This window comes from Hyphomicrobium sp., assembly GCF_019744875.1.
Classification (GTDB): Bacteria; Pseudomonadota; Alphaproteobacteria; order Rhizobiales; family Hyphomicrobiaceae; genus Hyphomicrobium_C.
Map to the genome: position 1 here is coordinate 169,643 of NZ_JAIETU010000005.1, position 229,104 is coordinate 398,746.

Annotated in this window: 192 protein-coding genes, 4 tRNA genes, 1 pseudogene and 1 riboswitch (1 of these 198 running past the window's edge); of the genes and pseudogenes, 99 read left to right on the forward strand and 98 right to left on the reverse strand. The window is 64.9% G+C overall.

Going from position 1 to position 229,104, the window contains the following annotated elements; translation table 11 throughout:
* Positions 1–170: 170 nt before the first annotated feature.
* Positions 171–797: a (d)CMP kinase gene (cmk, locus tag K2Y42_RS10890; RefSeq protein WP_291152221.1), complete on the reverse strand. Its 627-nt coding sequence runs from the start codon at positions 795–797 to the stop codon at positions 171–173.
* Positions 794–2,128 (reverse strand): 3-phosphoshikimate 1-carboxyvinyltransferase, encoded by a 1,335-nt coding sequence (gene aroA / locus K2Y42_RS10895; protein ID WP_291152223.1) that lies wholly within the window; start codon positions 2,126–2,128, stop codon positions 794–796. The genes cmk and aroA overlap by 4 nt, the downstream gene beginning before the upstream one ends.
* Before the next feature lie 102 nt (positions 2,129–2,230).
* Between aroA and K2Y42_RS10900 the strand changes: the two genes are divergently transcribed.
* The gene (locus K2Y42_RS10900; RefSeq protein ID WP_291152225.1) at positions 2,231–3,100 is read left to right on the forward strand and encodes a hypothetical protein; all 870 of its coding nucleotides are present in this window, start codon (positions 2,231–2,233) and stop codon (positions 3,098–3,100) included.
* A 7-nt stretch (positions 3,101–3,107) separates the two neighbouring features.
* Here K2Y42_RS10900 and K2Y42_RS10905 read toward each other — a convergent pair whose 3' ends face one another.
* From K2Y42_RS10905 to K2Y42_RS10920, 4 genes are all read right to left on the reverse strand, one after another.
* Positions 3,108–3,839: a proteasome-type protease gene (locus tag K2Y42_RS10905; RefSeq protein WP_291152227.1), complete on the reverse strand. Its 732-nt coding sequence runs from the start codon at positions 3,837–3,839 to the stop codon at positions 3,108–3,110.
* Positions 3,840–3,862: 23 nt separating this feature from the next.
* Positions 3,863–4,690 (reverse strand): transglutaminase family protein, encoded by an 828-nt coding sequence (locus K2Y42_RS10910; RefSeq protein WP_291152229.1) that lies wholly within the window; start codon positions 4,688–4,690, stop codon positions 3,863–3,865.
* 7 nt (positions 4,691–4,697) lie between these two features.
* Positions 4,698–5,645, reverse strand: a complete 948-nt coding sequence (locus K2Y42_RS10915) for an alpha-E domain-containing protein (RefSeq protein ID WP_291152232.1) — start codon at positions 5,643–5,645, stop codon at positions 4,698–4,700.
* Positions 5,646–5,732: 87 nt separating this feature from the next.
* Complete coding sequence (locus K2Y42_RS10920; protein ID WP_291154018.1) at positions 5,733–7,127, reverse strand: circularly permuted type 2 ATP-grasp protein; 1,395 nt, start codon at positions 7,125–7,127, stop codon at positions 5,733–5,735.
* A 303-nt stretch (positions 7,128–7,430) separates the two neighbouring features.
* On the opposite strand from K2Y42_RS10920, the gene K2Y42_RS10925 reads away from it, so the two are divergent.
* Both K2Y42_RS10925 and K2Y42_RS10930 read left to right on the forward strand, forming a co-directional pair.
* Positions 7,431–8,030, forward strand: a complete 600-nt coding sequence (locus K2Y42_RS10925) for a MarR family transcriptional regulator (protein ID WP_291152235.1) — start codon at positions 7,431–7,433, stop codon at positions 8,028–8,030.
* Between the two features lie 49 nt (positions 8,031–8,079).
* On the forward strand, positions 8,080–8,793 hold the full coding sequence (locus K2Y42_RS10930) for a DUF4166 domain-containing protein (RefSeq protein WP_366512382.1): 714 nt from the start codon (positions 8,080–8,082) through the stop codon (positions 8,791–8,793).
* Between the two features lie 3 nt (positions 8,794–8,796).
* Here K2Y42_RS10930 and K2Y42_RS10935 read toward each other — a convergent pair whose 3' ends face one another.
* Complete coding sequence (locus tag K2Y42_RS10935) at positions 8,797–9,186, reverse strand: Kazal-type serine protease inhibitor family protein (RefSeq protein WP_291152238.1); 390 nt, start codon at positions 9,184–9,186, stop codon at positions 8,797–8,799.
* Positions 9,187–9,310: 124 nt separating this feature from the next.
* The gene (locus K2Y42_RS10940) at positions 9,311–9,469 is read right to left on the reverse strand and encodes a hypothetical protein (protein WP_291152241.1); all 159 of its coding nucleotides are present in this window, start codon (positions 9,467–9,469) and stop codon (positions 9,311–9,313) included.
* 42 nt (positions 9,470–9,511) lie between these two features.
* Here K2Y42_RS10940 and K2Y42_RS10945 point away from each other — a divergent pair, with 42 nt between their 5' ends.
* Positions 9,512–9,982, forward strand: a complete 471-nt coding sequence (locus K2Y42_RS10945) for a hypothetical protein (protein ID WP_291152243.1) — start codon at positions 9,512–9,514, stop codon at positions 9,980–9,982.
* Between the two features lie 126 nt (positions 9,983–10,108).
* A tRNA-Ser gene (locus K2Y42_RS10950) sits at positions 10,109–10,198 on the forward strand.
* A 102-nt stretch (positions 10,199–10,300) separates the two neighbouring features.
* Here K2Y42_RS10950 and K2Y42_RS10955 read toward each other — a convergent pair.
* From K2Y42_RS10955 to K2Y42_RS10965, 3 genes are all read right to left on the reverse strand, one after another.
* The gene (locus K2Y42_RS10955) at positions 10,301–10,795 is read right to left on the reverse strand and encodes a protease inhibitor I42 family protein (RefSeq protein WP_291152246.1); all 495 of its coding nucleotides are present in this window, start codon (positions 10,793–10,795) and stop codon (positions 10,301–10,303) included.
* Between the two features lie 152 nt (positions 10,796–10,947).
* The gene (locus K2Y42_RS10960) at positions 10,948–12,150 is read right to left on the reverse strand and encodes an alpha/beta fold hydrolase (protein ID WP_291152248.1); all 1,203 of its coding nucleotides are present in this window, start codon (positions 12,148–12,150) and stop codon (positions 10,948–10,950) included.
* A 118-nt stretch (positions 12,151–12,268) separates the two neighbouring features.
* Positions 12,269–13,279 carry a helix-turn-helix transcriptional regulator gene (locus K2Y42_RS10965; protein ID WP_291152251.1) on the reverse strand — a complete coding sequence of 337 codons (1,011 nt, stop codon included), beginning with the start codon at positions 13,277–13,279 and terminating at the stop codon, positions 12,269–12,271.
* Positions 13,280–13,461: 182 nt separating this feature from the next.
* Between K2Y42_RS10965 and K2Y42_RS10970 the strand changes: the two genes are divergently transcribed.
* Positions 13,462–15,642 carry a TonB-dependent receptor gene (locus K2Y42_RS10970; protein ID WP_291152253.1) on the forward strand — a complete coding sequence of 727 codons (2,181 nt, stop codon included), beginning with the start codon at positions 13,462–13,464 and terminating at the stop codon, positions 15,640–15,642.
* Positions 15,643–15,644: 2 nt separating this feature from the next.
* On the forward strand, positions 15,645–16,769 hold the full coding sequence (locus K2Y42_RS10975) for a PepSY-associated TM helix domain-containing protein (RefSeq protein ID WP_291152255.1): 1,125 nt from the start codon (positions 15,645–15,647) through the stop codon (positions 16,767–16,769).
* 252 nt (positions 16,770–17,021) lie between these two features.
* On the opposite strand, the gene K2Y42_RS10980 is transcribed toward K2Y42_RS10975, so the two are convergent.
* Entirely contained in the window at positions 17,022–17,924 is a 903-nt protein-coding gene (locus K2Y42_RS10980; RefSeq protein WP_291152257.1) for a LysR family transcriptional regulator, read from the reverse strand.
* A 140-nt stretch (positions 17,925–18,064) separates the two neighbouring features.
* Between K2Y42_RS10980 and K2Y42_RS10985 the strand changes: the two genes are divergently transcribed.
* Together K2Y42_RS10985 and K2Y42_RS10990 are read left to right on the forward strand one after the other, a co-directional pair.
* Positions 18,065–18,838, forward strand: a complete 774-nt coding sequence (locus K2Y42_RS10985; protein WP_291152259.1) for an SDR family oxidoreductase — start codon at positions 18,065–18,067, stop codon at positions 18,836–18,838.
* A 10-nt stretch (positions 18,839–18,848) separates the two neighbouring features.
* The gene (locus K2Y42_RS10990) at positions 18,849–19,439 is read left to right on the forward strand and encodes a DUF924 family protein (RefSeq protein WP_291152261.1); all 591 of its coding nucleotides are present in this window, start codon (positions 18,849–18,851) and stop codon (positions 19,437–19,439) included.
* A 41-nt stretch (positions 19,440–19,480) separates the two neighbouring features.
* Here the strand turns inward: K2Y42_RS10990 and gcvP are convergent, their stop codons facing one another.
* Genes gcvP through gcvT form a run of 3 tightly spaced genes read right to left on the reverse strand, consistent with a single transcriptional unit; the run spans position 19,481 to position 23,916 of the window.
* Positions 19,481–22,327: an aminomethyl-transferring glycine dehydrogenase gene (gcvP, locus tag K2Y42_RS10995; protein ID WP_291152263.1), complete on the reverse strand. Its 2,847-nt coding sequence runs from the start codon at positions 22,325–22,327 to the stop codon at positions 19,481–19,483.
* A 39-nt stretch (positions 22,328–22,366) separates the two neighbouring features.
* Positions 22,367–22,726: a glycine cleavage system protein GcvH gene (gene gcvH / locus K2Y42_RS11000; RefSeq protein WP_291152265.1), complete on the reverse strand. Its 360-nt coding sequence runs from the start codon at positions 22,724–22,726 to the stop codon at positions 22,367–22,369.
* A 35-nt stretch (positions 22,727–22,761) separates the two neighbouring features.
* A complete protein-coding gene (gcvT, locus tag K2Y42_RS11005) occupies positions 22,762–23,916 on the reverse strand; it encodes a glycine cleavage system aminomethyltransferase GcvT (protein ID WP_291152267.1) in 1,155 nt (384 codons plus the stop codon).
* Between the two features lie 161 nt (positions 23,917–24,077).
* A riboswitch (glycine riboswitch) is annotated at positions 24,078–24,173 on the reverse strand.
* A 69-nt stretch (positions 24,174–24,242) separates the two neighbouring features.
* Here gcvT and K2Y42_RS11010 point away from each other — a divergent pair.
* Genes K2Y42_RS11010 through K2Y42_RS11040 form a run of 7 tightly spaced genes read left to right on the forward strand, consistent with a single transcriptional unit; the run spans position 24,243 to position 32,315 of the window.
* Positions 24,243–24,443, forward strand: a complete 201-nt coding sequence (locus K2Y42_RS11010; RefSeq protein ID WP_291152269.1) for a hypothetical protein — start codon at positions 24,243–24,245, stop codon at positions 24,441–24,443.
* 21 nt (positions 24,444–24,464) lie between these two features.
* Positions 24,465–24,554, forward strand: coding sequence for a K(+)-transporting ATPase subunit F (kdpF, locus tag K2Y42_RS11015; protein ID WP_291152271.1), 90 nt, complete (start codon positions 24,465–24,467; stop codon positions 24,552–24,554).
* An 18-nt stretch (positions 24,555–24,572) separates the two neighbouring features.
* Positions 24,573–26,264: a potassium-transporting ATPase subunit KdpA gene (kdpA, locus tag K2Y42_RS11020; protein ID WP_291152273.1), complete on the forward strand. Its 1,692-nt coding sequence runs from the start codon at positions 24,573–24,575 to the stop codon at positions 26,262–26,264.
* Positions 26,265–26,274: 10 nt separating this feature from the next.
* On the forward strand, positions 26,275–28,326 hold the full coding sequence (gene kdpB / locus K2Y42_RS11025; RefSeq protein WP_291152275.1) for a potassium-transporting ATPase subunit KdpB: 2,052 nt from the start codon (positions 26,275–26,277) through the stop codon (positions 28,324–28,326).
* A gap of 12 nt (positions 28,327–28,338) precedes the next feature.
* Positions 28,339–28,917, forward strand: coding sequence for a potassium-transporting ATPase subunit KdpC (gene kdpC / locus K2Y42_RS11030; RefSeq protein WP_291152277.1), 579 nt, complete (start codon positions 28,339–28,341; stop codon positions 28,915–28,917).
* Between the two features lie 3 nt (positions 28,918–28,920).
* Positions 28,921–31,632 (forward strand): sensor histidine kinase KdpD, encoded by a 2,712-nt coding sequence (locus K2Y42_RS11035; RefSeq protein ID WP_291152279.1) that lies wholly within the window; start codon positions 28,921–28,923, stop codon positions 31,630–31,632.
* A complete protein-coding gene (locus K2Y42_RS11040; protein WP_291152281.1) occupies positions 31,629–32,315 on the forward strand; it encodes a response regulator in 687 nt (228 codons plus the stop codon). Before K2Y42_RS11035 ends, K2Y42_RS11040 begins: the two co-directional genes overlap by 4 nt.
* A gap of 1 nt (position 32,316) precedes the next feature.
* On the opposite strand, the gene K2Y42_RS11045 is transcribed toward K2Y42_RS11040, so the two are convergent.
* The 4 genes from K2Y42_RS11045 to K2Y42_RS11060 all read right to left on the reverse strand — a co-directional run bounded on the left by K2Y42_RS11045 (position 32,317) and on the right by K2Y42_RS11060 (position 38,713).
* Positions 32,317–34,644 carry an FdhF/YdeP family oxidoreductase gene (locus tag K2Y42_RS11045; RefSeq protein ID WP_291154021.1) on the reverse strand — a complete coding sequence of 776 codons (2,328 nt, stop codon included), beginning with the start codon at positions 34,642–34,644 and terminating at the stop codon, positions 32,317–32,319.
* A gap of 280 nt (positions 34,645–34,924) precedes the next feature.
* Positions 34,925–35,221: a hypothetical protein gene (locus tag K2Y42_RS11050; protein ID WP_291152283.1), complete on the reverse strand. Its 297-nt coding sequence runs from the start codon at positions 35,219–35,221 to the stop codon at positions 34,925–34,927.
* A 258-nt stretch (positions 35,222–35,479) separates the two neighbouring features.
* On the reverse strand, positions 35,480–37,159 hold the full coding sequence (locus K2Y42_RS11055) for a HAMP domain-containing methyl-accepting chemotaxis protein (protein ID WP_291152285.1): 1,680 nt from the start codon (positions 37,157–37,159) through the stop codon (positions 35,480–35,482).
* Between the two features lie 246 nt (positions 37,160–37,405).
* On the reverse strand, positions 37,406–38,713 hold the full coding sequence (locus tag K2Y42_RS11060; RefSeq protein WP_291152287.1) for an MFS transporter: 1,308 nt from the start codon (positions 38,711–38,713) through the stop codon (positions 37,406–37,408).
* 223 nt (positions 38,714–38,936) lie between these two features.
* Between K2Y42_RS11060 and K2Y42_RS11065 the strand changes: the two genes are divergently transcribed.
* Both K2Y42_RS11065 and K2Y42_RS11070 read left to right on the forward strand, forming a co-directional pair.
* Entirely contained in the window at positions 38,937–40,319 is a 1,383-nt protein-coding gene (locus K2Y42_RS11065; RefSeq protein WP_291152289.1) for an amino acid ABC transporter substrate-binding protein, read from the forward strand.
* A 38-nt stretch (positions 40,320–40,357) separates the two neighbouring features.
* Positions 40,358–41,605 carry a L,D-transpeptidase family protein gene (locus tag K2Y42_RS11070; protein WP_291152291.1) on the forward strand — a complete coding sequence of 416 codons (1,248 nt, stop codon included), beginning with the start codon at positions 40,358–40,360 and terminating at the stop codon, positions 41,603–41,605.
* Positions 41,606–41,636: 31 nt separating this feature from the next.
* Here the strand turns inward: K2Y42_RS11070 and K2Y42_RS11075 are convergent, their stop codons facing one another.
* From K2Y42_RS11075 to K2Y42_RS11090, 4 genes are all read right to left on the reverse strand, one after another.
* Positions 41,637–42,416, reverse strand: a complete 780-nt coding sequence (locus tag K2Y42_RS11075) for a cobalamin-binding protein (protein ID WP_291152293.1) — start codon at positions 42,414–42,416, stop codon at positions 41,637–41,639.
* A gap of 13 nt (positions 42,417–42,429) precedes the next feature.
* Positions 42,430–43,020 carry a hypothetical protein gene (locus K2Y42_RS11080; RefSeq protein WP_291152295.1) on the reverse strand — a complete coding sequence of 197 codons (591 nt, stop codon included), beginning with the start codon at positions 43,018–43,020 and terminating at the stop codon, positions 42,430–42,432.
* Between the two features lie 165 nt (positions 43,021–43,185).
* On the reverse strand, positions 43,186–44,727 hold the full coding sequence (locus K2Y42_RS11085) for a DUF4332 domain-containing protein (protein ID WP_291152297.1): 1,542 nt from the start codon (positions 44,725–44,727) through the stop codon (positions 43,186–43,188).
* 134 nt (positions 44,728–44,861) lie between these two features.
* Positions 44,862–45,740: an alpha/beta hydrolase gene (locus tag K2Y42_RS11090; protein ID WP_291152299.1), complete on the reverse strand. Its 879-nt coding sequence runs from the start codon at positions 45,738–45,740 to the stop codon at positions 44,862–44,864.
* A 52-nt stretch (positions 45,741–45,792) separates the two neighbouring features.
* Between K2Y42_RS11090 and K2Y42_RS11095 the strand changes: the two genes are divergently transcribed.
* Complete coding sequence (locus tag K2Y42_RS11095) at positions 45,793–46,641, forward strand: fumarylacetoacetate hydrolase family protein (RefSeq protein WP_291152301.1); 849 nt, start codon at positions 45,793–45,795, stop codon at positions 46,639–46,641.
* A gap of 760 nt (positions 46,642–47,401) precedes the next feature.
* Here the strand turns inward: K2Y42_RS11095 and K2Y42_RS11100 are convergent.
* The 3 genes and pseudogenes from K2Y42_RS11100 to K2Y42_RS11105 all read right to left on the reverse strand — a co-directional run.
* The gene (locus K2Y42_RS11100) at positions 47,402–49,102 is read right to left on the reverse strand and encodes a hypothetical protein (protein ID WP_291152303.1); all 1,701 of its coding nucleotides are present in this window, start codon (positions 49,100–49,102) and stop codon (positions 47,402–47,404) included.
* 116 nt (positions 49,103–49,218) lie between these two features.
* Positions 49,219–49,563, reverse strand: a complete 345-nt coding sequence (locus tag K2Y42_RS21260) for a DUF971 domain-containing protein (protein ID WP_366512405.1) — start codon at positions 49,561–49,563, stop codon at positions 49,219–49,221.
* A pseudogene (locus K2Y42_RS11105) lies at positions 49,564–50,772 on the reverse strand (Mrp/NBP35 family ATP-binding protein); the annotation flags it as partial. It lies immediately after the preceding gene.
* Positions 50,773–51,067: 295 nt separating this feature from the next.
* On the opposite strand from K2Y42_RS11105, the gene K2Y42_RS11110 reads away from it, so the two are divergent.
* From K2Y42_RS11110 to K2Y42_RS11120, 3 genes are all read left to right on the forward strand, one after another.
* Positions 51,068–51,679 carry a TRAP transporter small permease subunit gene (locus tag K2Y42_RS11110; RefSeq protein ID WP_291152307.1) on the forward strand — a complete coding sequence of 204 codons (612 nt, stop codon included), beginning with the start codon at positions 51,068–51,070 and terminating at the stop codon, positions 51,677–51,679.
* Between the two features lie 68 nt (positions 51,680–51,747).
* Positions 51,748–53,670, forward strand: coding sequence for a TRAP transporter large permease subunit (locus K2Y42_RS11115; RefSeq protein ID WP_291152309.1), 1,923 nt, complete (start codon positions 51,748–51,750; stop codon positions 53,668–53,670).
* 458 nt (positions 53,671–54,128) lie between these two features.
* The gene (locus K2Y42_RS11120) at positions 54,129–54,881 is read left to right on the forward strand and encodes a SprT family zinc-dependent metalloprotease (protein ID WP_291152310.1); all 753 of its coding nucleotides are present in this window, start codon (positions 54,129–54,131) and stop codon (positions 54,879–54,881) included.
* Between the two features lie 53 nt (positions 54,882–54,934).
* Here the strand turns inward: K2Y42_RS11120 and K2Y42_RS11125 are convergent, their stop codons facing one another.
* Together K2Y42_RS11125 and K2Y42_RS11130 are read right to left on the reverse strand one after the other, a co-directional pair.
* A complete protein-coding gene (locus K2Y42_RS11125) occupies positions 54,935–57,115 on the reverse strand; it encodes a PBP1A family penicillin-binding protein (protein ID WP_291152312.1) in 2,181 nt (726 codons plus the stop codon).
* A gap of 199 nt (positions 57,116–57,314) precedes the next feature.
* A complete protein-coding gene (locus tag K2Y42_RS11130; protein ID WP_291152314.1) occupies positions 57,315–57,599 on the reverse strand; it encodes a hypothetical protein in 285 nt (94 codons plus the stop codon).
* A gap of 188 nt (positions 57,600–57,787) precedes the next feature.
* On the opposite strand from K2Y42_RS11130, the gene K2Y42_RS11135 reads away from it, so the two are divergent.
* Positions 57,788–58,222, forward strand: coding sequence for a DUF4112 domain-containing protein (locus K2Y42_RS11135; RefSeq protein WP_291152316.1), 435 nt, complete (start codon positions 57,788–57,790; stop codon positions 58,220–58,222).
* A gap of 202 nt (positions 58,223–58,424) precedes the next feature.
* Positions 58,425–58,775, forward strand: coding sequence for a hypothetical protein (locus K2Y42_RS11140; protein ID WP_291152318.1), 351 nt, complete (start codon positions 58,425–58,427; stop codon positions 58,773–58,775).
* Between the two features lie 132 nt (positions 58,776–58,907).
* Here the strand turns inward: K2Y42_RS11140 and K2Y42_RS11145 are convergent, their stop codons facing one another.
* On the reverse strand, positions 58,908–60,425 hold the full coding sequence (locus K2Y42_RS11145; RefSeq protein WP_291152320.1) for a DUF2779 domain-containing protein: 1,518 nt from the start codon (positions 60,423–60,425) through the stop codon (positions 58,908–58,910).
* A 162-nt stretch (positions 60,426–60,587) separates the two neighbouring features.
* Here K2Y42_RS11145 and msrP point away from each other — a divergent pair, with 162 nt between their 5' ends.
* From msrP to msrB, 3 genes are read left to right on the forward strand one after another with little or no spacing between them, the layout of a single operon-like run.
* Positions 60,588–61,535: a protein-methionine-sulfoxide reductase catalytic subunit MsrP gene (gene msrP, locus K2Y42_RS11150; protein ID WP_291152322.1), complete on the forward strand. Its 948-nt coding sequence runs from the start codon at positions 60,588–60,590 to the stop codon at positions 61,533–61,535.
* A complete protein-coding gene (gene msrQ / locus K2Y42_RS11155; protein WP_291152323.1) occupies positions 61,522–62,208 on the forward strand; it encodes a protein-methionine-sulfoxide reductase heme-binding subunit MsrQ in 687 nt (228 codons plus the stop codon). The genes msrP and msrQ overlap by 14 nt, the downstream gene beginning before the upstream one ends.
* Positions 62,209–62,257: 49 nt before the next feature.
* On the forward strand, positions 62,258–62,638 hold the full coding sequence (msrB, locus tag K2Y42_RS11160; protein ID WP_291152324.1) for a peptide-methionine (R)-S-oxide reductase MsrB: 381 nt from the start codon (positions 62,258–62,260) through the stop codon (positions 62,636–62,638).
* 172 nt (positions 62,639–62,810) lie between these two features.
* On the opposite strand, the gene K2Y42_RS11165 is transcribed toward msrB, so the two are convergent.
* The 6 genes from K2Y42_RS11165 to K2Y42_RS11190 form a co-directional block, all read right to left on the reverse strand.
* On the reverse strand, positions 62,811–63,380 hold the full coding sequence (locus K2Y42_RS11165) for a YcgN family cysteine cluster protein (RefSeq protein WP_366512384.1): 570 nt from the start codon (positions 63,378–63,380) through the stop codon (positions 62,811–62,813).
* A 60-nt stretch (positions 63,381–63,440) separates the two neighbouring features.
* Positions 63,441–63,527: transfer RNA gene (locus tag K2Y42_RS11170), tRNA-Leu, on the reverse strand.
* Positions 63,528–63,630: 103 nt separating this feature from the next.
* The gene (locus tag K2Y42_RS11175) at positions 63,631–63,981 is read right to left on the reverse strand and encodes a hypothetical protein (protein WP_291152326.1); all 351 of its coding nucleotides are present in this window, start codon (positions 63,979–63,981) and stop codon (positions 63,631–63,633) included.
* 224 nt (positions 63,982–64,205) lie between these two features.
* The gene (locus K2Y42_RS11180; RefSeq protein WP_291152328.1) at positions 64,206–64,619 is read right to left on the reverse strand and encodes a hypothetical protein; all 414 of its coding nucleotides are present in this window, start codon (positions 64,617–64,619) and stop codon (positions 64,206–64,208) included.
* A gap of 335 nt (positions 64,620–64,954) precedes the next feature.
* A complete protein-coding gene (locus tag K2Y42_RS11185; protein WP_291154024.1) occupies positions 64,955–66,955 on the reverse strand; it encodes a protein meaA in 2,001 nt (666 codons plus the stop codon).
* 93 nt (positions 66,956–67,048) lie between these two features.
* Entirely contained in the window at positions 67,049–67,405 is a 357-nt protein-coding gene (locus tag K2Y42_RS11190) for a hypothetical protein (RefSeq protein ID WP_291152330.1), read from the reverse strand.
* Between the two features lie 293 nt (positions 67,406–67,698).
* Here K2Y42_RS11190 and ccrA point away from each other — a divergent pair, with 293 nt between their 5' ends.
* Positions 67,699–69,027: a crotonyl-CoA carboxylase/reductase gene (ccrA, locus tag K2Y42_RS11195; RefSeq protein ID WP_291152332.1), complete on the forward strand. Its 1,329-nt coding sequence runs from the start codon at positions 67,699–67,701 to the stop codon at positions 69,025–69,027.
* Positions 69,028–69,121: 94 nt separating this feature from the next.
* Here ccrA and K2Y42_RS11200 read toward each other — a convergent pair whose 3' ends face one another.
* Positions 69,122–69,532, reverse strand: a complete 411-nt coding sequence (locus K2Y42_RS11200) for a Fur family transcriptional regulator (RefSeq protein ID WP_291152334.1) — start codon at positions 69,530–69,532, stop codon at positions 69,122–69,124.
* Positions 69,533–69,899: 367 nt separating this feature from the next.
* Between K2Y42_RS11200 and K2Y42_RS11205 the strand changes: the two genes are divergently transcribed.
* The 5 genes from K2Y42_RS11205 (at position 69,900) to ychF (ending at position 74,602) form a co-directional block, all read left to right on the forward strand.
* Positions 69,900–70,643, forward strand: coding sequence for a 50S ribosomal protein L25/general stress protein Ctc (locus tag K2Y42_RS11205; protein ID WP_291152336.1), 744 nt, complete (start codon positions 69,900–69,902; stop codon positions 70,641–70,643).
* A gap of 149 nt (positions 70,644–70,792) precedes the next feature.
* Positions 70,793–71,554 carry an aminoacyl-tRNA hydrolase gene (gene pth, locus K2Y42_RS11210; protein ID WP_291152338.1) on the forward strand — a complete coding sequence of 254 codons (762 nt, stop codon included), beginning with the start codon at positions 70,793–70,795 and terminating at the stop codon, positions 71,552–71,554.
* Positions 71,555–71,752: 198 nt separating this feature from the next.
* A complete protein-coding gene (locus tag K2Y42_RS11215; protein WP_291152340.1) occupies positions 71,753–72,586 on the forward strand; it encodes a hypothetical protein in 834 nt (277 codons plus the stop codon).
* A gap of 122 nt (positions 72,587–72,708) precedes the next feature.
* A complete protein-coding gene (locus K2Y42_RS11220; RefSeq protein ID WP_291152342.1) occupies positions 72,709–73,296 on the forward strand; it encodes an HdeA/HdeB family chaperone in 588 nt (195 codons plus the stop codon).
* 208 nt (positions 73,297–73,504) lie between these two features.
* The gene (gene ychF, locus K2Y42_RS11225) at positions 73,505–74,602 is read left to right on the forward strand and encodes a redox-regulated ATPase YchF (RefSeq protein ID WP_291152344.1); all 1,098 of its coding nucleotides are present in this window, start codon (positions 73,505–73,507) and stop codon (positions 74,600–74,602) included.
* Positions 74,603–74,620: 18 nt separating this feature from the next.
* Here the strand turns inward: ychF and K2Y42_RS11230 are convergent, their stop codons facing one another.
* From K2Y42_RS11230 to K2Y42_RS11245, 4 genes are all read right to left on the reverse strand, one after another.
* Positions 74,621–74,995: a hypothetical protein gene (locus K2Y42_RS11230; RefSeq protein WP_291152345.1), complete on the reverse strand. Its 375-nt coding sequence runs from the start codon at positions 74,993–74,995 to the stop codon at positions 74,621–74,623.
* Between the two features lie 131 nt (positions 74,996–75,126).
* Positions 75,127–75,954, reverse strand: a complete 828-nt coding sequence (locus K2Y42_RS11235; RefSeq protein ID WP_291152347.1) for an SDR family NAD(P)-dependent oxidoreductase — start codon at positions 75,952–75,954, stop codon at positions 75,127–75,129.
* 66 nt (positions 75,955–76,020) lie between these two features.
* A complete protein-coding gene (locus K2Y42_RS11240; RefSeq protein ID WP_291152348.1) occupies positions 76,021–76,929 on the reverse strand; it encodes an EamA family transporter in 909 nt (302 codons plus the stop codon).
* A gap of 74 nt (positions 76,930–77,003) precedes the next feature.
* Positions 77,004–78,683, reverse strand: coding sequence for an acyl-CoA dehydrogenase family protein (locus K2Y42_RS11245; RefSeq protein ID WP_291152350.1), 1,680 nt, complete (start codon positions 78,681–78,683; stop codon positions 77,004–77,006).
* 362 nt (positions 78,684–79,045) lie between these two features.
* Here K2Y42_RS11245 and K2Y42_RS11250 point away from each other — a divergent pair, with 362 nt between their 5' ends.
* The gene (locus tag K2Y42_RS11250) at positions 79,046–79,897 is read left to right on the forward strand and encodes a YihY/virulence factor BrkB family protein (protein ID WP_291152352.1); all 852 of its coding nucleotides are present in this window, start codon (positions 79,046–79,048) and stop codon (positions 79,895–79,897) included.
* A 151-nt stretch (positions 79,898–80,048) separates the two neighbouring features.
* On the opposite strand, the gene speD is transcribed toward K2Y42_RS11250, so the two are convergent.
* A complete protein-coding gene (gene speD, locus K2Y42_RS11255) occupies positions 80,049–80,594 on the reverse strand; it encodes an adenosylmethionine decarboxylase (protein ID WP_291154025.1) in 546 nt (181 codons plus the stop codon).
* 300 nt (positions 80,595–80,894) lie between these two features.
* A complete protein-coding gene (locus K2Y42_RS11260) occupies positions 80,895–83,390 on the reverse strand; it encodes an AsmA family protein (RefSeq protein ID WP_291152354.1) in 2,496 nt (831 codons plus the stop codon).
* Positions 83,391–83,732: 342 nt separating this feature from the next.
* Between K2Y42_RS11260 and K2Y42_RS11265 the strand changes: the two genes are divergently transcribed.
* From K2Y42_RS11265 to K2Y42_RS11280, 4 genes are all read left to right on the forward strand, one after another.
* Positions 83,733–84,476 (forward strand): thermonuclease family protein, encoded by a 744-nt coding sequence (locus tag K2Y42_RS11265; RefSeq protein WP_291152356.1) that lies wholly within the window; start codon positions 83,733–83,735, stop codon positions 84,474–84,476.
* 226 nt (positions 84,477–84,702) lie between these two features.
* Complete coding sequence (locus K2Y42_RS11270) at positions 84,703–85,524, forward strand: quinoprotein dehydrogenase-associated SoxYZ-like carrier (RefSeq protein WP_291152358.1); 822 nt, start codon at positions 84,703–84,705, stop codon at positions 85,522–85,524.
* A gap of 197 nt (positions 85,525–85,721) precedes the next feature.
* Positions 85,722–85,895 (forward strand): DUF1328 domain-containing protein, encoded by a 174-nt coding sequence (locus K2Y42_RS11275; RefSeq protein WP_039712930.1) that lies wholly within the window; start codon positions 85,722–85,724, stop codon positions 85,893–85,895.
* A gap of 158 nt (positions 85,896–86,053) precedes the next feature.
* Positions 86,054–86,251: a CsbD family protein gene (locus tag K2Y42_RS11280; RefSeq protein ID WP_291152362.1), complete on the forward strand. Its 198-nt coding sequence runs from the start codon at positions 86,054–86,056 to the stop codon at positions 86,249–86,251.
* Positions 86,252–86,379: 128 nt separating this feature from the next.
* On the opposite strand, the gene K2Y42_RS11285 is transcribed toward K2Y42_RS11280, so the two are convergent.
* Positions 86,380–86,790 (reverse strand): hypothetical protein, encoded by a 411-nt coding sequence (locus tag K2Y42_RS11285; protein WP_291152364.1) that lies wholly within the window; start codon positions 86,788–86,790, stop codon positions 86,380–86,382.
* A 130-nt stretch (positions 86,791–86,920) separates the two neighbouring features.
* On the opposite strand from K2Y42_RS11285, the gene K2Y42_RS11290 reads away from it, so the two are divergent.
* From K2Y42_RS11290 to K2Y42_RS11305, 4 genes are all read left to right on the forward strand, one after another.
* The gene (locus K2Y42_RS11290) at positions 86,921–87,451 is read left to right on the forward strand and encodes an adenine phosphoribosyltransferase (RefSeq protein ID WP_291152365.1); all 531 of its coding nucleotides are present in this window, start codon (positions 86,921–86,923) and stop codon (positions 87,449–87,451) included.
* Positions 87,451–87,678 carry a hypothetical protein gene (locus K2Y42_RS11295; protein ID WP_291154026.1) on the forward strand — a complete coding sequence of 76 codons (228 nt, stop codon included), beginning with the start codon at positions 87,451–87,453 and terminating at the stop codon, positions 87,676–87,678. The genes K2Y42_RS11290 and K2Y42_RS11295 overlap by 1 nt, the downstream gene beginning before the upstream one ends.
* A gap of 101 nt (positions 87,679–87,779) precedes the next feature.
* The gene (mtnA, locus tag K2Y42_RS11300) at positions 87,780–88,883 is read left to right on the forward strand and encodes an S-methyl-5-thioribose-1-phosphate isomerase (RefSeq protein WP_291152368.1); all 1,104 of its coding nucleotides are present in this window, start codon (positions 87,780–87,782) and stop codon (positions 88,881–88,883) included.
* Positions 88,880–89,581: a class II aldolase/adducin family protein gene (locus K2Y42_RS11305; RefSeq protein WP_291152370.1), complete on the forward strand. Its 702-nt coding sequence runs from the start codon at positions 88,880–88,882 to the stop codon at positions 89,579–89,581. The genes mtnA and K2Y42_RS11305 overlap by 4 nt, the downstream gene beginning before the upstream one ends.
* 36 nt (positions 89,582–89,617) lie before the next feature.
* On the opposite strand, the gene K2Y42_RS11310 is transcribed toward K2Y42_RS11305, so the two are convergent.
* A complete protein-coding gene (locus tag K2Y42_RS11310; RefSeq protein WP_291152372.1) occupies positions 89,618–90,019 on the reverse strand; it encodes a thioredoxin family protein in 402 nt (133 codons plus the stop codon).
* Between the two features lie 315 nt (positions 90,020–90,334).
* Here K2Y42_RS11310 and K2Y42_RS11315 point away from each other — a divergent pair, with 315 nt between their 5' ends.
* Entirely contained in the window at positions 90,335–90,637 is a 303-nt protein-coding gene (locus K2Y42_RS11315; RefSeq protein ID WP_291152374.1) for a hypothetical protein, read from the forward strand.
* A gap of 81 nt (positions 90,638–90,718) precedes the next feature.
* Here K2Y42_RS11315 and K2Y42_RS11320 read toward each other — a convergent pair whose 3' ends face one another.
* Complete coding sequence (locus K2Y42_RS11320) at positions 90,719–91,192, reverse strand: VOC family protein (protein WP_291154028.1); 474 nt, start codon at positions 91,190–91,192, stop codon at positions 90,719–90,721.
* A 311-nt stretch (positions 91,193–91,503) separates the two neighbouring features.
* On the opposite strand from K2Y42_RS11320, the gene K2Y42_RS11325 reads away from it, so the two are divergent.
* Positions 91,504–92,649, forward strand: a complete 1,146-nt coding sequence (locus tag K2Y42_RS11325) for a hypothetical protein (RefSeq protein ID WP_291152376.1) — start codon at positions 91,504–91,506, stop codon at positions 92,647–92,649.
* Here the strand turns inward: K2Y42_RS11325 and K2Y42_RS11330 are convergent.
* Positions 92,631–92,912, reverse strand: coding sequence for a hypothetical protein (locus tag K2Y42_RS11330; RefSeq protein ID WP_291152378.1), 282 nt, complete (start codon positions 92,910–92,912; stop codon positions 92,631–92,633). The genes K2Y42_RS11325 and K2Y42_RS11330 overlap by 19 nt on opposite strands.
* A 17-nt stretch (positions 92,913–92,929) precedes the next feature.
* Here K2Y42_RS11330 and K2Y42_RS11335 point away from each other — a divergent pair, with 17 nt between their 5' ends.
* From K2Y42_RS11335 to K2Y42_RS11345, 3 genes are all read left to right on the forward strand, one after another.
* Positions 92,930–95,566 (forward strand): hypothetical protein, encoded by a 2,637-nt coding sequence (locus K2Y42_RS11335; RefSeq protein WP_291152381.1) that lies wholly within the window; start codon positions 92,930–92,932, stop codon positions 95,564–95,566.
* 36 nt (positions 95,567–95,602) lie between these two features.
* Positions 95,603–97,642, forward strand: coding sequence for a hypothetical protein (locus K2Y42_RS11340; RefSeq protein WP_291152383.1), 2,040 nt, complete (start codon positions 95,603–95,605; stop codon positions 97,640–97,642).
* Between the two features lie 521 nt (positions 97,643–98,163).
* Positions 98,164–98,544, forward strand: a complete 381-nt coding sequence (locus K2Y42_RS11345; protein WP_291152385.1) for a hypothetical protein — start codon at positions 98,164–98,166, stop codon at positions 98,542–98,544.
* Between the two features lie 314 nt (positions 98,545–98,858).
* Here K2Y42_RS11345 and K2Y42_RS11350 read toward each other — a convergent pair.
* Both K2Y42_RS11350 and K2Y42_RS11355 read right to left on the reverse strand, forming a co-directional pair.
* A tRNA-Ala gene (locus K2Y42_RS11350) sits at positions 98,859–98,934 on the reverse strand.
* Between the two features lie 168 nt (positions 98,935–99,102).
* On the reverse strand, positions 99,103–99,483 hold the full coding sequence (locus K2Y42_RS11355) for a TIGR02300 family protein (RefSeq protein WP_291152387.1): 381 nt from the start codon (positions 99,481–99,483) through the stop codon (positions 99,103–99,105).
* Between the two features lie 159 nt (positions 99,484–99,642).
* Here K2Y42_RS11355 and K2Y42_RS11360 point away from each other — a divergent pair, with 159 nt between their 5' ends.
* Entirely contained in the window at positions 99,643–100,512 is an 870-nt protein-coding gene (locus K2Y42_RS11360) for an IS1595 family transposase (protein ID WP_291151880.1), read from the forward strand.
* A 120-nt stretch (positions 100,513–100,632) separates the two neighbouring features.
* Here the strand turns inward: K2Y42_RS11360 and K2Y42_RS11365 are convergent, their stop codons facing one another.
* Complete coding sequence (locus K2Y42_RS11365) at positions 100,633–101,289, reverse strand: hypothetical protein (protein ID WP_291151882.1); 657 nt, start codon at positions 101,287–101,289, stop codon at positions 100,633–100,635.
* A 248-nt stretch (positions 101,290–101,537) separates the two neighbouring features.
* On the opposite strand from K2Y42_RS11365, the gene K2Y42_RS11370 reads away from it, so the two are divergent.
* The 5 genes from K2Y42_RS11370 to K2Y42_RS11390 all read left to right on the forward strand — a co-directional run bounded on the left by K2Y42_RS11370 (position 101,538) and on the right by K2Y42_RS11390 (position 108,059).
* Positions 101,538–102,578: a class 1 fructose-bisphosphatase gene (locus tag K2Y42_RS11370; RefSeq protein ID WP_291152389.1), complete on the forward strand. Its 1,041-nt coding sequence runs from the start codon at positions 101,538–101,540 to the stop codon at positions 102,576–102,578.
* A gap of 77 nt (positions 102,579–102,655) precedes the next feature.
* Positions 102,656–103,534, forward strand: coding sequence for a phosphoribulokinase (locus K2Y42_RS11375; protein WP_291152390.1), 879 nt, complete (start codon positions 102,656–102,658; stop codon positions 103,532–103,534).
* A 130-nt stretch (positions 103,535–103,664) separates the two neighbouring features.
* Positions 103,665–106,163, forward strand: a complete 2,499-nt coding sequence (locus tag K2Y42_RS11380; protein ID WP_291152392.1) for a TonB-dependent siderophore receptor — start codon at positions 103,665–103,667, stop codon at positions 106,161–106,163.
* A 119-nt stretch (positions 106,164–106,282) separates the two neighbouring features.
* Positions 106,283–106,966, forward strand: a complete 684-nt coding sequence (locus K2Y42_RS11385; protein ID WP_291152394.1) for a Fe2+-dependent dioxygenase — start codon at positions 106,283–106,285, stop codon at positions 106,964–106,966.
* 4 nt (positions 106,967–106,970) lie between these two features.
* Entirely contained in the window at positions 106,971–108,059 is a 1,089-nt protein-coding gene (locus K2Y42_RS11390) for an alpha-hydroxy acid oxidase (RefSeq protein WP_291152396.1), read from the forward strand.
* Positions 108,060–108,116: 57 nt separating this feature from the next.
* On the opposite strand, the gene K2Y42_RS11395 is transcribed toward K2Y42_RS11390, so the two are convergent.
* From K2Y42_RS11395 to K2Y42_RS11405, 3 genes are all read right to left on the reverse strand, one after another.
* The gene (locus K2Y42_RS11395) at positions 108,117–108,437 is read right to left on the reverse strand and encodes a hypothetical protein (RefSeq protein WP_291152398.1); all 321 of its coding nucleotides are present in this window, start codon (positions 108,435–108,437) and stop codon (positions 108,117–108,119) included.
* Positions 108,438–108,537: 100 nt separating this feature from the next.
* Positions 108,538–108,948, reverse strand: coding sequence for an arsenate reductase (glutaredoxin) (arsC, locus tag K2Y42_RS11400; protein ID WP_291152400.1), 411 nt, complete (start codon positions 108,946–108,948; stop codon positions 108,538–108,540).
* Positions 108,949–108,980: 32 nt separating this feature from the next.
* Positions 108,981–109,616 carry a hypothetical protein gene (locus K2Y42_RS11405; protein ID WP_291152402.1) on the reverse strand — a complete coding sequence of 212 codons (636 nt, stop codon included), beginning with the start codon at positions 109,614–109,616 and terminating at the stop codon, positions 108,981–108,983.
* Positions 109,617–109,831: 215 nt separating this feature from the next.
* On the opposite strand from K2Y42_RS11405, the gene K2Y42_RS11410 reads away from it, so the two are divergent.
* The 4 genes from K2Y42_RS11410 to K2Y42_RS11425 all read left to right on the forward strand — a co-directional run bounded on the left by K2Y42_RS11410 (position 109,832) and on the right by K2Y42_RS11425 (position 113,000).
* The gene (locus K2Y42_RS11410) at positions 109,832–110,404 is read left to right on the forward strand and encodes a TIGR00645 family protein (RefSeq protein WP_291152404.1); all 573 of its coding nucleotides are present in this window, start codon (positions 109,832–109,834) and stop codon (positions 110,402–110,404) included.
* 177 nt (positions 110,405–110,581) lie between these two features.
* Positions 110,582–111,274 carry a ribulose-phosphate 3-epimerase gene (rpe, locus tag K2Y42_RS11415; protein WP_291152405.1) on the forward strand — a complete coding sequence of 231 codons (693 nt, stop codon included), beginning with the start codon at positions 110,582–110,584 and terminating at the stop codon, positions 111,272–111,274.
* Between the two features lie 60 nt (positions 111,275–111,334).
* The gene (locus tag K2Y42_RS11420; RefSeq protein WP_291152407.1) at positions 111,335–112,579 is read left to right on the forward strand and encodes a cyclopropane-fatty-acyl-phospholipid synthase family protein; all 1,245 of its coding nucleotides are present in this window, start codon (positions 111,335–111,337) and stop codon (positions 112,577–112,579) included.
* 61 nt (positions 112,580–112,640) lie between these two features.
* Complete coding sequence (locus tag K2Y42_RS11425; protein WP_291152409.1) at positions 112,641–113,000, forward strand: c-type cytochrome; 360 nt, start codon at positions 112,641–112,643, stop codon at positions 112,998–113,000.
* 42 nt (positions 113,001–113,042) lie between these two features.
* Here K2Y42_RS11425 and K2Y42_RS11430 read toward each other — a convergent pair whose 3' ends face one another.
* Entirely contained in the window at positions 113,043–113,537 is a 495-nt protein-coding gene (locus K2Y42_RS11430; RefSeq protein WP_291152411.1) for a DUF2147 domain-containing protein, read from the reverse strand.
* A 152-nt stretch (positions 113,538–113,689) separates the two neighbouring features.
* Between K2Y42_RS11430 and hrpB the strand changes: the two genes are divergently transcribed.
* Positions 113,690–116,341, forward strand: coding sequence for an ATP-dependent helicase HrpB (hrpB, locus tag K2Y42_RS11435; RefSeq protein ID WP_291152413.1), 2,652 nt, complete (start codon positions 113,690–113,692; stop codon positions 116,339–116,341).
* A gap of 176 nt (positions 116,342–116,517) precedes the next feature.
* On the opposite strand, the gene rsmD is transcribed toward hrpB, so the two are convergent.
* Together rsmD and K2Y42_RS11445 are read right to left on the reverse strand one after the other, a co-directional pair.
* The gene (gene rsmD / locus K2Y42_RS11440; RefSeq protein WP_291152415.1) at positions 116,518–117,075 is read right to left on the reverse strand and encodes a 16S rRNA (guanine(966)-N(2))-methyltransferase RsmD; all 558 of its coding nucleotides are present in this window, start codon (positions 117,073–117,075) and stop codon (positions 116,518–116,520) included.
* Positions 117,075–118,841: a pseudouridine synthase gene (locus K2Y42_RS11445; protein ID WP_291152417.1), complete on the reverse strand. Its 1,767-nt coding sequence runs from the start codon at positions 118,839–118,841 to the stop codon at positions 117,075–117,077. Before K2Y42_RS11445 ends, rsmD begins: the two co-directional genes overlap by 1 nt.
* Before the next feature lie 37 nt (positions 118,842–118,878).
* Here K2Y42_RS11445 and K2Y42_RS11450 point away from each other — a divergent pair, with 37 nt between their 5' ends.
* Complete coding sequence (locus K2Y42_RS11450; protein ID WP_291152419.1) at positions 118,879–119,343, forward strand: nucleoside deaminase; 465 nt, start codon at positions 118,879–118,881, stop codon at positions 119,341–119,343.
* A 7-nt stretch (positions 119,344–119,350) separates the two neighbouring features.
* Here the strand turns inward: K2Y42_RS11450 and K2Y42_RS11455 are convergent, their stop codons facing one another.
* Positions 119,351–120,238: a patatin-like phospholipase family protein gene (locus tag K2Y42_RS11455; RefSeq protein ID WP_291152421.1), complete on the reverse strand. Its 888-nt coding sequence runs from the start codon at positions 120,236–120,238 to the stop codon at positions 119,351–119,353.
* A 176-nt stretch (positions 120,239–120,414) separates the two neighbouring features.
* Between K2Y42_RS11455 and K2Y42_RS11460 the strand changes: the two genes are divergently transcribed.
* Positions 120,415–120,822, forward strand: coding sequence for a hypothetical protein (locus K2Y42_RS11460; protein WP_291152423.1), 408 nt, complete (start codon positions 120,415–120,417; stop codon positions 120,820–120,822).
* Between the two features lie 86 nt (positions 120,823–120,908).
* Here K2Y42_RS11460 and K2Y42_RS11465 read toward each other — a convergent pair whose 3' ends face one another.
* Positions 120,909–121,877 carry a D-glycerate dehydrogenase gene (locus tag K2Y42_RS11465; protein WP_291152425.1) on the reverse strand — a complete coding sequence of 323 codons (969 nt, stop codon included), beginning with the start codon at positions 121,875–121,877 and terminating at the stop codon, positions 120,909–120,911.
* A 290-nt stretch (positions 121,878–122,167) separates the two neighbouring features.
* Between K2Y42_RS11465 and K2Y42_RS11470 the strand changes: the two genes are divergently transcribed.
* Positions 122,168–122,530: a hypothetical protein gene (locus K2Y42_RS11470; protein WP_291152427.1), complete on the forward strand. Its 363-nt coding sequence runs from the start codon at positions 122,168–122,170 to the stop codon at positions 122,528–122,530.
* Between the two features lie 227 nt (positions 122,531–122,757).
* On the opposite strand, the gene K2Y42_RS11475 is transcribed toward K2Y42_RS11470, so the two are convergent.
* Positions 122,758–125,439, reverse strand: a complete 2,682-nt coding sequence (locus K2Y42_RS11475; RefSeq protein ID WP_291152429.1) for a TonB-dependent receptor — start codon at positions 125,437–125,439, stop codon at positions 122,758–122,760.
* Positions 125,440–125,897: 458 nt separating this feature from the next.
* Positions 125,898–128,339, reverse strand: a complete 2,442-nt coding sequence (locus K2Y42_RS11480) for a TonB-dependent receptor (protein ID WP_291152431.1) — start codon at positions 128,337–128,339, stop codon at positions 125,898–125,900.
* A gap of 580 nt (positions 128,340–128,919) precedes the next feature.
* Between K2Y42_RS11480 and K2Y42_RS11485 the strand changes: the two genes are divergently transcribed.
* The 4 genes from K2Y42_RS11485 to K2Y42_RS11500 are packed head-to-tail and all read left to right on the forward strand — an operon-like array spanning position 128,920 to position 131,299.
* Entirely contained in the window at positions 128,920–129,387 is a 468-nt protein-coding gene (locus K2Y42_RS11485) for a hypothetical protein (protein ID WP_291152433.1), read from the forward strand.
* A 32-nt stretch (positions 129,388–129,419) separates the two neighbouring features.
* Positions 129,420–130,130, forward strand: coding sequence for a MotA/TolQ/ExbB proton channel family protein (locus tag K2Y42_RS11490; RefSeq protein WP_291152435.1), 711 nt, complete (start codon positions 129,420–129,422; stop codon positions 130,128–130,130).
* The gene (locus tag K2Y42_RS11495; protein ID WP_291152437.1) at positions 130,130–130,579 is read left to right on the forward strand and encodes a biopolymer transporter ExbD; all 450 of its coding nucleotides are present in this window, start codon (positions 130,130–130,132) and stop codon (positions 130,577–130,579) included. Before K2Y42_RS11490 ends, K2Y42_RS11495 begins: the two co-directional genes overlap by 1 nt.
* A 36-nt stretch (positions 130,580–130,615) precedes the next feature.
* Positions 130,616–131,299 carry an energy transducer TonB gene (locus K2Y42_RS11500; RefSeq protein WP_291152439.1) on the forward strand — a complete coding sequence of 228 codons (684 nt, stop codon included), beginning with the start codon at positions 130,616–130,618 and terminating at the stop codon, positions 131,297–131,299.
* 63 nt (positions 131,300–131,362) lie between these two features.
* Here the strand turns inward: K2Y42_RS11500 and K2Y42_RS11505 are convergent, their stop codons facing one another.
* The 5 genes from K2Y42_RS11505 to K2Y42_RS11525 all read right to left on the reverse strand — a co-directional run bounded on the left by K2Y42_RS11505 (position 131,363) and on the right by K2Y42_RS11525 (position 135,474).
* Positions 131,363–131,668: an HPr family phosphocarrier protein gene (locus tag K2Y42_RS11505; protein WP_291152441.1), complete on the reverse strand. Its 306-nt coding sequence runs from the start codon at positions 131,666–131,668 to the stop codon at positions 131,363–131,365.
* Positions 131,669–131,685: 17 nt separating this feature from the next.
* Positions 131,686–132,090, reverse strand: a complete 405-nt coding sequence (locus K2Y42_RS11510; protein ID WP_291152444.1) for a PTS sugar transporter subunit IIA — start codon at positions 132,088–132,090, stop codon at positions 131,686–131,688.
* A 192-nt stretch (positions 132,091–132,282) separates the two neighbouring features.
* Entirely contained in the window at positions 132,283–132,759 is a 477-nt protein-coding gene (locus tag K2Y42_RS11515) for an HPr kinase/phosphatase C-terminal domain-containing protein (protein ID WP_291152447.1), read from the reverse strand.
* Positions 132,734–134,668 (reverse strand): stimulus-sensing domain-containing protein, encoded by a 1,935-nt coding sequence (locus K2Y42_RS11520; RefSeq protein ID WP_291152450.1) that lies wholly within the window; start codon positions 134,666–134,668, stop codon positions 132,734–132,736. The genes K2Y42_RS11515 and K2Y42_RS11520 overlap by 26 nt, the downstream gene beginning before the upstream one ends.
* 98 nt (positions 134,669–134,766) lie before the next feature.
* Positions 134,767–135,474, reverse strand: coding sequence for a response regulator transcription factor (locus K2Y42_RS11525; RefSeq protein ID WP_291152452.1), 708 nt, complete (start codon positions 135,472–135,474; stop codon positions 134,767–134,769).
* Positions 135,475–135,622: 148 nt separating this feature from the next.
* On the opposite strand from K2Y42_RS11525, the gene K2Y42_RS11530 reads away from it, so the two are divergent.
* The 3 genes from K2Y42_RS11530 (at position 135,623) to K2Y42_RS11540 (ending at position 138,995) form a co-directional block, all read left to right on the forward strand.
* Entirely contained in the window at positions 135,623–136,390 is a 768-nt protein-coding gene (locus tag K2Y42_RS11530; protein ID WP_291152455.1) for a DUF2470 domain-containing protein, read from the forward strand.
* Positions 136,391–136,518: 128 nt separating this feature from the next.
* A complete protein-coding gene (locus K2Y42_RS11535) occupies positions 136,519–138,327 on the forward strand; it encodes a phosphoenolpyruvate carboxykinase (GTP) (RefSeq protein WP_291152457.1) in 1,809 nt (602 codons plus the stop codon).
* A gap of 275 nt (positions 138,328–138,602) precedes the next feature.
* Positions 138,603–138,995 (forward strand): hypothetical protein, encoded by a 393-nt coding sequence (locus tag K2Y42_RS11540; RefSeq protein ID WP_291152461.1) that lies wholly within the window; start codon positions 138,603–138,605, stop codon positions 138,993–138,995.
* Here the strand turns inward: K2Y42_RS11540 and K2Y42_RS11545 are convergent.
* The 4 genes from K2Y42_RS11545 to K2Y42_RS11560 form a co-directional block, all read right to left on the reverse strand.
* Positions 138,987–140,240: an NAD(P)/FAD-dependent oxidoreductase gene (locus tag K2Y42_RS11545; protein WP_291152463.1), complete on the reverse strand. Its 1,254-nt coding sequence runs from the start codon at positions 140,238–140,240 to the stop codon at positions 138,987–138,989. The genes K2Y42_RS11540 and K2Y42_RS11545 overlap by 9 nt on opposite strands.
* A 169-nt stretch (positions 140,241–140,409) precedes the next feature.
* The gene (locus K2Y42_RS11550) at positions 140,410–141,132 is read right to left on the reverse strand and encodes a cytochrome c biogenesis protein CcdA (RefSeq protein WP_291152466.1); all 723 of its coding nucleotides are present in this window, start codon (positions 141,130–141,132) and stop codon (positions 140,410–140,412) included.
* Between the two features lie 29 nt (positions 141,133–141,161).
* On the reverse strand, positions 141,162–141,557 hold the full coding sequence (locus K2Y42_RS11555; protein ID WP_291152469.1) for a thioredoxin family protein: 396 nt from the start codon (positions 141,555–141,557) through the stop codon (positions 141,162–141,164).
* Between the two features lie 99 nt (positions 141,558–141,656).
* A complete protein-coding gene (locus K2Y42_RS11560) occupies positions 141,657–142,469 on the reverse strand; it encodes a pentapeptide repeat-containing protein (protein ID WP_291152472.1) in 813 nt (270 codons plus the stop codon).
* Between the two features lie 128 nt (positions 142,470–142,597).
* Here K2Y42_RS11560 and K2Y42_RS11565 point away from each other — a divergent pair, with 128 nt between their 5' ends.
* On the forward strand, positions 142,598–143,272 hold the full coding sequence (locus K2Y42_RS11565; protein ID WP_291152475.1) for a Crp/Fnr family transcriptional regulator: 675 nt from the start codon (positions 142,598–142,600) through the stop codon (positions 143,270–143,272).
* Between the two features lie 137 nt (positions 143,273–143,409).
* Entirely contained in the window at positions 143,410–144,219 is an 810-nt protein-coding gene (locus tag K2Y42_RS11570) for a TlpA disulfide reductase family protein (RefSeq protein ID WP_291152478.1), read from the forward strand.
* A gap of 139 nt (positions 144,220–144,358) precedes the next feature.
* Here K2Y42_RS11570 and prfH read toward each other — a convergent pair whose 3' ends face one another.
* Genes prfH through K2Y42_RS11585 form a run of 3 tightly spaced genes read right to left on the reverse strand, consistent with a single transcriptional unit; the run spans position 144,359 to position 146,403 of the window.
* The gene (gene prfH / locus K2Y42_RS11575; RefSeq protein ID WP_291152480.1) at positions 144,359–144,997 is read right to left on the reverse strand and encodes a peptide chain release factor H; all 639 of its coding nucleotides are present in this window, start codon (positions 144,995–144,997) and stop codon (positions 144,359–144,361) included.
* Positions 144,990–146,162, reverse strand: a complete 1,173-nt coding sequence (locus K2Y42_RS11580) for an RNA ligase RtcB family protein (protein WP_291152482.1) — start codon at positions 146,160–146,162, stop codon at positions 144,990–144,992. Before K2Y42_RS11580 ends, prfH begins: the two co-directional genes overlap by 8 nt.
* The gene (locus K2Y42_RS11585; RefSeq protein ID WP_291152485.1) at positions 146,131–146,403 is read right to left on the reverse strand and encodes a hypothetical protein; all 273 of its coding nucleotides are present in this window, start codon (positions 146,401–146,403) and stop codon (positions 146,131–146,133) included. The genes K2Y42_RS11580 and K2Y42_RS11585 overlap by 32 nt, the downstream gene beginning before the upstream one ends.
* 45 nt (positions 146,404–146,448) lie before the next feature.
* Here K2Y42_RS11585 and K2Y42_RS11590 point away from each other — a divergent pair, with 45 nt between their 5' ends.
* Complete coding sequence (locus tag K2Y42_RS11590) at positions 146,449–147,417, forward strand: HAD family hydrolase (protein WP_291152487.1); 969 nt, start codon at positions 146,449–146,451, stop codon at positions 147,415–147,417.
* Between the two features lies 1 nt (position 147,418).
* Here K2Y42_RS11590 and K2Y42_RS11595 read toward each other — a convergent pair whose 3' ends face one another.
* Positions 147,419–148,966: an anti-phage dCTP deaminase gene (locus K2Y42_RS11595; RefSeq protein ID WP_291152490.1), complete on the reverse strand. Its 1,548-nt coding sequence runs from the start codon at positions 148,964–148,966 to the stop codon at positions 147,419–147,421.
* 770 nt (positions 148,967–149,736) lie between these two features.
* Here K2Y42_RS11595 and K2Y42_RS11600 point away from each other — a divergent pair.
* Positions 149,737–150,492, forward strand: coding sequence for a methyltransferase domain-containing protein (locus K2Y42_RS11600; RefSeq protein ID WP_291152492.1), 756 nt, complete (start codon positions 149,737–149,739; stop codon positions 150,490–150,492).
* Positions 150,493–150,519: 27 nt separating this feature from the next.
* On the opposite strand, the gene K2Y42_RS11605 is transcribed toward K2Y42_RS11600, so the two are convergent.
* Both K2Y42_RS11605 and K2Y42_RS11610 read right to left on the reverse strand, forming a co-directional pair.
* Positions 150,520–151,452, reverse strand: coding sequence for a peptidoglycan-binding protein (locus K2Y42_RS11605; protein WP_291152494.1), 933 nt, complete (start codon positions 151,450–151,452; stop codon positions 150,520–150,522).
* A 340-nt stretch (positions 151,453–151,792) separates the two neighbouring features.
* A complete protein-coding gene (locus K2Y42_RS11610; RefSeq protein WP_291152497.1) occupies positions 151,793–152,173 on the reverse strand; it encodes a hypothetical protein in 381 nt (126 codons plus the stop codon).
* Positions 152,174–152,364: 191 nt separating this feature from the next.
* Between K2Y42_RS11610 and K2Y42_RS11615 the strand changes: the two genes are divergently transcribed.
* The 6 genes from K2Y42_RS11615 (at position 152,365) to K2Y42_RS11640 (ending at position 155,609) form a co-directional block, all read left to right on the forward strand.
* Entirely contained in the window at positions 152,365–152,571 is a 207-nt protein-coding gene (locus tag K2Y42_RS11615; RefSeq protein ID WP_291152498.1) for a hypothetical protein, read from the forward strand.
* Positions 152,572–152,690: 119 nt separating this feature from the next.
* Complete coding sequence (locus K2Y42_RS11620) at positions 152,691–152,978, forward strand: hypothetical protein (RefSeq protein WP_291152501.1); 288 nt, start codon at positions 152,691–152,693, stop codon at positions 152,976–152,978.
* A gap of 199 nt (positions 152,979–153,177) precedes the next feature.
* The gene (gene pqqA / locus K2Y42_RS11625; protein WP_020087993.1) at positions 153,178–153,267 is read left to right on the forward strand and encodes a pyrroloquinoline quinone precursor peptide PqqA; all 90 of its coding nucleotides are present in this window, start codon (positions 153,178–153,180) and stop codon (positions 153,265–153,267) included.
* A gap of 503 nt (positions 153,268–153,770) precedes the next feature.
* The gene (gene pqqA, locus K2Y42_RS11630; RefSeq protein WP_291152505.1) at positions 153,771–153,860 is read left to right on the forward strand and encodes a pyrroloquinoline quinone precursor peptide PqqA; all 90 of its coding nucleotides are present in this window, start codon (positions 153,771–153,773) and stop codon (positions 153,858–153,860) included.
* Positions 153,861–154,008: 148 nt separating this feature from the next.
* Positions 154,009–154,446, forward strand: a complete 438-nt coding sequence (locus K2Y42_RS11635) for a GNAT family N-acetyltransferase (RefSeq protein ID WP_291152507.1) — start codon at positions 154,009–154,011, stop codon at positions 154,444–154,446.
* A 107-nt stretch (positions 154,447–154,553) separates the two neighbouring features.
* Entirely contained in the window at positions 154,554–155,609 is a 1,056-nt protein-coding gene (locus K2Y42_RS11640) for an acyltransferase family protein (RefSeq protein WP_291152508.1), read from the forward strand.
* Positions 155,610–155,629: 20 nt separating this feature from the next.
* Here K2Y42_RS11640 and K2Y42_RS11645 read toward each other — a convergent pair whose 3' ends face one another.
* Positions 155,630–156,115, reverse strand: a complete 486-nt coding sequence (locus K2Y42_RS11645) for a hypothetical protein (RefSeq protein ID WP_291152510.1) — start codon at positions 156,113–156,115, stop codon at positions 155,630–155,632.
* A gap of 384 nt (positions 156,116–156,499) precedes the next feature.
* Between K2Y42_RS11645 and K2Y42_RS11650 the strand changes: the two genes are divergently transcribed.
* The 3 genes from K2Y42_RS11650 (at position 156,500) to K2Y42_RS11660 (ending at position 161,397) form a co-directional block, all read left to right on the forward strand.
* Positions 156,500–159,238 (forward strand): hypothetical protein, encoded by a 2,739-nt coding sequence (locus K2Y42_RS11650; protein WP_291152511.1) that lies wholly within the window; start codon positions 156,500–156,502, stop codon positions 159,236–159,238.
* A 312-nt stretch (positions 159,239–159,550) separates the two neighbouring features.
* Entirely contained in the window at positions 159,551–160,480 is a 930-nt protein-coding gene (locus K2Y42_RS11655) for a sulfite exporter TauE/SafE family protein (RefSeq protein ID WP_291152512.1), read from the forward strand.
* Entirely contained in the window at positions 160,477–161,397 is a 921-nt protein-coding gene (locus K2Y42_RS11660) for a TIGR02186 family protein (RefSeq protein WP_291152513.1), read from the forward strand. Before K2Y42_RS11655 ends, K2Y42_RS11660 begins: the two co-directional genes overlap by 4 nt.
* 74 nt (positions 161,398–161,471) lie before the next feature.
* Here K2Y42_RS11660 and pdeM read toward each other — a convergent pair whose 3' ends face one another.
* Positions 161,472–162,212 (reverse strand): ligase-associated DNA damage response endonuclease PdeM, encoded by a 741-nt coding sequence (pdeM, locus tag K2Y42_RS11665; RefSeq protein WP_291152514.1) that lies wholly within the window; start codon positions 162,210–162,212, stop codon positions 161,472–161,474.
* The gene (locus K2Y42_RS11670; protein ID WP_291152515.1) at positions 162,209–164,836 is read right to left on the reverse strand and encodes a ligase-associated DNA damage response DEXH box helicase; all 2,628 of its coding nucleotides are present in this window, start codon (positions 164,834–164,836) and stop codon (positions 162,209–162,211) included. The genes pdeM and K2Y42_RS11670 overlap by 4 nt, the downstream gene beginning before the upstream one ends.
* A gap of 118 nt (positions 164,837–164,954) precedes the next feature.
* Between K2Y42_RS11670 and K2Y42_RS11675 the strand changes: the two genes are divergently transcribed.
* Complete coding sequence (locus K2Y42_RS11675; protein WP_291152517.1) at positions 164,955–165,227, forward strand: DUF6460 domain-containing protein; 273 nt, start codon at positions 164,955–164,957, stop codon at positions 165,225–165,227.
* A gap of 6 nt (positions 165,228–165,233) precedes the next feature.
* On the opposite strand, the gene K2Y42_RS11680 is transcribed toward K2Y42_RS11675, so the two are convergent.
* Positions 165,234–166,322, reverse strand: coding sequence for a quinone-dependent dihydroorotate dehydrogenase (locus tag K2Y42_RS11680; protein ID WP_291152519.1), 1,089 nt, complete (start codon positions 166,320–166,322; stop codon positions 165,234–165,236).
* On the reverse strand, positions 166,316–166,672 hold the full coding sequence (locus K2Y42_RS11685; protein WP_291152521.1) for a DUF952 domain-containing protein: 357 nt from the start codon (positions 166,670–166,672) through the stop codon (positions 166,316–166,318). Before K2Y42_RS11685 ends, K2Y42_RS11680 begins: the two co-directional genes overlap by 7 nt.
* Before the next feature lie 363 nt (positions 166,673–167,035).
* On the opposite strand from K2Y42_RS11685, the gene K2Y42_RS11690 reads away from it, so the two are divergent.
* Positions 167,036–168,661, forward strand: a complete 1,626-nt coding sequence (locus K2Y42_RS11690) for a DUF262 domain-containing HNH endonuclease family protein (protein WP_291152524.1) — start codon at positions 167,036–167,038, stop codon at positions 168,659–168,661.
* Positions 168,662–168,679: 18 nt separating this feature from the next.
* On the opposite strand, the gene K2Y42_RS11695 is transcribed toward K2Y42_RS11690, so the two are convergent.
* Complete coding sequence (locus tag K2Y42_RS11695; protein ID WP_291152527.1) at positions 168,680–170,344, reverse strand: lysine--tRNA ligase; 1,665 nt, start codon at positions 170,342–170,344, stop codon at positions 168,680–168,682.
* Between the two features lie 111 nt (positions 170,345–170,455).
* Entirely contained in the window at positions 170,456–172,273 is a 1,818-nt protein-coding gene (locus tag K2Y42_RS11700) for a hypothetical protein (RefSeq protein WP_291152530.1), read from the reverse strand.
* Between the two features lie 952 nt (positions 172,274–173,225).
* On the opposite strand from K2Y42_RS11700, the gene K2Y42_RS11705 reads away from it, so the two are divergent.
* Positions 173,226–174,104, forward strand: coding sequence for an alpha/beta fold hydrolase (locus K2Y42_RS11705; protein ID WP_291152533.1), 879 nt, complete (start codon positions 173,226–173,228; stop codon positions 174,102–174,104).
* 132 nt (positions 174,105–174,236) lie between these two features.
* Here K2Y42_RS11705 and K2Y42_RS11710 read toward each other — a convergent pair whose 3' ends face one another.
* Entirely contained in the window at positions 174,237–174,755 is a 519-nt protein-coding gene (locus K2Y42_RS11710; RefSeq protein ID WP_291152536.1) for a DUF2147 domain-containing protein, read from the reverse strand.
* A gap of 430 nt (positions 174,756–175,185) precedes the next feature.
* On the opposite strand from K2Y42_RS11710, the gene K2Y42_RS11715 reads away from it, so the two are divergent.
* Genes K2Y42_RS11715 through K2Y42_RS11725 form a run of 3 tightly spaced genes read left to right on the forward strand, consistent with a single transcriptional unit; the run spans position 175,186 to position 178,155 of the window.
* Positions 175,186–176,316, forward strand: a complete 1,131-nt coding sequence (locus K2Y42_RS11715; protein ID WP_291152539.1) for an ABC transporter permease — start codon at positions 175,186–175,188, stop codon at positions 176,314–176,316.
* Positions 176,313–177,062, forward strand: coding sequence for an ABC transporter ATP-binding protein (locus K2Y42_RS11720; RefSeq protein WP_291152542.1), 750 nt, complete (start codon positions 176,313–176,315; stop codon positions 177,060–177,062). Before K2Y42_RS11715 ends, K2Y42_RS11720 begins: the two co-directional genes overlap by 4 nt.
* A complete protein-coding gene (locus tag K2Y42_RS11725; RefSeq protein WP_291152544.1) occupies positions 177,055–178,155 on the forward strand; it encodes an efflux RND transporter periplasmic adaptor subunit in 1,101 nt (366 codons plus the stop codon). Before K2Y42_RS11720 ends, K2Y42_RS11725 begins: the two co-directional genes overlap by 8 nt.
* A 72-nt stretch (positions 178,156–178,227) precedes the next feature.
* On the opposite strand, the gene K2Y42_RS11730 is transcribed toward K2Y42_RS11725, so the two are convergent.
* The 4 genes from K2Y42_RS11730 to bcsS all read right to left on the reverse strand — a co-directional run bounded on the left by K2Y42_RS11730 (position 178,228) and on the right by bcsS (position 184,640).
* The gene (locus tag K2Y42_RS11730) at positions 178,228–181,332 is read right to left on the reverse strand and encodes an efflux RND transporter permease subunit (RefSeq protein WP_291152546.1); all 3,105 of its coding nucleotides are present in this window, start codon (positions 181,330–181,332) and stop codon (positions 178,228–178,230) included.
* A complete protein-coding gene (locus tag K2Y42_RS11735) occupies positions 181,329–182,621 on the reverse strand; it encodes an efflux RND transporter periplasmic adaptor subunit (protein ID WP_291152548.1) in 1,293 nt (430 codons plus the stop codon). The genes K2Y42_RS11730 and K2Y42_RS11735 overlap by 4 nt, the downstream gene beginning before the upstream one ends.
* Before the next feature lie 23 nt (positions 182,622–182,644).
* Positions 182,645–183,328 (reverse strand): TetR/AcrR family transcriptional regulator, encoded by a 684-nt coding sequence (locus K2Y42_RS11740; RefSeq protein ID WP_291152551.1) that lies wholly within the window; start codon positions 183,326–183,328, stop codon positions 182,645–182,647.
* Positions 183,329–183,758: 430 nt separating this feature from the next.
* Positions 183,759–184,640, reverse strand: coding sequence for a cellulose biosynthesis protein BcsS (gene bcsS, locus K2Y42_RS11745; protein WP_291152553.1), 882 nt, complete (start codon positions 184,638–184,640; stop codon positions 183,759–183,761).
* A 547-nt stretch (positions 184,641–185,187) separates the two neighbouring features.
* On the opposite strand from bcsS, the gene murA reads away from it, so the two are divergent.
* Positions 185,188–186,480, forward strand: coding sequence for a UDP-N-acetylglucosamine 1-carboxyvinyltransferase (gene murA / locus K2Y42_RS11750; RefSeq protein ID WP_291152555.1), 1,293 nt, complete (start codon positions 185,188–185,190; stop codon positions 186,478–186,480).
* A 28-nt stretch (positions 186,481–186,508) separates the two neighbouring features.
* On the opposite strand, the gene K2Y42_RS11755 is transcribed toward murA, so the two are convergent.
* Entirely contained in the window at positions 186,509–186,880 is a 372-nt protein-coding gene (locus tag K2Y42_RS11755; protein ID WP_291152556.1) for a Crp/Fnr family transcriptional regulator, read from the reverse strand.
* A 348-nt stretch (positions 186,881–187,228) separates the two neighbouring features.
* Between K2Y42_RS11755 and K2Y42_RS11760 the strand changes: the two genes are divergently transcribed.
* From K2Y42_RS11760 to K2Y42_RS11780, 5 genes are all read left to right on the forward strand, one after another.
* Complete coding sequence (locus K2Y42_RS11760) at positions 187,229–187,714, forward strand: DUF992 domain-containing protein (RefSeq protein ID WP_291152558.1); 486 nt, start codon at positions 187,229–187,231, stop codon at positions 187,712–187,714.
* Between the two features lie 88 nt (positions 187,715–187,802).
* Positions 187,803–188,294: a DUF2948 family protein gene (locus K2Y42_RS11765; protein WP_291152560.1), complete on the forward strand. Its 492-nt coding sequence runs from the start codon at positions 187,803–187,805 to the stop codon at positions 188,292–188,294.
* 200 nt (positions 188,295–188,494) lie between these two features.
* Positions 188,495–189,799 carry a histidinol dehydrogenase gene (gene hisD / locus K2Y42_RS11770; RefSeq protein WP_291152562.1) on the forward strand — a complete coding sequence of 435 codons (1,305 nt, stop codon included), beginning with the start codon at positions 188,495–188,497 and terminating at the stop codon, positions 189,797–189,799.
* Positions 189,796–190,302, forward strand: coding sequence for a UPF0262 family protein (locus K2Y42_RS11775; protein ID WP_291152564.1), 507 nt, complete (start codon positions 189,796–189,798; stop codon positions 190,300–190,302). Before hisD ends, K2Y42_RS11775 begins: the two co-directional genes overlap by 4 nt.
* 4 nt (positions 190,303–190,306) lie before the next feature.
* Complete coding sequence (locus tag K2Y42_RS11780; protein ID WP_291152566.1) at positions 190,307–190,768, forward strand: low molecular weight phosphatase family protein; 462 nt, start codon at positions 190,307–190,309, stop codon at positions 190,766–190,768.
* Positions 190,769–190,816: 48 nt separating this feature from the next.
* On the opposite strand, the gene K2Y42_RS11785 is transcribed toward K2Y42_RS11780, so the two are convergent.
* Positions 190,817–192,073: an adenylate/guanylate cyclase domain-containing protein gene (locus K2Y42_RS11785; protein ID WP_291152568.1), complete on the reverse strand. Its 1,257-nt coding sequence runs from the start codon at positions 192,071–192,073 to the stop codon at positions 190,817–190,819.
* 66 nt (positions 192,074–192,139) lie between these two features.
* A complete protein-coding gene (locus tag K2Y42_RS11790) occupies positions 192,140–192,835 on the reverse strand; it encodes a Crp/Fnr family transcriptional regulator (RefSeq protein WP_291152571.1) in 696 nt (231 codons plus the stop codon).
* A 340-nt stretch (positions 192,836–193,175) separates the two neighbouring features.
* Here K2Y42_RS11790 and K2Y42_RS11795 point away from each other — a divergent pair, with 340 nt between their 5' ends.
* From K2Y42_RS11795 to K2Y42_RS11810, 4 genes are all read left to right on the forward strand, one after another.
* On the forward strand, positions 193,176–193,922 hold the full coding sequence (locus tag K2Y42_RS11795; RefSeq protein WP_291152573.1) for a Maf family nucleotide pyrophosphatase: 747 nt from the start codon (positions 193,176–193,178) through the stop codon (positions 193,920–193,922).
* Between the two features lie 7 nt (positions 193,923–193,929).
* Complete coding sequence (yacG, locus tag K2Y42_RS11800; protein ID WP_291152576.1) at positions 193,930–194,181, forward strand: DNA gyrase inhibitor YacG; 252 nt, start codon at positions 193,930–193,932, stop codon at positions 194,179–194,181.
* 153 nt (positions 194,182–194,334) lie between these two features.
* A tRNA-Phe gene (locus K2Y42_RS11805) sits at positions 194,335–194,410 on the forward strand.
* A gap of 392 nt (positions 194,411–194,802) precedes the next feature.
* Positions 194,803–195,819, forward strand: coding sequence for a serine protease (locus K2Y42_RS11810; RefSeq protein WP_291152577.1), 1,017 nt, complete (start codon positions 194,803–194,805; stop codon positions 195,817–195,819).
* Between the two features lie 35 nt (positions 195,820–195,854).
* On the opposite strand, the gene modC is transcribed toward K2Y42_RS11810, so the two are convergent.
* The 4 genes from modC to K2Y42_RS11830 all read right to left on the reverse strand — a co-directional run bounded on the left by modC (position 195,855) and on the right by K2Y42_RS11830 (position 201,506).
* Positions 195,855–196,946, reverse strand: coding sequence for a molybdenum ABC transporter ATP-binding protein (modC, locus tag K2Y42_RS11815; protein ID WP_291152595.1), 1,092 nt, complete (start codon positions 196,944–196,946; stop codon positions 195,855–195,857).
* Positions 196,943–197,647, reverse strand: coding sequence for a molybdate ABC transporter permease subunit (modB, locus tag K2Y42_RS11820; protein ID WP_291154029.1), 705 nt, complete (start codon positions 197,645–197,647; stop codon positions 196,943–196,945). Before modB ends, modC begins: the two co-directional genes overlap by 4 nt.
* Positions 197,648–197,760: 113 nt before the next feature.
* The gene (locus K2Y42_RS11825) at positions 197,761–199,755 is read right to left on the reverse strand and encodes a nucleoside-diphosphate sugar epimerase/dehydratase (protein WP_291152597.1); all 1,995 of its coding nucleotides are present in this window, start codon (positions 199,753–199,755) and stop codon (positions 197,761–197,763) included.
* Positions 199,756–200,168: 413 nt separating this feature from the next.
* Entirely contained in the window at positions 200,169–201,506 is a 1,338-nt protein-coding gene (locus K2Y42_RS11830) for an O-antigen ligase family protein (RefSeq protein ID WP_291152599.1), read from the reverse strand.
* Positions 201,507–201,806: 300 nt separating this feature from the next.
* Between K2Y42_RS11830 and K2Y42_RS11835 the strand changes: the two genes are divergently transcribed.
* Entirely contained in the window at positions 201,807–202,949 is a 1,143-nt protein-coding gene (locus K2Y42_RS11835; protein ID WP_291152601.1) for a KpsF/GutQ family sugar-phosphate isomerase, read from the forward strand.
* Positions 202,950–203,033: 84 nt separating this feature from the next.
* Here K2Y42_RS11835 and K2Y42_RS11840 read toward each other — a convergent pair whose 3' ends face one another.
* Entirely contained in the window at positions 203,034–203,426 is a 393-nt protein-coding gene (locus K2Y42_RS11840) for a response regulator (protein ID WP_291152604.1), read from the reverse strand.
* 298 nt (positions 203,427–203,724) lie between these two features.
* Here K2Y42_RS11840 and K2Y42_RS11845 point away from each other — a divergent pair, with 298 nt between their 5' ends.
* On the forward strand, positions 203,725–204,762 hold the full coding sequence (locus K2Y42_RS11845; protein WP_291152607.1) for a chemotaxis response regulator protein-glutamate methylesterase: 1,038 nt from the start codon (positions 203,725–203,727) through the stop codon (positions 204,760–204,762).
* Positions 204,763–204,804: 42 nt separating this feature from the next.
* Here K2Y42_RS11845 and K2Y42_RS11850 read toward each other — a convergent pair whose 3' ends face one another.
* The 4 genes from K2Y42_RS11850 to K2Y42_RS11865 all read right to left on the reverse strand — a co-directional run.
* Positions 204,805–205,089, reverse strand: coding sequence for a helix-turn-helix transcriptional regulator (locus tag K2Y42_RS11850; RefSeq protein ID WP_291152610.1), 285 nt, complete (start codon positions 205,087–205,089; stop codon positions 204,805–204,807).
* Positions 205,090–205,203: 114 nt separating this feature from the next.
* On the reverse strand, positions 205,204–212,850 hold the full coding sequence (locus K2Y42_RS11855) for a tetratricopeptide repeat protein (protein WP_291152613.1): 7,647 nt from the start codon (positions 212,848–212,850) through the stop codon (positions 205,204–205,206).
* A 1-nt stretch (position 212,851) separates the two neighbouring features.
* A complete protein-coding gene (locus K2Y42_RS11860; protein WP_291152616.1) occupies positions 212,852–213,625 on the reverse strand; it encodes a CmcI family methyltransferase in 774 nt (257 codons plus the stop codon).
* A 209-nt stretch (positions 213,626–213,834) separates the two neighbouring features.
* On the reverse strand, positions 213,835–229,104 hold the 3' portion of the coding sequence (locus K2Y42_RS11865) for a hypothetical protein (RefSeq protein WP_291152618.1). The gene runs 4,017 nt beyond the window's last position; the window shows 15,270 of its 19,287 coding nt (coding positions 4,018–19,287); its start codon lies beyond the right edge, outside the window; its stop codon occupies positions 213,835–213,837.

Below are 229,104 nucleotides of genomic sequence, written 5' to 3' on the forward strand. Positions count from 1 at the left end.
GAACGGGCTGCAGCGGCGCGGATTAGGTGAGGCCGAAAGCCCGGCGGCGCATGCATGAGCACGCACGGACGGTGTCTCCCGGCACGTCTTTGGTGATCTTGGTCTCAGCGCCGCCGTGATGGGCCTCAAGCCCGCCAGTGAAATTTGAGACGCTTGCCATGCAAACGTCCCTAGTGGCTGATCTTCCTCTTGATCAATCCGACAGCGGCGTCGAATGCGGCTTCTATACTCAAGTTGCTGGTGTCAAGCAACTCCGCATCTGCCGCCAGCATCATGGGCGCGCTGGTGCGGCCGGTGTCGCGGGCGTCGCGGGCCAGGATGTCCGCCAGAACAGTTTCATAGGCAACGGCATCCCCCCTGGCCTCGAACTCGGCGAACCGCCGGCTGGCGCGGATTTCCGGGGTTGCGGTGACGAAGATCTTCACGTTCGCGTCCGGGCAGACGACGGTGCCGATATCGCGCCCATCGAGCACGGCGCCGGGCGGGCGGCGGGCGAAATTTCGCTGATATTCCAACAGCGCGGCGCGAACTTCGGGGATGCGGGCGACGATCGACGCGGCATCGCCGGCGGCGGTGCCGCGCAGGTCGGCGTCCTCCAGCTCACACGGATCGAGCCCGCGGGCGGCGACCACGGCCGCCCAGGCATCCTCAAGCCGGAAGCCGTTGCGCGCCACGTCGCGCGCGACCGCGCGGTAGAGCAGCCCGGTGTCCAGGCAATGAAACCCGAGGTGTGCCGCGAGGCGCTTGGCCAGCGTACCCTTGCCCGACGCCGCCGGTCCGTCGATGGCGATGATCATGCCTCGCCCTCGCCAAACCGGGCGCCGAGGCGTTCCATGAGGGTGCGGAACTCGGGGAAGCTGGTGGCGATCATGGCCGTGTCGTCGACCTTCACGGGCTGCTCGCTCGCCAGGCCCATGACCAGGAAGGCCATGGCAATGCGGTGATCGAGATGCGTCGCGACCGTGCCACCGCCGGACACTGCGCCGGTGCCGGGGACGGTCAGCGTGTCGCCCACGGCTTCGGCCCGGACGCCGTTGGCCGCAAGGCCGTCGGCGGTCGCGGCCAGCCGGTCGCTTTCCTTCACCTTCAGCTCCGCCAGGCCGTTCATGCGCGTGACGCCGTTGGCGAAGGCGGCGACCACAGCCAGCATCGGGTATTCGTCGATCATGGAGGGCGCGCGGGCCGCCGGGACGTCGACGCCCGTCAGGCTCGAATGGCGCGCGCGGATGTCGGCCACCGGCTCGCCGCCTTCCTCGCGCTCGTCGAGGAAGGTGATGTCGGCGCCCATTTCCTTGAGCGTGGTGTAAAGCCCCGTGCGCGTGGGGTTGATCAGCACGCCCTCGATCGTCACGTCGGACCCGGGGACGATCAGCGCGGCGGCGATCAGGAAGGCGGCCGAGGACGGGTCGGCGGGCACGGTGACGTCGCGGCCCACAAGCTCGGGCTGGCCCTTGATCGTGATGCGCGTGGTCTCGCCGTCGGCAACGCACGTCACCTCGGCGCCGAAGTGCCTCAACATGCGCTCGGTGTGGTCGCGGGTCGGCTCGCGCTCAATCACGGTGGTTTCGCCCGCCGTTCCGAGGCCGGCCAGCAGGACCGCGCTTTTGACCTGTGCCGAGGGCACGGGCAGCTCATAGACGATCGGCACGAGGCGGGACGAGCCGCGCACGGTCAGCGGAAGGCGGTCACGGTCTTCGTCGACCTCCACGCCCATCTGCTTCAGCGGACCGAGAATGCGGCCCATCGGGCGTTTCGAAAGCGAGGCGTCGCCGACCATCGTCACCGCGATGTCGTGGGGCGCGACCACGCCCATCATGAGGCGCGAGCCGGTGCCGGCGTTGCCGAAATCGAGCGGGCCTGCGGGCTGCGCGAGGCCGCCCGTGCCGCGGCCGCGCACCTCCCAGACGTCGCCCGTTTTGCCAGCCGGCGCGCCGAGCGCCGTCACGGCCTGCGCCGTGTTCAGAACGTCCTCGGATTCCAGAAGGCCGCGAATACGCGTCGTGCCGGTTGCCAGCGCACCCAGCATGAGCGCGCGGTGGGAAATGGACTTATCTCCGGGCACGCGAAAACGGCCGCTGAGCGGGCCGGATTTGAGGGCGGATAGCGGAAAGGGGCCGGCGTGGGTCACGGGTGCGGGAGCCTGATCTTTGAGCGGAGGAGAGGCGATCACGGATATCTGAAGAATGTCCGGCCGCCTTGGAAAGCCACGGCATAGAGCCGCCGGAGCCGGGTGCTGTCAACGGCACGGACGCCGGTTTCGGTCGGCCTCCTGGCCATCTCCGCGCTATTGGCGGCGCTACAACTCGCCGCCTCGTTTTCGATGCTCAGGCTCTACGACAAGGTGCTGACGACGGAGGCGGCCGCCTCGCTCGCGGGAGCGACGGGGTTGGTTGCGGGCCTGCTTTTGGCGTTCGTCTGCCTGGATGCTGCGCGCTCGCGCATCCTTTGCCGCGCCGGCCTCGCGTTCGTCGAGGGCCTGGATGACCGCATGTCGCGCGTGATGCACTCTGTTAGCGAGGCAAAGGGCCGGGAGATCATCACCGACCTCGAACGCATCGCGCGCTTTGCCAGCAGTGCCGGCCCGGCCGCATTCCTAGACGCCGTGTGGCTGCCCGCCTGCCTGGTCGCGAGCGCGATCCTCCATCCCGCACTCGGGCTCTTCCTCGCTGCCGCACTCGTCGTGCAGGCGGCGCTGGCGGTCGCCTCTGAACGGGCCGGCCGGGGCGGCCAGGATGCAACGGCCGCAGCACTCCGCCGCCGTCTCGCGCGCCACAGCCGCGTGCGCTCGCGCGCCGATGCGGGTGGCGCCGTGAACGCATCGGACTGGTGCGGGATGTCCCGCGCCTACTTTCGCCAGAAGCTCGATGTCGCCGAAAGCGCCATGACCTTCGCCGCCGTCGGGCGTGGCCTGCGCGTGGCGCTTCAGATGAGCGGCCTGGGGCTCAGCGCTTTGCTCGTGAGCCGCGACATGATGAGCCCCGGCGCCCTCGTCGCCGCGTCGTTCATCATGGCGCGCGCGTTTGCGATTTTCGACGTCACGGTGATGTACTGGCGCGTGTTCGCCGCCGCGCGCGACAGCTACCGCCGCCTCGTATCATGAGGCGACGCTAGATCTTGAACTCGTCGATGCTGGCGAAAGCGGTCCGCAGCGCATCCGACCACGACGCGGAAAGCTGCTTGAAATATGGGTCGTCGAGCCCGATGCGCGCCTCGCGATTGAGGTCCAGGCTGTCGCGCTCGTAGAGCAGGATGTCGATCGGCATGCCTACCGAGAGATTGGAGCGCAGCGTGGAGTCGAACGAAAGCAGGATCAGTTTCGCGGCTTCGCCCAGGCTCATCTCGGGGCGCGCCACGCGATCAAGAATTGGCTTGCCGTACTTGTGCTCGCCGATCTGCAGGAACGGCGTGTCGTCGGTCGCTTCGATAAAGTTGCCTTCCGCATAGATCTGGTAGAGACGCGGGCGCTCGTTCGCGATCTGACCGCCGAGCAGGAACGAGGCGGAAAAGCCGCCCTTGCTCATTTCCAGCGCCGCCCCGTCCTGGCGGCGAACGTCGCGCACGGCATCGCCCACGAGCCGCGCCGCCCGGTACATCGATGGCACGGTAAACAGCGTCGCGCCCGGCGGATTGGGATCGGCCAGTTGTTCGTTGAGATTGCTGACCACGGACTGCGTGACGGCGAGGTTGCCGGCCGAGAGCAGCACGATCACGCGCTCGCCGGGCTGGCGCCAGTAGTGAAGCTTCCGGTACTGGGCCACGTTGTCGACGCCGGCGTTGGTGCGCGTGTCTGCGGCGAACACCAGGCCGCGGTCCAGTCTCATCGCGACGCAATATGTCATCGCGCGGATCCTTCCATGGCGATTTATTGCTGTTGTTGACCGCCTTGCTGATCAACTTCGACCCGGACGTCAAGGGTCTCGTGCAGGCCACCCTTCTGGGTGCCGCGGATGGGGGAGGCCGAGGCGGCATCGAAGCCGCAGGCGAGCCGCACATAGCGCTCCGTTGGGCACATGCCGTTGGCGGGGTCGAACCCGACCCAGCCCAGCCCGTCGACCCACGCTTCCGCCCAGGCGTGATGGGCTTCCGAGGGCGCCAGGGTGCCGGAAAGGAAGTAGCCGTTGACGTAGCGGGCCGGAATGCCGATCACCCGCGCCACGGAGATGAAGAGGTGCGCGTGGTCCTGGCAGACGCCCTTGCCCGACGCCAGCGCCTCCGCAGCCGTTGTGTGCTCGTGCGTCGAGCCGATCTCATACGAAATGGCGTTCTGCACCACGCGCATGATGGCGTGCAGGCAATCGAGCGAATCCGCCGGCACGCGCCCGTTGCTCACCGTATGTGCGAGCGCCCGGATCGCCTTATCGGGCGCGGTCTTGGGCGACTCCCGCAGGAACACGCGCCGCGGCGCCATCTCGTTCAACCCGCGCACGATCCCGCACCGGTCCTCCGTCTCGACCACGCCGTGCGCTTCCAGCGTCATGCCGTCGTGGGCTGCGCTCAGGGCCGTGAGGTGCACGAGATTGCCGAGCCCGTCGCGATACTCAATGCGCTTGTCGAAACCCGGTGCCGTGATGGTCCAATTGACGACCTCCTGGCCGTCGTAGGACGGCGGCGTCAGCCGCAGACTCTGGATCGAGTACCGCGCTGGCGTACTGTAGGTGTAGGTCGTCACATGGCGAATTTCGATCAGCATCCGCCCCTCAGGAGGTAAAGTGGTAGGCCTCAGAAATCTCGTGAGCCACGCGATTGTTCCGCGCGATGAAGTCGAGCAGGAATTCGTGAAGCCCGGATTGGAAAATCGTGTCGATGTGCCCCTGGTCGAGCATCTTTCGGATTGATTTCGCAGTGGCGAGGCAGGGCTTCGCCTCGCCGTAGACTTCGGACAGGCCGTCGAGCGCGGAATCGATTTCGCTGTAGCAGGCATGCAGCGAGCGCGGCATGGCGTGGTTCAGGATCAGATAGTCGGCGATCCGCCACGACCGGTAGCTGTCCTTGTAGACCCAGCGGTAGCTGCGATGAGCGGAGACGGACCGCAGGATCGCCTCCCACTGGACATTGTCGACGCTGCTGCCGATCATGCTCGTCGAAGGCAGCAGCACGTAATACTTCACGTCGAGAATGCGCGCCGTGTTGTCAGCGCGCTCGAGAAACGTACCGAGCTGGCTGAAATAGAACGTGTCGTTGCGCAGGATCGTGTTCAGGAGCGCGCCCCGATACCCGGCCGAGCGTTCCTTGATCCAGTCGAGGATGCGCGGCAGCGCGTCGGGCCTGAGCGAGTCCGGCTTGATCTGCTGGAACTCCAACCACGACCCGTTCAGGGATTCCCACATCTCGCGCGTGAGCGCGGTGCGCTGGGCGCGCGCATTGCGCCGCGCCGTGGCGAGGCACGCGTGAATGCTTGAGGAATTGGTCGCGTCGAACAGCAGGAAATCGACCACGTGCTTGGTCGAGAGCGTGCCGTGCTTGGCATAGTATTGATCGGCGCATCCCGCGCTTTTGAGCGTCGACGCCCATTCTTCGTTGTTGTCGCCGTCGGCGCGCGGCAGGAGCGCGATGCGATAGCCCGCCTCGATCAGGCGCGCCATGTTTTCGGCGCGCTCGATGTAGCGTGACAACCAGAAGAGATCGTTTGCCGTTCGCCCTAGCATGGTGTTCGTGCGACCCGTTCTATCGGCGTTTTATTGTTCAGCTTGCGAAAGCCGTTAGTTCTGAAGAGCCGTCAGTCTTGAAAAATCTCAGTCTTGAAGAATCCAAGTGTCCTTGGTTCCGCCGCCCTGGCTGGAGTTCACGACCAGCGACCCCTTGCGAAGCGCAACGCGCGTCAATCCCCCCGGCACGAGACGCACCTCGTCGCCGATGAGCACGAACGGCCTGAGATCGAGGTGGCGCGGCGCGATGCCGTCCTCGACCAGCGTCGGGCACGTCGAGAGCGCGAGCGTCGGCTGCGCGATGTAGTTGTCGGGGCGGGCTTTGACGCGGGCGCGGAAGGCTTCGATTTCGTCCGCCGTCGAGGCCGGTCCCACCAGCATGCCGTACCCGCCCGAGCCGTGCACTTCCTTCACGACCAGCTCGGCCATGTTTTCGAGCACGTACTTGAGCGCGTCGGGCTTGCGGCAATTGTAGGTCGGCACGTTCTTCAGGATCGGCGGCCGGCCCATGTAGAATTCGATGATTTCGGGAATGTAGCTGTAGATCGCCTTGTCGTCGGCGATGCCGGCGCCAGGCGCATTCACGATCGTCACGTTGCCGGCGCGGTAGACGTCCATCAGCCCCGGCACGCCCAGAACCGAGGTCGGGTCGAACGTCAGCGGATCGAGGAAGGCGTCGTCGACACGGCGATAGAGCACGTCCACCGGACGCAGGCCCTCCGTCGTTTTCATGTTGAGATGCCCGTCCAGCACCACGAGATCCGATCCCTCGACAAGCTCGAGGCCCATCTGGTCGGCAAGGAACGCGTGCTCGAAATAGGCGCTGTTATAGATGCCGGGCGTCAGCACCGCGATCGTCGGATCCTTGCTGAGCCGGCGCGGCGCGACGCTTTCGAGCGTCTTGCGCAGGTTGTCGGGATAGGTCTCGATCGGCGCGACGCGGTTCTCGGCGAACAGGTTCGGGAACATGTGCATCATCGTCTCGCGGTTCTCCAGCATGTAGGAGACCCCCGACGGCGTGCGCGTGTTGTCCTCGAGCACGTAGAATTCGTTTTCCGCCGTGCGGACGATGTCGATTCCGATGATGTGCGAATAGATGCCAAGCTCGGGTTCGACGCCGATCATCTCCGGCACGAACGCGCTGTTCTGGATCACGAGCTCGGCCGGGATGCGGCCTGCCTTGATGATCTCCTGGCGGTGGTAGATGTCGTACATGAAGGCGTTGAGCGCCTTCACACGCTGCTCGATGCCCGCCGCCAGCCGCCGCCATTCCGCCGCCGAGATGATGCGCGGGATCATGTCGAACGGGATCAGCCGTTCGGTCGCTTCCGTATCGCCGTAGACGGCGAACGTGATGCCGGTCCGCCGGAACAAGAGCTCGGCCTCAGCGCTTTTCTTCCTCAGCTCTTCGACCCGGACCGAGTCGAGCCAAGCCGCAACCTGGGCGTAGGGCTCCCGGACGTCTTGTCCGAAGCCGTTCATTTCGTCGAAGGCGAGCGTCAAATCCGCGACCCTGATTTGCTCCATGAGGACTGATAGGCAAGAGCCGGGCCAATCCATCGGAGACAAGAAAACGTTTGAATATCATAAGCTAAGAAAAACCGTTCTGCCCGCGGTTTGGTCATTTGCTTGGAAAATTGGCAGCACCAGATCAATTCCCAGTCACGCCAAAAGGTTGCCTGAGGCGCCGGCAATTACGCAGACCCGGCCGTGACCCCGAGACCTGCCTCGCACACGTGACGAGAGGGCTTGACGAGGGGTTCGGTATGTTCTTTAATTTCTGTCATGACAGAAATAACAGCAAGCCAAGATCGTCTGCCTCAATCCGTCGAGCGCTTTGTCGTCGCGTGGGGAGAGATGGGGGAGACGTGGGGTGTGAACCGGTCGGTGTCGCAGATCCACGCCCTGCTCTACATCGCAGACCAGCCGCTCTCCGCCGAGGACATCGCCGCGCGCCTGAAGCTGGCCCGCTCCAATGTGTCGACATCGCTTCGCGAGCTTTTGGCCTGGTCGCTCATCCGCCGCGTCTCCGCGCTCGGCGACCGGCGGGATTTCTACGAAGCCGAGGCGGACGTCTTCGAGATGCTGCGCCGCATCGCCGCGAACCGGAAGGCGCGTGAGATCGATCCCGCCGTGGCGGCGCTGAGCCAGTGCCTTGCATCCGCCGAGGACGACCCGCGGGTCTCCGCCGGCGCCCGCAAGCGTTTCCGCGCCATGCTGGACGTGACGCAGGAGGTCTCGCGCAGCTTCGACGAGGTGATCGGCCTGCCGACGCCGGTGCTGGCCCGGCTCATCAAGATGGGCGCGGCCGTAGTTCGGCTTGCTGGCCTCACAACTGGCCGGAGCGCGAAGCGGCCGGCCCAGCCGGACAAGACGAAGGCTTAGGTCGCGCCCTCGGCCGGGCACGAAGACGCAGAGACGGGGAGGACGTTCGATGATCGCCTTGCCATCCAGAAGCACCGCTCCGGCGAACGCTGTGCCAGCGATGGCCGGCACGCCCGATCGGCGCCCGTCTTCCACCGGCGAGAGCGTCGTCGATCTCCGGTTCCGCGCGCTGGTCGGGGAGGAAAGCTGGGCGCGGCTGCCTGCCGCCGTGCAGAAGCGCTTCTCGAAGCGTCTGTCGCGCGATGCCGCTGTGGTCTACGCAGGCGAGGTGCTTGAAACGCGGCTCTCGCGCGTCGGCCGGATCGCCGCGTTCCTCGCGCGCGCCATCGGCGCGCCGCTTCCCCTCGAAAACGGCATGACCGGCGCGGCTGTCGTCACGGTCACGGAGGCCGAAGGCCTGGGTGGCCAGGGCATGAGCGGCCAGTGCTGGACGCGCATGTACGCCCGCCGTGGCCGCTTCCCGCAGGTCATCCACTCCGCCAAGCGCTTCTCGGGCCCCACCGGGCTGGAGGAATACGTCGGCTACGGGGTTGGCATGTCGCTCGCCGTCACGGAGCGCGAGGGCGCGCTCGTCTTCCGTTCGACGCGCTATGTGCTCGCGATTGGAAGGCTGCGCATGCGCCTGCCCCGGCTGTTGGAGCCGGGACGGATGGAGGTGGTGCACAAGGACGAGGGCGGCGGCGCGTTTCTCTTCACGCTCGCGCTCACCCACCCCTGGCTCGGAGAATTGGTCTACCAGGCTGCACGCTTCCGCGACGCCTGACGGCTACTTCGGATCGGCGGCGCCGGAAGTGTCGCCGGCATCCTTACACGCGCCGTCATGATCCTTGCGCGCAGCGGCCGAAATGCGTTCGCAGTCGTTGCCGTAGGTTTTGCCGTCACAGCCGCAGACCGGCTGGTAGATCTTCGTGCACATTTCCGAGCGGATGACGCACTGGCCTTCGGCATTGTCCTGGCCGCAGGTCGCGGGCGCCGTATCGCAGAAGAACCCCACCGAGCAAGAGGGCCCCGCCGCTCCGCCGCAGGCCTGGCCTTGTCCGGCCTGGGCGAACGCGTGCGAAGAAAACGTGAGGCTGCCTAGCAAGAGCGCGCCCAGTGTTAGGAGTGCGAGCACGCCGAGGATTGAAAAGTTGGGAGCGCGAGCGCTGGAGCGCATGGACAACCTCCTGAAAACGTCATGTGTCACAACGCGGGATGGCGCAAATTGGTTCGGGACGGCGTGTGCGGACCTGCCGTTTGCCCCCGCGCCGCCTTGATTCGCATGTCTATGGTCTGCGATGTCATTCGGCAACGGCGCGCTCATCCGGACCCTCCGTGTTCTCCTCAATGGGAAGACGGCCGCCGGGGACGTTGCCGTGCCGGTCGCGCTCGTTGGCGGCGGTCAGCGCGAAGCTGGCCGGGACGAAAGTGTGGGGAAAGACGAAACTGCGGGGAACCATGAGGACAATCGAACGGGCTCCGAACCGTCGGGCAGCACGGTCATGATGACGGCCGCCAAGGACTGGGCCACGCTGCTCGGCTTCGACAAGGAGCAGGACGAGCGCACCATGGCCTCGCGGGCGCGCGTCATGGCGAAAACGCTGGCCTATCTCGAAGCGCACTACGCGGATCCGGATGGCCCCCGTCCGTCCGAAGCCGTGGTGATGGAGTTCACCCAGTTTCTGCTGCTCGCCGAAAGCATGGAGCCGAAAGGCCGCGGCGGAAAGTTCCGCGAACTCTACGAAGAGGTCGTCCAGCTTCACCTGCATTGGGATGAGCGCGACCGCGACGCGAGCTTTGCCGCCATCGCCAAGAAGGTGGCCATGCTGAAGGGCGTGCTTTCATTTTGCGATGCCTGGCAGGGCACGGAGACGATAATTCCGCGCCGCCAGACGCCGCGCGAGCCCGCGCCACTGTTTGACGACGCCGACGTCAAGACCCGCATCGTCCGCCCGTCCCATATGCGCCCCTGAACAGGCTCCGGAACAGGAGGCTTAGAACCGCTTGCGCCCGGCGCGATCACCCGCTATTCAGCTGCGCTTCGGTTCGAAATTCGCGGGGTGATGCGACCACCATCTCCCCGCGCGATCCGAACGGCCGGAGAGGTGGCAGAGTGGTCGATCGCGCCGCACTCGAAATGCGGAGTACGGGCAACCGTACCGGGGGTTCGAATCCCTCCCTCTCCGCCAATTCCCATTCAAATATTTAGCAATATCAGAGCGTTGCAAGGCGGCGTGTCAGTCGGTTGATCCGGCGCGCACAGTCGACGCCGTGCGGCCGCCGCTGCCGCATCAATCGTCGTTGCCGCCAGCGTCCTGCAAATCGTTCTGGTCCGGGAACAAATCGCGGCGCTTGCCGCGCGGAGAACCATCGTCGGGGAGAGCCTGGGCGGCATTGGCGTCGTCCAGAACCTCGACCTTGTAGGCCTGGGTCTTCTCAGGCTTCGCTTCGCCTGGTTTGACGTAGTCGAACACGAGATAGATGCGGCCCGCGTCGACGGCCGTCAGCAACACCACGAATTTCGCGGGCGCGCCGGGCTGCGGCGGCGGTGTCCCCGGCCCCGGCTTGACGAAGCCCTGGATGTCGACCGTTACGATGTTCGCCGGCGGCGGCTCGTTGAGAACCCACCGGTGCCCGGTGGAGGGATCGCCGTCGAGCTCCAGTGTGGTCGTGTCGCCGACCGTGATCTGAACCGGGATGTCGTTGGCTCGCGCGGAGTGGGGGAGCAGGGCCGCCATCAGCACAAGGATGCCCGTCGCGACGGACGGCAGGAAATATCGCAGCATTGCTAAAGTCCCTAGTTCACATTCAACGAGCTTCACAATCAAAGTGCTTCACGGGTCAACGAGCAGGCGCTTGAGAGACGTTTCGGAAAAGGACGGCGGCACGCCGAACCCCCGGCAGATGATCCGCTGTCGCCTCGAGGCCATTCCGCAGCTTACTTACATTGGCTGGGCGCGTTGCTGCCTGCAAGCCGGTTTGAAATCCAGGCCACGGCGTCGCGCGCGCCTTTCATCGCAATCGTCCCGTGCCCGACGTTGGGATAGGTGAGCAACTCGACGCGGCTTCCGGCCTCACACAAGCGTCGCGCGTAGTCCTCCGTGACGGCGGGGCGTATGGTGTCGTCGGCCGATCCCTGAAGAAGAAGCACTGGGATTGCGGGCGGCAGCGCGCCGATGGTGTTCTCGGCGAGAAGGGATCGCCAGGGCTCCAGCGCGGTCAGGTTATCAACAGTCAGGAAACGCTCTTGCAGTTCCTTCCCCGCGCGGGCGCGCGGCTCGATGTCGATGAGGGATTCGAGGCAGACGTTCGCGAGACGATCGATCGTCGCCATCGCTTCGGGGTTGACCACATTGGTCAGCGGCACGTTGAACACGCGCGACCACGACCACAACGTCATGGCGAGCAGGTTCTTTCCGCCTGGCGATGCGATGTCGTCATCCAGAAGCGTACGGAGTTCGGTGGCGGGCGCGGCCGCGGCCACGCCTACAATTTCCAGCTCGGGCGCATAGCCCTTGGCGAGCTGGCTCGCGTAGAGAACGGCCTGCCCGCCCTGCGAATGCCCCCAAAGCGCCGTGCGATGAATGGTGCCCGTCACGGCAACCGCGCGCGCCGCGCGAATGGAATCGAGCACGGCATAGCCTTCGCTCTTGCCCACGAGATAGGGATGCGGCCCCGCCGTGCCGAGGCCGGGATAGTCCGTGGCCGCAACCGCGTAGCCCAGGTCGAGAAGGCTGCGCAGCCCCTGCATCTGCATGAACTTGAATGTCGCCAGCGAGGGCGCGCAATGCGGAACGATGCCGGATGTCGGATGCGCCCAGGCCACCACGGGCCTGCCGCCCACGGGCGCGGGAGCGTTGGGAATGATGACGATACCGGACACGGCGATCGGCCGTCCGTCGAAGCTGGTGGACCGGTAGAGCACCCGGTAAGCGCTCGCATCGGACGGCCCTCCGCTGACCGGCTCCTGCCGGATGACGGTGCCGGGCTGCCCGGCCAGCTCTTGAGGGGAGGCTTGATAGAAATGCGTCTGCGCCGAAGCGGGCCACGCGTCCCCGTGCAATAGAACCGACGTGACCGCGATGGAAAGCCCGAGGCCGCGCACGGCCCGGGCGATGCGCGTTCCCGCATTGAAAATCATCGCGATCTCCATTGTGAGCGCTGGGGCTTTTGCGTCAGGTCGGGCGCGCTGAGATGGTCTGATGAACCATCATAAGCCTACCGAGGATAGGCTCCAGCGTCTTGCGACAGCTCGATCGCTATCGCTTCGGCCGCGCGAGCTGCGACGGCGGGATGCCGAACGTTCTACGGAACAGAAAGGCAAAGTGGCTTGGGTTGGCATAGCCGACGGTCAACGCCACATCCGTAATGCTGAGATCGCCATCGGCCAGCAGCGTCTTGGCCTTGGAAAGTCGCGCGTTCTGCAGGTACTCGTAGACAGGCGCGCCGAACCGCGTGCGAAAGCCGGTCTTGAGCTGCCGCTCTGAAAGGCCGACGGCTTCGGCAAGATCGCTCACGGTCCAGCTTCGAGCGACATCCTCCAGGAGAACGCTGCGGGCCCGGTCCAGTTTGCCCGACAGGTGGCGCTGGCGCGCGCTCAACACCGATCCGCGCGACCGCATCTGCTCGAGTGCGGCGGTCAGAATGGCAAGCCCGGCGATTTCGATTTCGAGGTCCGTACCGTCGGAGCCGAGCGCTGCATCCAGCGCGGCCTCTGCGCGCGCCCGGATCAGGGTGTTGGTGGGAATTCCGCCAACCCAGACGTCGGCATTGGCGGCACGGCAATAGGAGTGCTCGGCGTCGACGTCAGCGAAAAGCTCTAGCGCGTCGAGGCGGCTGAGCTGATCGACCGAGAGCCGCACCTCCACGCCTCTGAAGTTCGCCCCCGTCGGAACCGCGAACTCGCCCTGAACCGCCGTGCGCGCAAAGAACAGGATCGTGGTGTCGGGCGTGTAGGTGAATTCGAGCGCCCGGTTGCAGCCCGGCGTGAGCATCCGGCTCGATCCGGAGCAATCGAGCAGCACGACGATGGCGAGGCATCGCTCGGTACTCGCAAATCCACGAAACACGTCCGCAGACTTCACGTCGAAAGCGGTGATGTTGAAGCCCGGGCGAACGGCGAGGCGTTTGATCTTGCCGAGAACCTGCGGATGGACGGCGAAGCGCTCCGAGAGCGATGTGTCGATGGCGGCAGGCGCTTCGAGATGCGCGTGGCGAAGCGGCCGCTCTTCGAGCGTGAGAGATGTGGGCTTCCCATGACCACCCGGCATGACGTCCAATCCATCCTGTGTGGCAAAAAACGCAATATTGATCGCAATAGTATAGAAATCGTCCGGATCCCGATAGGGGCGACCGGAACGCGGTGGCTCGCCTTTCCAACCTCCCCGTAGTGTCGCCATCGCGGGGACTAAAGTGGGGAGCAGCCAAAGTGACGATGGGTATTGGGAAACGATTGGGCGTTGCACGTCGGTTTGGCAACGGGCGCACGCAAGGCAGCAAGCACGCGGAGTGGACGGGTTGGGCAGTCGGCGCGGCCCTCATGCTCGCGCCCGCCGGCGCAGGCGCGCAGGAGCAGGCCCCGACCGCGCTCGACAAGATCGAAGTGACGACGGAGGCAAAGCCCGCCAAGCCCAAGGCGCCGAAAAAGGCGAAGGCCGTGCAGCCGATCCAGCCGAAACAGCCGCAGGCGCCCGAACCTCAGGCCGCCAACACCGGACTTCCCGTCGACGCGCCGGCCACGACGAGCACCGCATCGAAACGTCCGCAGGATCGGCTGGATGTGCCGGCCGGCATCGGTGTCGTGACGGGGGAAGAGCTCGCCACGCGCAACATGGCGTCCATCAGCGATCTCGACCGTGTTTTTCCGGACGTAAACATCCGTTCGCGTTCAACGCGCGCTTACACGAACATCACCGTGCGCGGACAATCGGCGGTGGACTTCTATAATCCGACGGTCGGCATCTACATCGACGGACTGCCGCAGGACCAGATCTCCTTCGCTCAGCTCCTGCCGCTGGGGCTCGAGCAAGCCGAGCTGCTCTATGGACCGCAGGGCACTCTGTTCGGCCGCAACACCGTCGGTGGCGTGCTCAACATCACGACGCGGAAGCCCGGCAACGAGGCTCATTTCGAGAGCCTCGCCACGGTGAGCGGTTTGGAGCGCGGCGCCGCAGTGCTCGCCAGCGCGCCCATCGTGAAGAATGTGCTCTATGGCGATGTCGCGCTCGGCTATCGCGCCGAGGATGGCGAATACGTCGACATGGCCACGATGGCCGACATCGGCGACACCAAGGATCGCTCGGGCCGCGTCCGGCTGCGCTATGCGCCGACGGGCGGCCCCGTGGACATCATGCTCATGGCGGGACGCAGCGAGATCGAGTCCGACGAGGAGCGTCTGGTGCAGCAGCCGTTCATCAAACGGCGATTGGCCTTCCCGCTGCCGTCGCACTACACACTCGAGACCGACAGCTTCGGCGTCACGGCGAGCTATGATCTGGGCTTTGCGAAAGTGTCGTCGCTGACCGGCTACCAGGATCGCAAGTTCGATCGCACGGTGTTCGGTGACTACACGCCGGAGGACCAGGAGACGTTCAACCAGGAGTTCACGCTGGCGTCCGATCCCCGCCTGAGGAACCCGGTCGACTACGTGTTCGGCCTCTACTTCCAGAACATCGACTTCGAGCGCCGCACGCCGTTCCATTTCCAGACGACGAGCCAGGCAATCGACTCGTACGCGGCCTACGGCGAGGTGACGTGGCACGTCACGGATCGGTTCGATGTCACGCCGGGCCTACGCTACGACTACGAGGTCGCGGACGGCGGGGGTGTCGGCGTCAACACGTTCGATGTCGAGAAAACCTCTGAATCCTGGAGCCCGAAGATCGCGCTCAGCTACAAGCTCTCCGAGCCGTGGCGCGTGTACGGTCTCTACAGCACCGGCTTCAAGCCGGGCGGCATCGTGCGCAGCGTCACGCCCGGGTTGACCAGCGTGACGTATGACCCGCAGCTCACCGACAACTTCGAGGTCGGCACGAAGTACCGTTCACGGGACGGCCGCATCGAGCTTTGGGCTGCCGCTTACTACAACGTCAGCGACGACTATCAGCTCTCCGTCGGCCCGGTGACGGGCAAGTACATCCGCAATGCCGGCGAGGTGGAATCGAAGGGCATCAACCTCACGGCAAAGGTTGAGCCGTGGGAGAACTTCCGCGTGACGGCGGGCCTCGGCCTCAACGACTCGACCTTCACCAAGTACAGCAACCCGGACGTGCCGACGCAGAACTTTACGGGCAACACGCTGCCCTATGCGCCCGAGGTGACCGCCAACGCCAACTTTGAATATGCGGTGCCTCTCGGATACGGCCTCGGCTTCGCCGTGCCGCATTTCGGCGTGACTTATCTCAGCGAGATCTACTTCGACGAAAGCAACACCATCGGCCAGGGCGGTTACACGCTGCTCGACGCAGGTCTCACGTGGAAGCCGTCCGACAACGTGTCGGCGGAGATCTTCGTCGAGAACATCACGGATGAAATCTACACGACCTACGGCTTCGATGCCGGCTTCCCCATCGGTCCTGTCTATCAGTTAGGCCAGGGCCGCACGGCGGGCGCCAGCCTCAGGATCACATACTAGAGATGACGCGCAAGGCTCTGCGCCGATGGTCCTGGGTGCACAAATGGTCGAGCCTTGTCTCGACCATTTTCCTTCTCATGCTGTGCGTCACCGGCCTGCCGCTCGTGTTCCGTGCCGAGATCGACCGCTTCCTCGGCGCGGAGGGAGACGCGACGGCGACGCAAGCGACCGCCGCGCGACCGTCCATCGAGGCGATCGTCGCGGCCGGCAACGCCAAGCGCCCGGGCGAGCACGTCCAGTTCGTCGTCTGGGATCGAGATGACTCGAACGTCGTGCTCCTCAGCATGGCCGCATCGCGCAAGGCATCGCCTGAGAACAACACGAGCGTCCGTGTCGATACGCGCACGGCCACCGTCATCGAAGGCGACGAGGCCGCGAGCCGCGTGACAGGCATTCTGCTCAAGCTGCATACGGAGATGTTTGCAGGCCTGCCGGGCAAGCTGGTCCTCGGCCTCATGGCGCTATTGTTCGTGGCGGCAATCGTGTCCGGCGCGGTTCTGTATGGCCCGTTCATGCGCAAAATCGACTTCGGTACGGTGCGGCGGAACCGGAGCACGCGCATCCGCTGGCTCGATCTCCACAATCTGCTCGGGATCTCCGTGCTGAGTTGGATGCTCGTCGTGGGCGGAACAGGTGTGATGAACGCGTGGGCCGATCTGCTGATCCAGCTCTGGCAATACGACCAGCTCAGCGAAATGACGGGCCCCTACAAGAACCGCCCCCTGCCCGATCGCATGGTGCCGCTCGACGATGTGGTGGCGCGGGCGCGGGAGGCGGTGCCGAACACGGTGCCATACATCGTGGCGATGCCGGGCTCCCTTCTCACGAGCGACAGCCACTTTGCGGTGTTCATGCGCGGCGAAACCCCGCTGACGGCGCGCCTGCTGACGCCAACGCTTATCGACGCGGTCACGGGCGAGTTAACGGCCACGCGCGAAATGGCGTGGTACATTTCGGTGCTGCTGCTCTCCCAGCCGCTGCACTTCGGCGACTACGGCGGCATGCCGCTGAAGATTCTCTGGGCGCTGCTCGACGCCATCGCGATCGTCGTGCTCGGCAGTGGGATCTATCTTTGGTTCGCGCGCTACCGGTCGTCGGCCGACGACTTTGAAATCGACGACGATTGAGCTGAGGGAGGCCGTCTTGGCAACGAACGCAGTCCGGTCGCTCGCGGCAGTGTATGCAGTTCCCGTATTGCTCTTTGTCGTGGGAGCGGGGGGACTTGCGATCGCGCTCACCGGCGACGGCATGTCCGATCTCGCGGGCTGGATCGCACTTGGGTCCCTAGTGGCCTGCGCCGGGTGGTTTTCCCTGCGGCGGTGAGCCGGTTGCGGTATCCAGGCGCCGCGTGCAGAGCGCGCCGTCACGCAGCAGGCCCGCTAGTCCAGGAGCTGCCGCTTAAGCAGCGCTTCGAGCCAATCTGCAAACACCTGGAGGCGGCGCGAGAGGTGCTGCCTGTGCGGATAGAGCAGGGTCATCGGCATGGGTTCGGCGCGATGATCCGGCATCACTTCGACCAGGTCCCCGTCTTCCAGATGGGCGCGCACGTCATAGGCCGGGATCTGGATCAGCCCGAGCCCCGCGAGGCAACAGGCGATGTAGGCCTCCGCGCTGTTGACGGTGACGCGCCCGCGGAGCGCCATCGTGCGCAGCGTATGGTGTTCGATCCACTCCCAGTCTTCGATCCGCCCGTTGGAGGGCGAGGCATAGTTGACCGCCCAATGGCCGCCGAGGTCGTCCGGGGTGCTGGGCGTTCCGTGCTGCTTGAGATACGCGGGGCTTGCGACGTTGATCAGCGGCAGCCTGCCGATCGGCCGCGAGATCAGGCCGGAATCGCTGAGCGGTCCGACACGCAGCACGCAATCGACGCGGTCTTCGACCAGGTTCACTGCCCGGTCCGTGACGCCGAGATCGATATCGATCTGCGGATAGCGATCGAGGAAGTCCGGAAGCGCCGGCGCGACGATCAGGCGCCCGATCCGCCCGGGAACGTCCACCCTGAGCCGGCCCGACGGTTGCGCCTCCGTCTGCCGGAACAGGTTCTCGGCGTCCTCGACATCGGCGATTAGCCGCTGGCAGAGCTCGTAGAAGGCGATGCCGTCCTGGGTCGGCGAGACCTTGCGCGTCGTGCGATGGAGCAGGCGCGCGCCGACGCGTGCCTCAAGCTCCTGGATACCCGCTGAAACCGACGAGCGCGGAACGCCGAGCGTGTCGGCCGCGCGCGTGAAGCTCGAGCACTCGACGACGCGGGCGAAGATGCGGAACAGGTCGATGCGGTCCAAGGCGAACGGGAGCCTGATTGTTCGTATTTTGTGACAGGTGAAATTAGAATGGCTGTCTTTATCGCGCAATTCTAGACGATATGTTCCCCTCGCGAAAGCGGTCGCCGCCGCGGCCGCCAACCGGCAAAGGAGCCCACGCCATGACTGACCACAGCATCAAAGGTAAAACCGCAATCATCGCCGGCGGCGGGAAAAACCTTGGTGGCCTGATCGCCCGCGATCTCGCAGCCCACGGCGCGAAGGCGATTGTCGTCCACTACAACAGCGCGCCCTCCAAGGCCGAAGCCGAGGCGACGGTTGCGGCGGTGAAGGCTGCGGGCGCTGCAGCGGTCGCCATTCAGGCCGACCTGACGACGGCCGGCGCCGTCGAGAAGCTCTTTGCCGATGCAGTCGCCGCCGTTGGCCGGCCGGACATCGCCATCAACACGGTCGGCAAGGTGCTCAAGAAGCCGATCGTCGAGATTTCCGAGGCCGAGTACGACGAGATGAGCGCCGTCAACGCGAAGTCGGCCTTCTTCTTCATCAAGGAAGCCGGCAAGCACCTCAACGACAACGGCAAGCTCGTGACACTCGTGACCTCGCTGCTGGGCGCCTACACGCCCTTCTACGCGAGCTACGCCGGCACCAAGGCGCCGGTCGAGCACTTCACGCGCGCAGCCTCCAAGGAGTTCGGCGCACGCGGAATCTCGGTCACGGCAATCGGCCCCGGCCCGATGGACACGCCCTTCTTCTATCCGGCTGAGGGCGCGGACGCTGTCGCCTATCACAAAACCGCAGCCGCCCTCTCGGGCTTCTCGAAGACCGGCCTCACCGACATCGAGGATATCGTTCCCTACGTCCGCTTCATGGTCTCGGACGGCTGGTGGATGACGGGCCAGACGATCCTCGTCAACGGCGGCTACACCACGAAGTAAGGAAAGCGCGATGCGCGGGTTTTTGCGCGACCGGCTGGCGAAACCGGCAGGTCGAGACACCGATCGGGAGAGCGCGACCGTCGTCGCGTTGTGGACGGCGGCCGGCGCGCAAGGCCAATGGTTTGCGAAAGACGCGAGCTTCGATCGCGCCTTTCGCGACCGGTTTCTCGACCTGCATATGGCGGTCGCGGCGCGGCGGCATGACGGCTGGATGGCCACGCCCGAAGGGGCGTTGGCCCTCCTGGTCCTGACCGATCAGTTCCCGCGCAACGCCTTTCGCGACACCGGCCATATGTACGCCACCGATCCGCTGGCCCGCCTCTATGCGCGCCAGGCGCTCGACGCGAAGCACATGGATCATGTCGCGCCCGAGCTGCGCCTGTTCTTCGCGCTGCCCTTCGCGCACTCCGAAGACATCCTCGATCAGGACGTGTCCGTGCGTCTCAATGCCAAGCTGGGCCAGCCGTGGCTGGCCCACGCCGAAGGACATCGCGACATCATCCGGCGTTTCGGCCGCTTTCCGCACCGCAATCCCATGCTCGCCCGCGCCACGACGGCGGAGGAAGCGGACTTCCTGAACCGCGGCGGCTTCCGCGGCTGAAACGCACGAGCAACGGCGCAGCCCGGACGGCCGCACGCTCGCTACTCGGCAGCGTCATTGTAGGCCTCGATGGACGGGCACGAGCACACGAGATTGCGGTCGCCGTAGACATTGTCCACCCGGTTGACGGGCGGCCAGTATTTGTCGACGCGAAACGCTCCCGGCGGAAAGCACGCTGCCTCGCGCGAGTACGGCCGGTTCCAAGTGCCGACGAGGTCCTCGACCGTATGCGGCGCGTTCTTGAGCGGGTTGTTCAGCCTGTCGATGCGTCCCTCTTCGATGGCGCGGGCTTCCTCTCGAATGGCGAGCATGGCGTTGCAGAACCGGTCGATCTCCGCCTTCGTTTCGGACTCGGTCGGCTCGATCATGAGCGTGCCGGCCACCGGCCAGCTCATCGTCGGCGCATGGAAGCCGCAGTCGATCAGACGCTTGGCGATGTCGTCGACGGTCACGCCCGCGCTCTCGAGCAGCGGCCGCGTGTCGATGATGCACTCGTGCGCAACGCGCCCCGTCCGTCCCTTGTACAAAATGGGATAGGCGCCCTCGAGGCGCTTGGCGATGTAGTTGGCGTTGAGAATGGCGATGCGCGTCGCCTGCGTCAGGCCGCGCCCACCCATGAGCAGGCAATAGCTCCACGAGATCGGCAGAATGGACGCCGATCCGTAGGGCGCGGCCGAGACCGTCATCTCCCGGCCGTCAGTCTCGGGGTGTCCGGGCAGAAACGGAATGAGATGCGCCTTGACGCCGATAGGCCCCATGCCCGGGCCGCCGCCGCCGTGAGGAATGCAGAACGTCTTATGCAGATTGAGATGGCTGACATCCGCGCCGATGTCGCCGGGCCGCGCGAGCCCGACGAGAGCGTTGAGATTGGCGCCGTCAAGATACACCTGTCCGCCGTTGGCATGCGTGATCTGGCACAGCTCGACGACCGTCTCCTCGAACACGCCGTGCGTGGACGGGTAGGTGATCATGCAGGCGGCGAGGCGGCCGGCATGCTTTTCGGCCTTGGCGCGGAAATCGGCGACATCGATGTTGCCGTTGGCGTCCGTGCCGACCACGACGACGGACATGCCGCACATTTGGGCCGATGCCGGGTTGGTCCCGTGCGCTGAGGACGGAATGAGGCAGACGTCGCGGTTCGTGTCGCCCCGGCTGCGGTGATAGGCGCGAATAGCGAGCAGTCCTGCGTATTCGCCCTGCGCGCCTGAGTTCGGCTGCATCGAGATCGCGTCGTAGCCGGTGATCTCGCAGAGCTTGGCCGAGAGATCGTCGATCAGCTCCTTGTATCCGAGCGCCTGGTCGGCGGGCGCGAACGGATGCATCTCGCCGAATTCGGGCCAGGAGATCGGCAGCATCTCGGCCGTCGCGTTGAGCTTCATCGTGCACGATCCGAGCGGGATCATCGAGCGGTCGAGCGCCAGGTCGCGGTCGGCGAGGCGGCGCATGTAGCGCGTCATTTCGCTTTCGGCGCGGTTCATGTGGAAGATCGGATGCGTCAGGTACTCGGACGTCCGGATCAGGGTCTCCGGCAGGCGCGAAGCCGGAAACGCATCCTGGTAGGTGAGATCGAAGCCGCCGAACGCGCGCCAGACCGCTTCGAGCGTGTCGGGGCGTGTTCGTTCGTCGACCGTGATGCCGATGCGGTCGTTCCCGACCTTGCGGAGGTTAACGCCGTTATCGACGGCGTTCTTCAGGATCAGCCCCTGGTACGCGCCCACCTCGACGGTGATGGTATCGAAGTAGGCCGCGGGGCTGACCTTGAAGCCCAGCGACGTGAGCCCCTCGTCCAGCCGCACGGCGTCGCGATGCACGCGCTCGGCGATGGCCTTGAGGCCGCGAGGGCCGTGGAACACCGCATACATCGACGCGATGACCGCCAGGAACACCTGCGACGTGCAAATGTTCGACGTCGCCTTCTCGCGGCGAATGTGCTGCTCGCGCGTTTGCAGCGCCAGGCGATAGGCGCGGTTGCCCTTGGCATCGACGGAGACGCCGACCAGCCGGCCCGGCATCGTGCGCTTGTGCGCGTCGCGTGTTGCGATGTAGGCGGCATGCGGCCCGCCATAGCCCATCGGCACGCCGTAGCGCTGCATCGATCCGACGGCGATGTCGGCGCCCATTTCTCCGGGCGGCTTCAAAAGCGTCAGCGCCAGCGGATCGGCGGCGACGACGGCAATTGCGCCGGCCGCATGCAGTCGCGCGATTGCGTCGGTGAAGTCGTGGCAGTCCCCATTCACACCCGGATACTGGAACACCGCGCCGAAAACATCCGACGGCACGAGATCGCGCGTGGGATCGCCGACCACCACAGTCCAGCCGAGCGGCTCGGCGCGCGTCTTCAGGACCGCGATCGATTGCGGCAGGCAGTCGCGATCGACGAAGAACGTCGTCGCCTTCGACGTGGCGACACGATGCGCCATGGCCATCGCCTCGGCGCAGGCGGTTGCTTCATCGAGCAGGGACGCGTTGGCGATGTCGAGACCGGTGAGGTCGCGCACAAGGGTCTGGAAATTGAGAAGCGCCTCCAGGCGCCCTTGGCTGATCTCGGGCTGGTAGGGCGAGTACGAGGTGTACCACGCCGGATTTTCGAAGATGTTGCGCTGGATCGCGGGCGGCATCGTGGTGCCGTGATAGCCTTGGCCGATCAGCGACGTCAGCAGCCGGTTTTTGTTCGCCGTTGCACGCACCTTGTCGAGCGCACGCCGCTCCGACAGCGATTTGCCGAAGTCGATGCGGGATGTCTGGCGGATGGCGGCGGGAACCGTGTCGTCGATCAGGGCATGCAGGCTCTCGGCGCCGACCACCTGCAGCATTTCGGCAATCTCGGACGCCGAAGGTCCGATGTGGCGGCGGTTCGCAAAATCATAGGGATCGTAGGACCCAGTCATGGGCGGACTCCTGGCTAGTGTGTGGCCTGGCAATGCGAGTTAGCCGATCAGCAGCTTGTAGGCGTCTGCATCCATCAGGCTGTCGAAATCCGCAGGCGATTTGAGCTTCATTTTGTAGAGCCATCCCTTGCCCAGCGGATCGGAGTTGACGAGCGAGGGATCGGCAACCACGGCGTCGTTGATCTCGACGACTTCGCCATCGAGGGGGGCGAAAACGTCGGACGCGGCCTTGACGGATTCGACGACAGCGGCGGGGTTGCTCTTCTGAAGCGCGGTACCGACTTTCGGGAGTTCAACGAACACGAGGTCGCCGAGCTGTACGGTGGCGTGCTCCGTGATGCCGACGGTCGCAACGTCGCCGTCGCGCACCAGCCATTCATGTTCATCGGTGAATTTCATGGGATCGGTCTCCATTTGCACTGTCATGTCTGGTGTCAACGCCGATCGCGGCGCTTGTACTTCGGCGCCACGAACGGCAGCGCCGTGACGGTCATCGCCATGCGCCGGCCGCGCACGTCCGCGAACAACGCCGTGCCGGGCATCGCCATCGAAACCGGCACGGTGCCCATTGCGATCGGGCGATCGACGCTTGGTCCGAAGCCGCCGGACGTGACGATGCCGATCGCGGATGTCGCGTCTTCGGAGTCATAGACGAGCGACCCGGCGCGGACCGGCGCGCGTCCGTCCGGCAGGAAGCCGGCACGCACGCGCAAAGAGCCGCTTTCGATTTGCGGGAGAATGACGTCGCAGCCTGGAAATCCACCGGCTCGCGCGCCGCCGCGCCGTCGCACAGCCTGAATTGCCCAAGAGAGATCGGCGTCAACGGGTGTCGTCGTGGGGTCGAGATCCGCGCCGTAAAGGCACATGCCAGCCTCGAGCCGAAGTGAATCGCGCGCGCCGAGCCCGATGAGCGCGACGGCGGGATCTTCGAGAAGGGCCGTCGCGATGTCGTGCGCGCGATCACGGGGAACAGAGATTTCGTACCCGTCCTCACCCGTGTAGCCGGAACGCGTCACCACGCAATCGGCGCCCAGAATTGCGATTTCCCGCGCGTCCATGAAGCGCATATCGCGGCAGGGCGCAGCCAGGCGCGCGAGCGCGGCCTCGGCCTGCGGCCCTTGCAGCGCGATCAGCGCGCGGTCGAGCCGTTCGAGATCGCACACGTCGGAAAGGGCTGCCCGCAGATGCGCTTCGTCGGCCTCCTTGCAGGCCGCGTTGACGACGATAAAGAGGTGATCACCAAGGTTGGCGACCATAAGGTCGTCGAGGATGCCGCCCTCCGCATTGGTGAACAACGCGTAGCGCTGGCGTCCGGGATCGAGGCCCAGAACATCGATCGGCACGAGCCGTTCGAGCGCAAGCGCGGCATCCGCCAGCCGGCCGGATTTCGCACGGAGCGCGAACTGGCCCATGTGCGAAACGTCGCACAAGCCTGCCGATGCGCGCGTGTGCAGATGCTCCTTGAGAATGCCCGGAGCGTACTGAACCGGCATGTCGTAGCCGGCAAACGGCACCATGCGCGCGCCATGGGTCACATGGAGATCGTACAGCGGCGTGCGTTTGAGGGTGTGTGTGGTTGTATACGTCAAAGGGGCTCCTATGCTCTCGCCGGCACGCGCTGCGTGCCGGATTGAGCCCCCTCTGTCGCGAGACCTGAAAGATTAGGAGCAACGCCGCAATGCGGCCGTCAGCGCCTTGTCATCTTCGGTGGGTGATCGCGAAACGATGCGTCACCGCTTTCCAGAGTGTCGTTCGGACTGCGGTCCATTTGCCTGAGAGTTTCCGGGGCGGTTGCTCCTTCGGCGCCGGGCCGTTATGGCGACCCGAACTCTTCCGCAGTCTTCGGAAGACAGCGCGAAGATGGGTCCGTTTGCCTGGCTCGTCAACCAGCCTTTAGGCCAGGGTCGGCAACGCAGTGGCGCGCGGCGGCGCCCAATCTTTATGCGATCCTTATGCCGTCGCGGCCATTTCCCAATCGAGATTTGATTTCCGCAGCATCATGTTCCGCCTGTCGGCAACAGGAGCAAAACAGATGCTTGACCTCATTTATCTCGCCGTCGGTCTGGGTGGTTTCGGCCTCATGGCCGGATACGCCCTGCTGTGCGGCCGACTGTAGCGCCATGGTGGAGTGAGACCCGTGATCACAGATCCCCTGATCGCCCTCGTCGTTGCCGCAGGGCTCGGCGTTTACCTGGTTTACACGCTGGTTCGACCGGAAAAGTTCTAGGCCTTGGAGGGCCTTTTCATGACAGCCGTTGGTTGGTTGCAAATCGCGCTCGTGCTGGGCGCGGTGCTGTTGGCGGCGTGGCCGCTCGGCAATTACATGGCACGCATTTTTTCGAGTGAGCGCGTATCGCCGGTTGAGGGCGCGCTTTTTTCCGCCGCGGGCGTCGACCCGCGATCGGAGCAGACCTGGCTTGTCTACGTGATGAGCATGCTCGCGTTCAACGCGGTGGGCTTTCTCGTGCTGTACGGCCTGATGCGCTTGCAGGGGTCGCTTCCCCTCAATCCGCAGGGCTTCGGCGCCGTCGCCCCTGATCTCGCGTTCAACACGGCGATCAGCTTCGTCACCAACACCAACTGGCAGTCCTACGGTGGCGAAACGACCATGAGCCATCTCGTGCAGATGGCCGGTCTCACCGTGCAGAATTTCGTCTCCGCCGCGACGGGCATCGCGCTTGCGGTCGCCGTCACGCGCGCCTTCTCGCGCAGCGCCTCGAAGTCGATCGGCAACTTCTGGGTCGATCTCACACGCGCCACGCTCTATGTGCTGATCCCGCTCGCGGTCGTCGTCGCGCTGGCCTATGCCGTGATGGGCGTTCCGCAGACCTTGGCAGGCCGCATCGACGTCACCACGCTCGAAGGCGCCAAGCAGGCGATCGCGCTCGGCCCGGTCGCAAGCCAGGAGGCCATCAAGCAGCTCGGCACGAACGGCGGCGGCTTCTTCAACGCCAACGCGGCCCACCCATTCGAGAATCCGAGCGCCTGGTCGAACGCGCTGTCGATCTGGAGCATGCTGCTCATTCCGGCAGCCATGACGTTCACCTTCGGTCGCATGATCGGCGACCGCCGCCAGGGCTATGCGTTGCTCGCGGTCATGGCAGCGTTCGTCATCGCCGGAACGGCCATTGTCTATGCGTCGGAAACGGCGGGCAATCCGCTGCTCGTCGCCGCCGGTGTCGATGCATCCGCCGGCAACATGGAAGGCAAGGACATCCGCTTTGGCCAGGCGCTGACGGCTCTCTATGTCGTCACCACCACGGGCCTTTCGTGCGGCGCGGTGAATGCCATGCACGCCTCCCTCACGCCGATCGGCGGACTCGTGCCGCTGTTCATGATGCAGCTCGGCGAGATCCTGCCGGGTGGCGTCGGTTCCGGTCTCTACGGCATGATCGTGATGGCCTTGCTTGCGGTGTTCGTCGCCGGTCTCATGGTCGGCCGCACGCCCGAGTACCTCGGCAAGAAGATCGAGGCGCGTGAGATGAAGCTCGCCATGCTGGCGCTTCTCATCCTGCCGTTCTTCATCCTGGGCTTCACGGCGGCCGCCGCCATGCTTCCGGTGGCGCTCGCCAGCCTCGCCAATGCGGGTCCGCACGGGCTAACGGAGATCCTCTACGCCTACTCGTCGGCCGCCGGTAACAACGGCTCTGCGTTCGCGGGGCTCAACGCCAACACGCCCTGGTTCAACACCACGCTCGCGCTCGCGATGCTGTTCGGCCGCTTTGCCTATGTCGTGCCGGTCATGGCGATCGCTGGCTCGATGGTTGCGAAACCGAAGACGACCGCGTCGGCGGGCACGTTCCCGACGGACGGCCTTCTGTTCGTCAGCCTGCTCGCGGCCGTGATCCTGATCCTGGGCGGACTTCAGTACTTCCCGGCTCTCGCCCTCGGCCCGATCGTCGAGCACGTTCTCATGAATGCCGGCAAGACCTTTTAAGGAGACTCCAATGACCAAGCGCTCGACACCAGGGCTGCTGGATACTTCGATAGCCTGGCAAGCCGCAAAAGATGCCGTAGGCAAGCTCGCGCCGCGAAAGCTCGTTCGCAACCCGGTGATGTTCACCACCGGCGTCGTGGCCGTGCTCGTCACCGCGATTTTCTTCCGCGACTTCGCAACCGGACGGGACGGGCTGGCCTTCACCGGCCAGATCGCAGTCTGGCTGTGGTTCACCGTGCTGTTCGCCAACTTCGCGGAAGCCGTGGCCGAGGGCCGCGGCAAGGCGCAGGCGGATGCTCTGCGCCGCACGCGGAGCGACACGACGGCGAAGCTCCTGCTTCACTCGGACGATACGAAAGACGATCCGTGGGAGCCCCGCTCGGCCCAGGATCTCCGTCCCGATGACGTCGTGCTCGTCGAGGCGGGCGACACGATCCCCGCCGACGGCGAGGTCATCGAAGGCATCGCGTCCGTGAACGAATCCGCCATCACCGGCGAATCCGCGCCCGTCATCCGCGAATCCGGTGGCGACCGCTCGGCCGTCACCGGCGGCACCGTGGTGCTGTCGGACTGGCTCAAGGTGCGCGTCACGGCGGCGCCCGGCTCGTCGTTCCTCGATCGCATGATCGCGCTCGTCGAGGGCGCCGAGCGGCAGAAGACGCCGAACGAGCTTGCGCTCTCCATCCTGCTCTCGGGCCTGACGCTGATCCTCCTGATCGCGGTCGTGACGATCTGGCCGCTCGCCGGCTACTCGGGCACCACGCTCTCCGTGACGGTGCTCGTGGCCCTGCTCGTCACCTTGATCCCGACCACCATCGGCGGCCTTCTGTCCGCCATCGGCATCGCCGGCATGGATCGCCTGATCCGCTTCAACGTGCTTGCGACTTCCGGCCGGGCCGTGGAGGCGGCAGGCGACGTCGATACGCTGCTGCTCGACAAGACGGGCACCATCACGTACGGCAACCGCCTCGCCACCGCGTTCATCCCCGTGCCCGGTCGCTCGGAGCGAGACGTTGCCGAGGCGGCGTTGCTGGCATCGCTTTCCGACGAAACGCCGGAAGGCCGCTCCATCGTGGCGCTCGCACGCGGCAGCTACGGTCTCACGGACGGCATCGAGGCCACATCCACGAACGTCATTCCGTTCTCGGCCCAGACGCGCATCTCCGGCGTCGAGTTCGCGGGCCGCAGCATCCGCAAGGGCGCGGTCGATGCGGCGCTCGCTTTCGCCGGGCAGACGCTCGAGACGACATCTCCGGCCTTCCGCGAAGCCGTGCAGTCTATTGCACGAACCGGCGGCACGCCGCTCGCGGTCGTCGGGGACAAGCAGGTGGTCGGCGTCATCCATCTCAAGGACGTGGTGAAGCCCGGCATCAAGGCCCGCTTTGCCGCCTTGCGTGAGATGGGCATCCGGACCGTGATGGTCACCGGCGACAATCCCGTGACGGCGGCCGCCATCGCGTCCGAAGCCGGCGTCGACGACTACATCGCCGAAGCAACCCCGCAGGACAAGCTCGCCTACATCAAGGCCGAGCAGGCCAAGGGCCGCCTGATTGCCATGTGCGGCGACGGCACGAACGACGCGCCGGCCCTCGCACAGGCCGACGTCGGCGTGGCGATGCAGACCGGCACGCAGGCCGCGCGTGAAGCGGGCAACATGGTGGATCTCGACAGTGATCCCACGAAGCTCATCGAGATCACGGAAATCGGCAAGCAGCTCCTGATGACGCGCGGCTCTCTGACGACGTTTTCCATTGCCAACGACGTCGCCAAGTACTTCGCGATCATTCCCGCGCTGTTCGTCACCACCTATCCCGAGCTCGGCGTCTTGAACGTCATGGGCCTCGCCTCGCCGGACAGCGCGATCCTGTCGGCCGTCATCTTCAATGCGCTGATCATCATCGCGTTGATCCCCCTCGCGCTGAAGGGCATCGGCTACCGCCCCGCAAGTGCAGACGTGCTGCTCAGGCGCAACCTGCTCGTCTACGGGCTCGGCGGTCTCGTTGTGCCCTTCATCGGCATCAAGATCGTCGATCTCGCCGTCTCTGCCCTCGGACTCGCCTAAAGGAGCGACTCAATGACCTCACATCTACGACCGGCCGTCGTGCTCCTCGGAGCCTTCACGATCCTGACCGGCATAGCCTACCCTCTCGCCATGACAGGCATCGTCCAGATCGTCCTTCCGGACCAGGCGAACGGAAGTATGATCGAGCGCGGCGGCGCAATCGTCGGCTCGTCGTTGATCGGCCAGCCGTTCACGTCGGATCGCTACTTCCATCCGCGTCCTTCCGCGGCCGGCCAGAACGGCTACGACGCGGCGGCATCGTCCGGCTCGAACCTCGGGCCGCTGTCCGCAAAGCTCCTCGACCGCGTCAAGCACGACGCGGCCGAGCTGCGCGGCGGCCGAACCGCGGCCATCCCGGCCGATGCGGTCACGACATCCGCCAGCGGCCTCGATCCGCACGTCAGTCCCGCTTACGCCGATATGCAAGTCGAACGCGTGGCGAAGGCGCGCGGCGTCAGTCCGGATCGCGTTCGCGCTGTCGTTGCCGGAAATGCGGCCGGCGACGACCTCGGGATCATCGGCGAGCCGCGCATTAACGTTCTTGAGCTGAACCTCGCACTTGACGCCGCTCTCGGCACGGGCTCCGGATGACGCATGGCTGATACGACCACACAGGAGAAGGGGCGCCCTTCGCCGAAAGCGTTGCTCGAGCTTGCCGCGAATGAAGGTCGCGGCAAGCTCAAAGTGTTTCTCGGCATGGCGCCGGGCGTGGGCAAGACCTATGCGATGCTTGCCGCCGCCAAGGTCCTGAAGGCGGAGGGCGTCGACGTCGTGGTCGGCGTCGTGGAAACGCACGGACGGGCCGAGACGGCCGCCCTGCTCGATGGGCTCGAAGTTCTGCCCCGCCGCACCGTTCCCTACCGCAATCGTACCCTCATGGAGTTCGACATCGACGCCGCAATTGCGCGCCGTCCGGCCCTTCTGCTCGTCGACGAATTCGCTCATTCGAACGCGCCGGGGCTCGTGCACCCCAAGCGCTACCAGGACGTGGATGGCGTGCTGCACGCCGGGATCGACGTCTGGACCACGCTCAACATCCAGCATCTCGAAAGCCTGAACGATGTCGTCGAGCGCATCGCCGGCATCACGGTGCGCGAAACGGTGCCCGACCGCGTGCTCGAGCGCGCCGACGAGATCGTGGTGGTGGACTTGCCGCCCGAGGAGCTGATCCAGCGCCTCAAGGATGGCAAGGTCTACCTGCCGGACAACGCGCGCCGCGCCGTCGGCAAATTCTTCCAGCTCAGCAACCTGACGGCCCTGCGCGAGCTCGCCCTCCGCCGCACGGCCGATCGCGTCGACGAGCAGATGATCTCCCAGCTTCGACGCCAGGGCATCGAGGGGCCGTGGCCGACCGCCGAACGACTGCTCGTCTGCGTGGGCGGCGACGAGATGTCGGAAGCAGTGGTGCGCGCGGCCGCGCGCATGGCGGCCGCCCTCAAGTCGGATTGGATCGCCATCCATCTCGTGAAGAGCGATCGCGAGACGACGGATCGCGGCGCCGTGCGGCGCATGGAAAAGGCGATGCGGCTCGCCGACCGGCTCGGCGCGACCACGGTGAGCCTGAACGCCGAGGCGCTCGTCTCCGAAGTGCTGGCGTATGCCAAGCGCAACAACATCACCCAGATCGTCGTCGGCCGCGCCCGGCGCAGCCCCATGAACGCCCTGTTCGGCCGCTCCCTGGCCCAGGCGCTGATGGATGAAGCTTCCGGCATCTCGGTGACGGTGGTGGCCTCGAACGGCCCACAGCGCAACGTCTGGCCGCTGCTGCCCGAGATCAACCCGACGTGGGCCGGCGGCATCGCGGCAATCGCGGCCGTGAGCGTGGGAGTGGCAGCCGGCAAGCTGATCGAGCGGTTTACGTCTCTGCCGAACCTGTCGATGCTGTTCCTGTTCGCGGTGCTCCTGTGCGCCCTGCGGTTTGGCCTCTTCTCGTCCGTGGCGGCGGCGTCGCTGTCGTTCTTTGCCTACAACTTCTTTTTCATCGCCCCGCGCAACACGCTGACGATCGCGTCCCCGCACGAGTTCTTCGCGCTGCTCATCTTCCTCGCGGTCGCGGTTGTGACCGGAGGGCTCGCCGCGCGCCTGCGCGAACAGGCCGCCGCCACGCGCGAGCGGTCCGAAGCAACGCAGGCGCTCTACGAATTCTCGCGCAAGCTCGCCGGCGTGCCGAAGATCGACGACGTCCTCTGGCTGCTGGCCGCCCAGTCGGCCGCCGTCGTCGAGGGCAAGGCCATCGTGCTTCTGGAACAGGACGGCGACCTCTCGATTGAAAGCGCCTGGCCGCCCGAGGACACGCTGTCGACTGCGGATTGGGCGGCGGCACGCTGGGCGAATGAGAAGCGGGAGCCGGCAGGCCGCCTCACGAGCACATTGCCGTCCGCGACGTATCAGTTTCGCCCGCTGATCTCGTCGGCCGGCGTGCTCGGTGTGCTCGGCGTGGCACCCGGCAGCGAGGACGATGCGCTGCCGAACGCGACCACGAACGCGCTGCAGTCGTTTGCCGACCAGGCGGCAACCGCCATCGAGCGAACGCACCTGGTGGAAAGGGCTGCGAAGGCCGCGACGGAAGCAGAAAGCGAGCGGTTGCGCGGCGCGCTGCTGTCGTCCATTTCGCATGATCTGAGGACGCCGCTGGCGTCGATCCTGGGCTCCGCGACGAGCCTGCGCCAGCTCGGCGATCGCATGCCGAAAAGCGACCGCGCCGATCTCCTGGCGACCATCGAGGAAGAGGCGAGCCGTCTGTCGTCGTTCGTGTCGAACCTGCTCGATATGACGCGGCTGGAGGCTGGCGCTCTCGACATCCGCCGCGACTGGGTGGATGTCGGAGATGCCGTTCGCGGCGCCGTGGCGCGAACGGCCAAGATCTTTCCGCAGCGGCGCGTGGCGATCTCGCTCGACGACGGATTGCCGTTCGTGCGGGCCGACGCGGCCTTGCTGGAGCAAGTGCTCTTCAACCTGCTCGACAACGCGCACAAATACAGCCCCCCGGAGTCGGTTACCCGCATCGCCGCCCGCTTGACGGCGAACGGCGCATTGCGCATCACGGTCACGGACGACGGCATCGGCATCCCGCAAGAGGCGCTCGGCAAGGTGTTCGGAAAATTCTACCGCGTAGCCGGTGGCGACGGGCGCGCGCCCGGCACCGGCCTCGGCCTTTCGATCGCGGCAGCGCTGGTGTCGGCGATGGGAGGGACGATCGCGGCCACGAGCCCAGCCGCAAACGGCAAGGGCACCGAGTTCGCGATCCTGCTTCCCACGCACGAGACCGGGCTCGATCCCACCAGCAATCCCATGGCCACCGCATGACCGGGCATCGCGTTCTGATCGTCGACGACGAGCCGCAGATTTTGCGCTTCCTGAAGCCGAGCCTCGTGGCCGCCGGCTACGAGGTGGTCGCGGCGGCGACAGGCGGCGAGGCGCTCAAAGCCGCGGCAACGCGGGCCCCCGATGTCATCGTGCTCGACCTCGGCTTGCCCGACATGGACGGAAAGGATGTCATTCGCGAGCTGCGCACCTGGTGCAAGACGCCGATCCTCGTTCTCTCGGCGCGCGATCGCGAGGCCGAAAAGATCGCGGCCCTCGATCTCGGCGCCGACGACTACATCAACAAGCCGTTCGGTATCGGTGAGCTGACGGCGCGATTGCGGACGGCGCTGCGGCACGCCGCGCAAGCCTCCGGCGAGCAGTCCAGGTTTCAATCCGGCGCGCTCGAAATCGACGTTCTGGCGCATTCCGTGACATGGGCTGGCGTCCCTCTGAAGCTCACGCCCAAGGAGTTCTACCTCCTCGCGGTTCTGGTCCGCAATGCCGGCCGGGTCGTGACGCACCGCCAGATTCTGACCGCGGTCTGGGGTCCGGCCCACACGGAAGACCTGCAGTACCTGCGCGTGTTTATCGGCCAGTTGCGCCAGAAGCTCCGGACCACATCCGGCGCGCCCGAGTTTATTCTGACGGAACCCGGCATCGGCTACCGGCTCGCCGCCGAGTAGCCTAAGCCGCCGCCCGCCTCACGGAGACCGGTACGGACTTGTACGACGGCGTGCCGCTGCGCCGGTCGTAGTGGTCGATGGCGATCAGCGTGTTGGCCTCGGGGTAGTACGTCGCAACAGATCCGGCCGCGATGTCGAAGGCGACCGCCGTCAATCCAGCGAGCGTGCGCGGCTCCTCCTCCTCGTTGCAGAGCGTCTCGACATCGACGACGTCGCCATGCCGCAGGCCGCGCGCCGCCAGATCGGTCTCGTTCATGAAAATGATATCGCGCCGCCCGGTGATGCCGCGATAGCGGTCGTCCAGGCTGTAGATCGTAGTATTGTACTGATCGTGGCTGCGCACCGTGGCGAGCAAAAGCGCGCCATCCTGTTCGCATCGCGGGTCTTCCTCCACGCCTGTCACCACGAGAAATTCCGCCTTGCCAGATTTCGTCTTCCACACGCGCCCCGACGCCGGCACGGTGAGACGGAACCCGCCCGGCTCCGACACACGCGCGTTGTAGTCGGAGAAATCCGGAAGCACGGCTTCGATCTTGTCGCGGATCCGCCCGTAGTCGGCCACGAGCGCCTGCCACGGCACGACCGTGTCGGGCAGCGTCGCCAGCGCCAGCTCGGCCACAATCGCGGGCTCGGACTTGAGATGCTCGGAGGCCGGCTTCAGTCCTCCGGAGGAGGCGTGCACCATCGACATGGAATCCTCCACCGTCACGCTTTGCCGCCCGGTGTCCTGCACGTCGAGTTCCGTGCGCCCGAGGCACGGCAGGATGAAGCTCTGTTTGGCGAGCAGCAGGTGCGTTCGGTTGGGCTTGGTCGCGATGTGCACGGCGAGATCGAGCCCGCGCATGGCCGCGAACGTGACGTCCGGGTCGGACATGGCGACCGCCAGATTCCCGCCCAGACAGATCAGCGCCTTCGAGCGTCCGTTAGAGATGGCCTCGATGGCTTCCACCGCGTTGTGGCCGGGCGCGCGGGGCGCACGGATGCCGAACACGGCTTCGAGGTTGTCGAGCAGGGCCTTCGACGGGATTTCCGTAACGCCAACCGTGCGGTCGCCCTGCACGTTCGAATGCCCGCGCAGGGGACAGATGCCGGCGCCTTCCTTGCCGATATTGCCGCGAAGCAACAGCAGATTGGCGATTTGATGCACGTTCGACGTGCCGTGCCGATGCTGGGTGATACCCATGCCGTAGCAGATGATGACGCGCTCGGCCTCCGCATAAACTTTGGCGGCCGCCTCGATATCAGCCCGGCTGAGCGCAGAGAATTTCTCGATCAGCGGCCAGCCCGTGGCGTCGATATCGGCTACGAGCGCCTCGAAACCGCGCGTGTGCTGGGCGATGAACTCCCGGTCGAGAAGCCCCGTGCCCCCGGCCGCGAGGTCCACCCGATCCATGTCGAGCAGCGCCTTCATCATTCCCTTGAGCACGGCCACGTCGCCGCCGATGCCGACCTGGTAGTAGGAGGACGCGATCGGCGTCGATCCCAGCGTCACCATCTCGAACGCGTTCTGCGGTGCGGCGAAGCGCTCCAGCCCGCGTTCCCGAAGCGGATTGAACACAACGATCTTGCATCCGCGCTTGGATGCGTCCCGAAGCGTGGTGAGCATGCGCGGGTGATTGGTGCCGGGGTTGTGGCCGATGCAGAAGATGGCATCGGCGTGGTCGAAATCTTCGAGCGTCACCGTTCCCTTGCCGACACCGATCGAGTCCGGCAATCCGACGCTCGTCGCCTCGTGGCACATGTTCGAGCAGTCAGGGAAGTTGTTGGTGCCGAATTCGCGCGCGAAGAGCTGATAAAGGAACGCCGCTTCGTTGGACGCCCGGCCGGAGGTATAGAATTCGGCCATGTTCGGGTCCGGCAGCGCACGCAGCGCGGCGCCAATTTGTTCGAGCGCGTCCGTCCATGATATCGCCTGGTAGGTATCGGTGGCGCGATCGTAGACCATCGGATGCGTCAGCCGGCCTTCGCTTTCGAGCGCGTGGTCGGACCAGTTCCACAGTTCCGACACCGTATGTGCGGCGAAGAACTCCGGTGTCGCGCGTTTGCTCGTGGCTTCCCAGGAGACAGCCTTGGCGCCGTTCTCGCAGAATTCGAACGACGACGTATGCCGCGGGTCGGGCCACGCGCAGCCCGGGCAATCGAAGCCGGTGGGCTGGTTCATGGTCAAGAGACCCTTCACCTCGCGCGGCACGGCCATCTCGCTGCTGAGCGCCCGCGCCACCGCCTTGAGGGCACCCCAGCCGCCGGCCGGCCCCTTGTAGGTCTCGACGCCGGCAACGGCTTTCCTCCGCGCCGTCTGGCGCGCGCAACTGAACGGCTGGCTCGCCATATGCGGCTTCTGGTCGAACGTTTCGGTGGGCGCGCGCTTGTCGCTGGTATGCGCGGGCTGTCTCTCTTCGCTGTCGATCCCCGAAATCCGGTGCGGGTTTTTGGACATGGTCGGCTCCAGAGCGTTGGCTCGAATAAGAGATGAGGGGCAGCGGATGCGGAAACAAGGCTAAGCCGCGTGGCACGTGCGGGCGGCCGCCCGCGTCACGCGAATATCCCCGGCGCGGGCGCGCCGGGGGCGTTGAGACAAGCGGCCATGAACAGCGGCAAGTCGATTGCAGCTAGTCGCAAACAGTCCGGTACCGGCCGCGCCGGTAAACGCGATAGCAGTCGCCGCTATCGTAGGCGTCGTAGTAGCTGTACGCAGGCGCGTAGAAGCCAAACCCAACTCTCGGACCCCAGCCGCCGTGATAGTGGCCGAAGCCGTGATGGCCATGGCCGAAGGAGTGACCATGGCCGCCGAAACCGCCATGCCCGAAACCGCCATGCCCATGGCCGCCGGCTTCAGCCGTGGCCGCGAAGGAAGCGGCGCCGAGAAGAGCCGTCAGCGCCACGCACGCGCGTGTGATCGCTCTCATGATGTGTCCTTTCATGTGGTGCCGGCTCCACGGGTGGCGCGGCCGACATGGCCGGCGGCCGCCCGGTGCCGTTGATCATCAAACGGCGACCCCTCGGTAGAGTTTCCTCGTCAGTGCGAAAAATGAGAGCGAATGGGTGTGCCCGACTGCCGCGCGCGGCCTGGCGCGCGGACTAGCATGTGCGAAAGGCCAATAAAAAAGGCGGGAGGAGACATGTGTCCCCTCCCGCCGTTCGTTCAAATATCTGAGCGCTGATCGTTAGGCTGCGCGAACCGTGCGCAGGAAGCTGTCGACCTGCTCGCGCAGCGACCGGCTGTCGGACGAGAGCTGCCGTGCCGACGAGAGAACCTGCGCCGAGGCCGTTCCCGTATCGCTTGCGCCCTGGCTCACGTCGGTGATCGACATGGCGACCTCGCTGGTGCCCTTGGCCGCTTCCATGACGTTGCGGCTGATTTCCTGCGTCGTCGCCGACTGCTCTTCCACGGCGGCCGCGATTGCGCCCGAGATCTCGGACATCTTGGCGATCGTGGTCGTGATCTCCTGGATTGCCGCGACAGCTTCGTCGGTTGCCGTCTGCATGCCGGAAATCTGAGCCGCGATTTCGTTCGTCGCCTTGGCGGTTTGCGCGGCGAGCGCCTTGACCTCCTGGGCGACGACGGCGAAGCCCTTGCCGGCATCGCCTGCGCGGGCCGCTTCGATGGTGGCGTTGAGCGCGAGCAGGTTGGTCTGCGACGCGATCGTGTTGATGAGGCCGACGACGTTGCCGATCCGGTTTGCAGTTTCGGAAAGCTGCGTCACCTGGTCGTTCGTCTTGGAAGCCTGGTGCACGGCCTGAGCGGCGATGTTGCTGCTCTCCTGAACCTGCCTGCCGATCTCGGTGACGGTCGAAGCGAGCTGTTCCGATGCTGCCGCCACGCCCTGCACGTTGACAGAGGTCTGTTCGGACGCGGCAGCGACCATTCCCGAGCGCTGCTGCGTCGTCTCGGCGGTTGAGGTCAGAGACGTGGCCGCCCCTTCGAGCTGGCTCGACGCACTGGAGACCGCTTCGACGATGGTGCCGACGGCGCTCTGGAACGAGTCGGCCAGCTTGCGCATCTCAGCCTTGCGGGTTTCCACCGCGCGCTTCTCGGATGCCGCCTGCTCTTCTTCGAGCCGCACCTTCTGGGCTGCGTTGTCGCGAAAGACGACGGCCGTCTTGGCGACCTCGCCAATTTCGTCGCCACGTTCCTGTCCGGTGATCTCAACCTGGAAGTTGCCGGTTGCGAGGTTCTGCAGCACCCGCACCATATCGCGGAGCGGCTTGACGATGCCGAATTGTCCGATGACGAAGCCCATCGCGAGGCCGAGGCCGATGCCCAAGGTCGCTACGATCAGCATGAAACGAACCGTGCGGTTGTACTCATCGGTCGCCGCGGCTGACACGCTACTGACCTCCGCATCGAGCGCGCCGTAGAGTTTGGAAATCGAGTCGCGCAGGTGCTGCACCGCCGTCGCGCTTGAGGCGACAGTTGCCTGCAGTTTCTGGACTTCGGTGGATGCGGTGAAATCGACGACCCCTTCGGCAACCACGAAGGTTTGCAGAAGTTCCTTTTCATATTCGGCGAACGCGGACTGGATCGCGGCAATGTGCGCGGCGTCCTTTTCGCTGGTTGCCTCCTTCATCTTCTCGAAGCGTTCCTTGAACTCCTTGAGATCGGCATCGACGGATTTCCGGACGGTCGTGCGGGTCGATTCAGTCGGGTTCGCCGCCAGCATGTATTCGGCGCGATTGAGAGAGATGGCGTCACGCGCCAGCCGGGCTGCAAGCAGTGCGCCGCCGGCCTTCTTCTCCATGAGATCCGTAGCAGCGTTGAGGCTGCTGAGAGAGGTGGTGCCGAAATAGGTGATCGTGACGGCGACTGCCGCCATGACGCCGATAACGGCGAGAATCTTTGTCAAAACACGAAATTGCGAAAGGAAAGCCATGGCCCCGAATCCCCAGAATAACAGAATGCACGCGTCATAAGTTGCATGAGCCAGATAGCGCAACAGATAGATACTCAAGCATTAAACGCTAGGGAAGTTTGCCCGCCATTGGTAAATGCATTGTATTGGATTTGAGCAAATAGGACGAAATCGGACGTTTACAAAAATGTACAGTTGCAGAGCCTGTTTCGATAAAAAAATGGAAATCGAGAGGGGGGATTAGCGCGCGTTTTCCTGGCGCTGGCGCAGAGCTTTGTCGAAGCCCGACGCCATCCAAAGCCATGCGCCGGCTAGCGGAATCGACGCCACTGCGACCGCGGCGAGCGGCCAGCCCATCGCTTTTGTCAAACCGTTGAACACGGCGCCGGAGAGCGCATCGCCCCCGCGGTAGACGACGGTATCGATGAAATTCTGAGCCTTGTAGCGCTCGTCGACGCCCACCGCCGTGTATAGAACTTTGGTCGCGGGGTTGGACAAAGCAAAGGCCGCCACACGCTCGGCCACCATGATGCCCGCCACGACATGCAACTCGGGCATCGCAGCGTAAAGCGCCAGACCCGCAAGCGTGAGGGCAGGAAGAACCGACGCGGCCGCGCCGATCCCGAGCCGGGACATGATGCGCCCGGTCAGCGCCACCTGCACCAGCACGGTGAGCACGCTCGTGATCAGATCGCGTTCGGCAAAGAACTGCACCCGCTCCGTCGCGTCGAGGATCGTTGCGCCCGCAAGGCGCGATTGTTCGAGGTAGAAGAACGTCGAGAGCAGGTTCGCGATCAGAACATAGAGCGCGATGCGCAGGAGATAGGGATCGCGCACCACGCGTTCCGCGCCCGAGACGAGCGAGCGAAGCGTGGGCGGCGCCTCCGCCACGTTGTTCTTGGCGAGCGTTGCGGGCAGAACCCTGCGCCTGAGCCAGACCGAAAGCGCGGCCGCCGCGAGCAGCGCGAGCCCCGCGACGAGCAGCAGGTTCTCCTGTCCGACAATCGGAACCAGCCCGCTCGCCAAGATTGGGCCGAGCACCGCGCCCGTTGTCCCGCCGGCCGCAATGAAGCCGTAGAGCCGTTTGGCCTGCGCGCTGTCGTAGAGATCCGACATCAGGATCCAGAACAGCGACACGACGAACAGGTTGAAGACGCTGCCGAACACGAAAAACGCGCCGCTGAGCTCAGGGCCCGCGCCCGCCCGCAATGCAATCCAGAACCCGAGCATGATCGCCACGAACGCCGCGTAGAGCGCGGGCAGGATCCAGGCGCGCGAGAACCGCGCAACGAGCCAGCCGAACGCCGGCACGGCCGCGAGCATCACCAGGAAGACGAGCAGGAACCAGAGCTGGCGCTGATCGGAGGTTGCCTCGGCGCTGAAATTCTCCCGCACCGGGCGGATCAGATAGTAGCCGCCGAGTACGAGGGCGAACGTGGCGAACGACCCCATCGCGGCGAGGGCTTCGCCGGGCTCGATGGCAACGATGCGGCGCAGGAGCGCGTGCACGGACGATGAGGCGTCCCGTGGATGTTGAATGTGCGCCATCCCGCCGAGCATCTCCCGCGTTGAGCAACGGCGATGATAGCCCGGAGCAGCAACGCGTGCATGACGCAAGCCGAGAACATCCATTGAACGTGCAGGCGTCCGAGATGCGGCTTGGCTATCGCGCCAGAAGCGCTAAGTTGGAGCGCTAAGTTGAAGCGCTAAGTTGAAGCGCAGCGTTCACGAAGAAGGTTCGCAGCAGCGTCCGCCGGTTGGGAAAGATCACATGTCGAGACGTTCACGCGCTGTCGCGCTGACTGTCGGTCTCGTCGCGGCGCTTGCCGTGGCGTCGGCCGCCCCCTCTCATGCAGCCTATCGCCTCTGTGCTTTGCGCGACGGTCCTCGCGGACCCTGCACGTGCAAGAGCGATGGCGATGGCCCGGGCCAGTTCACGACGGTTTCGAAAAGCCGTTGCCGGGCCGAGGCAGCCCCGAAGGAGGGCGCAGCCGCCCAGGCATCGCCGGCTGAAGCAGCGGCCGCACCTGCCGCTCCTGCCGCGAGCGAGCCGCCGACCAGCGAGCCGGCGCAGGCCGCAGCCCAGCAGCCGGCCGCCGCGGGTGCTCCCGCAGCGGCAGCGCCGCCGCCGGAAACCGCCGCAACGCCCGCTGTTTCCCCCGCGCCGCCGGAAACCACAGGCGCGCTTCCCGATCCGTCTTCCACAAACGGCAAGCTCGATCAGATCCGCGCACGCGGCAAACTGATCTGCGGCGTCAACACGGGATTGCTCGGGTTCTCGGCGCGCACTGAAGCGGGCGTCTGGTCGGGCCTCGACGTCACGTTCTGCCACGCGCTCGCCGCGGCGGTCTTGGGCGACGCCGACAAGGCCGAATTCGTACCGCTCGAAAACAGCGAACGCTTTGACGCTCTGACCAGCGGCAAGATCGATGTGCTGTCGCGCAACACCACATGGACCATGAACCGCGAGGTCGATCTCGGCTTGCGCTTCGCCGGCATCCTCTATTTCGACGGCCAGGGGTTCATGACGAGCGACGATCGCGGCTTCGTCTCCGCTCAGCAGCTCGGCGGATCGAAAGTCTGCGTCGAATCCGGCACGACGTCGGAGAAGAACATGGCGTTCTTCTTCAAGGCCCATCAGATCGAAGCGCAGGTGATGACGTTCTCGACGCGCGAGGAAACGTTGAAGGCCTACACGTCGGGCACGTGCGATACGTTCACGGCCGACCGCTCCGCGCTGTTTTCGGCCCGCGCCTCTCTTCCCGAACCCGCCAAGCACGCCATCCTGCCCGAGGTGATCTCGAAGGAACCGCTCGGCCCGGTCGTCCTGAAATCGGATGACGAATGGGCCGAGATCGTGCGCTGGACGCTGGCCGGTCTGGTCAACGCCGAGGAGGTCGGTCTCGACCGCGCTTCCGCCGCGGGCACGGGTGCCTTGACCGACGATGCCCAGCGGCTCGTTGAAGGCGCGGGAGCGAGCGGCGAGAAACTGCGTCTCGGCAAGGCGTGGCTGCGCGATGCGGTCGCCGCCGTCGGCAACTACGGCGAGATGTTCGAGGCCAACGTCGGAAAGGAAAGCCCCCTCGGCATGGAGCGAGGCCTCAACGCATTATGGAAGCGCGGCGGCATCCTGTCCGCGCCGCCGATGTGGTGAGGTCCGTCCTGGAAAAGCTCGAGGGACGATCCCTGCGCATGCCTCAGATCCCGTATCGCAGTGCCGGCAAACCGCGGACCTTCGCCGCAGCAATCCTGTCCGCCTTTGCGCTCGCGCTCGGAACGGCTGCGCCCGCTTTGGCGCAACGCCAGCGCATTCCGCCGCCCGAGCCGAGTAGGATCGCGTGGGTAAGCCCCGCCGCCATTGCCGAGATGAGCAACGCCATCGCCACCTACCGGTCGATCGCGCAGGCGGGCGGCTGGCCGACGCTGCCAGGCCGCGTCACGCTGAGGCTCGGCGACAGCGACGCCAACGTCGCCATTCTCCGCCGCCAGCTCGCGATGACGGGCGACCTGCGCGGTGGCGGCAACTCCTACGTGTTCGACGACGCCGTCGAGGCCGCCGTCAAGCGCTACCAGCGCCGCAACGGCGTCGAGCCGAACGGCATCGTCTACGGCATCACGCAGCGGATCCTGAACGTGCCGGCCGAAACGCGCGTGCGCCAGCTCGAGCGCAACCTTGCGCGCATGCAGGAGCTTCTGCCGAAAATGTCGGCGCCGCGCCTCGTGCTCATGAATTCGGCGAGCTTCGAGCTGCAGGCCATCGCCGGCGGCCGCGTCGAGCTGACAAGCCGCACCGTCGCCGGCAAGCGCGCGACTCCAACGCCCGTCATCAGCGCGTCGATCCAGGCCATCAACCTGCTGCCCTATTGGCATGTCCCGTCGTCGATCGCGCGCGCGGCGCTGATCCCCGCCGTCCGCAAGGATCCCGCGTACCTCTACAAGGAGCACATCCGCGTCTTCTCCTCCTTCGGCGGCGAGGAGATCGATCCGGCGCTCGTCAACTGGTGGGGGCCCGAGGCGGAGCGGTATGTTTTCCGGCAGGACTTCGGTCCGCACAATGCGCTCGGCGTGATGCGCTTCGATATGCCCAACAAGCAGATCGTCTACATGCACGACACGCCGATGAAGACCCTCTTCGATCAGCACGAGCGCGCCTTCAGCGCCGGCTGCGTGCGCGTGCAGAACTATCTCGCGTTGGCCGAATGGGTGCTGGCCGGCCAGGGCGGCTGGACGCAGGATGCTCTGGCGGCCGCCGTTGCCGGCGGTCAGCGCGCAACGCTGAAGCCCAAGGCCGCCGTGCCCGTGCATTTCATCTATCTGACGGCCTGGACGGAGAACGGCGTCGTCCAGTTCCGCAACGATCTCTACAATCGCGACGAAGGCACCTTCGACGGCGGCGATCAGATCAGCTCCGCACCGATGACGATGTCGGTTGCGCCGTAGCGGTCACCTCGCGACGAGGAGCACGAGACGCTTACGCGAGCGCGGCGCAAATGGCGTCGAGACCGTCCGTCAAAGCGGCAGGGCCTGGCTGCAGGATCAGCGGCGACTTGATCTCCACGATCCGCCCCGAGGCCACCGCGGGGACCGCATCCCACCCCTCGCGCGCTTTGAAGCTGTCGACGCGAACCTTCTTCCCGCACCAGGAGGCGAGCAGCACGTCGGGCCGCCCCGCAATCACCTGCTCGGACGTGACGATCCGGTCCTTGGCGGCGGCTTGCGTGGAGAGATCCGCGAAGATGTCGGTGCCGCCCGCGATTTCGATCAGCTCCGACACCCACCCGATGCCGGAGATCATCGGGCTGTCCCACTCCTCGAAGTAGACCCGCGGCCGGTGCGCCCGGCCTTGCGCGGCGCTCGCGACATCACGCACGCGCCCTTCGAGGCTGCTCGCCAGCGTCTCCGCTTTGTCCTGGCAGCCGATCAACGCGCCGAGGGTCCGGATCATCGCGAAGATGCCGGCGAGGTTGCGCTGGTTGAAGAGATAGACGGGAAGCCCGCGCCGGGCGAGGTCGCTCACCACCTGCGCCTGGATGTCGGAAAAAGCGAGGATCAGATCGGGCTCGAGCGCTGCGATGCGGTCGATATCGGCCGACAGAAAAGAAGAGATGCGCGGCTTTTCGCGGCGCACCTGCGGCGGGCGCACGGCATAGCCGGAGACGCCCACGATGCGGTCTTGCTCACCGAGGAGATAGAGGGTTTCGACCGTCTCCTCGGTGAGGCAGATCAGGCGGCGAGCCGGATAGCGCCGCAAAGCGTAGTCGTCCTCAGGCCGAGACGGCGGTAGAGGGCGTGGCCTGAGCCGGAGTGCGCCGGGTGGGAACGAACAGCGAGAGCGCGACGGCTGCGAGATAAACGACGGCGAAACCGGCGTAGGCCCCAACGTTGATCGTGAACACTTCAGTGACGACTGCCGACGTGAAACCGCTCGACGGATCGGTGAAGGTCAGGCTCGCGAGGTAGAGAGCGACCTGATAGCCGACGAACGCGACCAGGAAGGTGATCACCCAGCTGGCGAGCGAAGGGACGTTGATGCGCGCAGCGGCGCGGGCGGCGAAGAAGCCGGCGAAGGCGGCGAAGCCGATGGCGGCGCCCCAGAGGTAGGTCTCGGTGGTGTGGGGATAGCTCAGCAGCAGGAAGCCAACCGCCTGATTGATCACCCAGGCCAGGCCGACCAGGATCAGGCCGTCTGTGCGCTCCATCTTGAGAGCGGCCAGAGCGGCCACAGCCGCGAGCGGCGCGGCGCACGCATAGCCGTAGCTGCCGATCACGGTCAGGCCAGCAATTAGAGCGATCCAGATGGCCGTTCCGGCGGAAGTGCCGGCCGAAGCGGTGGTGGCGGAGGGTGCGTTGGTCACGGTCGTGTCCCCTTTTTCGTGTGTCCGGTGCGACGGGAAAGGCCGGGATGCGGCGCCCAAAGGCCGCCCGGCTCGGCGTCTGCCTCAAGGGATAGGCCGACTGCCGAAAGTGTCAATCCGTAAAGTCGGCGGAAAACGGGGCGCAACCGCGCGGATCCGGCCTGGTCAGGCGGCCAGAACCGTCTTTGCCGCAGCCAGCCAACCCTTGACCCGCTCCAGGTCCGGCGGCGTCCCCTCGCGCAGGATGCGCTGGCCGGCCGCCGTCGCGGCAAACGCCAGCACGCCCGCGCAGAGCGAGGCTTCGTCCGCTTCGGCCAGGGCCTCGGCGCTGCGATAGCCCGCCTGAGCCAGCAGCTCGGCATGGCCGCCGCGCAAGCCCGGAATGTCGAGCATGAGCTGGCACTGGTCCTGCCACAGCGCGATCGTGTCCGCGGTGATCGAACGCTGCCCGAGCCCTGAGGCGATGGCTTCGGGCGAGGCCGCCAGGAAATCCGCGACCGACGTCACGCCGAGCGGCGCCATCCGGTCCGCCGTCTTGGGTCCGATGGACGGCGCCCGTTCGATGGCGTCGCCAGTGGCCAGATAGTGCTTGGTGGCCGACGAACGCGCCGGTGCGGTCGGCATCGCGACAGGCTCTGCCGGCTTCGCGAGAGGAGCCGCCGTCATCGCGACGGGCGCCGCCTGCATCGCAACTGCGCGCGCGCCTGCAGAAGCCGGCGGCGGAGCGGCAGCCTTCGCGGCAGCGGGCGCCGCCACCTGGACAGCCACCGCACGTTGCTCGGCCCGCTTGGCGAGGCGCGGCGCCTCGATCTCGACGGCATAGAGATCCTGCACGACGCGGTCGTCCTCGGGCAACGTCGCATAGACCCGCCCGGTTGTGAGCAGCTCGTCGTACATCGCCGACACGACGCGCCTGTCTTCCGCGTCCGCCAGGCGCTTGGCCAGCACCTTGACGGGGATTTTGAGCGCCGCGATCACGGTATCGATCCCGAGATCGACATCGGGCGGCACGGCGCCCGTCTCGACGAACGCGCGGTCGAGGGCGCACGCAACCGTCGCCGCCGCGCAGACCACGAGGTCGCCCAGGATCTTGCGGCTCAGCGCATCGAGCCCGGCCGGCGGATCGATGACGCCCGCGTTGAGATTGTAGTGCGCAATCAAAGTCTCGTAGTGCACGTTGGCCTTTTCCGCGCCCTGGCACACGAGGTCGCGCAACCAGCTCGGCCCGTCTCCCGCGGTGATGATGAAATCGCCCGACGTTGCGAGCCCTTGTGTCCTGAGCGCGTCGTAGGAACGCGAGATCGACCACTCGGCCGCGCGATGGATGCTGTTCTCGGCCGCCGATTGCGCGGTGTGAAAGGGCTGGATCGGATCGGTGATGTAATGCGACAGCACGCCCGCGCTCCAGGCGACGCCCTCCCAGTCCTCGGCCTTGAGCGCGGTGCACAGCTTGCCATACCACTCGTCGGCCTTGCCGAGCGCGCCGCCCCAGTACCCGTCGCGCACGTGCAGCACGTGGTTCTTGAAGTCCTTGAACTGGTCGTCCGGCGCCTTGGAGCCCGCAAGATAGGTTTCCGCGTGCTTGAGGAACACGCGCTGCCAGCGCTCCGTCTCCGGGCTCGTGAGCTGCTTGAGCGCGTCGAGCGCCAGCTTGTGATGCGTGCCCTTGGCGTGCGCCGCGTAAATGATCCGGAACAGCAACGACATACCGAGCCCCTGTCAGCAGAATTTCGCCTGCGAATTGCGTCGCTGCAACCTGGGCCGAGTCGGGGTCCCTCGGGAAGGCGAGGGCGCGCTTCCCCTGTGCATGAGGCTGTGGGCCGACATCACAGAAACAGAGGTCACATGAAATCGAGCAGCGCCTTCAAGGTACCGTCGGGCGCTTCCTCGGGGAGAAAGTGCCCGCAGTCGAGGGCATGGCCTTCGACGGTTGACCGCGACGCGGCGCGCCAGAGCCCCAGCACGTCGAATTGCTTGCCGACGATCCCGCGTCCGCCCCACAACGCCAGGAGCGGCATGGCGAGCGTGTCGCCCGCCGCCCGGCTCGCCGCATCGTGCTCGAGGTCGATCGTGGCGGCGGCCCGGTAGTCCTCGCACGCGGCATGAACCGCGGCCGGATCGAACCAGCTTTCCACGTAGTGCCGGATCGTCGCCTCGTCGAACGCGCCCTCCGTCTTGCACCACGAGGCGAGCGTGTGGCGCATGTAGTGATGTGTGTCGTTGACGATCAGGCGCTCGGGCATGTCCGCCGGCTGGATCAGGAAGAACCAGTGGTAGTAGGCCGTCGCGAACGCCTTGTCGGTGGCGGCATACATGTCTGCGGTCGGCGCGATGTCGAGCACCGCCAGCCGCTCGACGGCCGCCGGATAATCGAGCGCGAGGCGATGCGCAACGCGCCCGCCCCGGTCATGACCCACGAGCCGAAACCTGTCGAAACCGAAGAACCGCATCACGGCCACCTGATCGGCCGCCATCGCCCGCTTGGAATAGGCGGCATGGCACAATCCCCCGGGGGGCTTGCTCGATCTTCCGTAGCCGCGCAAATCGGCCGCGACGACGGTGAAGCGTTCCGCGAGGCGCGGGGCGATCTTGCGCCAGCACAGGCTCGTTTGCGGATAGCCGTGCAGCAACAGCAGCGGCGGCCCGGATCCGCCCGTCCAGGCTGCGATCTCAATGCCGTTGCTCACCGCAACGGCGTGTGATGTAAAGCCTTCGAACATTTGGCGGTCCTCCGCCCGACTTTAGGCAATACGAGAATTCGAGGGAAGTTACATGAAGCTCGTGAGATTCGGACAGAAGGGTGCGGAGAAGCCGGGCCTGGTCGATAAGGACGGCAAGATCCGCGATCTGTCGGAGCACGTGGCCGACATCACCGGCGAAACGCTGGCGCCCGCCATGCTGGCGCGCCTCAAGGCGCTCGATCCGGCGGTGCTGCCGCTCGCGCCCGAGGGCGTGCGCATCGGCCAGCCCGTCGCGCGGCCGTGGAACTTCATCGCCATCGGCTTGAACTATGCCGACCACGCCAAGGAAGCCGGCCTCGAAATTCCCTCCGAGCCGATCATCTTCAACAAGCTCGGCAACACGGTCTCCGGCCCGTTCGACGACGTGATGTATCCGAAGAACTCGGACCGCATGGACTGGGAGCTGGAGCTGGCCTTCGTCATCGGCAAGCGCGCGCGCTATGTCGAGGAGAAGGACGCGATGGACTACGTTGCGGGCTTCACCATCTGCAACGACGTGTCGGAGCGGCGCTTTCAGATGAAGCGCAACGGCCAGTGGTTCAAGGGCAAGGCCGCCGAGACGTTCGGGCCTCTCGGCCCCTGGCTGGTGACGCCGGACGAGATCCCCGATCCCGCGAACCTCAAGTTGTCGCTCAAGGTCAACGGCGAGGTGAAGCAGCAGGGCTCCACCGCGACGATGATTTTCTCGATTCCCTATCTCGTCGCCTACGTCACGCAGTTCTGCGTGCTGGAGCCCGGCGACATCGTCACCACCGGCACGCCTCCCGGCGTCGGCTCGGTGATGAAGCCGCCGCAGTACCTGAAGGCCGGCGACGTGATGGAGCTCGAGATCGAAGGCCTCGGCCTCCAGCGCCAGACCGTGGTGCCGTTCGCGGAGTGAGGGGCCTTCGAGGCAGGGCTCGACAGAAATCGGGATGCCGTCGACAACTCTGACAGCTCGACGCTCCGTGGAACCGTTTCCCAGAACGAGGCATTGTCAACTGCACGCCGGGTGTCAACCGGGCATAAGGGAGATGGTGGACGCAGCTTATTTTCCCGGTTTCTCGCTGCGGCAGCAACGCATTGGTACGCGTTTCGCCCGACCTCTTCCCGGCGTCGCTCCCCGACAAAGCGCAGACACCACACGTTTGTCCTAGAGCGGCGCGCGCGCAAGGCACGGCTCGATAGCCGCGAGGACTCGGTCTCGCGTGCATGTCACATATGGTCTCAAAGAGCGGTGGTGCTGAGGTCTCGATCCCCTTCCGGGGAGCGGAGCGGTAGGCCGTGGGAACGAGCGGGATGCGGCCTGGCCGCTCCGCTGCTGCTCACGCCATCGCGAATTGATGTCCGAACGCGTGGACCCCGCTATGACGCAACCTCACCGGCGCGAAGCCGCATGCCCGAACATCCACCGTGCACACGTTCGCTTTCACGGTCCATCCAACCGAGAAATCCGCTCCGCACCTTTCCAGCCTAGCTGATGGTACCAGTTTGAGGGAGGCGCAGCTCCCACTCACCAAACGCCCAGCTCACGCCGGTCCCCGGATGAGCGGGATGCGGTGAGCGTATGCGTAGAATGGGGAGACGGGGATAAGGTTTTGCGGATGTCGGGTGAAGGCCAGAAGCGGCATGCAGTTCCGCCTGCATACGATAGCGATCTCTCAGTCCTGATTCGGCTCCGGAGCGACCTGGATGCCATACTTTTGCACGCGCATCGCGTTCAGCGGTGACTTCCCTGCGATGCGCTGAAGCGCCTCCCGCGCCTTATTGGGTATCGTCTTCATGGCAGGCGTGGCATTACCGATGCGGCTGAATTGCAGTGCTGCCGATACGGCAGCTCGCAGCCGCTGGCCTGTGTTTTCCATAAAGATGCGCTCATACTCATCGACAGACAGGCCCGCCAGGAGGTCGAGGTCAAGATCATTCCAACTATCGTTCCGAGCGATATTGACCAGCACATCGATTGGGTTGACGACTGCCACCGCAAATGACGCATGCTTGTCAGCAAATGCCTGAACCATGTCGGCGTCGGTGAAGTTGCGAAAGAGCCGATGCTGATCCAGATCCCAGAAGTCTCGCCCTTCTGTGCGCTCCGCGGTATAGAGGGCGAGCAACTCGCGTGCGCGATCTGCCTGCCCAATACCCTTCAGCACTTCGATTGTTCCGTGCAAATTACTTGGCGATATGGTAGCGAAATTGGCCTTGAACGAGTCATACAGTGACTGTCCGACCTCATCGGCATTGTCGCCAAAACTTTCGTGATATGGGTTCCACGCTTCGCTGAAGGCGCCATCCTGGTCTTGCCGCAGGCGTTCACGATGCACCTTTTCGGCTTCCGTCTTGACCCGCTCGGGATCGAAGTATCCGACTTCGATTGCGTCCAGGATGACCGCATCGAAATCGTCGATCACGCCGAACCCGTAGTGTTCCAACAGCGCGTTCCATGATGCTTGCTCCTGGGAAGGCTCGTCGCGGCCACCGAGCCCTGCATAGTCACCACCCTTCTTGGATTTGAGGAAATCAAGTGGGGGTGCCACTTCTGGCTGGTATTTGCTCCAGGCGAACAGGCAAAGCGCTTGCAAAGCTTGCTGGGTCACGCCCTCATGCAAGCCGACCAACAGCGGCTCCAGCTGCCGTGCGTGGCGCTCGATCTTCTTGATTACACGAATGTTGGCGATGCCAAGCCGCGTGCAATTCTCTGCTAGCTGATCATTCGTTGGGCCAGGCGTCGTTAGCGCGATCGCCACAGACTCGCCAGCGGAGGGGGAGAACGCGAGCTTGACATCTATCGCTTTTTCGAGATTGCCGGTGAATTCAGTGCGTCCATCATCGTCAAGCTCGTCCTCATTGAGCAGCAGCGCCACCTTGCAGCCCCGTTGTTCTTTCAGGAAACTGATTAGCCCTAGAACATCCTTGACAGCCAAGCCCGATCCACGTCGCTCCAGATCGTCGATGCATACGATCTGGTCACGGACGGTCGAAAAGAACAACGCGCCGCCGCTCTTGACGAGTTTACCGATCAACGGCAGCTCGCTCGCCATTGGCGTCGATTTGCGCAACGACCCAAAGAGCCAGTTGCCTACTTCCTTCGCCAGCCCCGCCCTAGTTGAATCGTCCTTCAACAGGAAATCTGAATTTTCAAAGATCGTAAGCTTCAGATCGTTCAAACTATTGATGCCGAACAACGACACGTAGGCATAACGCTTGAGTCCGACCTCGTTGGCATTCGTAGCCTGCTTAAGAATAGTCTGCCACGTGTAGGTCTTTCCGACGCCCCAATGGCCGCTGAAGCACAGGGTCTCCGCATCTTCAGTCAAAAGGAACCGTTTGATTTCGGCCTGCGCACGTCCTGTGGGCGTCACGGCATATCCTTCCTTAACAAGGTTCGCACGCCTCGATAGGCCGGCAGCGAAGTCCGCTACGGGTCAAAAGCAGCCGTCGCTGCACGCGCCAGCATCGTCCCGAGCCGCTCCTCCCCCTACCTGCTCAACCCCTTCGCCTTTAGCTCGGCGAGGTATTCGCCCCACTTCTTGTCCTTCTGCAGCGACAGCATGTGGAGATAGCTCCACGTGAACAGTCCCGTGTCGTGCCCGTCGTCGAACACGATGCGCACGGCGTAATTGCCGACGCCGCGCAGCTCGCGGATCTTGACGTTCTTCTTGCCGCCGACCGTCACGCGCTGCTCTTTCGAATGCCCCTGAACTTCGGCCGACGGGCTGAGCACGCGCAGGAACTCGGCCGATAGCTCGTGATTGTCCTTGGTCGCGAAGCCGACGCGCAGTGCTTCGCCATCATGCATCACTTCGAGCTCGGGCGGCTTCATGCCGCGTCCGGCTGCACGCTCCAGTTCACCCCAGGCCTTGGCGGCGATTTCGCGGAAAACCTGCGCGGGGGCGCTGTCCGGTGCGGTCGCGGTAATCGGGCGGCCGGAGTCGGATGTTTCACGCACGTCCATCGTCAGCGGCACCTCGCCGAGGAACGGCACGCCGACCTTCTCGGCCTCCGCCTTCGCGCCGCCGTGCCCGAAGATGTCGTAACGCGCGCCGGTATCGGGCGCGATGAAGTAGCTCATGTTCTCGACGATGCCGAGAATGGGCACGCTGACCTTCTTGAACATGGCCAGGCCCTTGCGCGCGTCGATGAGCGCGAGATCCTGCGGCGTCGAAACGATGACGACGCCCGCCAGCGGAACTTGCTGCGCAATGGTGAGCTGCACGTCGCCGGTGCCGGGCGGCATGTCGATCACGAGCACGTCGAGATCGCCCCACAGTACCTCGCGCAGCATCTGGTTCAGCGCGCCCACCACCATCGGCCCGCGCCAGACGATGGGCGTGCCTTCCTCGACCATGTAGCCCATGGACATCGACTTGAGGCCGTAGGCTTCCATCGGCACGAGCTTCTTGCCGTCCGCCTGTGTCGGCTTGCCCGTGATGCCGAGCAGGCGCGGCTGCGACGGCCCGTAGATGTCGGCGTCCATGATGCCGGCCTTGAGGCCGATGGCCTGGAAGCCGAGCGCGAGATTGACGGCGACCGTCGACTTGCCGACACCGCCCTTGCCGGAGGCGACGGCCACGATGTGCTTGACGCCCGGAACGCCGGCCGTCTGCTTGACGCCGGAAGCGGGCGCGGGGGGGGCTGCCTTTTGCGCTGCGGGACGCGCGCCGTCTCCGGTCACGCCTTGCGCGCGCGCGGCCGTGACGCGCGGATGCTCGCGTGCGGCTCCCGTAGGGGGAGTCGACGACGCGGTCGGCCGAGCGGGCGCCTGCGGGCGGCGCTGTCCGGGAGCCGCTTCCGCCGTCAGCACGGCGACCACGCCCGTAACGCCCTCGATCTCGCGCACGACCTTTTCGGCGGCGCCACGCAGCGGCTCCAGCTCCTCGGCGCGCGACGCCGGCACGGTAATCGAGAAATAGACGCGTCCGTCCTTGATCAGGACATCCGAGACGAGTCCGAGATCGACGATATTGCCGTCGAGATCCGGACCCTTGACGCGGCGCAGCCGCTCGATGACCTGCGCCTTCAAATCGGACATGGACGTGCTCCTGGGTCATGAGATCGCAATCGGCCGCGCCCTTGGGGGCGGTGCAAAAGGCCGGGCGGGCTGGACCTACTGCCCTACGTCAACGGCGGGAAACGTGCAACGGTGGTCGTGGGGAACGCCAAACGTGGGTCTCGTGGAAGGACGCGTCCGGAGTTCTCCCCGGCCGTTCCTTCAGATATAGGAAAGCGTCCGGATATAGAAAGGCTGCCAGCGCCGGGCCGCACACCCTTGACCGGGGGCTCGGAAGCTGGACAACAAGCCGCGGGGGCACGATGGGGAGGACGATGTGAAGGAGCTGCTCGCCGTGAGCCGCCTGATCGATCGCGCGTCCGGAGCGCTGGGGCGCTCGGTCGCGTGGCTCATCGTCGTCGCGGCCGTCATCAGCGCCACCAACGCCGTGGTGCGCAAGATCTTCGATTGGAGCGCCAATTCGCTCCTGGAGGTTCAGTGGTGGCTGTTCGCCGCCGTCTTCCTGCTGGCCGCGCCGTGGACGCTGTCCGTCAACGAGCACATTCGCATCGACGTGGTGAACAGCCGCCTGTCGCAACGCGCACGCAACATCATCGAGCTGATCGGCCACGCCCTCTTCCTTCTGCCGACCGCCGCCATGATCGTCTACACGTCGTCGATCTTCTTCGCGAACTCCTACGCCCAGAACGAGCAATCGCCGAACGCGGGCGGCCTGCCGCAGTGGCCTGTCAAAATCCTGATCCCGATCGCGTTCGCATGGCTGTTCGCTCAAGGGATCTCCGAGCTGATCAAGCGCATCGCCATCATGCGCGGCGACATGGCCGAGCCGATCGTCCACGGCACCTACCACGAGGCGGCAATCGAGGCAGGCTCGGATGAGCCCGATGCGGGAGGCGGCTCATCGGCGCCACACGCCGGCCGGACATGATCGCCCGCAGGGCCCAGCCGGACTGAGACGACGAGAAACCAGATGAGCAACAGGAAATCGACAGCCGCATGACCGCCTTCCTTGCGCAAAATCTGGCGCCGATCATGTTCCTGGCGCTCGTGGGCTTCCTTTTGCTCGGCTATCCCGTCGCCTTTTCGCTCGGCGCGGTCGGGCTGGTTTTCTTCGTCGCGGGCGTGGAACTGGCCCCCTATTCGGACGGCGCCATCACGCTCTCCTGGCATCTCCTGCAGTCGATGCCGGGCCGCATCTTCGATGTCATGCGCAACGATACGCTGCTGGCGATCCCCTTCTTTACGTTCATGGGGCTGGTTCTCGAACGCTCCGGCATGGCCGAAGATCTGCTGGAAACCATCGGCCAGCTCTTTGGCACCGTGCGTGGCGGGTTGGCCTATGCAGTGATCTTCGTCGGCGCGCTGCTGGCTGCCACCACCGGCGTCGTGGCCGCCAGCGTCATCTCGATGGGCCTGATCTCGCTGCCGATCATGCTGCGCTATGGCTACGACCGCCGCCTGGCCTCGGGCGTCATCGCGGCCTCGGGCACGCTGGCGCAGATCATTCCGCCGTCGCTCGTTCTCATCGTCCTGGCCGACCAGCTCGGCCGCTCGGTCGACGACATGTACAAGGCCGCGATCATGCCGGGCCTGATGCTCGCCGGCTTCTACGCGGTCTATGTGTTTGTGGCGTCGCTGATCAAGCCGGGCTCCGCGCCGGGCCTTCCGCTTGAGGCCGTCGGACACCGCGAGCCCGACGGCTCGCGCGGGCTGCTCTCGCTCCTCGTGCTAGCGGTGATGTCGACCGGCTTCGCCACCTGGATGATGGACGGCAGCCGCTACCAGGGCATCGACCGGGCGATCCTTGCCATGGCCTGGGGCATCTCGTTCGCGCTCGCGGCGGCTCTCGCAAACCGCGCGTTGAGCCTGCTGTCGGGGCGGGGCCTGCTGTCGGTCATGGCCGAGCGCGTGACGTTCGTGATGGTGCCGCCGCTGCTGCTTATTTTCCTCGTGCTCGGCACGATCCTCGTCGGCATCGCAACGCCGACCGAGGGCGGCGCGATGGGCGCGGTCGGCGCTCTGCTGCTGGCCGCCGGAAAGCGCTACAGCGACGGCGACCGCCGCCGGTTCAACTTGGAAATCGTGCGCCAGGCCGCCGAGGCGACGGCCAAGCTCTCGGCGTTCGTCATGTTCATCCTGATCGGCGCCCGTATTTTTTCGCTCACGTTCTATGGCGTCAACGGACACATCTGGGTCGAGCACCTGCTGACGTCGCTTCCCGGCGGCATGTACGGCTTCCTCATCGCCGTCATGATCCTGATCTTCCTGCTCGCCTTTTTCCTCGATTTCTTCGAGCTGTGCTTCATTCTCGTGCCGCTGTTGAAGCCAGCGGCCGAAGCCATCTTCCGGAATTCCCCGGAGGCGATCGCCATTGCCAAGGGCTTCGGAATGGCGGTGATCAGCACCACCGACGCTGCCGGCGTGGTCAGCGAGCACGTGGCCGACGTCACGCCCTTCATCATATGGTTCGGCGTCCTGCTGGCGGTGAACATGCAGACGAGCTTCATGCACCCGCCGTTCGGGTTCGCGCTGTTCTACCTAAGGAGCGTCGCGCCGCGCGAGGCCTACCGCGACAAGGTGACGGGGCGCATGATGCCGCCCGTCAAGACCAGCGAGATCTACTGGGGCGCCATTCCGTTCCTCGTCATTCAGCTCGTGATGGTGGCCATCCTGATGGCCGCGCCGTCGCTGGTGATGAGAAAGCCCGATGCGCCGCACGCCGCCGCGCCGATTGCCGCATCGCAGCGGTCCGCGGGGCCGGCCCTGGAGAGTGGGCGATTCTCGCTTCCTGCCTCCCCACCATGGATCGAAGGCGCACGCGAGGCGCCGGGCGTCAACGATGGCGCACCGACGCTGGACATGCGCGAGCTGCCGAGCTTCACCGCGCCGGAACGCGAGATGCCGCGCAATACGCGATAAGACTGTGAAGAAAAACGCTAAGCCCGGCCCGCTCGTGCATTCAAGGTCTTGCAGCTGAAAATTGCGGCGCCGTTTGCGGTCGGACGCGAACGACATTTGCCGCAACAGGCGCGCGCGATGTTCCGCCATGCTTCCGCGGCAATTGCAATCGTTCCACGCCAACGGTCTCGCGCGCCGAGCGCAAAGAAGCGTCACGCGCAAGGGAAATGCGCGTCGCTTGGAGTGTTGCGCACTGTGCGTTGTGTACGCTGAGGCATGGGGCAGTGGCGCAACAGTAGTCGAATCTGTGGGACGCGTCACAATTTCAGACTGGTGATGAGGTTCAGTCTGTTGCTAAGTGGAGAGCATGAGATCGAGAGTGGCGCGAAGCGCGCCGGAGCATCTGAGCATCGCTCGGTCCATCGCAACCAACATCGCGTCGCGTTCGCAAAAATCAGCGCCGGTTCCGAAAGTCATCAATGCGGAAGACAAGCAGCTTCGTGTCTCCGTCGCTCAAGAGCGACAAACTCGATGCCCTGGGAGCGCCCGTCGAAGTGCGCCGTCATCCCGGTGCGCGCCGCCTCACGCTTCGCATCAGCCGCTCGCGGCGCACGGTCATCGTCACGTTGCCGGTTCAGTGCCATATCGATGAGGCCGGCACGTTCATCACCCGCAACATCGATTGGGTGCGCGCCCGCCTCGACAGCCTGCCCACCGCCGTGCCGTTCAACGATGGCGTCTTCATTCCCCTGCGCGGCGAGACGCACCGCGTGGTGTACGCGGGTCCATCCCGCCGTCAGCCCGTCGAGCGCAAGCTCACCGGCAGCTTCCCGGAGCTGCATGTCTCCGGCCAGCCGGAACACGCCCCGCGCCGTCTCAAGGATTGGCTGGCGAAGGAAGCTCATCGCGATCTCGACGCGCGCGTAGCGGTCCACGCCAAGCACCTGCGCGTTTCGCCGAAGCGCATTGCGGTGCGCGATCAGAGCAGCCGCTGGGGCTCGTGCTCCACTACGGGCGTGCTTTCGTTTTCGTGGCGCCTGATCATGGCGCCCTCCGAGATTCTCGACTATGTCGCCGCCCATGAGGTCGCGCACCTGCGCGAGATGAACCACGGGCCCCGTTTCTGGGCGCTGGTCGCCCAAGCCATGCCGGCGCTCGATGACGCCAAGCGCTGGCTGCAGATCTACGGCATGGACCTGCACCGCTACGGCGCCGTGTCGGACGAAGCCTAAAGCCAGACAATCCGAGATACGGGAGATCGAGCCCGCTCGCCGTTCCGGCGGGGTCAGTCGGCCTGCGGCGGCCGCACGACGATGCGCCCGCTCTGCGTCACCGTCGTTTCGCCTGCCGCTCCCTCGCTCGGTGAACGGTCCCGGCCACTCTGCGCCGCCTCCGCCAGTTCGCTTCGTGTGTTCGAGGTCACCTCGGGCGCGCCAGAAGCCGCCTCCGGAGCTGCGTTCGCCGAAAGCGCCTTGGCGATGAAATCGGCTTCGATCCGCGCCACCGGGTGCGCCTTGTCCGTGTCGCCCGTCGGCGCACTGGTGCCGGATGCGTCCGGCAGGGGCAACGGCGCAAGTCCGCGATGGGCGTCTTCCATGACGCCGCGCCAGATCTCCGCCGGAAGCGAGCCACCGACCACCTTGTTCATCGGCTTGCCGTCGTCGTTGCCGACCCAGACGCCGGCCGTCAGGTGGGCGGTGTAGCCCATGAACCAGGCGTCGCGAAAATCCTGCGTCGTGCCGGTCTTGCCGGCCACCGCGTGCCCGGCGATTGCCGCGCGCCGCCCTGTTCCGAACTGCACCGCCGTGGAGAGCATGTCGTTCATGGCCCCCACCGAGCGGCGCGGAATGGCGGGCGCCGACCGCGCCGCGATGCGCTGGAACAGAACCTTTCCGTCGCCCGTGCGAATGCGCCGGATCGCGTACGGTGCATTGACGTAGCCGCCGTTGGCGAACGCCGCATACGCGCCCGTGAGATCCAGCAGCGACACCTCCGATGTCCCGAGCGCCAGCGAGCCGTTGACCTTCAGTGCCGAGGTCATGCCGAGCCGCCGCGCCGTAGCCGCGACCGTCTCCGCTCCGGCATCGAGCAGCAGGCGCACCGAGACGGTGTTGATCGAGTGCGCCAGCGCGTTGCGCAGCGTGGTCGTGCCGAGATAGCGGCCGTTGTCGTTCTTGGGCGACCATTTCCCAGCCGAGATCGGCTGGTCCTCGACAATGCTGTCTGGCGTCAGCCCGCGTTCGAGCGCGGTGAGGTAGACGACGGGCTTGAAGGCCGAACCCGGCTGCCGGTGGGCTTTGACGGCGCGATTGAACTGGCTGTCGGCATAGGAGCGCCCGCCGACGAGCGCCCGGATGCCGCCATCGGGCGCGAGCACGACGACGGCTGCCTGTCCCGCGTTGAGCTCGGTGCCAGATGTTGCAAGCGTCTTCTCGACGATCTCGCCCGTGCGCCGCTGCAAGCCCGCGTCGAGCGTCGTCTCGATGACGATCTCGTCGCGGTCGCTGTCCTCGAACGGCGCCGACGCATCGAGCACATAGTCCACCGCGTAGGCCATGTCGGCCTGGTCCGGCACGCGCATCAGGGGCGAGAAGCGCACGTCCGCGGCGCGCGCCTCGCGCGCGTCCTCCTCAGTGATGAAGCCCGCATCGAGCATCTTGCCGATCACGACCCGCCCGCGCGCCACGGCCTGCACCGGGCTCGAGCTTGGCGCGTACTTGGAGGGCGCCTTCAGCAGCCCCGCGATCACGGCCGCTTCGGGCAGCGTCAGCTCGCGCGCCGACTTGCCGAAATAGCGCTGCGACGCCGCCTCGATGCCGTGCGCGCCGCCGCCGAAATAGACGCGGTTGACGTAGAGCTCCAGGATTTCCGTCTTCGAAAGCCTGAGCTCGAGCCACAGCGCCAGCACCACTTCCTCCGCCTTGCGGGCGAAGGTCCGGTCGGAGGAGAGAAACAGGTTCTTGGCGAGCTGTTGCGTGATCGTCGAGCCGCCCTGCGTCAGGCGGCCGGATTTGAGGTTCACGAGCGTGGCGCGCAGGAGGCCGAGCGGGTCGAGCCCGTGATGAGCGAAGAAGCGCCGGTCCTCGGTGGCGACGACGGCGTTGGTCACGCGCGCCGGCAGCATGTCGAGCGGCACGTAGGCCCGCGAGACGCCGCGCTCGGCGATCGGACTGCCGTCGTGGCCGACGATGCGGATCACGGGGCCGGTCGATTTGAGGCGCATCGACAGCGGATCGGGAAACACGACAGTGTAATAGATGAAGAGCGCGCCCATTGCGGCCGCGACCGCGCTGAACGCCAGGATGGGTCCCATCACAAGCAGGCGGAACCGCAGCGGCAGGTCCGAGAAGCGGCCGGACCACGCGCGCGGGGCCGGCGCCTCCGCAGGATAGCTCTGCGGCGGATGCTGATAGTGCGGTCGATCCGGCTGATACGGCGCCCGGTGGTCTCGCCCGTCGTAGTCCATGCCCTTTCGAGCCCTCGCGCGAAGCCGGTCGACACGGTTTCAGGAGGAGCGGCACGACGCCTGTTGTTTTAAGACCCGTGCGGCCCGGCGCAATTATGCGCGCGCGCGGACTAACGCGGCGTTAACCGCGTCCATCATGTGAGGGGCGACATGAGGAGAGACGTGCGGCGCGATGGCGCGACGCGAAGACCGGGCAGGCTCAGCGCCGGCTCACGAACGGCGCCGCGATGAGCGCCAGCACGATGCGCGCCGCGATCGTGAAGAACATGAACAGCAGTTGGCGTTCTTCCAGCAGCAGCTCGACCCAGATGTTGTACTTGGGGTCGATGCCCGTGGTCGTGATGATGCCCTTGAGGTCGCGCGCCCAGCCGAGCATCCGCGACAGTGTCTCCGGCGAATTGTAGCCGACCAGCGCGAGCGCGAACGCGCCGAGGATGAGAGACAGAAAAATCGTGCTCGTGCCCAGCAGCAGACGCAACAGCATGGTGCAATCCCTTCCGCCCGCTCCGCCCGGATGTGATCCGCGGCGGAGTGTCATTCCCCTGATCTTGTGTGGAACCCCCGCCGTCCCAACATGTTGCAGCCTTGAAGGCCGCATAGCGTTTCAAGTTACGGCCGGTGGCGCAAGGAGACAAGCGTCCCGAGTTTCGGGGGGCTTTCGAAGAAAGCAGCATGAAAACGAGCACTGTCGAGCGTTACGCAGATCCCGAAGTCGAAGCGGCCGTAGCCCGCATCGAGGCGATTGCAAGCCTGATGGACGACAGGTTCGTCATCCCGGGCACCAGCACGCGCGTCGGCCTGGACGCCGTCATAGGCCTCGTGCCCGTGGTGGGCGACCTGATATCGCAAGCCATATCGAGCTATCTCATCTGGGAAGCCCGCCGGCTCGGCGTGTCGCGCCTCGTCATCGGCCGCATGTGCGTCAACACGGCGATCGACACGGTCGTCGGCATCGTGCCGTTCGTCGGCGACGCGTTCGACGTCGCCTTCCGGGCCAACCGCAAGAACGTCAACCTGCTCAAGGCGCACCTCGCCAAGCACGGCCACGTCCGCCGGGATGCCGCGTCCGGACCTGTCATCGATGTGAGGGCGCGGCAGGTCGGGTAAGTCAGGCAGGTGAGGCGGGAAAGCCGCAGGCCGTCCACGGACTGAACTGAAAAGTGCTCAAGGCCCGACAAACACTGTGGATTCTTATCCACAGCCTGTGGATCGTCTCACCCGACTCAGCGAACAACCGTGGGAGTTCTGAAAGCCGCCGATGCGCGGCGCCGGTATTGCGTAGGCCAATTTCTGCCCTGCAAGGATCGCAATGCCCAGACTCCTCAACGCCGCTGTTCTCCTCGCCGCCCTGGCGCTCGCCGGCTGCTGCCGCGATACCATTCGCGAGATGGGATCGCTCAAGGACGACAGCATGCATCCCAAGGCCCACGTGGCCAAGGTCCCGCGCGAAAAGCGTGCCGCAGCTCCGGAAAAAACCGAGCGCGCCGCCAAGCTCGAGAAAGAGGATGACGACGACGAGATCGAGACGGGCTCGATCGCCCAGCCGACGTGCCAGGGCCAGCACCTCGCCTATCAGGCGACGAAGGAATACCTGAAGAACTTCGGTCCGAAGCCGCCCGATCAGCCGGGTGAAGTCGGCCCGTGCAAGCCGGCCCAGTAAATCGGTCAAGGATGTAAACGCTGAGCAAGCCGACCCGGCAGGCTTGCGATTTGCGGGGCCTGGAGCCGCTCCGCTGCGCGCCGCGCAAAGTATCCCCGGCGCGGTTCGCGCAAAGCACAAAGTAAGAGAGACCTAGCCGGCTTCGCGGATTTCGCGCGCCGCCTGGATGTCGATGAGCGCGCGCCAGATCTCAACCATCGCCAGTGAATCGAGCCCGCAGTAGGCGAGCAGGTTGCGGCGCGCCTCGTCCGCCTGGTCCGGCTCGAGCTCGCCTGTGACGATGGCGTTCCAGGTCTCGCTGGCCGTTGCGCCCTCCTGGATTGCGAGCGCCTTGTAGGAGAGCTTCGGCACCAGCGCCGGCAGCACCCACTTGATCGAGGTCTTGCCGCGGAAACGCGGGTGCACGACCATCTGCTCGCTGAATACGTCCATCAGGTCGATGAACCGGGCGTTGATCGCCTCCAGCCGGGCCGCGTCCGCGGGCAGGCGCTCGGCGAGCTTGGCGTTGATGCCTCTCTCGAACGGCTTGTTCCAGGCGATGATGCTGCCCTCGGCCGGCAGCGCCGCGACCAGCGCGTCCACGAACGGCTGGTCCGGGCATCCCTTTTCGGTGAACAGGAACTCGCGGTGCACGGGGGCCGCGCCCGGCGCCTCGACGGTGTGCAGCGAGAACTGGAATGGCACGTGATTGAAGGGGCTGTAGCGGGCAAATCGCGGCAGCGCGCACGGATAGGTCTCGTAGTCGAGAAACGCCACCGGATAGCGGATGTCGGCCAGGAACGCGCCGAGCGGGGCCAGATCGACGTAGGGCTGCCGTCGCTGCACGGCCTCCACCTGATGGCGCTGGGGAACGGTGAGCTCGAAGCTCGCCGGAACCTCGCGGATGTCGAGGATGCCGTCGTCGACGAGCGCCCGAAGCTTCTTCGGCGAGGCGCCGATGCGCGTGAGGTCGTGGACGCTGTACTCCGGCACGCCCGGATTGATGGTGGCGAACGTGGTGCACTGGCTGCTGCGGCCTTTGTAGATGCAGGCGCAGGGCGCGGGCGGCATCTCGGCCAGCGAGATCACGTCATGCGCGGCGTCCATTTCGGCGCGCACCGCCTCGAACAGCGCGCCCGCGCGCTCCGTGAAATCCTCGCGCGTGAAAAGCTGCGCGATGTCGAGCGTGCCGTCTGAGACGTAGGCCCCGTTGAGACGCACGAGGTGCAGGCGGCCGAGCGGCACGCCGCAGGCTTCGAGCACCAGCGCCTGGAACGCGATGTCGTGGGCGTAGAGATCGTCCTTGGCGCGGCGGTCATCACCGCTGGTGGAGGCTTTGACCTCGAAAAGGTCGTAGGCCTGCAGCGCGTCGTTCCACGCCAGGATGTCGCACGCGGTCGTGTAGCGCTCGGTTTCGAAGACGGGCTGGTAGAGCACGCTTGTACGGGCAGCAACGAGTTCGGCGGTGCCGGCCGCGTCGCCGCGCCGGATCAGCACGCCGCCGGGAAAGAGCGCGCGCGCCCGCACGTCGACATCGTTGCCGGTCTCGATAATGGCCTGGTCGAATACCGAAAGCGGCTGGGCGGCGTAGGCGTCGGGCCGGTGCACCTTCATCCACGCGTTGTGGGCGCAGTCGCGGTAGACGAGGTAGTTCGTCTTGCTGAGCTTCATGTCCCCCCGGCCGCGCGGCCGGCCCCCTTTATGAGCCGGCTTGCACCGCTGCTCGTATCCCCGGGCGTGACACCCCATCTAAAGCCGGCGGGTGAAACCGAATTGAATTTGGAACGTACAAAAACCTGTAAGCTCAGCCAAACGCAGAATGAGGCTTTCCCCGTGCTGATCCGCAACGCCCCGGATGTTCCGCGTTCAGAAATAACGCCGAAATCCGTCTATCTTCAGCGCCGCCAGATCCTGGCCGGCATCGCCGGGTTGACCGGTCTCGCCGCCTTCGGCTCCGGGCTGGCCGCAGCACCCGTGGCCGCCAAGCGCAGCGCCTTTTCGACCGACGAGACGCCGACCCGCAAGGCCGATGCGACGAGCTACAACAATTTCTACGAGTTCGGCACCGACAAGGCCGATCCCGCAGCCAACGCGGGGTCGCTCAAGCCCGCGCCGTGGTCGGTCAAGATCGACGGCCTCGTCGCCAAGCCCGCCACCCTCACGCTCGAAGACATCCTGAAGCCGGTCACGCTCGAGGAGCGCGTCTATCGCCTGCGCTGTGTCGAAGGCTGGTCGATGGTCATTCCATGGCTCGGCTTTCCGCTGGCCGATCTCATCAAGCGCGCCGAGCCCCTGGGCAGCGCCAAGTACGTCGCGTTCGAAACGCTCGTGCGGCCCGAGGAAATGCCCGGCCAGCGCGGCCTGTTCCAGCCGTTGTCATGGCCCTATCGCGAAGGCTTGCGCCTCGACGAAGCGCTCCATCCGCTAACGCTGCTCGCCACCGGCATGTACGGCGAAACGCTGCCGAACCAGAACGGCGCGCCCCTGCGCCTCGTCGTGCCGTGGAAGTACGGGTTCAAATCCATCAAATCGATCGTCCGCATCTCGCTTCTCGAAACGCAGCCGCCGACGACGTGGCAGGCCCTCGCCTCGGACGAGTACGGCTTCTATTCGAACGTCAATCCTGAGGTCGATCATCCGCGCTGGAGCCAGGCGACGGAGCGCCGCATCGGTGAAGGCAGCGGCCTGTTCGCCAAGCGCCGCCCGACGCTCATGTTCAACGGCTACGGCGACCAGGTGGCGCAGCTCTACGCGGGATTGGACCTCCGTGCGAACTACTGAGAACGCCGTTGGTGCGCCGCGGACGCCGCGTGCAAAGCCGTACTGGACGGTGCTGGTCGGCCCGGGCAGTTGGGGTCTCTATGCGCTGGGCCTGGTGCCCGCCGCGTGGACCTTCTATCTCGCCGTCTCCGATCAGCTCGGCGCCGATCCGCTGAAGGTGCTGGAGCGTTCGCTCGGCCTCTGGGCGCTGCGCTTTCTCGTGCTCGGCCTCGCCATCACGCCGTTGCGGCGCTTCGGCGGACCGAACCTCATCCGCTACCGCCGCACGCTCGGCGTGCTGGCGTTCGTCTATGCGTTGCTGCACGTGGTCGTCTATGTCTGGCTCGACCAGTCGCTCGATCTCACCGCGATCTTGAAGGACATCTGGAAGCGTCCCTACATCACGGTAGGCCTGCTGGCGTTTCTGATCCTGATCCCGCTGGCGGTAACCTCCAACGCGACGATGATCAAAAAGCTCGGCGCGGCGGCGTGGCAGAAACTACATCGGTGGGTTTATCTGGCGGCGGCGGCCGCGGCCGTGCATTTTGTCATGCTGGTCAAGACGTGGCAGGCCGAACCGCTGATCTACGCGGCCATCGTCGCCGCGCTGCTTCTGAGCCGCGCGAGGCGAGGGGCGCCGAACCGTAGCGGACAACAGGCGCGCCAAACGTCGGGGCACCAGAGCACGGCATAGCGGAGCCCCGCACAGGAAACGAAAACAAAGTACGAGTGGAGAGAGCGCCATGAACAAGGATGAAGCGGACTACCGCGCCAAGCTGACCCCGGAGCAGTACCGCGTGCTGCGCGAGAAGGGCACCGAGCGGCCGTTTACCGGCAAGCATCTCGACAACCACGAGGCGGGCAAGTTCACCTGCGCGGCGTGCGGCAACCAGCTTTTTGCGTCGGACAAGAAGTTCGATTCCGGCACGGGTTGGCCGTCGTTCGACGAGGCTCTGCCCGGCGCCATCGCCTACCACACCGACATTTCTCACGGCATGGTGCGCACGGAAGTCACGTGCGCGAACTGTGGCTCACATCTCGGCCATGTGTTTGACGATGGTCCGACGGGCACCGGCAAGCGCTACTGCATCAACTCGGTCTGCCTGAACCACAAGCCCGACTGAGCAGACGCATGAGCGAGCAGGCGCGCGAAGGCCTAAACGCGCCAACCCCGCCGGGAGCCTCGCGGCTCCGGGACGGGGCAGCACCTTTCGGCGCCTGACGGTCGCCAGTGCTGGCGCCCGTCTGCTGTTACAACGCGGCAGTCTGAAGAGAGTTCCAGCAGCGATCGCTCGATTACGAGGTCGCTTCGCCGATGATGTAGCGCTCGATCTCGTCCAGCGGCACGCCGGCCTCCGAACGCGCCCAATCCCGCACCGAAACGCCGGCCTGATGCACGGTGTCCGGATCGCCTGAGATCAAGGGATGCCACCACGCCAGCCCGCGGCCTTCGTTGAGGCGGCGATAGGCGCAGCTTTCCGGCAGCCACTTGAGCTTCTTGACGGCCTTCATGTCGATGGAGAGGCAGTCCGGCATGCGCTGGAACCGGTTCGTATAGTCCTTGCAGCGGCAGCTATCGATGTCGAGAAGACTGCACGAGAGGCGGGTCAGATAGATGCGGCCGGTGTCTTCTTCCTCGATCTTGTTGAGGCAGCATTGCCCGCAACCGTCGCAGAGCGAATCCCACTCGTCGGCGGTCATCTGCGACAAGCGCTTGGCTTCCCAGAACGGCTTGACCTCGGCGTCCGACCACACCGCATCGTCGGTGGCCGCGCTGCGCGCCTTCTCGACGCCCTTCTGCGCGGCGCGCTTGGAACGCTTCGCGGTGGGCGCGGTCTTCGTGGCTGGCTGGCGCGTTTTGCTCAAGAGCGGATCGTCCTATGCAGCCGACGATGTGAGAGGCGTGTTCGTCGCGCGAAGTGTTCGTGGTGCCCCTGGCCCGACTCGAACGGGCACGTTGTCGCCAACAACAGATTTTGAGTCTGCCGCGTCTACCGATTCCGCCACAGAGGCTTGCACACACGAGAACGAACGGGAACGGAGGCGCACTATAGCGACGGCCCCTCCTCAGTCAACGCGGCGTCCTGGGCCCTGAGATCGCGGGGCCTGCGCGCGGTTACTTCCAGGAAAACGTCACCCGGCCGCTGCCGTGCACGTGCTCGGCCACCTCGACGTTGTCGCCGACATGCGGATCGGTGGTCTTGAGCACGGCAACATGCACGCGCCGCCCGTCCTGCAGCCGAACGTCCACGCCCAGCCCGTCCTCGATGGCGCGCGTCGAGCCGCCGACCAGCGGGCCGACTGCCTCGACGACGCCCGCCACGCGTTGCGTCTTGACCGAGGCATCCAGGCCGGAAAACCAGAGGCCGCCCGCGAGGCAGGCGGCGACGGCGAGCCCGGCCCCGGCCCATTTGACCTTCTGCAGGAAAAGCTGGCGGTCGAGCCGGCGTTTGGTTTCGTCACGCATGGGACGTGTCCTTGAGGGTGATTGGCGCTCCGGGACAGGTGTCTCGGACGCAAAATGCGCGGTCTGTATAGAGCGCTTCCGGAAAAGTGGGAACCGGTTTTCCGGTAAGAAGCGCGACGAAACAGAGCGCTAGAGCCTTCCGTCTTACGGCTAAAACAGGAAGGCTCTAGCGGAGCATACGTAGGATGCGAAGGCCCGCCGTCAAACCCCGGTCTCAGCCCTCATCAGGGATTGGAAATGGGCGTCGGCGCCGGTTGCACGGCGAGGCCCGTCGCGGAGGCGCGCGCCACAGCCGGCGGCCCATCCCATTGGTAGGTCGTGTAGCCGAGCAGCATGGCGCGCTTGCGCACGGCAATGCGCGCTCCGACCTCCGGCAGCGTCGGCGCAAGGCTCGCGGCGCGCACCTGCGTTTTATTGTCCAGCGCCACGTGGATGTCCGAGTAGCGCTGGCCGGTATCCTGATTGATGCGCCACGTCGCGCTGAGCACGGTGCCGCCGATTTCGCGCTCTTTGCGCACGGTAGTGTGGAAGGCCAGGAGCCCCCCGAACAGCACGAGCAGAACGGCCAGCGATGGAAGCCAGCCCGTCAGGTCCAGCCTCTGAAGCCGATCGAGCTGCTTTCGCGTTTCGTCACGCATGCATCCTCCTGAGACCGCACAACCGTGCCTGGAGTTCGCCGCACGAGGCGTAACTGCGCCTGATTCTTGGCAAAACTCAGGCCGCTTCGAGAACGGGCTCAATCGCCGCTGCCTCAAATGCTTCTGGAAAAGCCGGATCAGGCTTTCCCAACAAGAAGCGCGATAAAACAAAGGCCTAGAGTGCTTCCGGAAAAGTGGGAACCGGTTTTCCGACTAGAAGCACGATAAAGCACAAGGCCTAGAGTGCTTCCGGAAAAGTGAGAAGCGGTTTTCCGATAAGACGCAAGACAAAGCACAAGACCGCCCCAAAGTTCCACGCGAAGTGGAACGGATCTCTAGGCAGCCTTTTCGTGGCCTTCGACGAGACGCACGATGTCCGCCATGATGTCGTTGAGCTGGAAATCCTTCGGCGTGTAGACGGCCGCGACGCCGAAGCTCTTGAGCTTCACTTCGTCCTCGGGCGGAATAATGCCGCCGACGACGACCGGAATGTCGCCGAGACCTTCTTTGCGCATGCGGTCCATGAGCTCCGAGACCAGCGGCACGTGCGAGCCGGACAGGATCGAAAGGCCGACCACGTGCGCGCTCTCGTCCACGGCGGCGCGCACGATCTGGGCCGGCGTCAGCCGGATGCCCTCGTACACGACCTCCATGCCGACGTCGCGGGCGCGCACCGCGATCTGCTCGGCGCCGTTCGAATGCCCGTCGAGGCCCGGCTTGCCGACCAGGAACTTGATGCGCCGGCCGAGCTTCGTCGACACGTCCTCCACGGCGGCCCGGATCCCGTCGAGCTGTCCGCTCGAACGCTCGGGGGCCGCCTGCGCAACGCCCGTCGGCGCCCGGTACTCGCCAAACACGCGCCGCAGCGTCGTGCCCCACTCGCCGGTCGTCACGCCTGCCTTGGCGCAGGCGATCGAGCTTTCCATGATGTTGCGGCCTTCCTTGGCCGCCGATTCGAGATCCGCCAGCACCTTGGCCACGGCCTTGGCGTCGCGCTGCTCGCGCCACGCCTTGAGGCGGCCGACCTGCTCGGCCTCGACGGCCGGGTCGACGACCATGATGGCGCCTTCGCCCGCGGTCAGCGGCGACGGCTCCGTCTCGGTCCATTTGTTGACGCCGACGACGATCTGGTCGGCGGTTTCGATCTGGCGCACGCGCGACGAGTTGCTCTCGACGAGGCGGCGCTTCATGTAGTCGATGGCCGCGATGGCGCCGCCCATCCGCTCGATGGTGGCGAGCTCGGCCTTCGCCTCTTCCTTGAGCGAGGCGACCTTGCGCGCGATTTCCTCGGAGCCGTCGAAGATGTCGCCGTATTCGAGCAGGTCCGTCTCGTAGGCCACGATCTGCTGCATGCGCAGCGACCACTGCTGGTCCCACGGGCGCGGCAGGCCGAGCGCCTCGTTCCAGGCGGGAAGCTGCACGGCGCGCGCGCGGGCCTTCTTCGACAGCGTCACCGCCATCATTTCGAGCAGGATGCGATAGACGTTGTTTTCCGGCTGCGGCTCGGTGAGGCCGAGGCTGTTGACCTGCACGCCGTAACGGAACATGCGGTTCTTGGCGTCGGTCACGCCGTAGCGCTCACGCGTGATCTCGTCCCACAGCTCGTTGAACGCGCGCATCTTGCAGATTTCGGTGATGAACCGCATGCCCGCGTTGACGAAGAACGACACGCGCCCGACCACCGTCCCGAAGTCCTTGTCCGGCACTTCGCCCGAGGCCTTGACCGTATCGAGCACGGCGATGGCGGTCGCGAGCGCATAGGAAAGTTCCTGCACGGGCGTCGCGCCGGCTTCCTGCAGATGGTACGAGCAGACGTTCGTCGGGTTCCACTTCGGAACCTCGAGATACGAGAACACGATCGTGTCCTTGATCAGCCGCAGCGACGGCTCGGGCGGAAACACGTAGGTTCCGCGCGACAGGTATTCCTTGATGATGTCGTTCTGGATCGTGCCGGTGAGCTTGGTGCGCGCAGCACCCGTCGCGTCGGCCGTAGCGATGTAGAGCGACAGCAGCCACGCCGCCGTCGCGTTGATCGTCATCGACGTGTTCATCTGGTCGAGCGGGATGCCGTCGAGCAGGGTCATCATGTCGCCGAGGTGCGAGACCGGCACGCCGACCTTGCCGACTTCGCCCTTCGCGAGCTCGTGGTCGCTGTCGTAGCCGGTCTGGGTCGGGAGATCGAAGGCGATCGAAAGGCCCGTCTGACCCTTGGCGAGGTTCTTGCGGTACAGCTCGTTCGACTTGGCGACGTTCGAATGGCCGGCATACGTACGGAACAGCCACGGCTTGTCGCGCTCGCCGCCCTTCCCAACGTCCTTGCCCGATTTGTCCGACATCATAAAACCCTCGCCCGCATATCCGCTGTCCCATAGCGTACCGGCCGCCGGGTGCAAGGCAAAAGTCTCTAATTCGTCACGGGGGCGGGAGGTTTAGGCCTTCATACGGGTGGCGTTGGTCAGCGGCGAGCGGATGCGCAGGATGGCGTCCACCAGGCGGGTGAGGCCGATCATGATCAAGAGCGCCGCGCACATGCCGAAAGTCGAGGACACGACGATCTGCGCGCTCCGTTCCGTGCCGACGTAAAAACCGGCCTGATTGGCGATGTAGATGCCAGCGAGCCCGCCCCAGAAGAGGGCGGGCGCATAGACGATGGCGAGCGACTTGGAGGGGAACATCGCGCGCATAACCAGAAAAGCCAGCAGCGTCAGCGCTCCCACGATCCAGTAGCTCAGCGAGTCGGCCATGATGATGTCGCTGAAGGCTTTGTGGATGTCTTCCAACATCATGGGGCGTCCTCCGATGGGCTAGGAAAAAAGGCCAAGCCAGCAGTTCTAGCGCGCCTTCATTAACTCTTCGTGAGAACTCTTTCCCGGGCGTCGGAGCCCATACGGCGGGCGGATTTGGCCTCTGAGCGGGCCCGCGAATGCGCGCAATTGAGGATCGCGGTGATGCTCTGCGCCACAGCCCCTTTATTGCGGCGCGAAAAAGTGCTTGAAACGAGCCGACAAGATACGGGAGAACCCCGCCGGGCCGCCACTGCAGGCCTGGAAGCATCTTCGCGTCAGGGAGACACGAGAACATGTCGAGCCAAAGCGCCGCAACCAAAGGCAGCACAACGACACCGGCTGCGCCTGCGGTTGTTGCGGCCAAGAAGGATCTTTACGAAATCGGCGAGATTCCGCCGCTCGGTCACGTGCCGAAGAACATGTACGCATGGGCGATCCGCGCCGACCGTCAGGGCGAGCCCGATAAGGCTATGCAAGTCGAGGTCGTGCCGACCTGGGAGCTCGACAGCCACGACGTGCTCGTTCTCGTGATGGCCGCCGGCGTCAACTACAACGGCGTCTGGGCCTCGCTCGGCACCCCGATTTCGATGTTCGACGTACACAAGCAGCCGTATCACATCGCAGGTTCGGACGCGTCCGGCATCGTCTGGGCCGTCGGCTCGAAGGTGAAGCGCTGGAAGGTCGGCGACGAAGTCGTCATCCATTGCAACCAGGACGACGGCGACGACGAGGAGTGCAACGGCGGCGACCCGATGTTCTCCACCAGCCAGCGCATCTGGGGCTATGAGACGCCGGACGGCTCGTTCGCGCAGTTCTGCCGCGTGCAGGACCGCCAGCTTCTCGAGCGTCCGAAGCACCTCACGTGGGAAGAGGCAGCCTGCTACACGCTGACCCTCGCCACCGCCTACCGCATGCTGTTCGGCCATCGTCCGCACGTCCTGCGTCCGGGCCACAACGTGCTCGTCTGGGGCGCAGCCGGCGGTCTCGGCGCGTTCGCGGTGCAGCTTTGCGCGACGTCCGGCGCCAACGCCATCGGCGTCGTGTCGGAGGACGACAAGTTCGACTTCGTCAAGCAGCTCGGCGCCAAGGGCGTCATCAACCGCAAGAAGTTCAATTGCTGGGGCCAGCTTCCGAAGGTCAACTCGCCGGAATACGGCACGTGGCTGAAGGAAATGCGCAAGTTCGGCCAGGCCATCTGGGAAATCACGGGCAAGGGCGTCAACGTCGACTGTGTTTTCGAACACCCCGGCGAAACGACGATACCCGTGTCGGTGCAGGTCGTGAAGCGCGGCGGCATGGTGGTGATCTGCGCCGGCACGACCGGCTACAACCTCACCATGGACGCCCGTTACCTCTGGATGCATCAGAAGCGTGTGCAGGGCTCGCACTTCGCCAACCTCGCTCAGGCCGCACAGGCTAACAAGCTGGTGGTTGAGCGTCGCATCGATCCGTGCATGTCCGAGGTCTTCGCCTGGGCCCAGATCCCGAAGGCCCACATGCGCATGATGAAGAACGAGCACAAGCCGGGCAACATGGCGGTGCTGGTCTCCGCTCCGACGACGGGCCTGCGCACGTTCGAGGACGTCATGGAAGCGAGCCAGGCGCGCCACGGCGCAGCCTGATCTCCGGCGACGAGACGAAGAATAGAAAAGCGCGGTCCACTGGGCCGCGCTTTTTCATTTCAGAGAGCGATGGTCCTGACGGGCCGCACCGGTGTCACGCGGCGCGCGCCGAGCACGTCGCGCACCGGCCCCGGAGTTCGAGCGTCATCGCGCGCACGGTGTAGTTCGACCGTTTCGCCCAACCCGCCAGCGCCTCGACCGCGCTCGGCTCGGCGAACTCCGAAACCGTGCCGCACTCGTCGCAGATCGCAAACACCGCCGTGCCCTCATGCGCGCTCTGGCAGCACGCGACGAAGGCATTGAGCGATTCGAGCCGATGGGCCGAGCCGGATGCGATCAGCCGGTCGAGCGCGCGGTAAACGGTCTGCGGTGCCAGCGTCGCCCGGTCGCGGAGCTGGTCGATGAGCTCGTAGGCCGAGACCGGCCGCCCGGACTCCTGCAGCGCCGAAAAGATGAGCTGGTCCTGCTCTTGAGCCGGCCGGCGTTTGGTCGTCTTGCGGTTCATCTCGAAAAATGGGTCCAGTCGCGTTGTCGGTGGCGGCCCTGTTGGCGAAAGTGTCGGCGAGGACGTGTTGCCAGATCAAGCCCGCGGCGTCTCGTGTCATGCGTTGCCGCAATGATAGCACAGGGAGCGGGGCAGGGTCAGGGCGCCGCCCCGGCCCGGGGTTAACCGCGCCCGAGGCCCGCCCGCGGGCGCCCGATTGGGCCGTGCCGGCAGGCCCGCCGGCCCCCGTGGCCGATTGCCAAGCGGGCGCGCCACGGGTATAAGCCGCCCATCTCAAGCACCTGCGCGAGACCTGCCCGGCACCCTTGGAGGCCGGCCGCAGCCCATGGGCCTGAATTAAGGCCCTTTTTTCATTGGAGAAAATGCCATGTCTGAGATCGTAGAGATCAAGGCCACGGCGCGCCCACGTGCCGGCAAGGGGGCCGCACGTCAAGCTCGCCGCGAAGGAAACGTTCCTGCTGTCATCTATGGTGACAATCAGCCCGCCGAAATCATCGCCATCAACGGCAATGATCTTTGGAAGCAGTACATCAAGGGCCACTTCACCTCGTCGGTCTTCGAGATCGCCGTTGGTTCGAACAAGATCCGCGTCATTCCCCGCGACGTGCAGGTCGATCCCGTCAAGGACCACCCGATCCACGTCGACTTCCTGCGCATTGGCAAGGACGGCGTCATCCGCGTCTCGGTGCCGGTCCGCTTCGTCAATCATGCTCAGTCGCCTGGCCTGAAGCGCGGCGGCGTTCTCAACATCGTGCGCCACGACGTCGAGATCTTCTGCCCCTTTGACCGCATTCCGGCGGCATTCGAGATCGATCTCGAAGGCTACGAAATCGGCAAGTCGATCCACATCTCCGCCGTGACCATGCCGGAAGGCGTGAAGCCGGTGATCGCGAACCGCGACTTCACGATCGCGACCATCGCAGGCGCCAAGAACAAGGACGACGAAGAAGCTGCCGCCGCTGCTGGCGAAGCCGCTGCTGTCGATCCGAAGGCCGCTGCCGCAGCCAAGGGCGCCGCTCCGGCCGCCAAGGGCGCGGCACCTGCCAAGGGTGCACCCGCCGCTGCAGCCGGCAAGGCGGCTCCCGCTGCCAAGCCCGCTGGCAAGAAGTAAGCCGCACGCGCATTTGCACGAAAGGCCGGCGCCCCGCTATACGGGGAGCCGGCCTTTTTCGTTTTTGAGGTCGCACGTCGTTTGAGTTCGCCCCGCGGGCGCCGCCCCGGAGCATCGATATCGGTCTCGATCCGAGTAGTAGGAGCGCAATGAAGCTCTTCGTTGGCCTGGGAAACCCGGGCAGCCAGTACGCCCGCAACCGCCACAACGTCGGCTTCATGGCCGTGGACGAGATCGCGCGCGCGCACGGGTTTGGACCGTGGAAGCGCAAGTTTCAGGGCCAGGCTGCCGACGGCGAGCTGGCTGGCGAAAAAGTGCTGCTGCTGAAGCCCGATACGTACATGAACGAGAGCGGCCGCGCCGTCGGTGAAGCCGCGCGCTTCCTCAAGATCGCGGAAGCGGACATTGTCGTGTTCTACGACGAGATCGATCTCGCGCCCGGCAAGCTGAAAGTGAAGACGGGCGGCGGCAACGCGGGCCACAACGGCTTGCGGTCGATCTCCGCCCACCTCGACAACGACTACGTGCGCGTGCGCATCGGCGTCGGCCATCCGGGTGTGAAGGAGCTGGTGGCGCGCTGGGTGCTGAACGACTTCGCCAAGGCCGACGAAGCCTGGCTCGCCCCGCTGCTGGAGGCCATCGCCAAGGCCGCGCCGCGGCTGGTGCGCAACGATCAATCCCGCTTCCTGACGGACGTCGCCAAGGACCTCGGCCAATCCGATCCGCGCAAAGAGCCTGACGCGCGCAAAGACAAGGCCGCTTCCAAGCCCGACGGAGAAGAACCTGCGCGCGAGCCGGTCAGGCCCGCCCGGCCCCGCAGCCACCCGGCCGGCGAGCGGGCGGGAAAAAGCGCCAATGCGATCGCCGAAAACCTCAAGAAGTGGCTCGCGAGCCGCAAGACCGACGATTGATGCGGATCTGCGTGGCGCCGCGTCTCGTTTCTGTTGAGATGCCGCGCTAGGCTGCGTCCAGGGAAGAAACGGCAGGAGTGCTTCCGGAAAAGTGGGAACCCGGTTTTCCGGTGAGAAGCACGACAAAAAAGTGCTTCCGGAAAAGTGGAAACCGGTTTTCCGGTGAGAAGCACGACTCTAACGCGAACGGGGGAAGCCATGCCTCTCGATACCAGCGGGCTCAAGGAGCAATTCCGCAAATCCAAGAAGGCGCGACGCGCGTGGAGCACCTACAAGTGGTTCGACCGCATCCGCAATTGGCAGGATTGGTACAACTGGATCGCCTCGTTCCTGCAAACGAAGGCAGGTGCCGCCGTGGCGCTGGGCTCCACCGTCGTCGCCACCACGACAGCCGTGGTCGTGCACAACACCGTGGTCAATCCCTACGCCGCGCCCTTCGTGCAGACGGAGATCGCTCCCCTGCCGCCGGCCGAGCCCGAGCGGCAGACGCGCACCACGCTGATTTTCGCCATCGAGGGCTATGACAAGAGCGGCCGGCGCGGCACGTTTGACGTGGTTGTCGCCAAGAAGCAGTTTCTCTGGGTGCGCGGCAGCTCCGACAATCTGGAGAAGGACGGCCGCGTGATCACCGGCGACGAGCTCGCCCGCGATGTGCTCGACCAGGAGGTTCGCGACGGTCTGTCGAGCGCGCGCGAAATCGTAGCCGTCGGGACGGCGTCGCAGGAAGGCAATCCCGCCGAGGAGTTGGCCCGCGCCGGACGTCGCGCACTCCGCACCGCCGAAATCGTCAAGGGCGCGGTGCAGGACACCGTCGCGATTTCAGCGCTCAATCTCGGCCAGTATCGCGAGCCCTGCCCCACGTGCGCAAAAGGCGCCGCCACCGAATGGCAGCGCCCGTTCATGGTCATCGCGGTCAAGGATATGGAAGAGGGCACGAACCTCGCCGAGGCCCTGGCCGACGCCATGACCGACAAAGACAAGCTGCCAAGCCCTTCAAGCTACTCGGCCTTTGAGCTGACGAAAGTCCGTTGATCAGCCGGGGGTAACCGCTTGGCACATTCCTGGTCAGGCTCGGAAAAGCCATCCGCATTAGGAGCGTTTGCGCGGGCCAGCGACCCATCGCGGCCGTGGTCAGACAAGCGGGGAATGACAACATGCAGCGTCTGTTGGCCGTGATGGCCATTGGTTTGGCGATGATCGGAAGCTCGGGATCGCCGGCGTCGGCCGAGAAGGTCGATATTTCCACGGTGAGCTGCTCGCAGCTCCTCGAGAGCATCGACAAGGGCACGGACAACGACAAGTCCGGCATGGGCGGCATCCTCTATTGGATCGCCGGCTACTCCACCACGGACGAACAGGGCTCCGTCATCGACTTCGACGGCCTCGCGAAGGATTTCGACAAGATCCTCGCCGCCTGCAAGGCGCAGCCCAAGCTCGGGCTCCTGACGGTTGCCGGCAAGAACCTGGGCGCGAACGCCACGGCGCACGGGGCCGGCGCGGTCGATCTCGCCACCCTGACATGCGAGAAAGCCACCAGCACGTCTGCCAAGGACGAGGACGGCCTAGGCTTCATCCTGATGTGGATCGCGGGCTACCAGGCGTCCGACGCCGAGAACAAGATCTTCGACACCGACGAGTTCGTCGCCGACATGGAGAAGATCGGCCAGTACTGCGGAAAGAACCCGAGCATCGGTCTGCTGACGGCCTCCGACGAAGTGATGGGCGAAGACGACAGCGAGTGACATGACGGCCGGTTGAGGGCCGCAAGCGAGGCGACCGCGAAGGCGGCCGCCTTTTTACTTAAATCGGCCGCCCGTTTCGGCTGTTTGCGCGCCCGCACCCGGTATCGCCGCGACACCTCCGCCCCGGCGGCCGTTTTGCATTGATCCCCGGCCGGGGCCGGTGTACGGCCTCGGACCAATCGAACCTCACCCCGAAGGCAATTGTCCCATGGGATTCAAATGCGGCATCGTGGGTCTGCCGAACGTCGGCAAGTCCACGCTCTTCAACGCGCTCACGCAGACGGCGCAGGCCGAAGCGGCGAACTATCCGTTCTGCACCATCGAGCCGAACGTCGGCGAGGTCGGCGTGCCCGATGAGCGCATCGACAAGCTCGCCGCCATCGCCAAGTCCGCCCAGATCATTCCCACGCGGCTGACCTTCGTCGACATCGCGGGCCTCGTCCGCGGCGCCTCCAAGGGCGAAGGCCTCGGCAACAAGTTCCTCTCGCACATCCGCGAGGTCGACGCCGTGGCCTACGTGCTGCGCTGCTTCGAGGACGATGACGTCACCCACGTCGAGAACCGCATCGATCCGCTGGCCGACGCGGAGGTCGTCGAAACCGAGCTGATGCTCGCCGACATGGAAAGCCTCGAAAAGCGCATTGGGCCGGTCGAGAAGAAGGCCAAGAGCGGCGACAAGGACAGCAAGGCGCTGTTCGCCGTGATGGAGAAGGCGCTGGCTCCCCTGCGCGCCGGCAAGCCCGCCCGCATGGCCGACATCACGCCCGAGGAGCGCCAGACCTTCGTCGAGCTGCAACTGCTCACGTCGAAGCCCGTGGTTTACGTCTGCAATGTCGAGGAAGCCTCGGCCGCCAACGGCAACGCCCACTCGGCCCGCGTCGCCGAACGCGCCAAGGCCGAAGGCGCCGTCACGGTTGTGATCTCCGCCAAGATCGAGGCCGAGTTTGCCGGATTGCCCCCAGACGACCGTGCCGAATTTCTCGCCGAGATGGGGCTCGCCGAGCCCGGCCTCAACCGCCTCATCCGCGCCGGCTATCAGCTCCTCGATCTCGTGACGTACTTCACGGTCGGGCCGAAGGAAGCGCGCGCCTGGACCATCACGCGCGGCACCAAGGCGCCGCAGGCCGCGGGCGTGATCCATACCGACTTCGAGAAGGGCTTCATTCGCGCCGAAACGATCGCCTACGACGACTACGTTGCGACCAACGGCGAAGTGGGTGCGAAGGAAGCGGGCAAAATGCGCCTCGAAGGCAAGGAGTACGTCGTCAAGGACGGCGACGTCATGCACTTCCGCTTCGCCAACTGAGGCGCGGCTTCGGACCGTCTAGCGGCCGTACTTGCGTGACGGCGGACGCGGCCGGCCTTCGAACCGGAGGCCGAGCGCCGGACCCCTCGACCACGCGACGGAGCACAGAATCTCGTGCTTCTCGGTGTCGAAGTAAACCAGCACGCCTTCGGCAAGCAGGCTGGCCTTGATGGGATCGCCAAGAATTTCGACGCGCGCGCCCTTGACCGACAGGTCCTTGAACATGCACGGGCGAGCCGTAATTAGCTTTTCGTTCCACACGAAGCCGGTCCGCATCCGCTGAGGAACGCGTACAACGCTGCGAAGATCCTCGCCGCGTTTGCCGGCGTTCTTGGGAGCGGCCGCCGCTTTGCTAGGGAACAAGGTGCGTGTGAGAGTGTCCAGTAACGACATGATCGAATACCCACCCCGCGTGCAGCGCCATATGCGCATGGTGCACACTGTACATCCGTCGACATACGATATCTGTCAGATGTTGATGAATGGTGAACTGACGGTTTTTCGACGCCGCTCCGCGCGCTGTGTCAGATCCGTTGCGCGATCCAGTCCGCGAGCGACGCCGGCAGAACGCGCTTGCTAACGGCCGCGATGTAGGTCGGGATCGTCACGGCATAGCGCCGCTTTGGCCGCGGGCTTTCAACGGCATGCACGAGCTTCCACGCCACTGCTTCGGGCTCGAGCTTGAACGTGGATTTGCCGCCCTGCTCCATGGCGGCGAGCCGCGCCAGATACGTGGTGCGATGGGCGGAGTTCTCGATATCGACCGTGGCGCGGAAGGTCGCGAGTGCGCGCTCCACGAAGCGCGTGCGGATCGGCCCCGGCTCGATGATCGAGACGTGGATGTCCGTTCCCCGAAGCTCGTGGCGCATGGCATCGCTCAAGGCTTCGAGCGCGAACTTGGACGCGCAGTAGGCGCCGCGATACGGCACCGAGACGATGCCGAGCACGGACGAGCATTGCACGATCCGGCCGTGTCCGTTGGCCCGCATGGCCGGCATCACCCGCCGGGTCAGATCGTGCGTGCCGAACAGGTTGACCTCGAACTGCTGGCGCAGGACGGCCGGATCGAGATCCTCCACCGCGCCGACCTGCCCGTAGGCCGCGTTGTTGAACAGCGCCGTGAGCTTTCCGTCCGTCAGGCGGAGCGCTTCGCTCGCGCACCACGCGACAGACCGCGGATCCGCGAGTTCGAGATGCAGGGCTTCGACGCCCGCGTCCCGCTGCAGCATGGTGAGGTCAGCCTCGGTGCGCGCCGTGGCCAGAACGCGCCAGCCCTTGGCCCGGAGCAGGCGCGCGGAGGCCAATCCGATGCCCGACGACGCCCCTGTGATCAGAATGGATTTTTGGGTCATACCGGGTGTTTAGAGTGCTTCCGGAAAAGTGGAAAGTGATCTGAGCGCGATACGGGCCGCAACGCGTCACGCGGCGTTGAGAACGGCGGCCACGCCCGCCACCAGCAGCAGCAGGCCGACGCCTTCGCGCGCGCCGAGCCGCTGCTGGAAAATCCCGCGCGACACGAAGAGGGCGAACAGGATTTCGATCAGCGCCACTGTGCGCACCAGCGCCGCGCTCTGCAGCGCAAAGGCGAGAAACCAGAACAGCGACGCGAGCGCGCCCATGAAACCGGCGAACAGCGACGGCCGCCACGCGCGCGCGATCGCCCGCAGTGTGCCCGGATCGCGCAGCGCCAGATAGCCTGTGAGCAGCGCCGTCTGCAGCATGAGCGCGATGGCGAGCGCCAGCGTCGCCGCCGCCACGAACGAGGTGCCGCCGAGCGCGCCGATGCCGCCGCGATAGCCGATGGCGGCAAAGCCGAACAGCGCGCCCGCCGCAAGTCCCAGCACCGCCGAGCCGGCCGAGGGCGTCCGCCCGCCGTGGCTTGGTCGCGGCCACGAGGTCAGCAGCACGCCGAGCGTTGCAACCAGGATCGCGGCCAGAACCGCGGGCGTCAGCGGGTCAGAGAGGAATACGGCCCCCGCGAGCGCGATCCAGACCGGCTCGATCTTCACCAGCGCCGTCGCCACCACGAACGACCGCTCGCGCATGGCCGCGAGCATGAGAGCCGTCGCGGCAATCTGTGAAATCGCGCCCCCGGCGATCCAGGCGAGGGCAGGCGCGGTGATGGGCGGCAACGGGTCACGGATCAGAAGCGCGACGAGAGCGAGGAACAGGAGCCCGAACGGCAGGCCGAACAGGAAGCGCACATGCGTCGCGCCGATCGTGCCGAGCACGTCGATCAACTCGCGCTGCATGGCCGTGCGCGCGGTCTGCGCCGCAGATCCGGCCACCGTGAACACGATCCAGAGCCACGCGGGCGCAATGAGCACTTCGGTAGACTTTCAAAAAATAAGGGGCCAGACCCGGTGGCCTGACCCCTCTTGTGCAAAGACGAAAGGACGGATCAGGCCTTCTCTTCCAGCAGGCGCCGCGCGATCACCTGCGCCTGGATTTCGGCTGCGCCCTCGAAGATGTTGAGGATGCGCGCGTCGCACAGCACGCGGCTCACCGGATATTCGAGCGCGAAACCGTTGCCGCCGTGGATCTGCAGCGCGTTGTCCGCGTTCGCCCAGGCGACGCGTGCGCCGAGCAGCTTGGCCATGCCAGCTTCGAGATCGCAGCGATGCCCTTCGTCCTTCTCGCGTGCCGCGAAGTAAGAGAGCTGGCGGGCGATCATGGTCTCGACCGCCATCATCACCACCTTGTTGGCGACGCGCGGGAACGAGTAGATCGGCTTGCCGAACTGTACGCGGTCGAGTGCGTACTTGAGCGCGAGGTCCATGGCGCACTGAGCGACACCAACAGCGCGCGCCGCGGTCTGGATGCGCGCGCCCTCGAACGTGTTCATGAGCTGCTTGAAGCCCTGGCCCTCGGCGCCGCCGAGCAGGTTTGCAGCCGGCACCTCGAAGCCGTCGAAGGAGATGTCGTACTCCTTCATGCCGCGATAGCCGAGCACGTGGATTTCGCCGCCGGTCATGCCGTCGGCCGGGAACGGGTTCTCGTCCGAGCCGCGCGGCTTCTCGGCAATGAACATCGAGAGGCCCTTGTAGCCCTTCTCGTCCGGGTTCGTGCGTGCCAGCACCGTCATGATGTCGGCGCGGACGGGATGCGTGATCCACGTCTTCTGGCCCGTGATCTTGTAGGTGTCGCCGCTCTTCACCGCGCGCGTCTTGAGCGAGGCGAGGTCCGAGCCCGTGTTCGGTTCCGTGAACACCGCCGTCGGCAGGATCTCGCCGGTGGCGATCTTCGGCAGATACTTTTCTTTCTGCTCGGCCGTGCCGTTGTGCAGGATCAGTTCGCCCGCGATCTCGGCGCGCGTGCCGAGCGAGCCGACGCCGATATAGCCGCGCGACAGCTCTTCCGACACGACGCACATGGCGAGCTTGCCGAGACCGAGCCCGCCGTATTCCTCCGGCAGCGTGAGGCCGAACACGCCGAGCTCGGCGACCTTCTCGACGATCTCGAGCGGGATGTAGGCATTCTGCAGATGCCACTCGTGGGCATGCGGCACCACCTCGGCTTCGGAGAAGGTGCGCATCTGCTCGTGAATGGCGGCCATCGTCTCGTCGAGGCCGGAGTTGCCGAATGTCGTGGCGCCCTGCTGATGCTTGATGAACTCGGCGAGCTTCGCCTTCACGCTTTCCGCGCTGCCGGCTTCGACCACGTCGGCGATGGCGTCCTCGTACTTGCGGACGTCCGCGCGCGGCACGCCGAGCGCATCCGGACGGATGATTTCGAGCTGGCTCATGGGAATGCCGCCGGCGATCTGCGCGCCGTACTCGGCGAAGGCGGCGAGCAGGATGAGCTGTTCCGGCTCCCCGAAGGCGCCCTCGTCTTTGAGGCGGGCGGCCCAGAGGTTCATCTGGCGCAGCGCCTCCACCGTGGTCGCGAGCCAGGCGAGGCCGTGCGCCGTGTGCTGCGCTTCATCGACGCCGCCGACTGCCTTGATCCGCGCGCGCGCGCCCGTCTTGGCGAGGCCGAGGATACGATCTGCGGCTTCGACCACCTCGGCCGTACGTGCGATGAGGCGTTCGGGCCCTGCCGCCAGAAGGTCGCTCTCCGACTTCAGCTCAACAGCCGCCATGGATCAGTCTCCTCAGATGATTTTGCTCTTGGGTGCGGGTACGACCCCGAGGCCATTTCGGACCGGCAGGCTCGGCGGGGGCGTCAATTCCGGCTGTCATGTGCAAATTTCCGAGCCCAGCCGTCAAGACATCTCGCGACGGCGCGACAGCGTTGCACGCTGCCAGAAGCGCCGGGACACGTGCCGGAACGCCGCATGCGGAGGCCTGGAGCGTTAACGGTGCCCATGTGTTCGGCAAACCGGCGTTCGGCAAAACTGGGCATTTGATGGAGATGCGTGTCCGGCAGGACATGGACCTCAATGCGCGCTATGGACTACGGTCACCCCCCGACGAGCCTAATCCACGATCAGATCGCCCACGAATGAAGCGCTACAAACAGTTCCTGGCCGCCCTCTACCGCCTCTACGAGCACTCGGGCTTCGCGATGGCGGGTGCGGTTGCGTTCTCTTTCGTGGTCTCACTCTTCCCGTTCTGCATTTTCCTCGGTGGACTTGCGGGTCTGTTCGGCGGCCGGGAGCTGGCGGCGGAGGCCGTTTCGCAGCTCTTCCGGAACCTGCCGCCCGATGTCGCCAAGGCGCTGGCCCCGCAGGTTGACGCCATCATGGGCCAGACCCGCATCGATCTTTTGACCTTCGGTGGCTTCCTGGCTCTCTTCTTTGCCACCAGCGCGGTCGAGACGCTGCGCGCGGCCTTGAACGGCGCCTACCGCGTCTCGGAGACACGGCCTTATCCCGTGTGCCTCGCGCTCAGCATGTTGCTGGTCTTGATCAGCGGCGCCTCGATGCTGGTGCTGACCTGGGCGGTCGTCGTCGGCCCCGCGCTCGCCGCGCAGTTCGAGCCCTCGTGGGTGGAGCCATCGCTGATCAGGTCATTCCTCGATTCGACGTGGCTCGCCCCGGCGGTGCGCTACACGCTCGGCGCGGCCGTCATCGGCACCCAGCTCCTCGCCTTCCACCTGTGGCTCGCGGCCGGAGAGCGCCGCCTGGCGGACGTATGGCCAGGTGTTGCGTTCTCGGTCGTGCTCTGGCTCGCGATCGCAGGCTTCTATTCGTACTATCTTTCGATCAGCAACTATGCGCGGTTCTACGCCGGCCTGTCGCAGCTCATGATCGCGATGATCTTCTTCCAGGTGACGGCGGTCATCATCCTGCTTGGCGCAGAGGTGAACCGCGGCATCATGGAAATCAAGAAGCTCACCAACGGCAAACACTGATCAAGCCAGCGCGCGAACGCGCGAAGTCAACGCCGTGCGCGAACGCGCGAAAACAACCGAAATGCAGACACGCGAAAACGCGGGTCCGGTGGTCCGGACCCGCGTCTCTGTCTCTGTCTGACAGGTTGTCGGGCTTGAAGCGTTGCCGCCGTCAGGCGGCCTTCGCCTTCCGTGCAGCGCGGGGCTTAGCGACGGAAGCGCCCTTCGGCGCCTTGCCTGCCTTCGCGCCGGCTTTGCAGGTTGCCGCCTTGCCTGGAGCCTCGCCACGGGTATGCGTCTTGACGATCACCCGGGCAGCTCCAAACGCCTCCGTGAGCACGGAGACGGCGCGCTGCGGATCGGCGTCGCCGCTCATGAACACGTCAAGCGCGGCATAGCCCTGGTCCGGCCAACTGTGGATCGAGATATGGCTCTCCGCAAGCACGGCGACGCCAGTGACGCCGCCCGTGCGCTCAAGCGCATGGACATGGAGGTGCAGCAGCGTTGCGCCGGCTGCGTCCACGCATTTTCTGAGAGTCCGTTCCACATGCCCGGTGTCGTCAAGATTGTGGGCACCGTAGAGATCGACAAGGAGATGGCGGCCAGAATGACGGCCGCTAATGCGGTCGTTGGCAGCGTCCTCAAGTGCCGCGTGCGCACCCTGCGCAGACGCGGAAAGATCTTCCTTTTGGGCGGGGCTTGAACGAGTCAAGTCCATCCCCAATTGGAAGAGGGTGTCATTAAAGGCCATATGACCCTCCCCAACCAGCAGACAGATTTAACCCGAACGCTCCTTACCTGGGGGTGTGGGGATGGAAGTCCTTGACCTTAAGGGCAGGTGGACGAACGGAGACGAGTGATATGATGCAAGTGACCCCCCATCGCAAGTAGAAATTTGCCCCTGCGGGATCAAAATTCCGCGCGCGGTCGTCGCACCCTTCTTAACGAATCCTCGCGCCGTTTCTGACGGCAAAATCGGAAGGCGCTGCGTGAGCTACGAAAACAAATCACGCGGTCGTCACTGAGGGTTCAAAAACTGCTCGAGCAGCTTCTTGCCCTGCGCCTTCTTGGCTTTGCGCTCTTCCTTCGTTCCGCCGATCAGGCCGTCGACGATCTCGTTCGCGTTCTTGCCGTTGAGGTTGCCGCCGATCTGCTTGATCGTCTCCATCGCCTTGTTGGGATCGCTAAGAACGCCTGAGAGGTCCGGCGTGAACTTGGGATTGTCCCATGCGCCGTGCACGCGGACCGGGATTTCGAGCCCCGACAGCGCTTCGGCGCCACCGCCCTGGCCCTGCAGGCTCGCGACCAGCTTGGGGCGCAGCATGTAGTCCACCTCGCGCGGCGGCAGCGAAACGCGCCCCGCCCCGCCGACCCGCAAGAGCGGGCTCACGAGCTTGAGATCCTTGTTCTCCGCGACGCCGGACGTGAGCGTCCATGTCGACGTCATCTCGCTGAAGTCGGTCTTGTCGGTGGGCGAGCCGGAGAGGCCGCCGAACTTGCCTTGGCTGACGCCGCGCAGCATCTCCGCGACGTTGATGCCCACGATCGCGCCATCGTGGAACGCCACGTCGATCTTGCCGTTGAGCGTGCCGACGATCTCCCGCTCGGTCGCGCCCTGGCCCGCCACGGCGAACGAAAGCCGCCCTTTGCCGGTCAGGCGGTCGAACTCGGCCGTGTCCTTGAGCAGCGGCAGCGCTTCGATGCCGTCGAGCGAAACGTTGGCCGTCATGTGGGCCGCCGTGCCACGCGTTCCGTCGAGCGTGATCGTGCCGCGGCCCGTGCCCTGGTAGAGACGCACATCGTTGAGCGTCGTCGTCATCACCCGGTTCTTCAGCGCCACCGTGACGTCGGACTGGTCGAGCCGCACTGTGCTGACGGTGAGCTTGCCGATCGAAAGACGCGCGTTGGCATCCAGGCTGCCGAGCGCGGCGAGCCGCAGCGGTTCGTCACCCCAGCCATCCCGCTTCGTGAAGCCTTTGACGCGCGGCCCCGGCGCGGCCGGCATTTCGCTGTCCTGCAGAAGATCGTCGATCGAGGTCGCTTTGGTCTTGGCCGGAGCGGGACCAGCGGCCTGACCGCCACCCACGTCGGCGGCCGGCGCGCGCGGCGGCGGCGAGTCGCTCGCCCCGTTGGACGAATAGAGATTGAGGTCGAGTTCCGTCAGCTTGAGCGTGGCCGTCACGTTCGGACGCGCCCCGCGCGTATCGAGCTTGATGTCGCCCCGCGCCGTGGTCCGGTCGAGTTCGATTTCGGCTGTCGAGAAAGAGAGCTGACCGGGCGTTCCGCGCAGCAGGCCCTTGGCCTTGAGCGCGCCGAAACCCTGCGACGGCGGCAGATCGCCGCCGAACCATGCCGCCAGCGCCCGCGCCGACGCCGACTTGGCCGACAGGATGCCTTCGGCGCTGAGATCGCCCTTGAGCTTCGTCGAGCCTTCGAACGTCGCGTCGAGCGCGTCCGCGCCGAGCACCATCTTGAGCTTGGCGGGCCGGTCGTCGGCGATGTCGGCGGGCGAAGTCAGCGCGCCGTCGAAGCGCACCGTCTTGCCCTTCCAGTCGAGGTGACCGGCGGCCGTCAGCGGCTCCGACATGGCGGCAAGCGCCATCTTGATATTGATGGCTGAAAACTCGGAGGCGCCGCCGGTGCGCTGGTCGCGCCAGTGGAGCGTGCCGTTGTCGATCCGGACGTCCTCGAGCTTGAGGTCGGAAACGCGCAGCATCGAACGCTCGCGCGCCCGCTCGGCGGGAAGTGTGCTCTGCGGCACATCCGAGATCTGAGTGTCGGGCCGCGCGAGCCCGCCCGCTTGCGCCAACCGCACGCGCGCGCCTCGAGTGTCCGCCTCGGCGAAATCCCAGGAGCGGTTTCCGTTGGCGTCGACCTCGAGCGTGAACACGGGCTCGCGCAGCACCAGCGAGCTGACGCGCACGTCCCGCTGCAACAGCGGCCAAAGCGCGACGCTGACGTCGAGCGCCTTCATCGTGACGAGCGGCGCCTGCCCCGCAAAGCCGGGTCCGGCCGAGAGCGAAACGTCGGCGAGCGAGATGCCGAGCGTCGGATAGATCGAGAACGAGGCCGGCCCGGCGATCACGAGGTCGCGTCCGGTCTTTTCCTTCACGGCGAGCACGACCCGGTCGCGCACGAAGTTGGCCGGCAGCGCCACTACGGCGAATGCAACCGCGCCCGCCGCCATCGCGATCAGGCCGAGCACGCTGTAGAAAATTGCAGACCCGAAGCCGGAGCGCTCGCGCGGCCGGGCCGCGCGGCTGTTTTGCGCGTAGTAGGGGTCGGGAGCGCCCGATCGTCCTCCGGTCTGGAGCGGTGCCATGCGCTGCTGAGGGTGCGCGGCGGGCGCATAAGGATCCTGCGGATAGCCCGTCCGTCCGCCGTCCCGCGGCGGATAGGTCTGATCGAAGTACGGATCGCCGCCACGCTGCTGGGGCGGCCGTGCCCGCTCGTCGGATGGACGATAGGGATCGAGCCGGGGCGGCCTTCCCTGCGGCGGCGGTTTGTTCGTCATTGGATCCCAACCTCGGGCGGGCTTTAGGGGCGCATGCGCAGTCCCCGAATCTGCCCGCCGGCTCAACCTTCCAGCACATACGAAGCAATTGTGTCAGCGCGCGGCCCGCCTCGTCTCCGCGGCAAGGCGATTTATCCACCGGCAACCCCGGGGCTCGGCGACCGGGCTCGCAACAGATATGCAACTCAAGCGCGTAGGCGCGGGGCGTAAGCGGGTCTGCAGCATAAAATCAATTCTACACACAACTTAAGCCATTTCTCAGACAGATTTTCCCCGCATTCGCGTCATCTCCGCACCTTCGTCCCGACAACCGAATCACCTAATTTGCAACCTATGAGTGTATTGCGCGGTTTTGTACGTCCCGCAGGCTCGGTGGCTTTGGCGCTGACCCTGGCGGCTTACCTTCAGGCTCCCTCCAACGTGGCGGCCCGTCCGGCCCCCCCAGAGTTTCTTGGAGCTAGCTCTCTTGGCGCGAGGGGCGCCCAAACCATCAGCGGCCGCGCGACGGTCGTCGATGGCGACACGCTGGAGATTTCCGGCGAGCGCATCCGCCTCGAAGGCATCGATGCCCCTGAAGCGAGCCAGACGTGCGGACGCCGATGGCTCGGCACGTGGAGCTGCGGTTCGGCCGCGACAGCCGCCTTGCAGAAGATCGTCGGCACGCGCCGTGTCGATTGCCAGTCCGCCGGTCGCGATAAATATGGCCGCATGCTCGGCTGGTGCGCGATCGACGGCCGTGACGTCAACGCCGAGATGGTGACGACCGGCAACGCCTGGGCGTTCGTCAAATATTCGCGCCGCTATGAGGCGATCGAGGCCGAGGCGCGCAAAGCCAAGGTCGGCATCTGGCAGGGCGACGCGCAACCCGCCTGGCTCTACCGCGAACAGCGCTGGCAGGTGGCTGAGACCGCCGCGCCGGAAGGGTGCGCGATCAAGGGCAACATCACTTCCAACGGCCGCATCTATCACACGCCCTGGAGCGCCTGGTACGGCAAGGTGAAGGTTGAGCCGGCCAAGGGGGAGCGTTGGTTCTGCTCCGAAAAGGAAGCGGCGGAGGCCGGTTTCCGGCCCGTCGCGGGCCACTGAAGGCGTCCTGCGCGGCGCCACTGAGATTGCCACTTGAGACTGGATCAGCCGGGAGGAGGCGTGCGCGTCTCCGGTTGACTTCCCGCGGGCCGAGGGAGAAAGTCCCCTCAGTATACGCACACAGAGTCGTGCCGGCGCCTCGCCGGCCGATTGTGTGTGCTGCGCCCGAAGCGCCGATCTGAGGCGGGCTCTCGGGATACGGGTTTCGAGCAGGGAAAAACACGCAATGGTCCGCTCTCCGCGCCGCTTGGCAACGCACCTCGCATTCGCCGCCATCGCCGCCACGGCACTCCTGACCGGCGCGGCGCAGGCGAGCGACACGTGGCCGGGCATCCATGCCGAGGCCTTCGGCGGACGCCCGATGAAGAGCGGCGCCGGTGTCATCGCGTTGAGCGCTCCCTATCGCCCCGACGACGTGCGCAGCGTGCCCTTCGAAGCCGACGTGACGCTCGGCAAAGGCCACACCATCAAGACCGTCTACTTCGTCGTCGACATGAACCCGTCGCCCGTGGCCGCCACGTTTCAGATGGGTGGCAAGCGCAGCCGCGCCCATCTCGGTATTAACTTCCGTCTCGACCAGCAGTCGGATGTGCGCGTCGTGGTCGAAGCCGACGACGGCACGCTCTACATGTCGGAGCAGCTCGTGAAGTTCGCCGGCGGCCAGGCCTCGTGCTCGGCGCCGCCCGTTGGAGACCCGGCTGAGATCGCAGCCAACATGGGCAAGATGGATTTCGCGGGCGTCGGCGCCAAGCCGAACGGCACCCACCAGACGGCGCGCGCGCGCGTGGCGCTCAACCATCCGAACCACACCGGCATGGTGCTCGATCCCATCTCGCTGCTCTACATTCCGCTGCTGATGGTCGACCACATCGAAGCCCGCCAGGGCGACGAGCTCGTCTTCGAGATGACAGGCTCGATCACGGTCGCGCAGAACCCGTCCGTCTCGTTCGACTACGTGACGAACGGTGCGTCCGAAATGACAATCACGGCCCGCGATACGAGCCAGGGCTCGTGGACGCGCTCCTTCCCGATCGGCCCGAGCGGCTGATCCTAAGCGCGCGCTGACTGCCGGATTGCCTGCCACGCCGGCTCGCTTGCGAAAGAGAGTAGCCGGTTAAAGCGCATCTCGCAGTGCGCTGCCTGTCCATGCGCCGCCCACTCCCGCGCGTGTGCAGCGTGGAACCAAACCCCGTTCACATCGTTGTTTGCCCATCGAGGACGCACGAACGATCTGGAGTTGGTTCAATGGGCAATTTGCTGCACTGGGCCGTGGTTTTCCTAGTCGTCGCGCTGATCGCGGCCTTTCTCGGCTTCGGTGGCGTTGCTGGTACGGCTATGGAGGGCGCGCGCCTTCTCTTCTGGGTAGCCATCGTGTTTTTGGTTATCTCACTCGTGCTCGGATTTATTCGCCGAGCGTAAATGGAACTGCGTTGCGAGCCCGAGCCATTGGCCGGGTCCGCAACCGCCCCAAGCTTCAGGATCATGACCGAGCACGACGCACGGGCGAGCGCCCGTACGGAGGCGGAGCATGGCCTGCTGCACCACCCTGCACGTCCTGAAACAAAGAGGAGTTTCGCATGAACTGGGATCGTATCGAAGGCAACTGGAAGCAGTTCTCCGGCAAGGTCAAGGAGAAGTGGGGCAAGCTCACCGATGACGACCTCGATGTCGTGAACGGCAAGCGTGAGCAGCTCGAAGGCAAGATCCAGGAGCGCTACGGCTACGGCAAAGACCAGGTGAAGAAGGAACTCGACGACTGGTCGAAGACGCTCTAAGCGCGCGACCGTCACGAAACAGCCCGCCGGTGAGCGATCACCGGCGGGCTTGTTTGTTTGTGCACGCGGATGGAGCGGCCGCCGAACCCGTCGGCGCGACGCGCTCTAATCAGGTCTCCTGGACCCGATCAACCCTGCGGAAACGTGATCAGGATCTTCATGCGCACGAGCTCCGGAAAATACGCCTCGAGCCCCTTGCCCATGAAAAAGAGAATGGCGCCGAGCAGAATGAGTGCGGGAATGGCGGCCAGAACGGCCTTCATGAAAAACATCGCCAGCCGCAGGAACGGCACGTCGAAACGATGCACGACAGCCGGGATCGGCTCGTCGCCGTACATCGGCGCCTGCGGCCGTCCGCGCGACAGATACGCCGGAGGGTCGCCCATCGAGGCCGCCATCGCGCGCCCGTCGCGCTCCTGCTGCTCCCGCTCCTTGATCTCGCGCGCCTGTCTTGCCCGCTGGTCCCGTTCGCGCCGCAACGTGCGCGGCAGATCATCGAATTCGCTATCGGCCGTAAGGGGAAAGTTTGCGTCCGCCATCTCTACACCTGAACTGAAAAAGCGAGGCTTCGAAGCCTCGTCCTGCGCGCGATCCACCCCGGTGCGTGCCGTCTATCTTGCTAGCGACGTTATTGTTAAGTTGCGCCGCGATTTTGACGGAGAGGTGGCCGTGGCGGTGCTGAAGGATCTGATACGTACGATTCCCGACTATCCCAAAAAGGGCATCCTGTTTCGAGATGTCACGACGCTGCTGGGCAATGCCGAGGGACTGAAGGAGGCCATCGCCCAGATGGCCGCACCCTACCTGGATCTCAAGGTGGACGCCGTCGCCGGCATCGAGGCGCGCGGTTTCATTCTGGGCGGCGCCATTGCCGACCGCCTGGGTTGCGGCTTCATCCCGATCCGCAAGAAGGGCAAATTGCCCTGGAAGACCATCGGCCAGGAATACACGCTCGAATACGGCGTCGATGTCATCGAGATCCACGAGGACGCCATCGCGCCGGGCCAGCGCGTGCTGATCGTCGACGACCTGATCGCGACGGGCGGCACGGCGGAGGCGGCGGTGAAGCTTCTGCGCCGCAGCCACGGCGAGATCGTCGGCGCCACGTTCATCATCGATCTTCCCGACCTCGGCGGCCTCAAGCTTCTGAAAAGTCACGGCATCGACTGTCACGCTTTGGTAGCGTTCGAGGGCCATTGATGGCGCTGACGGCGGGCGAGATCCGCTTGGTCCTGGAGCGCATCGCGAAGGCGCGGGCGGATGCCGGGACGGGCTTGTCCTGCCCGCACTGCAACCGCGAGGGTCTTGCCGTCACGGACAGGTCTGCGCGGCCCTATGCCGAGTGGTATCATCTCGCGTGCGCGGGGTGCGGCCTGGACGAGACCATCCATGTCCCGCTGGGGCCGCCCGTCATGGGAGACGACTGAGGGGAGAGGACTGATGGCTTGCCGCCGCGAACCGACCCCGTCGAGGCGATGCGGCAGCCGCGAACCCCGCTCACGCGAGGCCAGCTCTTGAAAGACATGCGATGAAAATCGACGGAACGGCGTATCGGACGATCTGGCTCGGAGACGACGGCGCGTCCGTCGTCATCATCGATCAGACGCGGCTGCCCCATCGCCTCGAAACCGTCACGCTGCGCACCGCCGACGATGCCGCGCGCGCCATTCTCACCATGCAGGTACGCGGCGCGCCGCTGATCGGCGCTACGGCGGCTTACGGATTGGCGCTGGCATTGCAGGCGGACGCGTCCGATGGCGCGCTCGCACACGCCATCGACCACCTCGCGCGCCAGCGGCCGACGGCCGTCAACCTGAAGTGGGCGCTGGAGGAGGTCCGCCGTCACGTGCAGCCCTTGCCGACCGCCGCGCGCGCGGCCGCAGCCTTCGCCAAGGCGCATGCGATTGCCGAGGATGATGTCGAGACGTGCCGCAACATCGGCGTTCATGGCGCAGCGCTCGTTCAAGCCATCGCCGAAAAGAAGCGTCCCGGCGAACCGGTCAACATCCTTACGCATTGCAACGCGGGCTGGCTCGCCTGCGTCGACTGGGGCACCGCAACGTCGCCGATCTACCACGCGCATGACGCGGGCGTGCCCGTGCATGTCTGGGTCGACGAAACGCGCCCCCGCAACCAGGGCGCCGCGCTGACGGCCTACGAGCTTGGACGCCACGGCGTGCCCCACACCTTGATCGTCGACAATGCCGGCGGGCATCTGATGCAGCACGGTGAGGTCGATCTGTGCATCGTCGGCACCGACCGCGTCGCCGCCAACGGAGACGTCGCCAACAAGATCGGCACCTACCTTAAGGCGCTCGCAGCCCACGACAACGGCGTGCCGTTCTATGTGGCGCTGCCGTTCTCCACCATCGATTGGACGCTCGACCACGGACGCGACATCCCCATCGAGGAGCGCGGTGCCGACGAGGTTCTCGTCATGCAGGGCCGCCTCGCGGACGGCTCCGTCGTGCCGGTCGAGATCGCAGCACCCGGCTCGCCTGCCGCCAATCCCGCCTTCGACGTCACGCCCGCCCGTCTCGTCACCGGCTTCATCACCGAGCGCGGCATCGCCGCCGCAAGCCGCGACGGCCTGTACAGCCTCTACCCCGAACGCCGCGAGACCGCAGCATGAGCAAGTCCGGAAAATCGAAACGCGAAAAGAATCCGGACGAGATCCGGCGTCCGGGCGAAACCCGCCTGCGTCGCGAGATCATCGATACGGCGCTGGCCATGAGCCGCAGCGGCTTGTCGCCGGGGCGCTCCGGCAACGTGTCGGCGCGCACCGAGGGCGGCATGCTGATCACCCCGACCGGCCTCGCCTATGAGGATATCGGGCCGAAGGATATCGTGTTCGTGGCGTCCGACGGCTCAGTTCCGGGACGCCAGAAGAAGCCGTCGAGCGAGTGGGCCTTTCACCTGTCGGCTTACGCGGCCCGCCCCGACATGGGCGCGGCCGTCCACACCCATTCCCTGCACGCGGTCGTGCTGTCGTGTGCCGGCAAGCCGATCCCGTCGTTCCACTACATGGTTGCCGTCGCGGGCGGAACCGACATTCCGGTCGTGCCCTACGCGACCTTCGGCAGCCCGGAGCTTGCGGCCAACGTCGCAGCAGGACTCGCACAGCGCCGCGCGTGCCTGATGGCGCACCATGGCGCAATCGCGCTCGGCGAAACGCTGTCACGCGCGTTGGAGCTGGCCCACGAGGTCGAGGTGCTGGCCGAGCAATACTACAAGGTGTTGACGCTCGGCGCGCCACGGCTGTTGGACGACGACGAGATGGCGGTCGTGCTCGAGCGGTTCAAATCCTACGGCCAGAACGCACAGTCTTAGGGGGGCGTCCAGTCGTAGATCACGCCAGGTCTGAGGCTACTCTGCGGGCAGCAGCGCGTTCAGCATGTGATGCATGTTCTCGCGGCCGAAGTAGCCGTTGATGCGTCCGATCTCGATCCGGTTGTGGACGAGCACGAGGGTCGGCACCATTGTCACCGGGCTGGAAAGCTCGAAGCTCCCGGCCTGGGCATCGTTGACATCGATGAAGCGCAGCGGCGCGGTCTTGCCGGCGCGCGAGGCGGCGTAGGTCGGCTCCACGTCGCGGCGGAACACGGGACAATAGTTGCAGCCCGGAGCTTCGAACGCGAGCAGCTCATAGCCAGTGTCGGGCGCGCTGTCGCGATCCGGCGCGGCGCGGCTTGCGGCGGGCGTTAGCACGGCGAGCAGTCCCAATACGAGACAACGGGACAGGCCGGAGAAGGGATGTGTGCGGGTCATGCCGCTTGGGCTGCATGTTCGATGCCATCGTCATGCGGGGTCGCGCGGCGCGCCGGACGCCAAATGTTTCACGGTAAACGTACGTGTGCGACCCCGTTGCCGCGCCAGACTTTTTTGCAAGGCAGCATGTGAATAACGCCCGCTGGAAAATCCCTAAGGGTTCGGCAAGGTGGAACTGCAGGCGCGGTTCGATGTTAGGGTTTACAACCGAGACTGACCTCTTTCCCACGATACGACACGCGACGGTGCACCCTGGTGAACATCTCAGATTTCACGACTCCGCTTTCTTATCTGATGTCCGGTTGGGCGTTCATATTGGCCCTCGCCGCAGTCTATGTGGCGCGGTCGCTCTGGATCGCTCGCCGCGAATGGTCCGAGTGCGCGACCGACACCAAGATGCTTTACCTGATGGTCGCGCCTCCGCTCACGCTCGCGGTCGACGTGCTGCAGGCTACAGACCGTCTCTTCTGGCGACGCGCCGTCCGCAAGGCGGGCTCGCGATCGCACGCGTCGTATCGCGGCCATCAGTGGGATGCGCAGCGTGCGCGCGGTCAGGCAGCGTCGTCGCGTGCCTCCGCGCACGTCTCGGCCAAGCACGCATTGCGCACAAACGGCTGAGCGCACACGCCGCCGCAGTCACCGAATCAACGCCTACGCATTGTGCCGCCGACTACGGTGCGGATGCGCGGTATCGAGGCGTCAGCCGCGCCGCGCGGCTTCGATAGCTGCGACATCGATCTTGCGCATGGTCATCATCGCCGCGAACGCGCGCTTGGCTTCCGCACCGCCCGCGGCCATGGCGTCGGTCAGCACGCGCGGCGTGATCTGCCAGTTGATGCCCCACTTGTCCTTGCACCAGCCGCAAGCGCTTTCCTGGCCGCCGTTGCCGACGATGGCGTTCCAGTAGCGGTCGGTCTCTTCCTGGTTGTCGGTTGCGATCTGGAACGAGAACGCTTCGCTGTGCTTGAACGCAGGCCCGCCGTTGAGGCCGATACAGGGGACGCCCGCGACTGTGAAGTCGACCGTCAGCACGTCGCCTTCCTTGCCCGAAGGGTAGTCGCCCGGCGCGCGGTGCACGGCCGTGACACGGCTGTCCGGGAACACCTCCGCGTAGAAGCGGGCCGCGGCTTCGGCGTCCTTGTCGTACCAGATGCAGATGGTGTTCTTCGCGATCATCTCCGGTCCTCTCGCTTTGGATCTTCGATCCCAGGTGTGGGTGCCTTGAAGACGATCCAACGTTCGCCGAACCGACACCGCTCCGCAAGCAAACGCGAAATTTCACGCGCTCGCTGAATCATATCGACAATTCGGGAGATCAGTCTCGGCCCGGCAGAGGTAGCTCCTCTTCGCGCCGTGGCCAGACCGCTAACTTACGGTTGCATACGCCGCATGGGGATGATTACACTTCTCCCGCAAGGCTTTCTGGGTACTGAAAAGCGCTACAGGCCAGTGTTTTCCGATCGGCAGGCGGCTTGGGGGGACCAATGCGCTATTCTGCAGTCGCGAAGCTTGTTCTAACGACATTCTTGGCAATTGCAGCTTGGGTGAACCAATCCCCCGGCAGGGAGGCGACTGGCATTAGCGCCCCGCCAGCGCGGACCGTTCGGGTGAAGTCTGAGGGCTATGTCGTAGCCCAACGATACCAACAGCAGTATCAATGGCAACAACAGCAGCAAAGGCAACAACAGCAGCAGCAGCTTCAACAGCAGCGCCTTCAACAACAGCAGCTCCAGCAGGAGCGGCTACGCCAGCAACAACTCCAACAGCAACGAATGCAGCAGCAGCAACAGGCGATGCGTCAGCGTCTGGAGCAGCAGCGCATCCAGATGCAGCGCCTGCAACAACAACGCATGCAGCAAATGCAGGCCCAACGTCAGCGTCTGCTGGATAGACAGGCCCAACAGCAAGGCCAGGCTCAGCATCGGCAGCAAGATCAACTTCGCCGTAAGCAGCAACAAGACGACACAAAGCGGACGAAGAATGCGGCCTCAAAAGGGACCGATCTTGCCGTGTTGACGGCCACAGTCGTTCCCGCTCGACTACAGGGACGCCTCACTTCACTCTCTGAGCGATTGCCCAATCTCAAGACTGACGCCCAACACCGCAAACATCTTCAACGCGCAGGTAAGCTTGGTACAGCGGCGCCTGGGTCCGGTGGAGGCGGTAACAACTCCGGAGGGAGCGGTGGCACCCCACCGGAAAAGCGGCTCAAGGACGAGTTCGGGAAGCACGCGGGCAAGAACGGTGGAGATAGCGCGAGGCCAACAATCAGGCTCAATGCCTCGACTCGCATCGCTATCGCACGCTTTGCAGTAACGGCCGAGAAAGGAGCGAGTACGAACTTCCGCTCGGCATCTCTATTGAAGGACCATTTCAAAAAGCATGGAGCGGAGTTTGACGCAAGAACGCCTGCTCACTACCGCCGCTTGGCAGATAAATTTCTTACCGGATCCATCGGGCCCGACACTGTAGAAAAAAAAAGAAGCAGTGACGGCGACACTGTCCGTTACAATAGCAAAACGAACGAATTTGGCGTAGTATCTCAAGATGGAATAATAAGGACATATTTTAAACTCGATAAAACAAAACACAAGCACAATACGAATATGGATTATTTTAATGCGCAATGAAAATCAATTTCTTTGTCCCGTTTGCGGTTATCCGCACCTTTTAGAGCCGCCTTACAATCGAAGCGGTGGTGCGTCGTACGAAATTTGTCCGAGCTGCGGCACTGAATTTGGTTTTGACGACATTGCGAAGTCTTTTGATGAACTAAGAGCAAATTGGGTGGCGGCAGGATGTCACTGGTGGTCATCGGCACAGAAGCCGCCATCTGACTGGAGCCCCGATCAACAACTAGCAAACCTGGATAAGAACGCGCAATAAAATCCACGGCTGAGGTGATCCAGAATGGTCAAGGTTGACAGGTTTTTTGCAAGCACCGTTCAGCCGTACGTCAGCCGGACTGCTTCGGCGCATGGTAGCTGGGTTCAAAGGCTCAGCCACTTCATGCTGCACATATTACTGTTAGCGATGATAGCTGCTACATCCGCTCAAGCTCAAACCGCCCGAGAGCTATTTCAACAACAACGCCAAATGCAAAGGCAGGAGAGGTTCAACCGACTTCAGGAGCAGCGAAGGCAAACGCTTCACGGGCATGAATTCGGTGCAGGCTCAGATGGCGTGCGTATGTCCCCGGCAAGCGGTACCCGTTGCCAGCCAGCCATCAAGATTCGCCTTCAGACCAATAAGCAAAGCTTCTTTGCCAACAATCAGCGAGAGCTTGTTGCGCTGTGGTCGCAGATTGTCGGTTACATCCAACAAGCCTGTCCTGAGGTGCAAGACATCGAGATCCAGGGTGTGGGTCAGACTATAACTGTCTACAGCGGTCGCGCTTCTGCCGCGCAGGGTTGGACCATATCGCATGACCGCACACCGCTTCAGATCGCGATCGAGGATCTTGAGAAGCAGCGCGCCACATTTGAAAACACTCAATCGCTCGATGCAGTACTCAAGAAGCATGAAAGAGCGTTTGGAGGCGGTGATACGCCGGATGCGCGAGCCTTGAAGGCTAAAATTGATGAGCGAAAATTTGCGCTCGCCGATGAGAAGCTGTCGAGTTTCGCGGCTGAAGTCGAGAAAGTGCCGGAGACGATAGAGGGATACAATTCCTTAGAGAGACTTGGCTCCAAGCTCTATCAATCTTTGTACTTCAGCGCTCGGGACAAGATTACAAAGCTCGAGGAGATCAGGGAGAGCCGTAGGCGCGCTATCGGCATCAAATTACTTGAGGATTTTCGGGGGACCCTCGCAACTGCTCCCAAAGGTTGGCGCGATGCGGCTGCCACCGTCGACTTGGCGAACAGGCTTCAGGGCACCTGGGGCTCCAAGATCGCGGAACTCGGCCCACTCGTTTCACAGACCATTGCCGACGTCAAAGCGCAGGTTCAAGCGGAATCGCCGACTTTCTTGCACACCATCCAAAACTACACAGTGGACTGGGATAGTCTCTCGAAGTTGCGCAATGATCTAACAAAGGTAAGGCAAGACGCAAAGACGGTAGATGCACTCTCCGCTTACGTTGCACCGCTCGAAGAGCGTCAAAAAATGATTCTCGCTGAACTCCAACAGATCCATCTCGCTGAAGTCGAGCAAGTTGGCAGCGAGATCGGTGATCTCGAAGCAATCATCGGCTATGCCGATACGCTAGCCGGTAAGTTTACCGCCGCGGGCGATACTCATGCGGCCGGGAACCTGAAGGAAGCAATTGCGCGCCGGGTGAATGAACTTGTTGGTGCGGGTTACGCTCAGTTCGAGGGCGAGATCGAGCAGCTCCCTGTTACGATGGAAAGCCGGGCGGAACTGCTGGAAGCCGCTAGTGACTACGAGGAGTTGGAGGTCGAGGTTCCGGCGTTTGGTCGATACCGGGAGCTGGCACAGTTGAAAGCCGAAGAAATAGGCGAAGGTTTTTGCCGGGATTCTGCCAAGCAGTTCGGCTCCGATGAGCATCTCAGGAAGACGATCCTCATCTCGGAAGAAGCAATCCCGATGGGGAGGTTCGTTTGCGATATCGCCGCTGTTGGGAACTCACTCGTCAAAGATGACTCGACGTGGACTTGGATCACCGGACTGATCAAAAGTGAAGTAGGCGTTACGTTTGAGCATAGAGATGGCGAGCGAACTTACGTCGCGTTGGCGCCATCGAGCGATTCAAAGCACCAGGGTGCCCTATTGGGCTCGTCTAGCCAGCCCGAAGGCTCAAGCTCTCGGTCGCTGACCGAGGCCGAATGGCTCGATTTCGCACGCGATATGGTTCGCCCTCCCTCCACTGGCTTGCCGGATGGGGAAGGCCGCACGGATTGCGATAACCACGCAGCCGACCGCCAAGATCCCAAGAAGCTCGGCGCAGGCACCGAGTTCGACTCCGAAAAGCTCGATTTTCGAATGCTCGAGCGGGGATTGGAGGCTTGCATCGCCGCCGTAGAGCAGCGACCGGATGATCCCCGCCAGAAATACCAACTCGGCCGACTTCTATGGACGGCTGGGGATCACGAGCAAGCTGCGCCATTCGTCTCGGGATCCGCGGACGCGGGCTATCCTGCCGCTCTCAATCTGAGGGCAACAATGCTTCTCACGAGCGGCACCGACAAAGATGCATTTATCGATGCCTACCTTTTATATATGCAGGCTGCCAACGAGGGATACCAACCGGCCGCAGTAGCGGCACGCGAGCTTAATCCAGATGGCATTGAAATTTACAAGGAACTGCCCCCCCCAACGGAAGCAGATGTCCTGAGCACGCTGCCGGGCGAGACTTGCACGGAAGTGTTCGGGGTTCGGAGCTGCGTTCGCTTCACAGGTGCGACAGTGAAGGATTGCATTCAAATGTCCGCAACCGACTTCTCGTGCACGTGGCGGCCACACGCTGACTGCGGGACATCAGCGAATGACTTTGCCAACGCCTTGTTCAAGATGGCCTGCTCTCAGACTGAAGATGCTTTCAGCACCTTCCGAAAGCTAGCTTCGGGCTGGCAGAAGCTTGACTGATAGTCATAGTCGCGGGGTACCGCGTAGGGGGAGCCCATGTGGTCGGAGCTCAAAGGTATTGTAAGACTGCTATCCGCCCTAATTGTATTCGTTGGGCTTTTGTCTGCACAGCAGGCCTACGGCGATCACTCTCCTGGTAGCTCCTGTAAGATTTGCGAACACATAGCCAACATTCGGGAAAACTGGGCGGAAAGCACTCCGGCGCAAACCTCCTCGGAGAGTGGACAGTCCCAGGATCTAGAAGCCTTGGGCATTCGCGCAACGGAAGTGCAGTTTCCGTCTAAGAATGGATACGCCCTGCGAATTGATAAGATCACCCCTGATGGGATTGTCGCTAAAGCCCGACCGAAAGGCGAGAACGACGCCTCGATCAAGGAAGGTGACTATATTTCGTTGTCCGAAGTTTACAAAAGCTACTCAGGGTTAGGCGCTGGAGAGTTCCTTCGAACGCATGGAAGCAGGCAGCAGATAGATGCTTTGCTTGTTCGTATCCGCGACAAGTCATACAAGCCCTCCAAAGGGTATCTCGGTCTCCAGGCTCAGATTTCGCGATTTGGCACGAGCAAGATGCCGTTCGAAATCGTGAGCGACACCGAGGTTGAGTTCTTTGAGAAGCCCTTCTTTATCGATTTGCCACACGCCCAAGGTGAAACTCGTCCCGAGGTGGCAGGCAGCAGCGTTCCGGATAATCCGGGTGTCACAGCCTCTCTGAAGGAGAGGCCGTTGGGTCTTGATAGCGCCAAAGGCTTTAAGCCAAAATTCGGCGAGGGTACGATCGATGACCGCTTCGATCCGGGACGCTCTGCTCTATCCCAATTTCTTGAGTACGCCGATTTGTTGGGTATTGAGAAGCGGCAGATTTCATCGGCCCTCTGGTACGGCAAACTCACGCCCCATCGCGAAGACCTTGAGCGCGTTAGGCGTGAAGCAATTGAACTTAAGGCTGCAGAGCTGGGGCTCCAAGCATGCACCGGTGGACCCTACTATCCATCCAAGTACTGCGAATCGACTTTTAACTGCGGAGTGCTGGAGAAAAACGGATACTCCAATTGCGGTAGCACTCAGTTCGAGTGGGATGGTTGGAAGGAAGAGTTCGGCATCGTTCCGCAGTGGGTTGCGTTCGGGGCTGGCCATCTTGGTGACTGCGATGGCACGGGCGACCCGAAGCCTGCGTATTGCAAAGACAGGAAGAAAACTCAGGACGTCGGACCGCCCATGTTTGGCACTGACTATTCGGACCCGCTGACCCTTGATGCAGAAGGCATGAAAGCAGTTGAACAAACTCAAGGATATTTTTCCGGCGCAGCCGCCTGGATTGCTTTGAGAGACAAACCGAACCCAGCCAGGGGCATTCACCACCCTACCGGCAGGACGCTTCTCTACGACCGTATACGGCAAAGTGTGTTCATGCCGTACTTAGCCAAACGGTTGGGAACAACGCTGTCACCTCAAGAGTCTTCCGAAAACCCAGAACAAATGGCTGTTCCAGACATTCCAGGCATTCCAACTGAGCATAGCCGCGTCATCGCGTCGATCTACTCTGGAAAACGTGTTCAGTTCTCAAATGAAAGCATGGTTTTTGTGGGTGGCCTTGCTGAGGAACTTCAAATTCGTTGCGGCCTGCCATCGAACTCCGCTGAGCAACAGGTAATCTCGGGGTTCATCAAGTCTGCCGCTGTTTTCGTAACAGGTCGGATGGAACCACCCGGCTCTGAGGTTGACTTTGGGGAGGCTGCGAAGTCGAGATTAACTGAGGTCTCTTCCATGGCCAAAGGAAAGGCTTTTGGTAGCTTGCTACCATGCGGATCACCGCACGTTCAGAAATTAGCATCGGGTTTGGCATCGACGTTGCGCGCCAACGAAAAAGGCCCCAGCGGAGGACCATCTACCTTTTTGGCGGGATGTTCCCAATCGATGCCAGCTGACAAATGCGAATGCTTTGCCAAGAATGCCCAGGCTGTCGTGCCAAACATCTATGAAAATATCTATGATCGTGAGGTCGTACGCAATGTCGTAACGAGCAATCCAATGGTTGGAATGCAGATCGTGATGGCGTGCGGAATTGTAAATTATTGACCTCAGGTTGGCCGCCGAGCTTAATCGGGGCCCAAACTTTGTAGTCATTCCTGGCATCTTGCCGGCATGATGCCCGAGAACCATCGGAAGCAAACCAGTCGCGTGATCCTGTCGATCCCGCTCACGCTCGATCTCAAGGCCGAACCCGGCGTGCGGGGCCGCGGCCGGTCAGCGACTATGCGCGGGACATGTTGTTTCCGGCGAATGAAGTCCCGTGCCCCGCGTAACAACCGAAAGGATCTGCAGGCTCTGGCCGTCTTTCTGGCCAGGCTTGGGGCCACGGAGGGCGTCCGGCGGCTTATAGGACCTGGCACGGCTTGCGCGGCTTGGCGTTTTTCCGATTACACCGGAGATGGAGGCGGCCATATGCAGGCTTGCACTGACGTTGCCGAGATCGAAGCCCTGCTAACGAAGGCGCTGGGCATCCGGGAAAGGTAGGCCAGGATGATCCACAAGGCTTCACAGTGCGGCGGCGGCAACTCGAAGAACAGGAAGGCGAGCGTGCCGCTCACGGTGGCATCATGCGCTTCGCCGCCCAGATCGATGCGACGAAGAAGGGAAGCAGCGCCTTCAGAACATTCGCCGCCGAGACGGCACAGAGGACAAGGGCGGCAGCGATGTCGAGGATGGAAAGCGTTGCCCTCAATCATCCACACTCCGAAATAATTGCGGACGATCAAACCTCACTTTCAGCGGCCGGTTGGGGTTATGTTCCGGGTTGGACGCTGAGAGGTTATTGTGGCGCTCTGGCAAAGGTGAGGGATGCCGTGCGAATCATGGTGCTACTGCTAATGCTGGCTGCAGTAACGGCCTGTTCGCGCTACGATCCCGTGCCGCCCGGCGGCATTGTCACCTGCCATACCGCACAACCGTCCGGCGAGCACCAGAAAGGCTGCGGCTGATGGATCGCGGTAATCAGGCGCTCTTGTCATATGCATCCAGCATGGTCCCGTGACTATCCGCACGGTGCAGGAGCGCATTCAGGACGCCGAAGGACTTTGCCTGCGATGATCGACGGGCAGCGGGGCAAGCTGGATGGTCATCCCCTCAGTTTGTCGAGAACCCAAGGAAACTGCGGGCTTATGAGCGATTGCCCGACCGTAGAGTGGCCCCCAAACTGCTTTGTTTGATGGACCACTGCTCTACCGCAGAAATGAGGGTGTCAAACCGCCGGAATGACCCGTTTTTCAGAGGTTAAAGGGTGGCAATTATGGTTTGGTGGAGCCAAGCGGGATCGAACCGCTGACCTCTTGCATGCCATGCAAGCGCTCTCCCAGCTGAGCTATGGCCCCTGACCATGGGAACGGACGTCGGGAGAACTCCCTTGTCCGCACGCGTCAGATCGTTTGGATCGGACGCGATTGAGAAGACCGGCTCATTAGGCCGATCGCCTCGAATCTGCAAGTGCGAAATTGGCGGCGGTCCCAACAAAAGGTGAGGCCGCCGATTTATCGCAGCGCTTAGCGCTCTTCGTCGCCCTCGGTCACCGGCCCGCCGATGATGTTGGAGACGTCACCGCCCTCTTCCTCTTCTTCTTCGAGGAAGGTCTCGTCCTCTTCAGCCGCAACGTCGTCCTCGGCGTCCTCGATCTCTGGCAGCGCCTCATCGACATCGGCCTCGGCCACCTCGGCGGGTGCGGGCTTTTCGGCGAAGTCGGACTTGCGCGACCGGCGGCTCGGCTTGTCATCGCCGGCGCCAAGCGCCAGCGGCGAAGACGCGAGTTCGTAGATCGAACCGCAGATCGGACATGTGATCGGGTTGCGGTTGAGGTCGTAGAACCGCGCGCCGCATTCGTTGCTTTGGCAGGAACGCTTGGTCCCGCGCGCTTGTTTCGTCGCCATGGCTTTTTGCTCAGCAGTGAATTTGGGATAGCGGGGTCTGCCACAGTGCATGACGGCTGTCAAAACGAATCCGACCGCGAGGCGGGGAAACCGGCCTGATTGACCAGTTGACGTATGTGACGGGCTGCGCTATATTGGCTGTAGATGGAGGGAGCCACTATGGCCAAGCCGATGAACGTCATTGAATTTATGAAGCTTTTCCCGAGCGACGACGCTTGCCTGGACCACTTGTTCAAGGCGCGGTTCGGCGCGGATCACGAGTGCTCGCGCTGCGGCGAGACCGGGAAGTGGAAAAAGCTGACCAAGATGCCTGCGTACACCTGCCAGTGCGGAAACCACGTTCACCCCATGGTCGGAACGCCGTTCCACAAGTCGCACACGCCGCTCCAGAAGTGGTTCTATGCGATGTACCTGTTCACCACGACGCGCCATGGCGTTCCCGCCAAGGAGCTTCAGCGCCAGCTTTCGGTGAACTACAAGACCGCTTGGCGCATGGGCCATGAAATCCGGAAGTATCTCGCGCTCGTAGACGGCGACCCGCCGCTGTCTGGCCACGTCGAAGTTGACGAAACCTATGTCGGCGGTCGCGTGAAGGGGCAGGGCCGTGGCCGTCGCAAGGGCGACAACAAAACCATCGTTGTCGGTATTGCCGAGCGTGGCGGCGACGTGATCGCCCGCGTCGTGCCGGACAACAAGAGCGCGACGCTTGTGCAGCACGTTCTTCAGAACGTCACACCGAACTCGACCGTCAGCACGGACGAGGCGAAGCAGTATCACTATCTGAAGGAACTCGGTTACCCGAACCACGGCGTCGTGAACCACACGACTGAAGAATGGGTGCGCGGCGTGCATCACACGAACACCATTGAGGCGTTCTGGTCGCTTCTGAAGCGCTCGATCCGTGGCACACACGTTCAGGTTTCAGCGCGCCACCTGCCTAAGTACCTCGCGGAGTTCGAGTTCCGGTGGAATCTCCGGCACTCTCCCGAGGCGATGTTTCCTCTCCTACTAAAGCGCCTTGGCTCATAACCCGCAGGAGCTTCAAGAAGCGCTCGCGATCAGCCTCGGAAGGATGCTGATCGCAGAACCGCTTGAAGTCGCCGCTCTCGCGAGCTTCTTCAAGGCTAAGGTATTTGCCGCGAGACATATTCAGCCTCCGTGAATCACCCAAGAGGTCTCATCTAGCAGCCTCTGGCTCGCTTTGAGGAGTTTGTTCATAAGCTCATCTGTGCGATCCGGCCCGGTCGCGTGCTTCAACAGCGTGGCTGCTAAAAACAAATCGCTGATCAGCGGATTCAACGTGTCATCTCTCAAATAGTCACGAGAGATCGACTGGAAACGTTGAGTGACGGCATCATCGTTCGGCCCGTGCCCCATTGCCATCGCTTCGATCTCTTTAACGCTCTCACGAAGCTCTAATATTTTGTCTCTGCCATACTTTCGGTCAGCATCCCACGCCCTGGCTAGCTGTTGTTCTCGGGAGAGTTGACCGAGTTGCACAGTGCGGACGACATACTCGCGTTTTTCGATGGGGGCCGGCGCTGGTCTCTCCAGCCGGACAGCATACTCAATGCAAGCGAGCGCAACCGCTGTCAGCGCTACGATGACCCAACCCCACCACGGAAGAAATCCAGTCGTGTTACTCAGAAAATCGTTCACAGTGGGCATTTTTTCGGCCCACTGCTGAGATACAAATTGTGCGCCGATGAGATCGTAGAAGCCCACTGCGCTGAGAATAGCCCAGGCCCACTTATAGGCGGGCCGTTTGCGCAGAACGGTAAACAAGACGTCGAGGCGTTTTTGCATATTCCCGACCCTGCCTGAGTCGCCCCCACCGTGGCGGCGCTACTCATAGCACGATCCCCAGACATACGGCAACTGGCCAGTCCCGTATCATTTTCTAAGGATTGTTCATCAAAACCTGAGTAACGGGCCCGCAGGTGAAAGATGAACCTTGCGCAACGCCACGGCGCACCGTCGAATGGCCATAAGCAAAAACACGCGTTTCGGCGCCGCCCCGCGGGCGGCAGGCCGGACAACGGAGACGCAGAAGAATGGAAGAGCCGATCGATCTAGGCACGTTCCTGGATCTCTGGGCGAAGGGAGACCCAGCGCGCGGCGACATCGCAGTGACTGTGGTTCGCCTGTCGGATGCCTGCTGCAGGATCGGCAATCTCGTAGCACTCGGCTCGATCGCCGGCGCGCTCGGCTCGGAGACCGGCCGCCAGAGCGGCTTCGACCGGCAGAAGGAGATCGACGTCCGGGCGAACGACCTGATCGTCGCCTCGCTCAAGGATGCACCGGTCGCTTCGCTTGCCTCGGAAGAACTCGAGTGGGCGCTGCCCATCAATCCAGGTGCGCCGCTGGCGGTGGCCGTCGATCCCATAGACGGGTCGTCCAACATCGACGCCAACGTTTCGATCGGCACAATCTTTACCATCCTGCCGGCGCGCGCGAACGGCGTCGACACATCCAGCTTCCAACAGCAGGGCCACGCCCAGCTCGCCGCCGGCTTCGTCGTCTATGGCCCCTTCACCTCGCTGGTGCTGACGCTTGGCGAGGGGACGCACATCTTCACGCTCCAGCGCGCGTCGGGCCAGTTCCTACTGACCAAGCGCAGCGTGCAAATTCCGGTCGCGACACGCGAGTACGCCATCAACGCGTCCAACTACCGCTTCTGGGGCGAATCCGTCCGCACCTACATCGATGACTGCCTGCGCGGGCGCGACGGCCCGCGCGGCAAGGACTTCAACATGCGCTGGACGGCCTCGCCGGTGGCGGACATCTATCGCCTGCTCACGGGCGGCGGCATTTTTCTCTACCCGGGTGACATGCGCGAAAACTACGCCCATGGCCGGCTGCGGCTGGTTTACGAAGCAGCGCCTTTCGCGTGGATCATCGAGCAGGCGGGCGGCGCGGCGAGTTCCGGGCAGGAGCGCATCCTCGATCTCGTGCCGACGTCTCTTCACCAAAGAACGCCATTTATCGCCGGATCGCGCACCGAGGTGGACTATGTCGTGCGGCTTCACCGCGATCCGCACGGGCTCGGCGAGCGTTCGCCGCTGTTCGGGCGGCGTGGCCTTTTTCGAACCTAGCGTCTTTCCGCGTCGCGCAACGTCTCCCGCCCACACCCTCCGACGGCGCACCGTCAAACTGAAAAAGAACGAAGCTCATGTCCGCCAAGCATCCCATCATCTCCGTCACAGGCTCCTCCGGCGCCGGTACAACGAGCGTCCGGCGGACGTTCGACCAGATCTTCCGGCGTGAGACGATTTCGGCCGTGTTCGTCGAGGGCGACGCGTTCCATCGCTACAACCGCGAAGAGATGCACGCCGCGCTCGCGACCGCCAGCGCCAACGGCAGCCCGACGCCGAGCCACTTCGGCGAGGAGGCGAACCTGCTGCAGGAGCTCGAACTCCTGTTCAAGACCTACGGCGAGATCGGCACCGGGCGCGCGCGCCACTACGTTCACGACCACGCCGAGGCCGAAATCTACGGCTCGCCTCCAGGCACGTTCACGCCGTGGGAGGAGGTACCCTACGGCACCGACCTCATGATCTACGAAGGGCTGCACGGCGCGGCCATCACGAGCAAGGTCAACATCGCGCGGTATGCGGATCTGCGCATCGGCGTGGTGCCCGTGATCAATCTCGAGTGGATCCAGAAGATCCATCGCGACAAGGAGGAGCGCGGATATTCGCCGGAGGCGATTACTGACGTAATCCTGCAAAGAATGCCGGACTACGTGAAGTACATCTGTCCGCAGTTCACGGAGACGGACATCAACTTCCAGCGCATTCCGACGGTCGATACGTCGAACCCGTTCGTGGCCCGGTGGATCCCGACGCCGGAAGAGTCGATGGTGGTCATTCGCTTCAAAAACCCCCGTGGAATCGACTTTTCCTACCTGCTGTCGATGATCCAGAACAGCTGGATGTCGCGCGCGAACTCGATCGTCATTCCGGGCGGCACGCTGGATCTCGCGATGCAACTCATCCTGACGCCGATGATCCTGCAGCTGATCGAGCGGAAGCGGCGCACCTTCTTCTAGGTCGCAGTTGTGACGTCGAATCCTCCTTAGGGGATTTGAAAACTACGCAGGGGTGCGCGTTTGTTGACTCCGCGGGTCTAGTATCACTTTTCTGTCCCTACCGTTTTTTCTACGCGTGGGGGACCAACCTATGACTTTCAATCGCGACGCCGGCGCATCGCTTGGCTCGTCTCTTTTTGACATGACTGCATCCGACCTGACGCCCGACCTCGCTCCGGCCAATGGCGGCCTGCGTAGCGATCAGGCGGCGACGCGCATCCTGACGGCGCTCTGCATGCTGGCTGCGAGCCCGGCCACGATCGCCGTTGCACAGGAAGGCAACAAGGCGGCCGAGCCCGCGGATCTGCCGCCGCTCGTCGTCGAGACGACCCAGAAAAAGAAGAAGTCCGCCGCCGCGAAGAAATCCGCCGCTCCCGTTTCGCCCCTTCCGCAGGCTCCGGCACCGCAGCAGCAGGTGACCGACCGGCCGCAGACGCCACCTCTGCCCGGCCAGGCCGGCCCGGTCGCGCCCGGGGAGTACAAGGCCGACTACGTGACCTCGAACAAGATGACGGGGCCGCTGCTCGATACGCCGCAGACGGTCACCGTCATTCCGGGCACCATCATCGCCGAGCGCGGCGCGACGACGCTGACGCAGGCACTGCGCAATACGCCCGGCATCACGTTCGACGCCGGTGAGAACGGCTTCTCGACGTCGACCAACAATTTCAAGATCCGCGGTTTCGACACCAGCGGCAGCATCTTCGTCGACGGCGTGCGCAACTCCGGCAGCTTCGCGCGCGACATGTTCAACGTCGATCAGGTCGAAGTCATCAAGGGCGCAGCCGCAGACAACGGACGCGGCGGCGCGGCCGGCTATGTCAATCTCGTCACCAAGACGCCGCAGCTCGAGAACTTCGTGCGCGGCGAGGCCAGCATCGGCTTCGACGAGTACGACTCCGACGCGCGGTTCCGGTCGACTCTCGACGTCAATCAGCGCATCGGCTCCGTCGCCATCCGCATGAACGGCATGATCGAGAACGGCGGCGTCGCGGGACGCGACGTGGCAGAGGCCAACGCTTACGGCCTGGCGCCGTCTATCGCTTTCGGTCTCGGCACCGAGACGCGCGCGATCTTCTCCTACGAGCATCTCGAGCGGAACGACCTTCCCGACTGGGGCGTGCCGGGCGCGACCGTCAGCGGCCTGGATCGCTTCGTGCCGGCCGCCGGACGTGCCAGCCGCGACACCTTCTACGGCTTGGACTCGGACTTCGACGATGTGCAGGGCGACCGCGTCATGGCCCGCATCGAGCATGACATCAACGCCAACTTCACGATCACGAACCAGTCCGTCTGGGAACGCGCCACGCGCGACTCGCGCTACACGGTTCCGACCGGCATCAACGCCGCGGCGACCCGCGCGACCACTCAGTTGCAGTACTATGGCCGCGTGGGCGAGTCCTTCAGCAACCAGACCAACCTGGCTGGAACGTTTGTCGCGGGCGGCTTCAAGCACACGATTTCGACGGGTGTCGAATACACCAACGAAACGTCCGATGCCGATCGGTTCGGCACGCTCAACAACCCGGGCGGCCAGCCGGATCTCTTCAATCCGAACCCGGACCGCTACAACGGGCCGTTCGCCAAGCCGACCTCGACGAACTCCGTCGAAATCGAGACGGTTGGCGTCTATTTCTACGACACCATCCAGCTCACGCGCCAACTCGAGCTGGTCGGTGGCTTGCGCGCCGAGCACTACGACGTCGCGATCAGCGGCGCGACGGCGGCGGGCGTGCCCATCGCGGCCGACAGCTTCGAAGACACGGAGACCACGCTCGGCGGAAAGGTGGGGCTTGTCTACAAGCCGGTGCAGAACGGAACGTTCTATGCCGCCTATGGCACATCCGCGCTGCCGCCGGGATCGTACCTCTCCAACCCCGACATCTCGCGCACCGGTGAGGGCGCGTTCCCCGGCCTCGTTCCCGGCGCGAAGACGATCCGCATCGAGAACTACGAAGTCGGCGTGAAGTGGGATTGGCTCGGCGGGCGCCTGTCGACCACGGCCGCGGCGTTCTACACCGAAAAGCAGGATGTGCCGCGCGGCAGCTTCGCCAACTTCGCCTACGGCGACCAGGCCGTCAAAGGCATCGAGCTCGGCGTGGCGGGCAATCTGACGGATCGCTGGAAGGCGTTCGGCGGTCTCGTGCTGCTCGACAGCGAACTCAAGCACGGGCAGGACGTGGACGATGCCGCGCGCGGCGGCGGCGGTGGCGCGGACTACAGCGGCGCGCTGACGACCAACGGCGACGAGCTGGCGTTCACGCCGAACTTCTCGGCCACCCTGTGGATGACCTACGACGTGACCGACAAGCTCACCTTCGGCGGCGGCGTGCAGTATGTCGGCGAGCAGTGGCTGGGCCGTCCGGACGACGCGCTGCGCATCGTCAAGAACGGCGTCTACGGCAAGCTGCCCGACTACTTCCTCGTCAACGTGATGGCGTCGTACGAGCTGACGGACAACGTCAATCTTCAGTTCAACGTCGATAACCTTTTCGACGAGGATTATGCGGTCACGACGAACTGGAACGGCACACGCGCCACGCTCGGCGCGCCGCGGACGTTCCGCATCGGAACCGCCTTCGATTTCTGACTTTTGTCGGAAACAATCATTGGACATCGCTGGCCCGGGCGTGCTTTTTTCGCCCGGGCAGCAACGATAGGATATGAAGTGCCGGGCTTGCCCGGCCTTCTTGCGTTTGAGGAACCCCGATGCTTGTGACGATCCCCGATGTGCTGACGCCGGACGAGGTCGCGAAAATTCGCGGCGTGCTGGAGGGCACGGCGTGGGTCGACGGGCGCGCGACCGCCGGCGACCAGGCGGCCAAGGTTAAGAACAACCTCCAAGTGCCCATCGACGCGCCGGCAGCGCAGGAGCTTGGGCAGATCGTTCTCAGGGCGCTGGCGGCCAATCCCAAGTTCATGACGGCGGCGCTTCCGCTCCGAGTTCTGCCGCCGATGTTCAACCGCTACGATGTGGGCATGACGTTTGGGGCGCACGTCGACGGTTCGGTCCGCGCGATCCCGGGCTCGGGACAGAGAATGCGGACAGACGTCTCCTCGACGCTGTTCCTCACGCCGCCCGAGGACTACGACGGCGGCGAGCTTGTGGTGCACGACACCTACGGCACGCACACCGTCAAACTCCCGGCCGGACATATGGTGGTCTATCCGGCGACGAGCATGCACAGCGTCACGCCCGTGACGCGCGGAAGCCGCTGGGCCTCGTTCTTCTGGACGCAATCCATGATCAAGGACGATTGGCGCCGGCACATGCTCTACGACCTCGACATGTCGATCATGAGCGTGCGCTCGCGCCTGCCGGACGACGATCCGGCGGTCGTCGGTCTCGCGGCCCACTATCACAACCTCATCCGCCACTGGTCGGAGACCTGAGGCCGTGACGGCTCCTGCCTCGCTTCCGGTTTCGCTGGCCGACTACGAGCGGCTGGCGGAAGCGCGCCTGAGCGCCGGAGCCTGGGCTTATTTTGCGGGCGGAGCCGCCGACGAGATCACGGCCCGGTGGAACCGGGAGGCGTTCGACCGCACGGCGCTGCTGCCGCGCGTGCTGGCGGGCGGCGCGGGCGGCAGCACAGCGCTCACCCTGTTCGGCCGCGCCGTGGCCCACCCCATCCTGGTCGCGCCGGTCGCCTACCAGAAGCTTGCCGATCCGGCGGGGGAATGCGCAACCGCGGCCGCGGCGGAGGCGCAAGATGCCGAGATGGTGCTCAGCACGCAGGCCAGCGTGACGCTCGAAGACGCGGCGCGCGCGGGGGCGACCTGCCGCTGGTTTCAGCTCTACGTTCTTCCGAGCCGCGCGGCGACGCTTGCCCTTGTGCGGCGCGCCGAGAACGCAGGCTACGCGGTGCTGGTCGTGACAGTCGATGCGCCGATCAACGGCGTACGCAACCGGGAGCATCGCGCGGGCTTCAAGCTTCCCCCCGGCATCGCGGCCGAAAACCTGCGCGGCCTCGAGGCGAGCGACAGCACACCGCTGGCGGAGGGCGAGAGCGCGATTTTCGACCGGTTCATGACCGCCGCGCCCACGTGGGACGATCTAGCCTGGCTGATTTCCGAGACGAAGCTGCCGGTTGTCGTGAAGGGAATCCTGGCGCCGGACGACGCGGTGCGCGCCATCGAAGCGGGTGCGGCGGGCGTGATCGTGTCCAACCATGGCGGGCGTACGCTCGATACGGCTGTCGCGAGCCTGGATGCGCTGCCCGCCGTGGCCGAGGCTGCTGCGGGCCGCGTGCCGCTACTGCTCGACGGCGGCATCCGACGCGGCACGGATGTGCTCAAAGCGCTGGCTTTGGGCGCGTCGGCCGTGCTGGTGGGACGGCCGATCGTGCACGGGCTTGCCGTCTCCGGCGCATTCGGCGTCGCGCATGTGCTGCGGCTACTGCGCGATGAGTTCGAAGCGGCGATGGCGCTGACCGGCTGCTGCACGCTGGCGGACATCGACCGCAGCCGCATCTGGACGCGCTCCTGAGCAAACCATAGGCCTGCAAAAATACGATTCCGGCTCGAATGCCGGAACCGCTAAAATTTAGTCTTCGGGCGGCGGCTCGAAGCGGGCATCGGCGCAATATTCGCCGTTCCAGTATCTGAACGTGCCGCAATCCTCGGGCCGAAGCTCGTAGGTGTATCCATACACGCGCGGCCCGACGATCACGCCATCACCCGGATCGACGTCGTTGACATCATCGATCACCTGCTCGTCGACGTAGGCCGGCTCGTCGGCATAACCGCGTTCATCGACATAGGCGCGGTCGCCATACGCGTCCGCGTCGATATACACGTCCTGCGCATCGGCCGAGGTCATCAGAGCCATACTCAATGCTGCTGCTGCGATGCCAGCTCTCATCATGGCAGTCCTCCGTTGCGACATGTCCCGACTGCCCAAACAATGTCCTTGGGTTCGAACGGGTTCCGGTTGCCGGCGGGAGAGACGCCGACCTTCCGTGGCGCTAGCGCTTAACTCCAATAACGACTTCGCCGTCCTCCTTGGTAAACGGCCCGATCTCGGGATTGGGGAGAATATCCAGCACCGCTTCCGACGGGCGGCACAGGCGCGTGCCCAGCGGCGTGACGACGATGGGCCGGTTGATCAGGATCGGATCCGCAATCATGGCGTCGATCAGCGCGTCGTCGGCCAGGGCGGGATCGCCGGGCGGCATGGCTTCGAAGCGCGTGCCCTTGCGGCGCAAGAGGTCGCTCGGCGGTATGCCCATCGCGCCGATCAGCGCCACCAGCTCCGCTCGCGTTGGCGGGGTTACGAGGTATTCGATGACGCGCGGCTCTTCCCCGCTCTGGCGGATCATCGCCAGCGTGTTGCGTGACGTGCCGCACTTCGGATTGTGATAGATCGTGATGGTCACGCTGTCCGCTCCCTAGTCGTTGCCGCCGCGCCTCAGCGAAAGATCGGCTCTCCGGCTCTTATCAGATCCGCCAGCTCATCGGCGTCAAAGGGATACCCCTCGGCCTTCGGCTCCATACGCAACGCCTCGATCGTGGTGGCCTGATCGTAGCGTGGCTTGACGATGCCCGATGCGCCGTTCGATCCCAGCGACGCGCAGTAGCCGATGCCGTAGTCGAGGATGGCGCCCGAGCCCACGGACGCGCACATGTCGTTGCCGATCAGAAGGCGCGCGCGCATCGAGCCGATGACGCTGAAGGACGAGTCCGAGTAAGCGATCAGCACGGCGCCGTCCGCCTGCATATCGCCATCGATGAAGATGGCCGCGTCATACTCGCTGATGAAATGCTCGCAGCGCACGTCCCCCAGCACGATGAACAGTCCGCCGCATTCGTAGCTGGACCGGAGATCGACTTCGCGCGCCACGTCGAGATCGCCAACGACGAGCGTGCAGAACGCGGGCGTCCGAAAGGCCGTCTCCAGGCGCAGCGGGCCGTCGTGCACGGCGGCATCGATCGCCCGGCGGTCATAGCCGAACTCGTAGCGCGCAAATTCCTCGCGAAACGCGGGGCTGGCGGGCGCGGCGGCCAGCAGCGCGTCGAATTCGTCCAGGGATACGGTTCTGAACACGACGGTCGATCCTCGATCGTGGCACGGGCGGCGCGGCGTGGCGCGGGGCAACCCCCTTGGAATTCCAGCGGCTTCCTGCGCCACCCCATCCATCAGGGAACTTGCATCGGTATTCAGATCACACCAACCATATGCCGCACCCCCGCGCTAGCCGCTTTCGCACGTCATGCGGCGGTGCTATCGACCGGCGCCTCACCGCAACGCATGTGGACCCCATGACCCAGCATCCCGACGATCGCTCCGTGCTTCGTGTTCTCGCGAACCTCATTTTCGGATCGCGCTGGCTGCAGGTGCCCCTCTACCTCGGCCTCATCATCGCGCAGTGCGTGTACGTGTTCCTGTTCATGAAGGAGCTCTTTCACCTGATCGGACACGCAACCGAGTTCGGCGAACAGCAGATCATGCTGATCGTGCTCGGCCTCATCGACGTGGTCATGATCTCGAACCTGCTCGTGATGGTCATCGTCGGCGGCTACGAGACCTTCGTGTCGCGCCTCAAGCTCGAAGGTCATCCCGACCAGCCCGAGTGGCTGAGCCACGTCAACGCCAGCGTGCTCAAGATCAAGCTCGCGATGGCGATCATCGGCATCTCGTCGATCCACCTGCTCAAGACCTTCATCGAGGCGGGCAACCTCGGCGCCGAGGGCGCGCGCTTCACGGAGGCGGGCGTCATGTGGCAGACCATCATCCACATCACCTTCATTCTCTCGGCCATGGGCATCGCCTACGTCGACTATCTCGGACAGGTGGCCCTGTCTCGAAACGGAAAGAACGGCGACGGCCACTAGGGCCGCCCCGCAAAGCGGTCTCGCGCGACGTCCGAGACCACCTCGAATTCGCCACGCAACCCGCCCGGAGCGCCGGAAATACGGGCCCGGCGCGGGATGGCGCGCGCTGCGCACTTGTCGAGGCTGGCCTCGGCGTGTAGGCCATGGGGGACCAGCGACCCCCACATGGCGGACCACATGACCCGGCCCCTCATCATCGCGCCTTCGATCCTCTCGGCTGACTTCTCGCGTCTCGGCGCGGAAGTGGCGGCCGTGGACGCCGCCGGCGCAGACTGGATCCACCTCGACGTGATGGACGGGCACTTCGTGCCGAACATCACGTTCGGTCCGCCCATCATCAGCGCCATCCGCGGCAGCTCGAAAAAAATCTTCGATTGCCACCTGATGATCGCGCCCGCCGACCGCTACCTCGAAGCGTTCGCGAAGGCGGGGGCTGAGATCATCACCGTGCATGCCGAAGCCGGCCCGCACCTGGACCGCTCGCTGCAGGCGATCCGCGCGCTCGGCTGCAAGGCCGGCGTATCGCTCAATCCCGGCACGCACGAAAGCGCCATCGCGCACGTGCTGGACCGCGTCGACCTCATTCTCGTCATGACCGTCAATCCGGGCTTTGGCGGGCAAGCGTTCATTCCCGCGCAGCTCGAAAAGATCCGCGCCATCCGCCGCATGGTGGGCGACCGGCCGATCGACATCGAGGTGGACGGCGGCGTGACGCCGGAAACCGTGGGTGACGTCGTCAGGGCCGGCGCGAACGCCTTCGTCGCGGGCTCTGCCGTGTTCAAGGGCGGCACGAAGGACAGCTACGCCGCCAACATCTCCGCCATCCGCACCGCGGCCGAAAAAGCGCGGCTCGCGAAATCCGCTGCTTGAGGGCACTTTTCGCCCTGCCTTGCCTGGGGGCACGCCCCTCGCCTTGCCAAACGAGGTCACATGTTTCCGCTTTCGCACATGCTCAAGTCGTTCGTCAAAGTCGGCACGCTCAAGGTGATCGACGCTGAAGGGCGCACGCACGTTTTCGGCGGCCGCGCGGCGGGCCCGGACGTCACGATGCGGCTGACCGATCCGACGCTCTACCGTTCGCTGTTCCTCAATCCGGAGCTGGCGGCGGGCGAAGCGTACATGGACGGGCGCATGAGCTTCGAGAATTCGACGCTGCGCGACTTCCTCACGCTGTTCTCCAAGAACCGCCTTTCGCTCGGCTCGTACCCGCTGCAGAAGGTGCTGCGCGCGGCCTCGCGCGGGGTGAAGCGGTTCCAGCAGGCAAATCCGGTCGGGCGCGCGCAGAAGAACGTCGCCCATCACTATGACATCGGCAACGATTTCTACCGCCTCTTCCTCGACCGGGGCATGCAGTATTCCTGCGCCTACTTTACCAGCGACGACGACACGCTCGAGCAGGCGCAACAGAACAAGCTGCGCCTCATCGCCTCCAAGCTCGACCTCAAGCCCGGCCAGAAGGTGCTCGACATCGGCTGCGGCTGGGGCGACATGGCGCTCTATCTCGGCCGCATGGCGGAGGGCGTGCAGGTGGTCGGCGTCACGCTTTCGCGCGAGCAGTGCAAGCTCGCCAACGAGAAGGCGAAGGCGCTCGGCCTCGCGGACCGCGTGCGCTTCGAGCTGCGCGACTATCGCGAGCTGACCGAGCGGTTCGACCGCATCGTGTCGGTCGGCATGTTCGAGCATGTCGGCGTGGCGCACTACGGCGAGTACTTCGCCAAGGTCAACGAGCTCCTGACCGATGACGGCGTGATGCTGCTGCATTCGATCGGGCACATGAGCCCGCCCGGCACGGCGAGCCCCTGGATGCGGAAGTATATCTTCCCGGGCGCCTATTCTCCGGCCCTATCGGAAGTGTTCCCGGCCGTCGAGCAGAACAGCCTCTGGGTGACGGACTGCGAATTCCTGCGCGTGCACTACGCCAAGACGCTGGCGCATTGGGAGCAGCGCTTCCAGGCCAACCGGGCCAAGGTGGCGGAGATGTACGACGAGCGCTTCTGCCGGATGTGGGAGTTCTATCTCATAAGCGCGGAAATGATGTTCCGCACGGGAAGCCAGCTCGTGTTCCACATGCAGCTCTCGAAGAAGCGCGACGCGGTGCCGATCGTGCGCGACTACATCACCGACACGCAACGCGAGTACATCGCGCGTGAGCGCGAGCGTGGGATCGGCGACTAGGCCCTGTTAAGTTTTTATCAGTATACACCCCCGCAGACGCTGATGAGCGAGGTGGGGTGGAATGACCTGGAAAACTGCAGCGATTGCGGCGGTTCTGATGGGAGCGCTGGCACATGACACTGCGGCGGCAGAAGCTCCGGCCGCATTTCGCCAGTGCGCGGCCTGCCATTCTCCGGCCAGCGGCGCGCCCGGCATCGGGCCATCGCTCGCCCGTGTCTACGGCAGCAAGGCCGGGTCGAGACCAGGCTACAACTATTCCGCCAAAATGGTGCAGTCCGGACTGACGTGGGATGATCCGACCCTCGCCAGATTTCTCTCCGATCCCAAAGGAACGGTCCCCGGCAGCAAGATGGCGTTCGCAGGTCTCAAGAGGCCGGAAGATGTTTTGGCGATCGTCGCCTATCTGAAAACGTTGAGGTAGACCGGCAGTCGCGCCTGCGCGCATCCCGTGCGAGCGGCCGCTTCACTCGCTCTTGGGCAGCGGCGGCGCCGGCGGCACGCCGTCCTTCTCGCAATGGTAGGCGGGCTTTTGCACCCGGCTCCATACCTCGGTCGAGCCGAACAGCGGCAGCAGAACATATCCGCGCACTTCGATCTGCGTCGGGCTCAGCACCTGTGCGTAGCCGCTGAAGCCCATGCCGAGGTCGGGCACGTAGACGTTGCCGCCGCCCCATGTGCCATCCGGCTGCTTCGTGAAGCCTTCGATGACGCGCAGCCCGCAGACCTTCCGCGACTGCAGCGCCTTATCGGGATTGCGATAGTCCGTCAGCGGCAGGCGATCGGGTCCGTAAGGGAGGCGCAGCCAGACCACCTTGGCGCACATCGCGGCGCCGCACGGCCCAACCTCGAGCACGACCTCGCCGTGGGAGTCCATCCAGAACCCGTCAAGCTCGGTGGCGGAGGCCGGCTGAGCCGCCGCTGCGAACAGGACAGTGAGAAGGGCCGCCAGACGAAGCATGCACGTCTCCTGAGTGAGGGACCAAGGGGCCCGCAGGTTTCGGTGGGGCCGCATGGCAGGACAGGCCGGATATCGGCCACCTTGGCAGTGTTGTAAAGGCGGCTCGTCGCGGTGGCTCCGCATTCGGCGCCGGGCGTGCTAAGCCCGCCACGATGACGGACACCACAGCTTCACACGCCTCCCGGCGATTCGCACCACCTCTCCCGATCGACGACGCGCTGGCGCCGCTCGCGGATGCGCTCACGCGCGGGTCGAAGGCGGTTCTGATCGCGCCGCCTGGAGCGGGCAAGACGACCCGCGTTCCGCTCGCGCTCGACGGCGCGGCATGGCTCGCGGGACGCAAGATCCTGCTGCTCGAGCCGCGCAGGCTGGCCGCGCGCGGCGCCGCTCGCCGCATGGCCGCGACACTCGGCGAGGAAGTCGGCGAGACCGTCGGCCTCCGGGCGCGCCTCGAAACGAAGGTGTCGCGCAAGACGCGCATCGAAGTGCTCACTGAGGGCGTCTTCACGCGCATGATCCTCGACGATCCGACGTTGGACGGCATTGGCGCGGTGCTCTTCGACGAATTTCACGAGCGTTCGCTCGATGCGGATCTGGGGCTCGCGCTGGCGCTCGATGCGCAGGGCAGTGTGCGCGACGACCTGCGCCTGCTCGTGATGTCGGCGACGCTCGCGGGCAACCGCGTCTCGGAGCTGCTCGGCGGGGCGCCGGTGATTTCGAGCGAGGGGCGCAGCTACCCGGTCGAAACGCGTTATCTCGGCAAGAACCCGGCGCTGCGGCTCGAAGACCGCATGGCGGATGCGATCCAGCGGGCGCTGCGCGCCGACACGGGCTCGATCCTCGCCTTCCTGCCGGGGCAGGGCGAAATCCGCCGCACGGAAGAGCGCCTGCGCGAGCGGATCGATCCGGGCGCGGCGATCCTCGCGCCGCTTTATGGCGCGCTCGACCGGCGCGAGCAGGATCTCGCGATCTCGCCCGCGCCGTCCGGTCAGCGCAAAATCGTGCTGGCGACGGCGATTGCGGAAACCTCGCTCACCATCGAGGGCGTGCGCGTTGTGGTGGACTGCGGCACCTCGCGCGTGCCGCGCTTCGATCCGGACGTCGGCGTGACGCGGCTCGAAACCGTGCGCGTGTCGCGCGCCTCGGCCGACCAGCGCCGGGGCCGCGCGGGCCGCATGGAGCCGGGTGTCTGCTACCGGCTCTGGGATGAGGCCGAGACGGCGAGCCTGCCCGCCTTCAGCGAGCCGGAAATTCGCGCCGCCGATCTGGCGCCGCTGGTGCTCGATTGCGCCGAGTGGGGCGTCACCGATCCGCGCACGCTCGCCTGGCTCGACCCGCCGACGACGTCCGCGCTCGACGCGGCGCGCGAGGAGCTGGCGGCGCTCGGCGCCATCGACGACGCGGGACGCCTGACGGAGACGGGGCGGCGCTTGCGGTCGCTGCCTCTGCCGCCGCGCCTTGCGGCCATGCTGATCGCCGCCGCCGACATCGGTGCGGAGAACGAGGCGGCCGAGATCGCGGCCGTGCTCGTCGAGCGCGGGATCGGCGGCAACGATACGTCGCTCGACCATCGTCTCGAACTGTTCCGCCGCGATCGTTCGCGGCGCGCGACCGACATGCGGCGCATGGCCGAGGGGTGGGCGCGCACGGCGCGGAGCGGCTCCCCTCCCCCTGGTGGTGAGGGGTTGGGGGTGGGGGGACGCCCACCATCGGCTGTTCTGCAATCCCCCCCTCCCGGCCTCCCCCACAAGGGGGGAGGAGACGTGAAGCGCGAGGGGGGCGGGAACGATCACGCTCATCCGCACGCCCGTGCAAGGACGCGGCGAGGAGACGACGTCTCCACCGCGGCGCTGCTGGCGCTCGCGTATCCGGAGCGCATCGCGAAGGCGCGTGGCGCGCGGGGCCAGTTTCTGCTCGCCAACGGGCGCGGCGCGCATGTCGACGCGGCCGACGGCCTTGCGCGCGCGCCGTTTCTCGTTGTCGCGGAACTGCAAGGCAGCGCGGCGGCGACGCGCATCATTCTCGCCGCGCCGACGACCGAGGCGGAAGTTCTCGCATTCGCGGGCACTCGCGTTACGAACCGCGACGAGATTGCATTCGACCGGCCGACCGCCTCCGTCCGCGTGCGCCGGACGCGCCGCCTCGACGCACTCGAACTCGCCAGCGAGCCACGCGCCGCCGACCCTAGCCCCGACGTGGAAGCCGCGTTCGTCGCGGGGCTCACCGCGCTCGGTTCGGCGCGCCTGCCGTGGAGCAAGACCCAGCTTCAACTGCGCGACCGCGTCGCGTTTCTCAGCGCCGCCGGAAGCGGGGATTGGCCGGATCTCTCCGACGCGGCACTCACGGGCACGCTCGGCGAGTGGCTTGGGCCGTTTCTCTCCGGCAAGACGCGGCTCGACGAGATCGATGCCGAAGACCTCGGCGCGGCGCTCGACGCGCTGGTTCCGTGGACGCTCAAGCGGCGGCTCGAAGACGAAGCGCCGACGCATTTCGAGGCGCCGACAGGCAACCGGCACGCCATCGACTACGAGGGTGCGGGGGCGCCTGCGCTGCACATCCGCGTGCAGGAGCTGTTCGGGCTCAAGGCGCATCCCGCGATTGCGGGCGGCAAGCTGCCGCTGACGCTCAACTTGCTGTCGCCCGCGCACCGGCCGATCCAGATCACGCGCGATCTGCCCGGCTTCTGGTCGGGATCGTGGGCTGCCGTGAAGGCCGACATGAAAGGCCGCTATCCGCGTCACCCCTGGCCGGACGATCCCGCCAACGCGCCGCCGACCGCCCGCGCCAAGCCACGCGGGACGTGAGGCAACGGGCTATTCGGCAAAAAACGACGTCACGCGCAGCTTCACGCTGTCATCCTAGGCCTTGTGCCTAGGGTCCATTTCGGCGTCGAAGTTGCTGCGCTTCGCGAACAACATCTCTTCTCCCAAGCGGAAAGCTGGGTCCTCGGGACAAGCCCGAGGATGACAGTAGGAGCACGCTACGCGAGGCGCGCGAAGATGGCCTGGGTGTCGCCCCAGGTGCGGTGGTCGAGCTCCGTGAAGCCATCGGGCAAGACGATTTCGACGTTGGCGCGCTCTTCGAGCACAACGATTGCGCCGGGCGTGAGCCATTTGCCGTCGCGCAGCGCGACCAGCGCCTTCTCTCCCAGGCCCTTACCATAAGGCGGATCGAGAAACGCGAGCGCATAGGGCTCCATGTTTCCGCACGGGCCCAGGTCGGTCGCGTCGCGGCGGAAGATGCGGGTCGCGCCCGTGAGGCCCAGCGCCTCGACGTTGGTGCGGATGAGCGCACGCGACTCGGGCGCTTCCTCCACGAACAGGCAGTACGCCGCGCCGCGCGAGATTGCTTCGATGCCGAGCGCACCGGTGCCGGCGAACAGATCGATGACGCGTGCGCCATCGAGCGCAAACTCATTGATCCCATGCGCCAGGATGTTGAAGACGGCTTCGCGCACGCGGTCGGATGTCGGGCGAATGGCGTCGTTGGCCGGCGTGGCGAGCGCCCGCCCCCGGTGCGTTCCAGCAACGACGCGCATCAGTCGTCCTCGCCGTCGTGCGTGGGCTTGTGCTTGGGCTTCGCCTTGTGCGCACCACCGCCGCCGTGCTGTTTGCCGCCCTTCTTCGGGCCGCCGGCCTTGTCGTCGCTCTTGTCGACGAGACCGAACTCGGCTGCGAGCTGGGGCCCGAGCTGATCGGCCAGAACGCGGCGCCTGACGACCTCGGCTTGGCCGGGCTCCAAATCCAGCAACTGGAACGGCCCGAACGAAACGCGGATCAGCCGGTTGACCTCGAGGCCGATGCTTTCCATCACTTTGCGCACTTCGCGGTTCTTGCCTTCGCGGATGCCGACGGTGAGCCACGTGTTGGCGCCCTGGACGGTGTCGATCGCGGCCTCGACGGGACCGTAGCGAACCCCCTCGATCTCGACGCCCTCCTTGAGCGCGTCCAGCTCCGCCTGCGTAACGCGGCCCATGGCGCGCACGCGATAGCGGCGCAGCCAGCCGGTGGACGGCAGCTCGAAGTGGCGCGCCAGCTCGCCGTCGTTGGTGAGCAGGATCAGGCCTTCCGTATTGAAGTCGAGGCGGCCCACGGAAATGACACGCGGCAGGCCAGGCGGCAGATTGTCGAACACGGTCGGGCGACCCTGCGGGTCGTCGTGCGTGGTCACGAGGCCCTTGGGCTTGTTGTAGCGCCAGAGCTGCGACGGCTCGGCGACGGGCAGCGGCACGCCGTCCACCAGCACGCGATCCTTCGGCTTCACCTCGATGCCGGGCGATTTCAGAACTTCGCCGTTGATGCTGACGCGGCCGTCGGCGATCCAGCGCTCGGCGTCGCGGCGCGAGCAGAGGCCGGCGCGGGCCATGGCTTTGGCGATGCGCATCGGCTCGGACACGGCAGGGACGTGCGGCTGGTTGCGCTGTTTTCCGCCGCCGCCTTTGCCCGGACGCTCGGCTCTGGCGGCCTGCCACTCGGGCCTGTCCATGCGGTCGTAGCGCGAGCCCTTCGTCTCGGGACGCGCGCGCACCTTGACGCCCGGAGGCGGGTTGCCTCGTCCGGCATAGGCGCCCGGTCCGTGATCTCGATCGCCGCGTTGTCCGCCGCTTCCGGGGCGCTCGCGGAAACGATGGCCGGGCTTGCCGCCACGCTCGCTGCGTTCTCCGCGCTCGTCTCTTGTGCTGCTGGCGCGCGCGGGGCCTCCGTGCGTGCCGTACGGGCGTTTGCCAAACCGGCCGCCCGGCTTTGGCCCACGCGTTTCGCGCTGCTCGTTTCTGCCGCCGCGTTCTTCGCGCGGACCGCTCACGCCACCGCCGCGCGCGCCGCCCGTGCTGCCGCTGCCGAACGCAGGGCGCGTGCGGAAGCGCGTGCTCTTCTGGTTGTTGCGATCGAGCGGCTCCTGTCCACGGCGGTCGCGCCCGCCGCCTTGCGACGTGCGCTTCTTGAAGGTGAACTTGGCGCCAGGTCCGCGATTTCCGCCATCGTGGCTGCGGCCTCTCTCGTTGCGCTCGCCGCGCGGCTTGTCGCGCCGGTCTTCCGAGCCGCGGCCATCGGGGCGCTTGCGGAATTTGTGGCCGCCACCGCTCCGGGCCTCATCGCGCCCGCCGTCCCGGCTGTCGCGAGTCTTGAAGTTGCCATTGCCGTGCGGGCGCTTGCCCTCGCCCCGCGCACCGCCGGACGAGCGCCTGTCCTCGCCCGCACCTGCTCCGTCTCCCGGCGCTCCGCGTCCGCTTCCTCCCGGCGCTCCACGCCGGCCGCCAGAAGGCTTGCCCCGCGGAGGACGTTGACCGAAAAAGGATTTGCGCATGTAAGTCTGGCCTCGAAGCAATCAGGAAGACGCCCTTATGGCACCACAGGCCCACGTCGGCCACATGGAACTGGCGCTCGAGGAAGCCCGTGCGGCCGCGCTGCGCGGGGAGGTTCCGGTCGGCGCGGTGCTCGTTAACCCCGTCGGGCTCGTCGTGGCGCGGGCGGGCAACCGGACGCGCGAGCTGTCCGATCCGTCGGCGCATGCCGAAATGCTCGTGATCCGCACGGGCGCGGCGGCGCTCGGCAGCGAGCGGCTCATCGACCACGATCTCTACGTGACGCTGGAGCCCTGCCCGATGTGCGCCGCCGTGATCTCTTACGCGCGCATCCGCCGCCTCTACTACGGTGCGAGCGACCCCAAGAGCGGCGGCGTGGAGCACGGCCCGCGCGTGTTCAACCACGCCACGTGCCACCACCGGCCGGATGTCTATCCGGGGCTGGGCGAGGTCGAAGCGCGCGATGTGCTGACGGACTTCTTCGCCGAGCGGCGCGCCGAGTGAGATCGCCTCACGCGGGCGAGGCTGTGCGCGCCAATGCGCGTGTGAGCTTGGCGCGCAGCTCGTCCTTGGCGCGCTCGGCGGCGGCGAGGATCTCGGGCAGCCTCAGGAACTCCAGCGCCTGGAAGCGGCCCGTCCCGGCATCGATGTAGATGTCGGGCCGATGCGCCTTGAGCTTCTCGCGCACGATGGAGCGTTCGAACAGGAACGGCGCGGCGAACAGCGCCTCGAGCGCTGTCGGGTTCGGCCGCGAGGGCGACGGTACGGTCGATCCCGAGACATCGATGGCAACGACGATATCCGCTTCGCCCGCAATCAGGTCGAACGGCAAGGGATTGGTGAGACCGCCATCGATATGGCTGCGGCCGTCGATCAACACCGGCTCGAACAGTGCCGGAAGCGCCATGCTGGCCGCGACCGCGGGACGAAGCGCGCCGCTCTCGAACACGCGGGCTTCGATGGCGTAGAAATCGCTCGCCACGACGCGCAGCGGAACTGGCAGCTCCTCGAACGTGGCCGGCACGCCGTCCGGCAGGATGAGATCGAGCAAGGCGCCGGGCGCAAGAAACGCCGTGCGCGCGGAAAGATCCCAGATGCGACCGGAGCGGGGCGCGCGGGCGGCGAACAGATCCCGCACGAGACTGAAGCGTTTGGTGAGCGTTTCCTCAGTGTGCGCGCGAATGTCGCGGGCCGAGAGTCCGGCCGCGTAAGCCGCGCCGAAAATTGCACCTATCGACGTTCCCGCGATGATTTTTGGTTTGATATCAAGCTCGTCAAACACCTCCAGCATCAGAATATGCGCAAGCCCGCGTGCGCCTCCGCCGCCCAGCACGAGCCCGATCGACGGCGGGTCCTCTCCGCCTTTTGCCGCACTGCAATACGCGTCGCCGTCTGCCATGATCAGGCCTCAGAGATAGCTTCTCTGCGCATCATAGGCAGGTCCCGCGGCACACGACAAACGCGCGTGACAGTGGGTCCCCTGCTTCCAGTACGTGACTGCGACGCGCCGGCCGGAACCCGGTCCTCGAGCCAGACAAGCTCTGCGCGGCCAGTCATTTTTCGACGGAGTAAGACATGATGACCACCTGGGCCCGCGCTTCGACGGTGATGCTCGCGCTGGCGTTCTCATCGGCCTTTGGATTTTCCGCCCAAGCTGAGCGCTGGCCGGGCACAACGGCCTCGATCGGCGGCGCCATCGCCGCGCGCATCATCGCAGTCAAGTGCAGCCGCCCGACGTTGCCGGTCGCGCTGACGCAAGCCGAAATCGCCGAGCTCGACACCTACATCGACGAGCGCCAGACGGCGTTTATGATGGGCAGCAAGGCGAACCAGCGTTTCGGCGAGAGCGTGTTTCCGATCCTGGCGCGCGATTACGATCGCATCTACAGCAGCCCGGATGCCTGCGATTCCGCCTCGCGCGACATGGCCAAGGACATGCTGACCCGCGTGCGCCGCGAGCGCCAGGCCGCGTTCAACCAGTAAGCTCTCTTCTCAGAGCCTGAAAACAATTCGGGGCAGCCCGCGGATCAAACCGCCGGCTGCCCCGATTGCATTCCAGACCTTGTGTATTAGGCCAGCTTGAAGGGCATGTCCTTGCCGGCGAAGAACGCATCGATATTGTCGAGCGCTTCGAAGCCCATCTGGTTGCGCGCCTCAATGGCGGCCGAGCCGAGATGGGGGAACAGGAACGTGTTCGGCAGGTCGTAGTAGCCCTCGTTGATCTTGGGCTCGCCCGCGAAGACGTCGAGGCCGGCGTAGGCCAGACGGCCCGACTTCAGGGCCGCGATCATGTCCGCGTCGTTGACGAGATCGCCGCGCGCCGTGTTCACGACAATCGCGCCCTGGGGCAGCTTCTCAATCGTCGCCTTGTTGAAGAAGCCACGCGTCTCGGGCGTGGACGGCGCGTTGATCGAGAAGAACTGCGAGACGGAAAGCAGGCTGTCCAGGCTGTCGTGGTAGATGGCGTTGTACTTCGCCTCGACCTCGGGCTTGGCGCGGTAGATGTCAAAGTAGTGCACTTCCATGTCGAAGCCGCGGGCGCGCTGCGCGAGCGCCTGGCCGATCTTGCCGAAGCCGTAGATGCCGAGCTTCTTGTTGTCCAGGCGCTGGCCGACGAGCTGCAGGGGCTGCCAGCCGGGCCAGGAGCGCGTGCGGATCATCGCCTCGCCCTCACCGGCGCGGCGCGCCGAGCCGAGCAGCAGGAGCATCGCGATCTCTGCCGTGGCCACCGTGACGCCGTGCGGCGCGTTGCCGACCTTGATGCCGCGCGCCTTGCAGGCCTCGAGATCGATGTGATCGAAGCCGATCGAGAACGTCGAGATGCACTTGATGTTTTCGGGAACGCGATCGATGACGGCCTTGGGGCACTTCTCGTTCAGGGTGAGAAGGATCGCGTCGACCGACTTCGCCGTCTCGAGCATCTCGTCGACGGTGATCTTCGGATTGTCGCCGTGCGCGATCACGTCATACGTCTCGCGTGCACGGGCCATCGCGGCTTCCGGCAGTGGCCAGGTGATCAGAATCTTCTTTTTCGTCATGTCTCGCGTGTCCTTCCCGGAATTCGACTTTAGTGTGGGACTGGCCGCGATCCATGACGCATGCGGCACGCTCTGACAAGCCTTTCCGGGGCGTTTGCGACAAGCGCGCAGGTTTGCCGCGGTGCGAAAACGCGAAGCGGTGCGCGATCGCGGCGACGGGCGCCGAGCCCAGGCCCGATAATCCTTTGTTCACCATGACGTGGGCAGTGTTTTCTCATGTTTTTTGATGCCGGGCGCGGGCGACAGCCGGGCGCCGAGCCAGCGGGCGTGGCCGGGACGAGGATAGATCTATGAGGGCGTTCGTGCTCTTTCTGGCGCTGCTTGTGGCCATCAAGATCTGGGTTCAGGACAGCGTTTACAGGTCCGCGACCCAAGACGCGCTGGTGGCGGCCTATCGCGCCCGCGCTGCCCAGGCCTGTGCCGCCTCCGCCTCTCCCGCGGCACCCGCAGAAGGCACGGCCATCAATTGGCTGAAGGACGACAACGCCCACGTGACGATCGGAAAGCCGTCCGTGCCCGTGCACTTCTGGCAATTGGACCACGAACTCTGGGATGCGCGCTTCCGCCAGCCGTATCTGATGCTATCCGGCGAGAACGGCGTCTCCTGCGCCTACGATCTCATGGCGGACACGGCCGAAATCGTCCGCTCGTAGGCCGTTTCAGGCTGGGCCGTTCACACCGGGCCACTTCTGGCCGGGCCGTTTTCCCTCCACGCTCGCGCCCAAACGCGAACGCGGCACCCGTCGGGTGCCGCGCCGTTTCGCCGATGCGGGAGAAGCAGGCGAGATCCGGGCGAGCGCCGCACGCGGCACCCGCCCGGAATTCGAAAGCTAGAACTTGTACTTGAAGCCGGCCCACACGGTGCGGCCAAGGCCGGGCTTCATGCCGTCCTCACGGTCCGAGATGTACATCTTGTCGAGCAGGTATCGCCGGCGATGAAGATGCTGGCGCCCGTCTCGCCGATGTCCATGTTGAAGCGCGCGGACAGCAGCCAGATGCTCGGCACCTCGCCATCTTCGCCCGCCTCTTCGATCTCGCATTCGTACTGGCCGGGGGATTCTTCCTCGCACTCGAGTTCGCCCCCCATGCCATAGCGCGTGTTCGCTTCATCGGTGAAGAACGAGCCGCGGTAGGTCCAGGTCATGCTCGCGTCCCAACGCCAGCCGCGCTTCTGCTCGATGCCGAGCGTCAGAGCCGCCACGTGGAGCGGGACTTCCGGCAGGCGATTGCCGGAGAAATCCTCGCCGAGGTTGCTCGTGTCTTTGAAGATGCCGCGCGAGTACATGTAGTTGCCCTCGGCGAAGAGGTTCAGCGAACCGCCGGTGAAGGGCTGCGAGTTCAAGCGGCTGTAGAGCTCGAAACCGCTGATCTCGGCTTCGTTGGCGCGGCCGAACGAACGGTCCACGGCCGCATTGAACGTGGCGCCGAACTGATAGTCCTGCAGGCGCTGGTGGAAGGCCGAGGCTTCGAAGTCGAGGCCGCGGATGGCGGTCGAGCGCAGGCCGATGTTGAAGTTGTCGCCGATCTCGTCCTTAACCGGGAAGTCCTCGTTGCGGAGAACGCCGGTCGACATGCCGCGGTGGTAGCCGCCGAACACGGTCGTGCGATGCAGGCCGGTGTAGGCGAAGGCGACGCCGGGGAGCGCGTGGAAGTTGTCGAAGCTCTCCGTCGCGGGGTTCGGGTTGAGCACGAGGCCATCGATCTCAAGGCAATCGGCATCGCCGTAGTTGGCCAGGCAGTCTGCGGAATCGCCGCCACCCGCTTCGCTCTCTTCGCGCGCCACGACGCGATTGCGGCGGTTCGTTTCGTAATATTCGAAGCGAATGCCGGGCACGACGTTGAAGTCGCGCGCCACCTTGACGTTGGTCTGCAGGAAGGCCGAGACCGCGTTCGAGTCCAGCTCGCGATCGAAGATGGTCGCGCCGGCCTTGTCGCCTTCCTTCAGGATCTCGTCCTCGAGGCCGATGAAGTTGCGGTTGGTCATGTCCTGGTATTCGTAGCGCACGCCCGCCTGGATCGTCTGGTTGAAGCCCAGGATGTTGCGGTTGGCCCATTCGCCGCGAACCTCTGCGCCGACGTGGCGGAAGGTGCGGAGACGGCCGAACATCGTGTTCTCGCCGAAGTAGACGGAGCTGTCTTCGAGATCGCCCGGAGCCGGCACGTCGACGTCGAACACCGGAGGCAGGCCGCCGGCCGATCCATCGGGCTCGGATCCATAGGACATGAGCTGGTAGCGGTCGCGCGTGTGGTGGCCGGCATAGAAGCGCGTCGTGATGGTCGTGTCGTCGTCCAGGTAGGCGTTGTGCACGATCTGGCCGCGCCAGATGTCACCGGCGTACGTGTTGAGGCCCGAGCTCGGCGCGAAGCACGTCTTGCAGTGCTTGCCGGTCAGGAACTGGCGCTCGGCCAGTCCTATGAACTGCTCGGCGACCTGCTCAGCCTGTGCCTCGGCGTCGTCTTCGTCCACGGCGTTGAAATCGCCAAGCTCATAGTTTCCGAGGAAGTTCTGCTCGTCATAGTTGTCGCGCTGGCGGGCATAGGACGACGAGACGACGAGGTCGGAGCTGACGCCCTTCCAGCCGATCGCGCCATAGAAGTCGTTGAAGCGCAGACGCTCAGTGTCCCAGACGCCCTGCGTGTTGCCGCCGGTGTACGAGGCGACGATGCCGACGTTGCCGACCGACTGGCGGGTGTGCGTGTGCCAGCGCATCGAGATGTCGTTGTCGGAGCTGCCGAAGATGGTCGGGCCGTCGGGTTCCGGACCGCTGCCCGGTCCGTCGCCTTCGAAGGCCGTGAAGGATCCGGCCCGGCTCTTCGTCACGCCGATGGCGGAGCTGATGACGGTCTCGTTGGGTCCGAACGGCGAGATGTTGCGGGCGTTCACGACGCCGAAGTTGTTGTTGGGTCCGTGCGTGATGACCGTGCCGCGGATCACCTCGACGCTTTCGAAGCGATCGATGGGGCCCCAGTAGTGGACCGATGGGTCGAGCCAGAGCGCCAGGTTGACGGCGTGGCCGTCTTCCATGACGAGCACCTTGCGCGACCGGCGGGCGGGCGAGCCGCGCACCGCCACGCCGCCATGGTGGGCGGCGCCGTCGTCGTTGATGATGATGACGCCGGGAACGCGCGACAGCGCTTCATTGACGTTGCGCGGCTGGTTCTGCTGCAGGACTTCCGGCGTCAGGTTCGTGGCGGCCGAGGCGAAGCCATCAAGGTTGGTCGGGATCAGCGCGGTCGGGTTGACCGGCGTCTGGGCCGACTGGGTTGCGCGCGCGGCGGCGCCGGCACTGGCGGGCGAGCCGTAGATGGGGTTCTGATCGGCGGGCGGCGTCTGCTGCTCGACGACATCCGGTTCAGGCGGCTGCGGCGCGGGCGAGGCGGCCTGCTTCTTGGCCACGGGCGCGGCCTTCTTGGCGGCCGGTGCCTTCTTCTGCACGACCTCGACGTCCGGCAGCGCCTGCTGGGCAGGCTGGGCTGCCTGCTGCGCTCCGGCCGACGCCGATCCGATGCAGGCGGCGCCCGCCATGAGTGCCACACGCGTCAGCTTGCTTTGACTAAACATCCCGATCCACTCCCTCAAAACCCATTCCCCCCGGTGGGCCGTTGGGCGTTTGCATGCCGTCGGCCACTTTCTGGTCACTTTCAGCAATGTCGAAGGGAAGGGTTGGGAACAACGGGCGCTTTTTCCCGATTACGCCGGGTCACCTCCAAAAGTAGTGCTCTGTTGCTGTACAGCATCAAAATCATTCAAAAACAATCACTTAGATCGTGGTAACCCGTCCGTTTTTATACGGATGACACGAGGTTTTTGCCCTGATGGACATTTGCCGAGGTTGCAAGGACTGCACGATGCTGAACGGCGTGAATTGCGGGTGAGTCGACGGGTTTCGCGGCCCAAGCCCGGTCAGGAGGCCGTTTGCAGGAGAGAAATCCACGCCCCGAAGCGCGCATCGCGCGCACGAAAAAACGCCCGGCATTTCTGCCGGGCGCTCAGAATTGCAGACGGGATTTACGTGCAGTCTAGAACTTCACCTTCACGCCACCGTAGGCGGCGAAGGGCATCGAAGGAGACATCGTGCGGGCATCGGTGAAGCCCGGGCCGCTGAGGTCGGGAACCTCGTCAAACTCGAAGTAGGTGCCGTAGAGGCCGTACTTCTGATTGAACAGGTTCTTCACGAGGCCATAGACCTGGATGTTGTCCGTGATGTCGTAGGACGTGTGCAGGTCGACGCGGGTGTAGCCCGGCAGGAAGGCATTGAGCCCCTCGTCTTCCGACACTTCGTTGGGGAAGTACGGCGAGTTGCTGGACGCGATGACGTCCGCACCGAACTTCCACTTCGAGGTCAGCCAGTAGTCGAAGCCCATCTTGAAGCGGTGGCGCGGGATGCCAGGCAGGCGATCGCCAGCTTCGAGGAAGGCGCACTGGCCGCTGGGATCGTCGCAGGTGTCGAGCGTGGCATCGACGAAGGCATACGAACCATAGACGTTCCACCGGCGCGTTTCGTAGGTCGCCGACAGCTCGGCACCCTGGCGCAGCGTATCGCCCGCGTTGACGAAGAAGATGCGGCTCGCGCCACCGGCATTCGTGACCGTGACCGGCAGAATGTCATCGGACGCGAGCGTGCGGAACAGACCGGCGCCCCAGGTGAACTGGCCGCCCATGTACGTTCCCTGCCCGCGCAAGCCGACCTCGGCCGTACGACCGACCACCTGCTTCAGCGGCGGGTCGTCCGTGAGGAAGCTTTCGATGAGGCACGGATTGGCTTCTTCGGCGCAGCCCAGCTCGGCCGGCGTCGGTGCGCGGTTCGATTCCGAGTACCCGCCGAAGACCGAGAGCCCGCGCATCAGCTTGTAGTTGAGGCCGGCCTGCGGATTGAAGCGCTCATACGTGTTGGTCGCGTTGAGGTTCGGGAAGAGATTGGTGTTGTCGTGCAGCTCGATGGTCGCGTTGTTATAGCGGCCGCCGACGGTGACCGTCAGGCGATCCGTGACATCCAAAGCGTTCGAGAAGTAGAGGCCCCAGTAGGTGTTCTCGGAGTCGAGATCGCGAGGAGCGAGTTCGTTTTCCTCGTCGCGGATCGTGACGCCAGAGCCCGTGACCACGTAGCTCGGTCCGAGCTGGCCCAGCTCGCTCGACGTCCGGTAGTTCGAGGTGCCGTGATCATAGGAGACGCCGGCGATGAGCACGTTCGGGCGCCCGAACAGCGGCGACTTTTCCTGACCTTCGATGACGCCGCCCCAGCTTTCGCTCTTGGTGTTCAGGCGCTCGATCGAGCCCAGCGGCTCGGGGAAATCATCGGCTTCGAGCAGCTCGCCAGTGACGGCGTTGCGGATGAAGTTGTCATCGTCGTCCGAGCAAAGCCGCTCGACGCCGTTGTCATCGCACTCCTCGAGCTCCGTGACGTTGCCGTCGACGACGGCATTCTTGTAGCTGCGGTAGTAGCCGACGCCCGAGAAGGTCAGCGTGTTGGTCGCCTTCACGGTGCCGGAGATCGTCGGCATGAAGACTTCGAGGTTGGTGGTCTGCGGCGACGTGAAGGTATTGCTCCACGACCGCTGCAGCAGCTCGATGGGAGCGGCCGCGGTGGCGCCGAATTCGTTCTTTGCGGCGGTCAGGCTGAAGTGCAGCTCAGCCATGCTGCCCTTGAGGCCGATGTCGCCGTAGAAGCGCTTGATCTCGCTTTCGGAGAAGTCGCGGAAGCCGTCTTCCTTGATGCCTTCGGCAGCGACGTACACGGACGCGTTGCCGCTCGAAGCACCAGCCTGGACACCAACCTGGACGCGGCCGAACGAGCCGGCCATGACGTCGACTTCTGCGCCCTGGTAGCTGAAGCCGTCCTTCATCAGAATGCTTACGGCGCCGCCGACGGCGTTGAGACCGAAGGACGGGTTGTTCGAGACGACCGACAGCGAGGCGATGGCGTTGCTCGGCAGCACGTCCCACTGGACGGTATCGCCGAAGGCTTCGTTGATGCGGACGCCGTTTTGATAGACGGCCAAGCCCTGCGAGCGGCCGCTGACCGGAGAGGCGTCGAAGCCGCGATAGGAGACTTCGGCGCGCATCGGGTTACCGGCGGCGTCGGAGAGGATGATGCCCGGCACGTTCTGCTGCAGAGCCTGCTGGACGCTCGACGTTCCTTCGCGCTCGATCTGGGTGTCGGTCACGTTGGTGACGGCGCTCGGCACGGTGGCGGGCGGCGCAAGACCGCCGTCAACGCCCGTGCCTGCCGCTGCGGATCCGCCGCCGGCAGAGCTATCAGGTGCCACGGTCGTAGCCGGCGCGCTGCTGAGCGGCGACACGGCGACGGCCTTCTTCTTGGCGCGAGCTGCCTTCTGAACCGGCGTCTCCTGGACGACATCGACCGCCGGAAGCTCTGCCTCAGCGGCCGCATCCTGAGCGTTCGCCATCGATGGGCCAACAGCCAGGGCGCCTAGGACGACGGCGGTAAATCTGGTTCTCATTACGATTAACTCCCCTTGTATCCCGTCGTAGGCTGAGCGATGCCCAGGGCCACTTATCGACGGTCGTTCCCCCCGCAAAGGTACTTGTGTTGTTTCCAGGGGGTCAACGACGCAGGAAGTAAAACCCGTGTTTGGATCTAGTTTTCCCGATTTATGTGACTGATTAGCATCGGGAATTTTTCCCGATATTTCGGGAACTACTCCGCTTTTTGAATATTCAAGCTATAAATGCGTAGATGCTTTCGAGTTGCTGATAATCCTCCATCGGTAGTTTCACACGTTGTTTTGATGGCGCACGACCGCGAGTCCCGCAAATGCCAAACAGGTTTCAAGCAACCTCGCGCCTCTCAGTTGATTTGGGTCGTGATTTCGCGATATTGAGCCGCGACAATCCAGCGACGAACCTTCACAACTCTTCGCGAGCTCGGTCATGGCTTTTCGGCTTCCCCCGAGAACCCGCAGGACGGCGGTCTGGTGTCAGGTTATAATGAACCATCTCAATGGCCACGGATCTTCCATGCCCTGACACGGCCTGGGCGACACTCCAAAAGGCCAGTTTTGTCAGTCTAGGAGGACGTACTTGATCCGTCAGATTCGCACTCATGGCCCGTGGCTTGCTTTCGCCGCGCTCGCCGCGTTTTCGTTCGGCCCGGCGGCAGCTCAAAACGCCGCCCCCGCCCCAGCCGCTGCTGCAGGACCCAAGGCGCTGACCGTCGAACTCAACAAGCTCGAACCGCAGGGCGGCGGCTGCCGCGCCTACGTCGTCGTCCAGAACGATGACGAGACGGCCTACCAGGCCTTCAAGCTCGATCTCGTGCTGTTCCAGAAGGATGGCATCATCGGGCGTCGCTTCGCCATGGATCTCGCCCCGCTCAAGGCCAAGAAGCGCACGGTCAAGCTGTTCGATCTCGACGACATCTCTTGCGACAAGATCGGCAGCTTCCTCATCAACGACGTGGTGGATTGCAAGTCGGACGCCGGGCCGGTCGAGAATTGTCTCGCAGGAACGACGGTCAAGTCGCTCGGCGACGTCCAGTTGACGAAGTAACGCAATCGACGAAGCAGTAAAGGGTATCCGTCGTGGAGCAGATTACCGTCGCAACCGGTCACGATTTTTCTATCTACGGCCTCGTCCTGCAAGCCGATCCGATCGTCAAGTCGGTGATGCTGATGCTCGTCATCGCGTCGGTCGCGTGCTGGGCCATCATCCTCGAAAAGATGGTTCGCCTCAGCACGCTCAGCCGCGACCTCAAGCGGCTCGAACGCACGGTGCGCGACGAAAGCCCGGCTGACGCGCCGCGCGGTCTCGTGCGCACGCTGCTGACGGCGGCTCATCACGAAGCCGAAGAGGGCGCGAGCCGCAACGAAACGCGCTCCGATCTACGCGGGCGCCTCGAACGCGCCATGCGCTCGTCGCTCCGCTCGGAACTGCACCGGCTCGAAGTCGGGCTGCCGTTTCTTGCCACCATCGGCTCGGCGGCGCCGTTCATCGGCCTGTTCGGCACGGTGTGGGGCATCATGAACAGCTTCACCTCGATCGCCCAGCAGAAGGACACGTCGCTCGCGGTCGTGGCGCCCGGCATCGCGGAAGCCTTGTTTGCAACCGCGCTCGGACTAGCGGCCGCCATCCCCGCCGTCATGGCCTACAACATGATTGCCGTTTCGCTCGGCCGCGCCTCCAATCGCGCCGGGTCTACGATTTCCGAACTCGCCAAGCGCCTGTCGCGCACCCCGGGTGAAACGTTCGCGCGCAGCAACCCTGAAGCCCTGCGCACGGGGACGGCTTCCTGATGGGCATGGCGGCCGGAAACGGATCGCCCGCGGGCGACGACGAAGAAGCAGGTTATCGCCCGATGGCCGAGATCAACATCACGCCGATGGTCGACGTGATGCTGGTGCTGCTGATTATCTTCATGGTCGCTGCACCGCTGATGGTGGCCGGCGTGCCGCTGGAGCTGCCCAACACGTCGGCCGCGCGCGTCAGCCAATCGAAGAAGGCGATGGTGGTGTCGCTGGCCGGAGACGGGGCGCTCTACATTCGCGAGGAGCAGGTGTCGTCGGATTCGCTGGTGCCGCGCCTGCGCGAGCTGCGCGCCACGGAAGGCGACACGGTGGTCTATGTGCGCGCCGACAAGAAGAGCAACTACGGCGACGTGATGGACGTGCTGGGCCGCGTCGGAGAAAGCGGATACGGGCGGGTTTCGCTGCTGTCGCAGCCGAAGCCGAAGGGCGCGCAGTAGGGCGAGAGTTTAGGTGGGGACGAGGTGAGCACGTTCATGAGCTTACGCGCTCTGACATGGATGATCTCCTTTCTCCTGCACGGGGCCGTGGTGGGCTTCTTCCTCGTGTCGACGGGCGGGGCTGCGCTCGAAGAAGGAACCGGCGAGGACACCTTCATCGTCGAGCAGGGCGTCTATAGCGAACGCATCGAAGCGGTGGAGGCGCCGCCGCCCGTGCCGCTGGCCGCCAAGCCTGTCGAGGAAGTGAAGCCGGTCGAAGAGGACGTTCCGCACGTCATCGGTTCCGAGGCCGGGCCCGAGCAGGACAAGATCGTGCTCGAGGAGAAGCCGGAAGACATTCCCGAAGTGAAGGAAGAGCCGAAGGTCGCGGTCGCCCAGCCGACGGAAATCGCCGTCGACGAGCAGAAAGAGACCGGCGAAAAGAAGTCGGGCGGCAGCGTGACTGCCATGTCCGCCTACCGCGGCAGGCTGTTTGCGCACATCTCCAAGAAGAAGGTCAATCCGCGCTCGAAGATCGCGGGCACCGTCGTCGTGCGCTTCAAGGTCGGGCCGCAGGGCGAACTGCTTTCGCGCGAGGTTGCGACGAGCTCCGGATCGAAGCTGCTCGACGATGCGGCGGTGCAGTCGATCGAGCGGGCTGCGCCGTTCCCCAAGATGCCCGAGGACGCGACAGACGAGTCGATGGTGGTCTCGGTTCCGTTCAAGTTTTCGGTGCGATAGCGCGATTGCGCGGCGGGCCTTGCTGCCCGCGCCAAGCCTTGCGCGAGCGCCGTGGCCAGGCTCTCAGTCTTCTTCGGCCAGCTCTTCGCCGAACCCTGTTTCGACGAGATTGACGAGCGCTTCGAGCGCCTCGGGCCCTTCCTTGCCTTCGGCGGTGATGTAGAGCACCGATCCCGGCCCCGCTGCGAGCATCATCAGGCCCATGATCGACGTGCCGCCGACAGTCTGGCCGTCGCGCGTGACCGTGACGGTCGCCTTATAGGTCTCGGCGAGCTTGACGAATTTCGCTGAAGCGCGCGCGTGCAATCCCTTGCGGTTGACCACCGTGACGACGGCCTCGGGACGTTTGCTATCGCGTATCTCCGGCATACCGTCTTTCCGCCGCGCTACTGTTCGCCCGACAGCTCTTGGCTGGCGACCTTGATGTATTTGCGCCCGGCCTCGCGGGCAAGCGTGACCGCTTCATCGAGCGGCAACTCGCTGCGAAGACCTGCGAGCTTGACGAGAATGGGAAGGTTGATGCCGGCGATGATTTCCACCCGTGCCTCGTCCATCACGGAGATGGCCAGGTTGGAAGGCGTACCGCCGAACATGTCGGTCAGAATGATGACCCCGGAGCCCGTTTCCGTGCGGCGTACCGCGTCCAGGATCTCGGCGCGGCGGGCTTCCATATCGTCCTCGGGACCGATGGATATCGTCTCGAGGTTGGATTGATGCCCAACGATATGTTCAAGCGCCGCGCGGAATTCGACTGCCAAGCCGCCGTGCGTGACGATCACCAGTCCGATCATCTGTCGGTGCCGAAGTTGTTTCGAGTTGGAAATTCCAAAGCACAGGCCTCGACCGCGAGACCCGCACTAACTCTCCATGGCGTCACGATATTCTCCGTGTGGCATGGTGCTGGCGGCCGCCCCCGAACCGCTCTCACGCGGGCGGAGACTTACAGGGGTTCGCGGGCAACGCAAGGGTTTTCCTAATGCCGCTCACGGGGGAGTTAACGCCTCAGGAGAGCGCGCAAGAGCCAAGATCACCTTCAACGGCGCGGACGCTTCGAAGGGCGCGAGCCGGAGCAGGGGAACCGCCGCACCAAGAAGCTCTGTCGTCAGCTTTTCGAGGGGCATGCGCGGCACGAGATCGGGCGGGACGAGGTCGATCGCCAGCGCCACGCTGGCTGCCGAGCAGTAGGGAACCTCGACGATCCCCAGCCCGCGCACCTCGATCTTGCCGGCGATGGCGGGCGGCGGCACGGCAATGATGCCCCGGCCGTTGCGGGTCAGCCAGACCTGGTCGTCGGAGAGCAGCTCGACGCGCGGCAGGCCGATGACCGGTCCGGCGGCGATGCAGCGGAGCGCGAGATCGGATTTACCGGCACCTGATGGGCCGCGGATCAGAACGGCCTTGCCATCGAGAGCCAAAGCGGTCGCGTGGACGAGTTCAACCGCGCTCGCGGAGGGGGTCATGGTATCGATCCGATGCGGGGCGGCGGGTGCCGGCGGGGCCCGATCGCGCGGAGGCCAGGAGGCCGGGCAGGCGCACGACAAAGCGCGCGCCTTTCGGGCGACCGGCTACGCCGTCGACGGCCGTCTTGTTCTCGGCGGTGATCTCGCCGCCGTGGGCGCGGACGATTTCGCGCGAGATCGAAAGACCGAGACCGGAGTTCTTGCCGCGAATGGCTTCGGTGTCGGGGCGGTCGGTGTAGAAGCGGTCAAACACGACCGTCAGGCGATCGGACGGAATGCCGGGGCCATGGTCGTCGACCGTCAACTCCACGGTCGGGCCGACGCGGCGCACCCTGACCGTCACCACCTCTTCTTCGGGCGAGAACGAAACCGCGTTGTCGACGAGGTTGGTGAGCACCTGGCCCAGGCGGCCGTCGTGGCCGTTGACCAGATAGGCGCCGTCGAAGGCGGCCGGCTCGACGGCAATCTCGACGCGGCGGGTGTCGCCGGACAGGATATCGCGGAAAATCTGCGCCACGCTCGTGACGACGTTGGTGACGTCCACGGGGCCCATCTGCTGGCGCGCCAGCTCGGCGTCGAGGCGGGAGGCGTTCGAGACGTCGGTGATGAGCTGGTTGAGGCGCTTCAGCTCGTTCTGGATCTGGCGCACCACTTCCTTTTTTTGCTCGTCCGTCTTGGCGTAGGCGAGCGCTTCGGACATCGAGCGCGCAGCGGTCAGCGGGTTCTTGAGCTCGTGGGCGACGTCGGCGGCGAAGCTTTCGCTCGCTTCGACGCGCCGGTAGAGGGCCGCCGTCATGGCGGCAAAGGCGGAGGCCATCTGCCCCACCTCGTCGTTGCGTTGGGAGAAATCCGGTAGCTCGTGGCGGGCGCTGATGTTGCGGCTGACGAGATCGGCGGACGCGGACAGGCGGCGGATCGGGCCCGCCACGGTGCGCGCCAGCAGGAACGCGCTCAACAGCGACGCCAGGAACGCAAAGGCGGCCAGCACCCAGATCTGGTCGCGCTGGTCGGCGATGATGTCGTCGATCTCGCCCGGGCGGGTCGACATGAGCAGCACGCCCTGGACGACGGAGGCGCGCTTGATCGGCACGGCCGTCGAGACGATCTGCTCGCCCTTGTCGTTGAGCAGGAGCATGGCCGAGGGCGTTCCGTCCTGAAGCGCCTTGCGCACTTCCGGATACGACGTGCCGTTGGCGTTGCCGATCTCCTTATAGACGGGCAGGTCTTCGCCCATCATGCGCGACTTGAGGCGCGTCCAGAAATCCTTCGGGCGCATGCGGCTGTCGCTGGCGACCTTGGGCTCGTGGCGCGTGAGCTGGCCGCGCCTGAGCAGGGTCGCCGAGTCGATGACCAGCGTTCCGTCCTGACTGTAAACGCGCGCGCGGCGCGTCGTCGGTTCGATCAGGCGGCGCAGAATGGGCGCCACGAGCTCCGGGCGGATCGACAGCTCATGAGCGGCGAAGGCGTCCTCACCCGAGCCGCCGTCGTCGGCGTCGGGCATGGCCATGTTGTCGGTATGGATGACGATCCGGCCCGTCTCGACACGCGCGTTGCCCGCGATCGCGGCGGCGATGATCTCGCCCTGGACGCGCAGGGACTCGCGCTTGGCGTCGATCAGCCAGCCGTTGTTCTCGGAGAAATAGAGGATGCCGCCGATCATCACGACGAGGCCGCCGAGGCTGGCCACCAGCACGCGGCGCAGCAGGCTGGCGCTGACGAAGCGCACGGGCGGAAACGCCTGCCACCACCGGGCCATGGCGGCGCCGGCCTTCGTCTGCTTGCGCAGGGGATTTTTGCGCCGCAGATAGCGCAAGGGCAGGGCCACCGTCCCAGCGGCGCGGCGCGCTCCGGCCAGGATGGCCTCGGAGCCCGCTGCAAACGTCGGCGATCGCTCGGTATCGAGCGCCATAAGACCTCCAGTGCGGTCCCGGGACTATCCGGCTGGCCGGTGGTTTGACGTGCTCAGTACGCGCGCTCCGGGGAGTGCGCGAAGCGGGCCTGCCGGCGCTATGCTTCCTTGAAGCGGTAGCCTACGCCATACAGGGTCTCGATGACATCGAAGTTGTCGTCGACCTGCTTGAACTTTTTCCGCAAGCGCTTGATATGGCTGTCGATCGTACGATCGTCCACGTAGACCTGATCGTCGTAGGCGGCGTCCATGAGCGCGTCGCGCGTCTTGACCACGCCGGGACGGTGGGCGAGCGCCTGGAGGATCAGGAACTCGGTCACGGTCAACGTGACGGGCCGGTTGTCCCAATGGCAGGTGTGGCGCTCGGGATCGAGCTTCAGCTTGCCGCGCTCCAGGATGTTGGCGACCACCGGCTCCGGGGTCGTGCCATCCTTGGGCGACAGGCGGCGCAGGATGGCGCGCACGCGCTCGACGATGAGACGCTGCGAGAACGGCTTGGCGATGTAGTCGTCGGCCCCCATCTTGAGGCCGAACAGCTCGTCGATCTCTTCGTCCTTGGAGGTCAGGAAGATCACGGGCATGTCGGATTGCTGGCGAACGCGGCGGAGAAGCTCCATGCCGTCCATGCGCGGCATCTTGATATCGAAGATGCCGAGGTCGGCCGGATCCTCCGTCAGGGCTTCGAGCGCGGAGGCGCCATCGCTGTAGGTGCGGACCTTGTAGCCCTCGGCCTCGAGCGCCATGCCGAGCGAGGTGAGAATGTTGCGCTCGTCATCGACCAGCGCGATCGTGCTTTTCTCTTTCATGTTCCGACTTTCCTAGCGGCACCCTAGAGCCCAGATGGCGCTTTATGGCTCCAAGGTGGATCAATTGTGGCGGGAACCTTACTATGCCCCAGCGCCTGAACCAAAACTGAACAGGCACAAGCGCAAAACGGAACCACGAGGCAATCCCATGGCAGCCCAAGATCCCGATCTCCCGCAGCCGCCGGCCGAGGCCAAGGCCTCCCCTGGCGTGGCTGCCCGTACGCTGGTGCGCCGCGCCCTCAAGGCGTCGCTCGCAACGCTGGATGCGGGGACGGGCCATCCTTACGCCTCGCTGGTCACAATCGCAACCGACGTGGACGGCACGCCGCTGTTTCTCATCTCAACTCTCGCGCTGCACACGAAAAACATCGCTAACGACGACCGGATCAGCCTGCTGTTCGACGGGACGGACGGGCGGGGCGACCCGCTGGCGGGCGGGCGCGTCACGCTGATCGGGCGAGCGGCCAAGTCCCGGCGGCCGACGGCGCCGGAGCGCTTTCTCGCCCGCCACGAGGCCGCGCGCGGGTATGCGGGGTTTCCCGATTTCGCGTTCTACGAGCTGGTGCCCGAGCGGGCGCACTACATCGGGGGGTTCGGGCGCATCGTGGACCTGGCGCCGAGCGACCTCCTGGTCGACCTGTCCGGCTCGGCCGCGCTGGTCGAAGGGCATGACGACGTCGTCTCGCACATGAACGAAGACCACGCCGCGGCGATCGAGCTTTACGCAACCGAGCTAGCCGGTGCGCCGGGCGGGGCCTGGCGCATGACCGGGATCGACCCTGAGGGCATCGACCTCGTCTGCGACGGCATTACGGCCCGGTTGCCGTTCACCACGCCTGTGCATTCGCCCGACGGGGCGCGCGAGCAGCTCATTCGTTTCGCAGCGGCGGCCCGAGCCCGAAATGCCCAGAAGTAAGCGGCGTTGCTTACTTCTTGTGCGCTTGTCGTGTTGTTCTTTCGGATGATAGATTCGACGCCCCCGCCACCATAAGAAGGAGCCGAAATCACCGACAACCGAGTCTCATTCGTGCGGAGGAGCGCCCAATGAACGCAATGCGGCCTGGCGAGTTGCGTGAACGTTGTCCCGCCGTGCTGGCGTTCGTCGATGAAGCGACGAACCTTTTCAAGCCGGATACCGTCATCTGGTGCACGGGCAGCAAAGCCGAATACCAGTATCTCTTGCGCGCCATGGTGAAGACCGGAACGGCGCAATGGCTCAACCCGGAGCTGCGCCCCAACTCCGTTCTCGTCCGTTCGGACCCGGCCGACGTCGCGCGCGTCGAAGATCAGACCTTCATCTGCTCCGTATCACCCGACGACGCAGGGCCGACGAACAACTGGTCCGACCCCGCCAAGATGAAAGCCAACCTGCGCGAGTTGTTCGACGGCGCCATGGTGGGGCGCGTGATGTATGTGGTGCCGTATTCGATGGGCCCGGTCGGCTCGCCGATTGCGCGCATCGGCATCATGATCACGGACAGCGCCTACGCGGCCGCCAGCATGCACATCATGACGCGCGTGGGCGACACCGTGCTTGCCGCGCTCGGCACAGGCACAGATTTCGTTCGGGGACTACACACGGTCGGCGTGCCTCTCAAGAAGGCCACCTGGGCCGACGAACCGTGGCCCTGCAATCAAACGAAGTACATCGCGCACTTCCCCGAGACGCGTGAGATCTGGTCCTACGGCTCGGGATATGGCGGCAACGCGCTGCTCGGCAAGAAATGCCACTCGCTCCGCATCGCCTCGGCGCAGGCGCGCGACGAGGGCTGGCTCGCCGAGCACATGCTGATCCTCAAGCTCACCAATCCCGAAGGAAAATCGAAGTTCATCGCGGCCGCGTTTCCCTCCGCCTGCGGCAAGACCAATCTCGCGATGCTGGTTCCCACCATTCCCGGCTGGAAGGCGGAAACCATCGGTGACGACATCTGCTGGATGAAGTTCGGCGCCGACGGGCGGCTCTACGCCATCAACCCCGAGACCGGCTTCTTCGGGGTCGCGCCCGGCACATCGAACGAGAGCAATCTCAATGCGATGAAGACTCTGGACGCCAACTGCATTTTCACGAACGTCGCGCTCACCGAAGACGACGACATCTACTGGGAGGGCATGGGCAAGGAGCCCCCGGCCCAACTGACCGACTGGCTGCGACGGCCCTGGACGCCATCGGCCGGCAGGCCTGCCGCGCACCCCAACGCGCGCTTCACCGCGCCTGCCGCGCAGTGCCCCGTCATCGCCAAGGAATGGGACGATCCGGCGGGCGTGCCAATCGATGCGATCCTGTTCGGCGGCCGGCGTGCGTCCGTCGTGCCGCTCGTGTCCGAAGCCCTGTCGTGGCGCCACGGCACGTTCCTCGGCTCGATCATGGCATCCGAAAAGACCGCCGCGGCAGCCGGGCAGATCGGCGACCTGCGCCGCGACCCGATGGCGATGCTGCCGTTCTGCGGCTACCACATGGGCGACTACTTCCGGCACTGGATCGAGATGGGGGAGAAGGGCGGCGAGACCATGCCGAAGATCTTCTACGTCAACTGGTTCAGAAAGAGCGCGGAAGGCAAGTTCCTGTGGCCCGGCTATGCCGAGAACAGCCGCGTGCTGAAGTGGATCTTCGAGCGCTGCGACGGCACGGCAGAGGCGATCGAAACGCCGATCGGCAAACTTCCGGCCGACGGCGCGCTGGATCTCGACGGTCTCAAGGTCGAACCGTCCGCCATGGCCGAGCTCTTGAAGGTCGATCGCGAAGGCTGGAAGGCCGAGCTGCCATCGATCAAGGAGCATTTCGAGACGTTCGGCGCCAAGCTTCCGCAAGGGCTCGCAGCCGAACTCACCGCGCTCGAGCAGCGGCTCGGCTGAGCCGGGGGCTTCCTCATCGACGCACCTGCAGCGGCCCCGGACGCAAGTCTGGGGCTTTTTGCATTGCTCCGTGCTCGGCGCGACAAATTCGACGTGCTGGCCACTCGCTCTGCGCCATGAATCGTGATCTAAAATTAGGCATCCAAGTGCGCGGCGGGGCGCCCTCGGCCTGTCAGAGTTTTCAGGTCTGCTTCACGCTTCGGCGCGATTTCGTCCGACGCGTGTTCCGATATCTGACACGCTGATCGTCATTGGCGGTTCCGTGGGCGAATGCGATGCTGAACTGGCTTCTCAGGATGCTTCGGCGCCCGCCCGACGCGGCGCCAAAACCCATCGTCGCGACGCCGGTGCGCGTCACGCACGACGATAAGCTCATCACGGTCAACGATGGCGCGAGCGCGCCGGTTTCCATGACGTGGCCCGAGGTCGGCAACGTTTCCGTTCTGACGACCGACGCTGGGCCCTTCGAGGCAGACTTGTTCTGGATCGTGACGGACCGCGACGGGCGGCAGTCCCTGATCGTGCCGATGGGCGCCGAGGGGGAGCCTGCGCTGCTGCAGTCCATGCAGGCTCGGCTGGCCGGTTTCGACAACATGGCCGTCGTGGAAGCGATGAGCAGCACCTCGAACGCCGTCTTCCAGATATGGCCCGCCGCCGATCTAGCCTAGATCGCTGGCGGCTTTCGGCACCGCGACGTCCGGCGCGGCGCCGATGTTCGCCTGCTTGGCGCGGGCCTCTGGTGCGAGCCGCTGCATCGCGTCGCGCACGGTATGCATGGCCCACCGCGAGAGGCCCAGCGCAACCGCTGCCAGGCGGCGGGCCGACCAGAGCGCCGACGTGTCGAGCGCCATCGCCCTCATGCGGAGCGCAAGCGCGAACGAGCGGGCGTCGGACCGGCATTTGGCTTCGTCGTCGTAGAAGCGCCCGATCTTCTCGACGTCCATGCCCGGCGTTGCGAGCCAGTCCGAGACGTAGCCGTTACACAGGCGCTCGACATCGACGAGAGCCTTGCGGGCGCCCGTGCCGGCGGCCGGGCACGCCGTCGCGAACGCGTCTCCGATCAGCACGACGCCGGGCTGGCGATAGCCGCGCGTTGCATAAAGATCGATGGGGCGGACCTTGACGGGGCCTGCGATGCGCATCGGGCCGGTCAGGCGGGCGAGGCGCGGCATGGCGGCGTTCAGCGTCGCTTCGGGATCGTCGCGGAAGGCGCGCAGCCATGGGTCGCCGACCTCGCGGTAGACGAACAGGTTCGCGCGCATGCGCTGGCCGATGGGAAACAGCGTGATGTAGGAGACGCGGTGACGGGCGCGCTCGCTGTAGTGCGTGAGGGCGCGGAACGGAAAGCGGCTGCCCGGCTCCGGCTCGACGTCGAAGCCGATCGTCACCGAAAATCCTGTTGCGAGATCGATGCGGTCCATGCCCATCGACTGGCGCAACGCGTTGCCCAAGCCACTCGCCAGGATGACGAGACGCGCCGTCACAACCTCGCCGGATGCGAGCGTGACGCGCTGGAGATCCGGGCCGTTGGCGACGTCCGTCGCCTTGTCGCGCTTGAACACCACATTGGATGGGATCTCGGCGCGCAGCGTGTTCACAAGCCGGCCATAGTCGATGCCGTGCTGGTCGCTCAAGCGCTTCTCGATCAGATGGCCGAGGCGCGAGACCCAGGCGCGCTCGTCATGCGTGGATGCGGCGCGCACGGCATTGGCCAGGCCCGTCTTCTGCAGCACCGCCATCTGCTCGGAGTCGAGCTTTTCGCAGCGGAACTCGGCCGGATAAACGGCATGGGGATCGACGACGGCGACGGCATGTCCCGCCCGCGACAGCATCGTCGCGGCGATGGACCCGGCAAGGCCCGCGCCGACAATGACGACGTCAAAGATCCGTTGGTCCGCTGCGGTAACTGACACGCGCTGTTCCCGTACCCATTCTGTCTGCACAAAATACGGAGGTATCTCACCGCCAGTGTTATGCGGAATACGGGCCAGGAACCGTTAACATCGGCCGCCGGGGGCGCCGCTTTCGCGGGCGTGATCAATATTCCGTTAATCGGCCGGTTCGGGAGACTGAAGAGCGGCCCTAGTAGCGGGTCGTAAGCTCCGTGAGCCAGGCGGGGGACGCCGCCACGAGCGCGGCCTCGATCGACTTGTCGAGCCCGGTCAGGATGAGCAGCGCGACGGCGATCAACAGAGCCCCGAGCACCGCCTTGCCGCCGCTGCCCGCCTGCATCAGGCGGCTGCGCCAGCGGATCATGGCCTCGCGCGAGAGAAGCCCCATGAGCAGCAACGGCAGGGCGGCGCCGATGCCGAACACCGCCATGGTGGCGGCGACCTCGCCGAGATTTTCGCCGCGGGCCGCGAGCAGCGACGCCGCGCCCAGCGTCGGGCCGACGCACGGCGCCCAGACCGCGCCGAGCAACAGTCCCAGCAGGAACTGCCCTTGAGAGCCGCGCGTCGAAAACCGGCCGAAGGTTTCCTCGATGGTGTTTCCGAACGGGCTGCCGGCGGCGGCGAGCCGGACCTGCAGCGGCTGGACGACGAGGACCAGCCCGATGACCAGCAAGACCCCAGCCGCAATGGTGCGAAACAGCCCGGCATCGAGGCCGAGTGCAAAGCCGATCGTGGCGACGAACAGGCCCAGAACCGTGAAGGACAGCGCCACGCCCAGCGCAAGCGCCGCGGGCGCCCAACGGTGCTCCGCCGCCGCCGCGCCGAGCACGATCGGAAGCAGCGGCAGCACGCAGGGCGACAGCACCGACAAGACGCCTGCGAGCGCGGCGAGGGCGAGAGCACCGAGTGTCATGCCTCAAGACCGTCGTTGGACCGATCCACCTAAAGCGCCGACTTGATCAGAGCCTCGATGCCCTTGGCGCTCGTGTCGCCGGCGGAGCGGCCCGTTTCCGTCTTGCCTTTGTAGGCGATGAGCGTGGACTGGCTGCGCGCATTCAGCTCTTTCAGCGCTGCGCCGCCGGTGTCGAAGTCGAGCTCGTACAGCACCACGTCTTTCAGGGCGGGCTCGTCCTTGATGGTGTCGATGGCCTTTTTCTGAGCAGTGCACGTTGGGCACCAGGGCGCAGACACATGGATCACGACGGCCTTGCCCGCCGCCTGATCGGCAGCGACGGCGGCGGCGTCATAGGTCTTTCTTTCCAGGGCGGCGGCCGGTTCCGACACGGCGAGGCCGAACGACAGCATCACGGCGGCGAGCATCATAAGGCGTTTGATCATGGTATTCTCTCCCAAGGGGGCCGGATTTGATTTGTCTCCCGACCGGTATGCGTCCGCCAATGGATACGCGGCCGGGCGGCTTCAGTTTCGCGTTGCACGTCAATTGCGGATCGCGCGGTCCAAATTCTTTGACTTGTCGAGATTGAGCGCCTGATCCGCGTTCTTCATGGCGCCGATGCGGGCCGAGTTGACGTCGGCCCCCTCGAAATCGGCGCCCGTCACATCGGCCCCCGTGAAGTCGGACCCGCCGAGCTCGCTGCCGGCCAGCGACGCGCCCGTGAGGTCGGCGCCATTGAGCACCGTGTATTCGATCAGAACGCGACGCATGTTCGCCCCCTTCATCGAGGCGCCCGTCAGATCGGCACTGCGAAACGTGCCGCGCATGAGACCCATCGACTGGTTCTTCTCGTCGGCCGAAAGATCAGCACCGTCCAGCTTGGCGCCCTTCAGGTTCGCTTTTGAAAAGTCGCCCGCGACGCGCGCGCCCGTCATGTCCGCGCCTTCGAGGTTGGCGCCGACGAGTTGCGTGCCGAACAGGCTCGCGCCCTTGAGATTGGCGCCGGTCCATTTCGAATTCAGCGACCAGGCGGAGTCGAGGTTGACGCCTTCGAGGTTGGCGTTCGAGAAATCCGATCCCATCAGGCGGGCGGCCTGCAGGCTGACGCGGCGCAGGTCCATGCCGGAGAGGTCGAGCTTGTTCAAGGCCTTGCCGAACAGATCCAGCTTTTCGCCGGGCGCCAGCTTGGCGATGGCGGCCTCGATGTCGGCGCGGCTCATCTCGGCTTTCGTGAACTGGTCGGACGAGAGATCGACCATGTCGAGCATGCTTTGGGCCGGAGAAGCGGCCGGATTGAACGCCACCGCGAGCACGATCGCGATTGAAACTTGCAGGACCTTCGACATGCGGGGCATGAGCGCTCCTTCTCTTTTTTCTCAAGTCGACGGCGCCGTGGCCGGATTTTATCACTTCTGCCGTGAGAGAGTTGGGTATTCGAGCTATAGAAACGCATCTGTAACCTGGGTCACGGACGCCTCTCGCAATGACGACAGCCGAACTTGAGGAGCGCTGGCTCGCGCTTTTTCCGCCGCTCGCCGCGCTCGCGCCCGAGCACTTGTCGTTTGCGCTGAGCCAGGTTCGCTTCCCCGAGTTGCGCGAAGGCGATGCGGCCTATCGGCAGGGGTGGGATTGCCCGAACTACGTGATGTGCCTGGGCGGCGGCACGCGCACCTTCAAAACCTCGAGCTCGGGCCGCGAGTTGCTGCTCTACAAGGTGGCGGCAGGAGGCACGTGCGTGTTCACGACGCAGTGCCTGCTGGCGGGCGGCACGTTTCCGGCCGAGAGCGTCGCGGAAAGCACGACGCGGCTCGCCGCCCTTCCCTCGGCCGCGTTCCATCAGCTCATGGGCCAATCGGTGCCCTTCCGGCAGTTCGTGCTCGACGACTACAGTAAGCTGCTCGCAACCATGATCTCGCTCGTCGACGAGATGGCTTTCGCGTCGCTCGAGCAGCGGCTCGCCGGCCGCCTGATCGCAGAAGCGGACGCGCAGGGCTGCGTGGCTAAAACCCACCAGCAGATCGCGCTCGATCTCGGCAGCGTGCGCGAAGTCATCAGCCGCTATCTCGGCGAATGGGAACGGGCCGGATGGATCCGCACCTCGCGCGGCAGGATCGAGATCCTCGACCGCAAGGCGCTCGCAACGCAGCGGGGAGTGTGAGGTTTTTCAAACGATTGCATGCCGCCATCCCCAAGCGGGGCAGGGTTGCAGGTTGTGCCGCTGACGCCTCGGGGAAATCCGGCTAAGGTGGCGCCAACGCATCCGCCTCTCCCCCGAGGCCAACAAAGGACCGACCGATGTTCGACCCTGAAAATCCGCCCGAGATCCAGACCTCCGCCTGGCTCAACGTCGACAAGCCGCTGACGCTGAAGGGCCTCAAGGGGCGCGTGGTGGTCGTGGCCGCCTTCCAGACCCATTGCCCCGGATGCCTCAAGCACGGCCTGCCCCAGGCGGCGCGCCTGGCGGCCGCTTTCAACGACGACGAGGTGGTCGTAATCGGTCTCAACACGCCGTTCGAGGAGCCGGAGAAGCAGGACAAGGCGGCGCTCGAAGCGTTCGTCGCCGAGAACGAGTTCACGTTCCCGATCGCGCTCGACAAGACCGGCGGAAAGGGCTCGCTGCCGAAGACGATGGAAGATTACGAAATCCGCGGCACGCCGTCGGTGCTGGTCTTCGACCGGCAGGGACGCCTGCGGCGGCACTATCTCGGCCAGGTGGACGATCTCCGCATCGGCGCGGAGGTGATGGCGCTCACCATCGAGGCGCGCGATGCGCCGCGCGAGCAGTCGATTGCGCTCGAGCGCCGGCTCGCGGCGGTGCTGACCGATCCGAACGAGCATCACCATCATGGCGATGGCTGCGGCTGCGGGCATGACCACGGTCACGATCATGGTCATTCGCATGACCATGGACACGACCACGGGCACGCTCACGCCGAAGGTGGCGGCTGCTGCGGCGGACATGGCGCGCACGATCACGAGCACGGCCACGAGCATGCCCACGCGGAAGGCGGCGGGTGCTGCGGTGGCCATGACCATGCGCACGATCACGGCCATGAGCACGCCAAGCCCAAGGCGAAAGCCGCCACGGCGAAGGCCTCCCGCTAGTCGACTTCCGAGACGATCCTTGAGGCGTCCCTCCCTCTCCCCGGTCGTGGCGAAGCCATGCTCCGCATGGGGCGAAGCCATGCTCCGCATGGGGCGAAGCCATGCTCCGCATGGACCGGAGAGAGGGGAATGCTGGCGGTTAGCGACGCTCCCGAAACGCCGCGCCTTCGAACGTGCGGATAGGCTTGCCGCGTTCGAGGGCATCGTGCTGGGCCCAGCGGTCGTGCTCGGCGTGGCGCCTCGCGGCGGTTTCTCCTGCCGCCAACAAGCCCGCCAGACGCGCCAGCGCGAGCTTCTTGTTCATCGCCTGAGAGCGCTCCTCGCGCGCCGTCGCCACGAGCCCGGTGGGCTTGTGCGTCGCGCGCACCGCGCTCTCCGTCTTGTTGACGTGCTGGCCGCCGGGGCCGGACGCGCGCATGGCTTCGAAGGTGACGTCCGACACGCGAAGCGCGGTGTTGCCGGTGTCCAGCGGCGCCAGCGCCTCGACGCCGACAAACCAGTTCTTGCGCTTGTGGGTTGGCCTCAGAGGCGACGGGCAGACCCAGAGCACGCTGCCCCGGTTCTTGAGCGCGAAATCGCTCGCGCCTTCGCCTTCGAGAGACAGCAGTGCCGAGAGCAGCGCGCCGCGAGCATCGCCTTCGACCGTCTCCAGCACCTCGCAGGCGAGGCCGCGTTTCACCGCCTCCTTCTGCAGGACGAGCGCGAGCTTCGTCACGGCGAGCTGGCACTCGGCGGGGCCGCGTCCGGACGTGATGTGCAGCCACAGAAGCTCACTCATCGCTCGCCCTCCGCACTTTGTACGTCAAGACCGGTCGGTAGACGGCGATGGTGGTGATGAGGTCGGCCGCTTCGAGATCCGCGATCACCTGGGCGATGTCCTTGTAGGCCTGCGGAGCCTCGTCGTAGAGCAGCTCGCGATCCTCGCAGATGACGCGGCCGCCCAGTTCCGTGCGCTGCAAGTCCTCGACGCGATACTTGTGCGAGAGGCGCGACTTCGCATAGCCGCGCTGCCAGCGGCGGCCCGCGCCGTGGGCGAGCGACCAGGCGGCCTTTTCGCCCGCGTCTGTCGCGCGGACGAGATAGCTCGGCGTGCCGCGCGATCCCGGGATCATCAGCGCGCCCGCCGCGAGGGCTTCGCGCGTCGACGCGGCACCCTTGCGATGGATCCAGGCCGGTGCGCCCTCGAACTCCTCACGCGTCACCATGTTGTGGGCGACGTCCGACACGCCGCGCGCCTCCGCGCCGATCTCGCCCGCGAAGCGATGGGCAATCAGCGCGCGGTTGGCGCGGGCGAAACGAAGGCCATGCTCGTGGCGCGCGAGATAGTGCGAGGCCGCCTCACTGCCCTCTTCGAGCGGGTTTGCGCCGTGACGCGCGATCAGCTCCTGGAAGATGTCCTGGCCAAGGGCGCGGCTGCCCGAGTGGACCAGGATGGCCGCATTGGCCTTGTCGAGGCCGAGGCCCGCGAACGCCGCTGCGTCGCGCACCTCCTCCACCACCTGCAGCTCGGCGAAGTGATTGCCGCCGCCGATGGTGCCGAGGCCCGCATCCGCGAGCGACGGCGCAAGCTGGAAGCGCGCGCGCCAGGGATCGAGGTCGCCGTCCCACGGCTGCTCCAGCCCCGCGATGCGTTTCTCGATCCGGTCGAGCTTGAGCTTGCGGGCGGGAAGATCCGTTGCCCAGAAGCTCATGCCGCAGCCGATGTCGTTGCCGGCGAGCGCCGGATAGAACAGACCACGCGAGACGAACGCGGCGCCGACGGCGATGCCCTTGCCGGGATGCAGATCCGGAAAGCCAGCCGCCATCACCATGCCGGGAAGGCCTGCGGTGTGGTTCAATTGTGCGAGGGCCGCGCCCTCGATCCAGGATTTGTCGGAAGTAAAAAGGCGGACGTTGCCGTGCGGCGTGCCGCTATGCAGCGTGTCCGAATTCGAATTGCCCATTGGGAAGCCCGAAGAAAACAGAGGTATCCATGCCCGCGATGACGCCACCGCGGACGGCTGTGATCAGCGTCTCGTTGGTGGCTGGGCGCATGGAGGTCTCCTTCGGCAATTCTTTTTTCGCGGTTCGCGAGAGCGGGGCTTCTACGAGCGAATTGCGACGGAAACAAGCCGTATCCTGATAAAAACGCCGTGATTGCGCGGCGTTCAAGTTGTGCATCCCGCCTGTCGCCGCCTTCAGCACGCCACCCGAATCGGGGGACTGTCTTGCCAGTTGGCAAGAGGCAGGATGACGATGACTGAGCGCGCGACGGGGCAGAGCAAAGAGCGGGGCGAGACCGAGGTTTCGGCCGAGCACGAGACTTCGACCGCCGCGAAATCGAAGAAGAAGCCAAAGCCGGCCGAGACCTTCAACAAGAAAACCATCGCGCTCGTCTACGATTTCGATGGCACGCTTTCGCCGCGTCCGATGCAGGAATACTCGTTTCTGCCGCAGCTCGGCATCGAGGCGAAGGCATTCTGGGACGAGTGCACGCAGGTTGCGCGCGCGCAGGGCGCCGATCCGCTCATCACCTACATGCACCTGATGTACAAGAAGGCCAAGGAAAAGGGCCTGCGCATCGACCGCGCCGATCTCGTGCGCCAGGGTGCATCGGTGGAGCTGTTTCCGGGTGTCGAGACGTGGTTCGACGCCATTGCGGACTACATCAAGATCCGCGCCGAAAGCGCCGGCGTGGAGCTGCGCCACTACCTCGTCTCATCGGGCCTGACCGAGATCATCGAGGGCACGAAGATCCGCCCGCACTTCCACAACGTGTTCGCCTCGGAATACTGGTTCGACGCCTACGAGCTGCCGTACCCGAAGCGCGTGATCACCGACACGGGCAAGACGCAGTACCTGTTCCGCATCAACAAGGGCATCGAGGATCTCGGCGAGAGCATCAACGCGCACATGCCGGAAGAACAGCGGCCGATCCCGTTCCGCAACATGATCTACTTCGGCGACGGCGAGACCGACGTGCCGTCGATGGCCTTGATGCGCAAGAGCGGCGGGCACGCCATCGCCGTGCATCCGGCCGAGAAGGGCCGCGGCTACGCGACCTGCCTGGACTTGTTCCGCGCGGGGCGCGTGGACTTCTACGCCACCGCCGACTACCGGCGCGGCAGCGACCTCTTCAAGCGGACGTGTCTGCTGCTCGACCGCATGCTCGCCGACATCGCCGTGCAGGAGGAGGTTTGGAAGGTGGGAAGGGGATAGACTAACTGGACGAAGAAGCCGATTTAAGTTTGCTAAGTACCTTTAGCTCGATCTCACAATAATTCGGCTGGTAGGTCTCGATTCTTGGTCGCGCGACTCCACGATACCATCTCTGAGCGATGCCGGAACGGTCTTTTCTTTTTTGCTTTTCAAAAAGATCTCTATACCGAAAAGGCGAGATACCTTTAAATGCCTCGAATTGCACCTTCTTCGTATCGGCCCCCTCGATATCAATCGAGTCCTGATGGAGATCGGTCGCATAGCTTTTTGGATACGGTTCAATGTAAACAACGCGATCAATTCCTGCGGCAACAATATGCTTTGCACACATGTGACATGGGAACGTTGTGCAATAGAGGGTTGCGCCTTGGGTATCAAGGCCGCTTCGAGCAGCGTCGCATATAGCAGACATTTCCGCGTGAATAACGCGTCCGAACTCCAATATATCCATGAGTTTCGATTCTTTAAATACGGCGCTCCGCGACAGCTCTTTCGCGATCTCCGACGCGTCACCCTTGGCGCATAACTCCGGTGACAAGCAACTTCCAACCCGCATCCTTTCTACAAGATCAACGAACACTTCAAACTTCTTTTGGTCGTTCGGGTCGCAACCTAGGACAAAATCCCGCGCATCATTCGCATCGCCGGCCCAATATGTCCCTCCTCGCGCCTTCGGCACTTCGTTACAACCCAGCGATATCACCTCTCCCGTTGTCCGAAATATCGCGGCACCGACCTGACGAGAAAGATCGGCTGAACGGAGCGAAGCAGATTTCGCCATATACATTCCGTACTCATCTCGATTCGGCGTTACACTGTTGTCGCCGAAAAGCAGCTGCACGAAACGCTTTATGTTCGCCTCAGCGGCTGGTTGCGATGTTGCATCGATGAAGACGTCGCCGAGATGGAACGCGTCTCTAACTTTCTGACCGTGCACATCGGTCCCTTCGTTGTCGTCTTTCATTACAAGCGCGAAAGCGCTGTTGCGCACTACGACGTCCTTAGTGAGCCCTCCACACGACCTCTTTTCGCTAACCTCGATTCTCCGTATCCGCGCTGATTGCGGTGCGAAGTTAGACAACAAGATGAACTGCCTACCGTACACTCGACGCAAAAGGGCGACCTCCTCGGGCCTTTTCAGCTGCCTAATAATGTAAGCCTGATTGGGAAGGGGGATTTCTCTCGGATCTTTTCCGTTGTCCTGTCCCTGTGCCATCTCAGAATGTGGCTGCCTTCGAAGCCATTCTTCTGCTCGGAACTTTCGTATTCCACCAATTGCCAGCGCAGCTAGTGCATCGTCACCCAGTCTGGCCCTCACAGCATTGGCATAAGCAATTTTCTCCTCATACGATTTTATGAATGCGGACGCGACAATCGGCGGCTCGCCATCAATTTCCGTCATTATCTCCGTAAGCTTCAAAAGATGAGAACCGTACCCCATCTCTAACAGCTCTTGTTTCAGGATGTCGGTTATGAGATCGAGGTCCACACCAATAGGTGCCACGAGCCCAAAAACCAGTTCGGGTGCAGATTCAAGTGATTCATCCATGCAACGCCCTCGGAGGAAGGAAGGAATAGAAGGGGGGAACTTACATTTAAATGTTGAGTTGGTTGGAGATAGGCGTCTTACTCTGGCTCACACCAAGAGGGGGTTCGCAGATGTCAACGGAAATGAAATCAAGCGCGGGCTGGCTCAAGGATGACTTGGAGCGCGCCGCAAAGCGGTTGGAACAACTGACACGTGCTGAGCGAAGCGTGACATGCCCCGCCGATAGGCTACGCGATAGTGTTGAGACCTCTCGAAATTGCGAACGGGCAACCGTCGACAATAAAAGAAGATGACTCGGCTATCGTCAAGGATAGTCCGCTAACGTTCTAATGTTAGTCGGATTGCGCTGCTGACGATGCTTCACCTTTCCTTCGGCTTCACAACCGCGATGATGTCGGTTTGAACGATGCCGTCTTGATTCCGTCATCCCGGCGGAGGCCGGGATCTACGGCACCCAGCAAATTGGCTGATCGTTTTTCGGCATGCCGACGGTGAGGCGGTCAATGCCTTGCCTCCACACTAAGCGCGCATCTGCGGAAACTTGCATGGATCCCGGTCGTCCATGCGCAGCATGGCTTCGCCATGACCCCGGGATGACGGAGGGAGGCGCCGCGTCGCTTGCTAGGTAGCTCTCCCCGTAGCGGTTACATTGCTTTGATCGGCGATGTGCACCGCTCACTATGCTTCGGGGTTGTGATTGTGCGTGTTGTTCGCCATCTACGGCCGGAGTGGCAGCAGCACGGGGCGCGATCATCCATGACGAAACTCCCATGACGGACGTGGCAGAGGATTTCACGCGGCGACTGCTGGCCGATGCAGGCGTGCGCGAAGGCATGCGCGTGCTCGACATTGGGTGCGGCTTCGGCGACGTCGCGTTTCTGGCGGCGCAGCTCGTTGGGCCGCGCGGACAGGTTCTCGGCATCGACCGCAGCGAGGCGCCGCTTGAGACGGCCCGCGCCCGAGCGCGCGACCGCGGTCTCGACAGTGTTCGCTTTGCGCGGGCGGATCTGGCGACGCTGTCGCCGGAACTCGGCACGTTCGATGCCGTCGTCGGACGGCGCGTTCTCATGTACCAGCCCGACGCGGTCTCCTGCCTCGCGCGACTCGCGGCCGTGCTCGCGCCGGGCGGCCTGATCGTGCTGCAGGAGCATGACTCGACGTCGATGCCGCTCTGCCAGCCGGCCATGCCGTTGCACGAAAAGGTGCACGCCTGGATGTGGGCGACCGTCAGGAGCGAAGGGGCCGACGTGCAGATGGGCCTGCATCTCTCCGCGCGCCTGGAGCAGGCGGGGTTCGGGGTCGAGCGCGTGCGCGCGGAAGCAACCGTCGTGACGCGGGATCAGCCGCATACCATCGCCTCGATCGTGCGAGCCATGGAGGGCCGTATGGTAGCCGCGGGCGTGGCGACGGCGGACGAGCTTCAGGTGGCGACGCTGGATGAGCGGCTGGCCGCCGAACGCGAGACGACAAACGGCATCTGCCTCTGGGAGCTGGTGTTCGGTGCGTGGGCGCGAAAGCCGGGCTGATCCTCGACCCAGGTTTTTCGTGTCGCCTCAAAAGAGCTTGTTGAGGCTGCGCTGCAGGCTTTTGAAGCCCTTCGACACCTGACGCGAGAAGGACGGCTGCTTCTTGTAGCGGCGCGCGACGCGTGGGCGATCGGGACGTGCGGCCTTGCGACTGACGGCGGCGGCGGCAGCCGCAGCAGGAAGGGCCGCCGTTTCGAGGCCCGCTTCGGACGCGGACGGCTCAGGATCGACCGCGGCCATCTCGCGGTTTTCCGTCTCGCGTGTTTCCGTCTCGCGCGCGCTTGGCAGTGGTGCTTCTGCGCGGCTTTCCGGCTGGGCGGGATCTTCGTCAGTCAGGGCGGGCGGCGCAACCTCCGGCGTGTCGTCGGCGACCGTGCGCTCGGCGGAACGGTCCTCGCGACCTTCTTTCAGTGTTGCAAGCTGTGGTCTCGCATCTTGCGCGGCAGCGGGCGCGCCGCAGGCCTCGCCGCCGTCGCGCGCGCAGTCCGGCGAGCATAGCGCGGCGGGATTGGATTCGATCAGCACCAGAAGAACCGGGTCGGCGCGGTTGACGGGCAGGCGCGCGTTCACGACGGTGGTGAAAGCGGCCATGGCCTTGCGCGTCGACGGAGACCAGACGCCGTTGACGCGGCCGCTGTAGCAGCCCGCGCGCTTTAACTGCTGCTGGACGGCGCGCACGACAGACACCTGATCCGCGAAGCGATCGGGGTCGGCCAGGCCGTCGGCGCCTTGCGCATTCGCTGTGTCGTCGTCGTGCGGCGCGTCGGCGGCATCGCGCGCGCGGGGACGAGCGGCCGGGACGGGCATGGGCGGCGTGAGTGCGACGGTTTTGAACACGGGGCTGTTGACGACCACCTCGTCGCTCGGAGGGCTTTCACCCCCGGTCCAGACCACGTAGCCGACAATCGCCGTCGCGAGCACGGCGCTGCTGCTCGCCACGATTGCGGTTAGACTCGGCAACGCGAGGCTCGGAAGCCGCAGGCTTGGGATCGTGAGGCTTGGTAGTCCTATACTTGGCAGCGCATCGCGCGCCGGAAGGCGATCCGCAATGGAATGCCAAAAAGCTGCAGGATCGAAACGCATCGACGCCACCCACCGATACACTGGACTCCGGCCGCGCCTCCTGCCGGAAGCCCTCCAACCGGACGCAGAGCGGCCAACACAGCCCCTCAGCGATTGCCACGTAGTCCCCACTCATCCCGCACACGGCCTTGAGCTTAGCACGTGCGCGCCGTCATCACATCGTGTCGTCCACTGTCTTGTTGCGCACGTGTCTCGCAGCTCCCGTGTGCTGGGCCATTCACCGGTCCGGCTTCAAGAAGCGCGCGGCGACCCAGCCCTGGTGGCCGCGATACTCGACGCGGCACCACGGAAGCTTGGCGTTGGCGCGCTCGTCCGCCGTCATCTCGGCCCAGCGGTCGAAACTCGGCTCGGGCGTGATGCAGCCGAAGCCCTTGAGGCCCTTCGCCGTCGGCGGGATGTCCGCCAGGATCTTGCTGTCGCCATGCGGCACGTCCCGCATATGCAGAACATCGTCCGATGTGACGCCTGTCACAGCCCATGTTTGCGAGGGGGCCGGTGCGGCCTCCTCGGCGCGCGCGGGCTGCCCGGCCGCGAGCGACCCTGCAGCGAGTGACGCCAGTCCCCCAAAAATCGTGCTGCGGATGATCCCTTTCGTCATCGTCCCCCCTGCGGTGAGCCTATCCGCCGCCCCCCAGCGGTCCGTTGCCGATTGCATCGCAACTTCGGGAAACCCACATCAAGAATATGCCCTCGCTGTGACGAGAGCGGCCGGAAAAGCGCGTCGCGCATGGATCCATAACGCGGCTTGCGCGTTCTTATTGCGGGTGAAATTAGCTCTGGGAGACGACCATGGCCTTCGAAGACGTTACGGCGGAAGCCGGCATATTGCTCACACGCATGCAGAACGAGCCGGAAGACCGGCATGAAATCTATCTGCAGCTCCGCGAGAAGCTGAACGAGCTGCGCGCCTTCGGGATGCCGGTGCCTCAGGATCTCCTGGATTTCGAAGCGGCGCTCGAGGCCGAGTTTTCGAGCGAGCAGGACGTTTCGAAGTAACCCCGTTAGGCACCCGCACGATCGTCCGACTTGAGCGCCGTCATGCGAGCCGCTAAGCGAAGAGGCGTGCCGCCCGTGGCGGCCCCGCACCGCGATATCCGCATGACCTAATTGCCCGCATGACCCATGACGCCGACAGCCTCGACAGCCGACGTACCCCGGCCGTTCTGCGTCTTCTGACGCTCGTCGCCGGAAGCCTCGAAGTCATCGCCTTCACACTCTCGGCCCACCTCATGCTGTTTTCGGACGCGGCGGGCCCAGATACTGCGCTTCTGATCCTGGCTCCGCTCCTTGGACTGACGATCCCGGGCATGATGCTCGCTCTCGCCGACCGGGCTCCAGCGATTGCGCTCGCGATGGTGACGCTCGCCCTGCCGGCCGCAGCCGTGGCGCTGACCTATATCTAGGCCAGCCGATTGATATGGCGCGCCTTTCCTGAGCGCTCATCCGTCCGGTCGATAAGCATATCTATAAGTTGCAATAATTTTCCCTGATGCACGGATCACGAACTTGCGATTTGCCGTTATTGGGGTGCTTGCCTATATACCTACCAGCGACAGACGGGCTGGCGGCCCGCTGAGCACCAAAACTTAGGAGGAATATATCATGAAGACCTGGATGAAGCCCTCGGTTCGCGAGCAGGAAGTCGGCCTCGAGGTTACCTCGTATCTGCCGGCTGAGATCGACATCATCTAACGTCGATCGGCTTTCAGTCGAATTCAACGGCGGCCGCTAAAGCGGCCGCCGTTTTCTTTTGTGGCGCCTTCAAACGCTTCTCCGCCGCGGTTTTCGCCGAACCTTTCCGCCGCGCAATCGTTTCGACTTCAGACCTTTCGAATTCGATGGTCCTTAGGCGACGCATGCGCTTTCAGCGCATTTACCGGCGGCGCCATGCACCGGATCGCATCATTGCTCGATGCGCGACTTGTGCCCGGTTTTGCTGGCCCAGGCGTTCCACGTCGCCTTCTCCGTCGCCTTCTCCCCGATTTCCGCTCCCGCGAAACGTCGCCGGCTCGCTCCGCCTTTCTCTTTTCGCGTGAGCGCGCGCCTCTCGTGCAAAACGCTACATAGTAGCATCAGACGCACTGATGGATTTGAATTGAAAATACGATTGGCAACTCCGGCCGCGACTCCCTATTTATCATGGTGCGCGACGTTGTTTTCGAAGCGCGTTTTTCAAATCCAAGGAGGAACTACTCATGAAGACCTGGATGAAGCCTGCCGTTCGCGAACAGGAAGTCGGCCTCGAGGTTACCTCGTACCTGCCGGCTGAGATCGACATCATCTAACGTCGATCGTTTTCGGTCTTTAGCGCGGCGGCCGCCACGTGCGGCCGTCGCGCTTTTTTATGCGGGGCCGGTCGCGTCAAGCCGCTGGCCATGCGCGCAGAAAGCGCAAATGATGACGGGCCCTTCCGTTCACGAGAGGCCCCAGAGAATGCTCATCCGCCATCCCGTACCGAGCGACGAAGCCGCCTGGCGTGGGCTTTGGGCGGGCTATGTCGCCTTCTACGAAGCCGACGTCGCCGAGGCCGTCACCGCCCGGACCTGGGAGCGGCTGATCCATAAGCAGGACGGGCTCGTGTGCCGGGTCGCCGAAGCGGACGGCACGATCTGCGGCTTCAGCCTTTCGGTGCTGCATGCCGGCACGTGGAGCCTCACGCCCGTCTGCTACCTGGAGGACCTGTTCGTTGCTCCCGAGCAGCGCGGCCGCGGCATCGGGGAAGCCCTGATCCGCGATCTTGTGGCGATGGCCAAGAGCCAGGGGTGGTCGGGCCTCTACTGGCACACGCGCGCCTCGAACGCGAACGCGCGCCGCGTTTACGATCGCTTTACCGTGGCCGACGATTTCGTCCGCTATCGGCTGCTTTTCTAACGGCTTCCGCCGCATGCATCCGAAAAAGGAACGGCTTTTGCTCATGCTCGGGCAGAAGTGCCGAAGCGTCTCGCCGTGAGACGCCGGCCGAGGTATGAGGCGCGAAAATGGCACGTAGCGAAGCCGGACAGGACACCCGGTTGGCGTGGGTCGATGTAGCCAAGGGGCTCTGCATCCTGCTGGTGGTGCTGATGCACGCGACCCTCGGCGTCGAGAAGGCCGTGGGCTTCGACACCGGCCTGCACGGCTTCATCGAGTGGGCGCGGCCGTTCCGCATGCCGGACTTCTTCCTCATCTCGGGGCTTTTCCTTGCCGCGCGGATCGACCGGCCGTGGCGCAGCTATCTCGACACGAAGGTCGTGCACTTCGCGTATTTCTATGTGCTCTGGCTCACGATCCAGTTCGCCATGAAGGCTCCTGGCATGGTGCAGGAGAACGGGGCGGCGGCGACGCTCGCCGACTACCTCACCAGTTTCGTGGTGCCGTTCGGCACGCTCTGGTTCATCTACCTGCTGGCCGTCTACTTCGTGGTTGCGAAGCTGCTTCGGCCGCTGCCCAAATGGCTGGTTCTGGCGGGCGCGGCTGCGCTGCACGTTTTCGCCCCGCACACGGACGTCTTCATCGTCGACGAGTTCGCAAGCCGCTTCGTATTCTTCTTCGCAGGCTATGCGCTGGCGCCTCAGGTGTTCGCGTTCGCCGACCGCGTGCGCGCGGTTCCTGTGGCGGCCATCGCGGCCGGGCTCGGCGTGTGGGCCGTGTTCAACGCGGTTGCCGTCTCCTCCGGCGCGGCGCATCTGGCGGGCCCGGACCTCGCGTTCTCGTTCATCGGCATCGGCGCCGTCATCGCGCTCAGCGTCGCCATCACGCATCGCTTTGCCGGGCAGGTGCTCGGGTACTGCGGACGCAATTCGATCGCGGTCTACCTGGCGTTCCCGCTGTTCATGGGGCCGGTGCGGATCGTGCTCCTGAAGCTCATCGGCGCGGACGCGGCGACCGCCATCGCCGTTGCTTCGGCGCTCGCGGGCGTCGTCGGCGCGCTTGCGATGCAGTGGGCGCTCAAGGGCACGCGCCTGAGCTTCCTGTTCACCCGTCCGGCGGCGTTCCGGCTGCAGTCGCGCCGTGACGCCAGACCGGCTTCCTCAGCGAGCCCCGCCGCGGCCTGACCGCCGCGCGGAGCAGAGCCTCAAAGCGGAACTTCGGGCTGCTTTTTGGCTTCCCGCTCCAGGCGGTCGATGCGCTCCTTGAACTTCTTCACCATGCCCTCGACGTAGTCGAACATCTTGTCGACGTCGCGCTCGTTGGGTACGGGCAAATCGCCGGGAGGGGGCGGTGGGGCCGCATCTCCTGCGGACGGCGCGCCGAGCGGTCCGTCGCGCAGGCGCTTCTCCGCTTCGAGCGCGCGGGCTTCGGCTTCGAGTTGCTCGACGCGCTTCTTCAGCTCGCTTTCCTGCACCGGCATATCCTTGCAGGACCACGCGCCGTCCTTGCCGGTGCAGAACGACATCGCCCCCGTCTCACGATCGAGGCGAATGACGCCGCCGTCCGCCGGCATCATCGAGTACCGACCGGCCTCCTCGCCGGCCGCAGCGGCCGGGGTTGCCAATACCGCCAAGAGGGTTGCGACCAGCCAAAGACGCACCGTGCCTTGGCGACCATTCCAGTGTTCCACCGCTGCTCTCCATTACAGAAATACGGGCCCACGTCACACGTCCGCGCGCCGGTCCTTCCCGGCCCCGGATGGGCTCCAAATTCCCTCTGATTTAGCAACCGATTGTGACCGCGTCCGGCCTGCCGGCGGCCGATTGTGCGAATCACCTCGTCCCTCCCCAGCCGAAAAGCGGTCGGAAAGCCCCGATTTGTGCCCGCGCAGCACGACTTAACGCATCGTTTACTGGCGGCTGTCAGCTTGAACCCGATCGGGTTTTTGGTTTGTGCCTCGTCTGACCCTTCGAACGCGTCTCGACCCGGCACACCGGAGCGGTTTTGACCGCTCTACCCCCTCCACTGGGGAACGGCCGGCGACGAACGCCGCACTGCCACCGTGGGGACCGCGATGTTGCATAGTGACCAAAAGGGTTGGCCAGCGCCGCACGGCGCCTATGGCTGGCCGCAAGCCACGGGATTTGATGGCGACGCCATCTCCATGGGACCTGATGGCGCTGCCATCCAGGCCCTCGCGCGCGATATCGAAGACATGCAGCGCCGCCAGGGCGACAGCATCGCGCACATCATGGGCCGCCTGAAAGCGCTCGAAGCGAACGCCGCCGCACGGCGCGCTGCGCCGGAAAGCGTGCGGGCTCCGGCAGGCGATGAGCCTTGGGATGCGGCCAACGCCGAAGCCCTGATGCAGAGCTACGAAGCGCATGCCGCTTCCCCCCCGCACGGCGCCGGATACGGCCCGGCCTACAGACCCGACCAGAGCGGCCATGCGCCCCACTACGGCGCCGGCCCCGCACACAGCGCCCAGGACTGGATCGGCCATCGGTTCAGCGATGTCACGGACCGCATTCGCCGCACGCTGACCGACCTCAAGCCCGGCAGCACGATGGCGCTGCTCGAAGAGCGCCTGGACCAGTTCCAGCGCCACATCGCATTGGCGCTCGAAGACGTCGTGCGGCGCTCGGATATCGAGGGCATTCGTCTCATCGAAGCGCACGTTGCCGATCTCGGCGACAAACTGGTCGATCTCGAGCGCCAGGTTGCGCGGCTCGACGGCATCGAAGCCGACGTCCGCAGCGTCATCGAACAGGTTTCCGATGAGCGCATCGCCAAGCTGATCGACGGCAACGCCCGTTTCACCGCCGACCTCGAAGCGGTCGCACGCCGCGCGGCCGAGGAAGTTCACGCCCGCCTCGGCGGCACGCACGAGCCCGACACGCGCGCGCACGATGACCTGCGCGCCATGATCGAAGCCTCGATCCAGGATCGCCGGGCGGCCGAAGCCGAGGCCGCCACGCTCGTGAACGGCCTGTCGGGCCGTATGAGCGCGCAGGCCGACCGCTACGACGAACTCAAAGCGCTGATCGTGCAGGCAACGCAGGAGCAGCGCCAGGGCGAGCAGACCGCCATCGGCATGCTCGACACGCTGCAGCAGGCGCTGGTGCAGGTGCTCGACCGCATAGACGTGCTGGAGCAGCGTCAACCGGTCTCGGCAGCGATGGCCGTCGCGCCGATGGCCGCAGAGCCCGCCGCGCCGGTCTTCGGCTTCGGCTCAGCAGACGCATTCCGCCCGTCGCCGCGCAGCGCCGTGATGGCCACCTATGAAGCTGACGAATCGCAGCGGAGCGAGTTTCACGCCGAGCCCGCGCCGTTCGCCGCCACGCGTGAGTTCCCCGCCGACCTTCCGGAAGCCGGCGACGGCGAGCCGCATTTCGACCGCATGCGCCGCGATTTCGTCGCCGACGCCCGCCGCGCCAAGATGAAGGCGGCCGCCAACCGCGCCGAAGCCGTGTCCAGCACGCCCGAACCGGCCAAGAGCCGCGGCGTCGACAAGACGCGTGCCGCGCTTGCGCAGGTGGCCGGCATTCAACTTCCGAACGTGGGCGGCAAGCTGTTCGGCGCTTCGCCGAAGCTGCTGGCCGGCGCGCTCGCGCTCATCGTCGCCATCAACGGCGGCCTGCTGCTGCTCAACCGCAAGGACACGCCTGCGGCGGCTCCTCCCGTGATCGTGCAGCCGTCGCAAGACCCCGCTGCCGCACCGGATGCGCCCGCCGCAGATCCTTCTGCCGGTCCTGCCGCCGATCCGGGGCCGCGCTCCGATACCGGAAGCGAGGGCACGGGCTTCGCCGAGGTTGAGCCGCCCGCGGATACCGATACGGCCGCGACGCCTTATGGCCTGCAGGACGACGTTCTCGATCCGCCCGCGGCCACGACGCTCGACGGCTCGGCCGCCCTCGTTCCGAGCGGCATGACGATCGCGCGTCCGGCGGGATCGATGCCCGACGAAATGGTCGCCGACGTCTACCAGCAGCAGGTGCTCGCCAGCCTTTCCGGCAAGCTCGGAAATGCAGTCGCCGGAAAATCGACGGATGCGTTGCTGCCCGACGCCAATGGACGCATCGACAACATCGCTCATTCGCCGACCGCCGCCCAGGACGGCGCGGCTGGTGATCGCACAAGCGCGCTCGACCTGCCGCCTGTCTCGGTCGGACCGCTCTCGCTGCGCATCGCGGCCGCCAACGGCGACGCCTCGGCTGAATTCGAAGTCGCGGCGCGGCTTGCGGAAGGCAAGGGCACCGAGCAGAACTACGGCGAAGCGCTGCGGTGGTATCAGCGCTCGGCTGCCAAGGGCTTTGCGCAGGCGCAGTATCGCCTCGGCACCTTCTACGAACGCGGGCTCGGCGTGCCGCAGGACGTGGAGCGGGCCAAGGTCTGGTACACGCGTGCAGCCGAGCAGGGCAACGTCAAGTCCATGCACAATCTCGCCGTGCTTGCCGCCGGCGGCGACAGCAGCAATCCGGACTATGCGGGCGCCAGGTCGTGGTTCGTGAAGGCGGCCGAGCACGGCCTCGCCGACAGCCAGTACAATCTCGGCGTGCTCTTGGAGAACGGTCTCGGCACGAAGGTCGACAAGGCCAACGCCTACAAGTGGTATGCGCTGGCGGCCAAGAACGGCGACACGGACGCGCTGGAACGGCGTGATGCTCTGAAAGCCGCGTTCACGCCTGAAGTCCTGAAGGCGGCCGATCGCCTCGTGGCCGACTTCAAGGTCCGCCGCGCCACGCCGCTCGCCAACGATGCGCGCGCAGCCGGTGAAGATTGGAAGAAGCGCGCAAACAACGGCAACGGCTAGCAGCCGCTCAAGGTCTTCCGTACCAGTCCGACGATTTGAGCCACCGGCGGCGCGATCCAATCCGATCGCCCGCCGGTCGCGCGTCTATCCCGTTGTTTTGGCGCACGGCTTGGCGAAAATCCGATCGGCCGGTCCGGCAAGCGCTCTAGCACTTGCCCACAAGGTTCAATACGATGCGGCGCGAGAGCGGCTCTGCCTCCGGGCCGCTTCGCCGCTCGGTCTGGGGCCGCTTCGCCGCCGCGCACCGTGGCGGTTTTCGTTCTGCTCCCCATTATGACGCTCACTGCGACGAAACGGGTCTCAGCGTACAGTATGCATATCTACCTGCCGATCGCCGAGATGTCCGCCAACGTGCTGCTGTTTCTCGGCATGGGATGCGCGGTGGGGTTCCTCTCGGGGCTGTTCGGCGTCGGCGGCGGGTTTCTCATGACGCCGCTTTTGATTTTCTCCGGCATCCCGACGGCGGTTGCGGTCGGCACGGGGGCGGCGCAGATCGTGGCGGCCTCAGTATCCGGCGCGGTCGCCCAGTACCGGCGCAACAACGTCGACATCAAGATGGGCGTGGTGCTGCTGGCAGGCGGCGTCGTGGGCTCGGTCATCGGCGTCAAAATGGTGCGCATCCTGCGCATGGCGGGGCAGTTCGACCTGTTCGTGGCGCTCGCCTACGTGACGTTCCTCGGCGTCATCGGCACGTTGATGCTGATCGAGAGCGCCAGCGCCATCCAGGCCGCGCGCAGCGGCGCGCCCCGGGCGCGGCGTCAGCCGGGACAGCATTCCTGGATCCACAAGCTGCCGTTCAAGATGCGCTTCCATCGCTCGAAGCTCTACATCAGCGCACTGCCGCCGCTGATGATCGGCGCGTTCGTAGGCTTCCTGGGCGCCATCATGGGGGCCGGCGGCGGCTTCATCATGGTTCCCGCGATGATCTATCTCTTGCGCGTGCCGACCAATGTCGTGGTGGGCACGTCGCTGTTCCAGATCGTGTTCGTCTCGGCCGTGACGACGGTGATGCAGGCGTCGGAAAACTACAGCGTCGACGTGGTGCTGGCGCTGCTGCTGATCGTCAGCGGCGTCGTAGGCGCGCAGTACGGCGCGGCGGCCGGCGCTCGTCTCAAGGGCGAGCAACTGCGGCTGTTGCTTGCGGCGCTGGTGCTACTGGTCTGCATCCGCATCGGCTGGGATCTCGTCGTCACGCCGCCGGAGCTGTTCAGCATCACGACCTCGCTGGGGGCTCCGGAATGACCCGTCGCTGGATCGCGCTCTCCGTTGTTTTTGCAGCTCTTGCCGCGGTCGCGGCTCCGGCGCACGCCGCGCCATCGGAGCCCTCAGCAACGTCGCGTGAAGCCGCGCCCGCCCGAGCCGCCTCGCCCAACATCGAACTGGCCCAGCGCCCGCGCAAACCGCTGCCGGGCAAGCCGCCTGCGGGCGCGCCCAAGGAAAGCGTGGAGGCGGATGTCTCCTCGCGCACCATCGCCGTCACGTCGGGCTTCACGGGTACGGAAATCGTGGTCTTCGGCTCGGTCGTCAACAGCCGCCAGACCAGCGCGGAGGCGGGCTACTACGACGTCGTCGTCGTGCTGGAAGCGATGGCGACCCCGCTGCTGGCGCGCCGCAAGTCGAACGTTGCGGGGCTCTGGGTCAACACGACTTCGGTCGGGTTCGAAGGAGCGCCGAGCTACTACGCCATCGTCTCGACGCGGCCGATCGAAGAGATCGCCGACGAAGACCTGCTCGAACGCCACGCCATCGGGCTCGATTTCGTGCGCCTCGCGCCGGCCGCCCGCTCGGCCATCGAAACGCAAGCGAGCGACCTCAAGGCGTTCAAGGAAGCGGTCGTCCGGCTCAAGCAGAAGGAAGGGCTCTATATCAAGGCGGACTATGGCGTCATCTTCATCGGCCAGAGCCTATTCCGCAGCTCCATCACGCTGCCCGCCAACGTGCCGGTCGGGCCGCTGACGGCGCGCGTCTATCTGTTTCGCGAGGGGGAATTGCTCAGCACGTTTTCGTCGCGCGTGAAGTTCGAGCGCGAGGGCATCGAGTTGTGGCTCTACCGCTTCGCGATGCGCCAGCCGGTGCTCTATGGGCTGTTTGCGGTGTTCGTTGCGGTCGCGGCCGGACTGATCGCGTCGACGGTGTTCCGGCGCCGAGATGCGGCGTGAAGGTGGGCAGTGGGCAGTGGGCAGTGGGCAGTAAAGTGTGACTTGTCAGTCTTCTTTCAGAAGACTTCTTTCCTTCAGTCTTCTTTCAGAAGACGGGCGGCAATCGGGTAGAGGCCTTCCTGGCCCATGACCAGAACTGACAGACCGTCGTTGCCGAACAGCGGCGCGAAGGCGTCGTCCAGCACATTGAGACCGCCCGCGTAGGTGCCGAAGGCCGGCATGACGAGGCGGTTGCCGTTGGCGACGAAGCACGGACGGCGGATGACGTGGCCGTGGAACGAAACGCGCGCCGCCGGGTGGAGATGGGCCGCGACCTCGTGCGTCACTGGGCTCGCCGTCGGCTCATGGCGGAACGTGATGCCCGAAACGGTGATCTCCGACAGCACACGGCCGCCGAAGCAGGACGCGATCTTCGGATCATGATTGCCGTTCAGCCAGATCCAGGTGCGATCTTCCTGCAGGATGCCAAGCGTTTCGCGATCGCGGACGCTCATGCGGTCGGCGGCTCCGACATCGTGGAAGCTGTCGCCGAGGCAAATCACGGTAGAAGCGGAGTAAGCATCGAGCGTCGCGGCAAGGCGCTCCAGCGTGGCCGCCGTGTCGTAGGGCGGCAGCAGGATGCCTCGCGAGGCGAAGGACGAGCCCTTTTCCAGATGGAGATCGGCGACGATCAACGCGTCTTCGGCGGGCCAATAGAGCGCGCCCGAGACGTCGGCGACAAACGAGCGGCCCGCAATCGAAAGGGGCTGGCGGCTGAATTCGCCCACGTCGAGGCGCTCAGGCTTGAGTTCGAGCCGCTGTGTCGCGCTTCTCACGTGGCCTCCCCGTTCCCCGCCCGCGTCGCGTCCGCGATCAGCTCGGCGGCCGCATCCCGCAGAATATCCTCGCGCGTCACGCCGCCGACCGGCTCAATTCCGATTTCGAGCAGGATCGGGACAGAAAGCGGCGACACGCTCACCAATGGTTGATGCCTGATTCGCCCACGGATGCGGGCCAGGAATTGGCCGAGCCGGACAATATCCAATAGCCCTGTTGCCGCGTCCTCCCATGCCGCTTCGAGCAAAATATGGCCGGGATCGTGGCGGCGGAGCACATTGTAAATCAGGTCCGTGGAGAAGGTGATCTGACGGCCGCTCTTCTCGAGCCCCGGATGGCGGCGCTCGATCAGCCCGGCAATGACGGCCACGGTACGAAACGTGCGGCGCATCAAGGCGCTCTCGGCCAGCCAGGATTCGAGATCGTCGCCCAGCATGTCCTGGGCGAACAGGTCCGCGAGGTCCAGCGTGCCATCCGCGATGTGCTGGCCGAGATCGCCCAGCGCCCAGACGGCAAGGCCGTAGTCGTTGGCGACAAAGCCGAGGGGACGGGCGCCCGCGCGTTCCAGGCGGCGGGTGAGCAGCATGCCGAGCGTCTGGTGCGCAAGGCGGCCCTCGAACGGATAGATGAGCATGAAATGCCGGCCGCGACGCGGAAACGTCTCGATCAGCACGTCATCCACGCCGGGAAGCTGGGAGACGCGCTGCTGGAGCGTCAGCCATTCCGCGACGGGCGTGGGCAGGCCCGACCACTGCTTCGGATCGGCCAGCATGGCGCGGACGCGCCGGGCAAGATGCGTCGACAGCGGAAACTTGCCGCCGGCGTAGCTCGGGATCATGGCGTCGGCGCCCGGCGCGCGGGTGACGTAGGCTTCGGTCTCCTCCATGCCCTCGAAGCGGAGCACCTCGCCGGCGAACACGAACGTCATGCCGGGCGACAACTGCTCGACGAAATATTCCTCCACCTCGCCAAGCACGCGCCCTCCGACCAACGGGCGTGGCGCGCCCGGCTTGCGGGAGCGACGCCGGCCAACCAGGCGCACCTTGATCATCGGCGCTTCGACGATGGTGCCCGCGTTCATGCGGTACTGGCGCGCCAGGGAGGGGTGCGAGAGACGGAGCTTGCCGTCCTCTGTGGGGCGCAGGCGGGCGAAGCGCTCGTAGGCCTTCAAGGCGTAGCCGCCGGTCGAGACGAAATCGACGACGCGATCGAAGCGGTTGCGCGTGAGCCCGGCATAGGGCGTCGCGGCGCGCACCTCGCGATACAGCGCATCCGGATCGAACGGGCCGTTGCACGCCGTGCCCATGACGTGCTGGGCGAGCACGTCGAGGGCGCCGGACCTGGAAATGGTCGTGTCCTGCTCACCGGCCTTGGCGGCATCGAGCGCGGCGCGGCACTCCAGCACCTCGAAGCGGTTGGCGGGAACGAGCAACGCGGTTGAAGGATCGTCGAGGCGATGGTTGGCGCGGCCGATGCGCTGCGTCAGCCGCGAGGCGCCCTTCGGCGCGCCGACATTGACCACGAGATCGACGTCGCCCCAGTCGATGCCGAGGTCGAGGGTGGAGGTGGCGACGACGGCGCGCAGGCGGCCTTCCGTCATGGCCTGCTCCACCTTCTGGCGGCGCGTCTTGTCGAGCGAGCCGTGATGGAGCGCGATGGGGAGAGACGCCTCGTTGAGCTTCCACAGCTCCTGAAACACGAGCTCCGCCTGCATGCGCGTGTTGACGAACACCAGCGTCGTGCGGTGGGCGGCGATGGCGCGGTAGATCTCGTGCATGGCGTAGCGGGCCGAGTGGCCGCCCCAGGGCACCGGCTCCTCGATTTCCAGGATCTCGATGACCGGGGCGGCGCCGCCGCGCGCCACCACCAGGTCGGCCATCGTGCGCCGGTCGTCCGGCTGGGTTTGCGGCATGAGGTAGCTAAGGAGCTCGCTCGGGCGGGCGACCGTCGCCGACAAGCCGATGGTCATCAGGCCGGGAGAGAGGGTGTGAAGTCGGGCCAGTCCGAGCGACAGCAGGTCGCCGCGCTTCGACGGCGCAAGGGCATGCAGCTCGTCGAGAATGATGGTGTCGAGCGAACCGAAGACATAGGACGCGTCCGGGCTCGCCAGCATCAGGGCGATCTGCTCCGGCGTCGTCAGCAGGATGTGGGGCGGGCGCGCGCGCTGGCGGGCGCGGCGGGCGACGCTGGTATCGCCGGAGCGGGTCTCGATGGAGACGCGCAGGCCCATTTCCGTGATGGGGGCCACGAGATTGCGGGCGATGTCCTCGGCCAGCGCCTTCAGCGGCGAGATGTAGAGCGTGTGGAGGCCGCTCCCGGCGTCGTTGGACCGGCGGCGCGGCTGCTTTTCAAGGGCGACGAGGGTGGGCAGGAAGCCCGCGAGCGTTTTGCCCGCGCCGGTGGGCGCGACCAGCAGCGTCGAGCGCCGCTCCTCGGCCTTGGCCAGCAAGGCGAGCTGATGGGCGCGCGGGCTCCATCCCCGGCGTGCAAACCAGGCGTCGAACGGGGCCGGAAGCGCCGCCTCGACGGCGCGCGGGGACGCCGCCTCGTCAGCGGGCCGCCGTGCGGCGCGCCGCCTGGGATCGGCCGATACCCGTTTTGCCTTCTCCCTTACGCCTCGCACGCGTCTCAGACTTCCTTCGCGGCCGGACGGCCCCTATGTTAAAGGGGCTTTGGCCGTTCGATTTTCACCGCGAGAGCTGGCCCTTCGAGCCGACCCGCAATTGATGGATCCCGACTGCATGGACCGTAACACGATTTTCGGCGGAAACCCGTTCGGGGTGCTGCTTCGCCTCGCGCTGATTTCGATCGTGGTCGGGATCGTGATGAAGGCGCTCGGCATCGACCTCGGCAATTTCTTCCAGCGCATCAACGAGCTGTTGCGCAACATCTACGACCTCGGGTTTGGGGCTATCGAGTGGATCGTCGAGTACATGCTGCTCGGCGCGCTGGTGGTGGTGCCGATCTGGCTGATCGCGCGGCTCGCGGGCGCATCGCGGTCGAAGTCGGAGTAGGCGCGCCTAATCCAGCGGTCTGGCGGCCCACTCGTCGGCGCGCGTGCCGGTGAGCTGGCCGATGGAGGCGACGCCTCGGTCGGCGCAGGCTTTGGCGAGATGGGCGTGGATGCGGGCGATCAGCCCCGGGCCCTCGTAGATCAACCCCGTATAGAGCTGCAGCAGCATTGCTCCAGCCTCGATCTTGGCGAGCGCGGCTTCGCCGCTGTCGATGCCGCCGATGCCGATCAGCGGCACCCGGCCCTCTGTCGCCCGGAACACCCGCGCGAGCATGACCGTGGCACGATGAAACAGCGGACGGCCGGACAATCCGCCCGCCTCAGCCGCCGTTTGGCCGGACACGCCGGGACGGGCGATAGTGGTATTCGAGACGGCAATGCCGTCGACGCGATGGGCCATGAGCGCGGCGGCGATCTCGGCGACGTCGCCATCGGCGATGTCGGGCGCGAGCTTGACGACGATGGGTCGGCTCGGATGTCCTTCCGCGATCTTGGCGTCCCGCGCAGCCATGATGCGCGACAGCAGCGCCTCCAGCGCCTCGGGCGACTGGAGATCGCGCAGGCCCGGTGTGTTGGGCGACGAGATGTTGACCGTGAAATAGCTGGCGACGTCGTAGAAGGCATCGAGCCCCGCGACGTAGTCCGCGATGCGGTCGGCGCTGTCCTTGTTGGCGCCGATATTGATGCCGACGATGCCGCGGCGGGGGCGCGCGCGAAGACGCTCGAGCGCGGCCGCGTGGCCTGCGTTGTTGAAGCCGAGGCGGTTAATCACCGCGCCCTCGGACGGCAGCCTGAACACGCGCGGGGCGGGATTGCCCGGCTGCGCCTTCGGCGTGGTGGTGCCAATTTCCGCGAAACCACATCCGAGCCCCAGCACCGCATCCGGCACGCGGGCGTCCTTATCGAAACCGGCCGCGATACCTAAGGGATTTGGGAACGCCATGCCCCAGAGCGCCACCTCCAGCGAGCGGGCCGGGGCCGATGGCGGACGAGGGTAAACGCCGAGCTCAAGGCCGCGCAGCGTCAGCTCGTGCGCCACCTCCGGCTCGAAAGCGAGCAGCATGGGCCGGGCGAGATTTGAGAGCGCGTTCAGCACGCCAGCATGTCCTGCGGGATGATCGGCGCGCCGTCGGGCGCGAGCGTCACCGGCTTCTCCCACAGCGCGAGCGCCGTCGGCAAGGGCGTATAGAGATGCGGGAAGAGATCGCCTCCGCGGGCGGGCTCCCAAACCAAACCGGGAAGCGCCTGCTCGTCGAACGCAACCAGCAGGATGTTCTCTCGCCCCCTATAGTACTTTTCCGCTGTCGCACGGACCTGATGCGGCGCGGATAAATGAATGTAGCCATCGCGCGCGTCGTCGGGCGAGCCCTTGAACGCGCCGTCCCGGCACGCCTCGGCCCAGGCCTCGCGGGCTACAAGCTTGAACACGATTTTCTCTGCGCGCATTCCGTTTCACTCTCTGCCGGCCGTCGCGTTTTGTTCGACACATGTCGATGCGCTTTCGTCGTATCGGGAATTTATATCCTCGTGCCGACGCATACGTTTCGTATACACTGAGCTCGGCTAAGCGCAATTTTCGGCGCTTCGATCGACAGCTTTTTTACGCGGTGGATTTTCAGCGCTGACGTGGGCGTGCGCTCGCCCTGCATTTTGTCTCATGCCCTGCCTCATCGCTCTGCGTTTGATTGTGGCGGCGCCCGATGCGACCGCCGGCCGGAGGATCACGACCGAACGACACTCGAAACGACCAACACTCGAACGACCAAGCCACGATCTACCACGAGCGACCAAGCCAAGGGCGTCCCTAGCGTGCACGAACGGATTTCAGTCAGCGTTGTTACGCTCGGTACTTTGTTTTCGGAAGCTTACCAGTTCAAGCTCCCCTACTTCCAGCGCGCCTATGCGTGGCAGACCGCCGAAATCGGACGGCTGCTGACCGACATCGTGGCGGCCATGCTGCGAGACGACGGACAGCGCGGCTACTTTCTCGGCAAACTCTCGGTTGCGAAAAAAAAGGGCGAGCCGGAAACCGCCCTGGTGGACGGGCATCAGCGCGTTATGTCGCTCACGATCCTGTTTGCGGTGCTGCGCGACCTCGAAAGCGATCCCCGCCGGCAGGAGCTGTTGAGCAGCTTCATTCGCGGCGAGACGCTACGTCTCACGCCGCAGGACGCGATGGCGCTGACCTGCGAACGCTTCGTGCAGGCGCCCGGCGCGACGTCTCTCGACTTCGACGAGGATCGCGACACCCTGTCCGAGACCGAGCGCAACGTGATCGACAACCGCGATCATCTCAAGGCGGAGCTCTCGTCCAGCGACTACACACCGGAAATGCGCCACGCGCTCGTCACCTACCTGGCCGAGAGATGCTGCGTCATCGTCTCGTCGGTCGAGGATGTCGAAGAAGCGTGGCATTTCCTCAAGACCGAGGAAGAGACGCGGGTCGATTTCAGCAAGGCGGACCGGGCGAAATTCCACCTGTTCGCCATCGCGCGGCCCGAAGAGCGCAACGAATGCCAGGCGATCTGGAGTGCGTGCGAGGCGTCGATCGGCGCCGAGGACATGCACGCCCTGCTCGGACACTTGCGGACGCTGAAAAAGCGCAAGATGAGCGGAAAGCCGATCGAAAGCGACATCGCCGAAAGCTATGCCTTCAACAAACCCGGCGCCTGCCTTTCGTTTCTACGCAACGGCCTTCAACCGGCAGCGGAGCAGCTCGCCAATCTGCGACGGGGGGCCGACGTGACGATCCGCCCCCACACGGAGCGCCTGAGCTGGATCGACCCTCAGCTCTGGGTTCCCGCCGCGCTGCTCTGGTTGCAGCGCCCGCGCGCCGAGGCGCAGACGGCGCTGTTCTTCAAGCGCCTCGACCGGCTCGTCTGGATGATGAAGATCGCGGGCTTCGATCCGACGAAGCAGTCCAACCGGATCATCGACCTGCTCGGCGAAATCGACAGAACCGACGATGTCGTGAAGATGCGCGCGCTCGACGTGACGGGCGCGCTGCGCACTGCCGCGCTGGCCAACCTGCGCAGCACGACGTTCGACCAGAAGCATTATTGCGGACGCGTGCTCCGGCGCATCTGTCTCAACCTCGGACAGGATCCCGGGCCGATCGAAAAGAATACGCTCACGCTCGAGCATGTGCTGCCGCGCAGCTATTCGGCGAAAAACGGCTGGGTCGATGCGTTTCCGAACGCGAGAGCCGTCCACCAGTATTCTCACCGGCTCGGCAATCTGGCGCTGCTGTCGCCCGCCGAGAACCAGGCGGCTGCCTCGCTCGACTGGGAGAGGAAGCGGCAGATCCTCTCGCGTTCGAATTGCGTGCTATCGCGCCAGCTTGCCGACACCCCGGTCTGGTCGCCGGCACGCATCGTCGAGCGCACCGAGGAGATGATCGGCGTCCTGTGCAGCGAATGGGAGATCAAGCCCTAGGCTGCGCGCCGCCGTCGATTACGACGCCTTTTCTTCCGCCGCAACCAGCTCGCCATTGAGGGCGGACGCGATCAGCGCACGCGTCTCGGCTACGCCATAGAGCGCGATGAACGAGCCGAAACGCGGCCCTTTGCTTTCGCCAAGCAGGATCTCGTAGATGCTGTTGAACCAGGCATTCGAGACGCCGGGCTTTTCGGGCGTGGCGTTCTTGGCCTCGAAATCCTGATAGCGCGGCACGGCGCGGCCGACGTCGTAGATGATCGCCTGCAGGTCCTCGGCGCTCGCGCCGGATGGCGCCTTGGCGAGCGCGTCCGACAAGGCCGTGAGGGCGGCCCGTTCCACCTCGTCGGCGGCGCGATGGCGCTTCTTCGGCTTCACGAAGTCGGTGTAGTAGCGCACAGCGTAGCCGGCGAGTTGATCGAGCAACGGCGAGGCTTCCGGGCTCGTGCCCGGGAAGTGCCGCTTGATGAAGCCCCAGAGCACGGACTTGTCCTCGGCGTTCGAAGCCGCCACCAGATTGAGCAGCAGGGCGAACGTCACCGGCAGCTCGGTTGCGGGCGGGGTGCCGCCATGGATGTGCCACACGCCGTTGTCGAGCTTGGCCTTGCCTTCCTGCCACGGATAGGCCGCGAGCAACTGCAGGTATTCGTCGACGGCGCGCGGAATGACGTCGAAATAGAGCTTCTTGGCGCTGCGGGGCTTCTGGAACATGAACAGCGCAAGGCTTTCCGGCGAGGCGTAGGTCAGCCACTCGTCGATCGTGAGGCCATTGCCCTTGGACTTCGAGATCTTCTCGCCGTTCTCATCGAGGAACAGCTCGTAGACATAGTGCTCGGGGGGCGTGCCGCCCAGAACCTGACAGATCTTGTCGTAGATCGGCGCGTTGGTCTGGTGGTCCTTGCCGAACATCTCGAAATCAACGCCCAACGCGGCCCAGCGCGCGCCGAAATCCGGCTTCCACTGCAGCTTCACGTTTCCGCCGGTGACCGGCAGCGTCACGTCGCGGCCGTCCTCGTCGGCGAAGGTGACGGTGCCGTCCTTGGCGTTCACCTCCTTCATCGGCACGTAGAGCACGCGGCCGCTGATCGGCGAGATGGGCAGGAAGGGACTGTAGGTTGCCTGGCGCTCGGCGCCGAGGGTCGGCAGCATCACGTCCATGATCGCCTGATAGCGCTCGGCGGCGCGCAGCAGCACCTCGTCGAAGCGGCCGGACTTATAAAATTCGGTGGCGCTCGCGAACTCGTAGTCGAACCCGAAGGTATCGAGGAAGCGGCGGAGCATCGCGTTGTTGTGATGACCGAAGCTCGGATAGTCGCCGCCGAACGGATTGGGCACCGCCGTCAGCGGCATCTGCAGGTAGGGCTCGAGCGCGGCGCGATCGGGGACGTTGTCCGGGATCTTGCGCATGCCGTCCATGTCGTCCGAGAAGCAGAGCAGCCGCGTCTTGATCTGGCCGCCCGTCAGCGCCTCGAATGCGCGGCGAACCATCGTCGTGCGCGCGACCTCGCCGAACGTTCCGATATGCGGCAGGCCCGACGGGCCATAGCCGGTCTCGAACAGAACGGTCCCGTCGAAGCCTTTGCGCTTCTCGATGCGCTTGATCAGACGGCGCGCTTCCTCGAAGGGCCATGCCCTTGCGTCCGCCAGGGCGGAGAGGACTGAATCGCTTGCGGCGTCGGACATCGGGAAGGCCTTCGAGTTTGGCGGCAAATCAATGGAGCGCGCAACGTATGGGGCAGGGCATGGCGCGTCAATTGCGGGCGATCCGGCCGCAACATCCCGCTGGCATTTCGCTCAGGCGGGCGTTTGGGCGGGGCCGGCCGGGTGGCGTGGCCGGCGCGGGCGGAAGAGGCGACGCACGAGAAGCAGGACAAAGAGCATCGCCACGCCGAGACCGGCGACCACAACGGGATGCTTCTCCCAAATCAGGATCGGCGCGATCTGCCCCTCCCATGCGGCCTTCGCGTCCTCGATGATGGCGGTCGCGCCGCCGCTGCCGTCGCGCAGCAGCATGTCGACGGCCCGGGCCTGATCCCGGCTGGCCAGAACGGCGTTGCGGACGCGCGGTCCGGCCAGGTCCTGCATCTTGCCGGGCGTGGCGGCCAGCGCGGCCAGGATGCGGCCGCGCGTCTGAGGGTCGAGCCCATCGAGGTAGCGAGAGAGCGCGTCCAGCTCGGCCTGGGAGAAGCTCGCGGCCAGACGCTTGAGATCGATGGCGGGAAGCTCGAGCAGCCGGTCGCGCGCTTCGGGCGTCAGCGACGCGAGCCGCGTGATCGCGACATGATCTTCGATGGCGAGCAGCTTGCCCAACGTCGGGCGCGTGAAGCCTTGCGGGTCGGCGTGCCGATAGATCTCGTGCTCGATCACCTTGGGAAGCTGCTCGCCCGCCAAGGCCTGCCAGCCGAGCGCCGCATCGAGCGAACGCGTGTCGCGCGCAATTGTCATCGACGTTTCGGGCAGGAAGCGGACGGCCTCGTTGAGCGTGCCGTCTTCGAGCCGCTGCAGCACGCCGGCCTCGCCGCCGGAGGCCAGCACGAGGGCCACGACCTCGTCGAGGCGCGCCAACTGCTCGGGCTTCACGGTATCCAGGAACTTGCGGAATGCGTCATTCTTCGCGGCGAGTTCGAGCGCGGCCTGATGCGCCTTGCGGAACGTCTGCCAGATTTCCATGACGCGATCGGCCGACTTGGCGGCGATCTCGTTCAGGTGCGTGCCGATCTGCTCGCCGATCGACTTCGCGATCTCGTCCTTGACCATGCCCTTCGTTGCATCTGACTTCATTTCGTCGGCAATGATGGGCAGTACGCCATTGCGCAGCTCCCAGATGTCCTTGGCAACGAGTACGAGGCCGACGCCTCCCGCGGCGACCGACACCAGCCGCGCGACGATGCTGCCGGCCAGGCGCTGGCCGAGGCGGGCGGCGATGTTGGCGAGCTGGCGGCGCACGAGCAGCAGGGCGGCGCCCGCTATGCCGTCCCTGGATTGGGAGACGACCGCGCCCGACGAGATCGGCGCGCGCCCAGCCGACGCCTTGACGCCGAAATCGTGCTCGACGTCGGCCGATACGACGCCGGTGACTGTCGAGCCGTAGCGGTCGCCGAGAAACGCCCGCAGGCATTCGAGCGAGGGCGCGATGGCGTCTGTGCTCGCAAGCTCCAGCGTGCGGCCGACATCGTTGCCCACTCCCGTGACGAGGCTTTCGATGGCGGTCTTCATCTCGTCCGAGCGATAGACGCGCTCGGCAACGGCGGTCGAGATCTCCTGGGCCTTCTCGGAATTGATGAGCGTCTGGGCAAGGCCCGCCCAGCTCGTTTCGCTGCGGACCTCTTCGATCGCCTTGTCGACGCGCTTGGCGAGAACGCCGTCCATGCCCTGGCGGCGCCACTGTGCGTCGACGAGCGCGCGATAATCTACGGTCTTGAGCCCCTCCTGCAGGGTTTTGAGGGACAGGGTCTCGATGGCGCGGCGAAACCCGGCTTCGTCGGCGGCCTGGCAGGCTTCATAGTCGGCGCGCGTCATGGGTGTGGCGGCGAACGCCGCCGGGATGACGTCTCGTGCGCCAATGGCCAATACGAGGATCGCCGTGCAGGCGGGACGCAGATACCCGGTCAACGACAACTCCACGTCCTCATGGCTGCAGCCCCGTATTCCGGACGGGTTGCCCCGCTTTCCGGGCGGGTTGCCCCCTCTGGCCGCGAACTGCGGCCGCCGATCCAACACCGGTTCCGTTCACTATAATCTCTTGGACTTTTTGGGCACAGTGACATTTCAGAAAGTCTTGCTGTGTCGCCGTGCCGTCACCTCTGCGGTGAGGCAGCCACGGGGGCGGCACCCCGGGGCCACGCACGAGGATGCAAACGTGCAACGTGTGCCATATGCGCTCCTACAATGGCAGGGTGCGGCAATCTGGCAGGCGCCCTAAAAATAGGCCGATGCGCCGTTCAATCGGCCGAGAAAAATTAGAAAATCCAAACCCATTCGCGTTCGATTTTCGGCCCGCCGCCAACCGATGATCAGCCTACGCTTGCGATGCCCAGTCACATTTTCGCCATCCCGAGGGACGACCACCCCAACCGGTGCCGCGCCACTGGTCGGCACCTACTCGGCAAGTTGAGAAGTCACTCGAATGTGACACTGCAAATGCAGATGTAATTTGCCGACTTAACGTTGCGACCGATAGCCCCATAGTCAACCCTGGTGCGGGAGTTGCAGGTAGTGACCGACGGGGATGGCGGGGCCTTTAAGGTCGACCTGCCGAGCCGCCGGAGCGGTCGCGGACCAAAGGCGGCGAATTCAAACCTTTGAATTCAATTCTCGTCGCCAGCGACATGGTAAAGGCCGGGGTTAAGACCGGGCGGTGCCGTGTGGAACTTCACGGGCTGCTTAACGGAGCTACACTTCGATTACTCTTCTGGCGCAACGATAATAAGGGCTGCTTCGAAGGAAATTAAAGATTGCATTTCGTATGCGTGATTAATGAGATGGCAACTCTCTGCTTGGCATCTCCCAATTAATCGGCTTTATTTCCTTTCGGCGGGTCACACAGCGGGTAAGTCCTAACTGCATGAATAAGAAAGAAAAATTCAATGCCTTTCGGGGCAGCTTGGTTATTCCGGGCGGCCGCGTGGGCGTGCTTTTGGTGCATAGCCTCGGCGGAAATCCCGTCGAATTGAGGTTCGTGGCGCAGGGCATTGCTCGCCTCGGCCACACCGTTTATTGCCCGCTCGTTCCGGGACTTGGCGGCGGTACGGACACGTCTGGGCTGTCGTCCTGGCAGGATTGGTATTCGGCGCTCGAACAGGCGCACGACGAACTCAAAGCGCATTGCGACGTCGTCATCGTCGGCGGTCTTTCCGCGGGCTCGATGCTTGCGCTGCGGCTCGCCCGCGAGCGCGCAAAGGATGTCGATGGTCTGCTGCTGTTTGCGCCCACGATCTGGCCGAACGGCTGGGCCATTCCGATGCACTTCATCTTCTTCAAGCTCGTCTACCACAAGTGGGTTGCCTCGCTCATGCGCCTGCAGCAGCGCGCGCCCTACGGCATCAAGGACGAGCGCATCCGCAAGTTCGTGATCGACAGCTTCAAGAGCGAGGGACGTCCGCTCGAGGATCTGTTCGGCCGCGGCGGCGGGCTGGTTTGGGAATTCAAGGCGCTGGCGCGCGATGTGCGCCGCAGGCTCGGCGAGATCACGCAGCACGCGTGCGTGTTTCATCCGCGCTTCGACGATCAGAGCGATCTTTCGAACGCGTTCAAGCTGCAGCGCAAGCTCGGCGGGACGGTCGAAGTGACGGTGCTCGACGACAGCTATCACATGGTGACGCTGGACCGTCAGCGCTCGCTCGTCGTCGACCGCACGGTCGAGTTCGTTCAGCGCCTGACGCGCGGCATCGAGGAAAAGGCCGCGGTTTCGCGCCTTGTGAAAGGTTCGGGCGTGGCTGAGTAAGCCGCCCGCCGTTCTCGGTTTCAACGTTTGCGCATAAAAAAGCCGGCCGGTACGCAATGTACCGGCCGGTTTTGTTTTTCATTGATCGGCGCTTGCGGCCAGCGCGCGAATTCTCCGGCCGCGACAGCCCTTTTACTGGGCCGGCGGCGGGGCACCTTCACAGCGCGGCAGATCGGCCGGTGCGCGACGCCAGGCGAACGACTTGCCGAGCATCTTCACGCCGAGATAGCCGGTGACGGTCAACTGATCCTTGGCGGCCAGCACGAGGGCGGAGCTGTACTGCTTGCCGGTTTTCGGATCGTAGATCCAGCCGCCGTCGAACCCGCCGTCGCTCATCAGGCCGAGGTTGCCGAGGATCTGCAGACCGCAAATCGGGCGCGCCTGATTTTCCGGCTTGGGATTGTAGCGGTCGTGCTTCGGCACGCCTTCGGCGTTCAAGGGATCCTTGAGCCAGACGATGCGGCCGCAGAGGCGGTTCGCGTTGTCGGCGCAGATGTAAACCTCAACGGCGCCCTCGCCGCTGTCGTTGTACCAGACGCCGAGTTCCGGGCGTGCGGCCTGGCTGGATGTGGACATCGCGACCAGTCCGACGAAAAGCGCCGGAAGGGCGCGCGCGACGGGACGGGCGAAGGCGAGCAATCTCTGTCTCATGTGGGGGGACCTGATGTGGGGACCTAATGGCTAATCGGGCGGCTTCACTGAACACGCCTGCGCCGAACGGTGTCCCTTCGTCGCAGGAAGCCTACACTGCAATCAAAAGCGGCAAAAACACGAGTAATGCGTTATCGGACAAGTGCCCCAGGACATCAAGGGGCGGCGGGCGCTTACCATTTTTCTACCCCAGGACTTTGTTTTTGAAGCTTTTCCGTGCCGGGGGTAGTGCGCAACACTTTCTAAGCCTATATTCCGGCACAACAGGCGGCCATAAAAGTCCGGATGTGCCTGTCGGATTGGGCCGCCCATTGCGCTCTGGCCATTCGACACGGCCCGGTTCGATTTTCCGCCAGTCCATCAGGTGCGCCACGTCCTTGTCAGCCCTGTTTCGTAAGCTAGTCCGGCAACCCGATCGGTTCTTGAGACCATGATTCTCACTCTCGCGTTCCGCAATCTTTTCCACGATCGGATCCGCTTGGCCGTCACGCTGGTCGGCATCCTGTTCTCGATCGTGCTGGTTGCGATCCAGCTCGGCATGTACCTCGGCTCGAGCCAGATGATCACGGCGATGATCGAGCGCTCGAACAGCGACCTCTGGATCACCGCATTCGGCGCCAAGAGCTTCGAGGAAGGCGGTATGCTGCTGTCCAACCGCGAGCGCCATCAGGCCCTCGCGACGCCCGGCGTGAAAGCCGTCGTGCCGCTGGTCGTCGCGTTCGCGGAATGGCGCAAGCCCGAGGGCGGATCGACCCGCGTCGTGCTCGTGGGCACGGATGCCGAGGACGGCGCGCTCGAACCGTGGTCGCTTGTGTCGGGCACCTGGCAGGACATCAAATCGCCCGACGCCATCTCGGCCGACGACACGTATTTCAAGGAACTCGGCATCGAGGGCATCGGCGATACGGCGCAGATCGCCATGGGGCGCGTGAAAGTGAAAGCGCTGACCCATCGCATTCGCTCGTTCACGCAGTCGCCCTACGTCTTCACGACGCTTTCGCGGGCGAGAAGCCTGCTCGGCACGGACAGCGACAAGGCGACGTTCTATCTCGTCCAGCTCGAACCCGGCGCCAATGTTGAAGCGGTGCGCCAGGAGCTGCGCAACCGGCTCGAAGGCGCCGAGGTTCTCACCAAGGCCGAATTCGAAGACCGCAGCTTGCGCCAATGGCTGTTCCGCACGGGCGCGGGCCTGGCGCTGATCGGCGGCGCGCTGCTCGGCATTCTCGTCGGCACGGTGATCGTGGCGCAGACGCTCTATTCGAGCACGAAGGATCATCTCAACGAATTCGCGACGCTGCGCGCGCTCGGATCGTCGTCGGGCTACATCTACAAAGTGATCCTGGCGCAGGCCGGGCTCAGCGCCGTGATCGGGTACGTGCTCGGAATTCTGATCTCGCTCGGCATTCTCTACATCAGCCGCAACACGCCTCTGCCGCTGGTGATGACGCCCGGGCTCGCAGGCGCTCTGTTCGGTCTCACGCTCTTCATGTCGGCAGTTTCCGCAATCTCGGCGATCATCAAGGTCACGAAGATCGATCCAGCCACGGTGTTCAGCAGATGACGATCCCGGTTCTCGAAGCAGAAAACGTCGTCAAGGAACTCGGCAAGGGCGCTGGCAAGGTGCAGGCCCTCAAGGGCGTGAACCTGTCGCTCGTCAAAGGCGAGCTGACGTTGCTGATGGGTCCGTCCGGCAGCGGCAAGACGACGTTGCTCTCCATTCTCGGCTGCATTCTCACGCCCACGTCGGGCATCGTGCGCGTCGCGGGAGAGGAAGTCGCTGGCAAGGGGCCAGAGGAGCTGGCGGAGCTGCGGCGCAAGCACATCGGCTTCATTTTCCAGTCGTACAATCTGTTTCCGACCCTTTCGGCGCTCGAGAACGTCCGCATCGCGCTCGACGTCATCGGGCGCAAGGGCTACCAGGCTTCGTCGCGCGCCGAAGAGGTGCTGCGCGAGGTCGGTCTCGGCAACAGGCTCCGGAATTATCCCTCCAATCTTTCAGGCGGAGAGCAGCAGCGCGTCGCCGTCGCACGCGCCATCGCGGCCTCGCCCTCGGTGGTGCTCGCGGACGAGCCGACCGCCGCTCTCGACAGTGAAAACGGTCACGCCGTGATGGCACTGCTGGCGCGCATCGCCAAGGACCAGAACCGCAGCGTTCTGGCCGTGACTCACGATCCCCGGACCCTCGGATACGCCGACCGCGTCGTGCGCATCGAGGACGGACTTATCGTCGGTGAGGAGCGCAGGCCCGCTGGCCTCGACGCGCCGGAAATCACCGACCTCACAAAGAGGCGCAAAGCGAATGGTTAAACTCGACCCCACATTCTCGGCTGTCGCCGCGGCCGCGGTGGCCGCGATCGCGACGAGCGTGATGCTGAACCAGCTCAGCCCGCGGCTTGCTGCCGAAACGCAGGTGATGGCCGGCGGAAACGCCTATGCGGCGGGCGAGAGCAAGACGCCGCCCGTTTGGGCCGCGTCCGCGACCGGACGCGTGGAGCCGAAGGACGGCGAGGTGCGCATCGCAGCCGAGATGCCAGGACGCATCGTCGAGGTGAGTGCAACCACCAACGATCAGGTGCAGGCCGGCGACGTGCTGGTGACGCTCGACGGCGGAGACCTGGCGCAGAAGCTCATCGCGGCCCAGTCCGAAGCGCTGGTGCGCGTGCTCGAACGCGACGAAGAGGCGGCGACCGGTCCTGCTCTCGAGCGGCGCAACGCCGAAGACGCGGTCAACACCTCGGAGCGGGCGCTGTTCCAGGCGCAGCAGGCATTCGATGCCGCTTACGTGGCGAGCAAGCGGGCCGGTGGCGACGCCACGCCCGTCAAGGCTGCCCGCGACGCTCTCGAAGAGGCGACCAAAAAAGTGCGCGCCGACAGGGAGGCCTTGGCGGCGGTGCTCGCCAAGCCGGACCAGCCGCTGCCGACGCGCGTCGAGTCTTCGCTGCTGGTCGCGCGCACGGATCTTTCGCAGGTCGAGAATGCCATTGACCGCACGCGCGTGCGCGCGCCGCAGGACGGCACCGTGCTCAACGTCTGGGCCAAGCCTGGCGAAATGGCCGCTCCCTCCAACGATGCCGCGCTCGTGCTGTTCGGCGATGTCTCGTCGATGCGTGTGCGCGCCGAGGTCGAGGAGCGCGACGTGACGAAGATCCGGGTCGGCCAGCGCGTCGTCGTGCGCGCAGACGGGTATCCGGACAAGGACTTCGAAGGTGTCGTGACGCAGGTTGCGCCCGCGCTCGGGCCGCCGCGCATCACCACGCGCGGGCCGCGCCGTCCGAACGACGTCGAGGTGCTCGAAGTTCTGATCGGGCTCGACGGCACGCCGCCGCTGCTCACCGGCATGCGGGTCGATGCCTTCTTCCGCCACGAAGCCTCGGCGTCGGCACAGCCCGTCAAAAAGTAGGCGCCCCCAGGAAGCGGCCGCCTTCCACGGCACCGTTTTCCACTTCTCTGACTTGTTGCATCCGGCGCGGGGTTACTCCGCCGGGTGTGGCGCCTTCGGGCGGGGAAGCAGGCGCGGCGCTTCCTCGGGCTCGTCGGCACTGCCGATCTGGCCGCTGAAGAAGTGCCAGATCCACTTCGCAAAGTCGTCCATCAGCGCGAACACGGCCGGCACAAACAAAAGGCTCAGCACGGTCGACGAAATCAGGCCGCCGATGACCGCAACGGCCATGGGCGCGCGGAACTCGCCGCCTGACTCCAAGGCCAGCGCTGACGGCAGCATGCCGCCGACCATGGCGATGGTCGTCATGATGATCGGGCGGGCGCGCTTGCGGCCTGCATCGATGATCGCTTCGTTGCGCTCGACACCGCGGCGGATTTCCTCGACCGCGAAGTCCACAAGCATGATGGCGTTCTTGGTCACGATGCCCATCAGCATCAGCACGCCGATGACGACGGGCAGACTGATCGAATCTCCGGTGATCGCGAGCGCTGTGATCGCGCCGCCGATCGAGAGCGGCAGCGAGAACAGGATCGTGATCGGCTGCAGGAAGCTCGCGAACAGAAGCACCAGCACGGCGTAGACCATCATCAGGCCGGAGCCCATGGCTTTCTCGAAGCTCTCGAACACCTCGCCCATGACCTCGGCGGCGCCGAACTGCTTGATCTCGACGCCTTCGGGCAAATCTTTTGCCGCGGGAAGCGCCATCACAGCGTCGACGGCGTCGCCCAGCGGCGTGCCCGTCACGAGGCCCGCACCGAGCACGATGCGCCGAGTGCGGTCATAGCGGTCGATGGCCGTCGGGCCCTGGCCATAGTCGAACGTGGCGACTGTCGAGAGCGGAACGGCGGCTCCGGAGGTCGTCGCGATCTTCAGCTCTTCGATCAGCTGGCGGCTCTCGCGCGCGCCCTCTTTCAACTGCACGCGGATCGGCACCTGGCGATCGCCGATGTCGAACTTGGCGAGGTTGGCGCCGACGTCGCCGATGGTTGCGATGCGCACGGTTTCGGAAATCGCCTCGGTGTTGACGCCGAGCTCGGCCGCTACTTCCGAACGCGGATAGACGCGCAGCTCAGGCCGATCCAGCTCGGCGGTCGAGACGACATTGACGAGGGATGGGACGCGTTTGGCCTGGCTCGTCAGGTCGGCTGCGACTTTCGTCACGGCGTCGCCGTCGCGTCCGGTGACGACGAGCTGGAACTGGCGCTGGCCGTCGTCCTCGACGAAGAAGTAGCGGATATCGGGCATATCCGAGATGTCGCGTCCAATTTCTTCCTGGATCTGGCTTTGCTTGAGCTTGCGCTCGTCGCGCGGCTTCAGCGTGATGATCAGGGTTGCCTTGCGGACTTCCTCGCCGCTGCCGAGCAGCGTGCCGCCGATGACGAAAACGTTGTCGACGTCGGCGCGCGCCTTGATCCTGCGCGTCACTTCGGTGGTGGTGCGGTCGGTGTCGCCGATGCGGGAGCCGGGCGGCAACTCGACGCCGAGCAGCATGCGGCCCGAGTCTTCCTGCGGAATGAAGCCCTTGGGGATGAGGTAGAAGCTCCCGATCGACGCAAAGAAAATCAGGAATCCGAGAGCAACCGTCTTGATGCGGTGGCGCACCGACCAGCCGACGATGCGCGTGTAGGTGCGCATCAGGCGCCCTTCCTCGGGGGCCGATCCGTGGGGTCGCATGAAGTAGGCGGCGAGCAGCGGCGTGATGAGCCGCGCGACAAGCAACGAGAAGAAGACGGCGGCGGCGACGACGAGACCGAACTGCTTGAAATATTGCCCGGCGATGCCGCCCATGAACGAGACCGGCGTGAACACCGCGATGATCGTGGCCGTGATGGCGATGACCGCCAAGCCGATTTCGTCGGCCGCCTCGAGGGAGGCGCGGTAGGGCGATTTGCCCATCTGGATATGACGGACGATGTTCTCGATTTCCACGATCGCGTCGTCGACCAGGATGCCGGTGACGATGGTGATGGCGAGAAGGCTGATGAGGTTCAACGAGAAGCCCATCGCCTCCATGGCCCAGAAGGCAGGGATGATCGACAGCGGCAGCGCGATGGCGGCGATGACCGTGGCGCGCAAGTCGCGCAGGAAGATGAACACCACCACGATCGCCAGCACGGCGCCTTCGAGCAGCGTCTTCATCGTCGATTGGTAGACGCCGAAGGTGTAGTCGACCGTGTTGTCGATGCGCTTCAGCGCGACATCCGGGTAGAGCTTCTTGATTTCCTCGATCTTGTCGGCGGTGGCGGCCGCGACAGTCGTATCGCTCTCGCCCTTGGCGCGGGAAATGGAAAACGCCACGATGCTCTGGCCGTCGAGCTTGGCGTAAGTGCGCGGCTCCTCGATGGTGTCGGTCACGGTGCCCAACTGGTCGAGCCGCACCTTCCGACCGCCCGGCAGCGCAATGGCGGTCTGAGCGAGCTCGACGACCGTCTGCTTGCTGGCAAGCGTGCGGATGGCCTGCTCGCGTCCGGCAATTTCGCCGCGTCCGCCCGCGAGATTGACGTTCGAGGCGCGGACCTGGCGATTGACGTCGCCGGCTGTCACGCCATAGGCGAGCAGGCGGTCCGGATCGAGGTTGACGCGGATCTCGCGCAGCACGCCGCCAATACGCCTCACCTCCGACACACCCTTCACGCCCTGCAGCAGGCGAACCAGCGTGTCGTCCACGAACCACGACAGCTCCTCGGGCGTCATGGCGGGGGCGCTGGCTGCATACGTGACGATGGGCAGACCTTCGATCTCGACGCGCGTAACGACCGGCTCCTCAATGGTCCGCGGCAGATCGGTGCGGATGCGCTGCACGGCATCCTTGATGTCGTTCAAGGCACGGTCGGGGTCGATTTCGAGGCGAAACTCCACCGTCGTCACGGACGACCCTTCGGTCACGGACGAGGTGATGTGCTTGACGCCGTTGATGCCGGCGATGGCATCCTCGACCCGCTTCGTGACCTGCGTTTCGAGCTCAGAGGGCGCGGCGCCGGACTGGTAGATGCGCGCCTGAATGATCGGCAAGTCGATGTTCGGAAACTTCGTGACCGGCAACGACCGGAAGCTCGCGAGGCCGAGGACCAGAAGCACGAGGAACAGAACGAGCGAGGGAACGGGGTGGCGGATGGACCAGGCGGAAATGTTCATCGCATGGCCTCGCGGTCAACCGCGTTCGTGCCGGTGGTCGTGGTATGGCCCTTGCTGCTGAGGACCGCATCGGGCTCGACGGGGCGCACGGCGTCGCCGTCACGCAGGAACGTGCCGGCCTTGGCGACAACGAGATCGCCGCTCGTAAGACCGCTCGTCACGGCGATCATGCCGGCGGTCTCAAGCCCGGTTTTGACGGCGTGCGTCGAGACCTTGCCGTCGGAGACAACCTGCACGCTCGGCCCGTCGTTCGAATAGAGCACGGCGGAAAGCGGCACGGCGATGCCGCGGCCGCGCCCCGTCTCGATGGTGCCGCGTCCGAACGCGCCGACCTTGAGCTCAGGATGGCCGCTGCCGAGGAAGATGCGAACGTGGCCGAGGCGCGTCGCCTTATCGACTTCCTCCGCCACGAGGCGAACCGTTCCTTCGACTTCCTGCCCGCTGGCGGAGGTAACGCGCGCTTTCTGGCCAGCCTTCACTTTCCAGAGATGCGTTTCGGCCACGTCGGCATTCAGCTCGATTTCTCCGTTCTGGATGATGCGAAACATCGGATCACCGCCGGAGAACGAATTGCCGAGCGCGAGACCGCCGATGCGCGCGCCACGGCGGCTGACGATGCCATCAGCCGGAGCGCGGACCTCGGCGCGGTCGAGACGCCATTGCAGCTCGCGGCCCTGCGCTTCGGCCTGAACCAGCTCGGCTTCCGCCTGGGCGAGCCCGCCTTTGGCCGACGCGAGCTGGGCTTCTGCCGATTTGGCGGCCAGCTCTCGCTGATCGAGGACGCTTTCGGAGAGGTACTGCGATTTCGCCAGCGGCTTTGCGCGTTCGAACTGCGACTTTGCCTCCGCGACTCGTGCTTCCATTTCCTTGATCTGGCTCTTGGCGCGCTCGATCGATGCGGACGCGCTGCCGCGGGCCGCCTTGTTCGCCGCGAGCTGGGCTTCAAGCTGATCGGTGACGAGCACGGCCAGGAGATCGCCTTTCTTGACGCGGTCGCCTTCCTCGGCATTCAGCTCGAGCACGCGCAGGCCATCGACCTCGGGGGCGACGATGATTTCTTCACGCGGGGCGAAAGAGCCCGTGATCATCACCGTTTCGACGAAGTCCGCTTCGACGGCCTTCACCACCGAGACGGCAGGTGCCGGCACCACGTCCTTGGTCTCGGCGACTGCGGCGGCTTCCGGCTTGGCGCGGTGGGCCGCCAGATAGGGCTCCAGCATGCCAAACTGATGCGCCATCAGGGCGGCGCCGAGGATGGCCAGAACGAAGATGAAAACGCGCGTTTTCATGGTGCTCACTCGTTTCAAGGCGCTCATTGGGCGGCCTCGGATTTGACTTTCGCTTTGGGTGCGGGCGCTTTGGGCGCGGGCGAGGCGGTGCCTGCGGCACTTGCGGCGCGATTCTCGACGGGGTTGAGGAGCGCGCTCACGAGGCCGACAAGCACGGGCAGCAATTTCTGCGCATCGAATGCGGGATCCACGGCGCGACGCCAGAACAGGCCATCGCCCAGCAGCGAGACAACCTCGGCCAGCGTGCGCGCATCGTGCGCCGGGGCAATCTTGCCGTCCTGCTCGGCGCGCTCGAAAATCCGCTCGAAATTCTGACGGCAGAATTCGTCGACGGAATAGAACGTCTCGCCCACGGCGGGATTGCGGGTCGCCTCGCAGCCGATCTCGATGTTGAGCACTCGCTTATGGGGCGGCTCTTCGATGGCGTAGTGCTCGCCGAGCTTCGAGAGAGCGGAGAGCAAATCCGGAGCATCCGATAGCTCCGCAAGCTTCGCGGCGAGCTTGGTGCGATCACGCTCGACGATGCCGGCGATCAAGTCCTCTTTGGAGGAAAAGTACACATAGAGCGCGCCGGGACTGATGCCGGCTTCCTTGCAGATGTCCTGCATCGTGCAGCGGTGAAAGCCGGAGCGCGCGAAGCACAGCTCCGCAGCATCGAGGATGCGCGCGCGGCGCGCTTGTTGTGTGGCAGGTGTGAGCTTGGGCATCTGAGACGCTTTCCGACCGGGCTCCGAGTGTCGCCGGGCCCGCAATTCCGGGCTGTTCCCTGTGAAACAAAACGAATGTTCGTTTTGTTTGTTGACTCGGAATGTGGCTGCGTCAAGGCACTTTTGGTCTCGCGTGGCGTCTCGTCCGGCCTTGCTCGTGCGGCTGATTATCCGCTTGCTGGTAAAACTGTCTGCGGGCGCCATCCTCGGGCTTGTCCCGAGGGTCCAGGGCTCAGCACGGGAAAGCGGTCCGCAATCGAGGCGCGGCGTATCCACCCCATCCGCTCTTCGTCATCGCTGCGCGATGGATCCTAGGCACAAGGCCTAGGATGACAGTGAGGTGTGGCGGCGCCATGAGCACGGGCGGTCGGAATCCGCGCAAGCTTCATGCGGGTGATTGGCGCGCTCTGGGATGGCTCGGACGGCCCGGTCAGAACTGGGTGAGCCAGTTGACTGTTGCGTAGGGCGAGAGTTCGGTGCCGTCGTCGCCTAAGGAGTCGCCCAGCACACCCACGCCCAACGACGCTTCGCCCGTTCCCCACTCGTAGCGGGCGAACACCCCGGCGCGCGCATAGTCGAGCAGCTCGGCCCGGCCGTCGTCAGTCGGGTCGCGCAAGCACCCCGAGACGCTGGGGCCCTGCATGCGGCATTCGCCCTGGGAGTCGAGGTTGAGGCCGCCTTCGAGGCCGAGCGACAGCTTCGGCCAGACGCGATAGCCAAGCCGGGTGCGCGCCGTGCGCGTGTTGTGCGCGGAGGTCCAGGACAAATCGAGCGAACCCCAGCCGCGCTCGCCCATGTTGAGCCACAGCTCGACAACGCCCTTGATGCCGACCTCTTCGCCAATCGCCACGGTTTCCTCGTCTTTCGGCGAGATCTCGTGACTGATGATGGCGGCGCCGACGAAGCCCTTCGCCGTCAGCTCGCCATAGCGCGCGAGGTAGCCCACCAGAATGTCGGCGAAATAGGTTTGCGCGGTCAGATGCGTTGCTCGGGGGCGCCGCCTCGGATCAGGCGTCACGTCCGCGTCGCGGTCGTAGCTGTAGCCGCCGTAGCCGCCCGCCGCGCGGAAGCGCAGGCCGGGATCATGAATGCCGCTCCACGGCGCCAGAGTGACGCCGGAGTACAGGAGCCAGACGTTGGAGGCGACGTCGGCCCCAACCCAAGCCTGGCGGCCGCTTTCCGGCTTCTGGTCGGCCGTGGCCGGAAGGGGGGCGAGGGCTGCGGCAGCAGCGATCAGGGGCCACGCGCCAAGGCGGCGGCACAACGCGCAGCAGCGAACACTTTGCCCCCAACCCCACATGACGCGCGACACGGCGAAGTTGCAAAGGCATCAGCAAAGACCGTTAAGGTTAATCCTGTCAATGATTGTCAGATAACAAATTGATGATATCAATCATAAGTTGCATGTCGGTATTGATTGCCATTTCCGGCTGCCCGCCTCTCCGGTATTGGCTTCCGGCGTTCGCCGGGGATAGGGTCGTGCGTCCGATCTCAAGGTTCACGCAGCCCTGTCCATGACGTCCAAGCCCCCAAACCCGCCCCGTCCGCCGACCCGGGAAGACAGGCTCGCCAAGGCCTTGCGCGAAAATCTCGCGCGCCGCAAAGCGCTGGTACGGACCAGAAAAGCCCAAGCCGAGGGGGAAGGCCCGGCGCCCGAGGACGTCGCCGGAGACCCGGCAAACCCTGGGGACGACGGCGGACCGTTGTGACTTCGCGAAGAACAGCGATTGCGCAGACCAGCCGGGACCGACTAGTCATCTCAGCCATGATCCCATTCACGACCTCCGACGGCGGCACCATGCGCCTCTCTCGACGCGCGCATCGGCCCCACGATCCAACATCATAAGGGCCTCACACGCATGGACCGCATCAAGATCACCGGTGGCGCGCGGCTCCAGGGATCGATCCCGATCTCGGGAGCAAAGAACGCCGCTTTGCCGCTGATGATCGCGTCGCTGCTCACCGATGACCGGCTGACGCTCAAGAACGTGCCCAACCTGGCGGACGTCAACCTGCTGGCGCGCATCCTGCGCAACCACGGCGTGGATCTCGCCGTGGACGGCAAGCGGGCCGGCGGCACGGCGCACCTGGGCGAGACGTTCCATCTCACGGCGCGCGACATCTCCGATACCACCGCGCCCTACGAGCTCGTGTCGCGCATGCGGGCGAGCTTCTGGGTGCTGGGTCCGCTCGTGGCGCGCATGGGACAGGCCAAGGTTTCGCTGCCGGGCGGATGCGCCATCGGCACGCGGCCGGTGGACCTTCACCTGCAGGGCCTGAAGAAGCTCGGCGCGGAAATCGAGATCGACGCCGGATACGTCATTGCCCGGGCGCCGAAAGGCCTCACCGGCGGGCACGTGATCTTCCCGATGGTTTCGGTCGGCGCGACGCACAACGTGCTGCTCGCCGCGACCTTGGCCAAGGGCGAGACCGTGATCGAGAATGCCGCGCGCGAGCCGGAAATCGGCGACGTCGCCAACTGCCTCGTCAAGATGGGCGCGGAGATCGACGGCATAGGCACCTCGACGCTGCGCGTGCAGGGCAAGTCGCGCCTCGAAGGCGCGGTACACGCCGTGCTGCCCGACCGCATCGAAACGGGCACGTTCGCGTTTGCGGTCGCGGCGACGGGCGGCGATGTGGTGCTGCAGGGAACGCGGCGCGACCTGCTGTCGACGGCGCTGGAAACCCTGGCCCTCACGGGGGCTTCCGTGACGGACACCGAAGACGGCCTGCGCATCGTTCGCAACGGCGCGGGCCTTGCGCCAGTCAGCGTGGAAACGCAGCCGTTTCCGGGCTTTCCGACCGACCTGCAGGCGCAGCTCATGGCGCTCATGGCGCGCGCCGAGGGCTCAAGCGTGATCCGCGAAACGATCTTCGAAAACCGGTTCATGCACGTGCAGGAGCTGGCGCGTCTCGGCGCGGACATCAAGCTGCACGGCGACACGGCGACGATCCACGGCGTGAAGGCGCTGCGCGGCGCGCCTGTCATGGCGACCGACTTGCGCGCGTCCGTCTCGCTGGTGATCGCGGGCCTGATGGCGGAAGGCGAGACGACGATCAACCGCGTCTACCACCTCGATCGCGGCTTCGAGCGGCTCGAAGAAAAGCTGTCGCGTTGCGGCGCGCAGATCGAGCGTCTGTCGGCGGGATAGCGCCCGGCGCTTGCGGCAGCGATAGCCTTCACAGGCTCTTGTTCATGCGGCGGATGCGGGTCGCAAGCTGGCGCATGACGTAGAGCGAGAAAGCGGGATTGTGCCGCACAAGCTCAAGGAACGTGTCGCGATTGATGAGCGCGAGCTCGGTCGGCTCGGCCGCGATGGCGGCCGCAGAGCGCGGCGCGTTGTCGATCAGCGCCAGCTCGCCGAAGGTCCCGTGCAGACCGACGTTTTCGAGCACAGTGCCGAAGGTGACGATGCTGACCTTGCCCTCGATGACGAGGTACATGAAGTCGCCAGGATCTTCCTCGAGGAAGATTTTCTCGCCCGGTGCATAGCGTTTCAGGGGAATCTTGAAACGCTCGAGAAAGTCGAAGTCGAAGGGCGCGCCCCACATGGCCGAACTCCACACCGGACCCTTGCCGATGATCACCGGCGACCGTCAAATTATAGCTCGGCCGCGGCCGCGTGTCGCCGGGCCTCGCGCGGCGGGGCCAGACTATTTGGCAATGCCAAGCGGCTCGGACCTTGCGCGCGCAAGCTTGAGCGGGGCGAAAAAGACGGTTACTCGTTCAGCTTGCCGCAGGTTCTCGCTTGCTTTGCCCGGCTGCCGCCATACTTTAAGATCATTGAGTAAGGTCAAAGACCTAAGGCGCAAAGTCGGTCACGCCTCAAGGCCACAAGGCCGGGCGCGGAGCGAAATTTTTGTTTGGGCGGAAGCCCAGTGACCGATCGGGAGACTCACGTGAAACCAATTGCAACGACGCTCGCAGCTTCGACACTCGCATCTCTTGCGGCCGTGATGCTGATGGGGACGGGCCCCGCGCTCGCGCAAGCCAAGATCCGCGCCGGCACGCTGACGTGCTCGGGCGGCGCAGGCGTCGGGCTCGTGCTCGGATCGAAGAAGCAGTACTCGTGCACCTACGAATCCGCTTCGGGCCGGCATTCGGAAAACTACGCGGCATCGATCACGAAGATCGGCCTCGACATCGGCGTGACCGAGAACAGCGTCATCGTGTGGACGGTGCTCGCATCGACCGACGCGATCCAGCCGCGCGGCCTCACCGGCAACTACGCCGGCGCATCGGCCGACGTTGCTCTGGGCCTCGGCGGCGGCGCGAAGGTGCTGGTCGGCGGATCCAACCAATCGATCGTCCTGCAGCCGCTCAGCGTGCAGGGACAGACCGGACTGAACCTCGCGATCGGCGTGGCGGAGCTTTCGATCCGTTAACGGGCTGGCGTGTATGCAAGACCGGCGGGCATGTCCGTTGCGCGCCCGCTAACTCCCCGTGGTCTTGCCCCGAAAGAGATCCAAGCCAATGGCCGACCTCAAACTGATCGCGTTCGATGACGAAGATCTCGCCATCATCGGAGCCCATCTCCAGGATGCGGTGATCCGGGTCGAGGACATGGCTTACCTCAAAGCTGACCGGCGGTTCGCGCTCGTCGTCAATCGCTTCGACTGGAGCCTTGCGGTCAAAGCCGAGACGGCCAAGTCGAAGTCCGGGGCGAAGTCTGGCAAGTCCAAGTCGAAATCCAAGCTCGAACGGTTCGTTCGGAGGCGGGCGGGCGTGCGCGTGGAGCACGTGCGGGGCGCGCAGGTTTCCGGCATCGACCTCCTGCAGAAGGACCAGGTGCTCTCCCTCTTAACCTTGACGTTCGAGCCGGGCGAGGCGCCCCAGGGCACGATGCTGCTGACGTTTGCGGGCGGCGGACGCATCCGGCTCGAGGTGGACTGCATCGAGGCCGCCATGACGGACCTCGGAGCGGCCTGGGAAACTCAGCGCAAGCCCGAGCACGCCGGGGACTAGCGCCTAGCGCGCCCGGCCGCAGCCCGGGAACCGCCTCCCGGATCCCACATTCAAAGTTGCGCAAGCCTGTGACTCAAGTGCGCTTTCGCCTTCGGCGGGGGTCGCCTATAACGGGCGCGTCTCTTTGCGCCGGTGGCGCAGGTTCGGTTGCGCCGGTGGCGCGGTTTTAATTGCGCTTGTGGCGCGTATACGGAGCTTCAATGCCGCTGCGGCTGACATCGTCGGATTCCGGCTTCGCCACCGCCTTCGAGGCGTTCCTCGCCACGAAGCGGGAAACGTCCGACGATGTGGACGTGGCCGTGCGCGCCATCGTTGCCGACGTCCGCACCCGCGGCGACCAGGCGCTGATCGATCTCTCGCGGAAGTTCGATTCCGTCGACCTCGCCCAGCGCGGCATTCGCGTGACGGCCGGCGAGGTTGAGGACGCGTTCCGCGCCTGCAGCCCGGACACGCTGGACGCGCTCGCCTTCGCGAGCGACCGCATCACGTCCCATCATCAGCGTCATCTGCCGTCCAGCGAGGCCTACACCGACGCCGCCGGCGTGACGCTGGGGCACCGGTGGACGGCGGTCGACTCCGCCGGCCTCTACGTGCCGGGCGGGCTCGCGTCCTATCCCAGCTCCGTGCTGATGAACGCAATTCCGGCCAAGGTGGCCGGCGTCGAGCGGCTCGTCATGGTGGTGCCGTCGCCGCGCGGCGAGCTCAACCCGCTCGTGCTGGCCGCCGCCAAGATGGCGGGCGTCGAGGAAATCTATCGCGTGGGCGGCGCCCAGAGCATCGCCGCGCTCGCCTACGGCACCGAGACCATCCGCCCCGTGGTCAAGATCGTCGGCCCGGGCAACGCCTATGTGGCAGCTGCCAAGCGGCAGGTGTTCGGCACCGTGGGGATCGACAGCATCGCCGGGCCGTCGGAAGTGCTGGTGATCGCCGATCGCTTCAACGATCCGGAGTGGATCGCAGCTGACCTGCTGGCGCAAGCCGAGCACGACACGGCGGCGCAGTCGATCCTGATGACGGACGACGCCGCGTTTGCCGACGCGGTCGCCACGGCCGTCGAGCGGCAGCTCCAGGAGCTTCCGAAGCGCGACATCGCATCGGCGAGCTGGCGCGACTTCGGCGCGATCATCCTGCTGTCGTCGCTCGAAGAGGCCCCCGCGCTCGCCGACCGCATCGCGGCTGAGCATCTCGAAATCGCGACCCGCGATCCGGACGCTCTCGGCGCGCGCATCCGCAACGCCGGCGCGCTGTTCCTTGGCGCCTATACGCCTGAAGTGATCGGCGACTATGTCTCCGGCTCCAATCACGTTCTGCCGACGGCGCGCAGCGCGCGCTTCTCGTCGGGACTCGGAGTTCTCGATTTCATGAAGCGCACGTCGATCCTCAAGCTCGACGAAGGTTCGCTCGGAAAGCTCGCTCCCGCCGCCATGACGCTGGCCGCCGCCGAGGGGCTCGACGCCCATCGCCGCTCCGTCGCCATCCGGCTTTCGAAAAGGGACAAGGCATGATCGAAGCATCGTCCGAGCCCGTCGCGACCACGCACAGGCTGAGCGAAGTTCTGCTCGACCCAGCATCGATCGGGCGCGGCAATGCCAACATCGAGCACGAGCGCGAAGTCGCGATCTACGATCTGCTGGACGAGAACTCGTTCGAGCTCGAAGGACGCGAGGACGGGCCTTACAAGCTGACGATCGGCATCGTGGACGACAGGCTGGCGTTGTCGGTCTATGCGGCGTCCGGATCGCAGGACGAACCTCTCGTCACCCACCTGCTTTCGATGACGCCGTTCAAGCGCATCATGAAGGACTACTTCCTGGTGCTCGACAGCTACTACCAGGCCATCCGGACGGCACAGCCGTCGCGCATCCAGGCCATCGACGTCGGGAGGCGTGGCCTCCACGACGAAGGCAGCCGCGTTCTCATCGAGCGGCTGGACGGCAAGATCACTCTCGATTTCGACACCGCGCGCCGCCTTTTCACTCTGATATCGGCCCTGCACTGGAAAGGTTAGTGGCGTGGACCGCGAGCGCGAAGCGCCTCGTTCGGTGCTATTTGCGTGCGCCTTGAACGCCGTGCGCAGCCCCATGGCCGCAGCCATCCTGCAGCACCTTATCGGCGGGCGCATCCATGTTGCCTCGGCGGGGGTGAGGGCCGGACTGCTCGACCCTTATGCCGTGGCCGTCATGGACGAGATCGGCATCGACATGTCGGACCATGAGCCTGCGCCGCTCAACGCGATCGAGGGCGAGACATTCGACCTGATTGTCACGCTGTCGCCGGAAGCGCATCACCACGGCGTGGAGCTGACCCGCGTCATTCCCGCCGAGATCGAATACTGGCCGACGCCCGACGCGACCGTGATGCTCGAAAGTGGAGACCGCGAGCAGATCATGACCGCGTACCGGGCCGTGCGGGATTCGCTGTTCCAACGCGTCAAGACGCGCTTCCTGCCGGCCGGCGGCGGTCCTTCGATCTAGCGTGTCCTGAGTTCGCCCGTGACGGAGACGGCGCGGGAGAGCGCCAGCTCAGAGCATTGCGCGCGGCGCAGGTTTCCGCTCTGCGAGCAGGAACCAGGTGGTCTGCTTGCCGACGCCCTTGATGTCGATTTCACCGCGCGGCTCGAACTCGAAGTCGCGGGCCAGCAGCGCATAGGTGTCGGGACAGACGTGAATGCGGCCGGGCACCGACGTGTTTTCCAGCCGCGCGGCGAGATTCACGGCGTCGCCCCAGATGTCGTAGCTGAACTTCTGCCGCCCGATCACGCCGGCCATGACCGGGCCGGTCGCGAGCCCCATGCGCATGGTGATCTGGTAGCCGGTCGCAGCGCGCACCTCGTCCACGGACTTTTGCATGTCGAGCGCCATGCGCGCGAGGCGGGCGGCGAAGTCCGGGGTCGGCACCGGCACGCCTGAGGCGACCATGTAAGCGTCGCCAATCGTCTTGATCTTCTCCACGCCGTGGCGCTCGGCCAGATCGTCGAACATGGTGACGAGCGTGTTGAGCAGCGACACCGTCTCTCCGGCGCCGAGGCTGCGCGCGAGGGCGACGAAGCCGGAAATGTCCGCAAAGAGCGTCGAGGTGTCCGTGAAGGTATCCGCGACGTGCTCGGCAGGCTTCTCCTTCAGGCGCTCGACGATGGAGTCGGGCAGGATGTTGCGCAGCAGCGCTTCGGTTTCGGCCTTGGCATTTTCCGCCAGCCGGAACGAATAGAATACCGCGGCCGCGATCAGGCCGAAGGTGGTGATGGCGGCCTGCACGTAGAGGGAATCTAGAACGTTCTGATCGGTGGGCAGGGCTGGAACTGGAAACCAGAACCAGCACACGATGTGCAGCACCAGCGCGACGAGGATCGACGGCAGGATCAGCCAGACGCGGCCCAACCCGTAAACGACGAACGCAGCAGCCGAGAAGGCGATGTACTGGATGTGCAGTCCCGAGTCGCGCCCAAGATAGTATGTGAGGGCGAACAGCGCGGCGCATTCGGTGATCAAGATCAGCAACGCGGCCGCCACGGGGCCGAAGCGGTGCACCAGCGGCACGGCGGCGACGATCACCACGATGGCGAAGTTGATGTGGATGATCGGCCAGAAGCGGTCGTAGTCGAGGAAGGTCTGCTGGAGCGCATAGATCAGCGTCGTGACCACGATCAGGTAGGCGATCATGTTCAGGATCATGAGGCGGCGCTGCGTATCCGGCGGATAGCCGTGCGTGCCGGCCTTTGCCAGGCGGTTCAGCCCGTGGCCGAGATCAGCCAGCCGGTGCGACGGCCACAAACGGATCACGGATCTTCCGGGCCGCGATGCGGGGTCCAACCCAGGCTCCTTCGGTGGCGGCACGTGCACGCCCCCTCATGATCCTGCGGTGTCTTCGAGCTCGTCGATATCGCAGGTAAAGCGGCTCTCCTTGCGCTCGATGGCGCCGCGGTCTTCCAGCATGGCAAGCGCCGCGTTCACCTTCGGACGGCTGGCGCCGATGAGGAGCGCAAGCTCGCTTTGCGAGATCGGGAGATCGAGGACCACTTTCGCGCCCGGCTTGAACTCGGACTTCTGGCGTGCGGCGGCCAGGAAAAAGCGGGCGAGGCGGACTTCGATGGGGTAGAGCGCGATGCCTTCGAGCTGGTGGTCGGCCTCGCGAACGCGGCTGCACAGGAACTTGATGACCGACTCGCGCACGATGCTGCGCTGCTCGATCAGGCGGTTCAGCGCGCCTTTCGAAAGCGTCATGACCGTGACCTTGGTGACGGCGGTGGCGTCGGCGGTTCTGACGCCGCCATCCAGAACGGAGATTTCGCCAAAGACCTGCCCGGGCTCGGAATGGGCAAACGACAGCTCCCGGCCCTCGGCCGTCAGAACGGAGAGCCGGACGCGGCCGGCCGTCACGAGATAGATGTCGCGGCCGGCGTCGCCGCGCGCGAAGATGGACTGTCCCGCGTCGTAGGACGTTTCACGCATCTCCTGCGCGACAGCCTTCTTGTCGCCCTCCTCGAGGGCCCCGAACAGCGCCGTCCGGCCCAGCATTTCGAGTAGAGCTTCCTTGGAGATCATTGCGTGCTCCAGACCGCAGCCAAACGCCGTGCTTTGCACGGCGACCATTGCCGTGCCCCGCACAGCCATCGATCACCGTGCTCCGCACAGCTACCAATCACGGCGCGGAGTTTCGCGGGAACCGGGAGGAATGGCAACGTGCTTCTTGCTTTTCGGGGAAGCTCTCTGCATTCTCCGCTCGGAATTCAAAGGGGTTTCTTGTCGTCACCCCGCGTTTCGGGGCTCCGCCCCTGCCCTCGTTCCGTCATAGTCGCGCGTCCAAGTCTGGCTGTGGCTCGCGTGTCCCGCCACAGCCTTGCACGCACATCATGCCCGTTCGTAACATCTGAAGCGGACCCCCATGAGCTCGGTCAAGGCCGGTTTCCTCTCCTCCTTCAAGCGCACCGACAGTCCGCGCCGTGAAACGCTCCGGCGCGAGCTTGCCCGGGAGCGTGCCCGCGAGGGCGGCCCGCCGGGCGCGCACAAGCTCGTGCTTGCAAGCGCAAGCCCGCGCCGGTTGACGCTGCTCGCCCAGGCCGGGATCGAGCCCGTTGCGCTGCGGCCGGCCAGCATCGATGAAACCGCGCGCCTCGCGGAGATGCCTCGCTCGCTCGCCACGCGGCTGGCGCGATCCAAGGCGGAGACGGCGCGCGACCAGATCGCCAACGATACGGATATCGCCGACGCCTACGTGCTGGCGGCGGATACGGTTGTCTCCGTCGGGCGGCGCGTGTTCGGAAAGCCCGAGCACATCGAGGAGGCCGTCGCGACGCTGGAACGGCTATCCGGGCGTTCGCACCGCGTTTTGACGGGCGTCTGCCTCATCACTCCGGACGACCGCATCCGCACCAAGATCATCGACACGCGCGTGCGCTTCAAGCATCTCACCAAGCCCGAGATCGAGGCGTACATCGCCTCGCGCGAGTGGCGCGGCAAAGCGGGCGGGTATGCGATCCAAGGGCTCGCGGGCTGTTTCGTGCGCACCATCACGGGATCCTACACGAACGTCGTCGGCCTGCCGCTGACGGAGGTCGTGAGCATGTTGATCGGCGAAGGCTTCCCGGTGCATTTCAACTGGCTCCGCGCTGCGGAGGCCGATGCCGAATGAGGCCGGCATGACGACGCCCGACGATCCAAACGCGCCAAAGGCGCCCGGCGGGCGATGCCCGATCTGCGGCAAGCCGACGGTTCATGCGATCCGCCCCTTCTGCTCGGCGCGCTGCGCCGACATCGACCTCGGCCGGTGGGTCGGAGGCGGCTACGTCATCGCCGGCGGCGAAAGCGATGCGGACGAAGACGGCGACGAGAGCATCGCCAAGGAGCTGGGCTCGCTCGACCACGGCGAGGATCCCGACGAGGAGCGTTGAGGACCGTTTCGGAAGGCCTGCCAGCCGCAACCACCTGCCCGCGCATCATTTTAGCGTTCTCGCGGGGCGCGGCGGAAAAGCGCTTCACACTTCAACTGAACCACTCTATAAAGCCCGAGCTTTCGACGGCGATGCCGTCTCTCAAAGCAAAAAGCCCAGGTAGCTCAGTTGGTAGAGCATGCGACTGAAAATCGCAGTGTCGGGTGTTCAATTCACCCCCTGGGCACCATTCTCCCGTCCTGCACTTAGCTGATCTCCCACACACACCCCTCACGCACCTAGCGATCCGCACGCTCCCGCTCGGCTGACGCCTCGCTCTTTCCCCACCCTCGACACACTCGCAGGCTCATGTTCATCGTCCTCGGCTACGCCTCGGATGAAGGTACGCGACTACCAACTAAGCTACCTTGGCCCCCGCTTGAGAACGAGATGCTGGCACAGGAGAAACAAAGGTGTGAATGCCCGTCATCCCTTCCCTTAGCGTTGCTGCTTGTCAGTATAAAATTTGCTCTTTCAGCAGAGCAAGCCTGACGCGAGTGGGGTTAGGTGGGTCGGCGCCCGGCCCTTCCGGCCTTGGATTCGCCGCTCAAAATCCCTCATAGAAATTTCAAGCGGGGTTAGATGAGCCGAGGAACCTTCTTAGACCACCAGTTGTCTCGCCGTAGGCCAGACATTGATGCGATCATTGATTTTTTAGACCTATACATACTTCACAAATCGCAATTCGACATCGTAGCGGATCAACTCGATGCACAGCGGGATGTTCGTGAACTTCTGAAACTCGGCCTCTTTGATGCACAGCGTGTAATTGATTTTCACCTGAAACTGCATAATCTCACATCCACAACCCATTCCGGTGAACTGATACGCCATGCACTGCAGCGGCTCGTTGAATATGGTCTTATCGAGCGCCTCCCAAAAACGAGCCGCGGAGATGACCAATTCAGGCCAATAAATGCGTCAGCCAACATATGGTCGCGCTCACTGGCTGAAAACATTTGCTACTCAATCGACTTCTTGATCGACAAATACAGGCCGTCGATACCTTTCATCGAAGTCCGCCTGAAGAATGGAGATTTGGGTATTGGAACGGGTTTTTTATTGCGTCATCCTTCTGGTCAGTGCTTCATAATAACTAATAAGCATGTCGCGGAGGGTGAGCAAATTGATACTATTTTGGCAATAGAGGCCGAAGGACATGCTTATGGATGGACAAGGCTTACTTTGTCTAGTCGATTCGATCTCGCTGCCATTGACGTGACCCCGCCACCTGGAGCGCATGGTTTCATCGTAAGCAGAGGCAAAGTTCTTCAGGACGTAATAGCATTTGGATATCCAAAGATCGCCGTTGCGGAGAAGCCTTTCTTGATGGCTCATCGAGGGCAGATCAATGGCAACGTCGTGAACAAGTTCGATCGCAACGAGTATCATGCGATCTCTTGTTCTGTCGCTCCTGGAAATAGCGGGGGGCCAATAATCTTAGAGCATGGAGGTGTGGTTGGTGTGGTTGTCCAATCGAGCGAATTTCGATCGGCCAGTGACGTTGTTGGCACTCATCATTTGGCCGTTCCAGCCGATAGCTTGATTCAGTTCCTGACCGATGAAGTTCATGTCGGCGAACCAAATACTGATTCATAGACACGGTCGAGGAAACGGCACCGTGGCTGCCCCGATCAGAACGACCCGACCGCACGCTCGTCGATGGCCACGGCCTTGACCAGGGCATAGACCTCGCGTCCTTCCGTCAGCCCGAGATCGGCGACGGCGAGGCGGGTCAGGAGCGCCGAAATTTTATCTCCGCCGTCGAGCTCCACTACGACCAGCGCCGAGGCGTCGTCGCCCAGCGCCACGCTCCGCACGCGCCCCTTCAAGGCCGTTCTGACGCTCAGGCCATGGGGATGCTCGATCGCCAGCGTGACGTTTGTTGCGCGCACGGCGACGCGCAGCGATTTTCCCGGCGGCCCGAACTGGCTCGGCAGCGTGATCTCTCCGGCGGGATGGGCCAGCACCGTCATGCCGTAGTCCGGCAGCTCGCGGACAGCGGTGCCGGTCAGGAACGATACCAACTCGAAGCGGTCGCCGCCTGCCTCCGGAAGGGCGCTCGCGAAGACGTCGGCCGGTGGGCCCTCGGCGACGACGCGGCCCTGCGAGAGGCGTACCACCTTGGTGGCGAGGCGCGCGACCTCCTCGATGGCGTGCGAGACATAGATCATCGGCAGCGCCAGCTCGTCTCGCAGACGCTCGATGAAGGGCAGGATGTCGAGTTTGCGATCGGCATCGAGCGAGGCCAGCGGCTCGTCCATGATCAACAGATGCGGAGACGCAAGAAGCGCGCGGCCGATGGCGACGCGCTGGCGTTCGCCGCCCGAGAGCGTCGACGGGCGCGCGCCCAGAAGATGGCCGATGCCGAGCAGATCGACCACGGCGTCGAAGCCTGCGATGGAGGTGTCGTCCGGCGTGAAGTAGCGCCCGTAGTCGAGGTTCTGCCGCACGGTGAGATGCGGCAGGAGCTGGCCGTCCTGAAACACGAAACCAACGCGCCGGCGGTGGACGGGCGTGCGAACCCGCGCATCCGTATCCACCAGCACCCGGCCGCCTACGACGATGCGGCCGCTGTCGGGATGATCGAGACCGGCGATCAGCTTGGCGATCGTCGTCTTGCCTGAGCCCGACGGGCCGAACAGCGCCAGGCAGCCGCTCGCGGCGTTGAAGCTCGCGTCTAGGGTGAAGCGCGGGCGAGCGAGGCGGCAGGAGAATTCGATCATTCGAAGCCCGCTCTGCGCTGGCCGGCGCGCCGGCTCATGATCTCGGACGCGATGAGGGCCGCAAACGAAATGACGACGGCAACGACCGAGAGGCGGAAGGCGCCGGCTTCACCACCTGGTGTCTGGGTGTAGGCGTAGATGGCGCCGGGAATGGTCTGCGTCTCGCCTGGAATGTTGGAAACAAATGTAATGGTGGCGCCGAATTCGCCCATCGCCTTGGCGAAGGCCAGCATGGCGCCCGCGATGATGCCCGGCAGCGCCAAGGGAAAGGTGACGGTGAAGAACACCCACAAAGGCGAGGCGCCGAGGGTGGCGGCGGCGTCCTCACTCCGCCGGTCGATTGCGTCCATCGAAAGGCGGATGGCGCGCACCATCAGCGGGAAGCTCATGATGGCGGCAGCCAGCGCGGCCCCCGTCCAGCGAAACGACAGGACAATGCCGAAGGTCTGCTCCAGAAACGCGCCGAAGGTGCCGCGGCGCCCGAATAGCACCAGGAGGATGTAGCCGGTGACAACGGGGGGCAGGACGAGCGGCAGGTGGACGAGGCCGTCCAGCACGATCTTGCCCGGGAAGCGGGCGCGCGAAAGGATGTAGGCGACCAGGATGCCGAACGGCAGGCTCACCAGCATCGCCACGGTGGCGACGCGCAGCGAGAGCTTGATGGCCACCATCTCTTCCGGCGTTATCGCCCACATGCCGATTTCTGCTTCCGCTGACATGCGGCCGGCGCGATAGTCAGCATCCGGCCGGCCCTAGCTCGGCGCGCATCTTCGCGCACGGCCTCGCCGTTGCTAACAACTGCTGTCGATGTTGGTCAATGCAGCGTTTGGGGAACGACGTCGACCCAGTGCGTTTCGGCCGTCGCGGCCGGCCGCTCGGGGGCCGTGTGGGGAGTATGGCGGTAGCCTTCGACCGTCCGCAGAAGGACGGCGCGTGCCGTCGTCATGTCGCGGGCCGCCATGGCGGCCCGCAGGCCGTCCAGCTCTTTCTTGAGCTCGGCGGATTCGAGGAAGGGCTCATCCGACTTGAAGATCCGCGGGTGCTCCGTCGCCTCCGTGTGGGCGCCGATCAGAAGCTCCTCATAGAGCTTCTCGCCCGGACGCAGGCCGGAATAGACGATCTCGATATCGCCGTTCGGATTGTTGTCGTCGCGCACTTCGAGGTTCGACAGGCGCACCATCAGACGCGCGAGGTCGTCAATGCGGACGGGGTCGCCCATCTGCAGCACGAACACCTCGCCGCCCTTGGCCATGGAGCCGGCCTGCACGACGAGGGCGGCGGCTTCCGGTATCGACATGAAATAGCGCGTCACCTCGGGATGGGTGACGGTGATCGGCCCGCCGGCACGGATCTGCTGGCGGAAGCGGGGTACGACGGAACCCGAGCTGTCGAGCACGTTGCCAAAGCGTACGACGGTGAAGACCGTGGACGACTGCTCCGCCGCCATCGCCTGCAAAACGAGCTCGGCGAGCCGCTTGCTTGCGCCCATCGTGTTGGTGGGGCGAACGGCTTTGTCTGTCGAGATCAGAACGAAGCGCTCGACACCGGCGTCGCGCGCGCATTCCGCGACGATGCGGGTGCCGAACACGTTGTTGTCGAGTCCTGCGACCGGGTTGTGCTCGACGAGCGGCACATGCTTGTAGGCGGCCGCGTGGAAGATCGTCTCTATGGCGTTCTCGACGATCGTTTCCTTGACGAGCTTGGCATCGAGCACGGTGCCCAGCACGGAGCGGATCTTTGGCCGTGGCGTACCTTCCGGGAACCCGGCGACGAGCTCCGTCACTTCCAGCTCGATCTTGTAGAGAGCGGGCTCCGACACATCGAACAGCACGATCTGGCGCGGACCCTGGCTGATCACCTGGCGAACCAGCTCCGAGCCGATCGAACCGCCCGCACCGGTGACAAGAATGGACTTGCCCTTGGTATTGCGGGTCATCAGCTCCATGTTCGGCTTGACCGGATCGCGCCCGAGCAAGTCGCCTACTTCCACGTCGCGCAAGTCATTCACGTCGACCTTGCCGGAGGCGATGTCTTCGTAGGCCGGCAGCACCTTTACGGCGACCGGCAGGCGCTCGAGCGAGCGCAGCACATCGCGGCGGTCGCGACGATGCGGAATGGCGACCAGCACCTCGCAAACGCCCTCGCGCTCGACGAGCCGCGGGAGGCGGTTGGGCGCGTAGACCTTCACGCCGTTGACGTACTGGCGCCATAGCGTCGGCGAGTTGTCGATGAAGCCCACAATCTGACGATCGCGCGCGCGCCGCACGTTGACCAAGAGCTCAAGACCCATGTGGCCCGCGCCATAGATCATGGTCGGCTTCGGCGGCACCTTGGGCGCCATGAGCGGCAAGCGGATGTCGATACTTTCGAGAGCGAACTTGATCGCGTAGCGCGTCAGGGTCAGGAACATCGCCGCGCACAGGCCAAACGGAATGATGACCGAGCGGGGAATGCTGTTCTGGCCGGTGAGGAAGACGATAAGCGACCAGATGAGCGTCGCCAGGCCGACCGCCATCCAGACCTGGGTGGTGCCGCGAGATCCGATGAAGCGCGTTACGAGGCGATAGACGCCGAACCACCACAGGGTCGCACAAACGATCAGCGGGGCGGCAACAAGCAGCGCGATCGTGGCCGCGCTCTTCGGCACATAGCCCACCCCGAGACGGAAGGCGTGTGCCAGCCACAAGGCAAAGCTCAAAGCGATGAGGTCGACGACAACGAGGACGGCACGCTTGTGGTAACGAGGCTTGTTCAGAAGCCAAGCACGTAGGCGAGCGGGCACGCCGCCCATGTCACGCTTCGATGTCAACGTCTGTCCTCAACCCATACAGCGCTGCGCGAGCAGCAACACCGGTTCGCAATAGGTTCCCGCCAGGCTTTGCTGAGCATCTGCGTCGGAGCTCAATCCTGTTCTGGGGCGCGTTCGCGATCCGAATTTGCGCCAGAAGAGCATTTGGGACCCGACTCGCCCTCCGGTGGAAGCGTATTCACATATCGCCTTGACGTTACCCGAACACACCGTGACGGCAAACGTGAATCGGCCCTTCGGCCGCAAAAAAGTACGTCGACTGTTGAATATCTCTATTCAATTGATAAATATGTCATTTATTTGAAAATAGCGCCCGGTTGGCGCGACAATTCGTGAGCCTGCTGACGAAGTTTTCGGTGACCTGATGACTCGTTGCATCACACCGAGGTGAACACAAATTTCCCGTTAGGAAACTACGTGAGATCAGAATCTGTGGATTGTTTGACGTCGGGCGCCGCGAACAGGGCCAGCGTCAGGATCGAGACGACGATGGCGCACTGAAACCAGTTCTGCCAAAGACCGTAAACCGGCACGAGGATCGTCATGCAGACGGCAGCCTGAGCGACGCCCATCGGGTAGCTGCGCGTCCCCATCAGCAACAGCTTTCGCAATAGGGCAAACCCCAGCGCGGCGAACGCCAGAACGCCCGGGATGCCGAGCTCATACCAAATCTGAAGGTAGATATTGTGCGGGTGCGCACGCGTTTGCGGCGCGACGACAAAATCCGGCGGGGTCACCAGCCCCTGTTTGACGTGCTCCTCGTCGAGAGGGCGAGTTGCGCTCGTGCCTACTCCGAGGATCGGGCTTTCCAGGTACCGCTTCGCCGTGAAGTCCCAGATGATCACGCGCGCGCGCGCAGACGCGAATAGACTGGGATTCTTATGCATATCGAAGGCAAAGAGCCCGAGTGAGAGCGGGATGACGAGGAACAGCAAACCGGCGAACGCCAGGTTCCACAGCCAGTACGACGCGCGCGGCAGGACATAGGCCAGCGGCAGCGCAAGAAGGGCTACGGCCGTCACAAGCTGAGCAGACTGCGATTCCGATTTCGGATGAAACAGGACGATGAACGCAAAGACGAAAACGGCAGCATAGGCCGCCCATCGCACACGCCCCTCGGTATAGAGGCGCGCCGCGAGCACGGCGGGCCCCCACAGCAAAGAAATGACCGTTATCGGACGATTTCCGATGCCGCCTGTCATCCAGACGACCTGCCCGTTCACAATCGTCGCGTGCTTGCTGAGACCTCGCTCCAGCTCCGGAAAGTAGGTCAGGGCCAGCCGCACCAGGGCCTGTTGCATCCAGATTTCGTAGCAGACGAAGAGCCCCGCCAGGACGAAGCCCACCAGAAATCCTCGAGCGACCGCAGCGACATCCTCCGTTTCGATCCGATCGAACACAGTCGCGAGAAACAGCGCATGCACGATCAGCACGCTGAGGAAGGCGGCTTCACTCAGCGAATCCAGCGGTGTCACGGACCACGCGCATGCGATCAGTATCCATGCGGGGAACGCCAGCTCAGGCCGCAGGAAAAAAGCTTTCGCGCGGTCCCGCGCGCCGGGTTTGAGCATATCCTGAACCGAGAGAACCGCAGCCGCGCTCATCGTGAGGATCGCAATCACGAGCGGTCCGATACGCGGGACCATGACGCTGAGAAGCGTCGCAACTGCCGCCGCAACGCTCAGGAGAAGCGCGCGATGCCGCGTCGCCCCATCCCACCCAAGACGTAGCCTGCTCAGCGGCTGGTGCATGAATGCTTTCACAATTTCATTTTTGGACGAATGACATTGGCCGGTAGCGCGAACGCCCCTCAGGCGAAATTCTCGGCACACGCTACAATGGGTGGCAAAGAGAGACAACGATCTTGGATCGCAGACAAACAAAGGTTTCCATCACCGAAGCAAGGGAACCCATTTCTACTTTCGACGACTGCGGCCACGATGGACGCGCGCTCTCGCACCGAACCTATCGCGCTTCCAGCGGGGGCTAGCCACCCGGGGCGAATACGCCCTTCATAACCGCGCGAGCCTGCTTGACAGGGTGGGACCGCGGTGATCAGTACGACGCTATCGCGCTCGTTCGCACGCGGCGCCGCGCCGCTCTTGTGGGCGCTGCCGCGCATGTATGTGCAGGCGCTGCCGCGCTCGTTGGGTTGCGCAGCCGCGACTGTGACTTTAGCGCTGGCCCGCAAAATTCTTCCGACAGAGGCGTCCTCGATGCGACAACCGAACGTCCAACAGGCCCTCGAACGAGCGCGCAGCATCGTCGATCAGGAAATCGAAGCGCTCGTCCAGTTGCGCGACAGTTTCAATGAGACCCTGACGCAGGCCGTGACGCTCATTCATGCCTGCACGGGACGCCTGGTCGTAACCGGCGTCGGCAAGTCCGGGCACATCGGCGCCAAGCTCGCAGCGACGTTCGCTTCGACGGGCACTCCGTCCTTCTTTCTGCATGCCGCCGAAGCCTCGCACGGCGATCTCGGCATGGTGACGAGCCAGGACGTGGTGCTGGCGATCTCGAATTCCGGCATGACGAAAGAGCTTTTTCCGGTGCTCGACTTCTGTGCCGCCAACGGCACGAAGGTCATCTCGATGACAGCCAACGAGTCCAGCCGGCTTTCGCGGCAGGCGGACATCGCACTCGTACTTCCGAAGGTGAAGGAAGTCTGCCCCAACAATCTCGCGCCGACGTCGTCCGCCGTCATTACGCTCGCGGCGGGGCATGTGCTGGCCATCCTGCTCATGGAGCAGCGCTCGTTCGAGGATGCGGACTTCGGCAAGCTTCATCCGGGCGGCCGGCTCGGGCTGCTGCTGTCCTCCGTGCGCCGCTACACGGACGAGTTCAAGGACAAGGTGCCGACCGTCGAGCCGCAGGAGCTGCTCGGCCATGTCGTCATTCGTCTCGCCGAAGGGCAACGCGGCTGCGTCGTGGTGACGGAATCCAACACCAATCGCCTGCTCGGGCTGATCACCGAGGGCGACTTGCGGCGCGCGTTTTCGCCGGACATGTTCGGAAAGACCGCGCAGGAGATCATGACCGTGCGGCCCTTTACGGTCGCCATCGACGACCTGATGAGCGCGGCGGTCTCGCTCATGAAGGAACGGCGCATCGCCAACGTCGTCGTCGTGGATGCCGGCGACACCGTGGTCGACGTGCTGCACAGCAAGGATCTCATGCAGCGCGGCTACATGTAAGCGGACCCGCAAACTCCGGCTGCACAAAACAGAAAGCCCTGCGCTTGCGGCGCAGGGCTTCCGATGACTGTCAGAGGGGTCGACTTAGGCGGCGACGGGTGTAGCCAGCGCGAGATCGATCTTCTCCTTCAGCACCTTTTCGTTGAACGGCTTGATGATGTAGCCGCTGACGCCGGCGCTCTTGGCGGCGTTGATGTTGTCCTGCTTGGATTCGGCGGTGACGAGGATGAACGGCGTGTCGCTCATCGAGGCGTCCGCGCGGACGGCCTTCAACAGCTCATAGCCAGTCATCGGTTCCATGTTCCAGTCCGAGATGATCAGGCCGTACTTCTTCGCCTTGATCTTCTGCAGGGCTGCCTCGCCGCTTGCCGCGTCGTCGACGTTCTCGAAGCCAATCTGCTTCAGAAGCTTTTTGATAATCCGCACCATGGTGCTGTAATCGTCCACGACGAGTACAGGCATGTCGTTCGTGCTCATAACCCAATCCCCTTCAACTACCCGTCAATGGCGCCAACCCCGCCGCATGGGATCGTGCGCAATCCACCTCTGCATCCGAGCCCAAACTATGCCGGAGGATTGCTTGCGATTAGATTAATGGGACCTTTCATTCATCAGATGTATCGCGCGCGCCGCACTCCGGCAGTTCGCCATCCGCGTAACGGAATGGAAACCAATCGCTGTTAACGATGTGTTTCCATGAATTGCTGGTGCCCGGATTCCGCCCCAACTTTGGGGTCCGGCGTTCGCTCCAGCGGCCCGTAAGGAAGCTGCTCGCATGTCCGCACCTCTTATTCGTGTTCTGGTCGTGGATGATTCCGCCTTCATGCGCGGCGTCCTTCCGACCAAAATCGAAGCCGACCCGCGTTTCAAGGTCGTCGGTATCGCGGCCAACGGGCGAGAAGCGATCGACAAGACCATCGCGCTCAAGCCCGATGTCGTCACGCTCGACATCGACATGCCGGTGATGAACGGCATCGACGCGCTGAAGGAAATCGTCCGCGTCAGCACCGCGTCCGTGATCATGGTGAGCGCCCGTACCGAGCAGGGCGCGGCCATCACGCTCGAGGCGCTGGCGATCGGCGCTGTCGATTTCATTCCAAAGTCGAACGGCGTCGAGCGCATCCACGACAAGCTGCTCGCGGCCGTCGAAGCCAAATCTCACAGGACCCGGGCATTGGCTGCCCGGCCCGCCGGTGTCGTCCGTCCTTCGGGGCCGCCCCGTCCGACCGCAGGCGCGCGTCTCAGCGCCAAGATCTGCATCATCGGATCGAGCACGGGCGGACCGCAGGCGCTGCAGACGGTTCTGTCACAGCTTCCCGAGAACCTGCCGGTTCCAGTCGTTGTCGCCCAGCACATGCCGCCCAACTTCACCAAGGCGCTGGCGCAGCGCCTGAACGACACCTGCAAGCCGCGGGTTGTCGAAGCCGAAGACGGACTGCAGCTCGTCAAGGGCACGGTCTACATCTCGCCCGGCGGCATGCAGACCCGCGTGACCGCGACCGAGCTCAAGGTGACGGCCGACCAGGGCGAGAGCCTCTACAAGCCGTCGGTCGACGTTCTGGCCGAGAGCGCGCGTGCCGCGTTCGGCAAGAACATTCTCGGCGTCATGCTGACGGGCATGGGCGCGGACGGTGCTGCTGAGTTCACCAAGCTGCGCAAGCTCTGCGGCTACAACATTTCGCAGGACCAGGCGTCCTGCGTGGTGTACGGCATGCCGCGTTCGCTGGTGGAGGCCGGCGGTTCGGATGAAGCGCTGCCGCTCGATCAGATCGGGATGCGCATTCGCACCGCGCTCGGCGCCAATCTCAACTGATCCGGAAGATCCGGAAAGGCGATGTCTGTTGGAGGGTTGCTGCTAAAGTTGCAGCGCCGCGTCTGCGTCGTCGAAGTCGTTCAGCTCCGTCTCGCCGAGCAGCAGCGACAGAATCAGCGCGTGGCTCTTGTTCGACGCGCCGAGCTTGCGCTTGATGTTCTCGATGTGGACGCGAACCGTGTTCGGGCTGATGTCGAGCTTCTGCGCGACCTCCTTCTCCGATTGCCCGCGTCCCGTGAGGACGAGGCACGCACGTTCGCGGCGCGTGAGCACGTCGCGGCGCTTGATCGTCGTGGCTGCAGATAAAGCCGTTTGAATTGTCGTCACCCGTCAGCCCCTCATTCCCAAAACTTATTCCGCGACGACTTTAAGATTCATCGTGCGTTGCAATTGACCCTGGCGGCACTGGCTTATCCGAGGCTTATACTGAGCAAAACGCGCTTACGCTTTTCCGCGTGCGCAGTACGCGCGCCACAGGCTGCGATAGGCGTCTTCGACTTCACGCGCGAGACCGGCGGCATCGCTTCCGATCGGAGACGCTGCAAACTTCGCCCGCAAGCCACTCCGCATGCGCGACAAGGCTTCGATGTTGCTGGCCGCCGTGATGGCACGGGCGACGTAGGCGTCGACGTCGTGCGCAACCCAGTCGTCGAGACCGAGACTGCCGAGGATCGACGCGCCGAAACGGCCGACCGGCGGGCGATCCGCCAGCGAAACGACGGGCACACCCAGCCACAGCGCTTCGATCGTCGTGGTGCCGGCGTTGTGCGGGAACGGGTCCAGCGCGATATCGATGGTGCCGTAAGCGTCCCATGTGCGCGGCTGCGGCGAGGTGTAGACCAGCTTGACGCGGCCGGGCTCGAGGCCGGCCGCGGCAAAGCGGGCATGCCAGGCGGCGCAATTCTCTTCTTCCCGGAACGGCTTGCTGTTCATGACCAACCGGGAATTCGGCACGCTGCGCAGGATGCGCGTCCAGGCCTTGACGACATCCTCGTTGATGCGGGCCGGGCGGCTGAAGCAGCCAAACGTGACGAAGCCGTTCCTGAGCGCCGGGAGCGGCGCGACGTCGGGCATCGCCTCGGGCGGCACGTAGACGTGCGGCATGCGTGACAGGCGGATGGGGCGCTCGGCGAAATAGCGCTCCGCGCCCATCGGCAGCAGAGCCTCGTTGATGAGGAAGGCGTCGATGGCCGACAGGCCCGTGGTGGTGCCGGAGCCGACCATGTGGGCAACCTGGATGGGCGCAGGTTTGCGGGCGAACGTCAGCAGGCGGTTGCCGGAGGTGTGGCCCGCAAGGTCGACCAGCACGTCGATCTCGTCGGCGCGAATCATGTCCGCCACCTCGGCGTCGGACAGGCCGACCGTCGAGCGCCAGCGCGCGGCATGGCGCTTGAAGCGGTCCGTCACGGCGTCCGGATTGGCGACCTCGGCGTAACAGGTCACTTCGAAGCGCTCGCGGTCGTGGGCGGCGATCAGGGATTCAATAAAGAAGCTCACGGCGTGGTAGCGGAAGTCCGGCGACATGTAGCCGATGCGTAGGCGCCGTTCGGGATTGCGCGAGCCGAAATGCACCGGGTTCGACGGCATCAAGGGCGCGGCGTGGGCATGATCCCAATCGCGATAGGCCTCGAAAATGGCGTCAGGCGTCATGTCGGTGCGGTAGTTCAGGCAGAACAGATAGTTCGAATGGGCGATGGCGAAATCGGGCTTGAGCTTGACGGCGCCGGCAAAGCAGTCGGCTGCTTCCGGCAGGCGATCCTGTTGCATCAGCGCCGTGCCGATGTTGTTCAGCGCGTTGGCGTCACGGGGGTTGAGCTCCACGGCGCGGCGGGCGGCGGCTTCCGCTTCGCGCGCATTGCCCGCGAGCGACAGCGTCCATGACAGGTTCGACCAGGCGTCGGAATAGTCCGGCCGCAGCGTCAGGGCATGGCGCAGGTGCGCCTCCGCTTCGGCGGCGCGGCCGAGATCCTTGTAGACGCTGGCGAGGTTGTTGTGCGCTTCCGGAGACTGCGGGGCGAGGCGGACGGCTTCCTTGCCGTGGGTCTCGGCTTCAGCAAGACGGCCGAGGCCGCGCAGCATCGGCGTGATATTCCAGCGGAAGTCCGCCCGGTCCGGCGCGCCGGCGATGGCCTTCGTCAAATCGCCCACCGCTTCGGCCAGGCGTCCCAGCTTGTAGGCCGCAACGCCGCGCAGATGGCGCGCGTCGGTCGAGTCGGGAGACGCGGCGAGCACAGCGTCCGACAGTGACAAGGCGCGCGGGAAATTGCCGGATTGGAAGGCCTGGATGGCCTCTTCGAACTGCGACTGGACAGCCTTTTCGCCGGCCTGACGCTGCCTTCCGCACCAGTCCGTCCAGAGGTTTCGAACGGCGGTTTCGATCTCGCGTGCGAGGCCGGGGCCGTCGCAGAGCGGGGAGGCCGCCATGCGGGCGCGCAGGCCGGTGCGTAGCTTGGCGAGTGCGTCGAGGTCGGAGGCCTTCGCAGCCGCCAGCGCTACGTAGCCCGCGACGTCCTTCGCAACCCAGTCGCGCAGGCCGACTGCCGCGAGATTGCTCGCGCCGAAGCGACCCACAGACGGTCGATCCTCGACCGACACGACAGGCACGCCCAGCCACAGAGCTTCGATGGTCGTTGTCCCAGCGTTGTGCGGGAATGGGTCGAGGGCAATGTCCACCTCGCCGTACGCCGACCACGTCTTCGGCTGCGGGCTCGTGTAGACCATGCTGAGGCGTTCACGCCCGATGCCGTGGGCCGCAAATCGTTGCGCCATCAGGTCCGCGAATGCGGCCTCCGAGAACGCCTTCGCGTTCAGGAGCAGGCGGCTGTTCGGGACTTTCTTCAGGATCGCCGACCATGCCGCCACGACCCGGTCGTTGATGCGTTCCGTGCGGCCGAAGTAGCCGAACGTCACGATGCCGGTCCTCAGAGCCGGGAGCGGGGCAACGGCCGGCATGCCCTCGGGCGGCTGGTAGGCCACGGGGATGCGCGACAGGCGCACGATCTTTTCCGAGAACAGGTGCTCGCTGCCGACTGGCGCCATCTCCTGATCGGACAGGAACACGTCGATGGCCGACATGCCCGACGTGTAGCCGTGGCCCAGGTGATGGGCGATCTGGATCGGGGCCGAACGGCGCGCCATCACGAGAACACGGCTCGCAGACGTGTGACCGCCGAAGTCCACCAGCACGTCGATCTTGTCCTGCCGGATGCGCTCGGCGAGCTGGTCGTCCGACAGACCCACCGTCGAGCACCAGTGGTCCGCCATGCCCTTGAAGGCCTGGGTGACGTGGTCCTCGTTCGTCACTTCGGCGTAGCAGACGATCTCAAGCTGGCTCCGGTCGAGGTGGCGCAGGAGGGGGTCGAGGAAGTGGCGGGCGGCGTGCTCGCGGAAGTCCGGCGAGAGGAAGCCGATGCGGATGCGGCGGCCGGGGGTTGGATCGTTTCCGAACGACACGGCCGCCGGCATGTGAGGGCGGGCGTGGGCGGCATCGAAGCGCTGGTACTCGGCGAAGATCTCCTCGGCGCTGCGATCCGGGTGGTAGTTCAGGCAGAACAGCAAATTCGCGTGCGCCAGAGAATAATCAGGCTTCATCGCCAAGGCGCGACGGAACAACGCCTCCGCATCAGAATAGCGCGAGAGGTCCTGCAGCAGCAGCGCCTGATTGCCGATGGCGCGCCAGTTGTTGGCAATGACATCCGAGACGCTCGCATAGATCGCAGCGGCGGCGGCGGGCTGGCCCTTCTGGCGCAGCAACTGGGCCAGGTTGTCCAGGATGTCGCCGTCGTTGGGCAGCAGCGCTGCGGCCTTGCGCAGGACCGCCTCGGCTTCGGCCGCCTTCAACAGGCGCATCAGGCACAGGCCGAAGCTGCGGAGCACCTGCGGGTCGTTCGGCGACAGCTCGCTGGCGCGGCGCAGCATGGTTTCCGCTTCGACGAGCCGGCCGCGGCTTTGCAGCAGATTGCCGAGGTTGCCATAAGCGTTCGGAAAGTCGGGGGCGCGCGCGATGGCTTCGCGGTAGGCGGCTTCCGCCTCTTCGACGCGACCACAGGCGCGCAATGCCGCGCCGAGATTCGACAGGATCGTCGGCCGCCGGCTGCGTCGCGCCGCATCCTCAAACAGTTCGACCGCGCGGATGGAATTGCCGCGACCGTAAGCCCAACCGGCCGCCTTCTGCAGCGTTTCGATGGCGTCTTCGCGGTCGACGAAGCCTTGCCAGAGCCGCTGATAGACGCGCTCGAGCTCCTTCGCGAGACCCTTCGCGTCGCAGAGCGGAGACGCCGCCATGCGGGCGCGCAATCCGGCGCGCAGTCCGGCGAGCGCTTCGACATCGCGGGCGCGGTCGACGGCGATCGCGACATACTCCTCGCGCGTGCTCGCAACCCAATCCGAGAGCCCGAGCGACCCCATGATGGTGGCACCGAAGCAGCCGACCGATGGGCGCGTGGAGAGGCACACCGACGGCACGCCGAGCCAGGCCGCCTCGATGGTGGTGGTGCCGCCGTTGTGAGGGAACGGATCGAGCGCGATGTCGATCTCGCCGTAAGCGTCCCACGTCTTGGGCTGGGGCGTCGTGAACGTGAGATCGATGCGCTCGGCGCCGATGCCATGCGCCGCGAAGAGATCGCGGAAGCGGCGGCAGACTTCCTCATCGCGGAATGCGACCGTGTTCAGCACGAGGCGCGAGCGCGGCACGGCGGCCAGGATTTCCGACCAGGTGGCGACAACCGTCTCGTTCAGGCGCACGGCGCGGCCGAAGTTGCCGAACGTGACGAAGCCGTTCTTGAGGGCCGGGAGTGGCGCCACATCGGGCATGCCCTGCGGCGGCTCGTAGGCGACCGGCATACGCGGCATGCGCACGACCGGCTCGGAGAACAGATGATCGCAGCCTTCGGGCGCGAGCGCGTCGTCGGCGAGGAAGGCGTCCATCACCGACAGGCCGGACGTGTAGCCGTGCCCCAGGAAATGGGCGACTTGGACGGGGGCCGGCTTGCGGGCGAACGTCAGAAGGCGGTTGCGAGCCGTGTGGCCGCCGAGGTCGACCAGCACGTCGATGGCGTCGCGGCGAATGAGGTCGGCAAGCTGGTCGTCCGTGAGGCCGACGGTCGAGCGCCAGTTCTCGGCCAGCGCTTTCAGGCGTTGCGTTTCGCCGTCCGGCGTCGGGACTTCGGCATAGCAGAAGATTTCGACCTTGGAGCGATCGTGGCCAACGAGGATCGGCTCGATAAAGTGGCGCGAGGACTTGGTGGCGAAATCCGGCGAGACGTACCCGACCCGCAGGCGGCGCGCGGTGGTTCTGTCATTCGACCAGACCGGGTTCTTCGGCGCGTGGCGCTCGGCGTGCAGGTCGTTCCAGCGCCGGAACTCGGCGTAGATTTCCTCGCCGGTGAGGCCGGGGTGATAGGTCACGGCGAACAGCATCATGCCGTGGCCGGTGGGGTTGTTCGGCGAGCGCTTCAGCGTCTCGCGGAAGATCTCGATGGCCTCGGCGGCGCGGCCCTGGTCCTGCACCGAGTTGGCGAGATTGAAGCCGACTTCCACGAGGTCCGGGCGGAGGCGCTGCGCCATGCGCAAGTCGCGCTCGGCCGCGCACAGGCGTCCGCGGCGCATGAGCACGAGGGCGCGATTGTTCAGCGCCTCGGCATGATCGGGCGCGTTGGAAATGGCATCCGTGAAGGCCGCTTCCGCTTCGGTGAGGCGGAACTGAGCGGCGAGCGCGTTGCCGAGCGCATTGAACGCCGACGACGATTTCGGCATCGCGTGCAGAGCGGCGCGCGCGGCGGCCTCGGCTTCGGAGAGGCGCCCGAGGCGGCGGTAGAGATCGGAGAGATACGTCGCCGCGTCGCTGTCGGCGGGATCGCTCGACCAGTGCTGCAGAAGTGCTGCAGCGGCATCAGCCGGGCGTCCTGCGGCATCGGCGCGATGGGCGTCTTTCATGACCGCGGCGCGGCGTTCGATGACGGTCTGCGAAAGAACGGGGCGGGCGGGAGCCTGCCTTCCGCACCAGTCCGTCCAGAGGTTGCGGACGGCGGTTTCGATCTCGCGTGCAAGGCCGGGGCCGTCGCAGAGCGGGGAGGCCGCCATGCGGGCGCGCAGGCCGGTGCGTAGCTTGGCGAGTGCGTCGAGGTCGGAGGCCTTCGCAGCCGCCAGCGCTACGTAGCCCGCGACGTCCTTCGCAACCCAGTCGCGCAGGCCGACTGCCGCGAGATTGCTCGCGCCGAAGCGACCCACAGACGGTCGATCCTCGACCGACACGACAGGCACGCCCAGCCACAGAGCTTCGATGGTCGTTGTCCCAGCGTTGTGCGGGAATGGGTCGAGGGCAATGTCCACCTCGCCGTACGCCGACCACGTCTTCGGCTGCGGGCTCGTGTAGACCATGCTGAGGCGTTCACGCCCGATGCCGTGGGCCGCAAATCGTTGCGCCATCAGGTCCGCGAATGCGGCCTCCGAGAACGCCTTCGCGTTCAGGAGCAGGCGGCTGTTCGGGACTTTCTTCAGGATCGCCGACCATGCCGCCACGACCCGGTCGTTGATGCGTTCCGTGCGGCCGAAGTAGCCGAACGTCACGATGCCGGTCCTCAGAGCCGGGAGCGGGGCAACGGCCGGCATGCCCTCGGGCGGCTGGTAGGCCACGGGGATGCGCGACAGGCGCACGATCTTTTCCGAGAACAGGTGCTCGCTGCCGACTGGCGCCATCTCCTGATCGGACAGGAACACGTCGATGGCCGACATGCCCGACGTGTAGCCGTGGCCCAGGTGATGGGCGATCTGGATCGGGGCCGAACGGCGCGCCATCACGAGAACACGGCTCGCAGACGTGTGACCGCCGAAGTCCACCAGCACGTCGATCTTGTCCTGCCGGATGCGCTCGGCGAGCTGGTCGTCCGACAGACCCACCGTCGAGCACCAGTGGTCCGCCATGCCCTTGAAGGCCTGGGTGACGTGGTCCTCGTTCGTCACTTCGGCGTAGCAGACGATCTCAAGCTGGCTCCGGTCGAGGTGGCGCAGGAGGGGGTCGAGGAAGTGGCGGGCGGCGTGCTCGCGGAAGTCCGGCGAGAGGAAGCCGATGCGGATGCGGCGGCCGGGGGTTGGATCGTTTCCGAACGACACGGCCGCCGGCATGTGAGGGCGGGCGTGGGCGGCATCGAAGCGCTGGTACTCGGCGAAGATCTCCTCGGCGCTGCGGTCCGGGTGGTAGTTCAGGCAGAATAGAAGGTTCGCGTGCGCCAGCGAATAATCCGGCTTCATCGCCAATGCGCGACGGAACAACGCCTCCGCATCAGAATAGCGCGAGAGGTCCTTGGCGATGACGCCGAGATTGCTCACCCAGCGCTGCTCGTTCGGCGCAAGTGCGGCGGCGCGCGCGGTGGCCTGCTCGGCGGCGACCATATGGCCGACGCGCAGCTTCAACGCGCCGAGATTGCCGTGCGCGATTGCGGACTGCGGATCGATCGCGATGGCCTTCATCAGAAGGGCCGAGGCTTCCGGAAACTTCTGCAGCCCCATGAGAACGGCGGCGAGATCCGACAGAATGTCGGCGCGCCGGGGGCGCAACGTGGCCGCCCGTTCGAGCGCGCTGACCGCCTCGATGAGCTTTTCCTGACGCTGGAGCACAATGCCGAGACCGTGCCAGGCTTCCGCGTAGGCCGGATCGGATTCCGCCGCTTTGCGGTAGCTCGCCTCGGCTTCGACGGTTCTGCCCTGATCGCGGAAAATGTTGCCGAGATTGTTGTGGGCCGGGGCGAACCGCGGGTCACGTGCGATGGCCGCGCTGTAGCACGCCTCGGCCTCAGCGGCGCGGCCCGCCGCGCGCAGCACCACACCCAAGTTGGCATGATAGCTCGCCGCGGACGGCTCGAGCTCGATGGCGCGGCGACCGGCGGAAATGGCTTGTTCGAGAGCGCCGCCCCGATGCAGGGCAAGGCTCAGGATTTCCCACGCCAGGGCCGACGATGGATTGAGATCGGTCGCGAGCTGGGCTTCGGCTGCGGCGGTTGCGATGTCGCCACGGTCGAGCGCGGCCATGGCCCGCTGCAATACGGCTTCGCCATCGCTCGCGTGCGCAACTGCGATCGGCTGGCGCTGCATATCAGGTCGTCCCCTCGACGCGCTTCAGGAAGCCTTTGGGCCAGTAGGTGACACGCTCCGTCACGACGCCTTCGTTGAACGGGAACACAGGTTCTTCGAGAACGAATTCGGGGTGGGAGGCGGCGAACTCGGCGGCGGCATCGAGCGGATTGTTCCAGCTCCAGTCGGGCGAGGTGCGCGGTGCGCCAACGACCTCCTTCATGATGCCGTCGGTAGCGACGATGTAGGACCCCGGCGTGACGAACGGGCCGTAGGCTTCGAGCTCAGCCAGGACGTGGGCCTTGGTGTGATTGCTGTCGAGCAGCACCAGAACCGTCTCACCCGGGGCGACCAGCGCGCCCACCTGAGCTACGACCTCAGGCGCAACGGAGCTGCCCTCGACCAGCGTGATGCGCGGAAACATTTCGTGCGCTTCGATGGCTGCGCGATTGTGGGGGCGGATCTCGATGTCGATGCCGATGACCCGGCCGCGGCCCATGGCCTCGAACAGGCTGGCATAGAAAATGAGCGAGCCCCCGTGGGCGACGCCGGTCTCGATGATCACGTCCGGTTTCACCCGGTAGATCACCTCTTGTATGCGCAGCATGTCCTCGGGAAGCTGAATGACCGGACGGCCCATCCAACTGAAAGAATAGACGTATTTCGTATCCCAGCCGCAGCGCACCCAGGCCCTCGAAATGAGCCGGAACGCCTCCGCGCTCTCGAGCGGATGAACGGATTCGCCTTCGGGGCCTTCGGCGATCAGGATGCCACGGGCCTCATCTATTTTCAGCATGAAGACGATCAGCCTTTTTCGACAGGAAGATGGATCGTTCCATCTCCATGCGATTTGGCTTGTCTCAACCTGAACGCGGACCTTGGGCGCAAACGCGAAGCGGCCGCACCCGGAGATGCGGCCGCCCGACTTGTATCTGCCTGCGCCTGACGTCTCCTGGGAGACCGGCGCGGTTTCCGGACGCCGCGGGGCGTCCGGCCTTGCGCTTCTTAGACCGCCTGGAACCTGGTGAAGTCGTAGGTCCAGGGCGTCGAGCCGTCGGTGGTAATGACGCCGATCAGCGTGCCGCCGGAGGTGAAGTCGCCGTCGGCGCTGTAGTACAGCTCGCCCGTGTCCTGCTGGTAGGTGAAGCCGCCGCTTCCGCCGGTGCTCAGGATCGTACCCTCGCGGGCATTCTCGTTGGCCACGGAGCGGATGTTGACGTTGTTCGAGAGCGCACCCGAGATGATGTAGGTGTTGCCGTTCAGCGTCGAGCTCGTGTTAGTGTCGAGACCGATCTTGTCGGCGCCCGTGCCCATGTTGTGGATCACCATGTGGTTGCCGCTCGAATTCTGATCGAAGACGAAGGTATCCACACCGGCGCCGCCAGTGACGTGATCGATGCCGCCGCCGCCGCGGATCTGGCTGGTGCCGCCCGAGACGACGATGGTGTCGTTGCCCGCGCCGCCGATGACGGATTCAACGTTGGAGACCGACACGCTGTTGGTGAAGTTGCCCAGCGTGAGCTTATCCGACGATGCGCCGAGATCGATCGAGCCGTTCACGATCTGAGTCTGCACGGTGATCGTATCCACGCCGGTGCCGCCGAGGATGGTTTCAACGTTGCTGACAGAGGCCGTGTTGACGAAGTTGCCGAACTTGAGCGTATCCGAGCCGCCGGCGAGGTCGATGGTGGCACCGACTGCCTGCGTCGAGTAGGTGATCGTGTCGCTGCCGCCGTTGCCGAGCAGGCTCTCCACGCTGGTGACCGAGCCGGTGTTGGTGAAGTTGCCCAGGGTCAGCGAGTCGGAGCCGCCGCCGAGATCGATCGACATGCTCGTCGTGAGCGCGTTGCCGAGCGTTACGGTGTCGATGCTCGAGCCGCCGACGATGGTTTCGACGTTCGTGACAGTCGCGACGTTGGCGAAGGCGCCGAAGGTGAGCTTGTCGTTGCCGGCGCCGAGGTTGATGTCGGCGTTCTCGATCAGCGACGTGAGCGTGATGGTGTCCGCAGCCGAGCCGCCGACCAGCGTTTCGACGTTGGCGACCGAGACCGTGTTGACGAAGTCGCCGAGGACCAGCTTGTCTGCGCCGTCACCCAGGTTGATGATACCCTTCGTGATCTGCGCGGCGATGCTGATCGTGTCGGCCAGTGCGCCGGCATTGACCGTTTCGACGTTCGACAGCGTGGCCGTGTTGATGAAGTCACCGAACGTCAGGGTGTCGTTGCCTGCCGCGAGATCGATGGAGGCGTTCGAAACCTGGCTGCCGAAGGTCACCGTGTCGATGCCGGTGCCGCCGATGACGGTCTCGACGTTGAGCACGGTCGCGGTGTTCGTGAAGTTGGCGAACGTGAGCTTGTCGCTGCCGAGGCCGAGGTCGACCGTGACGTTGCTGACCGCCGTGGAGAAGGTGATCGTGTCCGCCGCCGTGCCGCCGACGATCGATTCGACACCGGTGAGCGTCGCCGTGTTGGCGAAGTTACCGAAGACGAGCGTGTCGGAGCCGGCGCCGAGGTCGATCGAAGCGTTCGACACCTGAGTGGTGATCGTCAGGCTGTCCGAGTCGCTGCCGCTGACCAGCGTTTCGACGTTGGCGATCGAGCCGAAGTTGCCGAAGTTGCCGAGCGTGAGCTTGTCGTTGCCGGCGCCGAGATCGACCGAGTCGGTCGCGCCCAGGGCCGTGACGAACGTGATCGTGTCGTTGTCGGAGCCGCCGACCAACGTTTCGACGTTGCCCACCGTGGCCGAGTTGATGAAGTTGCCGAGCGTGAGCTTGTCGGCGCCGTCGCCGAGGTCGGCGGAGGCCTTCGAGAACTGGTTGGTGACGGTGATCGTGTCGGCCAGCGCGCCACCGATGATGGTTTCGACGTTGGTGACAGAGCCCGAGTTGACGAAGCCGCCAAGATGGAGAACGTCGCTGCCGGCGCCCAGATCGATCAGGTTCGACGTGAACTGGCTTGCCAGCGTGATGGTGTCAGAACCCGAGCCGCTGTTCAGCGTTTCGACGCCGGACACCGTCGCGGTGTTGTTGAAGTTACCGAGCGTCAGCACGTCGCTGCCCGAGCCGAGATCGATGGAGGCATCGATTGCCTGCACCGCGAGCGTGATGGTGTCAGCCAGCGAGCCGCCGACGATGGTTTCCGCGTTCGACACCGTCGCCGTGTTGGCGAAGTTGCCGAAGGTCAGGGTGTCGAGGCCGCCACCGAGATCGATCGAGGCGTTCGAGGCCTGCGCCGCGAAGGTGATCGCATCGGCATCCAGGCCACCGATCAGCGTCTCTACGTTCGAGACCGAGCCGGTGTTGGCCGAGTTGCTCAGGATGAGCTTGTCGTTGCCGAGGCCGAGATCGATGCTGTCGGTGCCGCTGATGCCAGAGGCCAGCGTGATCGTGTCGTTCGCCGTGCCGCCGACGAGCGTCTCGACATGAGCGATCGTGCCGGTGTTGGCGAAGTTGCCGAGCGTCAGCTTGTCGGAGCCGTCGCCGAGATCGATCGAGGCGTCCGAAATCTGGCCGGTGATCACGATCGTGTCGGCCAGAGCGCCGCCGATGATGGTCTCGACGTTCGAGATCGTGCCGCTGTTGACGAAGTCGCCAAGGATCAGCTTGTCCGCGCCGGAGCCCAGATCGATGTTGTTGGTCGAGACGAACTGGCTGCCGAGCGTGATGGTGTCGGACAGCGAGCCGCCGACCAGCGTTTCGACACCGGATACCGTCGCGACGTTGACGAAGTTGCCGAGCGTCAGCACGTCGCTGCCCGAGCCGAGGTTGATCGCGGCGTCGCTTGCGGCTGCCGAGAGCGTGATGGTGTCAGCCGCAGAGCCGCCGACGATGCTCTCGACGTTGGCCACCGTCGCCGTGTTGGCGAAGTTGCCGAGCGTCAGCGTATCGAAGCCAGCACCGAGCTCGACGGAGGCATTCGAAGCCTGCGTGGCGAAGGTGATGGTGTCGGCATCGGCGCCGCCGATGATGGTTTCGACGTTCGAGAAGCTGCCGGTGTTGGCCACGTCGGCCAGCACGATCTTGTCGTTGCCACCGCCCAGGTCAATGCTGTCCGAGGCGTTGATGGCCGAGACGAAGGTCACGGTATCGGCCGTTGCGCCGCCGATCAGGGTCTCGACGTTGCCGACGGTGACGGCATCGGCCGTTCCGAGGGTCAGCTTGTCGGCGCCTGCGCCGAGGTCGATCGAGGCCTTCTGAGACGAGAACACCGTGGTGATGGTGTCCGCGGCCGAGCCGCCCACCAGCGTTTCAACGTTCTGGACCGTACCCGTGTTGGCGAAGTCGCCCAGGGTCAGGATGTCGTTGCCGAGGCCGAGGTCGATGGCGTGGGTCGACGCGAGCGCCGTGCCCAGCGTGACCTGGTCTGCAGCCGAGCCGCCGGTCAGGGTTTCAACACCCGACACCGTGACCGAGTTGGCGAAGTTGCCGAGGGTCAGGATGTCGTTGCCGAGGCCGAGGTCGATCGTGGTTTCGGTCGCCATTGCGCCGAGGGTGATCGTATCGGCGCCAGAGCCGCCCACGATGCTCTCGACATTCGAGATCGTAGCCACGTTGGCCGCGGTCGAGAGCGTGATCGTGTCGAAGCCGCCGCCCAGGTTGATCGAGGCGTTGGAGGCTTGCGTCGTGAAGGTGATCGTATCCGCGTCTGCGCCACCGATCAGCGTCTCGACGTTGGCGATCGAGCCCGTGTTCGACACGTCCGCCAGGGTCAGCTTGTCTGCGCCAACACCGAGGTCGATGCTGCCGCTGGAGGCAATGCCTGCGCCGAGCGTGATGGTGTCGGCATCCGAGCCGCCGGTCAGCGTCTCGACGTTCGAGATCGTCGCGGTGTTGGTGAAGTCGCCGAGAACCAGCTTGTCGGTGCCGTCACCCAGATCGACCAGGCCCTTCGAGAGGAGCGTGGTGATGGTGATCGTGTCGGCGGCAGAGCCGCCGATGACGGTTTCCGTGTTGGCCACGGTCGCCGTGTTGGCGAAGTTGCCGAAGGTGAGCGCATCGACGCCTGCACCGAGATCGACCGAGCCGTTCGAGACCTGCGCGCTGAAGGCGATGGTGTCGATGCCCGTGCCGCCGATGACGGTGTCGACGCCGGAGAGGGTCGCCACGTTGACGAAGTTGCCGAGCGTCAGGGTATCCGCGCCGCTGCCGAGGTCGATGACCGCGTTCGAGGCCGCGGCCCGGAGCGTGATCGTGTCGGCCGCAGAGCCGCCGAGGATGCTTTCGGCGTTGGAGATCGTGGCCGTGTTGGCGAAGTCGCCGAGCGTCAGGCTGTCGGTGCCGGCGCCGAGGTCGATCGAGCCGTTCGACACCTGGGTGGCGACGGTGATCGTGTCGGAATCGATGCCGCCGATGAGCGTTTCGACGTTCGATACAGAGCCGGTGTTGGCGACATCGGCCAGCGTGAGCTGGTCCGCGCCCGAGCCGAGGTCGATGCTGTCGCTTGCGCCGAGCGCCGTGCCCAGCGTGACGGTATCAGCCAGCGATCCGCCGACCAGGGTTTCTGCGCCCGAGACCGTGGCCGAGTTCACGAAGCCGCCCAGGGTGAGCGAATCCGAGCCTGCGCCCAGGTTGTAGAGCGTCTTGGTTGCCTGCGTGGCGATCGTGATGACGTCCGCATCCGAGCCGCCGATGATGGTCTCGACGTTGGACAGCGTGCCGGTGTTGGCCACGTTCGCGAGGGTCAGCACGTCGCTGCCGCCGCCGAGGTTGATGCTGTCGGTCGCCGAGAGCGCCGTGCCGAGCGTGATGTTGTCGGACGAGTTGCCGCCGATCAGCGTCTCGACGTTCGAGATCGTGCCGGTGCTGTTGAAGTTTCCAAGCGTCAGCTGGTCGGAGCCGGCGCCGAGGTCGATCACGCCGTTCGAGAGCTGCGTCGAGATGGTGATCGTGTCCGCATCCGAGCCGCCGACGATGCTTTCGACGTTCGAGATGTTGGCCGAGTTCGCGAAGTCGCCGAGCGTGACCTTGTCCACGCCGTCGCCGAGGTTGACGGAGGCGTTCGAGAGCTGGGTCGCGAAGGTGATCGTGTCCGCGGCCGAGCCGCCGACGAGCGTCTCGACGTTCGAGACCGAGCCCGTGTTGACGAAGTCGCCGAGGGTCAGCTTGTCGGAGCCCGAGCCGAGGTCGATATCGTGGCTTGCCGCAAGCGCGTTGCCGAGCGTCAGGGTGTCTGCACCCGTGCCGCCAACGATGGTCTCGACATCCGTGACCGTTGCGACGTTGGCGAAGTCGCCCAGGACGAGCTTGTCGCTGCCGGCGCCGAGGCCGATCAGGGCCTTCGACAGGATGGTGCCGATGGTGATCGTGTCCGCAGCCGAGCCGCCGACGATGGTCTCAACACTCGATACGGTGCCGGTGTTGGTGGCGTTCGCAAGGATGAGGGTGTCGTCGCCGGCGCCGAGGTTGATCGACTCCGTGCCGCTCATGCCGCTGCTCAGCGTGATGGTGTCGTTATCAGCGCCGCCGATGATCGTCTCGGCGCCCGCAACCGTTGCGACGGTCGCGAAGTTGCCAAGTGTCAGCTTGTCGTTGCCAGCGCCGAGGTTGATGCTGGCGTTGCTGAGCTGCGAGGCGATGGTGATGGTGTCCGCATCCGAGCCGCCGATGATGGTTTCGACGTTCGAGAACGTGCCCGAGTTGTCGAAGTCACCCAGCGTGACCTTGTCGGCGCCGAGGCCGAGGTCGACGTTGCCCTTCGAGAGAACCGTCGCGAAGGTGATGGTGTCGGCATCCGAGCCGCCGATGACGCTTTCGACGTTCGAGACGGAGCCCGTGTTGGCGAAGTCGCCGAGGGTCAGCTTGTCGGAACCCGCGCCGAGGTCGACGCTGCTCGAGCCGCCCAGGGCCGTCGCGAGCGTGACCGTGTCGCCGGCGGAGCCGCCGATGACCGTTTCGACGTTTGCCACCGTGACCGAGTTCGTGAAGCCGCCGAGGGTCAGCTTATCATTGCTGCCGCCGAGGTCGATCGAGCCGTTGGTGATGCCCGCGCCGAGCGTGATGGTATCGACGTTCGTGCCGCCGTGAATGGTCTCGACGTTCGAGATCGAGCCGGTGTTGGCGACGTTAGCGAGCGTCAGCGTGTCTGCACCGGCCCCGAGGTTGATGTCGTCGGTTGCCGTCAGAGCCGTGGCGAGCGTGATCGCGTCGGCCGCGGAGCCGCCAACGATGCTCTCGACGTTCGAGACCGTCGCCGTGTTGGCGAAGTTGCCGAGCGTCAGCTTGTCGTTGTTGCCGCCGAGGTTGATCGTCGCGTTCGACAGAGCGGTGGTGGCCGTGACGGTATCGACATCGGTGCCGCCGAGGATCGATTCAACGTTTGCGACCGAGATGGTGTTGGCGAAGTTGCCGAGCGTGATGCTGTCCGAGCCGGCGCCGAGATCGACGAGGCCCTTGGAGACGGCGGTCGTGAAGGTGATGGTGTCGGTGTTGGAGCCGCCCACGACCGTTTCGACGTTGGCGATCGAGCCCGAGTTCGCCAGGTCCGCGAGGACCAGCTTGTCGTTGCCGGCGGCGAGATCGACGCTGCTGGAGCCCGAGAGCGCTGTGGCCAGCGTCACGGTGTCCGCAGCCGAGCCGCCGATGACCGTTTCGACGTTGGACACGGTCGCGGTGTTGACGAAGTCGCCGAGCGTGACCTTGTCGGAGCCGACGCCGAGGTCGATGGAGATCGAGTTCGCCTGCGCGCCGATCGTGATCGTGTCCGCGGCGCTTCCGCCGACGATGCTTTCGACGTTGGAGATGGTGCCGACGTTGGCGAAGTCGCCCAGGTTGAGGATGTCGTTGCTTGCGCCGAGATCGACGGAGCCGTTCGAGAGGATGGCTCCGAGCGTCACGGTGTCCGCATCGACGCCGCCGATCAGCGTTTCGACATTGCTGACGGTGATCTTGTTCGACAGGTCGGCAAGCGTGAGCTTGTCGGCGCCTGCGCCCAGGTCGACGGAGACGTTCGAAGCCGCCGTGGCGAGCGTGATCGTGTCTGCATCGCTGCCGCCGACGATGGTTTCGACGTTCTGCAGCGTCGCCGTGTTGACGAAGTTGCCGAAGGTGACCGTGTCGGAGCTGTTGCCGAGATCGATCTGGCCCTTAGAGACCTGCGCCGTGAAGGTGATGGTGTCGATGTTCGAGCCGCCGATCACCGTTTCGACGTTGGCGATCGAGCCTTCGTTGGCGCCGTTGGCCAGCGTGAGGCTGTCGCTTCCCGCGCCGAGATCGATGCTGTTGGCGGTCGTGAGGACCGTTGCGAGCGTGATGTTGTCGGACGACGTGCCGCCGAGCACCGTCTCGGTGTTCGAGATCGTGCCAACGTTGGCGAAGTTGCCGAGGACGAGCTTGTCCGAGCCGGCGCCGAGATCGATGCTGCTGGTGTTGTCGAGCGCCGCGCCGATGGTGATGGTATCGGCACCCGAGCCGCCGATCAGCGTTTCGACGCGCGAGACCGTCGCCTGGTTGGCGAAGTTGCCGAGGACGAGCTTGTCGACGTCGCCACCCAGGTCGATCGAGCTGTTCGATGCGACCGTGGTCAGGGTGATGGTGTCGCCGAGGCCGCCGCCGATCAGGGTTTCGACGTTCGAGACCGATGCCAAGTGCGTGAAGTCGCCGAGCGTCAGCTTGTCATTTCCTGCGCCGAGATCGATCGAAGCCTTCGAGAGCGATGCACCGATCGTGATGGTGTCGTCGCTCGTGCCGCCCGTGAGGGTTTCCACGTTCGAGACGGTGGCGCTGTTGGCGAAGTTGCCGAGCGTCAACGTGTCGTTGCCGGACGCGAGATCGATGTTGCCATTCGAGAGCTGCGTCGTGATCGAGATGACGTCTGCGCCGTTTCCGCCAAGGATGCTTTCGACGTTGGCGATGGAGCCCGCGTTGGCGATGTTCGCCAGAGTGAGGCTATCGATACCCGCGCCGAGATCGATCAGCGAACCGCTGGTCAGAGCCGAGCCGAGCGTGATGTTGTCGCTTGCCGAGCCGCCGACGATGCTCTCAGCGTTCGAGATGGTCGCGGTGTTGGCGAAGTTGCCAAGCGTCAGCTTGTCGTTACCGGCCTTGAGGTCGATGCTGACATTGCCGTCGAGGCGCGTGGAGATGGTCAGGGTGTCGTCGTCGGTGCCGCCGATTAGCGTTTCGACGTTCGCGATCGTCGCGATGTTCGCGAAGCTGCCGAACGTGAGCGTGTCTTCGCCGTTCGAGAGATCAATCGAGGCGTTCGAGGCCACACCGGAGAAAGTGATCGTGTCCGCATCGGCGCCGCCGACGAGGGTTTCGATGCCTTCAACCGAGCCGACGTTGACGAAGTCGCCGAGCGTCAGTTTGTCGTTGCCCGCGCCGAGGTTGATGTTGCTCTTGAGGACGAGCGCCGCGCTGAGCGTGATCGTGTCTGCCGCGCTACCGCCGACGATGCTTTCGACGTTTCCGACCGTCGCGACGTTCGCGAAGTCACCGAGCGTGAGCTTGTCGTTGCCACCGCCGAGGTCGACCGAGCCGTTCGAGAGCGCCGTGCTGACCGAGATCAGGTCGGCTGCAGAGCCACCGATGATCGTTTCAACGTTGGACAGCGAGGCCGTGTTGGAGATGTTCGCAAGCGTCAGCGTGTCGTTGCCCGCGCCGAGGTCGATCGACACCGAGGTCGTGAGGCTGGATGCGATGGTGAGCGTGTCAGAGCCGCTGCCGCCGACGATGGTTTCGATGTTGGCGAGCGTACCCTCGTTGGCGAAGTCGCCGAGGACGATCTTGTCGGCGCCGCCGCGCAGATCGATGCTGGCGGTTGCGGCCAGTGCCGTCACCACGTTCAGCGTGTCGGTGCCCGTGCCGCCGAGAACGCTTTCGACGTTCGCGAGGGTCGCGGAGTTGGCGAAGTTGCCGAAGGTCAGCTTGTCGAGGCCTTCACCGAGGTTGAAGGAGGCGTTCGAGGCCTGCGATCCGAGCGTGATTTCATCCGTGTCGAGGCCGCCGATGATCGTCTCGACGTTCGTGACGGTGCCGGAGTTGGCGAAATCGGAGAGCGTCAGCTTGTCGTCGCCGCCACCGAGGTTGACGACATCGGTCGCGCCGATTGCGCTGGCGAGCGTGATCGTGTCGGCGGCGCTGCCGCTGATAATCGATTCAATGCCGGCCAGGGTCGCGACGTTGGCGAAGTCGCCGAGCGTCAGCTTGTCGACGCCAGAGCCGAGATCGAACGAGCCTTCCGAGACGATGCCCACGGCCGTCAGCGTGTCGGAGCCGGAGCCGCCGAAGATGGTTTCGATGTTCTGGATCGTGGCCGAGTTGGTGAAATCGCCGAGCGTCAGCGTGTCGGCACCCGAGCCGAGATCGACCGAGCCCTTGGACAGCACGCCTGCGATGGTGATCGAATCGGCATCCGAGCCGCCGACGACCGTTTCCGTGTTCGTGACCGTTGCGTAGTTGGCGAAGTTGGCGAACGTGATCTTGTCGTTGCCCGCGCCGAGGTTGATGACCTCGCCGCCGGTGAGTTCGCCGGACAGCGTGATGGTGTCGTGACCCGCGCCGCCGATCAGCGTTTCGAAGCCCGAGATCGTGACCGTGTTGGCGAAGTCGCCGAGCGTGAGCTTGTCGTTGCCGGCGGCAAGATCGATCGATCCGCCCGAGATCTGCGTCGTGTAGACGATGGTGTCAGCATCCGCGCCGCCGATCAGCGTCTCGACGTTGGCCACCGAGCCGTTGTTGATCAGATCGGACAGGATGAGCTTGTCGGCGCCCGCGCCGAGGTCGACGATCGCGTTGGTGAACACATCGCCGATGGTGACGGTATCGCCATTCGTGCCGCCGATCAGGCTCTCGACGTTGGAGACGGTGACGACGTTCGCGAAGTTGCCGAGCGTGAGCTTATCGACGCCCGCGCCGAGGTCGATCGAGGCCTCCGACGCTACGGTCGTGAGGCTGATCGTATCCGCGTCCGAGCCGCCGAGCAGCGTTTCGACATTCGAGGCGCTGACGACGTTGACGAAGTTGCCGAGCGACAGGGTGTCGCCGCCCGCTCCCAGATCGACGGAGACGTTCGAGGCGGCGGTTGCCAGCGAGATCGTGTCGGCGTCCGAGCCGCCGATGACGGTTTCGACGTTCGACAGCGAGCCGACGTTCGAGAAGTCGCCGAGCGTGACCTTGTCGTTGCCGACGCCGAGATCGATCTTATGGCCCGCGGTGAGGGCTTCCATCATCGTGACGGAATCCGACTCCGAGCCGCCAATGAGCGTTTCGATGTGGGCGACCGAGATGCTGTTGACGAAATCGCCGAGCGTCAGCTTGTCCGCGCCGTCGCCGAGATCCATCGAGCCGCTCGACCAGGCCGTGGCGAGGACGATGGTGTCGTTGCCGCTGCCACCCGTGACGGATTCCACGCGTGCGAGCGTCGCCGTGTTACCGGCATCCGACAGCGTGAGCTTGTCCGCGCCGACGCCGAGGTCGATCGAAGCGTTCGCCAGCTGGCCGGCGATGGTGATGCTGTCCGCGCCGCTGCCGCCGAGGACGGTTTCGACGCTCTGCAGCGTGGCATCGTTGGAGAAATCGCCCAGGATGATGGTGTCGGCGCCCGAGCCGAGGTCGAAGGAGGCTTCGGAGAGGGCGGTCGCAACCGTGATCGTGTCGGCGAGCGAGCCGCCGGTCAGAGATTCGACGTTCGAGATCGTCGCCGTGTTGACGAAGTTGCCGAGCTTCAGGCTGTCGATGTCCGCGCCGAGGTTGATCGACGCGCCGGAGAGCTGGCTTGCAATGGTGATGTCGTCGGTGCTGGAGCCGCCGACCAAAGTCTCGACGTTGGCAATCGAACCGCTGTTGGCGAAGTTGCCGAGCGTCAGCTTGTCCGCGCCTGCGCCGAGGTCGACGCTGTTGTTGGCTTCGAGCGCCGCGCCGACCGTCACCGTGTCGGCTTCCGAGCCGCCGATCAGGGTTTCGACGTTGGTGACCGTGACGACGTTGACGAAATCACCGAGCGTCAGCTTGTCGTTGCCGGCGCTGAGATCGATGGATGCGTTCGTGAGCTGCGTGGCGACTGTCAGCGTGTCGTTGTCCTGGCCGCCGATGATGGTCTCGACGTTCGAGACGGTCGCCGAGTTGACGGCGTCGCCGAGGGTCAGCTTGTCTGCGCCCGTGCCGAGATCGATCGAGCCGCCGGCGAGAGCGTCGCCGAAGGTGATGGTGTCAGCGCCCGTGCCACCGATGAGCGTATCGACGTTCGTGAGCGTGCCGGTGTTCGCAAAGTTGCCGAGCGTCAGGGTGTTGGCGCCCGCGCCGAGGTCGATCGTGACAACGCTCGAGAGCGCCGTTCCGAGCGTGATGGAATCCGCGCCCGAACCGCCGAGAATGCTCTCGGTATTGGAGACCGTGGCGATGTTGGCGAAGTTTCCGAGGGTCAGCGAATCCGTGCCCGCCTTGAGGTCGATGCTGACCTGCGACAGCGCGGTCGAGAGGGTTACGGTGTCGGAATCGCTGCCGCCGATCAGGGTCTCGACGTTGGCGATGGTGGCGCTGTCGCCCGCATCGCTGAGGGTCAGAAGATCCTTGCCCGCGCCCAGATCGATCGACGCATCCGTCATGCCGCCGACGATGGTGACGGTGTCGTCGCCAGCCGCGGCCGTCAGGGTCTCGACGTTCGAGACCGATACGGTGTTCGAGAGACCAGCCAGATCCAGGATGTCGTTGCCGGCCGCCAGGTCGATGCTGCCGTTGAGCAGCACGGTCGAAACCGTGACCTTGTCGTTCATCGCGCCGCCGGTGACGGTTTCCACGTTGGCAACCGTGAGCGTGCTGTCGAAGTCACCGAGCGTCAGCTTGTCGTTGCCAGCGGCGAGGTCGATCGAGCCGCCGGAGATCTGCGATGCGTAGGTGATGTCGTCGTCAACCACGCCGCCGATGAGCGTTTCGACGTTCGAGATGGTGCCGGTATTCGCGACGCCTGCCAGGATCAACTTGTCGGCGCCTGCCGCGAGATCGATGCTCGACGAGGCGGTGAGCGCATCGAGAAGCGTGACGGTATCCGCGCCCGTGCCGCCGTAAAGCGTTTCGACGCCCGCGACCGAGACGGTGTTGGTGAAGTTGCCCAGCGTCAGGGTGTCAGAGCCCGACCCGAGATTGATCGAGGCGTTGGAGAGCGACGAGGCGATCGTGATCGTGTCGGCATTCGAGCCGCCCGTGATCGTTTCGACGTTCGCGACGGTCGCTTCGCTGACGATGTCCGCAAAAGTCAGCTTGTCGAGGCCCGCGCCGAGGTCGATCGAGTTGCTGACGCCCGTCAGAGCGCTGATCGTCACGTTGTCGGCGTTGGTTCCGCCGATCAGCGTCTCGACGTTCGCAATCGTGACCACGTTGAGGAAGTTGCCGAGCGTCAGCTTGTCGTCGCCAGCGGCGAGATCGACCGAGCCGTCGGCCAGCGTCTTGAGCGTGATGTTGTCGGAATCCGAGCCGCCGATGATCGTCTCGACGTTCGACACGGAGCCGTTGTTGTTGAAGTCACCCAGGGTCAGCGTGTCGCTGCCGCCGGCGAGATCGATGTTCGCAGCCGTGGTTAGCGCGCCGCCGAGCGTCACGGTATCCGCGGCCGTGCCGCCGGTCAGCGTTTCGACGTTCGACACCGTCACGACGTTGGCGAAGTTCTTGAGCGTCAGCGCGTCGGCACCGGCGCCGAGATCGATCGACACGTTCGACGCGATGGCAGCGAGGGTGACGCTATCGGCGCCCGTGCCGCCGATGACGGTTTCGATGTTGTTGACGGTCACCGTGTTGGCGAAGTTGCCCAGGACCAGCGTGTCGGCGCCGGATCCGAGGTCAACCGACACCTTGGAGGCAATGGCGCCCAGCGTGATCGTGTCAGCGCCCGAGCCGCCGATGATGGTCTCAGCCGCGGCAACCGTCGCCGAGTTTGCGAAGTCACCGAGGGTCAGCGTGTCGTTGCCGGCGCCAAGGTTGAGCGAGCCGTTCACGAGCTGGCTTGCAACCGTGATGTTGTCGACGCTCGAGCCGAACACCAGGCTTTCGACATTTGCGATCGTGGCCGTGTTGGCGGAGTTGGCGAAGACGAGCTTGTCGTTGCCGGCGCCGAGATCGATCGAGCCGTTTACGATCGCTGCACTCAGCGTAACCGTATCCGACGACGATCCACCGATGACGGTCTCGACGTTGGTCACCGTGACGGAGTTGGCGAAGTCGCCGAGGATCAGCTTGTCGCTACCGCCGGCGAGATCGACCGAGGCGTTCGACATCTGCGCCGCAATGGTGACGGTGTCGGCACCCGTGTTGCCGATCAGCGTTTCGACGTTGGAGACGGAGCCAGTGTTGGTGAACGCACCCAGGTTCAGGCGGTCGGCGCCGGCGCCGAGGTCGATCGTCTGCGAAGCGGACAGCGCAGTGCCCAGATCCACCGTGTCGGCCATGGCGCCGCCGAGCAGCGACTCGACGTTCGATACGGTCGCCGTGTTGACGAAGTTGCCGAGCGTGAGGCTGTCGGTGCCGACACCGAGGTCGACGGACGTCTTCGACGCCGCGGTCGCAATGGTGATCGCGTCCGCGTCGGTGCCGCCGATGATGGTCTCGACGTTGAAGGCCGATCCGGTGTTGGCGAAGTTGCCGAGCGTCAGCTTATCGTTGCCGCCGCTGAGGTCGATGATGACGGAGCTCGTGAGGGCGCTGCCAAGGGTGACGTTGTCGGTGGAACTTGCGCCGGCGATGATCTCGACGTTCGACACCGTCACGGTGTTCGAGGCGTTGGCGAGGTTGAGGCGGTCGGCGCCTGCGCCGAGGTCGACCGAGACGTTCGAGCTCGCGACGCCAAGGGTGATCGTGTCTGCGTCCGAGCCGCCGACGATGGTTTCGACGTCAGTCACCGTCGCACGGTTCACGAAGTCGCCGAAGGTCAGCTTGTCGGCGCCGCTGTCGAGGTCGATGGAGACATTCGAAGCCTGCGATCCGAGCGTGACGGTGTCTGCGCCCGTGTTGCCGAGGATGGTTTCGACGTTCTGAACCGTGCCGGTGTTGGCAAACGCTCCGAGCTGCAGGATGTCCTTGCCTGCTGCCAGGTCGATGGACTGCCCCACCGTGAGCGCGCCGCCGAACGTGATGGTATCGCCGCCCGTACCGCCGAGCAGAGATTCCACGTTCGAGACGGTCGCGGTGTTGGTGAAGTTGCCCAGCGTCAGCGTGTCGGATCCGACGCCGAGGTCGACCGAGGTCTTCGCGGCCGCGGTGGCCAGCGTGATCGCGTCCGAATCGGTGCCACCGATGATGGTCTCGACGTTGAAGGCCGAGCCGGTATTGGCGAAGTTGCCGAGCGTCAGCTTGTCGTTGCCGCCGCTGAGATCGATGATGACGGAGCCCGTCAGAGCGCTGCCCAGCGTGACGTTGTCGGTGGATCCCGCTCCCGCGATGATCTCGACGTTGGAGACCGTCACGGTGTTCGAGGCATTGGCGAGATTGAGGCGGTCGCTGCCTGCGCCGAGGTCAACGGAGACGTTCGAGCTCGCCGCGCCGAGGGTGATCGTGTCTGCGTCCGAGCCACCGACGATGGTTTCGACGTCGGTCACCGTCGCGCGGTTCACGAAGTCACCCAAGGTCAGCTTGTCGGCGCCGCTGTCGAGGTCGATCGAGCCGTTCAAGATCTGCGTCTTGAGCGTGATTGTATCGGCACCCGTGTTGCCGAGGACGGTTTCGACGTTCGAGACCGAGCCCGTGTTGGCGAATGCGCCGAGGCTGAGCGTGTCAGCTCCGGATCCGAGATCGATGTCCTGCGTCGAGAGAAGCGCGCCGCCGAGCGTGACGGAGTCTGCACCCGTGCCGCCGACCAGCGTCTCGATGTTGCCGACCGTCAGCGTGTTCGCGAAGTCGCCGAGGGTCAGCTTGTCGCTGCCGACGCCGAGGTCCACGGATGCCTTCGCCGCGGCTGCGCCGAGCGTGATCGTGTCGGCGTCAGTGCCGCCGATGATGGTTTCGACGTTGTACAGCTTACCGGTGTTGGCAAAATCGCCGAGGATCAGCTTGTCGCTGCCTGCGCTCAAATCGATGATGCTCGAGGCGCCAAGCGCCGTTCCGAGCGTGACCGTGTCGGACGAACCCGCGCCGCCGATCGTCTCAGCATTCGAGATCGTGACCGTGTTCGGGGAATTGGCCAGCGTGATGCGGTCATTGCCGGCGCCGAGGTCAACGGAGCCGCCCGAGATGCCCGTCGCAAGGGTGATGGTATCGTTCGCGGAGCCGCCGACGATGGTCTCGACGTCGCTGACCGTCGCGGTGTTGACGGCGTCTGCGAACGTGAGTTTGTCCGCGCCCGATTCGAGATCGAT

What these genes read in the sequence shown, in the direction of transcription:
- K2Y42_RS11120 (WP_291152310.1), top strand. Translation starts at nt 54,129, where the DNA reads ATGCGGAAGACAAGCAGCTTCGTGTCTCCGTCGCTCAAGAGCGACAAA.
- K2Y42_RS11200 (WP_291152334.1), bottom strand. Translation starts at nt 69,532, where the DNA reads ATGAACCGCAAGACGACCAAACGCCGGCCGGCTCAAGAGCAGGACCAG.
- K2Y42_RS11305 (WP_291152370.1), top strand. Translation starts at nt 88,880, where the DNA reads ATGAGCAAGTCCGGAAAATCGAAACGCGAAAAGAATCCGGACGAGATC.
- K2Y42_RS11035 (WP_291152279.1), top strand. Translation starts at nt 28,921, where the DNA reads ATGGCTGATACGACCACACAGGAGAAGGGGCGCCCTTCGCCGAAAGCG.
- murA (WP_291152555.1), top strand. Translation starts at nt 185,188, where the DNA reads ATGGACCGCATCAAGATCACCGGTGGCGCGCGGCTCCAGGGATCGATC.
- K2Y42_RS11510 (WP_291152444.1), bottom strand. Translation starts at nt 132,090, where the DNA reads ATGATCGGACTGGTGATCGTCACGCACGGCGGCTTGGCAGTCGAATTC.
- K2Y42_RS11560 (WP_291152472.1), bottom strand. Translation starts at nt 142,469, where the DNA reads ATGCCCCGCATGTCGAAGGTCCTGCAAGTTTCAATCGCGATCGTGCTC.
- K2Y42_RS11090 (WP_291152299.1), bottom strand. Translation starts at nt 45,740, where the DNA reads ATGTTCGAAGGCTTTACATCACACGCCGTTGCGGTGAGCAACGGCATT.
- K2Y42_RS11595 (WP_291152490.1), bottom strand. Translation starts at nt 148,966, where the DNA reads ATGGATGAATCACTTGAATCTGCACCCGAACTGGTTTTTGGGCTCGTG.
- K2Y42_RS10910 (WP_291152229.1), bottom strand. Translation starts at nt 4,690, where the DNA reads ATGCTGATCGAAATTCGCCATGTGACGACCTACACCTACAGTACGCCA.
- K2Y42_RS11380 (WP_291152392.1), top strand. Translation starts at nt 103,665, where the DNA reads ATGACTTTCAATCGCGACGCCGGCGCATCGCTTGGCTCGTCTCTTTTT.
- K2Y42_RS11660 (WP_291152513.1), top strand. Translation starts at nt 160,477, where the DNA reads ATGACCCGTCGCTGGATCGCGCTCTCCGTTGTTTTTGCAGCTCTTGCC.
- K2Y42_RS11640 (WP_291152508.1), top strand. Translation starts at nt 154,554, where the DNA reads ATGGCACGTAGCGAAGCCGGACAGGACACCCGGTTGGCGTGGGTCGAT.
- K2Y42_RS10975 (WP_291152255.1), top strand. Translation starts at nt 15,645, where the DNA reads ATGACGCGCAAGGCTCTGCGCCGATGGTCCTGGGTGCACAAATGGTCG.
- hisD (WP_291152562.1), top strand. Translation starts at nt 188,495, where the DNA reads ATGCCGCTGCGGCTGACATCGTCGGATTCCGGCTTCGCCACCGCCTTC.
- K2Y42_RS11635 (WP_291152507.1), top strand. Translation starts at nt 154,009, where the DNA reads ATGCTCATCCGCCATCCCGTACCGAGCGACGAAGCCGCCTGGCGTGGG.
- K2Y42_RS11650 (WP_291152511.1), top strand. Translation starts at nt 156,500, where the DNA reads ATGTTGCATAGTGACCAAAAGGGTTGGCCAGCGCCGCACGGCGCCTAT.
- K2Y42_RS11570 (WP_291152478.1), top strand. Translation starts at nt 143,410, where the DNA reads ATGTTCGACCCTGAAAATCCGCCCGAGATCCAGACCTCCGCCTGGCTC.
- K2Y42_RS11620 (WP_291152501.1), top strand. Translation starts at nt 152,691, where the DNA reads ATGACCCATGACGCCGACAGCCTCGACAGCCGACGTACCCCGGCCGTT.
- K2Y42_RS11270 (WP_291152358.1), top strand. Translation starts at nt 84,703, where the DNA reads ATGGTCCGCTCTCCGCGCCGCTTGGCAACGCACCTCGCATTCGCCGCC.
- hrpB (WP_291152413.1), top strand. Translation starts at nt 113,690, where the DNA reads ATGACGGACACCACAGCTTCACACGCCTCCCGGCGATTCGCACCACCT.
- rsmD (WP_291152415.1), bottom strand. Translation starts at nt 117,075, where the DNA reads ATGCGCGTCGTTGCTGGAACGCACCGGGGGCGGGCGCTCGCCACGCCG.
- kdpB (WP_291152275.1), top strand. Translation starts at nt 26,275, where the DNA reads ATGACCAAGCGCTCGACACCAGGGCTGCTGGATACTTCGATAGCCTGG.
- K2Y42_RS11190 (WP_291152330.1), bottom strand. Translation starts at nt 67,405, where the DNA reads ATGATGTTGGAAGACATCCACAAAGCCTTCAGCGACATCATCATGGCC.
- K2Y42_RS11710 (WP_291152536.1), bottom strand. Translation starts at nt 174,755, where the DNA reads ATGAGACAGAGATTGCTCGCCTTCGCCCGTCCCGTCGCGCGCGCCCTT.
- K2Y42_RS11360 (WP_291151880.1), top strand. Translation starts at nt 99,643, where the DNA reads ATGGCCAAGCCGATGAACGTCATTGAATTTATGAAGCTTTTCCCGAGC.
- K2Y42_RS11355 (WP_291152387.1), bottom strand. Translation starts at nt 99,483, where the DNA reads ATGGCGACGAAACAAGCGCGCGGGACCAAGCGTTCCTGCCAAAGCAAC.
- K2Y42_RS11685 (WP_291152521.1), bottom strand. Translation starts at nt 166,672, where the DNA reads ATGCGCGCAGAGAAAATCGTGTTCAAGCTTGTAGCCCGCGAGGCCTGG.
- msrB (WP_291152324.1), top strand. Translation starts at nt 62,258, where the DNA reads ATGAACAAGGATGAAGCGGACTACCGCGCCAAGCTGACCCCGGAGCAG.
- K2Y42_RS11535 (WP_291152457.1), top strand. Translation starts at nt 136,519, where the DNA reads ATGAACGCAATGCGGCCTGGCGAGTTGCGTGAACGTTGTCCCGCCGTG.
- prfH (WP_291152480.1), bottom strand. Translation starts at nt 144,997, where the DNA reads ATGAGTGAGCTTCTGTGGCTGCACATCACGTCCGGACGCGGCCCCGCC.
- K2Y42_RS10985 (WP_291152259.1), top strand. Translation starts at nt 18,065, where the DNA reads ATGACTGACCACAGCATCAAAGGTAAAACCGCAATCATCGCCGGCGGC.
- ychF (WP_291152344.1), top strand. Translation starts at nt 73,505, where the DNA reads ATGGGATTCAAATGCGGCATCGTGGGTCTGCCGAACGTCGGCAAGTCC.
- K2Y42_RS10960 (WP_291152248.1), bottom strand. Translation starts at nt 12,150, where the DNA reads ATGATTTTCAATGCGGGAACGCGCATCGCCCGGGCCGTGCGCGGCCTC.
- K2Y42_RS11845 (WP_291152607.1), top strand. Translation starts at nt 203,725, where the DNA reads ATGTCCGCACCTCTTATTCGTGTTCTGGTCGTGGATGATTCCGCCTTC.
- K2Y42_RS11550 (WP_291152466.1), bottom strand. Translation starts at nt 141,132, where the DNA reads ATGACACTCGGTGCTCTCGCCCTCGCCGCGCTCGCAGGCGTCTTGTCG.
- K2Y42_RS10905 (WP_291152227.1), bottom strand. Translation starts at nt 3,839, where the DNA reads ATGACATATTGCGTCGCGATGAGACTGGACCGCGGCCTGGTGTTCGCC.
- K2Y42_RS11060 (WP_291152287.1), bottom strand. Translation starts at nt 38,713, where the DNA reads ATGGCGCACATTCAACATCCACGGGACGCCTCATCGTCCGTGCACGCG.
- K2Y42_RS11715 (WP_291152539.1), top strand. Translation starts at nt 175,186, where the DNA reads ATGATTCTCACTCTCGCGTTCCGCAATCTTTTCCACGATCGGATCCGC.
- K2Y42_RS11135 (WP_291152316.1), top strand. Translation starts at nt 57,788, where the DNA reads ATGAAAACGAGCACTGTCGAGCGTTACGCAGATCCCGAAGTCGAAGCG.
- K2Y42_RS11455 (WP_291152421.1), bottom strand. Translation starts at nt 120,238, where the DNA reads ATGGCAGACGGCGACGCGTATTGCAGTGCGGCAAAAGGCGGAGAGGAC.
- yacG (WP_291152576.1), top strand. Translation starts at nt 193,930, where the DNA reads ATGACGACGCCCGACGATCCAAACGCGCCAAAGGCGCCCGGCGGGCGA.
- K2Y42_RS11325 (WP_291152376.1), top strand. Translation starts at nt 91,504, where the DNA reads ATGCGCTATTCTGCAGTCGCGAAGCTTGTTCTAACGACATTCTTGGCA.
- K2Y42_RS11525 (WP_291152452.1), bottom strand. Translation starts at nt 135,474, where the DNA reads ATGAAAGAGAAAAGCACGATCGCGCTGGTCGATGACGAGCGCAACATT.
- gcvH (WP_291152265.1), bottom strand. Translation starts at nt 22,726, where the DNA reads ATGAAATTCACCGATGAACATGAATGGCTGGTGCGCGACGGCGACGTT.
- K2Y42_RS11235 (WP_291152347.1), bottom strand. Translation starts at nt 75,954, where the DNA reads ATGACCCAAAAATCCATTCTGATCACAGGGGCGTCGTCGGGCATCGGA.
- K2Y42_RS11615 (WP_291152498.1), top strand. Translation starts at nt 152,365, where the DNA reads ATGGCCTTCGAAGACGTTACGGCGGAAGCCGGCATATTGCTCACACGC.
- K2Y42_RS11520 (WP_291152450.1), bottom strand. Translation starts at nt 134,668, where the DNA reads ATGGCGCTCGATACCGAGCGATCGCCGACGTTTGCAGCGGGCTCCGAG.
- K2Y42_RS11275 (WP_039712930.1), top strand. Translation starts at nt 85,722, where the DNA reads ATGGGCAATTTGCTGCACTGGGCCGTGGTTTTCCTAGTCGTCGCGCTG.
- K2Y42_RS11610 (WP_291152497.1), bottom strand. Translation starts at nt 152,173, where the DNA reads ATGACGAAAGGGATCATCCGCAGCACGATTTTTGGGGGACTGGCGTCA.
- K2Y42_RS11215 (WP_291152340.1), top strand. Translation starts at nt 71,753, where the DNA reads ATGCCTCTCGATACCAGCGGGCTCAAGGAGCAATTCCGCAAATCCAAG.
- K2Y42_RS11375 (WP_291152390.1), top strand. Translation starts at nt 102,656, where the DNA reads ATGTCCGCCAAGCATCCCATCATCTCCGTCACAGGCTCCTCCGGCGCC.
- K2Y42_RS11130 (WP_291152314.1), bottom strand. Translation starts at nt 57,599, where the DNA reads ATGCTGTTGCGTCTGCTGCTGGGCACGAGCACGATTTTTCTGTCTCTC.
- pqqA (WP_291152505.1), top strand. Translation starts at nt 153,771, where the DNA reads ATGAAGACCTGGATGAAGCCTGCCGTTCGCGAACAGGAAGTCGGCCTC.
- K2Y42_RS11410 (WP_291152404.1), top strand. Translation starts at nt 109,832, where the DNA reads ATGACCCAGCATCCCGACGATCGCTCCGTGCTTCGTGTTCTCGCGAAC.
- K2Y42_RS11220 (WP_291152342.1), top strand. Translation starts at nt 72,709, where the DNA reads ATGCAGCGTCTGTTGGCCGTGATGGCCATTGGTTTGGCGATGATCGGA.
- K2Y42_RS11505 (WP_291152441.1), bottom strand. Translation starts at nt 131,668, where the DNA reads ATGCCGGAGATACGCGATAGCAAACGTCCCGAGGCCGTCGTCACGGTG.
- K2Y42_RS11365 (WP_291151882.1), bottom strand. Translation starts at nt 101,289, where the DNA reads ATGCAAAAACGCCTCGACGTCTTGTTTACCGTTCTGCGCAAACGGCCC.
- K2Y42_RS11280 (WP_291152362.1), top strand. Translation starts at nt 86,054, where the DNA reads ATGAACTGGGATCGTATCGAAGGCAACTGGAAGCAGTTCTCCGGCAAG.
- K2Y42_RS10965 (WP_291152251.1), bottom strand. Translation starts at nt 13,279, where the DNA reads ATGCCGGGTGGTCATGGGAAGCCCACATCTCTCACGCTCGAAGAGCGG.
- kdpA (WP_291152273.1), top strand. Translation starts at nt 24,573, where the DNA reads ATGACAGCCGTTGGTTGGTTGCAAATCGCGCTCGTGCTGGGCGCGGTG.
- K2Y42_RS11430 (WP_291152411.1), bottom strand. Translation starts at nt 113,537, where the DNA reads ATGCTTCGTCTGGCGGCCCTTCTCACTGTCCTGTTCGCAGCGGCGGCT.
- K2Y42_RS11555 (WP_291152469.1), bottom strand. Translation starts at nt 141,557, where the DNA reads ATGATCAAACGCCTTATGATGCTCGCCGCCGTGATGCTGTCGTTCGGC.
- K2Y42_RS11295 (WP_291154026.1), top strand. Translation starts at nt 87,451, where the DNA reads ATGGCGCTGACGGCGGGCGAGATCCGCTTGGTCCTGGAGCGCATCGCG.
- K2Y42_RS10940 (WP_291152241.1), bottom strand. Translation starts at nt 9,469, where the DNA reads ATGGTTCCCCGCAGTTTCGTCTTTCCCCACACTTTCGTCCCGGCCAGC.
- K2Y42_RS11140 (WP_291152318.1), top strand. Translation starts at nt 58,425, where the DNA reads ATGCCCAGACTCCTCAACGCCGCTGTTCTCCTCGCCGCCCTGGCGCTC.
- K2Y42_RS21260 (WP_366512405.1), bottom strand. Translation starts at nt 49,563, where the DNA reads ATGAAGCCGCCCGAGCTCGAAGTGATGCATGATGGCGAAGCACTGCGC.
- gcvP (WP_291152263.1), bottom strand. Translation starts at nt 22,327, where the DNA reads ATGACTGGGTCCTACGATCCCTATGATTTTGCGAACCGCCGCCACATC.
- K2Y42_RS11810 (WP_291152577.1), top strand. Translation starts at nt 194,803, where the DNA reads ATGAGCCGAGGAACCTTCTTAGACCACCAGTTGTCTCGCCGTAGGCCA.
- K2Y42_RS11345 (WP_291152385.1), top strand. Translation starts at nt 98,164, where the DNA reads ATGCGCTTCGCCGCCCAGATCGATGCGACGAAGAAGGGAAGCAGCGCC.
- K2Y42_RS11830 (WP_291152599.1), bottom strand. Translation starts at nt 201,506, where the DNA reads ATGCACCAGCCGCTGAGCAGGCTACGTCTTGGGTGGGATGGGGCGACG.
- K2Y42_RS11145 (WP_291152320.1), bottom strand. Translation starts at nt 60,425, where the DNA reads ATGAAGCTCAGCAAGACGAACTACCTCGTCTACCGCGACTGCGCCCAC.
- K2Y42_RS11740 (WP_291152551.1), bottom strand. Translation starts at nt 183,328, where the DNA reads ATGCCCAAGCTCACACCTGCCACACAACAAGCGCGCCGCGCGCGCATC.
- K2Y42_RS11855 (WP_291152613.1), bottom strand. Translation starts at nt 212,850, where the DNA reads ATGCAGCGCCAGCCGATCGCAGTTGCGCACGCGAGCGATGGCGAAGCC.
- K2Y42_RS11250 (WP_291152352.1), top strand. Translation starts at nt 79,046, where the DNA reads ATGAAGCGCTACAAACAGTTCCTGGCCGCCCTCTACCGCCTCTACGAG.
- K2Y42_RS11420 (WP_291152407.1), top strand. Translation starts at nt 111,335, where the DNA reads ATGTTTCCGCTTTCGCACATGCTCAAGTCGTTCGTCAAAGTCGGCACG.
- K2Y42_RS11695 (WP_291152527.1), bottom strand. Translation starts at nt 170,344, where the DNA reads ATGTCCGACGCCGCAAGCGATTCAGTCCTCTCCGCCCTGGCGGACGCA.
- K2Y42_RS11515 (WP_291152447.1), bottom strand. Translation starts at nt 132,759, where the DNA reads ATGACCCCCTCCGCGAGCGCGGTTGAACTCGTCCACGCGACCGCTTTG.
- K2Y42_RS10915 (WP_291152232.1), bottom strand. Translation starts at nt 5,645, where the DNA reads ATGCTAGGGCGAACGGCAAACGATCTCTTCTGGTTGTCACGCTACATC.
- K2Y42_RS11725 (WP_291152544.1), top strand. Translation starts at nt 177,055, where the DNA reads ATGGTTAAACTCGACCCCACATTCTCGGCTGTCGCCGCGGCCGCGGTG.
- K2Y42_RS11765 (WP_291152560.1), top strand. Translation starts at nt 187,803, where the DNA reads ATGGCCGACCTCAAACTGATCGCGTTCGATGACGAAGATCTCGCCATC.
- K2Y42_RS11860 (WP_291152616.1), bottom strand. Translation starts at nt 213,625, where the DNA reads ATGCTGAAAATAGATGAGGCCCGTGGCATCCTGATCGCCGAAGGCCCC.
- K2Y42_RS11470 (WP_291152427.1), top strand. Translation starts at nt 122,168, where the DNA reads ATGAGGGCGTTCGTGCTCTTTCTGGCGCTGCTTGTGGCCATCAAGATC.
- K2Y42_RS11475 (WP_291152429.1), bottom strand. Translation starts at nt 125,439, where the DNA reads ATGTTTAGTCAAAGCAAGCTGACGCGTGTGGCACTCATGGCGGGCGCC.
- K2Y42_RS11755 (WP_291152556.1), bottom strand. Translation starts at nt 186,880, where the DNA reads ATGTGGGGCGCGCCCTTCGACTTCGACTTTCTCGAGCGTTTCAAGATT.
- K2Y42_RS11705 (WP_291152533.1), top strand. Translation starts at nt 173,226, where the DNA reads ATGAATAAGAAAGAAAAATTCAATGCCTTTCGGGGCAGCTTGGTTATT.
- K2Y42_RS10930 (WP_366512382.1), top strand. Translation starts at nt 8,080, where the DNA reads ATGATCGCCTTGCCATCCAGAAGCACCGCTCCGGCGAACGCTGTGCCA.
- K2Y42_RS11450 (WP_291152419.1), top strand. Translation starts at nt 118,879, where the DNA reads ATGGCACCACAGGCCCACGTCGGCCACATGGAACTGGCGCTCGAGGAA.
- modC (WP_291152595.1), bottom strand. Translation starts at nt 196,946, where the DNA reads ATGATCGAATTCTCCTGCCGCCTCGCTCGCCCGCGCTTCACCCTAGAC.
- K2Y42_RS11180 (WP_291152328.1), bottom strand. Translation starts at nt 64,619, where the DNA reads ATGCGTGACGAAACGCGAAAGCAGCTCGATCGGCTTCAGAGGCTGGAC.
- K2Y42_RS11125 (WP_291152312.1), bottom strand. Translation starts at nt 57,115, where the DNA reads ATGGACTACGACGGGCGAGACCACCGGGCGCCGTATCAGCCGGATCGA.
- K2Y42_RS11795 (WP_291152573.1), top strand. Translation starts at nt 193,176, where the DNA reads ATGAGCTCGGTCAAGGCCGGTTTCCTCTCCTCCTTCAAGCGCACCGAC.
- pqqA (WP_020087993.1), top strand. Translation starts at nt 153,178, where the DNA reads ATGAAGACCTGGATGAAGCCCTCGGTTCGCGAGCAGGAAGTCGGCCTC.
- kdpC (WP_291152277.1), top strand. Translation starts at nt 28,339, where the DNA reads ATGACCTCACATCTACGACCGGCCGTCGTGCTCCTCGGAGCCTTCACG.
- K2Y42_RS11310 (WP_291152372.1), bottom strand. Translation starts at nt 90,019, where the DNA reads ATGACCCGCACACATCCCTTCTCCGGCCTGTCCCGTTGTCTCGTATTG.
- K2Y42_RS11730 (WP_291152546.1), bottom strand. Translation starts at nt 181,332, where the DNA reads ATGAACATTTCCGCCTGGTCCATCCGCCACCCCGTTCCCTCGCTCGTT.
- K2Y42_RS11335 (WP_291152381.1), top strand. Translation starts at nt 92,930, where the DNA reads ATGGTCAAGGTTGACAGGTTTTTTGCAAGCACCGTTCAGCCGTACGTC.
- K2Y42_RS11840 (WP_291152604.1), bottom strand. Translation starts at nt 203,426, where the DNA reads ATGAGCACGAACGACATGCCTGTACTCGTCGTGGACGATTACAGCACC.
- pth (WP_291152338.1), top strand. Translation starts at nt 70,793, where the DNA reads ATGAAGCTCTTCGTTGGCCTGGGAAACCCGGGCAGCCAGTACGCCCGC.
- K2Y42_RS11385 (WP_291152394.1), top strand. Translation starts at nt 106,283, where the DNA reads ATGCTTGTGACGATCCCCGATGTGCTGACGCCGGACGAGGTCGCGAAA.
- K2Y42_RS10925 (WP_291152235.1), top strand. Translation starts at nt 7,431, where the DNA reads ATGACAGAAATAACAGCAAGCCAAGATCGTCTGCCTCAATCCGTCGAG.
- K2Y42_RS11495 (WP_291152437.1), top strand. Translation starts at nt 130,130, where the DNA reads ATGGGCATGGCGGCCGGAAACGGATCGCCCGCGGGCGACGACGAAGAA.
- cmk (WP_291152221.1), bottom strand. Translation starts at nt 797, where the DNA reads ATGATCATCGCCATCGACGGACCGGCGGCGTCGGGCAAGGGTACGCTG.
- K2Y42_RS11720 (WP_291152542.1), top strand. Translation starts at nt 176,313, where the DNA reads ATGACGATCCCGGTTCTCGAAGCAGAAAACGTCGTCAAGGAACTCGGC.
- K2Y42_RS11790 (WP_291152571.1), bottom strand. Translation starts at nt 192,835, where the DNA reads ATGATCTCCAAGGAAGCTCTACTCGAAATGCTGGGCCGGACGGCGCTG.
- K2Y42_RS11040 (WP_291152281.1), top strand. Translation starts at nt 31,629, where the DNA reads ATGACCGGGCATCGCGTTCTGATCGTCGACGACGAGCCGCAGATTTTG.
- K2Y42_RS11600 (WP_291152492.1), top strand. Translation starts at nt 149,737, where the DNA reads ATGACGGACGTGGCAGAGGATTTCACGCGGCGACTGCTGGCCGATGCA.
- speD (WP_291154025.1), bottom strand. Translation starts at nt 80,594, where the DNA reads ATGGACTTGACTCGTTCAAGCCCCGCCCAAAAGGAAGATCTTTCCGCG.
- K2Y42_RS11115 (WP_291152309.1), top strand. Translation starts at nt 51,748, where the DNA reads ATGACCGCCTTCCTTGCGCAAAATCTGGCGCCGATCATGTTCCTGGCG.
- ccrA (WP_291152332.1), top strand. Translation starts at nt 67,699, where the DNA reads ATGTCGAGCCAAAGCGCCGCAACCAAAGGCAGCACAACGACACCGGCT.
- K2Y42_RS11205 (WP_291152336.1), top strand. Translation starts at nt 69,900, where the DNA reads ATGTCTGAGATCGTAGAGATCAAGGCCACGGCGCGCCCACGTGCCGGC.
- K2Y42_RS11175 (WP_291152326.1), bottom strand. Translation starts at nt 63,981, where the DNA reads ATGCGTGACGAAACCAAACGCCGGCTCGACCGCCAGCTTTTCCTGCAG.
- K2Y42_RS11445 (WP_291152417.1), bottom strand. Translation starts at nt 118,841, where the DNA reads ATGCGCAAATCCTTTTTCGGTCAACGTCCTCCGCGGGGCAAGCCTTCT.
- K2Y42_RS11370 (WP_291152389.1), top strand. Translation starts at nt 101,538, where the DNA reads ATGGAAGAGCCGATCGATCTAGGCACGTTCCTGGATCTCTGGGCGAAG.
- K2Y42_RS11675 (WP_291152517.1), top strand. Translation starts at nt 164,955, where the DNA reads ATGGACCGTAACACGATTTTCGGCGGAAACCCGTTCGGGGTGCTGCTT.
- K2Y42_RS11070 (WP_291152291.1), top strand. Translation starts at nt 40,358, where the DNA reads ATGCCTCAGATCCCGTATCGCAGTGCCGGCAAACCGCGGACCTTCGCC.
- K2Y42_RS11050 (WP_291152283.1), bottom strand. Translation starts at nt 35,221, where the DNA reads ATGAGAGCGATCACACGCGCGTGCGTGGCGCTGACGGCTCTTCTCGGC.
- K2Y42_RS11775 (WP_291152564.1), top strand. Translation starts at nt 189,796, where the DNA reads ATGATCGAAGCATCGTCCGAGCCCGTCGCGACCACGCACAGGCTGAGC.
- rpe (WP_291152405.1), top strand. Translation starts at nt 110,582, where the DNA reads ATGACCCGGCCCCTCATCATCGCGCCTTCGATCCTCTCGGCTGACTTC.
- K2Y42_RS11540 (WP_291152461.1), top strand. Translation starts at nt 138,603, where the DNA reads ATGCTGAACTGGCTTCTCAGGATGCTTCGGCGCCCGCCCGACGCGGCG.
- K2Y42_RS11580 (WP_291152482.1), bottom strand. Translation starts at nt 146,162, where the DNA reads ATGGGCAATTCGAATTCGGACACGCTGCATAGCGGCACGCCGCACGGC.
- K2Y42_RS10945 (WP_291152243.1), top strand. Translation starts at nt 9,512, where the DNA reads ATGATGACGGCCGCCAAGGACTGGGCCACGCTGCTCGGCTTCGACAAG.
- K2Y42_RS11655 (WP_291152512.1), top strand. Translation starts at nt 159,551, where the DNA reads ATGCATATCTACCTGCCGATCGCCGAGATGTCCGCCAACGTGCTGCTG.
- mtnA (WP_291152368.1), top strand. Translation starts at nt 87,780, where the DNA reads ATGAAAATCGACGGAACGGCGTATCGGACGATCTGGCTCGGAGACGAC.
- K2Y42_RS11340 (WP_291152383.1), top strand. Translation starts at nt 95,603, where the DNA reads ATGTGGTCGGAGCTCAAAGGTATTGTAAGACTGCTATCCGCCCTAATT.
- K2Y42_RS11285 (WP_291152364.1), bottom strand. Translation starts at nt 86,790, where the DNA reads ATGGCGGACGCAAACTTTCCCCTTACGGCCGATAGCGAATTCGATGAT.
- K2Y42_RS10935 (WP_291152238.1), bottom strand. Translation starts at nt 9,186, where the DNA reads ATGCGCTCCAGCGCTCGCGCTCCCAACTTTTCAATCCTCGGCGTGCTC.
- K2Y42_RS10990 (WP_291152261.1), top strand. Translation starts at nt 18,849, where the DNA reads ATGCGCGGGTTTTTGCGCGACCGGCTGGCGAAACCGGCAGGTCGAGAC.
- K2Y42_RS11530 (WP_291152455.1), top strand. Translation starts at nt 135,623, where the DNA reads ATGGCAGCCCAAGATCCCGATCTCCCGCAGCCGCCGGCCGAGGCCAAG.
- K2Y42_RS11395 (WP_291152398.1), bottom strand. Translation starts at nt 108,437, where the DNA reads ATGATGAGAGCTGGCATCGCAGCAGCAGCATTGAGTATGGCTCTGATG.
- K2Y42_RS11185 (WP_291154024.1), bottom strand. Translation starts at nt 66,955, where the DNA reads ATGTCGGACAAATCGGGCAAGGACGTTGGGAAGGGCGGCGAGCGCGAC.
- K2Y42_RS11460 (WP_291152423.1), top strand. Translation starts at nt 120,415, where the DNA reads ATGATGACCACCTGGGCCCGCGCTTCGACGGTGATGCTCGCGCTGGCG.
- K2Y42_RS11045 (WP_291154021.1), bottom strand. Translation starts at nt 34,644, where the DNA reads ATGGCGAGCCAGCCGTTCAGTTGCGCGCGCCAGACGGCGCGGAGGAAA.
- K2Y42_RS11565 (WP_291152475.1), top strand. Translation starts at nt 142,598, where the DNA reads ATGACGACAGCCGAACTTGAGGAGCGCTGGCTCGCGCTTTTTCCGCCG.
- K2Y42_RS11230 (WP_291152345.1), bottom strand. Translation starts at nt 74,995, where the DNA reads ATGTCGTTACTGGACACTCTCACACGCACCTTGTTCCCTAGCAAAGCG.
- K2Y42_RS11245 (WP_291152350.1), bottom strand. Translation starts at nt 78,683, where the DNA reads ATGGCGGCTGTTGAGCTGAAGTCGGAGAGCGACCTTCTGGCGGCAGGG.
- K2Y42_RS10955 (WP_291152246.1), bottom strand. Translation starts at nt 10,795, where the DNA reads ATGCTGCGATATTTCCTGCCGTCCGTCGCGACGGGCATCCTTGTGCTG.
- K2Y42_RS11085 (WP_291152297.1), bottom strand. Translation starts at nt 44,727, where the DNA reads ATGTCGTTGCTGTTCCGGATCATTTACGCGGCGCACGCCAAGGGCACG.
- K2Y42_RS11500 (WP_291152439.1), top strand. Translation starts at nt 130,616, where the DNA reads ATGAGCTTACGCGCTCTGACATGGATGATCTCCTTTCTCCTGCACGGG.
- K2Y42_RS11260 (WP_291152354.1), bottom strand. Translation starts at nt 83,390, where the DNA reads ATGACGAACAAACCGCCGCCGCAGGGAAGGCCGCCCCGGCTCGATCCC.
- K2Y42_RS11480 (WP_291152431.1), bottom strand. Translation starts at nt 128,339, where the DNA reads ATGAGAACCAGATTTACCGCCGTCGTCCTAGGCGCCCTGGCTGTTGGC.
- K2Y42_RS11425 (WP_291152409.1), top strand. Translation starts at nt 112,641, where the DNA reads ATGACCTGGAAAACTGCAGCGATTGCGGCGGTTCTGATGGGAGCGCTG.
- K2Y42_RS11590 (WP_291152487.1), top strand. Translation starts at nt 146,449, where the DNA reads ATGACGATGACTGAGCGCGCGACGGGGCAGAGCAAAGAGCGGGGCGAG.
- K2Y42_RS11095 (WP_291152301.1), top strand. Translation starts at nt 45,793, where the DNA reads ATGAAGCTCGTGAGATTCGGACAGAAGGGTGCGGAGAAGCCGGGCCTG.
- K2Y42_RS11065 (WP_291152289.1), top strand. Translation starts at nt 38,937, where the DNA reads ATGTCGAGACGTTCACGCGCTGTCGCGCTGACTGTCGGTCTCGTCGCG.
- K2Y42_RS11465 (WP_291152425.1), bottom strand. Translation starts at nt 121,877, where the DNA reads ATGACGAAAAAGAAGATTCTGATCACCTGGCCACTGCCGGAAGCCGCG.
- K2Y42_RS10920 (WP_291154018.1), bottom strand. Translation starts at nt 7,127, where the DNA reads ATGAACGGCTTCGGACAAGACGTCCGGGAGCCCTACGCCCAGGTTGCG.
- K2Y42_RS11735 (WP_291152548.1), bottom strand. Translation starts at nt 182,621, where the DNA reads ATGAAAACGCGCGTTTTCATCTTCGTTCTGGCCATCCTCGGCGCCGCC.